General features: G+C 73.6%; 163 protein-coding genes, 7 tRNA genes, 3 pseudogenes and 1 riboswitch (1 of these 174 running past the window's edge). Of the genes and pseudogenes, 65 read left to right on the forward strand and 108 right to left on the reverse strand.

Annotated elements, in window-relative coordinates; genetic code table 11:
- From ACLWS4_RS14560 to ACLWS4_RS14570, 3 genes are all read right to left on the reverse strand, one after another.
- A protein-coding gene (locus ACLWS4_RS14560) for an ABC transporter ATP-binding protein (RefSeq protein WP_416874327.1) crosses the window boundary here: on the reverse strand, window positions 1–586 show its 5' portion. Its footprint begins 242 nt before the window's first position; 586 of the gene's 828 nt are visible here — the first part of the coding sequence; it begins with the start codon at window positions 584–586; the stop codon falls past the left edge of the window.
- A gap of 87 nt (window positions 587–673) precedes the next feature.
- On the reverse strand, window positions 674–913 hold the full coding sequence (locus ACLWS4_RS14565; RefSeq protein ID WP_049652159.1) for a hypothetical protein: 240 nt from the start codon (window positions 911–913) through the stop codon (window positions 674–676).
- Window positions 914–967: 54 nt separating this feature from the next.
- A complete protein-coding gene (locus ACLWS4_RS14570) occupies window positions 968–1,309 on the reverse strand; it encodes an ArsR/SmtB family transcription factor (protein WP_049652158.1) in 342 nt (113 codons plus the stop codon).
- A gap of 161 nt (window positions 1,310–1,470) precedes the next feature.
- Here ACLWS4_RS14570 and ACLWS4_RS14575 point away from each other — a divergent pair, with 161 nt between their 5' ends.
- From ACLWS4_RS14575 to ACLWS4_RS14615, 9 genes are all read left to right on the forward strand, one after another.
- Window positions 1,471–1,731, forward strand: coding sequence for an acyl carrier protein (locus ACLWS4_RS14575; protein WP_049652157.1), 261 nt, complete (start codon window positions 1,471–1,473; stop codon window positions 1,729–1,731).
- A 37-nt stretch (window positions 1,732–1,768) separates the two neighbouring features.
- Complete coding sequence (locus ACLWS4_RS14580; RefSeq protein ID WP_074002440.1) at window positions 1,769–3,010, forward strand: beta-ketoacyl-[acyl-carrier-protein] synthase family protein; 1,242 nt, start codon at window positions 1,769–1,771, stop codon at window positions 3,008–3,010.
- On the forward strand, window positions 3,007–3,810 hold the full coding sequence (locus ACLWS4_RS14585; protein ID WP_181970522.1) for an alpha/beta fold hydrolase: 804 nt from the start codon (window positions 3,007–3,009) through the stop codon (window positions 3,808–3,810). Before ACLWS4_RS14580 ends, ACLWS4_RS14585 begins: the two co-directional genes overlap by 4 nt.
- Window positions 3,807–4,772, forward strand: a complete 966-nt coding sequence (locus ACLWS4_RS14590) for a hypothetical protein (protein WP_380742025.1) — start codon at window positions 3,807–3,809, stop codon at window positions 4,770–4,772. The genes ACLWS4_RS14585 and ACLWS4_RS14590 overlap by 4 nt, the downstream gene beginning before the upstream one ends.
- Window positions 4,769–5,890, forward strand: a complete 1,122-nt coding sequence (locus ACLWS4_RS14595) for a beta-ketoacyl synthase N-terminal-like domain-containing protein (RefSeq protein WP_416874328.1) — start codon at window positions 4,769–4,771, stop codon at window positions 5,888–5,890. Before ACLWS4_RS14590 ends, ACLWS4_RS14595 begins: the two co-directional genes overlap by 4 nt.
- Window positions 5,891–5,993: 103 nt before the next feature.
- Window positions 5,994–6,389: a hypothetical protein gene (locus tag ACLWS4_RS14600; protein WP_074002437.1), complete on the forward strand. Its 396-nt coding sequence runs from the start codon at window positions 5,994–5,996 to the stop codon at window positions 6,387–6,389.
- Complete coding sequence (locus ACLWS4_RS14605; RefSeq protein ID WP_049655093.1) at window positions 6,386–6,883, forward strand: 3-hydroxyacyl-ACP dehydratase FabZ family protein; 498 nt, start codon at window positions 6,386–6,388, stop codon at window positions 6,881–6,883. The genes ACLWS4_RS14600 and ACLWS4_RS14605 overlap by 4 nt, the downstream gene beginning before the upstream one ends.
- Window positions 6,883–7,617, forward strand: coding sequence for a 3-oxoacyl-[acyl-carrier-protein] reductase (gene fabG / locus ACLWS4_RS14610; RefSeq protein WP_049655090.1), 735 nt, complete (start codon window positions 6,883–6,885; stop codon window positions 7,615–7,617). Before ACLWS4_RS14605 ends, fabG begins: the two co-directional genes overlap by 1 nt.
- The gene (locus tag ACLWS4_RS14615) at window positions 7,614–8,327 is read left to right on the forward strand and encodes a 2-hydroxychromene-2-carboxylate isomerase (protein ID WP_416874329.1); all 714 of its coding nucleotides are present in this window, start codon (window positions 7,614–7,616) and stop codon (window positions 8,325–8,327) included. The genes fabG and ACLWS4_RS14615 overlap by 4 nt, the downstream gene beginning before the upstream one ends.
- A 72-nt stretch (window positions 8,328–8,399) precedes the next feature.
- Here the strand turns inward: ACLWS4_RS14615 and ACLWS4_RS14620 are convergent, their stop codons facing one another.
- Entirely contained in the window at window positions 8,400–9,128 is a 729-nt protein-coding gene (locus tag ACLWS4_RS14620) for an aspartate/glutamate racemase family protein (RefSeq protein ID WP_053112228.1), read from the reverse strand.
- Window positions 9,129–9,315: 187 nt separating this feature from the next.
- On the opposite strand from ACLWS4_RS14620, the gene ACLWS4_RS14625 reads away from it, so the two are divergent.
- The 13 genes from ACLWS4_RS14625 (at window position 9,316) to ACLWS4_RS14685 (ending at window position 36,133) form a co-directional block, all read left to right on the forward strand.
- Window positions 9,316–10,044, forward strand: coding sequence for a DUF4097 family beta strand repeat-containing protein (locus ACLWS4_RS14625; protein WP_375875543.1), 729 nt, complete (start codon window positions 9,316–9,318; stop codon window positions 10,042–10,044).
- A 111-nt stretch (window positions 10,045–10,155) separates the two neighbouring features.
- Window positions 10,156–11,085 carry a 3-oxoacyl-[acyl-carrier-protein] synthase III C-terminal domain-containing protein gene (locus tag ACLWS4_RS14630; protein ID WP_049655080.1) on the forward strand — a complete coding sequence of 310 codons (930 nt, stop codon included), beginning with the start codon at window positions 10,156–10,158 and terminating at the stop codon, window positions 11,083–11,085.
- The gene (locus ACLWS4_RS14635) at window positions 11,085–12,494 is read left to right on the forward strand and encodes a hypothetical protein (protein ID WP_416874330.1); all 1,410 of its coding nucleotides are present in this window, start codon (window positions 11,085–11,087) and stop codon (window positions 12,492–12,494) included. Before ACLWS4_RS14630 ends, ACLWS4_RS14635 begins: the two co-directional genes overlap by 1 nt.
- On the forward strand, window positions 12,491–13,777 hold the full coding sequence (locus ACLWS4_RS14640) for a type III PLP-dependent enzyme (protein ID WP_074002434.1): 1,287 nt from the start codon (window positions 12,491–12,493) through the stop codon (window positions 13,775–13,777). Before ACLWS4_RS14635 ends, ACLWS4_RS14640 begins: the two co-directional genes overlap by 4 nt.
- A gap of 44 nt (window positions 13,778–13,821) precedes the next feature.
- Window positions 13,822–14,091: an acyl carrier protein gene (locus ACLWS4_RS14645; protein WP_049655074.1), complete on the forward strand. Its 270-nt coding sequence runs from the start codon at window positions 13,822–13,824 to the stop codon at window positions 14,089–14,091.
- 2 nt (window positions 14,092–14,093) lie between these two features.
- Window positions 14,094–14,990, forward strand: coding sequence for a hypothetical protein (locus ACLWS4_RS14650; protein ID WP_416874331.1), 897 nt, complete (start codon window positions 14,094–14,096; stop codon window positions 14,988–14,990).
- Window positions 14,987–15,682 carry a hypothetical protein gene (locus tag ACLWS4_RS14655; RefSeq protein WP_387823078.1) on the forward strand — a complete coding sequence of 232 codons (696 nt, stop codon included), beginning with the start codon at window positions 14,987–14,989 and terminating at the stop codon, window positions 15,680–15,682. Before ACLWS4_RS14650 ends, ACLWS4_RS14655 begins: the two co-directional genes overlap by 4 nt.
- On the forward strand, window positions 15,679–16,833 hold the full coding sequence (locus tag ACLWS4_RS14660) for an acyl-CoA dehydrogenase family protein (protein ID WP_049658255.1): 1,155 nt from the start codon (window positions 15,679–15,681) through the stop codon (window positions 16,831–16,833). Before ACLWS4_RS14655 ends, ACLWS4_RS14660 begins: the two co-directional genes overlap by 4 nt.
- A 191-nt stretch (window positions 16,834–17,024) precedes the next feature.
- A complete protein-coding gene (sbnA, locus tag ACLWS4_RS14665; RefSeq protein ID WP_049658253.1) occupies window positions 17,025–18,044 on the forward strand; it encodes a 2,3-diaminopropionate biosynthesis protein SbnA in 1,020 nt (339 codons plus the stop codon).
- Window positions 18,044–32,998 carry an amino acid adenylation domain-containing protein gene (locus tag ACLWS4_RS14670; RefSeq protein WP_416874332.1) on the forward strand — a complete coding sequence of 4,985 codons (14,955 nt, stop codon included), beginning with the start codon at window positions 18,044–18,046 and terminating at the stop codon, window positions 32,996–32,998. The genes sbnA and ACLWS4_RS14670 overlap by 1 nt, the downstream gene beginning before the upstream one ends.
- On the forward strand, window positions 32,992–33,810 hold the full coding sequence (locus ACLWS4_RS14675) for an ABC transporter permease (protein ID WP_049649277.1): 819 nt from the start codon (window positions 32,992–32,994) through the stop codon (window positions 33,808–33,810). Before ACLWS4_RS14670 ends, ACLWS4_RS14675 begins: the two co-directional genes overlap by 7 nt.
- A 56-nt stretch (window positions 33,811–33,866) precedes the next feature.
- Entirely contained in the window at window positions 33,867–35,120 is a 1,254-nt protein-coding gene (locus ACLWS4_RS14680) for a cytochrome P450 (protein WP_416874333.1), read from the forward strand.
- Between the two features lie 71 nt (window positions 35,121–35,191).
- Entirely contained in the window at window positions 35,192–36,133 is a 942-nt protein-coding gene (locus ACLWS4_RS14685; protein WP_117487111.1) for an ATP-binding cassette domain-containing protein, read from the forward strand.
- A 117-nt stretch (window positions 36,134–36,250) separates the two neighbouring features.
- Here the strand turns inward: ACLWS4_RS14685 and ACLWS4_RS14690 are convergent, their stop codons facing one another.
- Entirely contained in the window at window positions 36,251–36,445 is a 195-nt protein-coding gene (locus ACLWS4_RS14690) for a hypothetical protein (protein WP_416874334.1), read from the reverse strand.
- Between the two features lie 252 nt (window positions 36,446–36,697).
- Between ACLWS4_RS14690 and ACLWS4_RS14695 the strand changes: the two genes are divergently transcribed.
- Together ACLWS4_RS14695 and ACLWS4_RS14700 are read left to right on the forward strand one after the other, a co-directional pair.
- Entirely contained in the window at window positions 36,698–37,054 is a 357-nt protein-coding gene (locus tag ACLWS4_RS14695) for a hypothetical protein (RefSeq protein WP_380745274.1), read from the forward strand.
- Window positions 37,055–37,196: 142 nt separating this feature from the next.
- The gene (locus ACLWS4_RS14700; protein ID WP_416874335.1) at window positions 37,197–37,625 is read left to right on the forward strand and encodes a hypothetical protein; all 429 of its coding nucleotides are present in this window, start codon (window positions 37,197–37,199) and stop codon (window positions 37,623–37,625) included.
- A gap of 163 nt (window positions 37,626–37,788) precedes the next feature.
- On the opposite strand, the gene ACLWS4_RS14705 is transcribed toward ACLWS4_RS14700, so the two are convergent.
- Window positions 37,789–39,405, reverse strand: a complete 1,617-nt coding sequence (locus tag ACLWS4_RS14705) for a DUF6351 family protein (RefSeq protein WP_416874336.1) — start codon at window positions 39,403–39,405, stop codon at window positions 37,789–37,791.
- A 656-nt stretch (window positions 39,406–40,061) separates the two neighbouring features.
- Here ACLWS4_RS14705 and abc-f point away from each other — a divergent pair.
- The 3 genes from abc-f (at window position 40,062) to ACLWS4_RS14720 (ending at window position 44,048) form a co-directional block, all read left to right on the forward strand.
- Entirely contained in the window at window positions 40,062–41,696 is a 1,635-nt protein-coding gene (gene abc-f / locus ACLWS4_RS14710) for a ribosomal protection-like ABC-F family protein (RefSeq protein ID WP_416874378.1), read from the forward strand.
- 85 nt (window positions 41,697–41,781) lie between these two features.
- Window positions 41,782–43,488 (forward strand): ABC-F family ATP-binding cassette domain-containing protein, encoded by a 1,707-nt coding sequence (locus ACLWS4_RS14715; protein WP_416874379.1) that lies wholly within the window; start codon window positions 41,782–41,784, stop codon window positions 43,486–43,488.
- Window positions 43,485–44,048, forward strand: a complete 564-nt coding sequence (locus ACLWS4_RS14720; RefSeq protein ID WP_416874337.1) for a CGNR zinc finger domain-containing protein — start codon at window positions 43,485–43,487, stop codon at window positions 44,046–44,048. The genes ACLWS4_RS14715 and ACLWS4_RS14720 overlap by 4 nt, the downstream gene beginning before the upstream one ends.
- A 94-nt stretch (window positions 44,049–44,142) precedes the next feature.
- On the opposite strand, the gene ACLWS4_RS14725 is transcribed toward ACLWS4_RS14720, so the two are convergent.
- The 5 genes from ACLWS4_RS14725 to rpe form a co-directional block, all read right to left on the reverse strand.
- Window positions 44,143–45,660: a hypothetical protein gene (locus ACLWS4_RS14725; protein WP_416874338.1), complete on the reverse strand. Its 1,518-nt coding sequence runs from the start codon at window positions 45,658–45,660 to the stop codon at window positions 44,143–44,145.
- Complete coding sequence (locus ACLWS4_RS14730) at window positions 45,657–51,584, reverse strand: hypothetical protein (RefSeq protein ID WP_416874339.1); 5,928 nt, start codon at window positions 51,582–51,584, stop codon at window positions 45,657–45,659. The genes ACLWS4_RS14725 and ACLWS4_RS14730 overlap by 4 nt, the downstream gene beginning before the upstream one ends.
- Before the next feature lie 259 nt (window positions 51,585–51,843).
- Entirely contained in the window at window positions 51,844–52,455 is a 612-nt protein-coding gene (locus ACLWS4_RS14735) for a hypothetical protein (RefSeq protein ID WP_416874340.1), read from the reverse strand.
- A 178-nt stretch (window positions 52,456–52,633) separates the two neighbouring features.
- Complete coding sequence (locus ACLWS4_RS14740; protein ID WP_416874341.1) at window positions 52,634–53,593, reverse strand: pirin family protein; 960 nt, start codon at window positions 53,591–53,593, stop codon at window positions 52,634–52,636.
- A gap of 178 nt (window positions 53,594–53,771) precedes the next feature.
- Window positions 53,772–54,455 (reverse strand): ribulose-phosphate 3-epimerase, encoded by a 684-nt coding sequence (rpe, locus tag ACLWS4_RS14745; RefSeq protein ID WP_049649291.1) that lies wholly within the window; start codon window positions 54,453–54,455, stop codon window positions 53,772–53,774.
- Window positions 54,456–54,771: 316 nt separating this feature from the next.
- On the opposite strand from rpe, the gene ACLWS4_RS14750 reads away from it, so the two are divergent.
- Entirely contained in the window at window positions 54,772–55,623 is an 852-nt protein-coding gene (locus ACLWS4_RS14750) for an SCO6745 family protein (RefSeq protein WP_049649292.1), read from the forward strand.
- A gap of 97 nt (window positions 55,624–55,720) precedes the next feature.
- Here ACLWS4_RS14750 and ACLWS4_RS14755 read toward each other — a convergent pair whose 3' ends face one another.
- The 6 genes from ACLWS4_RS14755 to ACLWS4_RS14780 form a co-directional block, all read right to left on the reverse strand.
- Window positions 55,721–56,395 carry a C39 family peptidase gene (locus tag ACLWS4_RS14755; protein ID WP_380777827.1) on the reverse strand — a complete coding sequence of 225 codons (675 nt, stop codon included), beginning with the start codon at window positions 56,393–56,395 and terminating at the stop codon, window positions 55,721–55,723.
- 61 nt (window positions 56,396–56,456) lie between these two features.
- On the reverse strand, window positions 56,457–57,002 hold the full coding sequence (locus ACLWS4_RS14760) for a DUF4188 domain-containing protein (RefSeq protein ID WP_416874342.1): 546 nt from the start codon (window positions 57,000–57,002) through the stop codon (window positions 56,457–56,459).
- Window positions 57,003–57,089: 87 nt separating this feature from the next.
- The gene (locus ACLWS4_RS14765) at window positions 57,090–57,737 is read right to left on the reverse strand and encodes a TetR/AcrR family transcriptional regulator (RefSeq protein WP_380777825.1); all 648 of its coding nucleotides are present in this window, start codon (window positions 57,735–57,737) and stop codon (window positions 57,090–57,092) included.
- Window positions 57,738–57,857: 120 nt separating this feature from the next.
- Complete coding sequence (locus ACLWS4_RS14770) at window positions 57,858–58,844, reverse strand: aldo/keto reductase (protein ID WP_117487120.1); 987 nt, start codon at window positions 58,842–58,844, stop codon at window positions 57,858–57,860.
- Window positions 58,845–58,914: 70 nt separating this feature from the next.
- Window positions 58,915–59,736 carry an ABC transporter permease gene (locus ACLWS4_RS14775; protein ID WP_416874343.1) on the reverse strand — a complete coding sequence of 274 codons (822 nt, stop codon included), beginning with the start codon at window positions 59,734–59,736 and terminating at the stop codon, window positions 58,915–58,917.
- On the reverse strand, window positions 59,736–60,722 hold the full coding sequence (locus ACLWS4_RS14780; RefSeq protein WP_416874344.1) for an ATP-binding cassette domain-containing protein: 987 nt from the start codon (window positions 60,720–60,722) through the stop codon (window positions 59,736–59,738). Before ACLWS4_RS14780 ends, ACLWS4_RS14775 begins: the two co-directional genes overlap by 1 nt.
- 104 nt (window positions 60,723–60,826) lie before the next feature.
- Between ACLWS4_RS14780 and ACLWS4_RS14785 the strand changes: the two genes are divergently transcribed.
- Window positions 60,827–61,612: a TetR/AcrR family transcriptional regulator gene (locus ACLWS4_RS14785; RefSeq protein ID WP_234348181.1), complete on the forward strand. Its 786-nt coding sequence runs from the start codon at window positions 60,827–60,829 to the stop codon at window positions 61,610–61,612.
- Here ACLWS4_RS14785 and ACLWS4_RS14790 read toward each other — a convergent pair.
- From ACLWS4_RS14790 to ACLWS4_RS14805, 4 genes are all read right to left on the reverse strand, one after another.
- Window positions 61,609–62,985, reverse strand: a complete 1,377-nt coding sequence (locus ACLWS4_RS14790; RefSeq protein ID WP_416874345.1) for a pyridoxal-phosphate dependent enzyme — start codon at window positions 62,983–62,985, stop codon at window positions 61,609–61,611. The genes ACLWS4_RS14785 and ACLWS4_RS14790 overlap by 4 nt on opposite strands.
- A 188-nt stretch (window positions 62,986–63,173) precedes the next feature.
- Window positions 63,174–63,905 (reverse strand): hypothetical protein, encoded by a 732-nt coding sequence (locus tag ACLWS4_RS14795; RefSeq protein WP_053112184.1) that lies wholly within the window; start codon window positions 63,903–63,905, stop codon window positions 63,174–63,176.
- Between the two features lie 457 nt (window positions 63,906–64,362).
- Window positions 64,363–65,439, reverse strand: a complete 1,077-nt coding sequence (gene zapE, locus ACLWS4_RS14800; protein ID WP_416874346.1) for a cell division protein ZapE — start codon at window positions 65,437–65,439, stop codon at window positions 64,363–64,365.
- A gap of 372 nt (window positions 65,440–65,811) precedes the next feature.
- Window positions 65,812–66,177, reverse strand: coding sequence for a hypothetical protein (locus ACLWS4_RS14805; protein WP_049654214.1), 366 nt, complete (start codon window positions 66,175–66,177; stop codon window positions 65,812–65,814).
- A 141-nt stretch (window positions 66,178–66,318) separates the two neighbouring features.
- On the opposite strand from ACLWS4_RS14805, the gene ACLWS4_RS14810 reads away from it, so the two are divergent.
- Genes ACLWS4_RS14810 through ACLWS4_RS14820 form a run of 3 tightly spaced genes read left to right on the forward strand, consistent with a single transcriptional unit; the run spans window position 66,319 to window position 68,083 of the window.
- Window positions 66,319–66,678 (forward strand): hypothetical protein, encoded by a 360-nt coding sequence (locus ACLWS4_RS14810; RefSeq protein ID WP_049654212.1) that lies wholly within the window; start codon window positions 66,319–66,321, stop codon window positions 66,676–66,678.
- Entirely contained in the window at window positions 66,675–67,697 is a 1,023-nt protein-coding gene (locus tag ACLWS4_RS14815; protein WP_181970524.1) for a hypothetical protein, read from the forward strand. Before ACLWS4_RS14810 ends, ACLWS4_RS14815 begins: the two co-directional genes overlap by 4 nt.
- The gene (locus tag ACLWS4_RS14820) at window positions 67,694–68,083 is read left to right on the forward strand and encodes a roadblock/LC7 domain-containing protein (RefSeq protein WP_416874347.1); all 390 of its coding nucleotides are present in this window, start codon (window positions 67,694–67,696) and stop codon (window positions 68,081–68,083) included. Before ACLWS4_RS14815 ends, ACLWS4_RS14820 begins: the two co-directional genes overlap by 4 nt.
- A gap of 192 nt (window positions 68,084–68,275) precedes the next feature.
- Here ACLWS4_RS14820 and ACLWS4_RS14825 read toward each other — a convergent pair.
- Together ACLWS4_RS14825 and ACLWS4_RS14830 are read right to left on the reverse strand one after the other, a co-directional pair.
- Window positions 68,276–68,986 (reverse strand): annotated as a pseudogene (locus ACLWS4_RS14825) (vWA domain-containing protein); the annotation flags it as partial.
- Between the two features lie 119 nt (window positions 68,987–69,105).
- On the reverse strand, window positions 69,106–69,672 hold the full coding sequence (locus ACLWS4_RS14830; RefSeq protein ID WP_416874348.1) for a hypothetical protein: 567 nt from the start codon (window positions 69,670–69,672) through the stop codon (window positions 69,106–69,108).
- A gap of 151 nt (window positions 69,673–69,823) precedes the next feature.
- Between ACLWS4_RS14830 and ACLWS4_RS14835 the strand changes: the two genes are divergently transcribed.
- Both ACLWS4_RS14835 and ACLWS4_RS14840 read left to right on the forward strand, forming a co-directional pair.
- The gene (locus tag ACLWS4_RS14835) at window positions 69,824–70,966 is read left to right on the forward strand and encodes a serine hydrolase domain-containing protein (protein WP_416874349.1); all 1,143 of its coding nucleotides are present in this window, start codon (window positions 69,824–69,826) and stop codon (window positions 70,964–70,966) included.
- A complete protein-coding gene (locus tag ACLWS4_RS14840) occupies window positions 70,954–71,520 on the forward strand; it encodes a hypothetical protein (protein ID WP_074002410.1) in 567 nt (188 codons plus the stop codon). Before ACLWS4_RS14835 ends, ACLWS4_RS14840 begins: the two co-directional genes overlap by 13 nt.
- An 88-nt stretch (window positions 71,521–71,608) precedes the next feature.
- Here ACLWS4_RS14840 and ACLWS4_RS14845 read toward each other — a convergent pair whose 3' ends face one another.
- The 3 genes from ACLWS4_RS14845 to ACLWS4_RS14855 form a co-directional block, all read right to left on the reverse strand.
- Window positions 71,609–73,003: an alpha/beta hydrolase gene (locus tag ACLWS4_RS14845; RefSeq protein WP_416874350.1), complete on the reverse strand. Its 1,395-nt coding sequence runs from the start codon at window positions 73,001–73,003 to the stop codon at window positions 71,609–71,611.
- A 171-nt stretch (window positions 73,004–73,174) separates the two neighbouring features.
- On the reverse strand, window positions 73,175–73,984 hold the full coding sequence (locus tag ACLWS4_RS14850) for an alpha/beta fold hydrolase (RefSeq protein ID WP_049654204.1): 810 nt from the start codon (window positions 73,982–73,984) through the stop codon (window positions 73,175–73,177).
- A gap of 85 nt (window positions 73,985–74,069) precedes the next feature.
- Entirely contained in the window at window positions 74,070–75,581 is a 1,512-nt protein-coding gene (locus ACLWS4_RS14855; protein ID WP_416874351.1) for a PQQ-binding-like beta-propeller repeat protein, read from the reverse strand.
- A 218-nt stretch (window positions 75,582–75,799) separates the two neighbouring features.
- Here ACLWS4_RS14855 and ACLWS4_RS14860 point away from each other — a divergent pair, with 218 nt between their 5' ends.
- Complete coding sequence (locus tag ACLWS4_RS14860; protein WP_387966785.1) at window positions 75,800–76,576, forward strand: class I SAM-dependent methyltransferase; 777 nt, start codon at window positions 75,800–75,802, stop codon at window positions 76,574–76,576.
- A 169-nt stretch (window positions 76,577–76,745) separates the two neighbouring features.
- Here ACLWS4_RS14860 and ACLWS4_RS14865 read toward each other — a convergent pair whose 3' ends face one another.
- A complete protein-coding gene (locus ACLWS4_RS14865; protein WP_416874352.1) occupies window positions 76,746–78,239 on the reverse strand; it encodes a carotenoid oxygenase family protein in 1,494 nt (497 codons plus the stop codon).
- Between the two features lie 41 nt (window positions 78,240–78,280).
- The gene (locus ACLWS4_RS14870; RefSeq protein WP_074002408.1) at window positions 78,281–78,889 is read right to left on the reverse strand and encodes a TetR/AcrR family transcriptional regulator; all 609 of its coding nucleotides are present in this window, start codon (window positions 78,887–78,889) and stop codon (window positions 78,281–78,283) included.
- Between the two features lie 151 nt (window positions 78,890–79,040).
- On the opposite strand from ACLWS4_RS14870, the gene ACLWS4_RS14875 reads away from it, so the two are divergent.
- From ACLWS4_RS14875 to ACLWS4_RS14920, 10 genes are all read left to right on the forward strand, one after another.
- Window positions 79,041–79,838 (forward strand): hypothetical protein, encoded by a 798-nt coding sequence (locus ACLWS4_RS14875; protein WP_416874353.1) that lies wholly within the window; start codon window positions 79,041–79,043, stop codon window positions 79,836–79,838.
- Window positions 79,839–80,160: 322 nt separating this feature from the next.
- Complete coding sequence (locus ACLWS4_RS14880; RefSeq protein ID WP_074002406.1) at window positions 80,161–80,490, forward strand: hypothetical protein; 330 nt, start codon at window positions 80,161–80,163, stop codon at window positions 80,488–80,490.
- 32 nt (window positions 80,491–80,522) lie between these two features.
- A complete protein-coding gene (locus tag ACLWS4_RS14885) occupies window positions 80,523–81,212 on the forward strand; it encodes an alpha/beta hydrolase (protein ID WP_416874354.1) in 690 nt (229 codons plus the stop codon).
- 331 nt (window positions 81,213–81,543) lie between these two features.
- Window positions 81,544–82,779, forward strand: coding sequence for a serine hydrolase domain-containing protein (locus ACLWS4_RS14890; RefSeq protein WP_416874355.1), 1,236 nt, complete (start codon window positions 81,544–81,546; stop codon window positions 82,777–82,779).
- A 78-nt stretch (window positions 82,780–82,857) separates the two neighbouring features.
- Window positions 82,858–83,787 (forward strand): aminoglycoside phosphotransferase family protein, encoded by a 930-nt coding sequence (locus tag ACLWS4_RS14895; RefSeq protein ID WP_416874356.1) that lies wholly within the window; start codon window positions 82,858–82,860, stop codon window positions 83,785–83,787.
- Between the two features lie 142 nt (window positions 83,788–83,929).
- Window positions 83,930–84,286: a DUF6204 family protein gene (locus ACLWS4_RS14900; RefSeq protein ID WP_074002403.1), complete on the forward strand. Its 357-nt coding sequence runs from the start codon at window positions 83,930–83,932 to the stop codon at window positions 84,284–84,286.
- Window positions 84,287–84,364: 78 nt separating this feature from the next.
- Window positions 84,365–84,904: a MarR family winged helix-turn-helix transcriptional regulator gene (locus ACLWS4_RS14905; protein WP_375875508.1), complete on the forward strand. Its 540-nt coding sequence runs from the start codon at window positions 84,365–84,367 to the stop codon at window positions 84,902–84,904.
- A gap of 158 nt (window positions 84,905–85,062) precedes the next feature.
- The gene (locus ACLWS4_RS14910; protein ID WP_416874357.1) at window positions 85,063–85,749 is read left to right on the forward strand and encodes a class I SAM-dependent methyltransferase; all 687 of its coding nucleotides are present in this window, start codon (window positions 85,063–85,065) and stop codon (window positions 85,747–85,749) included.
- Window positions 85,746–86,072 (forward strand): sulfurtransferase TusA family protein, encoded by a 327-nt coding sequence (locus ACLWS4_RS14915; protein ID WP_416874358.1) that lies wholly within the window; start codon window positions 85,746–85,748, stop codon window positions 86,070–86,072. The genes ACLWS4_RS14910 and ACLWS4_RS14915 overlap by 4 nt, the downstream gene beginning before the upstream one ends.
- Before the next feature lie 173 nt (window positions 86,073–86,245).
- A complete protein-coding gene (locus ACLWS4_RS14920; RefSeq protein WP_049654244.1) occupies window positions 86,246–86,695 on the forward strand; it encodes a hypothetical protein in 450 nt (149 codons plus the stop codon).
- Window positions 86,696–86,774: 79 nt separating this feature from the next.
- Here the strand turns inward: ACLWS4_RS14920 and ACLWS4_RS14925 are convergent, their stop codons facing one another.
- From ACLWS4_RS14925 to def, 6 genes and pseudogenes are all read right to left on the reverse strand, one after another.
- The gene (locus tag ACLWS4_RS14925; RefSeq protein ID WP_416874380.1) at window positions 86,775–87,500 is read right to left on the reverse strand and encodes a MerR family transcriptional regulator; all 726 of its coding nucleotides are present in this window, start codon (window positions 87,498–87,500) and stop codon (window positions 86,775–86,777) included.
- A 219-nt stretch (window positions 87,501–87,719) separates the two neighbouring features.
- Window positions 87,720–87,878 (reverse strand): annotated as a pseudogene (locus tag ACLWS4_RS14930) (MerR family DNA-binding transcriptional regulator); the annotation flags it as partial.
- A gap of 66 nt (window positions 87,879–87,944) precedes the next feature.
- Window positions 87,945–88,100, reverse strand: a complete 156-nt coding sequence (locus tag ACLWS4_RS14935) for a hypothetical protein (protein ID WP_158077698.1) — start codon at window positions 88,098–88,100, stop codon at window positions 87,945–87,947.
- A gap of 414 nt (window positions 88,101–88,514) precedes the next feature.
- On the reverse strand, window positions 88,515–89,948 hold the full coding sequence (locus ACLWS4_RS14940) for an RsmB/NOP family class I SAM-dependent RNA methyltransferase (protein ID WP_416874359.1): 1,434 nt from the start codon (window positions 89,946–89,948) through the stop codon (window positions 88,515–88,517).
- A 135-nt stretch (window positions 89,949–90,083) separates the two neighbouring features.
- Complete coding sequence (gene fmt, locus ACLWS4_RS14945) at window positions 90,084–91,022, reverse strand: methionyl-tRNA formyltransferase (protein WP_074002397.1); 939 nt, start codon at window positions 91,020–91,022, stop codon at window positions 90,084–90,086.
- Between the two features lie 91 nt (window positions 91,023–91,113).
- Window positions 91,114–91,659 (reverse strand): peptide deformylase, encoded by a 546-nt coding sequence (gene def / locus ACLWS4_RS14950; RefSeq protein ID WP_074002396.1) that lies wholly within the window; start codon window positions 91,657–91,659, stop codon window positions 91,114–91,116.
- A gap of 310 nt (window positions 91,660–91,969) precedes the next feature.
- Here def and ACLWS4_RS14955 point away from each other — a divergent pair.
- A pseudogene (locus ACLWS4_RS14955) lies at window positions 91,970–92,437 on the forward strand (hypothetical protein); the annotation flags it as partial.
- A gap of 415 nt (window positions 92,438–92,852) precedes the next feature.
- Here the strand turns inward: ACLWS4_RS14955 and ACLWS4_RS14960 are convergent.
- From ACLWS4_RS14960 to pyrR, 14 genes are all read right to left on the reverse strand, one after another.
- Window positions 92,853–94,937 carry a primosomal protein N' gene (locus tag ACLWS4_RS14960; protein ID WP_416874360.1) on the reverse strand — a complete coding sequence of 695 codons (2,085 nt, stop codon included), beginning with the start codon at window positions 94,935–94,937 and terminating at the stop codon, window positions 92,853–92,855.
- 140 nt (window positions 94,938–95,077) lie between these two features.
- The gene (gene metK, locus ACLWS4_RS14965; protein ID WP_049651366.1) at window positions 95,078–96,301 is read right to left on the reverse strand and encodes a methionine adenosyltransferase; all 1,224 of its coding nucleotides are present in this window, start codon (window positions 96,299–96,301) and stop codon (window positions 95,078–95,080) included.
- Between the two features lie 152 nt (window positions 96,302–96,453).
- Window positions 96,454–97,683 (reverse strand): bifunctional phosphopantothenoylcysteine decarboxylase/phosphopantothenate--cysteine ligase CoaBC, encoded by a 1,230-nt coding sequence (gene coaBC / locus ACLWS4_RS14970; RefSeq protein WP_049651365.1) that lies wholly within the window; start codon window positions 97,681–97,683, stop codon window positions 96,454–96,456.
- A 188-nt stretch (window positions 97,684–97,871) separates the two neighbouring features.
- Complete coding sequence (rpoZ, locus tag ACLWS4_RS14975; protein ID WP_030056185.1) at window positions 97,872–98,138, reverse strand: DNA-directed RNA polymerase subunit omega; 267 nt, start codon at window positions 98,136–98,138, stop codon at window positions 97,872–97,874.
- A 37-nt stretch (window positions 98,139–98,175) separates the two neighbouring features.
- Window positions 98,176–98,733 carry a guanylate kinase gene (gene gmk / locus ACLWS4_RS14980; protein ID WP_049651364.1) on the reverse strand — a complete coding sequence of 186 codons (558 nt, stop codon included), beginning with the start codon at window positions 98,731–98,733 and terminating at the stop codon, window positions 98,176–98,178.
- A 49-nt stretch (window positions 98,734–98,782) separates the two neighbouring features.
- Window positions 98,783–99,109, reverse strand: a complete 327-nt coding sequence (gene mihF / locus ACLWS4_RS14985; protein ID WP_030056187.1) for an integration host factor, actinobacterial type — start codon at window positions 99,107–99,109, stop codon at window positions 98,783–98,785.
- Between the two features lie 515 nt (window positions 99,110–99,624).
- Window positions 99,625–100,455, reverse strand: coding sequence for an orotidine-5'-phosphate decarboxylase (gene pyrF, locus ACLWS4_RS14990; RefSeq protein WP_416874361.1), 831 nt, complete (start codon window positions 100,453–100,455; stop codon window positions 99,625–99,627).
- Between the two features lie 44 nt (window positions 100,456–100,499).
- Window positions 100,500–101,603 carry a quinone-dependent dihydroorotate dehydrogenase gene (locus tag ACLWS4_RS14995; RefSeq protein WP_117487142.1) on the reverse strand — a complete coding sequence of 368 codons (1,104 nt, stop codon included), beginning with the start codon at window positions 101,601–101,603 and terminating at the stop codon, window positions 100,500–100,502.
- A gap of 89 nt (window positions 101,604–101,692) precedes the next feature.
- Window positions 101,693–105,001 carry a carbamoyl-phosphate synthase large subunit gene (carB, locus tag ACLWS4_RS15000; protein WP_117487143.1) on the reverse strand — a complete coding sequence of 1,103 codons (3,309 nt, stop codon included), beginning with the start codon at window positions 104,999–105,001 and terminating at the stop codon, window positions 101,693–101,695.
- Window positions 104,994–106,151, reverse strand: a complete 1,158-nt coding sequence (gene carA, locus ACLWS4_RS15005; protein WP_117487144.1) for a glutamine-hydrolyzing carbamoyl-phosphate synthase small subunit — start codon at window positions 106,149–106,151, stop codon at window positions 104,994–104,996. Before carA ends, carB begins: the two co-directional genes overlap by 8 nt.
- A complete protein-coding gene (locus ACLWS4_RS15010; protein WP_416874362.1) occupies window positions 106,148–106,711 on the reverse strand; it encodes a hypothetical protein in 564 nt (187 codons plus the stop codon). The genes carA and ACLWS4_RS15010 overlap by 4 nt, the downstream gene beginning before the upstream one ends.
- A complete protein-coding gene (locus tag ACLWS4_RS15015) occupies window positions 106,711–108,012 on the reverse strand; it encodes a dihydroorotase (RefSeq protein ID WP_049651358.1) in 1,302 nt (433 codons plus the stop codon). The genes ACLWS4_RS15010 and ACLWS4_RS15015 overlap by 1 nt, the downstream gene beginning before the upstream one ends.
- Entirely contained in the window at window positions 108,009–108,998 is a 990-nt protein-coding gene (locus ACLWS4_RS15020) for an aspartate carbamoyltransferase catalytic subunit (protein ID WP_049651357.1), read from the reverse strand. The genes ACLWS4_RS15015 and ACLWS4_RS15020 overlap by 4 nt, the downstream gene beginning before the upstream one ends.
- Before the next feature lie 5 nt (window positions 108,999–109,003).
- Window positions 109,004–109,627 (reverse strand): bifunctional pyr operon transcriptional regulator/uracil phosphoribosyltransferase PyrR, encoded by a 624-nt coding sequence (gene pyrR, locus ACLWS4_RS15025; RefSeq protein WP_049651356.1) that lies wholly within the window; start codon window positions 109,625–109,627, stop codon window positions 109,004–109,006.
- Window positions 109,628–109,956: 329 nt separating this feature from the next.
- Here pyrR and ACLWS4_RS15030 point away from each other — a divergent pair, with 329 nt between their 5' ends.
- On the forward strand, window positions 109,957–110,460 hold the full coding sequence (locus ACLWS4_RS15030; RefSeq protein ID WP_030056198.1) for a transcriptional regulator: 504 nt from the start codon (window positions 109,957–109,959) through the stop codon (window positions 110,458–110,460).
- Window positions 110,461–110,608: 148 nt separating this feature from the next.
- On the opposite strand, the gene ACLWS4_RS15035 is transcribed toward ACLWS4_RS15030, so the two are convergent.
- The 10 genes from ACLWS4_RS15035 to rpmB form a co-directional block, all read right to left on the reverse strand.
- Window positions 110,609–111,523: a hypothetical protein gene (locus tag ACLWS4_RS15035; protein ID WP_143204534.1), complete on the reverse strand. Its 915-nt coding sequence runs from the start codon at window positions 111,521–111,523 to the stop codon at window positions 110,609–110,611.
- A gap of 135 nt (window positions 111,524–111,658) precedes the next feature.
- The gene (locus tag ACLWS4_RS15040; protein ID WP_049651354.1) at window positions 111,659–112,486 is read right to left on the reverse strand and encodes a thioesterase family protein; all 828 of its coding nucleotides are present in this window, start codon (window positions 112,484–112,486) and stop codon (window positions 111,659–111,661) included.
- 142 nt (window positions 112,487–112,628) lie between these two features.
- Entirely contained in the window at window positions 112,629–113,066 is a 438-nt protein-coding gene (gene nusB, locus ACLWS4_RS15045) for a transcription antitermination factor NusB (RefSeq protein WP_049651353.1), read from the reverse strand.
- A 4-nt stretch (window positions 113,067–113,070) separates the two neighbouring features.
- Window positions 113,071–113,634, reverse strand: a complete 564-nt coding sequence (efp, locus tag ACLWS4_RS15050; protein ID WP_049651352.1) for an elongation factor P — start codon at window positions 113,632–113,634, stop codon at window positions 113,071–113,073.
- Window positions 113,635–113,712: 78 nt separating this feature from the next.
- Entirely contained in the window at window positions 113,713–114,819 is a 1,107-nt protein-coding gene (locus ACLWS4_RS15055; protein ID WP_117487146.1) for a M24 family metallopeptidase, read from the reverse strand.
- Between the two features lie 215 nt (window positions 114,820–115,034).
- Window positions 115,035–115,208 carry a 50S ribosomal protein L32 gene (gene rpmF, locus ACLWS4_RS15060; RefSeq protein WP_049661326.1) on the reverse strand — a complete coding sequence of 58 codons (174 nt, stop codon included), beginning with the start codon at window positions 115,206–115,208 and terminating at the stop codon, window positions 115,035–115,037.
- A gap of 48 nt (window positions 115,209–115,256) precedes the next feature.
- Window positions 115,257–115,493, reverse strand: a complete 237-nt coding sequence (gene rpsR / locus ACLWS4_RS15065) for a 30S ribosomal protein S18 (RefSeq protein ID WP_049661328.1) — start codon at window positions 115,491–115,493, stop codon at window positions 115,257–115,259.
- Between the two features lie 14 nt (window positions 115,494–115,507).
- A complete protein-coding gene (locus ACLWS4_RS15070; RefSeq protein WP_117487148.1) occupies window positions 115,508–116,674 on the reverse strand; it encodes a CobW family GTP-binding protein in 1,167 nt (388 codons plus the stop codon).
- 5 nt (window positions 116,675–116,679) lie between these two features.
- Window positions 116,680–116,985 carry a 30S ribosomal protein S14 gene (rpsN, locus tag ACLWS4_RS15075; RefSeq protein ID WP_416874363.1) on the reverse strand — a complete coding sequence of 102 codons (306 nt, stop codon included), beginning with the start codon at window positions 116,983–116,985 and terminating at the stop codon, window positions 116,680–116,682.
- A complete protein-coding gene (gene rpmB, locus ACLWS4_RS15080; protein ID WP_049656558.1) occupies window positions 116,985–117,221 on the reverse strand; it encodes a 50S ribosomal protein L28 in 237 nt (78 codons plus the stop codon). Before rpmB ends, rpsN begins: the two co-directional genes overlap by 1 nt.
- Window positions 117,222–117,365: 144 nt before the next feature.
- On the opposite strand from rpmB, the gene rpmG reads away from it, so the two are divergent.
- Entirely contained in the window at window positions 117,366–117,530 is a 165-nt protein-coding gene (gene rpmG / locus ACLWS4_RS15085; RefSeq protein ID WP_049656556.1) for a 50S ribosomal protein L33, read from the forward strand.
- A 66-nt stretch (window positions 117,531–117,596) separates the two neighbouring features.
- On the opposite strand, the gene ACLWS4_RS15090 is transcribed toward rpmG, so the two are convergent.
- The gene (locus tag ACLWS4_RS15090) at window positions 117,597–118,712 is read right to left on the reverse strand and encodes a HoxN/HupN/NixA family nickel/cobalt transporter (protein ID WP_049656561.1); all 1,116 of its coding nucleotides are present in this window, start codon (window positions 118,710–118,712) and stop codon (window positions 117,597–117,599) included.
- Window positions 118,713–118,742: 30 nt separating this feature from the next.
- A riboswitch (cobalamin riboswitch) is annotated at window positions 118,743–118,956 on the reverse strand.
- 82 nt (window positions 118,957–119,038) lie between these two features.
- Here ACLWS4_RS15090 and ACLWS4_RS15095 point away from each other — a divergent pair.
- Together ACLWS4_RS15095 and ACLWS4_RS15100 are read left to right on the forward strand one after the other, a co-directional pair.
- Window positions 119,039–119,422 carry an ArsR/SmtB family transcription factor gene (locus ACLWS4_RS15095; RefSeq protein ID WP_049656554.1) on the forward strand — a complete coding sequence of 128 codons (384 nt, stop codon included), beginning with the start codon at window positions 119,039–119,041 and terminating at the stop codon, window positions 119,420–119,422.
- Window positions 119,423–119,563: 141 nt separating this feature from the next.
- On the forward strand, window positions 119,564–121,237 hold the full coding sequence (locus ACLWS4_RS15100) for a hypothetical protein (protein WP_416874364.1): 1,674 nt from the start codon (window positions 119,564–119,566) through the stop codon (window positions 121,235–121,237).
- 44 nt (window positions 121,238–121,281) lie between these two features.
- Here ACLWS4_RS15100 and ACLWS4_RS15105 read toward each other — a convergent pair whose 3' ends face one another.
- From ACLWS4_RS15105 to ACLWS4_RS15175, 15 genes are all read right to left on the reverse strand, one after another.
- The gene (locus ACLWS4_RS15105) at window positions 121,282–123,288 is read right to left on the reverse strand and encodes an AAA family ATPase (RefSeq protein ID WP_416874365.1); all 2,007 of its coding nucleotides are present in this window, start codon (window positions 123,286–123,288) and stop codon (window positions 121,282–121,284) included.
- 71 nt (window positions 123,289–123,359) lie between these two features.
- Window positions 123,360–123,686: a putative quinol monooxygenase gene (locus ACLWS4_RS15110; protein ID WP_074002386.1), complete on the reverse strand. Its 327-nt coding sequence runs from the start codon at window positions 123,684–123,686 to the stop codon at window positions 123,360–123,362.
- 135 nt (window positions 123,687–123,821) lie between these two features.
- Entirely contained in the window at window positions 123,822–124,631 is an 810-nt protein-coding gene (locus ACLWS4_RS15115) for an Fpg/Nei family DNA glycosylase (protein ID WP_049656544.1), read from the reverse strand.
- Between the two features lie 79 nt (window positions 124,632–124,710).
- Window positions 124,711–125,613, reverse strand: coding sequence for an AAA family ATPase (locus ACLWS4_RS15120; RefSeq protein ID WP_416874366.1), 903 nt, complete (start codon window positions 125,611–125,613; stop codon window positions 124,711–124,713).
- A gap of 85 nt (window positions 125,614–125,698) precedes the next feature.
- Window positions 125,699–126,127, reverse strand: coding sequence for a type II 3-dehydroquinate dehydratase (gene aroQ / locus ACLWS4_RS15125; protein ID WP_380351208.1), 429 nt, complete (start codon window positions 126,125–126,127; stop codon window positions 125,699–125,701).
- A gap of 8 nt (window positions 126,128–126,135) precedes the next feature.
- A complete protein-coding gene (gene aroB, locus ACLWS4_RS15130) occupies window positions 126,136–127,227 on the reverse strand; it encodes a 3-dehydroquinate synthase (protein ID WP_074002384.1) in 1,092 nt (363 codons plus the stop codon).
- Window positions 127,220–127,741 carry a shikimate kinase gene (locus ACLWS4_RS15135; RefSeq protein WP_049653982.1) on the reverse strand — a complete coding sequence of 174 codons (522 nt, stop codon included), beginning with the start codon at window positions 127,739–127,741 and terminating at the stop codon, window positions 127,220–127,222. Before ACLWS4_RS15135 ends, aroB begins: the two co-directional genes overlap by 8 nt.
- The gene (aroC, locus tag ACLWS4_RS15140; protein WP_107086502.1) at window positions 127,738–128,922 is read right to left on the reverse strand and encodes a chorismate synthase; all 1,185 of its coding nucleotides are present in this window, start codon (window positions 128,920–128,922) and stop codon (window positions 127,738–127,740) included. The genes ACLWS4_RS15135 and aroC overlap by 4 nt, the downstream gene beginning before the upstream one ends.
- Before the next feature lie 226 nt (window positions 128,923–129,148).
- The gene (locus ACLWS4_RS15145) at window positions 129,149–129,979 is read right to left on the reverse strand and encodes a shikimate dehydrogenase (protein ID WP_074002383.1); all 831 of its coding nucleotides are present in this window, start codon (window positions 129,977–129,979) and stop codon (window positions 129,149–129,151) included.
- 79 nt (window positions 129,980–130,058) lie between these two features.
- The gene (mltG, locus tag ACLWS4_RS15150; RefSeq protein WP_416874367.1) at window positions 130,059–132,029 is read right to left on the reverse strand and encodes an endolytic transglycosylase MltG; all 1,971 of its coding nucleotides are present in this window, start codon (window positions 132,027–132,029) and stop codon (window positions 130,059–130,061) included.
- Window positions 132,030–132,217: 188 nt separating this feature from the next.
- Window positions 132,218–133,489, reverse strand: coding sequence for an endolytic transglycosylase MltG (mltG, locus tag ACLWS4_RS15155; RefSeq protein ID WP_416874368.1), 1,272 nt, complete (start codon window positions 133,487–133,489; stop codon window positions 132,218–132,220).
- A 138-nt stretch (window positions 133,490–133,627) separates the two neighbouring features.
- Window positions 133,628–134,107 (reverse strand): Holliday junction resolvase RuvX, encoded by a 480-nt coding sequence (ruvX, locus tag ACLWS4_RS15160; RefSeq protein WP_049653990.1) that lies wholly within the window; start codon window positions 134,105–134,107, stop codon window positions 133,628–133,630.
- Window positions 134,107–136,776 (reverse strand): alanine--tRNA ligase, encoded by a 2,670-nt coding sequence (gene alaS, locus ACLWS4_RS15165; protein WP_049653992.1) that lies wholly within the window; start codon window positions 136,774–136,776, stop codon window positions 134,107–134,109. The genes ruvX and alaS overlap by 1 nt, the downstream gene beginning before the upstream one ends.
- A complete protein-coding gene (locus ACLWS4_RS15170) occupies window positions 136,776–137,201 on the reverse strand; it encodes a DUF6167 family protein (protein WP_053112171.1) in 426 nt (141 codons plus the stop codon). The genes alaS and ACLWS4_RS15170 overlap by 1 nt, the downstream gene beginning before the upstream one ends.
- A gap of 4 nt (window positions 137,202–137,205) precedes the next feature.
- Complete coding sequence (locus ACLWS4_RS15175) at window positions 137,206–137,685, reverse strand: DUF948 domain-containing protein (protein WP_049653994.1); 480 nt, start codon at window positions 137,683–137,685, stop codon at window positions 137,206–137,208.
- Window positions 137,686–137,905: 220 nt separating this feature from the next.
- On the opposite strand from ACLWS4_RS15175, the gene ACLWS4_RS15180 reads away from it, so the two are divergent.
- Both ACLWS4_RS15180 and ACLWS4_RS15185 read left to right on the forward strand, forming a co-directional pair.
- Window positions 137,906–140,134, forward strand: a complete 2,229-nt coding sequence (locus tag ACLWS4_RS15180) for an ATP-binding protein (RefSeq protein WP_416874369.1) — start codon at window positions 137,906–137,908, stop codon at window positions 140,132–140,134.
- A gap of 48 nt (window positions 140,135–140,182) precedes the next feature.
- Window positions 140,183–140,509 carry a tetratricopeptide repeat protein gene (locus ACLWS4_RS15185; protein WP_049651814.1) on the forward strand — a complete coding sequence of 109 codons (327 nt, stop codon included), beginning with the start codon at window positions 140,183–140,185 and terminating at the stop codon, window positions 140,507–140,509.
- A 103-nt stretch (window positions 140,510–140,612) separates the two neighbouring features.
- Here the strand turns inward: ACLWS4_RS15185 and rpsD are convergent, their stop codons facing one another.
- From rpsD to ACLWS4_RS15220, 7 genes are all read right to left on the reverse strand, one after another.
- Window positions 140,613–141,227, reverse strand: coding sequence for a 30S ribosomal protein S4 (gene rpsD, locus ACLWS4_RS15190; RefSeq protein WP_030240707.1), 615 nt, complete (start codon window positions 141,225–141,227; stop codon window positions 140,613–140,615).
- Window positions 141,228–141,536: 309 nt separating this feature from the next.
- Window positions 141,537–142,979, reverse strand: a complete 1,443-nt coding sequence (locus ACLWS4_RS15195) for a replication-associated recombination protein A (protein ID WP_234348384.1) — start codon at window positions 142,977–142,979, stop codon at window positions 141,537–141,539.
- 56 nt (window positions 142,980–143,035) lie between these two features.
- Window positions 143,036–143,854, reverse strand: a complete 819-nt coding sequence (gene ppk2 / locus ACLWS4_RS15200) for a polyphosphate kinase 2 (protein ID WP_049651815.1) — start codon at window positions 143,852–143,854, stop codon at window positions 143,036–143,038.
- 137 nt (window positions 143,855–143,991) lie between these two features.
- Window positions 143,992–144,492 (reverse strand): GNAT family N-acetyltransferase, encoded by a 501-nt coding sequence (locus ACLWS4_RS15205; RefSeq protein WP_259316510.1) that lies wholly within the window; start codon window positions 144,490–144,492, stop codon window positions 143,992–143,994.
- Window positions 144,493–144,593: 101 nt separating this feature from the next.
- A complete protein-coding gene (gene aspS, locus ACLWS4_RS15210; RefSeq protein ID WP_049651817.1) occupies window positions 144,594–146,384 on the reverse strand; it encodes an aspartate--tRNA ligase in 1,791 nt (596 codons plus the stop codon).
- The gene (gene hisS / locus ACLWS4_RS15215; RefSeq protein WP_416874370.1) at window positions 146,381–147,643 is read right to left on the reverse strand and encodes a histidine--tRNA ligase; all 1,263 of its coding nucleotides are present in this window, start codon (window positions 147,641–147,643) and stop codon (window positions 146,381–146,383) included. Before hisS ends, aspS begins: the two co-directional genes overlap by 4 nt.
- Window positions 147,644–147,654: 11 nt before the next feature.
- The gene (locus ACLWS4_RS15220) at window positions 147,655–148,362 is read right to left on the reverse strand and encodes an MBL fold metallo-hydrolase (protein WP_049651819.1); all 708 of its coding nucleotides are present in this window, start codon (window positions 148,360–148,362) and stop codon (window positions 147,655–147,657) included.
- Between the two features lie 249 nt (window positions 148,363–148,611).
- On the opposite strand from ACLWS4_RS15220, the gene ACLWS4_RS15225 reads away from it, so the two are divergent.
- Complete coding sequence (locus ACLWS4_RS15225; protein WP_049651820.1) at window positions 148,612–149,454, forward strand: peptidylprolyl isomerase; 843 nt, start codon at window positions 148,612–148,614, stop codon at window positions 149,452–149,454.
- A 265-nt stretch (window positions 149,455–149,719) separates the two neighbouring features.
- Window positions 149,720–150,949: a DUF349 domain-containing protein gene (locus ACLWS4_RS15230; protein WP_049651821.1), complete on the forward strand. Its 1,230-nt coding sequence runs from the start codon at window positions 149,720–149,722 to the stop codon at window positions 150,947–150,949.
- A gap of 90 nt (window positions 150,950–151,039) precedes the next feature.
- Here the strand turns inward: ACLWS4_RS15230 and ACLWS4_RS15235 are convergent, their stop codons facing one another.
- From ACLWS4_RS15235 to pgsA, 16 genes are all read right to left on the reverse strand, one after another.
- Window positions 151,040–153,469: a RelA/SpoT family protein gene (locus tag ACLWS4_RS15235; RefSeq protein WP_181970527.1), complete on the reverse strand. Its 2,430-nt coding sequence runs from the start codon at window positions 153,467–153,469 to the stop codon at window positions 151,040–151,042.
- A gap of 177 nt (window positions 153,470–153,646) precedes the next feature.
- Window positions 153,647–154,198 carry an adenine phosphoribosyltransferase gene (locus ACLWS4_RS15240; RefSeq protein ID WP_049651822.1) on the reverse strand — a complete coding sequence of 184 codons (552 nt, stop codon included), beginning with the start codon at window positions 154,196–154,198 and terminating at the stop codon, window positions 153,647–153,649.
- Between the two features lie 28 nt (window positions 154,199–154,226).
- Entirely contained in the window at window positions 154,227–155,327 is a 1,101-nt protein-coding gene (secF, locus tag ACLWS4_RS15245; RefSeq protein ID WP_049651823.1) for a protein translocase subunit SecF, read from the reverse strand.
- Window positions 155,328–155,331: 4 nt separating this feature from the next.
- Window positions 155,332–157,119 (reverse strand): protein translocase subunit SecD, encoded by a 1,788-nt coding sequence (gene secD / locus ACLWS4_RS15250; protein WP_380781165.1) that lies wholly within the window; start codon window positions 157,117–157,119, stop codon window positions 155,332–155,334.
- Window positions 157,120–157,266: 147 nt separating this feature from the next.
- Window positions 157,267–157,674 carry a preprotein translocase subunit YajC gene (yajC, locus tag ACLWS4_RS15255; protein WP_053112055.1) on the reverse strand — a complete coding sequence of 136 codons (408 nt, stop codon included), beginning with the start codon at window positions 157,672–157,674 and terminating at the stop codon, window positions 157,267–157,269.
- A gap of 260 nt (window positions 157,675–157,934) precedes the next feature.
- Complete coding sequence (gene ruvB, locus ACLWS4_RS15260; RefSeq protein WP_049651426.1) at window positions 157,935–159,005, reverse strand: Holliday junction branch migration DNA helicase RuvB; 1,071 nt, start codon at window positions 159,003–159,005, stop codon at window positions 157,935–157,937.
- A 53-nt stretch (window positions 159,006–159,058) separates the two neighbouring features.
- Entirely contained in the window at window positions 159,059–159,670 is a 612-nt protein-coding gene (gene ruvA, locus ACLWS4_RS15265) for a Holliday junction branch migration protein RuvA (RefSeq protein WP_416874371.1), read from the reverse strand.
- The gene (ruvC, locus tag ACLWS4_RS15270) at window positions 159,667–160,218 is read right to left on the reverse strand and encodes a crossover junction endodeoxyribonuclease RuvC (protein ID WP_049651444.1); all 552 of its coding nucleotides are present in this window, start codon (window positions 160,216–160,218) and stop codon (window positions 159,667–159,669) included. Before ruvC ends, ruvA begins: the two co-directional genes overlap by 4 nt.
- A 152-nt stretch (window positions 160,219–160,370) precedes the next feature.
- Window positions 160,371–161,129, reverse strand: a complete 759-nt coding sequence (locus ACLWS4_RS15275) for a YebC/PmpR family DNA-binding transcriptional regulator (protein WP_049651428.1) — start codon at window positions 161,127–161,129, stop codon at window positions 160,371–160,373.
- A gap of 89 nt (window positions 161,130–161,218) precedes the next feature.
- The gene (pdxT, locus tag ACLWS4_RS15280; RefSeq protein ID WP_049651445.1) at window positions 161,219–161,836 is read right to left on the reverse strand and encodes a pyridoxal 5'-phosphate synthase glutaminase subunit PdxT; all 618 of its coding nucleotides are present in this window, start codon (window positions 161,834–161,836) and stop codon (window positions 161,219–161,221) included.
- A 96-nt stretch (window positions 161,837–161,932) separates the two neighbouring features.
- Entirely contained in the window at window positions 161,933–162,844 is a 912-nt protein-coding gene (gene pdxS, locus ACLWS4_RS15285; protein ID WP_049651429.1) for a pyridoxal 5'-phosphate synthase lyase subunit PdxS, read from the reverse strand.
- 129 nt (window positions 162,845–162,973) lie between these two features.
- Complete coding sequence (locus tag ACLWS4_RS15290; RefSeq protein WP_049651430.1) at window positions 162,974–163,519, reverse strand: membrane protein; 546 nt, start codon at window positions 163,517–163,519, stop codon at window positions 162,974–162,976.
- Between the two features lie 29 nt (window positions 163,520–163,548).
- Window positions 163,549–163,917 (reverse strand): 5-carboxymethyl-2-hydroxymuconate Delta-isomerase, encoded by a 369-nt coding sequence (locus ACLWS4_RS15295; RefSeq protein WP_049651431.1) that lies wholly within the window; start codon window positions 163,915–163,917, stop codon window positions 163,549–163,551.
- A 61-nt stretch (window positions 163,918–163,978) separates the two neighbouring features.
- Window positions 163,979–165,163 (reverse strand): glycosyltransferase family 4 protein, encoded by a 1,185-nt coding sequence (locus tag ACLWS4_RS15300; RefSeq protein WP_117487160.1) that lies wholly within the window; start codon window positions 165,161–165,163, stop codon window positions 163,979–163,981.
- Window positions 165,164–165,214: 51 nt separating this feature from the next.
- Window positions 165,215–166,177, reverse strand: a complete 963-nt coding sequence (locus tag ACLWS4_RS15305; protein WP_241852867.1) for a phosphatidylinositol mannoside acyltransferase — start codon at window positions 166,175–166,177, stop codon at window positions 165,215–165,217.
- A gap of 16 nt (window positions 166,178–166,193) precedes the next feature.
- Window positions 166,194–166,841, reverse strand: a complete 648-nt coding sequence (pgsA, locus tag ACLWS4_RS15310) for a phosphatidylinositol phosphate synthase (RefSeq protein ID WP_049651434.1) — start codon at window positions 166,839–166,841, stop codon at window positions 166,194–166,196.
- A gap of 254 nt (window positions 166,842–167,095) precedes the next feature.
- Between pgsA and ACLWS4_RS15315 the strand changes: the two genes are divergently transcribed.
- Window positions 167,096–169,144: an elongation factor G-like protein EF-G2 gene (locus ACLWS4_RS15315; protein WP_416874372.1), complete on the forward strand. Its 2,049-nt coding sequence runs from the start codon at window positions 167,096–167,098 to the stop codon at window positions 169,142–169,144.
- 32 nt (window positions 169,145–169,176) lie between these two features.
- Here ACLWS4_RS15315 and ACLWS4_RS15320 read toward each other — a convergent pair whose 3' ends face one another.
- Complete coding sequence (locus tag ACLWS4_RS15320) at window positions 169,177–169,602, reverse strand: thiol-disulfide oxidoreductase DCC family protein (protein ID WP_380737396.1); 426 nt, start codon at window positions 169,600–169,602, stop codon at window positions 169,177–169,179.
- A gap of 195 nt (window positions 169,603–169,797) precedes the next feature.
- Between ACLWS4_RS15320 and ACLWS4_RS15325 the strand changes: the two genes are divergently transcribed.
- Entirely contained in the window at window positions 169,798–171,444 is a 1,647-nt protein-coding gene (locus tag ACLWS4_RS15325; protein WP_079272097.1) for a hypothetical protein, read from the forward strand.
- A 67-nt stretch (window positions 171,445–171,511) separates the two neighbouring features.
- Here ACLWS4_RS15325 and ACLWS4_RS15330 read toward each other — a convergent pair whose 3' ends face one another.
- The 4 genes from ACLWS4_RS15330 to ACLWS4_RS15345 form a co-directional block, all read right to left on the reverse strand.
- Window positions 171,512–172,072 (reverse strand): HIT family protein, encoded by a 561-nt coding sequence (locus ACLWS4_RS15330; RefSeq protein ID WP_049651438.1) that lies wholly within the window; start codon window positions 172,070–172,072, stop codon window positions 171,512–171,514.
- A 146-nt stretch (window positions 172,073–172,218) separates the two neighbouring features.
- A complete protein-coding gene (gene thrS, locus ACLWS4_RS15335) occupies window positions 172,219–174,198 on the reverse strand; it encodes a threonine--tRNA ligase (RefSeq protein ID WP_380737394.1) in 1,980 nt (659 codons plus the stop codon).
- Window positions 174,199–174,286: 88 nt separating this feature from the next.
- Window positions 174,287–175,450: a hypothetical protein gene (locus tag ACLWS4_RS15340; RefSeq protein ID WP_416874373.1), complete on the reverse strand. Its 1,164-nt coding sequence runs from the start codon at window positions 175,448–175,450 to the stop codon at window positions 174,287–174,289.
- Window positions 175,451–175,482: 32 nt separating this feature from the next.
- Window positions 175,483–176,037: a DUF4365 domain-containing protein gene (locus ACLWS4_RS15345; protein WP_049651441.1), complete on the reverse strand. Its 555-nt coding sequence runs from the start codon at window positions 176,035–176,037 to the stop codon at window positions 175,483–175,485.
- Between the two features lie 167 nt (window positions 176,038–176,204).
- Between ACLWS4_RS15345 and ACLWS4_RS15350 the strand changes: the two genes are divergently transcribed.
- Window positions 176,205–176,972 carry an exonuclease domain-containing protein gene (locus tag ACLWS4_RS15350; RefSeq protein ID WP_074002368.1) on the forward strand — a complete coding sequence of 256 codons (768 nt, stop codon included), beginning with the start codon at window positions 176,205–176,207 and terminating at the stop codon, window positions 176,970–176,972.
- A gap of 81 nt (window positions 176,973–177,053) precedes the next feature.
- On the opposite strand, the gene ACLWS4_RS15355 is transcribed toward ACLWS4_RS15350, so the two are convergent.
- Both ACLWS4_RS15355 and ACLWS4_RS15360 read right to left on the reverse strand, forming a co-directional pair.
- Window positions 177,054–177,125: transfer RNA gene (locus tag ACLWS4_RS15355), tRNA-Val, on the reverse strand.
- A gap of 209 nt (window positions 177,126–177,334) precedes the next feature.
- Window positions 177,335–177,406 (reverse strand) — tRNA-Val (locus ACLWS4_RS15360).
- 615 nt (window positions 177,407–178,021) lie between these two features.
- Here ACLWS4_RS15360 and ACLWS4_RS15365 point away from each other — a divergent pair.
- Window positions 178,022–178,435, forward strand: coding sequence for an SsgA family sporulation/cell division regulator (locus tag ACLWS4_RS15365; protein WP_030056266.1), 414 nt, complete (start codon window positions 178,022–178,024; stop codon window positions 178,433–178,435).
- Window positions 178,436–178,851: 416 nt separating this feature from the next.
- Window positions 178,852–179,421, forward strand: coding sequence for a CGNR zinc finger domain-containing protein (locus tag ACLWS4_RS15370; protein WP_375876751.1), 570 nt, complete (start codon window positions 178,852–178,854; stop codon window positions 179,419–179,421).
- Between the two features lie 50 nt (window positions 179,422–179,471).
- Here ACLWS4_RS15370 and ACLWS4_RS15375 read toward each other — a convergent pair whose 3' ends face one another.
- Window positions 179,472–179,936 (reverse strand): hypothetical protein, encoded by a 465-nt coding sequence (locus tag ACLWS4_RS15375; protein ID WP_380782063.1) that lies wholly within the window; start codon window positions 179,934–179,936, stop codon window positions 179,472–179,474.
- 109 nt (window positions 179,937–180,045) lie between these two features.
- Between ACLWS4_RS15375 and ACLWS4_RS15380 the strand changes: the two genes are divergently transcribed.
- Complete coding sequence (locus ACLWS4_RS15380; RefSeq protein ID WP_117487168.1) at window positions 180,046–180,546, forward strand: DsbA family protein; 501 nt, start codon at window positions 180,046–180,048, stop codon at window positions 180,544–180,546.
- A gap of 12 nt (window positions 180,547–180,558) precedes the next feature.
- On the opposite strand, the gene ACLWS4_RS15385 is transcribed toward ACLWS4_RS15380, so the two are convergent.
- The 3 genes from ACLWS4_RS15385 to ACLWS4_RS15395 form a co-directional block, all read right to left on the reverse strand.
- Window positions 180,559–181,407 carry a GNAT family N-acetyltransferase gene (locus ACLWS4_RS15385; protein ID WP_416874374.1) on the reverse strand — a complete coding sequence of 283 codons (849 nt, stop codon included), beginning with the start codon at window positions 181,405–181,407 and terminating at the stop codon, window positions 180,559–180,561.
- Window positions 181,408–181,471: 64 nt separating this feature from the next.
- Window positions 181,472–182,302, reverse strand: coding sequence for an aminotransferase class IV (locus ACLWS4_RS15390; protein ID WP_387966759.1), 831 nt, complete (start codon window positions 182,300–182,302; stop codon window positions 181,472–181,474).
- Between the two features lie 27 nt (window positions 182,303–182,329).
- Entirely contained in the window at window positions 182,330–183,415 is a 1,086-nt protein-coding gene (locus tag ACLWS4_RS15395) for a chorismate-binding protein (protein WP_416874375.1), read from the reverse strand.
- Between the two features lie 320 nt (window positions 183,416–183,735).
- Between ACLWS4_RS15395 and ACLWS4_RS15400 the strand changes: the two genes are divergently transcribed.
- The 5 genes from ACLWS4_RS15400 to ACLWS4_RS15420 all read left to right on the forward strand — a co-directional run bounded on the left by ACLWS4_RS15400 (window position 183,736) and on the right by ACLWS4_RS15420 (window position 184,257).
- A tRNA-Gly gene (locus tag ACLWS4_RS15400) sits at window positions 183,736–183,808 on the forward strand.
- Between the two features lie 40 nt (window positions 183,809–183,848).
- Window positions 183,849–183,922, forward strand: a tRNA-Cys gene (locus ACLWS4_RS15405).
- A 34-nt stretch (window positions 183,923–183,956) separates the two neighbouring features.
- A tRNA-Val gene (locus ACLWS4_RS15410) sits at window positions 183,957–184,028 on the forward strand.
- A gap of 41 nt (window positions 184,029–184,069) precedes the next feature.
- Window positions 184,070–184,141: transfer RNA gene (locus ACLWS4_RS15415), tRNA-Val, on the forward strand.
- A gap of 44 nt (window positions 184,142–184,185) precedes the next feature.
- Window positions 184,186–184,257: transfer RNA gene (locus ACLWS4_RS15420), tRNA-Val, on the forward strand.
- Window positions 184,258–184,262: the final 5 nt, after the last annotated feature.

A 184,262-nucleotide genomic window follows, 5' to 3' on the forward strand; every position in this document is an offset into this window, starting at 1 on the left:
CCTGGCGCAGCAGCCGCAGGATCTCCACCGCGGTGCGGGTGTCCAGCGCGCCGGTCGGCTCGTCGCCGAAGAGCACCGCGGGCCGGGTGATCAGGGCCCGGGCGATGGCGACCCGCTGCTGCTGGCCGCCGGACAGCTCGCCGGGCCGGTGGTTGCTGCGCGAGCCGAGGCCGACCTGCTCCAGCACCCGCTCGACGCTCTCCCGGCCGGGCCGGCGCCCGGCCAGCCGCAGCGGCAGGGCCACGTTGTCGGCCACGCTCAGCGCGGGCAGCAGGTTGAAGGCCTGGAAGATGAAGCCGATCCGGTCCCGGCGGAGCCTGGTGAGCTCCTTCTCGCTGAGCCCGGCGAGTTCCATGCCGTCCAGCGAGACCGAGCCGGAGTCCGGCCGGTCCAGCCCGGCGGCGCACTGCAGCAGCGTGGTCTTGCCGGAGCCGGACGGGCCCATCACCGCGGTGAAGGTGCTGCGGCCGAAGCCCACCGACACGTCGTCGAGGGCGACGACCCGGTTGCGCTCGTTGCCGTAGCCACGGCAGACGTTCCTCAGTCGCACGGCATCGTCGATGCCGTGCACGGTGGCGGTGGTCATGGCGACTCCGTGGGTGACCAGGACGGATGGGACGGGATGGCGCCGGACGGCGCGGATGGAACGGGTGGGACGGGTGGGACGGGTGGTTCAGAGTTCGTCGACGCTTCGCAGCAGGTCCTCGACCGATGCCAACCTGGCGGTCAGCGCCCGTAGTTCACCCCGGAGCGCCTTCTGTCCGGTCAGCGTCTCCTCGGCCAGCTGCCGGTAGGCGGCCATCGCGGCGGCGTCCGCGCGGTGCCGCTGGAGGGTGAAGTACGAGACGATGCTGACGCTGATCCCGCCGATGACGATCAGTGTGATGACGATGGCGATCACGCCGCCGCTCATGAGGGTCCCTTCTGTTCCTTCGGGCGTCGCGCCTTCCTCCGGGCGGCGCCTGGTTCAGGCGTCGCTGCCTTCGGGCGTCGCGTTGCGCCCGTCGACCTGCGCCCGGTCCTCCCGGAGGGCGGCGATGACGGTGTCGACCGTGACGCGGATGTCGAACGGAGTGAGTTCGAAGAACTTCATGGCCTTGCCGTCATCGGAGAGCTCCAGCGCGCCGGCGACCAGGCCGGCGTGTTCGAGCCGCTCCAGGTGCATGTAGAGCAGCGGCCTGGACATGCCCAGCCGCCGGGCCAGTTCACTGACGTGGACCCGGCCCTGCGCCAGTTCGCCGATGATCCGCAGGCGCTGGGTGTGCCCGACGGCGGCGAGCAGGGCCAGTAGTTCCGCGCTTGTCGGCACCCCCACCCTCTTCCTCCTACCTGAAAGTTGAGACTGACAGGTGTTGGCGAGCACTGTCAAGCCGATCAACGACCGTCAGTTGCACGTCAGTTGTCCGTCAGCGCGGGCGAGAAGAATTCAGATCATCATCTGTCGCACCCACCCCCTCACCGGGAGGCGAAATGCCCAGCACCGCGGTCGTCACCACCGAACAGCGCGCCCAGATCAAGGAGATCGTCTGCGACATCCTCGAACTGGAGGCCGACGAGGTCACCGACACCAGCCGGTTCAAGGAGGACCACAACGCCGACTCGCTGGGCGCCATCGAGATCCTCTCCTCGCTGGAGCGGACCTTCTCGATCGAGATCGACCAGGCCGAGCTGATCCGGATGGTCAACCTGGACGGTGTCGTCGCCGTCGTCCAGGAGAGCCTGTCCAAGTAGCCCGCCGCAGCGCCGAGTCGACAGAACGGAGTCAGCAATGGTGGGCAGCGGAGACCGGGAACCGCGCCGGGTCGTCATCACCGGGCTGGGCGCGGTCACCAGCATCGGCACCGGGGCGGCCGAGTTCCTCGGCGGGCTCCGCAGCGGCCGCAGCGGCGTCAAACCGATCACGTCCTTCGACACCACGGGCTACGCCCACGCGAACGGCTGCGAGATCGACGACTTCGACCCGGCCCAGTGGATCGAGCACGGGGATCCCGAAGAGCTGGGCCGGGCCAGCCAGTTCTCCGTCGCGGCGGCGAGGATGGCGGTGGCCGACGCGGGCCTCGCCCTGGAGGAGCTCCGCGCCAGGCGCGTCCTGGTCTCGGTCGGCACCACCGACGGCGAGTCGCGCGACCTCGACGCCCTGACGGAGCACCAACTCCACCACGGCCCCGAAGGGTTGCCCCCCGTGGTGGCCCGCCGGTCGGCGGCCGGCCTGCTGTCCAGCAGCGTGGTGCGCGAACTGGAGCTCACCGACGTGGAGGCCGTCACCATCGCGACCGCCTGCGCCGCGGGCAACTACGCCATCGGCTCCGGCTTCGACGCGATCCGCTCGGGCGAGGCGGACGTCGCCCTGTCCGGCGGCGCCGACGCGGTCTGCCGCAAGACCTTCACCGGCTTCTACCGGCTCGGCACCATCGCGCCGGAGCTGAGCCAGCCCTTCGACGTCGACCGCAAGGGCATCCTCACCGGCGAGGGCGCCGGCATCCTGCTGATGGAGAGCCTGGAGTCGGCACTGGCCCGCGGCGCGGGGATCTACGCCGAGGTGCTCGGGTACGGGCTCAACTGCGACGCCCACCACCCGGTCGCGCCGGACCGCGACAGCCTCGCCGCCTGCATCGAACTGGCCCACCGCAACGCCGGGGTGAAGCCGGAGGACATCGACTTCATCTCCGCGCACGGCACCGGCACCAAGGCCAACGACGTGACGGAGGCGGGCGCGATCCGGCAGGTGTTCGCCACCCCGCCGCCGACCGTCTCCATCAAGTCCATGCTCGGCCACACCATGGGCGCGGCCAGCGCCCTCGCCTCCGCCGCCTGCGCGCTGGCGATCAAGGAGGGCTTCATCCCGCCGACGATCAACCACCGGCAGACCGACCCGGAGTGCGGCCTGGACCCCGTCCCCAACCGGGCCCGCCCCGCCGAGGTGCGCATCGTGCAGAACAACGCGCTGGCCTTCGCCGGAAACAACGCGGTGCTCATCCTCGGCGCGTACCGAGCGCACCCGGACGCATGAGCGCGCCCACCCCCCGGCTGCGCAGGGCCGCCGAGGGCCCCGACCCGGTCCGGGTGCTGCTGCTGCACGGCCTGGGCGGCAAACCCTCGGTGTGGAGCCCGCTGGTCCGGCGGGCCGGGGCCGCCTTCGAGCTGTGGGACGTCGAACTGCCGTGGCGCGCCCAGTCCGAGGGCGACGGCTGGGGCGCCCGGCCCGACCCCGGCCGGTTCCTGGTCGAGCTGCTGGACGAGCGCTTCGACGCCGTCGTGGCCCACTCGTACGCGGCGAACCTGGTCGTCGAGGCGACCGCGGCCGGCCGCACCGCGCCCCGGCCGACCGTGCTGATCAGCCCCTTCTACCGGCCCAGCCCCAAGGACTTCGACTGGTCGGTGATCTCGTACTACCTCAACGACTTCCACCGCGTCTTCGAGGAGGCGCTGGAGGTCGGCGAGACCGCGCGGTTCGCCCGGTCCCACCGCGACTGGATGGCGCGCCAACTGCGCGACCAGGTCGGGCCGTACGGCTGGATGCGGTTCTTCGAGGCCTACCTGCGCTCCCCCACGCTCGACCTCGGCGCCGTCGGCTCGCCGCTGCTCGTGCTGTCCGGGCAGCGGGACACCGCCGCCCGGCCCGAGGACGGCCGGGCCCTCGCGGCCCGGGTGCCCGGGGCGCGGTACGAACTGCTGCCGGGCTGTCGGCACTTCCCGATGGTCGAGCGGCCCGACCTGGTCACCCGGCTGGTGTGCGAGTTCCTGCGCGCCGCCGTGCCCGGGGCGCCGCACGCCGACGCCACCACCCTCTCACCCCAGGAGTTGCCATGACCAGCAGTGCCCCCGCCGCCGACCCGACCACGCGGGTGCGGCTGCGCCCCCGCTACGAGGGCTCGAACATCTGCACCTGGATCGGCTTCAAGCACGTCAACTACCTGGTCGAGGAGGCGGTCTACGACCACGCCCGGCAGCACGGGTTCCCGCCCGGGGAGCTCTTCGAGCGGTACGGCCTGGGCGTCGACCTCACCGATCTCGACACCAAGATCCTCACCGCGCTGCACATCGACGACGTGGTGACGGCCACCGTGCGCCGGCTGCCCGCCCAGGACGGCGGCGGGCTGCGCCTGGGCGTGGAGCTGACCGTGGAGCGCTCCGGCGAGACCGTGAAGGCCGTCGCCGCCAAGGCCACCGTCCACCTCCGCTCCGACCCGCGCGGCCACGCCGTCGCCGAACCGCCCGCCGAGCTCGTCGGACTCACCGTCGACCGGCTGGGCGCGGGCGCGGCGCCCGTCCCGCTGGAGCCCGGCACCGACCCGCTCGAGCAGCTGACGGCGGGCCGCAACGCCTTCGGCTGGGCGTGGCGGATGCCGTACTTCTACTGCCACTTCACCGAGCGGGTCCAGATGTCCGGGTACCTGCGGCAGATGGAGGAGGTCGTCGACCTCTTCCTGGCGGACCGCGGCGTCTCCATCAAGACCCTGCTGGACGAGCAGGACTGGATCCCGGTCGTCCCGCACTCCCGGATCACCCTCCTCGACGAGGCGCTGATGGAGGAGACGCTCTACACCGTCTACACCGTCGAGAGCGTCTTCAAGCGGCTGACCTACACCGCGCGGATGGACGCCTACGTGCTGCGCGACGGCGTCCTGGTGCCGACCGCCACCGGCCGGATCACCCACGGCTGGGCGGTGATCGAGAACCGCCGCGACTGGAGCCTGGTCGACTTCGACGACCGGCTGACCGACGCCCTGACCGGCAAGGCGGGCAAGGCCCTCGGCCGGGGCCGGGCATGACGGCGACCGACAGCCGGGCCCGGGCCCGGCCGGCCGGCCCGGACCGGGCGATGCCCGAGCCGGTGTTCTCCGCCTGGTCGGCGGTCTCGCCCTTCGGGGTCGGCGCGCAGGCCTTCGGCGCGGGGCTGCGCGCGGGCACCGGCGCCGTCGCCGCACTGGACCGCACCGCGTACCCCGGCCCCTACGAACAGGCCGCCCTGGTACCGGACTTCAGCGCCGCCGCGGCCCTCGGCCGCAAGGGCACCAGGACCATGGACCGGGTCACCGCGCTCGCCGTGCACACCTTCGGCACCCTGCTCGACGGCTGCGGGCCCGGCCTGCTGGACCGCCCCGAACGGGTCGGCCTGGTCCTGGGCACCGGCTCGGGCAGCGTGCAGAGCATCATGGACTTCACCAAGGACTCGCTCACCGGCGACCGCCCCTACCTGGTCGACCCGGCCAGGTTCCCGAACACCGTGATGAACCGGGCCGCGGGCCAGTGCGCGATCTGGCACGGCATCAAGGGCCCCAACAGCACCATCGCGGGCGGCTGGTCGGCCGGCCTGCTCGCCCTCGGATACGCCGCCCGGCTGTACCGCGGCGGGCACTGCGACCGGGTGCTCTGCGGCGCCGCCGAGGAGTACTCGGTCCAGCGCGCCTGGCTGGAGTGGCACAGCGCGGGCGAGGACGGCCGGACCCCGCTCGGCGAGGGCGGCGTCGCCTGGCTGCTGGAGTCCGCCGAGCAGGCGCGCGCGGCGCACCGCCCGGTCCTGGCACGGCTGCTCGGCACCCGCTTCCGCGCCTACCACCGGCCCGAGCAGGCCGCCGGGGCACTGACCGACTGCGTGCGCGCGGCGCTCGCCGAGGCCGGCGCGGACGGCCGGGACGTACGCCTGGCGGCCCCGCTCGGCGGACCGGACGAGGAGGCGGCGGTGCGCGCGGCCCTGCCCGCCGGGGCGGAGCCGCAGTGGCTCCGCTGCCGGCCGCTGCTCGGCGACGCCTCGGCGGCCGCGACCGGCCTCCAGCTGGCGGCGGTGCTGGCCGCGGCCGGCGAGGGACGGCTACCCGAGGGCGGGCTGGCACTGGTGACCTGCGTCGACCGGGACGGCACGGTCGGCTGCGCGCTCCTGGGCGGCTGACCGCGGCGGCCCGGACACGGCGGGGCCCGGACACGGCAGGCCCGGCCCCGGCGGGGCCCGGTCGGCAGGCCCGGACAGCCCCGACACAGAGGAGGGACAGACCATGATGCTCACAGCGTTGACCGTGGCGGAGCCGGACGGCCGCCCGGAACCCCCCGGCGCGGCCGGCGAACCGGTGGCGCGGCACGTCCGGGGCACCGTCGTGCTGACCGCGGCCGAACCGTTCCTGCGCGGGCACTACCCCGGCCTGCCGGTGGTCCCCGGCTTCGGCCTGGTGCAGTACGTCCACGAGCTGGCGGCCGCGGCCGCCGTCCCCGGCCCCGGCCGGGCCGAGCTCACCCGGGCGCGCTTCCTGAGCCCGGTGCGGCCCGGCGACGAGATCGCCGTCGACGCCCGGATCCAGCGCGACCACGACGGGGCCCGGGTCTGCGCCCAGGTCCACGCCGACGACCGACTCGCCGCCGAGATCACCCTGTTCTACCCCCGGGAGGCCCTGTGAAGGACATCGCCGCCATCACCTCGGTCGTCCCGCACCGCCACCCCGCGCTGCTGGTCGACCGGATCGCCGAGATCGAACCGGGCCGCCGGCTCGTCGCGTACAAGGCGGTCACCCTCGCCGAGCCCGCCTACCGGGACGTGCCCGAGGACGCCGCCAACGAGGAGTACGACTACCCGCTCGGCCAGCTGCTGGAGTCCTGGGCGCAGTGCGCGGTGCTGCTGTCCTGTTGGGAGCGGCCGAACGCCAACGTGCTGGACGGGCAGGTCGTGCTGCTGGCCAGGACCCGGGACGTCCGGGTGCTCGGCCCGGTCCGCCCCGGCTCGGTCGTGGTGCACGAGGTCACCATGGTCCGTGCCCTCGGCGACTCCTTCATCACCTCCGGCCGCAGCACCGTGGACGGCCACCCGGTGCTGGAGGTCGGCCAGTTGACGCTGGCGCTGCGCCCGGCGGAACTCCTCCGGGCCCCTGGAAGCACGACCGACGGGAGGTCCTGATGTCCGCACGACGGGTCGCCCTGGTGACCGGAGGGTCCCGGGGCATCGGACGCAGCGTGGTGGCCCGGCTCGCCGCCGACGGCTACGACGTGGCGTTCTGCTACCAGTCCCGGGAGGAGGCCGCGGCGGAGACCGCGAAGGAGGCCGAGGCGGCCGGCGCCCGGGTGCTGGCCCGGCGGGTCGACGTGGCCGACCGCGCCCAGGCCGAGGCCTTCGTCAAGGCCGCCGAGCAGGAGCTGGGGCCGCTCCACGCGGTCGTCTCCTCGGCCGGCATCGTCCGGGACAACCCGCTGGTGCTGCTCACCGAGCAGGCCTGGCAGGACGTCATGCGGGTCAACCTGGACGGCACGTACCACGTCTGCCGGGCGGCGGTGTTCGCGATGATGAAGCGCCGCGCCGGCGCCCTGGTGACGATGTCCTCGGTGGCCGGCGTGTACGGCAACGCCACCCAGACCAACTACTCGGCGTCCAAGGCCGGGATCATCGGGTTCTCCAAGGCGCTGGCCAAGGAGGTCGCGCCGCGCGGCATCCGGGTCAACTCCGTGGCGCCCGGCTTCATCGAGACCGACATGACCTCCGCCCTCGCCGAGGGCGCCGACCTCACCGGACGCATCCCGCTGGGCCGCCTCGGCCGCCCCGAGGAGGTCGCCGACCTGGTCTCCTTCCTGCTCTCCGACCGCGCCTCGTACATCACCGGGCAGGTCTTCGGCGTCGACGGCGGGCTGGTGCTGTGAGCGGGTCCGGCAGGGCTCCGCGGTTCTACTTCTCGCTGCGCAGCCCGTACTCCTGGCTCGCCTACCGCGAGCTGCTGGAGCGGCACCCGGACGTCGCCGGGGCGGTGGAGTGGCGGCCCTTCTTCGAGCCGGACGGCACCAGCGAGCGGCTGCTGGCCGAGCTGGGCGGCTCGTTCCCGTACACCGCGATGTCCCGCGCCAAGCACCTGTACGTCCTCCAGGACGTGCGGCGCCTCACCGCCGCGCGGGGGATCGCGTTCCGCTGGCCGGTGGACCGCGACCCGGTCTGGGAGGTCCCCCACCTGGCCTATCTGCGGGCCCTGCGCGGGGGTCTCGGCCCGCAGTTCGTCGCGGCCGCCTACCGGGCCCGCTGGGAGCAGGGCCGGGACATCTGCGACCGGACCGTCATCGCCGGGATCGGGTCCGAACTGGGCCTCGACCCGGCGGAGTTGGCGGGTGCGAGCGACGACCCGGAGCTGCGCCGGCAGGGGGCCCTGCTGCTCAAGGACATCTGCGACGACGGGGTGTTCGGCGTCCCGTTCTTCGTCCAGGGCTTCAACCGCTTCTGGGGGCTGGACCGGCTGCCGGACTTCGTCGCCCACCTGCGGGCCCGGGCCGGCGGCGACGGGGCGCTGCCGCCGCCGGCCGCCCCGGCGGTCGGGCTCGGCGCCCGGGCCGTCGACGACGGCCACGCGGGCGGCTGCGGCTGACCGGCCCGCACGCGTACGGCACGGCCCCGGCGGAGGAACGCCGGGGCCGTGCCGTACGCGTACGCGCGCGCCTCAGGACCGCACCGGGACGCTCCGGTACAGCTCGGCGATGCAGGCCCGGGAGAGCGCGGCCAGGCTGGAGACCATCAGCTCCGGCGGCAGGCCCGCGCTCCGGTAGGCGAGCGGGAGTTCGGTGCAGGCCGCCACCACCGGCAGCCGCCGGCGCCGCCAGAGGCGTCCGACGGCCTCCCGGAAGGCGGCGCCGGCCTCCTCGGCCCGTCCGGCCTTCACCCGTTCGGCGGCCCCGTGGACCGCCTCCTGCGTCCCGCCGTCGGGCACCAGCAGCCGGTAGCCCCGGGCCGCGGCCCGCCGCTGGTAGAGGCCGCTGCGCACGGTCCCGGTGGTCGCCGTGAGCCAGCCGCCGTCCGGGCTCAGCCGGACGGCCTCGTCCAGCGTGGCGTCGACGATGTCGACCACCGGGACGGGCGAGGTGGCGGCGAAGCCGTCCAGGAAGACGTGCGCCGTGTTGCAGGGGACGGCCAGCAGGTCCGCGCCCCAGCCGGCCAGCGTGCGCAGGCACTCCCGCACCCGCCGCCCGGGCTCGTCGTCGCCGCCGAGGATCGCGGCGGTGCGGTCCGGGATGCCCGGCTCGGACAGCAGCAGCAACCGGGGGTGCTGCTGGTCCCGGGAGGCCGGCGCGTCGGCCGCGAGCAGCCGCAGGAACTCCGCGGTCGCCGCCGGGCCCATGCCGCCCAGTACGCCCAGGGTCCGCTCGGGAGCCCGTGCCGTCAGCGCTGTCATGCCTCGACTCTGGACGGCTGCGCTGACCCGGAACTGACATTCGCCTGACATCCACCGTTTGGGGGAACTCCCCATCAGGAGACGGGGGTTAGCCCCATGGTCCCCGGCTTTCCCAGCGGGATAGCTTCGTGGGGTCCGCCCCGCGACGGGGCCTGTCCAGGAACGTCCTTCAGATCTGGGGAATGACATGCGCCAGCAGTCCGGCCGTCTCGCGTCCTTCGTCGTCCTCGCGGCCGCCGTGGGCGGTCTCAGCGCGTGCGGGTTGGCTCCCGACAACAACTTCGACGACGACGCCACGGTGAGCGACAAGATCACCGCCGTACGGCTCGACACCACCTCCGGCGGCGTGACCCTGCGCGGCAAGGACGGCCTCGACAAGGTCTCCGTGCACCGGTCGGTCAGCTACAAGAACGACAAGCCCGGGGTGACGAGCCGGGTCGAGAACGGCGTCCTGGTGCTGGGCGGCTGCGGCCAGTACTGCTCGGTCACCTACACCGTCGAGGTCCCCTCGGGCCTGCCGGTCAGCGGCCAGACCAACTCCGGCTCGGTCAACCTGACCCAGGTGGGCAACGTGCAGGTGTCCACCCACTCCGGGGCGGTCAGCCTGGACGGGGTGAACGGCACCACGGAGGTGAAGACCACCAACGGCGCCATCACCGGGCGCGGGCTGAACGGCAGCCGCATCCAGACCGAGACCCACAACGGGGCGATCGACCTCGTCTCGACCAAGCCGCAGGACGTCTCCGCGTCGACGTCCAACGGCGCCATCACCCTGGTCGTGCCGAGCGCCACGTACAAGGTGTCCGCGAAGACCGGCAACGGCCACAAGGACATCGGGGTCTCCGACGACCCGTCCGGCCGCTACCAGCTCGACCTGAGCACCAGCAACGGGCGCATCCAGGTCAAGCAGGCCTGACAACCCGCGCAACGGGCTGCCGTCCGGCGATCAGCCGGGCGTCAGCAGCCTGTCAGCGTTCCCGGCGAATCTGGTGGGGCTCCGATCCTTGTCGCGAGGAGGCCCCGTCGCATGACGTCGATAGAAGCGGTATCGAGCTACCTGCCACCGACGGTCTCGGTCGAACAGCTGCGGGAGCCGCTGGGGCTGACCGACCAGCAGGTGCGCCGGTTCACCAGGCTGTACGGCCTCGACCGGATCTGCCAGGCGCCCGACCAGTCCGAGGCGGAACTGCTGGCCACCGCGGCGGGCAAGCTCGACGCCCTCGCCGGGCAGGAGGACCGGATCCGGTACGTGGTGCGCGCCAAGGGGCTGCGCACCACCGCACCGTACCCGGTCAGCCCGCTGCGGACGGTCTGCGAGTCGCTGGGGCTGCGCCGGGCGAAGGTCTTCTCGGTGGCCGACCACGGCTGCGCGACCGGACTGCTCGCGGTGGACGCGGCCGGAACCCTGCTGGCGGCGGACGGCGACCCGGACGCGCTCGCGCTGGTGCTGGCCGGGGACAAGACGCTCACCCCGTTCTCCCAGTGGGTCGAGGACGTCTCGATCATGGGCGAGGGCGTCACCGCCGTCCTGGTGGGCGCCGGCGGCGACCGCAACCGGGTGCTCGGCTACCACGCCCGCATCCACGGCCGCGAGGACGGCGTCATCGACCTCGACGCCGAGGGCGCCCGCGAGGCCAAGCGGATCTACCAGGACGCGATGGCCGAGGTCATCGACGGCGCCCTGGCCGCGGCCGGCCTGGCCGTCGGCGACCTCGACCTGGTGCTGCCGCACAACGTCAACCGGGTCTCCTGGACGGTCGCCGCCAACGCGCTCGGCATCGACCGGGACCGCATCTTCCTGGAGAACATCGGCCGGACCGGCCACTGCTTCTGCGCCGACCCCTTCATCAACTACCAGTCGGCGCTCGAACTCGGCCTGCTGCGGCCCGGGGACACCTACCTGATGACCTCCGCGGGGCTCGGCCAGTCCTTCGCCGCGATGGTCGTGAGGCACTGATGGGCGCCCGCGACGGGGGCCGGACCCCCGATGCCGCCGATGCCCCCGATGCCGCCGACCGGCTGGCCCTCGCCCTGACCGGCTCCCCCGACGCCCGGCTGCTGTTCCTGGGCAACTTCGAGGTGGAGCAGCAGTGGGCGCTCGGCGAGCACACCCTGCCCCGGCTCTCCGCCGCCACCTCCAGCGCCGTGGTCAACCGGATGGACGAGTTCGCGCTGCTGCTGGCCGGCGGCCGGGACCACGTGGTGCTCAAGACCCGGCCGGACGGCGACTACCTCGGCTACCTGGCCGGGCTCGGCCTGGACCTGCCGCGCGTCCACGTCCCCGCCGCCCAGGACCCGCAGCGCACCGTCACCGAGGACGCCCTGGCCGACCCGGCCCTGCTCGCCGAACTGGCGGGCCTGGCCGCCGACGGCTGCCGGATCGCCGCCCACGGCGTGTCCGAGCCGGAGGAGCGCCTCGCCGCGGCCACCGGGCTGCGCCTGGCCGGGCCGGACGCGGCCACCTGCAAGGCCGTCAACAGCAAGGTCTACAGCCGCCGGATCGCCGACGAGCTCGGCCTGCGCCAGCCCCGGGGCTGGGCCTGCGAGACGCTCGCCGAACTCGCCGACGCCTTCGCGGCGGTGGACGCCGAGCTCGGCGACGGCCGGGCCGTGGTGAAGGAGGCGTTCGGCGTCTCCGGCAAGGGCATCGCCCGGCTGACCAGCCGGCGCCGCGGCGAGCGGATCCTCGGGCTGATCGCCAAGCAGGTCGAGGCCTCCGGCCGGCCGCGGATCGCCATGGTGGTCGAGGAGTGGGTCGCCAAGAGCACCGACCTCAACTACCAGTTCACGGTGGGCCTGGACGGCTCGGTGGCGTTCGACTTCGTCAAGGAGCAGCTCACCGAGGACGGCGTCCACAAGGGCCACCGGATGCCCGCCCGGCTCGGCGCCGACCAGGTCGACGAGCTGCGCACCGCCGCGGACCTGCTCGGCAAGCGGCTGGCCGCGGACGGCTTCCACGGCGTGGTGGGGGTGGACGCCATGGTGGACCCGGACGGCGGGATCTACCCGGTCGTGGAGATCAACGCCCGCAACAACATGTCCACCTACCAGGTCCGTCTGCAGGAACGGTTCGTCAAGCCGGAACAGGTCGCCGTCGCCCGCCACTACCCGCTGCGGCTGACCGCACCGCTGGCCTTCGACGAGCTGCGCCGGCTGCTCGACGGCCTGCTGCTCGACCCGGCCGGCGGCACCGGCCTGCTGGTGAACAACTTCGCCACCGTCAACGCGGCGTTCACCGGCGGCGACGCCCCGGTCGACGGCCGGCTGTACGGGATCGTCCTCGCGGACTCGGCGGAGGAACTGACCACCATCGACGCGGAGATCGCCGACCGGCTCGACCGGCGGGAGAGAGGGGACCGGCCATGAGCGACGTCTTCGAGATCCAGGGCACACCCGTCACCGAGATCGCCCAGCGGTACGGCACCCCGCTCTTCCTCTACGACGGGGACGCCCTGACCGGGCGGATGCGCGACCTGCGCGAACACCTGGACCCCAGGCTCCAGGTGTTCTTCTCCCTCAAGTCCAACCCCAACCTCGCCATCTGCGCCCTGCTCCACGCCCACGGCGCCCGCGCCGAGGTCTCCTCGCTCACCGAGCTGCGCACCGCCCGGCAGGCCGGGGTGGCCGGCCGGGACATCCTCTTCCTCGGGCCGGGCAAGAGCCGGGAGGAACTGCTCGCCTGCCTGGACGAGGAGATCGCGGCGATCGTCTGCGAGTCCCTCCAGGAACTCGCGCTGATCGACGAACTCGCCCGCGAGCGCGGCACGGTGGCGCCGGTCGCGCTGCGGGTCAACCCGAGCTTCTCGGTCAAGGGCTCCGGCCTCACCATGGGCGGCAAGCCCCGCCAGTTCGGCATGGACGAGGCCCAACTGCTGGCCGACCCGGGGCTGGTGGCGCGCCACCCGGCGGTGCGGGTGATGGGCGTCCAGGTCTACATGGGCACCCGCATCCTGGTCGAGGACACCATCGTCGAGAACACCGAGCGGATCTTCGACCTGGCCGAACGCCTGAGCGCCGCCCTGGACTTCGAGCTGGAGCTGGTGGACGTCGGCGGCGGCCTCGGCGTCGCCTACTTCGACGGCGAACGGGACCTCGACCTGCCGAAGCTCGCCGCCGGGATCAACCCGCTGGTCGCCGCGTTCGCCGAACGCCACCCCGGCACCCGGCTGGTGATGGAGCTCGGCCGCTACCTCACCGCGCTGGCCGGCACCTACGTCACCCGGATCCGGTACGTGAAGGAGTCGCTGGGCGAGCGCTTCGCGGTCGCCGACGGCGGCACCCACCACCACATGGCGGCGGTCGGCATCGGCTCCTTCGTCAAGCGCAACTTCCCGATGCTGCTGCTCAACCGGCTCGACGAGCCCGCCACCGAGGTCTGGAACGTCACCGGCCCGCTCTGCACGCCCAACGACACCCTGGCCAAGAAGGCCGAGCTGCCGCCGGTGCGGCCGGGCGACCTGCTCGGCGTGCTGCGCTCCGGCGCGTACGGGCCGACCGCCTCCCCCGTGCACTTCCTCAGCCACGGCTACCCGGCCGAGGTGCTGGTGCTCGACGGCGAGGCGCACCTGGTCCGCGAGCCCGACCGCCCGGAGGACCTGCTGCGCCACCAGCGCCCGATCGCCCCCGAACTCCTCGGCCGCTCCAGCTAGTTGCCGCACGTCCCCACCCCCAACCCCCGGAAGGAGTGCCGACCATGACCGGAGCCACCGGCACGGACCGCGCGCGGATCGTCACCGAGATCTCCGCCGCCCTCGGCGAAGTGCTCGACTACGACCTGCCCGAACTCACCGAGGAGTCCCGGCTCTTCGACGAGCTCGGCCTCGACTCCACCGGCGTCTTCGAGCTGCTGATGCGGCTGGAGGAGTCGCTGGACGTCGAGTTCGACACCGACTCGCTGGAGATGGCCCACTTCGCGAGCGTCCGCTCGCTGGCCGACTTCGTGGCCACGGAACTGGGCGGCTGAGCATGCCGGTCCGGACCGTACCGACGAAGGGCCCCTGGGAGGCGCCCGCCGTCTTCCCGCTCGGGCTCGCCGCGATCACCCACCGGAGGTTCCCACCGGGCCGGGCACGGATCGACGACGCCTTCTCGCTGCGCCACTTCGCCGACCTGACGGCCGCCTACGGCGTCGACCACCGGCCGGAGCTGGTCCGGGAGGCGGCCGGGAACACCTTCGCCGACATGGCCGGGGAGCTGCTCGCCGCGCTCGACCCGCGGGACCCGCGCGAGCCCGGAGTCGCGCAGGCGCCGCCGATCGACCTGGCCGTGGTCGCCCACGCCACCCCGGACCTGGACTGCCGGCTCGCCGCCGTCACCAGCCTCTCCGAGCGCGTCCCCGGCGGGCCGCTCTCCTTCGCCGTCTCCGAGTGCGGCTCCAACGCCCCCTTCGCCGCGCTGCGGCTGGCCGACGCCTACGCCCGGCGGCACGACCTGCGCAGCGTCGCGGTGTTCGTGCTCGACCAGGCCACCTTCCCGTACGAGACCGGACGGGACCTCGCCGGGGACGCCGGCCTCGCGCTGCTGCTGACCGACACCGGCTCCCTCGGCCGGCTCACCCTGTGGCAGCGCACCGGCACCGGACCGGACGACGTGCCGGCCGCCGTCCGCACCGCCCTGGCCGAACTGGACGCCACCGGCTGCCCGTTGGTCCTCGGCGCCGCCCTCGACCCGGCGCGCGACCTGCCCGGCCACCCCGGCCGGATCGTGCGCACCCCGCCGGGCCACCCGGCCTCCGGCACCCTCACCGCCCTCGCCGCCGACCCCGCCTGGGCGGCCGGGAGGGAGGAGCGGATCGCCGTCGTCGACCACGAGCCCGACACCGGCGACCTGGCCGTCTGCCTGATCGAACGGGGCGGGCGGTGACCACCGTGACGCACCGGGACACGGACCTGTGGCCCCGCTGCCAGGACGCCGCCCGGCAGCGGGGCCTCGCCCCGGCGCTGCGGCTGCTCGCCTCCGCCCTGACACCCGGCCTGCTGCCCTGCGGGCCGGGCGGGCACACCGTGGCCGACGCCCGGACCTTCGCCGAGGCCGGCGGGCTCTGGGTCGCCGGTGCCACCCGACCGCGCCGCCCCGCCGACGAGGCCGTGCTGTCGCGCACCGCGCTGCCCGGCGGCGAGGTGGTCGCCGCCACCGTCACGACCGCGCCGCCGGCCCGGCGCGGCGCGGCCGAGCGAGAGGCCGGCGCCGCCTTCGTCCTGGGCCTGGCCTGGGTGCGGCTCGGCCTGTCGGAGTCGCTGCGCTCGGCCTGCCTGGGCTACCTGGGCCGGCGCCGCAGCGGCGACTCGTACCTGTTGCAGCAGCAGCTTGTGAAGGGCACCGTCGCCGAGGCGGTGGCCGACCACCTGGAGGTCCGGGCGGTGCTGTCCGGCGCCGGGCCGGGCGACCTGCCCGCCGCGGTGCTGGCGGACGTCCACGCCCGGATCACCGCGGCCGACCGGGAGCAGGTCCGGCTGCTGGGCGCCAGCGGCTACCTGCGGGACGGCCCCGGGATGCCCTGCTACCTGTCGGAGCTGCTGGCGGAGGTCCACGTGACCGGGGAGGAACCGCGATGACCGGGCCGGACGGGCACCTGGCCGCGCTGCGCGCCAGGGCCCGCGAGTGGGGCGCCGGGCTGCGCCCGCTCGCGCTGGAGATCGACCGCGACCCGGAGGCGATCCGGCAGCACCTGGACCTCCCGGCCGTGCGCTACCTGGCGACGATGGGCATCCCGGCCGCGTACGGGAACGAGCCGGAGAAGATCGACGGGCAGCGCCACTGCGGCGACTCGGCGCTGGAGCGCGCCGTCGTCATGGAGGAGCTCGCCCGCGCCGACGTCGGCGCGATGGTCGCCTCGCCGGGCCCGTTCCTGGCCGGCGTCGCGGTCGGCCTGTGCGCCGACGAGCGGCAGAAGGAGTGGTTCTACGGCCGGATGCTGCGCGAACCCCTGTGGACCTGCTTCGCGCTGACCGAACCGGACCGCGGCTCGGACGCGGCGGCCCTGACCACCGCGCTGACCCCCGCCCCGGGCGGGGCGCTGCTCAGCGGCGAGAAGCGCTACGTGGGCAACGCCTCGCGGGCCCGGCTCGCGGTGGTCTTCGCCCGCACCCGGCCCGGCCCGCTCGGCATCACCGCCGTCCTGGTCGACACCGACACCCCCGGGTTCCACGCCGAGCCGCTGGACATGCTGGGGCTGCGCGGCGCGCGGATCAGCGCCGTCCGGCTGGAGTCGGTGGCCGTCCCCGAGGAACACGTCCTCGGCCGCCACCTCCCGGCCAGCCGGCGCGGGGTCTGGTCCTTCGTCCAGATCTTCAACCAGCTGCGCCCGGGCGTCGCGGCGATCGCGGTCGGGATCGCCCGCGCCGCCCACGACTACGTGACCGCGCACCGCGGCCCGCTGCGCACCGCCGAGCAGGAGCGGCTGGACGCGATCGGCCGCCGGATCGACGCCGTCCACCGCCTGGTGCTGGACGCCGCCGCGACGGTCGACGCCCGGCCGGCCGACGGCCACCTCGCCTCGGCCGCCAAACTGCGCGCCGCCCGGCTCGCCGAGGACGTGACGCTGGCGGCCTGCGGCTTCTTCGGGCCCGGGGCCCGGCTGGCGCACCCGCTGCTGGACAAGCTCGCGCGCGACGCCCGGGCGATGGAGTTCCTCGAGGGCGCCGCCAACATCCACCGGCTGAACCTCTTCCAGGGACTGCTCACCGGCAAGGTCGGGCGCGCCTAGCAGCGCCTCCCGGGGCCGCCCCGGCAGGCGCCCCCGGCGGCGCCCCGGGGCCCGTCCCGGGCCTCTGACCAGGGCCTTCGCCCCATCAGTTGCGAATCAGTGCGACGTCAGTGTGTTCGGAAACCATGGGGCCATCGCTTCGGACCGATTGGGCACCCGCTACCACGGAACGACCGGGTGGGAGTAGACGCATGCCAGTTATCACGACACCGCAGGAATTCGACGTCGAGGACCTGTACGTCGACCTCCGACGGATGATCGGCCGTCCGCTGTACCTCAAGTGCGAGGGCTTCAACTTCGCCGGCTCGGTCAAACTGCGGGCGGCGGGCGAGATGGTGGACTCCGCCTTCCGGTCCGGGGCGCTGCGGCCGGGGATGACCATCGTGGAGAGCTCCTCCGGGAACCTCGGCGTGGCGCTGAGCCTCGTCGCGGCGAGCCGGGGGCTCACCTTCGTCTGCGTCACCGACTCCCGCTGCACCACCGTCTCCCGGCGGCTGATGCAGCGCCTGGGCGCCGACGTGCGGGTGGTGACCGAGCCCGACCCGCAGCGCGGCCTGCTCGGCGCCCGGCTCGACCTGGTCGCCCGGCTGTGCGCCGAGCACCGGGACTTCCACTGGCTCAACCAGTACGCCAACCCGGGCAACTGGACCGCCCACTACCGCACCACCGGGCCGCAGATCGCCAAGGCCTTCCCGGAGCTGGACGTGCTGTTCGTCGGCGCCGGGACCACCGGCACCCTGATGGGCTGCGCCCGGTACTTCCGGGAGAACAACCCGGGGGTGACGATCGTCGCGGTCGACGCCGTCGGCTCGGTCAACTTCGGCCACGAGCCGGGCGGCCGGCTGATCCCCGGCATCGGCACCAGCGTCCGGCCCGCCATCCTCGACGAGTCCTACGTGGACGACACCGTGCTGGTCGCCGAGACCGACACCGTCCGGGCCTGCCGTGCCCTGCTGCGCGAGGGCTTCCTGCTCGGCGGCTCGACCGGCACGGTGCTCAGCGGCGCGGCCCGCTGGCTGGGCGCCAACCGGCCGGACGAGGAGCTGACCGCCGTGGCCATCGCGCCCGACCTCGGCGAACGCTACCTGGACACCGTCTACGACGACGCGTGGGTGCTGGAGTCCTTCGGCCCCGACGCCCTGGCCGCCGAGGCGGCCGCCCCCGGTACCGGCCTCGCCTCGATCGGCCCGACCTCCGTTGGGAGCCTGTGATGACATCGGTCCTGGGGACCTCGCTGCCGCTCACCGCCGGCCAGACGGAGATCTGGCTCGACGTCAACGGGGCCGGCGGGAGCAACGCGTACAACTCGGCCGGCTACCTGGACGTCCGCGGCCCGCTGGACCGGGCCCGCTTCCGCACCGCGCTGGGCCGGCTGGTCGAGGAGGCGCAGTGCCTGCGCGCCCAGTTCCTCGACGTCGACGGCGAACCCCGCCAGCGCCTCCGCGAGGTCGCCGAACTCCCGCTCGACGAGCTGGACTTCGGCGCCGAGCCCGATCCGTCCGCGGCGGCGCTGGACTGGATGCGGACGGACCTGGCGAAGCCCTACGACCCCGCTGGGTTCCCGCTGTTCCGGCTCGCCGTCCTCACCCTGGGCCCGGACCGGGCGCTCTTCTACCTCTCCGTCCACCACCTGCTGTGCGACGGCTTCAGCCAGGTGGTGCTCTGGCGCCGGCTGGCCGAACTGTACGAGGCCGACGGCGGGGACGCCGGCCCGGCCCTGCCCCCGCTCGCCGACCTGCTCGCCGCCGAGGCCGCCTACCTCGGCTCCTCCCGGGCCCGGCGGGACGCCGAGTTCTGGCAGCGCCGGTTCCCCGAGCCGCCCGAGCCCGCCGACCTCTCCCACCGGGAGCCCGCGACGGCCGCGCCGCAGGGCTTCCTGCGCCGCACCGCCGCCCTGTCCGCCGGCACCAGCGCCCGGCTGCGCGCGGCCGCCAGCCGCGCGGACGTCACCTGGCCGACCGCGGTGATGGCGGCGGTCGCGGTGTACACCCAACGGATGACCGGGGTCGAGGACGTCCTGCTGACCCTGCCGGTGACCGCCCGGCCGACCGCCCACGAGCGGTCGATCCCCGGCATGCTGGCCAACTACCTGCCGCTGCGGGTGCCCGTCCGCCCCGCCCTGACCAGGGCCGGGCTGCTGCGCCGGACCTCCCGGGAGCTGGCCCAGGCGCTCCGCCACCAGCGCCACCGGGTCAGCGCGATCCGCCGCGCCATGGGGCTGCGCAGCGACGACCGGCGGCCCTTCGGACCGTTCGTCAACCTGCTGCCGCAGCAGGCCGAGCTGGCCCTCGGGCCGTGCACGGCGCGGGTGGTCAACCTGTCGACCGGGCTGATCGACGACCTGATGGTCACCGTGGTCGAGACCGCCGGGGCCGGCATCGAGCTGCACCTCAACGGCAACCCGGACCGCTACACCGACGCGGAGATCGACGGCCACCTCGCCCGGCTGGTGGAGTTCCTGGACCGCTTCGCCGAGGCCGGGGACGAGCAGCCGGTCGGCGGCCTGGCCGTGGACACCGGGGACCGCGCCGCCTGGGTGCGGGAGTCGAGCGGGCCCGAGCGCCCGGCGGGCTTCGACTGCGCGGTGGCCCGGATCCGCGAACTCGCCGCCCGGCGGCCCGAGGCCGTGGCGGTCGCCGAGGACGGCGGCACGACCACGTACGCCGAGCTGGTCGGCCGGGCCAGCGCCCTCTCCCGCCGGGTCGGCGACGCCGGCCTGGTGGCCCTGCTGGTCACCCCGGGCTCCGACTTCATCGCCTCGGTGCTCGGCGTGATCGGCGCCGGCGCGGCCTACGTCCCGCTGGACCCGGGCGCGCCCGAGGCCAGGACCGTCGCCCTGCTCGCCGACAACGGGATCACCACCGTGGTCGCGGACGCCGCCCACCGGCCGCTCGCCGAACGGGTGGCGGCCGCCGCCGGCCGTCCGGTCCGGCTGCTGGAGGTCTCCGCGCGGGAGCGGGACGCCGCCGACGACCTCGCGCCGGTCCTCGGCACCCCGCTGGACCTGGCGTACGTGATCTTCACCTCCGGGTCCACCGGGGCGCCCAAGGGCGCCATGGTGCACCGCGCGGGGATGGTCAACCACCTGCTGGCGAAGGTCGACGACCTGGCGCTGGACGCGGCCGACAGCGTGGTGCAGAACGCCCCGGTCACCTTCGACGTGTCGGTGTGGCAGATGCTCGCGCCGCTGGTGGTCGGCGGCCGGGTCCGGGTGGTGCGCCGGGAGACCGCGGCCGACCCCGACCTGCTGTTCGCCCTCGCCGACACCGAGGACGTCACCGTCCTGGAGGTCGTCCCCTCACTGCTGCGCGCCGCCCTGGACGCCTGGGACCTGGGCGCCGGCGCTCCCGTGCTGGCCGCGCTGCGCCACCTGGTGGCGACCGGCGAGGCGCTGCCCGCCGACCTGTGCCGGCGCTGGACGAGCCGCTACCCGCTGGTCGGGCTGGTCAACGCGTACGGGCCCACCGAGTGCTCGGACGACGTCACCCACGCGCACCTCGGCCACGGGCTCCCGGAACACGGCGCCGTCCCGATCGGCCGCCCGGTCCGCAACACCCGGCTCTACGTGCTCGACGACGCCCTGCTCCCGGTCCCCCAGGGCGCGCCCGGCGAGCTGTACGTCGGCGGCGCCGGCGTCGGCCGCGGCTACCTGGCCGACCCGGCCCGCTCCGCCGCCGCGTTCGTGCCCGACCCGTACGGCCCGGCGGGCAGCCGGATGTACCGCACCGGCGACCGCGTGGTGCGCGGCGCGGACGGGCAACTGGTCTTCCTGGACCGCCGGGACAACCAGGTGAAGGTGCGCGGCCACCGGATCGAGCTCGGCGAGATCGAGGCGGCGCTGCGCGCGCTGCCGGACGTCTCCGACGCGGCGGTACGGGCGGTCGGCGGCACCGGCGGGAGCACCCGGCTGGTCGGCTACTGCGTCCCGCGCGCCGGGGCCGCGCTCGACCCGGCCGGGGTCCGCGAGCGCCTGGCCACCGTCCTGCCGGAGTACATGGTGCCGCCGAACGTCCTGGTCCTGGACGCCCTGCCGCTGACCCCGCACGGCAAGGTCGACCGCCGGGCGCTGCCCGACCCGGCACCCGCCGGCGCCGAGGCCCCGGCCCGGCCGGACACGCCGCGCAGCCGGGCCGAGGAGATCGTCTGCGCCGCGTTCGCCGAGGTCCTCGGCGTGCCGGAGGTCCGCCCCGGCGACAACTTCTTCGAGCTGGGCGGGGACAGCATCAGCGCCATCCTGGCGGTCGGCCACGCCCGCCGGGCCGGACTGACCGTCACCCCGCTGCAGATCCGCACCCACCACACCCCCGCCGCCATCGCGGCGCTCGCCGCACCGGGCGGACCGGCCCGCCCGGCCGCCGCGCCGGACGACACCGGCGAGGTCGAACTCCTGCCGATCGCCCACCAGTTGCGCGAGGACCTCGGCGTCCTGGACGAGCGGACCAGGGAGTACAGCCAGTACCAGGTGCTCACCACCCCGGCCGGCCTGGACCTCGACCGGCTGACCGCGGCCACCGCCGTCCTGCTGGACCACCACGCCGCGCTGCGGTCGCGGCTGACCGTGGTGGCGCCGGGCCTGTGGTCCCTGGAGGCCCTGCCCAGGGGCGCCGTCCGGGCCGCCGACGCGGTCCGCCGGGTCGACGTCTCGGCGCTCGCCGACGACCCGGCCGCGCTGGCCGCCGCCGTCGACGAGCAGATCGCCGCGGCCCGCACCGGGCTGGCCCCCGAGGACGGCGCGGTGACCCGGCTCGTCCTGCTCGACGCCGGCCCCGGCCGCCCCGGCCGGCTGGTCTGGCTGACCCACCACCTGTGCGTGGACGGGGTCTCCTGGCGGGTCCTGGTCGCCGACCTCGCCGCCGCCTGCCGGGGCCTCGCCCCGGAACCGGTCGGCACCTCCTACCGCCGCTGGTCGCAGCTGCTCGGCGAGCAGGCCCGCACCGCCGAGCGGGTGCGCGAATTCCCGCTGTGGGCCGAGCAGTCGGCGGCTGCGGAGCCGCTCGGCTCCCGTCCGCTGGACCCCGAGCGGGACGTGTACGGCTCCGCCCACCGGCTCCGGCTGGAGCTGCCCGCGGCCACCACCGCGACGCTGCTCGCCGCCGCCCGCCGGGTCTACGGCGGGGAGATCAACGACCTGCTGCTGACCGGCCTCGCGCTCGCCGTCGCCGACTGGCGCCGGCACCGCGACCGCCCGGCCGGCGCCGTCACCGTCGAACTGGAGGGCCACGGCCGCGAGCCGTTCACCGACGAGGCCGAACTCTCCCGTACGGTCGGCTGGTTCACCAGCGTCTTCCCGGTACGGCTGGATCCGGGCGACGCCGGGCGGGAGCCGCTCGACGCGGCCGTGCGCCGGGTGCGGCAGCAGCTCGGCCGGCTGCCCGACCACGGGCTCGGCCACGGGCTGCTGCGCCACCTCAACCCGCAGACCGTCACCGCCCTGGCCCGGAACGGCGTGCCGGAGCTCGGCTTCAACTACCTCGGCCGGTTCCGGACCGACCGGGACGAGAGCGCCGGGGACTGGCTGCCGGACGCCCGGCACGCCGTCGTCGGCACCGGGGTGCACCCGAGCATGCCGCTGCGGCACGTGCTCGCGGCCACGCCCGTCACCGAGGACCGGCCGGACGGGCCGCACCTGGTCGCCGACTGGCTCTGGGCCCCGGAGGCACTGGCCGACGCCGACGCCGAGCACATCGCCCGCGCCTGGTTCCGCGCCCTCGAAGCCCTGGCCGCCCACGCCTCCCACGCCGAACAGGCCGTCCCCGGCGAGCAGGACGGGGCGGCGGACGGCGAGGCGCTGGAGCTGTCACCGCTCCAGAAGGGCCTGATCTTCCAGACGGAGTTCGACAAGCAGGGCATGAACTCCTACCTCATGCAGGCCGTCCTCGACATCGAGGGGCCCTTCGACCCGGCCGCGCTGCGCACCGCGGCCGCCGCGCTGCTGGCCCGGCACGCCGGCCTGCGGGTGCACTTCCCAGAGCGGTCCGCCGAGGACGCCCGGCAGGTCGTGGCCGCCGCGGTGCCGGTGCCCTGGGAGGAGGTCGACCTGTCCGGGCTCCCCACCGAGGCGGAGCGGACGGCCGAGGCCGAGCGGCTGACCGACGCGGACTGGACCCGCGGCTTCGACCTGGCCCGGCCCCCGCTGCTGCGCTTCACCGTGCTCCGGCTGGCCCCCGACCGGGTCCGGCTGCTCTGGACCCTGCACCACCTGCTGGTGGACGGCTGGTCGATGGGCGTGATCGCCCAGGAGCTGTTCACCCTGTACGCCACCGGCGGCGACCCGGCCGCCCTGCCCCCGGCGCCCTCCTACCGGGCGTACTTCGACTGGCTCGCCGCCCAGGACACCGAGGCCGCCCGCGCGGCCTGGCGGCAGGCACTGGACGGGCTGGGCGAGCCGCTGCGGCTCGGCACGGCCGACCGGCCGGGCGACCCGGGGCTGCCCGAGGCCGTCGACCTCGCCCTGCCCGAGGAGCTCACCGCCCGGCTGGTCGCCTGGGCCCGCGCGGAGAACCTCACCCTCAACACCGTCCTCCAGGGCTGCTGGGCGCTGCTGCTCGGCCGGCTCACCGACGCCCCGGACGTGGTGTTCGGCGCGGTCAACTCGGTGCGGCCGCCGGAGCTCCCGGGCATCGAGTCGCTGGTCGGACTCTTCCTGAACATGCTCCCGGTACGGGTGCGGCTCGACCCGGACCTGCCCGTCGCCGCGCTCCTCCACCGGATCGACGAGCAGCAGACCGCCCTGCTCGACCACCGGCACCTCGGCCTGGCCGAGGTGCAGCGGATCGCCGGGGCCGGCGAGCTGTTCGACACCGTGTTCAGCTACCAGAACCAGCCGCAGGCCGACGTCGGCCGGCTCAACGCGCTGGTGCCCGAGCTGCGGCTGGGCAACGCCCGCACCCGGCTGGCCGGCGAGCGCGGCCTCGCGGTGCTCGCCTACCCGGACACCCGGCTGACGCTGAGCGCCCAGTTCCGCCCCGACCGCTACGACCGCGACGAGGTCGTCCGCATCCTGGACCGCTTCGCCCACGTGGTGGAGAGCGTCCTGGCGGCCCCGGACGTCCCGCTCCGCCGGCTGCCCCTGCTCACCGACGAGGAGCACCACCGGATCCTCGGCGACTGGGCCGGACGGGCCGCCGCCGCCCCGCGCACCGTCGTCCCCGCGCTGTTCGCCGCCCAGGTCGCCCGGGCGCCCGAGGCCGTGGCCGTGGTCTTCGAGGACCGCGAGACGACCTACCGCGAGCTGGACGAGCGCTCCAACCGGCTGGCCCGGCTGCTGATCGCCCACGGCGTCGGACCGGAGCGGATCATCGCGCTGGCCGTACCGGACCCGGTCGAGATGACCTGCGCCGTCCTGGCGGCACTCAAGACCGGCGCCGCGTACCTGCCGATCGACCCCAAGTACCCCGCCGACCGGATCGCCTTCATGCTGGCCGACAGCCGGCCTGCCGTCCTGCTCACCACCGCCGCCCTCGCCCCGCAGCTCGCCGGGGCCGACTGCCGCACGGTGCTGCTCGACGACCCGGCCACCCTGGCGGAGCTGGCCGGCCTCCCGGCACACGCCCCGCAGGACGCCGAGCGGACCGCCCCGCTGCTGCCCCGGCACCCGGCGTACGTCATCTACACCTCCGGATCGACCGGCCGGCCCAAGGGCGTGACGGTCGACCACTCCGGCTTCGCCGCGATGGTGGCGAGCCTGATCGAGCGCTTCGGCGTCGGCCCGGACACCCGGGTGCTGAAGTTCGCCTCGTTCAGCTTCGACGCCTCGGTCTGGGAGCTGAGCCTGTCCCTGCTCGGCGGCGGCACCCTGGTGGTCGCCGACGAGGAGTGCCGGGTCCCCGGCCGGCCGCTGGTCGACCTGATCCACCGCCACCGGGTGAACCTCGCCGGGCTGCCGCCGGTGGTCGCCGCCGCGCTCCCGGACGGCACCCGGCTGCCCGCCGACCTGACCATGGTCGTCGCCGGGGAGGCCTGCCCGCCGCACGTGGTGGACCGCTGGTCCGGGCAGCTGCAGATGATCAACGGCTACGGGCCCACCGAGGCCGTCCTCGCCTCGACGGTGAGCGAACGGCTGGGTGGCGGCGAACGGCTCAGCGAACGGCTCAGTGGTGGCGAACGGCCGGGTGGCTCGGGCCGGCCCCCGATCGGCCGGCCCACCCGGGCCCACCGGGTCTACGTGCTCGACTCCGCGCTGCGGCCCGTCCCGGCCGGGGTGGTCGGCGAACTCTACGTCGGCGGCAACCTGGCCCGTGGCTACCTGGACCGGCCCGGCCTGACCTCCGAACGCTTCGTCGCCGACCCCTTCGGCCCCGCCGGCGAGCGGATGTACCGCACCGGCGACCTGGCGAGCTGGCGCCCCGACGGCCAACTCGACTACGCCGGACGGGCCGACGACCAGGTGCAGCTGCGCGGCTTCCGGATCGAACTCGGCGAGATCGAGTCCGTGCTGACCGGCCGGCCCGAGGTGGCCCAGGCCGCCGTCCTGGTCCGCACCGACGACGGCGAGGACCGGCTGGTGGCCTACGTGGTCGCCCGGCCCCCGGCCGTACCGGACCCGGCCGCGCTGCGGGAGCGGGTCGCCGAGGCCCTGCCCGAGTACATGGTCCCGGCCGCCGTCGTCGTGCTCGACGCGCTGCCGCTCACCCCGCAGGGCAAGCTGGACCGCCGGGCCCTGCCCGCCCCCGACAGCGCCCCCGCCCCGGCGGGCCGGCTGCCGCGCACCCCGGTCGAGGAGATCCTCGGCGGGATCTTCGCGGACGCGCTCGGCCGGACCGCCGTCGGCATCGACGACGACTTCTTCGACCTCGGCGGCCACTCCCTGCTGGCCACCCAGGTGATCAGCCGGGTCCGCTCCGCCCTGGGCACCGAGGTGCCGATCCGTACGCTCTTCGAGCAGCGGACGGTGGCCGGCGTCGCCCGGGAGCTCGCGGCCGGCGGCGCGGTCCGGCCGCCGCTGCGGCCCGCCGTCCAGGGCGACCGTTCCGGGCAACTCTCCTTCGCCCAGCGGCGGTTGTGGTTCCTGAACCGGCTGGAGCCCGGCTCGGCGGCCTACAACGTGACCTTCGCGGTCCGGCTCTCCGGAGCCCTGGACACCGCCGCGCTGGACGCGGCGCTGGCCGACCTGGTCGAGCGGCACGAGGTGCTGCGCACCGTCTTCCCGGAGACCGACGGCGAACCCCGCCAGGAAGTGCTGGGCACGGAGGCCTGGACCGGGCTCACCGTCCGGGAGGCCGCCGAGGCCCCGGCGGAGGCCGCCCGCGGCTTCGACCTGTCGACCGAACTCCCGCTGCGGGCCGCCCTGTTGCGCACCGGCCCGGCGGAGCACCTGCTGCTGCTGATCGTCCACCACATCGCCTGGGACGGCTGGTCCGCCGCACCGCTCACCCGGGACCTCTCGCGGGCGTACGCGGCGCGGGCACGCGGTGCGGCCCCCGCGTGGGAGCCACTGCCGGTGCAGTACGCGGACTACACCCTCTGGCAGCGGGACCTCCTCGGCGACGACCACGACCAGACCTCCCTGGCCGCACAGCAGTTGGCGTACTGGACGGAGAACCTCGCCGACCTCCCCGAGGAACTCGCCCTGCCCTTCGACCGCCCCCGCCCCAAGGTCGCCACCCACCGCGGCGGCACCGTCCCCTTCCGCGTCCACCCCGACACCCACGACCGCCTCGCCCACCTCGCCCGCGACAACGGCGCCTCGCTCTTCATGGTCCTCCAGGCCGCCCTCGCCGCCCTCCTCACCCGCCTCGGCGCCGGCCACGACATCCCCATCGGCTCCCCCATCGCCGGACGCACCGACGACGCCATGGAAGACCTCGTCGGCTGCTTCATGAACACCCTCGTCCTGCGCACCGACACCAGCGGAAACCCCGCCTTCACCCAACTCCTCGACCGCGCCCGGGAAACCGCCCTCAAGGCCTACGAACACCAGGACATCCCCTTCGAACGACTCGTCGAAGTCCTCGACCCCGCACGCTCCATGGGCCGCAACCCGCTCTTCCAGGTCATGCTGGTCCTCCAGAACAACACCCGTCCCGAGCTGGCCCTGCCCGGCGTCCGGGCGGCCTTCGAGCCGCCGGCCGCCGACTCGGTCAAGTTCGACCTGAACTTCTTCCTGGCCGAACAGCAGGACGCCGGTGCCGCCCCGGCCGGCATCGACGGCTTCCTGGAGTACAGCGCGGACGTGTTCGAGCCGGCCACCGCCGAGGCCCTGGTCGCCCGCCTGGTCCGGCTGCTCGACCAGGTCGCCCGCGACCCGGGGCTCCCGCTGGGGCGGCTCGACCTGCTCTCCGAGCGCGAGCACCGGCAGGTCCTCACCGAGTGGAACGACACCGCCGGCGGCCACCCGGGCACCACCGTCGTCGCCCTCTTCGAGGCCCAGACCGCCCGCACCCCCGAGGCCGTCGCCGTCCTCACCGACACCACCGCCCTCACCTACGCCGAACTCGACGCCCGGGCCAACCGGCTCGCCCACCACCTCATCGGCCGGGGCGTCGGACCGGAGAGCACGGTGGCGCTCGCGGCGCCCCGGTCGCCGCACATGGTCGTCGCCCTGCTGGCCGTGCTCAAGGCCGGCGGCGCGCACCTGCCCGTCGACCTGGCGTACCCGGCCGACCGCGTCCGGCTGATGCTCGACGACGCCGCGCCCGTCCTCCTGCTGACCGACAGCGCGACCGCCGGACAGCTGCCGGAGACCGGCCTGCCCCGCCTGCTGCTGGACGACCCGGCACTGGAGCGCGCCACGGCCGCCCTCCCCGGCACCGCCCCCACGGACGCGGACCGCACCTGCCCGCTGCTGCCCGACCACCCGGCGTACGTCATCTACACCTCGGGCTCCACCGGCCGGCCCAAGGGCGTGCTCGGACTGCACCGCGCCCTGGTCAACCGGCTGACCTGGTTCGCCGAGGAGCTCCCCGAGCAGCGGGAGGCCGCGATCCTGGCGAAGTCGCCGGTCAGCGTCATCGACGGGATCACCGAGCTGCTGGCACCGCTGCTGTCCGGCGGCTCGACCGTCCTGGTCGACGCCGACACGGCCCGGAGCGTGCCCGAGCTGGCGGCGGCCACGGCCCGGCACGGCATCGCCCGGCTCACCGTCGTGCCCAGCCTGCTGAACGCCTTCCTGGACAGCGCCGAGCCAACCGCCGTCGCGGGCTGCGCGGTCTGGATCTGCAGCGGCGAGCAGCTGCCCGCCGCCACCGTCCGGGCGTTCCGGCAGGCCCTGCCCTCGGCCCGGCTGCTCAACTTCTACGGCGCCTCGGAGGCCGGTGCCGTCGCGACCCGGGGCGAGGTGTGCGCCGGGCCGGACGGCGCCGACACCCTGATCGGCCGTCCGATCTGGAACATGCGGGCGTACGTGCTGGACGACGGACTGCGGCCGGTGCCCCCGGGCGTGGCCGGCGAGCTCTACCTGGCCGGCGCCGGACTCGCCCGCGGCTACACCGGACGCCCCGGCCTCACCGCCACCCGCTTCCTCGCCTGCCCCTACGAGCCCGGCTCCCGGATGTACCGCACCGGCGACCTCGTCCGCTGGACCCCCGACGGCCAGCTCGGCTACCTCGGCCGCGCCGACACCCAGGTCAAGATCCGCGGCTTCCGCGTCGAACCCGGCGAGATCGAAGCCGTCCTCACCACCCACCCCACCGTCCGCACCGCCGTCGCCATCGCCCGCACCGACGGCCCCACCGGCCCCACCCTCGTCGCCTACGTCACCCCCACCCCCGGCACCGCCCCCGACCCCACCGCCCTGCGCGACCACACCGCCGACCACCTGCCCGACCACATGGTCCCGGCCGCCGTCCTCGTGCTCGACGAACTCCCGCTCACCCCGAGCGGGAAGATCGACCGCAACCGGCTGCCCGCCCCCGACTTCACCCCCGCCGCGGCCCGGCCGCCCCGCACCCCGGCCGAGGAGCGCCTCTGTGCCCTCTATGCCGAGGTCCTGGCCCTGCCCCGGGTCGGCATCGACGACAGCTTCTTCGACCTCGGCGGCCACTCGCTGCTGGCGACCAGGCTGGTCAGCCGGATCCGTACGGCACTGGGCTCGACCGTCTCGATCCGGGACGTGTTCGAGGCGCCGACCGTGGCCAGGCTGGCCGGCCGCCTCCACCGGGACCGCTCCACGCGGCCCGCGCTGCGGCCCGGACCGCGCCCAGCCGCGCTGCCGCTGTCCTCCGCCCAGCGGCGGCTGTGGTTCCTGAACCGGCTGGAGCCCGGCTCGGCGGCCTACAACATGGCCTTCGCGGTCCGGCTCTCCGGGGCACTGGACGTCACGGCGCTGGACGCGGCGCTGGCCGACCTGGTCGAGCGGCACGAGGTGCTGCGCACCGTCTTCCCCGAGACCGACGGCGAACCCCGCCAGGAGGTCCTCGACACCGAGGCCTGGACCGGACTCACCGCCCGGGAGACCTCCCCCGCCGAGGCCCCGGCGGAAGCCGCCCGCGAGGCCGCCCGCGGCTTCGACCTCGCGACCCGGCTCCCCGTCCGCGCGACGCTGCTGCGCACCGGCCCGGCGGAGCACCTGCTCCTGCTGGTGGTCCACCACATCGTGGCCGACGGCTGGTCCGCCACCCCGCTGGCCCGGGACCTCTCACGGGCGTACGCGGCCCGGTCCACCGGCACCGCTCCGAGCTGGGAGCCGCTGCCGGTCCAGTACGCGGACTACACCCTCTGGCAGCAGGACCTCCTCGGCGACGACCACGACCAAACCTCCCTGGCCGCACAGCAGTTGGCGTACTGGACGGAGAACCTCGCCGACCTCCCCGAGGAACTCGCCCTGCCCTTCGACCGCCCCCGCCCCAAGATCGCCACCCACCGCGGCGGCACCGTCCCCTTCCACATCCACCCCGACACCCACGACCGCCTCGCCCACCTCGCCCGCGACAACGGCGCCTCCCTCTTCATGGTCCTCCAGGCCGCCCTCGCCGCCCTCCTCACCCGCCTCGGCGCCGGCCACGACATCCCCATCGGCTCCCCCATCGCCGGACGCACCGACGACGCCACCGAAGACCTCGTCGGCTGCTTCATGAACACCCTCGTCCTGCGCACCGACACCACCGGAGACCCCGCCTTCACCCAACTCCTCGACCGCGCCCGGGAAACCGCCCTCAAGGCCTACGAACACCAGGACATCCCCTTCGAACGACTCGTCGAAGTCCTCGACCCCGCACGCTCCATGGGCCGCAACCCGCTCTTCCAGGTCATGCTGGCCCTCCAGAACAACACCCAACCGTCCCTGGACCTCCCGGGGTTGACGGCGACGGAGCAGCCGGTCGGGGCGGACGGCGCCAAGTTCGACCTGTCCCTGGCCGTCACCGAGCGCCGCCGCCAGGACGACTCCGCGAGCGGTTCCCCGGACGACTCCACGGGCGACTCCACGGGCGACTCCGCGGCCGGTCTCGTCGGCATCCTGGAGTACAACGCCGACGTGTTCGAGCCGGCCACCGCCGAGGCCCTGGCCGCCCGGCTGGTCCGACTGCTCGACCAGGTCGCCCGCGACCCGCGGACACCGCTGTCCCGGCTGGACGTCCTCACTCCGGAGGAGCACCGGCAGGTCCTCACCGAGTGGAACGACACCGCGGCCGACGACGCTTCTCCCGCCGGCACCGCCACCACCGTCGTCGCCCTCTTCGAGGCCCAGGCCGCCCGCACCCCCGAGGCCGTCGCCGTCCTCACCGACACCACCGCCCTCACCTACGCCGAACTCGACGCCCGGGCCAACCGGCTCGCCCGCCACCTGGTCGACCGCGGGGTCGTCCCGGACCGGCCGGTGGCCCTGTCGCTGCCCCGGACGGCGGAGATGGTGGTGGCGCAGCTGGCCGTCCTGAAGAGCGGCGCCGCCTACCTGCCGGTCGACCCGGCGCTCCCGGCCGACCGCGTCCGGCTGATGCTCGACGACGCCGCGCCCGTCCTCCTGCTGACCGAACTCGCCATCGCCGCACGGCTTCCGCGCACCGGCGTGCCCACGGTCGTGCTGGACGACCCCGAGGTCGACGCCGCGCTGGCCGCCCTCGACGGCCGGCCGCTGACCGACGCCGAGCGGGCCGCCCCGCTGCACGGCTCCCGGCTGGCCTACCTGCTCTTCACCTCCGGCTCCACCGGGCGGCCCAAGGGCGTCATGGTCGAGCACCGGTCACTGCTGAACCTGCTGGTGTCCACCCGGGAGCGCTTCCCGCTGGAGGCCCACGACCGGCTGCTGGCCGTCACCACCTGGTCCTTCGACATCTCCGGCCTGGAGGTCTACCTGCCGCTGCTGTCCGGCGCCGGGCTGGTCGTCGGCGCGGAGGGCGTCGCCCTGGACCCGGCCGCGCTGGCCGCCTCCCTCGAACGCGACGGCATCACGATCATGCAGGCGACCCCGGCGCTCTGGCAGGAACTCGTGCTCCACCGCCCCGAGTCGGTGCGCGGCCTGCGCGTCCTGATCGGCGGTGAGGCGGTCCCGCCCGCCCTGGCCGACGCCCTGGCCGCCCGGGCCGACACGGTCACCAACCTGTACGGGCCGACCGAGACCACCATCTGGTCCACGGCGGCCGGGCTGGCGGGCGACGGGGTCGTGACGCTGGGCCGCCCGATCCGCAACACCCGGGCGTACGTGCTGGACGACGGGCTGCGGCCGGTGCCCCCGGGCGTGGCCGGCGAGCTGTACCTGGCCGGCGCCGGACTCGCCCGCGGCTACGCCGGACGCCCCGGCCTCACCGCCACCCGCTTCCTCGCCTGCCCCTACGAGCCCGGCTCCCGGATGTACCGCACCGGAGACCTCGTCCGCTGGACCCCCGACGGCCGACTCCTCTACCTCGGCCGCGCCGACACCCAGGTCAAGATCCGCGGCTTCCGCGTCGAACCCGGCGAGATCGAAGCCGTCCTCACCACCCACCCCACCGTCCGCACCGCCGTCGCCATCGCCCGCACCGACGGCCCCACCGGCCCCACCCTCGTCGCCTACGTCACCCCCACCCCCGGCACCGCCCCCGACCCCACCGCCCTGCGCGACCACACCGCCGACCACCTGCCCGGGTACATGGTCCCCGGCGCGGTCGTCGTGCTCGACGAACTCCCGCTCAACCCCAACGGCAAGATCGACCGCAACCGCCTCCCCGCCCCCGACTTCACCCCCGCCGCCGCGCGCCGCCCCCGCAACCCCGTCGAGGAAGCCCTCGGCGCGCTCTTCGCCGAGGTCCTCGGCCTCCCCGAGGTCGGCATCGACGACAGCTTCTTCGACCTCGGCGGCCACTCGCTCCTGGCGGTCCGGCTGGTCGGCCGGGCCCAGTCGGCCGGCCTCCGGCTCGCGGTGGCGGACGTCGTCCTGCACCGCACCGTCGCGGAACTGGCCAAGCGGGCCCGCCCGACCGCCTCCGCCGAACAGTCCGCGGACGCGTTCGCGCCCGTCCTGCCGATCCGGCCGGACGGCGACGCGCCCCCGCTGTTCCTGGTGCACAGCGGACTCGGCTTCAGCCTGCCCTACCTGGGCCTGGCCCGGTACCTCGATCCGCGCTACCCGCTGTACGGCCTCCAGTCGCCCGCACTGGACGCCGCCGCCCCGCTGCCCGAGTCCATCCGGTCGGTGGCCGCGGACTACGTCCGGACGATCCGGCGGCTGCGGCCGCACGGCCCGTACCGGCTGCTCGGCTGGTCGTACGGCGGCGTGCTCGCCCACGAGATCGCCGTCCGGCTCCAGGAGGCCGGCGAACAGGTCGACTTCCTGGCCGACCTGGACGGCTACCCCGGCCGCACCGGCCGCGACGAGAGCGGCCAGGACGACCGCGAACTCCTGCTGCGCGCCCTGGAGGCGCTCGGCCACCGGCGCGACGAGCTGGCCGGCCCCGGCCGCACCCGCGCCGCCCTGCTCGACCTGCTGCGGCGCGAGGCCGGCCCGCTGGCCGACCTCGACGAGGAGTCGCTGCTGCGGCTGCTGCGGCTGTCGCGCCACCACGGCGCGCTGATGGAGCGCTTCACCCCCGGCCGGTTCACCGGGGACCTCCACCTGTTCGCGGCCGCCGAGGAGTGGACCGCGGACCAACTCGCCGACCAGACCGGCCGATGGGAGCAGCACGTGAACGGACGGGTGGTCGTCCACCGGATCGCCGCCGGCCACGAGTACCTGATGCACGCAGGGCCGCAGGCCGTCATCGGACGGCTCGTCGACGCCGAGCTGCGCCTCCTGGACGGGAGCCCGGAATGCTGACCGCCGTCACCCCCCGCCCCCGCTCGGCGCCGCTCGCCCTGCTCCTCGAATCCGTCACCGTCGCCGGACGGCGCCTGCGGCGGCTGCGCCGGGCACCCGGGCGGCTGATCGGCATCGTGATGAACCCGCTCATCTCGATGATCGTGCTCGGCTACCTGTTCCAGGGCTCGCTGTCCTTCTCCGGCCGCGGCAGCTACCAGGAGTACATCTTCGCGGGCGCGGCCGCCCAGGTCGGCCTGGCCGGGATCGGCCCGACCGCGGTCGCCGTCGCGGCGGACCTGCGCGGCGGCCTGGTCGACCGGTTCCGCAGCATGCCGATCTCCAGACCGGCCGTGCTGGTCGGCCACACCCTCGGCGACCTGGTCGTCGGGCTGATCGGCCTGGCCGTGGTCACGGCGGCCGGCCTGGCGTTCGGCTGGCGCCCGCACAGCGGCGTGCTGCCCTTCCTCGCCGGACTCGCCCTGCTCACCGCCTTCATGTACGCGATGCTCTGGGTCGGCCTGATGCTCGGGATGTTCTCCCGCACCATGGAGACCATCAACGTCGTCGCCGGGCTGGTCACCGTCCTGCTGACCTTCCTCTCCAACGCCTTCCAGTCCGTCGACCGGCTGCCGGGCTGGCTGCGGCTGGTCGCCGAGTGGAACCCGGTCAGCGCCGTGGTGACGGCCCTTCGGCGGCTGTGGGGCAACCCGGACGCGGCCGGCAGCGCCGCCACCCCGAGCCTCTCGCTCACCATCGCCGCCTCGCTCGGGACCGTCTTCGTCGTCACCGTGCTGCTGAGCCTGCGCCGCTACCGGTCCGCGGTCTCCTGACCCCGCCGTCCCGGCGCCGTCCTCCTGACCCGCCCCCGTCACAGAAACGGCCGACCATGCCCCTCCAGCCCCCGACGGTCGACGGAGCCTCCCCGCCCGTCGACCTGGCCACCGTCGACCTCGCCACGATCGACCTCACCGACCCGCACACCTACCTCGACCTCGACGTCCGCGCGATGTGGGCCCGGTTCCGCGCCGAACAGCCCGTCCACCTGCACCCGGCGACCGACCAGGGCCCGCCGTTCTGGGCGGTCTCCCGCCACGCCGACGTGCTCGCCGTCTACCGCGACAACAAGCGGTTCACCTCCGAGCGCGGCAACGTGCTCGCCACCCTGCTGCAGGGCGAGGACTCCGCCTCCCGCCGGATGCTCGCCGTCACCGACGGGCCGCGGCACCGGGAGATCCGCAACCTGATGCTCCGGTCCTTCTCGCCCCGGGTGCTGGCCCCGGTGGTGGCCGGCGTGCACGAGCGGACCGCCGCGCTGCTCCAGGAGGGCCTGGCCCGCGGCTCCTTCGACTTCGTCACCGACCTCGCCGACCACATCCCGATCAACACCATCGGCGACCTGATGGGCGTCCCGGTCGAGGACCGCGAGCGCCTCGTCCACTGGAACACCCAGACCCTCTCCCGCACCAGCGCCGAGCACACCGCGACCGAGGAGTGGCTGGCCCGCAACGAGATCCTGCTCTACTTCTCCGACCTCGCCGCCAAGCGGCGCAAGCACCCCGGCGACGACGTGATCAGCGCCCTGGCGACCGGCACCGTCGACGGCGAGCCGCTCAGCCAGGAGGAGGTCGTCTTCAACTGCTACAGCCTGATCCTCGGCGGCGACGAGTCCAGCCGGATGTCCTCCATCGGCGCGCTCATCGCCCTCTCCCGGCACCCCGAGCAGTGGCGGGCGCTGAAGGACGGCTCGGTCGGGCTGGAGCCGGCCGTGGAGGAGGTCATGCGCTGGACCACCCCGGCCATGCACTTCGGCCGGCGCGCCCTGACCGACGTCGAACTCGGCGACCGGACGATCCGGGCCGGCGACGTCGTGACGCTCTGGAACAGCTCGGCCAACTTCGACGAGGAGGTCTTCGACCAGCCGAACCGCTTCGACCTGGCCCGCACCCCGAACAAGCACGTCGCCTTCGGCTACGGCCCGCACTTCTGCCTGGGCGCCTTCCTCGGCCGGACCCACGTCGAGGCGATGCTCGCCGCCCTGCGCGGCGCCGTCGGCGGGATCGAGCTGCTCGGCGAACCGGTCCGGCTCTACTCCAACTTCGTCCACGGCTACAGCAGCCTCCCCGTCCGCCTCACCGCCTGACCCTCCCCTCCCCTTCCTCCTCCCTTGCCCCTCTTGCCTCGCCCCTCCTCGCCACCGACCGGGAGCCCCACATGGACATGGCCATCCGCGCCGAGGGCCTGCACAAGCGCCACCGGGACGTCGTGGCGATCGCCGACATCCACCTCGGCGTCCGGACCGGCACCGTCCTCGGCCTGCTCGGACCGAACGGCGCCGGCAAGACGACCACCGTGCAGATCCTCACCACCCTCACCACCCCGGACGGCGGCCACGCCGAGGTGGCCGGCTACGACGTCGTCCGCCAACCGCACGAGGTCCGGCGCCGGATCGGACTGGCCGGCCAGTACACCGCCGTGGACGAGGTCCTGACCGGCCGCGAGAACCTCGTCCTGCTCGGCACCCTGCTCCACCTCGGCCGCCGCGAGGCCCGCCGCCGGGCCGACGAACTCCTGGAGCGCTTCCGCCTCGCGGACGCCGCCCACCGCCCCGCCCGCGCCTACTCCGGCGGCATGCGCCGCCGCCTCGACCTCGCCAGCTGCCTGATCACCGCACCCCCGGTGCTCTTCCTCGACGAACCCACCACCGGCCTCGACCCGGTGAGCCGGATGGAACTCTGGGGCCAGGTCCGCGAACTCGTCGACGGCGGCACCACGGTGCTCCTCACCACCCAGTACCTGGAGGAGGCCGACTACCTGGCCGACCAGATCGTGGTCGTCGACTCCGGCCGCGTCATCGCCGACGGCACCCCCGACGAACTGAAGCGCAAGGTCGGCAGCGAATGGTTGGAGCTGACCGTCGCCTCCCCCGCCGACGTCACCCCGGCCCTCGCCGCCCTCCGCCCCGCCCTCACCGCCGAACCCACCGTCGACACCCAGAAGGGCCGGCTCTCCATCCCCCTCGACGACGGCCTCAACGACATCGCCACCGTCGCCGCCGTCCTGCGCCGCGCCGACATCCCCGTCGCCGACTTCACCATGCGCCGCCCCACCCTCGACGACGTCTTCGCCCACCTCACCGGCCACCCCACCCCCTGACCACCCCGCCTCGGGCACTACTCCGCCTCGGGCACCCCCCGGTGGATCTCGCTGATCACCGCCACGGTGGGTGTGGTCGGTTCACACGTCCGCCTGCGGGATGTCGGAGCTGCGGAGCTACGGGGCCAGGTCGACGGCCAGGCAGTTGTAGAAGGTCCAGGAGCGCTCGGGGTCGTGGGCGGCGTTCGCGGCGCCGCCCGGGCCGGTTGCCGCCTCCTCGGTCATGTCCTCGAAGCGGATGCGCTCGGGAAGGGTTCCGTAGCGTGCGTGCCGCGCTTCGGCGGCGGGATCGACTGCGGGCCGCTCGGCCATGGCCACTCTCCCTCATCGGCGATCGCGGGCGGCGCCTTAGCGGCGCCGGAGGCGGCTTTCAGGGTGCATTCCACGCCGTCACCTGTCAAGGCGGTGACGAGAACGCGCCCATCGCTCCCGCCTGCGCGCGCTTGGCCGATTCTGCCCTCGCGGCGCTTTGTTGAAGATGCAATGATCTTCCCTCGACCCGGAACCGCCCGACGAGCCACCGGCCGATCCGGCAGTTCCCTCCCACCCGAGAAGGCGGATCGCATGTTCACACCCGAGACGAAACTCCGCGGCGCAGCCGTCACCGCCGCCCTGGCCACGGCCCTGGTCGGCCTCGGCGCCGGGACGGCCGGCGCCGCGGGCTGGCCGCCCCTGCAGCCGGGCGCGCGCCTCTACTCCTCCACCTACGGGCAGGGGTTCGCCACCACCGTCGACCTCACCGACCTCGGCACCTGCCACACCCTGTGGCCCGGCGCCCGCTCGGTGCAGATCGCCAACGGGGGCGCCACGTTGGCGCTGTACGCCGAGGCCGACTGCAACGGCCCCGGGTGGCTCAGCGGAACGCTGGCCCAGGCCAACCTCCCGCGGACCGCCCTGAGCTACCGGGTCCTCCAGGCGTAGCACCTCCCGGCGCGGCGTTCTCCCCCTCGGGCGCCGCGCCCACGCATGCCCTCATTTCGTCACCTCTTTGACAGGTGACGCAAGCGCGTGGAAATCTGTCGTCACCGGCTGGAGCAGTTACTTACCGATGAGGACACCCACCATGGCAGTCGTACGCTTCCATCTCGTCTCCACGCTCGGCACGGAGGACGTCCTGGCGGTGCTGACCGACTTCGGCCCCTCCCGCGCCGAGGCCTGGCCGACGATCGACGCCGAACACTTCGAGGTCCACGCGCTCGGCGCCACCTGGGCCGAGGTCACCGAGGGAACCGCCGCCGCCTGGGAGCGCGCCCGCTACGAGTGGGAGCCCGGCGGCCGCACCGTCACCGTCACCACCCTCGACTCCAAGCTCTTCGGCCCGGGCGGCGGCTGGGTCTTCCGGATGACCCCCGAGGGCGACGGAACCCGGGTCGACGTCCAGCTGACGCGGCAGCCGAGCACCCTCAAGGGCAGGATGCTCGCCGCGCTGCTCCCCGTCGCCGCTCCGCCGGCCCTGCGCAAGTCCTTCGCGGGGCCGCTGCGGGTCCGGTGATCCACCGCACGGACTGATCCACCCCCGAAGGGGCCGACAGCACCCGCTGTCGGCCCCTTCGCCGTCCCCGCCCGCCCCGCGCGCGACGCACGAAGGCCCGGCCCGCGCCGTCGGGCGCGGGCCGGGCCGGGGCGGCACCGGAGGGGACCGGCACCGGAGGGGATCAGTGCCGGGAAGGGAGGACGCAGCGGAAGCTGGAGGCGGCGGCCGGGTCGCCGTGGCCCCGGTAGCGGGACACCTCGGGGTAGCGGCACAGGTCGCGGTCGACGCTCCGCCCGGTGGCGTCGAGCAGCGTGGCGGGCAGCGTCCGCGGCGCCTTGCCCTGCTCGACCCAGGCCGTCAGGGCGGCGAGGTCGTCGGTCGTGCCGCCGCCCTTGTTGAGGCCGCAGTGGGCCGTGCCCGGGGCGAGGAAGAGGCGGTAGAAGTCGTCGACCCGCTTGCCGCCGCCCATCGTCCGCTCGACCTGCCGGCGGTAGTCGACGGTGCCCTGGGCGGGGATGAACTGGTCGGCCTGGCCGTGCCAGGTCAGGAGTTTGCCGCCGGCGTCGCGGAAGGCGGACAGGTCGGGGTCGTCGGTGCCGATGATCCGGCCGTACTCGGTCCGCGACTGCTCGAACAGCCGGGTGAACTGGTTGTAGGTGATCGTCGAGACGTCGAACGAGGGCTGCTTCTTCAGCCAGTTCGTGACCCAGAGCCGGGGCACCGGGAACGGCGCGCCCCGCACCTGGCCGTCCGCGTCGGGCGCGGTGGTGCCGGCCAGCCCCGCCAGGTCGGCACCGACCGGGACGCCGGACCAGAGCCTGCGGCCCGAGGCGGTGCGCGGACCGTCCCAGATCTTGCGGACGACGGCGGCGTCGGCGGCCGTGATGGTCAGCTCCTTCCCGTCGCAGACCACCGTGGTGCCGATCAGCCGGCGCGGGTCGAAGTCGCACCGCGACGCGTCGTTGACCAGCTTGTCCTCGGCTCCGTCGAGCGGGTCGCAGGCCGCGACGGCGGCGTCCGTGAAGGCCTTGAACGCGCAGGCGGACGGGTAGGTCTTCTCGTTGTTCATGACCACCTGCGGCCACAGGGTGGCGACTTCGAACTCGTCCCAGCTGACGGCGGGCGCGTTGGCGAGGATGCCGTCGAAGTCGTCGGGGTAGCGCTGGGCCTCCATGTAACCCTGGCGCCCGCCGGTGGAGCACCCGTTGAAGTAGGAGTAGGAGGCCGGACTGCCGAAGTGCGCGGCGACCACCTGCTTGCCGACGATCGCCGCCTCGTGCTGGGAGCGGGACGCGAGGTTGTTCAGCAGCGCGGTGTCGACCTCGCCCTTCGCGTTCAGCGCCCAGCCGGCGTCCACGGCATCGGCGAGCCCGCCGTCGGTGGTGGTCGCGGCGTAGCCGTTCTTGACCGCGGTGCCCATCCCGACGCCGTTGTCCCCGGCGGCGAAGGCGCTTCCGCCGAGCGCCTGGAAGCGACCGTTCCAGCCGCTGACGGGCAGCCAGGTCCGCACCCTCGCATGGTCATTGTCGCCCGGGTGGGTCAGGGTGACGGTCACCTCACAGAAGGCGGGGACGCCGGTGACCGTGCCGCCCACCACCCCGGTTCCGTCGATGGTCCCGCCCTCCCGGCGGGCCGCCGTCACGGACTCCACCGCCGTACCGGCGGGGGCCCGCACGGCCGGCGCCGAACAGCCGGACGGCGCGGGCAGGGAGCCGTACGGGGTCTCCGCCACTGCCGCCGGCAGGTGCACCGCGGCCAGCGCCGCGCCGGTCGCGAGCACGATCAGGAATCTCTTCATGGGTATCCGTCCAGGGGAAAGGTGGGCGTGCGCCGAGCCGCGAAGGAGCGTGTGCGGGGCGTACGGGCAGGGCTGGTCGACATACAAGATGTGTCCGGTCGAGATGGTGACGGTCCGATCGCTGACGACCGCGGGCCGATGCCCCTCGGACAGTCGCCGCAAGTGGCGGTGATCAGCCGAGATTTGGCTCAAGCAGTCGGTGCGCAGGGGCGACTCTCCCGTGTATGCCGGGTCGGGCTGTTCTCATGTCCGTCACCGGTTCAGCCGGTGACGATGCTGGCACGGTCGCGCCCGGCCTGTCAACGAGACGGCGAAGGGGCCCCGGCGGCACCGGCCGGTGCGGGAGCCTGAGCGAAAGGAGCCGTGGCAGAGGGCAGTTGCCGGCCGCCGCCCGCCGGGCGCGCACATATCCGCTGCCGGCTGTCGGCGGTGCCTGCTACAGTCGCAGCGACCTGTAGTCGTGTGATCGAGGAGTGGCAGACGTGGCGGGTGACGACGACATCTCCGGGTGAGATCCGGATCTGACGGCCACCGGCCGGTGCTTCAGGAGCGCCGCCGAGGTGGTCCGTTTCGTCGTACCCCTTCTCCGCACGTCTGCCCAGGGCAGAGGTCTACCTTCCTGCCCTCATCCCTTCGAGGTCATCCCCATGTCCAACGTGTCCAACGCCGCCGTCGTCTGCTCGAACCTCTCCTTCGCCTGGCCCGACGACACCCCGGTCTTCCAGGACCTGTCCTTCACCGTGCCCGCGGGCCGGACAGGCCTGGTCGCCCCCAACGGCGCCGGCAAGAGCACCCTGCTCAAGCTGATCGCCGGCGATCTCAAGCCCGCCACCGGCTCGGTGTCGGTCACCGGGCGGCTCGGCTACCTCCGCCAGAGCCTGCCCCTGACCTCCGACCTCACCGTCGCCGAGGTGCTCGACGTCGCCGCGGTCATCCGGGCCATCGACGCCGTGGAGTCCGGGGACGTCGACGAGCGGCACTTCACCACCATCGGCGACGACTGGGACATCGAGGAGCGCACCCGCGCCCAGCTCGACCGCCTCGGCCTGACCGACCTCACCCTGGACCGCGGCCTGAGCACGCTCAGCGGCGGCCAGATCGTCTCCCTCGGCCTCGCCGCCCAGCTGCTCAAGCGCCCCGACGTGCTGCTGCTCGACGAGCCGACCAACAACCTCGACGCGGAGGCCCGGCACAAGCTCTACGACGTGCTGGGGGAATTCAACGGCTGCCTGCTGCTGGTCAGCCACGACCGCGCTCTGCTCGACCGGATGCAGCACATCGCCGAGCTCGGCAACGGCGAACTGCGCTTCTACGGGGGCGACTTCACCGCATACGAGGAGGCCGTCCGGGCCGAGCAGGAGGTCGCCGAGAAGAACGTCCGCAACGCCGAGCAGGAGCTGAAGCGGGAGAAGCGGGAGATGCAGCAGGCCCGCGAACGCGCCGAGCGCCGTCAGAGCAACGCCGCCCGCAACCTCAAGAGCGCCGGCCTGCCCCGCATCTTCGCCGGGAACATGAAGCGCGGCGCCCAGGAGTCCGCGGGCCGGGCCGGCCAGATGCACGCGGCCCGGGTCGGCGAGGCCAAGGCCCGGCTGGACGAGGCCGGGCGCGCCCTGCGCGAGGAGCAGCGGCTCTCGCTGGAGCTGCCCGACACCCAGGTGCCCGCCGGGCGCAACCTCTTCCTCGGCGAGGGCCTGCAGGTCCACCACGCCGGCCGCCCGGTGTTCGCCGACGGCGGCGTCGACCTGAGCGTCCGCGGCCCCGAACGCATCGCGCTGACCGGGCCCAACGGCGCGGGCAAGAGCACCCTGCTGCGCCTGGTCACCGGCGAACTCACCCCGGACAGCGGGGAGATCAAGCGCAACGACGGGCGGATCGCCTACCTCTCGCAGCGCCTGGACCTGCTGGACCTCGACCGCACCGTGGCGGAGAACTTCGCCGCGTTCGCCCCCGATCGGCCCGAGACGGAGCGGATGAACCTGCTCGCCCGCTTCCTGTTCCGCGGCGCCCGCGCCCATCTGCCGGTCGGGGTGCTCTCCGGCGGCGAGCGGCTGCGCGCCACCCTGGCCTGCGTGCTGTGCGCGGAGCCGGCCCCGCAGTTGCTGCTGCTCGACGAGCCGACCAACAACCTCGACCTGGTCAGCGCCGGGCAGTTGGAGAGCGCGCTGAACTCGTACCAGGGCGCCTTCCTGGTGGTCAGTCACGACGAGCGCTTCCTCGCCGAGATCGGGGTGAACCGCTGGCTCCGGCTGGCCGACGGCACGATGCGGGAGACGGGGGCGCCCGCGGTGTGACCCGCCGCCGTGTGACGCGGCCCGCCCGAGGCTCGGTGCCCGGGCGGGCCCACCCCCTCACGTCGGAAGGTTTCCCGTGTTCCCCCTGTCCCAGAACGCCCTGCTCGCCCATGACCTCGTCCGCGTCCTCGGCGGTCGTCGCGTCCTCGACGGCGTCGGCCTGACCGCCGCCCCCGGCCACCGGATCGGCCTGATCGGGGAGAACGGCGCCGGCAAGTCCACCCTGCTGCGGGTGCTCGCCGGCGTGGACGAACCCGACGCGGGAAGCGTCTCCCGCCCCGATGACCTCGGCTTCCTGCACCAGGAGATGCCCTTCGACCCCGCCGCGACCGTCGCCGCCGTCCTGGACGACGCGCTGCGCGAGGCCCGCGAGGACCTGGTGGAACTGGACCGGCTCGGCGCGGAGATCGCCCGGCTCCCGGAGTCCGACCCCGGCCACCCGGAACTCCTGGACGCCTACGGCAGGCGGCTGGAACAGGCCCGGTACCGGGAGTCCTGGGACGCCGACCGCCGTGCCGCCCTGGTCCTCGACGGGCTGGGCCTCGGCTCGCCGACCCTCGGCCCGCTCGGGCACGACCGCACGCTCGGCTCGCTGTCCGGCGGGCAGCGCGGCCGGCTGGCCCTCGCGGCGCTGCTGGTCCGACGGCCGTCCGCGCTGCTGCTGGACGAGCCGACCAACCACCTCGACGACGGCGCCGCCGCCTTCCTGGAGGAGCAGGTCCGCGCACTGCCCGGCACCGTGGTCGTCGCCGCCCACGACCGGGCGTTCCTCGACGCCGTCTGCACCCACCTGATCGACCTCGACCCGGCGGTGGACGGACCGGTCCGCTACGGCGGCAACTACAGCGCCTACCTGGGCGAGCGGCGCGCCGAGCGGGACCGCTGGGAGCGGCGATTCGCCGAGGAGCAGCAGGAGTTGGCGCAGCTGCGCCACGCGGCCGGCGTGACCGCGCACCTGGTCGCACCGGACCGGGGGCCGCGCGACAACGAGAAGATGGGCTACGGCCACCGGGCGGGCCGGGTGCAGAACCAGGTCTCCCGACGGGTGCGCAACGCCGCCCGCCGACTGGAGGAGCTGGAGCGCGCGCAGGTCCCCGAACCGCCGCGCCCGCTGCGGTTCGCCGTCGAATCCCTGGCGGCGGACGCCCACACGCCGTCCGACACCGGCGAGGGCCTCCGGCCCCTGGTGTCGCTCCGGGACCTCCGGGTGCCCGGCCGGCTCGCGCTCGAAAGCCTGGACGTCGCCCCGGACGACCGGCTGCTGGTCACGGGCGGCAACGGGACGGGCAAGTCCACACTGCTCGCCGTACTCGCCGGCCACCTCACGGCCGAGGGCACGGTGCACCGGCACCCCGGACTGACGGTCGGACTGCTCACCCAGAACACCGAGTTCGACCGGCCCTACCGCACCGTCCGCGACACCTACGAGCAGGCGCTGGGCGCGGCGCGCGCCGAGCGGGTGCCGCTGGGATCGCTCGGCCTGCTGCACGCGGCGGACCTGGACAAACCCGTCGACCGGCTGTCCGTCGGGCAGCGCCGCCGGCTCGCACTGGCGCTCCTGGTGGCCGAACCGCCCCCGCTGCTGCTGCTCGACGAACCCACCAACCACCTCTCCCCGCGCCTCTGCGACGAACTGGAGGAGGCCTTCGGCGCCGGTCCCGGCGCGATCGTCCTCGCGAGCCACGACCGCTGGCTGCGCCGACGCTGGCAGGGCCGCGAGCTGCGGCTCGACCCGGCGGGCGCCACCCGTCATTGCCCCCCGACACAGTCACCTGCCAGCATGGTGATGTGAACCTTGACCATGTCTTCGTCTGCGGGCACCCCGCCCTGGACTTCGCCGCTACGCTCCGTGCACGGCGCACGGTCCGGTTCGAGATGTTCGTGACGCCGGAGCGCCTGAACGCCTGGTACCTGGACTGCGGCCTGGTGGACACGATCACGCCCGGTGACGAGCAGGACGTCCACGAGGCGACCACCGTCCGCGAGGCCGTCTACCGGCTGATCACCAACCGCCGACTCGGCGAGGCCTTCGACCGCGAGGCACTCGCCGTACTCAACGGCGCCGCGCGCAAACCGCCCGTGACACCGCAGCTCACCCTGACCGGACGGCACAACGAGGCGACCCCCGAGCAGGCGCTGGCAACCGTCGCGCGCCAGGCGGTCGAACTCCTCAGCGGCCCGGACGTCCCCCTGCTGAAGGAGTGCGGCAACCCGGAGTGCACCCGGGTCTACATCGACCGCTCCCGGGGCATGCGCCGCCAGTGGTGCGGCATGGACTCCTGCGGCAACAAGATCAAGGCCGCCGCCTACCGCGCCCGGAAGAAGACCCCGTCCGCCACGACCGCCCGATAGCCCCCTCCGAACCCCCTCCGGCCACGGCCCCGCAGCGCGGGCCGTGGCCGCTCGGCGTCGCACGCGCCGACTGGGCTGTCCGACAGCGCGGGTGTCAGGGGCCGGAGAGCGCGTCCAGCAGGTCGTGGAGCAGGGCATCGGTGATCGGCGTGCGATGGGCGAGCTTGTTGCGTGCCAGCCGGAGCGTGCGCAGCCGGCCGAACTGGTCGTCGGTCAGGGTGATGTCCCGGTGCACCGCCGCGTCGTAGAGCTCACCGAGTTCCATGGACGCCGGATCCGCCGACGATCCGTTGGCGTCGCGCAGGGACCGCCGGACGTAGGTGTCGACGAGCCGGGTGACACCGCGTACCGCTATGCGCGGAAGCAGCTCGACGAAGCCGACGCGGGCGTCGTCGATGAGGGGCAGCAGGACGCGGTTCTGGGCCTGCCAGACCAGCTTGTCGAGCTCCGTGCCACCGGATCCCCCCGCACCGGAGCGGGGGCTGTGCCGGATCTGCCCCTCCCAGCTGTCGACCGCCCCGGCCGACCACGCCTCGCGCAGGCCGTTCTCGGGGAGCGGCGCGTACGCCGCTCCGGGCGTGCTCCGGCCCTGGGAGCCCGGCCCGACGGTGCCATCCCCGGGGCAGCACTCGCCCAGGGCGGAAGCCAGCTCCCCGGTCCTGCCGCTCCAGACCCTGGCCAGCTCCACCGCCAGTCCCAGATCGGGCCCGGCCGTCTGGACCACGGTCTCGCGGCGCAGGGCGTGCCGGATGAGCTTGGTCGGCGTCATGCGGTCGTGGGCCTGCCCGGAGCCCGCGTGCGGAATCGCCTCGGCGACCACGGTGGCGGTGTCGAGGTGGTTCCACACCCCCCACCACCAGTGCGCCCTGGACACCGTTCCGTCGAGGAGCACCGTGGTGTCCGGCTCCAGGTCCTGGAGCCGGGAGGCCACCAGCAGCCGCGGACGATCGCTCGGCCTGAGGCCGGCCTCCTTCACGGCGGCCTGGAACCGGCGCAGCAGCCGGGAGACCCCGTGCGGGTCCGCCTCGGTCCAGGCCCGGACGACGAGCACGGGCGCCCGGCCGTCCGCGTCGCCGACCAGCTCGGTGACCAGGTCCCCGTCTAGGCCGAGGCTGCGGGCCAGGCGCGCGGCGACGTCGGTGCCCGGGCCGTCCGGACCGTCCGGGAACCGGGAGTCGACGGCCGGGGGCGGCAGGCCCTCGGACGCCCGGAGACCCCCACCGCCGAAGATCCCGAACGGGTCCCAGTCCCCGAAGCCGTCGTCGAAGTCGAACGTGTCCTCGGGGTGCTCCCCGGCATGGTGGGCGGCCGACCCACCCCCGCCGCCGGGCGGCTCCCAGGGCACCCGCGGCTCCGGCGGGGCCGCGGCCGGGGCCGAGCGCGGCCCCGTCTCCTTGCCGGGAACCTCCACGACGTCGTCCAGGCCGTGGACCACCTCCTCCACGGCCCGGTCCGCGCGCTCCGACTCCACCTCGGCGTCCGGGAACAGCCAGACGCAGGTCAGCCCAGCGCGCAGGTCGGCGAGCACCCCGGCGCAGTGGCGCCGTGCGCCCGGCAGGTACCGGACCGCCTCCGGGGACAGCCCGCCGACCGGATCGACGAGCTCGGTCACACCGACCCGCCCTGCCCGCCCGCCACGGCCTTGAGCGCGCGGAAGGTGACGCTGTCGACGGTGAGGACCTCGCCGTCGTCGTCCAGGACCCCGAGCGCCTCCAGATCCGCCAGCAGCGCCTCGGCCTCGTCCAGGTCGTCGTCGAGCACCACCGCCAGGTCCTGCGGGACGGCGTGGGCCCTGCCCTGTCGGTGCTCCTCCGGGCTGAACATGTCGGCCCAGCCGGCCATCTGCTCGACCCGGCGGTCGGAGAGGCCGACCCGCCGCAGATGGCTCCGGGCGAAATCGGGGTCGTCCGTCAGGGCCCGCGTCGCGTCGAAGAGCCGCTCCCGGGGAGCGCCCTGGAGGTACTGGGCGATGGCCCGCTCGACGAAGGCGGGCCAGCCGCCGGTCACCTCGATCAGGTTGCGGCGCTCCTCGACCGAGACGAACGGCTGCTCCGGCCAGGCCCGCAGGCTGGTCGCGTTCCAGCGCTGCGGCTGCGCCCGGGACACCTCCGGGAAGTCGGGGCCGAGCGCGGTCAACGGGTCGACGACGGCCAGCGCGCGGCGGCGCGGAATCTCCTTGCCCTCCTCCTCCGCCGCCGAGGCGTACTTGGCGAGCCGCTCGACGGCGGCCCGCACGTCCGCCGCGGGCACACCCCGCAGGTCGACGAAGATCAGGTGCGGCGAGCGCTCCCGGGCCCACCTGGTGACGGTCTGGGTCAGCTCCGCGGGTGCCGCGGACACGACCTGGCACTCCCTCCCGACGTGCTGCTCCGCCGCCTTGGCCAGGGAGTCGGCACCGAGCGCCGCCGAGGCCGTGATCACCGCGGCGCGCCGGGACAGCGCGTCATGCCACTGCTCGTCGGTCAGCGGGCTCATCCGCATGACCCGTCCGCTGTCGACGCCGATGGACCGGCGGGCGACGCGCGGGTTGTAGTCGTACTTCTGGGTGAACTCGCTGGTGCGCAGCTCCGCTTCGAGCTCGTCGCGGGTGCCGAGCATGTTGACGAGGTTCGGGCTGCGCATGACGAAGCTGTTGCTCCGGCCCGGGAGCGGGAGCACCAGCCCGAGGCCCTCCATCTCCACCAGGTCGGTGCGGACCTCGTCCACGCCGTTCTGCTCCGGGAACCCGTCCGGCCACACCCGGTGCGCCTCCTCCTGCAGCTCCTGGGGCGTGTAGCCGCGGGCGTAGCCGTCCGTGAGGGTGAGGCTGCGCAGGGCCAGGATCAGCGTCAGGACCCGGTACCGGTCCTCCAGGTCGATGGTCAGGCGGAGCCGGTCGCGGATCTTGTCCCGGATGCCTCCCTTCGCGACGACCTTCTGCACGTCGGCGTTGGTGATCCGGGGGCGCCCGCCCTCGGTGGAGAGGGCTCGGCCCTGCATCTCCTCGACCAGTCCCTCGCAGACGATCTGGACGAGGTTGGCCTGGTTGTTGGTCAGCGCCAGGATGCTCCAGACCAGATCGGGGTTCTCGAAGAACAGCCCGGCCGCGGCCAGCGGTTCGACGACCAGGTCGATCGCGGCCTTCGCGCGCAGCGGCCCGACCAGGACCGGCTCGCCGCCGTGACCGGTGATGGAGTTGGTGAGCCGGTTGTAGCGCTGCACCTGGTGCAGGCCCGCGAACACGATCTTGAAACGGCGCTCGGTGTCGGCCATCAGCTTCATCAGGCCGGTGAGGGTCCGGAAGGTCGACTGCGCCCCCGCCGTCTCGACCGGCCGGGCGTCCGCGTTGAGGAACGCGTCCGCCTCGTCGGCGAGGAAGAGGATGCGGCGCTCCTCGCTCTCGTTCAGCCACTGCTGGATCTGGTCGCCGATGGCGGTGGCGCTGGCGTGCTCCGAGACGCTGCGGTCGAGCACCCCGGCGGCCTTCAACTGCTGGGCCAGCACGCTCCAGATCTCCTGCGGGAGCCGGCTGAGCCCGATCTCGGCGAACCGCAGGTCGGTGTAGACCGCGACCTGGTTGCCGCCGTGCCCCGCCCGGAAGCTCTCGGCCACCTGCCGGAGCAGCGAGGACTTGCCCAACTGCCGCCCGCCGTAGAGGAAGAGGCCGCCCTCACGGGCCATGATCGTGCGCTTCTCGTCGTCGCGGCCCTTGAACACCTCGGCGGCGACCTGGCCGGCCTGGAACGGCTCGTACGGTCGGTACGCGGCCCACGGCAGCGTCACCCGCTGCACCGCGCGGAAGGAGCGGGCCTCACCGGCGGCGATCCAGCCGAACACGGCCGGGTCGACGACGATCGCCTGCTGCGGCTTCTGGTGGGAGGCCTGGGCGAGGCGCCGGCGCCCGCTGATGCCGAGCGGCTGCAGGTAGAGGATGATGTTGGCGCCGAGCGCGGACTCGGGCAGGTGGCGCAGCAGGGCGTCGGGGCCGAGCTCCTCGGTGCCGACGATGAGGACCCGGTAACTGCCCTTGGCCCGGGAGCCGATCCGGGACACGTAGCCCGGGACGTTGTCGCTTATCTCCGCGGTGACCGAGAGCGTCATCACCTGCCAGTCCTTGCGGTCCTGGTCGACCAGCCGGACCGGGGCCTTGACGCTCAGGCCGAGCATCCGCAGCACGCTGGGGACGTGCTTCTGGAAGGAGTTGCGGCGCTCGTTCAGCCGCCCGAGCGACTCCCAGGCCTCCAAGGCGCCGGTGACCGCGTCGGTCTCCGCCTGACCGGAGCGCCCGCGCGCGTAGTGGTCGAACCACCACCGCGCGTCGACTCCGGTGCTGCTGGCCCTGGGCGACTCCGGGTGGCGCACGCCCTCCAGGAAGGCCGCCAGCTCGGTGCCGGTCTCCGCGACCTGCTCCGGGATGCGGTCGCCCTTGCGGGCGAAGGAGAGCAGCTCCTCCGCGGTGGCGACGTCGCCGCGGTCGATCAGGGCGCTGATCCGGGCGAGGTCCGCCCCGTCGAGGTTCAGGTCGACCAGTTGCTCGCGCAGCTGGTCCGTCTTCTCCGACACCCGCTCGTCCAGCAGGGCGACGACGTCCCGCACCCGCTCCAGCAGATGACGGAACCGCAGGCTCCGGTCCGAGGTCTTGAGGTCGAGGAGCCGGGCCGCCAGATGGCTCTCCTGCTCGGGGGTGAGCAGGTTCTGCAGCCGGACGTGCGCGAAGAGGTCGTCGGCCTTGCGCAGGGCCGTCTCGGCCCTGAGCCGCCACTGGGCCTCGGCGTCACCGAGCCGGCGCCGCCACGCGTCCGGCTGGTTCACCTCGGGTGCGGGGAGGGCGCCCAGCCGACCCGCTCCCGCGAGGTCGAGGAGCCGCGCGGCGATGTGCAGGTCACCGCGGTCGAGGTGGGCGCCGAACGCCTTTCCGGGGTCGGCCGGCTTCAGGACCTCCAGCAGGGCGTCCAGGACGTCCGGTGCGGCGAGGTCCGGCGTGTCCTGGCCGTCGGCCGCCGCGGTCCAGGCCAGGCGCGGCAGGACCAGCAGCGCGTCGGTACCGGGCAGACCGGGCAGGGCCCGTGAGGCGCCCCGGGAGACTCCGTCGCCGATCCAGTCGAGCAGCAGCCGGACCGCTTCGCCGCCGGGGCCCGGCAGCAGGGCCGACTTCCCCGCCGCCCGGAGCGCGACGAGCAGTTCGCTCCCGAGTCGCCGGTTGTCGCCGCGCGGCGGCATCTCGGCGACCTGCACCGCCTCGCGCAGCAGCGTCGTCACCTCCCCGATCCGTCCCCGCAGTTGGTCCAGGGCGGTGGCGATGATCTTGGTCTTCCGCTGGTTGGGCGAACTGACCCGGCGCGTCGTCTCCTTGATGATCCGATCGATCGCGTCGGCCTCCCCGTAGGTGCCCTCCAGGTCCTGACGAAGCTGCTCCGAGGTGGCGCCGCCCACCGACCACGCCACGATCAGGTTGAGGGTGTGCCCGAGCTCCGCGTCGTCCTTGAGCAGGGTCTGGAGCACCCGGGACGCGAGCTGGTACGCCGTCTTGCTGGTCCCCAGACGGGCCCTGAGGGCCTCCGCCCGATCGCGCAGGTCCGCCGGATCGACGGTGTCGTCCTGCCCGAGCCGGACCTCGTCGCCCGGCTGGACGGAGACCCCCCGGCGGATCTCCAGCGCCAGCGTCCGGAAGAGCTCGTTCCAGACCTCGGGCAGGCCGGGGAGCTGTGCGAAGTCGTTGACGATCGGCAGTGCCCAGCCGGCCTGCAGTCCGCTGCGCACCGCGGCGGCCAGGGCGATGAGGTAGCCGTCCCGGTCCTCGGCGGTCGGCAGCGCCTTGTCCTCGACGCCGACCTGCAGGGCTATCGCCGCCTGCTGCCCCGGGGCCAGCCCGAACGCCGACGTGGCGAAGGCCAGGGACTGGCACCGCTCCTGGCGCTCCCGGGCGGCCCGGGTCAGCCAGTACGCCTCGGCCAACCTGCCCTCGGCCACCATCTGCTCGACCGGGGAGGGACAGTCGCCGGTCCGGGTCCAGACGTCGGTGGCCGGTTCGACGGCCACCGGTGCCTCGACCACCTTGGCGGTCTTCGGCTCGGCCTCGGCCGACGCCTGCTTCGGGATGCCGATCGGGCGGACGACGCGCGGTTCCGCCAACGGCCTTGACGGACTCGGCAGTTGGTTGGTTCCAACGGCGGTGGCAGTGGCGGCGGGCCTGGGGCGGCCGCCCGGCTCGTCCGCCGTCCGCGGAGCCGCGGCCGGGCCCACCGGCGTGAGGGTCGCACCGACCGGCGCCGGCTCGGGCCCGGTCGCGCTGCCGCCCGCCGCGGGCTCCGCCCGTACGGCTTCCGGGCCTTCCCGCTCCTCCTCGGGGACCGGCGTGTCGAGGGTGTCGGCGAACTGCCCGGGCCCGTCGAAGACGGCGTCCGGCGCCTGTGCGTCGACCTCGACCGCGGCGGGGACGGCACCCGCATCTGCCGACGCGGGCGGTTCCCCGCCGGCGGCACCGCCTGTCACGGCCCGCTCGACGGACTCCTCCGGGCGGGTGGCGTCGGCCTGAGGGGTGGCGTCGGCCGGACGGGTCCCGAGCTGCGGTGCACCGAGCGCCCGAAGCTCCTGGAGCCGGGCGTCGATGGCGTCGACCTCCACCTGCAGCGCGGTCCGCACACCCGGATAGGTCACCGCGCCCAGCATGGCGACGAGCCTCTCGCGCTCCACCAGGGCCGTCGCGATCTCCTCCCCGACCTTGGCCGAGCGGACGTCCGCCAGGATCCGGTCGAGGTCATCGTGGGTCTGCGCGACCGCCCACTGGACGTCGCCACCGAGTCCCAGCGCCAACTCGGCGGTGGCGGCCCGCAGACCGAACCAGGCGTCCACGGCCGCGGACAGGTCGGCGTCCCGCCGCCCCACTCCTCTGCGGACGTCCACCGCCAGGCCCTCCAGCCGCTCGGCCAGCGCCTCGCCTTCCCCGCGCAGGCGCTGCGCAGCGGACTCAAGCTGCTCCGCCAGGTCGCCGGACACCACGTTCCCCCTGTCTGCGGCTTCGGGCCGCGTGCTGTGCGGGTCGCCGTACCGGGCCTCCTCCGAGGCCGCGCCGGGCGCGGTCGGCTCCGCCTTGCTCGCACGGCGGCCGCGTTTCGGCTCGGGCCAGTCCGCCGATGTCACAGCGGCCTCCCACAGGGTGTCCCAATGCTCCAGGACACGGCCGCGTTCGGGCGTGTCCTCATCGGACAGCGGATACCAGTGGAGGGCGAGGCAGGCGAGCGACGGCGGCAGGCTCGTCAACGCCGACCTCAGACGCTCGGCGTCCGCGTCCCGTAAGCCCTGCTTCGCAAAGCCGTGTTGACGAGCCATCTTGTCGGCGACCCCGCGCCCGACGTCGGCTATGTGCAGGAGCAGATCCGCGGGGGCCTTGGCGACCCAGGAGCGCATACCCGCGGCACTCGCACGGACCTGTCCGGTCGGTTCACCCTTGTAACCGAAGGGTTGGCCGTGCACGACGGCGAGGAAGGCGAGCAGATGCTGAACGGCGTCCGGCGGCTGGCTGGAGAGCCAACGGCGGAGCTCGGGAGCTGGCGGCACGCCGCACATCCTCACACGGCCCCTGCCCCGCCCGCAGGGGAATCGGGCAGTACAGCGGTATCTCCCGGCTTTCAAACATCAGGATTGCCAGGCGGTCGCGCAGACGAAGGAGCTCATGCCCGGCCTGGACCCCGCCACCCGCCGACGCACCACCCGCGTGGTCGGGCGGCCTCGTCCCCCGCCCGCATCCCCGGGCCGACAGGAGCCCTGCCAGGGACGCTGTGGAGCGTCACCGCAACTCCGGTGGAACCCCGTGATGTTACGGCGTCCTACCGTCGGGAGGTCCGTAGTTGGCGGTCAGGGCCGCCGCGAAGGCGTCCGGGATGCCATGGAGCCAAAAGGCCATCGAGACATACGACTCCAGTGCGCCCGACACCTCGAGGAAGGGTCCGAACCGCTCGCGCCATTCGTTCCGCGTGGCCGCATCCGGAAATCCCCGGAAAACCGCGACCTCGGGATCCCTCTCGCCCCAGCACCCCCACCGTCCGGAAGGGCCGGTCACCGCGATGACATTGGCGGAAACCGCGATCGACTCCGCGAAATCATCGTCCGACGTGAAGCCGATCCTCTCCCAGTAGTCGTCCATGCCCGCGTCGACGGACAGCGACACCGCCGGGTACGTCCCACACTCCGGAAGGTAGAACTCGTCGGCACCGGGCTTGAGAACCAGCAGGTCGACGCGGTCGTCGCCGTGCCACCGGGCCATCGCGCAGAGCGCCGGCCAGAACTCCCGGGTGAGGACCGCGTCGAACTCGCAGAACAGCGAATCCCCCGCGTTCTTCCGGAAAACCTGGCCGGGCAGTCTGGCGTCGAGGTCGAAGACGGACGCGCTGCGGGAGCGGACATCGAGGTAGGCGTCGCGATCGACCATGACCGAGTCTTCCGTTGCCGCCATTCGTCCCCCACCCTGATCCTGATATCCGCGTTCTTGGATTCCGCATTGTAGTAGTCGGCCGACGGAAATCAGGCTGCCCGCACCCCCCAGCCGACGCCGTCCCCGTCGGTTCCGGCCGCGAACGGCGCCCTCGCCGACCGCGTGAACCGCCGGGTCAGCGCTCGCGGCCGCGGGCCTTGAGGGGGACGGTGGGGAGTTCCGGGGCGGGGAGGCGGGCGCCGGCGTAGCCGTGGACCTCGCCGAAGCGGGTGCCGGTCATCCAGTCGGCGCGGGCCTGGGCGATGTCGTCGGTGGTGCGGCCGATGAAGTTCCACCACATGACGATCTTCTCGTCGAAGGGCTCGCCGCCGAGGAGGAGGACGGCGGCGTCGGCGGCGGCGCGGAGGGGGAGGTCGGGGCGGCCGCAGCCGAGGTAGAGCATGGAGCCGGGCTCGACCGGGACGCCGTCGACGTCTACGCGGCCGGACATGGCGAGGACGGCGTACTCGAAGTCGGGGACGAGCGGGAGGCGGAGGTCCGCGCCGCCGGTGAGGGCGAGGTCGGCGCCGACCAGCGGGGTGTGGGTGGTGCCGGGCGAGGTGGCGGTGTCGAGGGTGCCGAGGATGACGGTGGCGCGCAGGCCCGGGGCGGTGACCACGGGCAGGTCGGGGTGGTGCTCGAAGGCGGGGGCGAGGCGGAGGCCGGCCTCCGGGAGGGCGACCCAGAGCTGGGCGCCGTGCAGGTGGCGGGCGTGCGGGCGGGGGGACTCCTCGGAGTGGGAGATCGCCCGGCCGGAGGTCATCAGGCCCAGCTCGTACGGCCGGACGGTCTGGAGGCTGCCCAGGCTGTCGCGGTGCAGCACCTCGCCCTGGTGGAGCCAGCTGACCGTCTGGAGGCCCATGTGCGGGTGCGGCGGGACCTGCATGCCGGGCTCGTCGGCGATGTCGTCGGGGCCGTAGTGGTCCACGAAGCACCAGGCTCCGACCATCCGGCGGCCGAGGTTGGGCAGCAGGCGGCGGACCACCGTGCCTGTGCCGAGCGGGAACTGACGGGCCGTCAGCAGGTCCTTCGCCGGGCCGGTGCCGGCCTCGCGGCCGCAGCTGGTCGGGGCCGGCTTGAGGTCGAGGTTGCTCATCGCGGTTCCACCACCGTACGGAGAGGGGCCGGGCGGGGTCCTCGGCTCCTCGGAGGACACCGTCACCGATCACGGAGGACACCGTCACCGATCATCCGCCACGGTGCGGGGTTCCTCCACCCGTGCCCGGCCATCCGGCGGCGCCGTCACCGGCGACGGGCCGCCGCCCCCGGAGCCCTCAGTGCCCGCAGGCCCACCAGGCGTCGGCCGCCGCCTTCTCGGCGAGCCCCCGCAGGTTGCGGACCGCCTCGGCCGGGTCCTCGGCCCCGTATACCGCCGAACCGGCCACGAACACGTCCGCGCCCGCCTCCGAGCAGCGCTCGATCGTGCTCGCCGCGACGCCGCCGTCCACCTGGAGCCACAGCTCCAGGTCGTGCTTGGCGATCAGCTCCCGGGTGCGGCGGATCTTCGGCAGCATGATGTCCAGGAAGGCCTGGCCGCCGAAGCCGGGCTCGACGGTCATGATCAGCACCATGTCGAGCTCGGGCAGCAGGTCCTCGTACGGCTCGATCGGGGTGCCGGGCTTGAGCGCCATCGAGGCGCGGGCGCCCTTGGCGCGGATCTCGCGGGCGAGGCGGACGGGCGCGGCGGCGGCCTCGACGTGGAAGGTGACCGAGCCGGCGCCGGCCTCGACGTACTGCGGGGCCCAGCGGTCCGGGTCCTCGATCATCAGGTGGAGGTCGAGCGGGATGTCGGTGGCGCGGGCGAGCGACTCGACCACCGGGACACCGAGGGTGAGGTTGGGCACGAAGTGGTTGTCCATGACGTCCACGTGCAGCCAGTCGGAACCCCGGACGGCCTCGGCCTCGTCGGCGAGCCGGGCGAAGTCCGCGGACAGGATGCTGGGGTTGATCTGGGCCATGACCGACTACCTTCGTACGAGGGCTTGCGAGGGCTCGGCGCCCCCGGAGCGGGCACCTCATCCCATCATCCCGTGCCGTACCGCCGCCGACCGCACGGCGCCGCCCCCGCGTGACCGTCATCACACCCCCTCGGGGGTTACCGGGGCCTTCCCCGTGGTCATCAGCCCTTGTACGGTCCACGCACCTGCCAGGTGAACGGTCCACGCTCCTGCCGCGTGACCGGTCCACGCATCCGCCGCGGCTCCCGCCGGGCCGTCGTCCCGACCAGCCGAGCGCCCCGGCCCGCCCGGGGCTCCGTCCGAGGAAGGTCCCTCGATGACCGATCTCGTCCACCCCGCCCGCGCGTTGTGGTGGCTCTTCGAGCCGGTGCACGCCGTCACCTACTTCCTGCCCGAGGGCCGATCCGCCTTCGAGGAGGCCGGTCTGCACGGCCGCCTGCACGGCTACTTCGCCACCCGCGCGGCCCCGCTCGGAGCGGTGGACGCCCCGCCGGTCACCGCCGCGTTCTTCAACTTCGCTCCGGCGATGGTCGAGCGGGCCCTGCCGGAGGTGTGGAACCACGCGAGCCCGGAGGAGGCGCTGGCCGTTCGACTGAAGGCCTCGGCGACGATCCTGGGCCGGCTGCTGGAGCACGTGGACAAGAACCAGGTGGAGCTGGTCGCCGAGACCCTGGAGCAGGCCGCCACCCGGCTGGACTGCGCCGGCCGGGTGCTGGCCGCCGCCAACGCCGCGCTCCCCCGCCCGAGCGGCCTCTACGAGCGGCTCTGGCAGGCCGCCACCGTGATGCGCGAGCACCGCGGCGACGGCCACGTGGCCGCCCTGGTGGCGGCCGGGCTGGACGGCTGCGAGGCGCTGGTGGTCCGCTGCGCGATGGACATGCGGCGCGAGATGATCCAGCCGCTGCGCGGGTGGACGGACGCCGAGTGGGAGGCGGCCGCCGAGCGCCTGGTCGAGCGCGGCTGGCTGACCGCCGAGGGGACGGTCACCGAGCTCGGCCGGATCCGCCACCAGACCCTGGAGGCCGCCACCGACCTGGCCGCCGCCCGGGTCTGGGACGACTACCCGCGCGCCGAACTCGACCGGCTGGCGGCGGCGTTGAAGCCGATCTCGGCGCTCTGTCGCAGCGAGCTGCCGATCAACCCGATGGGGCTGCCGGACAACCAGTGACGGCCGGCCCGCCCGGTCCGCGCCGTCGGGGCGAGGGCGCAGCCACGGCCAGTCCGCGACCCCAGGGCGAGGACAACGCCAGGGCCAGTCCGCGCCTTCAGGACGAGAGCGCCCCGGGCGGGCCGAGCACGATCGCCCGCCCGGCGTAGAACCGCCCGAACGACCGCCACGGCACGCGCGCGAAGGCCTGCGACTCCCCCGGGAACCCGGAGGGGTTGTGGACCAGCAGCGCCGTGTCCGTGGCGCCCACCGCCAGCACCAGGTGCCCGCCGCGCCGCACCGGCTCCGGCCCGTACGGCTCCCGGATCGACGGGTGCACCGAGAGCATCACCAGCCGGCCGCCGACCACCTCGGCCGACACCTCCTCGGGCGTCAACTCCCGGGCCCGCGCGGCCAGTCCCCAGCGCCGCTCGACGTACCCGGCGAACGGCGCGTGGATCAGCCCGCGCAGGCCGTCGCCGTCCCGCAGGTACGCGCCGGCCGCCAGGCACTCCTCCGCGAGCGCCATCGCCGCCGGGTTCACGCCCCACCAGTGCGCCAGTGCCATCCGCAGGCAGGCCACCCCGCACAGCCGCCAGGACCACCACGCGTACTCCTCCGCGCTGGCCGCTCCGGACTGCCCCCAGCGCGGGTCGGCGGACGCGTCCAGCCGCCCGTCGACGATCTCCCGCACCAGCTCCGCCGACTCCCACTGCGCGCGGTACGGCACCTCGTGCACCACCCGTACCGGCCGCGCCGGCGCCTCCGGCCGCGCGTCGCCCCGATCCACCATCCCCCGACGCTCTCACGGCGCGGCGGCCGGGCGGCTCACGACACTCCCTGCGCGGCCGTACTCAGGCGCCGGTCCCCGGCTCGGCCGGCTCCACCCCACCGGACTCCGGCTCCCGGTAGGCCAGCCGCTGCGACGCCCGCCGGCCGCGCGCCTCCAGCGGCAGCGAGCCGGTGGCACCGGCCAGGCCGAACGGCGGCATGTCGAAGTAGATCGCCTCGTACCCGCCCTGCGGCACGATGTACGTCTCGTGCCAGAGCCCGACGTGGCCGCGCGCCTTGCCCTGCCGCAGCTTGCGGTTGACGATGCCCCACACCGTGTGGTGGAAGCCGTCCGGCGCGCTCGCGTAGCCGTACAGCTTCTCCTTCGACTCCCAGTACTGGACGACGTAGTAGGTGCGCGGCGAGGCGGTCAGCAGGACGCGGCCGCGCAGGCCGCGCTCGGGGGCGCGGCCCAGCTCGTACAGCATCCGGAGCATCGAGAACATCACCGGGCCCCAGTGGTGCACGGCCCAGAAGCGGTTGATCCGCATGCCGATCAGCAGCACCACGGTGTCGCCGGTGGCGGCGGCCGTGGTGTAGCCCGGCTGCGGCTTGGCGAACAAGGACATCTCTGCCTCCCGTGCCCGTGCCGATGTAATCGGTGATTACATCAGCGCGGAATGGCCCGGTCAAGGCTCGTCCAGCGCACAATTCGGTTACGGCGAAGGGTGGTTGGCGATCCCCTGGCCGAAGGTGTCCATCACCTGGCAGGCCAGCTCCTCCGCCGCCGCGGCCGGCAGGTAGCCGTCCAGGATCATCTGCGCCAGCCCGTACACCAGCGCCTGCCCGGCCAGCCCGACCAGCGCCGGATCCCCGGGGCGCAGCAGGCCCGCCTCCTGGTCCGCGACGATCAGGTCCGTGAACACCCGGTCGATGCCGTCCAGCCGCTCGCTCAGCTCCGGGTCCCGCGAGGCGGCGAACACCCGCGAACGCACCAGCTCGAACCGCCGCGGATGGCGCAGCACGTACCGGACGACCCCCAGCCCGATCGCCCGCATCACCGACCTGCCGTCCGGCCCGGCGGCCGCCACCTGGGCCTCCTGCCAGCGCACGAAGTCCGCCAGCACCCGGTCCGCCAGCGCGGTCAACAGCGCCTGCCGGTCGGCGAAGTGACGGAACGGCGCCCCCGCCGACACCCCGGCCCGGCGCGCCACCTCCCGCACGCTGACCTTCTCCTGCCCCTGCTCGTCCAGCACCTCGAACGCCGCCGCCACCAACGCCTCCGGCAACGCCCCGTGGTGGTACGCCCCCCGGCCCCCGCCCCGCTTCCGCGCCCGCTCCCGCTCCTGCTCCCGCTCCCTCATGCCTGCCTTGCTACCACAGCCGCGCCCCCGGCCAGGCCGTCTTCCACGGCCGCCGGGGGCGCGACGGAGGCACCGGCCGGGGCCGGGCCGAAGCCGGGCCGAAGCCGGGGCGCGGGCGGACTACCAGGCGTAGTCCTCCGGGGCGGGGCGGTGGCCCGGGAAGAGCTCGTCGAGGTGGTCGAGGGTCTTCTGGTCGAGCTTGAGGTCGAGCGCGCCGACGGCGGCGTCGAGGTGGGCCCTGGTGCGGGGGCCGATGATGGGGGCGGTGACGACGGGGCGGGAGAGGAGCCAGGCGAGGGCGAGGTCGGCGGGGTCGGCGCCGAGTTCGGCGGCGAGGTCCTCATAGGCCTGGATGCGGTCGCGGTGCTTGGCGAGGAGTTCGTTCGCGAGGGCCATGCCGCTGCGGTCCCGGGTGCCCTCGCGCTCCTTGCGCAGGACGCCGCCGAGCAGGCCGCTGCGCAGCGGGGACCACGGGATCAGCCCGAGGCCGTAGTGCTGGAGGGCGGGGACGACTTCGAGTTCGACCGCCCGGTCGAGCAGGTTGTAGAGGGACTGCTCGCTGACCAGGCCGAGGAAGTGGCGGGCGCGGGCGGTCTCCTGGGCCTGGGCGATGTGCCAGCCGGCGAAGTTGCTGGAGCCCACGTAGACGATCTTGCCCTGGGCGACCAGGACCTCCATCGCCTGCCAGATCTCCTCCCAGGGCGTGGCCCGGTCGATGTGGTGCATCTGGTAGAGGTCGATGTGGTCGGTCTGGAGGCGGCGCAGGCTGGCCTCGACGGCCTTGCGGACGGCGACCGCGGAGAGCCTGCTCTCGTTGGGCCAGTCCCCCATGTCGCCGTAGACCTTGGTGGCGAGGACGGTGCGCTCGCGGCGGCCGCCGCCCTTGGCGAACCAGCGGCCGATGATCTCCTCGGTACGCCCGCGCAGCCGGCCCTCGCGGTCGCGGCCGTACGTGTTGGCGGTGTCGAAGAAGTTGATGCCGTGCTCGTGGGCGGCGTCCATGAGGCGGTGGGCCTCGGCCTCCTCGGTGTGGGGGCCGAAGTTCATGGTGCCGAGGCAGAGGCGGGAGACGGTCAGGCCGGTGCGGCCGAGGTGGGTGTACTCCATGGCGCCCCACCCAAGACCACACCGGCCCCGCTGTCCAGCACATTAGGGGGGCGTGCCGCAAGCTGGCGGATCACCGCCCGTGGGTGGCGAACTTCCGTACGGCGAGCGGCATGCAGCCCGCGAGCAGCACGGCGCTCCAGAGCAGCGCGGCGAGCACGGCGTGCTGCGTCGGCCAGGCGGACCCGGCCGCCGAGGGGTTGCCGAACAGCTCCCGGCAGGCCTGGACGACGGAGCTGACCGGGTTCCAGTCGGCGAGGAACCGCAGCCAGCCGGGCATGCCGCCGGTCGGCACGTAGGTGTTGGTGACCATCGCCAACGGGATCACCGCGGCGGACAGCTGGCCGGCCGCCTCCTCCTTGCCGATGGTCAGGCCGAGCACGGTGCCGACCCAGGTCATCACGAAGCGGAAGAGCAGCAGCAGTGCGAACGCCCCTGCCGCGTCGGCGAGTCCGTGCCGGACGCGCCAGCCCGTGGCGAGCCCGACCAGCGCCAGCAGCGCCAGGACGACGACGCTGACCAGCAGGTCGGCGAGGGCCTGTCCGAGCAGCAGTCCGGTGCGGGAGACGGGCATGGAGCGCAGCCGGTCGGTGACCCCGCGCCCGACGTCGCGGGCGGCGCCGACCATGGTGGGCATGACGCCGTTGGTGGCCACCATGGCGAACAGGCCGGGCATCAGGAACTCCCGGTAGCCGCCGCCCCCGGGGACCTGCATGGCGCTGCCGAAGACGTACCCGAAGACCACCACCATCACCACCGGCACGCCCAGCGAGGCGGCCAACAGGCCCGGCGAGTGGCGGTAGTTGAGCAGGACGCGGAGCATCGAGGTCCAGGTGCCGGAGGCGAGCCGCCGGGTGGTGGACGGGCGCGGGGGCGCGAGTGCGGCGGCGGTCATCAGGCGGCCCTCCCGGCGTCCGCGGACTCCTCGGTGAGCGCGAGGAACACGTCGTCCAGCGAGGGCGCCCGCACCGCGACGTCCTCGGCGACGACCCCCGCGCCGTCCAACTCCCGTACCAGTGAGGGCAGCAGGACGGACACGCCGGGCGTCGTCAGCACCGTGACGGTCCGCTCGGCGACGTCCACCCGCGCGTCGCCGCCGGTCATCGAGGACAGCACCACGGCGGTGGCGGCGAGCTGCCCGGGGTCGGCCAGGGTGACGGAGACCTGGCTGCCGATCGCGGCCTTGAGCCGGTCCGGCGGGCCGGTGGCGATGGCGGCGCCGTGGTCGATCACCACGATGTCGTCGGCGAGCCGGTCGGCCTCCTCCAGGTACTGGGTGGTGAGCAGCACGGTGGTGCCGGCGTCCGCCAACTCCTTGACGGTGTCCCAGATCGCCTGCCGGCTGCGCGGGTCGAGCCCGGTGGTGGGCTCGTCCAGGAAGAGCACCGGCGGGCTGGTGACCAGGCTGGCGATGAGGTCGAGGCGCCGGCGCATGCCGCCGGAGTAGGTGCGCACGAGCCGGTCGGCGGCCTCGGTGAGGCCGAAGCGGGTGAGCAGTTCGTCGGCGCGCTCCCGGGCCCGGCGGGCGCCGAGGTGGTGCAGCCGGCCGAACAGCCGGAGGTTGTCGCGGCCGGTGACGCCCTCGTCGACGGCGGCGTGCTGCCCGGCGAGGCCGATGGCGCGCCGGACGTCCTCGGCGGCGCGGACGACGTCGTGTCCGGCGACCCGGGCGGTGCCGCGGTCGGGGGCGACCAGGGTGGCGAGGACGCGGACGGCGGTGGTCTTGCCGGCGCCGTTGGGGCCGAGCAGGCCGCAGACGGTGCCGGCCGGGACGGTGAGGTCGAGGCCGCGCAGGGCCTCGGTGGCGCCGAAGCGTTTCCGCACGCCCGTCATCTCGATGGCGGGCGCCGCGCCGGCGGCGGGTCGGGCGGTGTCGGACATGGCTCTGCCCTTCTCTAGGTACAGCGTACGTAGAAGCGCGCTTGGGCGCCATCGTACTACGTACGCCGTACGTATCTAAGATGGGAGGGCGAGGTGATCTTCCAGTGCCGTCCAGCAAGTCCCCCACCGGCCCCGACCAGCCGGAACAGTCGGAACAGCCCGACAGGCCCACGCCCCCCGAGGCCCCCGAAGTGATCTGGCTGCGCCCCGAGCGCACCGGCCGCGGCCCGCGCCCGGCCCACAGCCGGGACTCGATCGCCGCCGCGGCCATCGCGATCGCCGACGCCGAGGGCCTGGACGCGGTCTCCATGCGCCGGGTCGCGGCGGCGCTCGGCGCGGGCACCATGTCGCTCTACAACTACGTGCCGAAGAAGGAGCACCTGCTCGACCTGATGCTCGACGCGGTCGCCGGCGAGTACCGCTTCCCGCCCGCGCCGAGCGGCGACGTCCGGGCCGACCTCGCCGACCTGGCCCACCAGCAGCTCGGCCTCTCCCGCCGCCACCCCTGGCTGCCCGCACTGGTGCTGGTCCGCCCCAGCATCGGCCCCAACGCCCTGCGCTACACCGACCACTTCCTCGCCGTCACCGCCCCCACCGGCCTCGGCGGGGGCGCCCGGATGGAGGCGATGGCGCTGTTCAACGGCTTCGTCGGCCAGTTCGCCCAGTACGAGCAGACGGCCGCGGCGGGCGCCAAGTGGCAGGCGGAGCTGGTCGGTTACCTCGGCCAGGCGGCGGCGAGCGGCGAATTCCCGCACCTGGCCCAGGCGTTCGCCACCACCGGTCCGCCCGCCGACCCGGACCGGGCCTTCGACCGCACCCTGGACCGGGTGATCTCGGCGATCCTGGCACCCGCCGAAGGGGGCGCCCAGGAGACAGTCGAAGGGGGTTAGGCCACCGCCTCCCTCGGCAGCACCCCGGCCACCCGCCCGTCCACCAGGACCATGACCGCCCGGTGCGTCCTCCCGAGCGCCGTCCGCGCGTCGGCCGCCGACTGCCCGACGCCGACCGTCGGCAGCGCCGGCCCGATCAGCCCGCCCAGCGGGTCGCCCGGCTTGGCGGCGCCGTCCGCGAGCGCCGCCGCGAGCGCGGCCCGGGAGACCGAGCCGACCACCTCCGTCGCGGCCACCCCGTACGGGCGCGCCGCCCGCGCCAGCACCGCCGGGGCCACGCCGCCCGGCGCATCGCCCAGCGCCTCCAGCGCCTCGCCCACGGTCGCGCCGGCGGCCACCGTCACCAGCGGCGCGGCGGCGTCGAGCAGCGGCCGCAGGCCGTCCGCCGCCTCCTCCAGGAAGCCCCACTCCCGCATCCACGCGTCGCTGTGCACCTTGGACAGGTAGGAGCGCCCCGAGTCCGGCAGCACCACCACGACCAGGTCGTCCGGCCCGAGCCGGCGCGCCACCCGCAGCGCCGCCGCCACCGCCGCGCCGGAGGACGGGCCGGCCAGCAGGCCCTCCTCGCGGGAGAGGCGACGGGCGGCCAGCAGCGCCTCGCGGTCCGGGATCCGCTCGTAGGAGTCGATCAGCTCCGTACGCAGGGCCTGCGGCATGCGGTCCTCGACGGTGTCGGGGTGGAGGTAGTGCCCGATGCTCTCGACGTACCACGGGCTGCCGTCGCCGCCCCCGTACGTGGAGGACTCCGGGTCCGCGCCGACCACGGTCACGGCGCCGCCGGAGGTCTCCTTGAGGTAGCCGCCGGTGCCGGTGATGGTACCGCCGGTGCCGACGCCGGCGACGAAGTGGGTCACCCGGCCGCCGGTCTGCTCCCAGATCTCGGGGCCGGTGGTCCGGATGTGGGCGTCCGGATTGGCCAGGTTGTCGTACTGGTTGGCGAGCCAGGCGCCGGGGATCTCCTCGGCCAGCCGCTGCACGACGTTGAACAGGTGCCTCGGGTCCTCGGCCGGCACGGCGGTCGGCGCGAGGACGACCTCCGCCCCGTACGCCCGCAGGATGTCCGACTTCTCGGCCGACGACTTGTCGGCCACCCCGGCGATCACCCGGTACCCGCGCTGCCGCCCGACGATCGCCAGGCCGATGCCGGTGTTCCCGGAGGTCGCCTCGATGATCGTCCCGCCCGGCTTCAGCAGGCCGTCCCGCTCGGCGGCCAGCACCATCGAGAGCGCGGCGCGGTCCTTGACGCTGCCGCCGATGTTGAGGAACTCGGCCTTGGCGTAGATCGGCGCGGCGATCCCGGCGCCGAGCCGGGCCAGGCGGATCAGCGGCGTCCCGCCGATCGCGTCGAGGACGGATTCGTGAACTGCGGCCATCGTCGGCCCCTTTCGCTAGCACTGTCAGCCCGAGCCTGCCCAGGCCACGGGCTCGGTAGACGGTAGCGACACCGTTCCTCATCCGGCCGAAACATTGTCCGACGGCCGGGATCGGGTACGGGCCGGTGCGAGCAGGGACGGGCGAGCGCACGCGGGGACGGGCGGGCGCAAACGGGGACGGTCGTCGATCAAGCGGGCAGCCGGCGGGGTCCCCCCGGGGTCCTCCCCCGGTTCCGGCGCCGCACCGCCTCCGCCGCGAGCAGCGCCGCCGGGACGGCCGCGGCCGGCACCGTCCACCACGGCAGGCCGGTCACGGACGCGAGCACCGCGGGCACTCCGCAGGCGAGCAGCGTCCACAGGACGAGCGACCGGGCGAGGTCGAGGGTGACGTCGCCGGGGCGGCCGGTGAACCGCAGCGCGCCCAGGACGGCGGCGAGCACCGCCAGCAGCGCGGCGAACGTGCCCACCCCGGCGGTGAACTGCCCCTCGTCGCGGGGCTCGTCGTACGAGGCCTGCGCGACACCGGCCCGTTCCAGGCGCATCACCCGGCCGCGCCACACCGTGCCGTCCACCCGGTCTCCGGGCTTCAGTCCGTCCAGCAGCGGCCCGCCGTCGGCGAACCCCACCTCGCCGCTCCAGAACGGCGCGCCGTCCAGCGTCGCCCGGAACTCGGAGCTCTTGCCCGCGTTGCGGACGACCGTGCCGCTGACGGTGAACGGCACGGTGCGCACGCACTCCTCGACCCCCGCGCCCGGGCTCCCGGCCGGGCAGGTCACGGCGGCCGTGTACGAGCGGTACCGCTCGGCGTCGTCCGGCAGCACGACGGTGAACACGTACCAGGCGGCCGCCGCCGGGGCCAGCGCCGCGACGGCGAGCAGCGCGCCGCCGGTGCGGGTCCATGGTGAGGGACGGTGGGTCATGACGGTTCTCCCCCCGGTCCGGTGCGCGGCCGGAACCCCCGGGTCGCCGTCGCCGGGGCGTGCCGCCCCGCCCCTTCCGGGGTCGGACGGTACCGGGCGGCCGGAACGCCGGACGGTGTCGCGGTTCTCGGAGTCGGTCCGGAGCTCGCCGAAGCCCCGTGAGCGGTGCGTACGGCCTGAGCGGGTCCGCACGGGGGGCGGCGGCGCGCCGGCGGACCTCGCGTCGAGCGCCACGCACACCACCCCCGGACCGGCTCGCGGACACAGCTGTCCCTCGATCGCCGACCAGGCTTCCCGGCACTCCTTCGCGCACGCTACCGGACTCCGACCCGGCCTGGCACGCCGGTTCGCCAAGGCGCCGGGCGAGCAACCCCCCTCCAGGGCCGGCGTGATCGACCGGGCAAGTCCTGGCACTCCGGCAGGACTTCTCCGTTCCCGCCGGTCGCCCGGCGGGCGCTCAGCCGGCGGCCTCCCGAACCGGCGGGCGGAGGAGGGCGAGGCGACTGGCGGTACGGTCGAGGTCGCGCATGAGGGTGGAGCCGGTGGCGAGGCCGGCGAGCGGATCGGCGCCGATCAGGACCAGGCGGACGTCGCGGTCGCAGCAGACGTCGACCAGGTTGGCGAAGCGCCGACGGCCGTCGGGGGACGCCTCTGTGAGCGGTGGGACGCCGTCGAGGACGACGGTGGGGAAGCGGTCGGCGAGTGCGAGGTAGTCGGCGACGGAGGTGAGGCCCTCGCACAGCTCCTGGAAGCCGAACCACACGTGGTCCTCGCGGACCGCCCGGGCCGACAGCTCACGGCGGTGGGCGGCCACCGGACCCACTTCCTCGGGCCGGGGCGGGGAGAGACCGGCCGAGGGCTCGTCGCCGGGGCGGAGACGGGCGCCGAGGTCGAACCCGTGAGCGCGCTCCGACCGGGGCTGCCGCCGGAAGTCGACCGGCCCGGAGACGTCGAGCACGTCCATCCGCTCCTCGATCAGCCTGATCGTCGGCTCGAAGAGGTGGTGGTACAGCGGGTCGGGCATCAGCCCGGCGGGCGGGTAGTTGGACGTGGTGACAAGGGTGATCCGCCGGTCCAGCAGGGTGCGGAGGAGACGGGCGACCAGCATCGCGTCACCCGCGTCGTGGGCGTGGAACTCGTCGAAGACGAGGATCCGGCAGTTGCCGAGCAGCTCGTCCACGGCCCGGTCCACCGCCGCGCCGTCCGCGCTCCGGCTCTCGGAGTGGTGGGCGACACCCTCGTGCAGTCGGCGGAAGAAGTCGTGGAAGTGCAGCCGCCGCTTGCGCGGGGTCGGCAGCCCGTCGAGGAAGGTGTCCACCAGCCAGCTCTTGCCGCGGCCGACCGGGCCCCAGAGGTAGAGGTGCCGCGGACTGCGGCGCAGCCGCCAGGCCGGGTGGGCCAGCTCGCCGGCCAGCCGACTGAGTCGTTCGACCGGGAGCTCCTGGGCGGGGTCGAGCGTGAATCCGTGCTGCCCCGCGGCCCGGTGGAAGTGCCCGCGCATCGCCTCGTACTGGTTCCGCACCCCGTCCGTCACGGGTCCGGACCATAGCAGGGCATCAGAACCGTCGGGATCACCGGGAGTTGCCCGGCCCGCGGCACCGCCGAAACACCGGCGCTCCGGCGGTTCGACCACGGTATTCCGGCGCTCCACCGCCGGCCGGAACGGCCGAGGCGAATATGACGCCCAGTCATCGGAAAGTCACGCATTTCCGTGCCGGGCGTACACCCGCGATATTCGCGGCCCGATTCCCGCGGACGGATCTCCGTAGCCGCTTCGTCACGCCGCGCATTCGCTCCGTCCGGAATTCCGCGCGCGAAACGCGGCCCGCGCGGGCCTTCGGGCAGGGCGTCCGGGCAGGGCCTCCGGACGGGGCGCGGACACCCGGGCGGCCGGCCCCGACCCCGGCTAGATGTCGAGAGCGGCCTCGATGCGCTTGAGACCGTGCCGGGCGAGCGCGAGGTTGGCCCGCGAGCGGTCCAGCGCCAGGTAGAGGAAGAGCGAGCCGTGACCGCGGGTCAGCGGGCGGATCAGGTGGTACTGGGTGCCGAGGGTGATCAGGACGTCCTCGATGACATCATCGATCGACAGCGCGGCCAGGGCGCGTATCTTCGCACGAACAACCTCAGTGTTGGCGGCGGCCGCAATCTCCAGGTCGAGCTGCTGCCCCCCGCCGAGGAACCCGAGTGACATACCGCTCTCGTGGTCGGCCACGGCCACTCCGATGGCCCCCTCGATGGCCATCGCGTCCTTGAGTGCCTCGTCAATGTTCATGCGCTGTTCGTCCTTTGCGTGACTTCCGGGCAGAACTCCCGTGTGCGGGAACAAAATAGCAAGAAGCCGCCGGTTGTGGTCGCCTCGTGAAAATGATGGAATAAAGTACGCTGCCGGGGTTCAGAACGTGAAGGGGTACTGGTGCGCGCACTCGACGCTTCCCTCTCCGATGTGCTCGGCTCCCCCGGAGTGGTCGGTGCCGCGCTCGTCGACGCCGTCACGGGTCTCAGCTACCAGTCCGCCGGGGACCACCGGCTGCTCGGGACCGGGGCCGAACTCGCCGAGCTGACCAACCTGATCGGCGAGCGGCTGTACGAGGCAGGGGCGGAGAGCGAGTTGGAGAGCCTGGTGGTCACCAGCACCCGCCATCACCAGGTCGTCCAGGTGCTGTCCCGGAAGGGCGACCCCCTGCTGCTGGCCACCGTGCTGGACCGGGAACGGACCAACCTGGCACTGGCCCTCCGCCAGACCGCCGACCGCGCGCAGGACTTGCTGGCATGACCGACCCGTCCCACGGCACGGCGCCGCCCGCCGTGCCCGCGACTCCCACGACGCCGGCTCCACCCACCGCGCGCAACGTGCCCGCGCTGCTGCTCGCGCTGCGCCGGACGGAGTTCACCGGCTCGGTCACCGTCTCCAGCGCACCGGGCGGCACGATCCACCTGGAGCAGGGTCTGGTCGCGGCGATCGAGACCCCCGGGGCCCCGACCGCCGCGACCCTGCTGCTGAAGTCCCGGCGCGTCGGCGAGGAGGAGTGGGCGTCCGCCGAGACGGCCGCGTCCATCGGCCGACCGACCGACGCTCCCCCGACCTGGGGCGGCGACCTCGGCGCGGCCCTGGTGGCTCAGGGGTCGATCGGCGCCGCCGAGCTCGAAGCCGTCTGCGCCGCCGCCGCCTTCGACGGGGCCTTCGCCCTGGTGCTGAGCCCGCCCGGCAGTTGGGAGACGGCCGAGGCGGCGCCGCCTGCCAGGATCGCGCTGCGCCCGGGCATCGAGCCGGAGCGGCTCTTCGAGGAGACCGCCCGGCGGACGGCCCTGCTGACCCGCCTCTGGGGACCGCCCGGCGAACTGGCCCGCATCCGGATCCGTCCTGCCGCCCGGGCCGAGTCCGGCGCGCTGCGGATCCCGGTCCGCTACCGGGAGATCCTGGCCGCCGCCACCGGCCGCCGCACCGCGCGCGACCTCGGCTTCGCCCTGGGACGCGGTGTGTTCGCCGTGCTCCTCGACGTCGTACGGATGGACGCCCGGCACCTGCTCCACCGGGAACCGGCTCACCCGGGGCCCCTGGCACCGAGCGTGGCCCCGCGCACGCCGACGAGCGAACCGCCGCCGGCCGACACCGGGCCGCTACCGCGCCGCGTCCGCAGCGGACGCGGCGCGGGTGGTCCGGGCGGCCCCGGCGGCCTGCCCGCCCGATCCGAGGGAGCGGCGGCCGCTTCCGACGGTCCACCGAACGCACACCGCGCCGAGCACACCGCGCGTACCGAGACGACCGAGCAGAGCGAGAAGAGCGCACCATGAGCAGCCAGACACCGACCGCCGTGCTGGTCGACGAGTTGAAGTCCCTCCGCGACCGGGTCATGGGCATCTCGGAGAGTGTCGTCTCCACCACCGACGGCCTGTTGGTGGCCGCCGACACGGCCGTCGTCCACCCCGAGTCGGCCGCCGCCCTGTCCGCCGCCATGCTCGGCCTCGGCCGGCGCACCGCGGCCGAGGTCGGCGTGGGCGGCCTGCGCGACGTGGTCACCCGCTGCACCAGCGGCTACGTCGTGGTGCTGGCGATCGGGGAGCAGGCGCTGCTGATGATTCTGGGAGACGAGGGCCTCGACATCGCCGGCCTGCACCGCGAGTCGCCCGCCACGGTCCGCCGCCTGAGCGAGCTGCTCGGAATGGTCCCCGCGGTCTAGGCCCTCTCTTTCGGATCATGCCGGGCGCGCGGCGTGATCCGGAAGAGAGCGCCTGGTCCCGACGCCGTCGGGTTACCGACCGCGGCGGCCCCGCTTCCCCAGTCCCTCGGTCAGCGTGGCCCAGAAGCCCCGGCTCTGCGGCTGCTTCTCGGCCGCGGCATCGAGCGGCGGCCGCAGCACCGGGCCGTCCGGGACGATGCCCTGGGCCCGGGCGGCCACCAGCCAGCTCGGCAGCTCGGTGAGCAGCAGGTCGTACAGCTCGTCGTCGGAGACCGTCCGGGGGTCGCGCCCCAGGTGGACGAAGCCCGCGTTGTCGATCGGCCGCTTCTCCGGGACGGGCAGTTCGTCCAGCTTCCGCAGGAAGTCGAACTGCCGGCTGTCCGGGTCACCGAAGCCGATGAACTGCCAGAAGATCGGCAGCGTCGCCGCCTCGCAGAGCTTCTTCTCCGCCGCGGGCTTGCTGATCGGGCCGCCGTCCGTCTGGAACAGCACGAAGGCCGGGTCCGTGGCCCCGCTCTCCCGGTAGTGCCGGATGACCGCGTCCATCGCCAGGTGGTAGCTGGTCCTGCCCATGTGGCCGAGGCCCGCGACGATCCGGTCGATCCAGCCCGCGTGGTCCTCCAGGGCGATCTCGGCCTGGGCGTCGACCTCGGTGGAGAAGAAGACGACCGGCACGGTCCCGTCGTCGTCCAGGTGGGCCGACAGCCCCAGGACCCGGTCCGCGAGCGCCTGGACGCTGCCGTCCTTGTAGTAGGGCCGCATCGAGCCGGAGTAGTCGACCACCAGGTACACCGCCACCCGCTGGCCGTTCAGCCCGCGCCGCTCCACCGAGGCGCCGGCCGTCTTGTAGAGGCTCACCAGCGCGGGCGCGCTCTGCTCGACCTTGCTCAGACTGACGGCCATGTGTCGCTCCCTCGCTCGCTGCGGCAGCCGGGCTGCCGGGGCGCGTGATCGTCAACGCGCTCCGGACACTGTGCGCGGCGGACGACGGTGAGGGCAAGCCGTCCGCCCGGCCCGGCCGCTCACAGGCCGTTCGGGTGCCCCGACAGCCACCCGGCGTGCCGCTCCTTCAGCCGGTCCCGCTCCTCCGTCGACGCCAGGTAGACGTCCGCCCCGCCGTCGTACGGGTGGTACAGCCGCCGCAGGCCCGGGCCGGCAATGATCACCCCGCCCTCCCGGTCGTCGGCGACGCGCCGCAGCAGCCCGTCCAGGCCGCCGCGCCGCCACCGCCGCCGCTCCACGAAGACGTGGCAGTAGGTGCGGAACTCCGGCTCGGGGTCGTCGGTCTGGAGCCAGGTCCGCCAGTGCTTCGCGTCCCGGCGCATCCGGGGGGCGCTCTCCCGGCTCGACCACCGCGGGGTGAGGACGTACACCTCGGCGCCCGCGAACAGCTCGTCCAGCACGGTGTTGTGGCGCTCCAGCACGATCACGTACTCGCGCTCGTCGTCGGGGTAGCGCTTGGACTCCGGCAGGCTGTGGAAGCGCACCCAGACGTCCCGCGCCCGGCCGAGCTCGTACCCGACGGGCTCCGTGCCGGGCCACCGCCGCTCCCAGAGCGCCGTGAGCGCCGTCCGCGCCTCGCGATCCACCCGCTGTCCTCCTCCTCGTCGACCGGCGAGTCTGCCACATCCGTCCCACCCGTCCCGGCCTGGTGAAATCCCCTCGTCAGGGGCGCCGGGCTCCCGTAGCGTGGTTCGGTCGATCTTGAGGGCGGAACTGGGCAGAACGGGGCACCACATCATGCAGCAGCACCAGGGCTGGGCCGACGAGCGCTTCGGCGCCGTCGCGGACGTCTTCGCCGCCAACTTCGCCGGGTTCCCCGAGCTGGGCGCCGCCGTCACGGTGTTCGCCGGGGGCCGGAAGGTGGTCGAGCTGTGGGGCGGCACGGCCGACGAGCGCACCGGGCGGGCCTGGACGCAGGACACCCTCGTGCCCGTCTTCTCCTGTGCCAAGGGCCCGGTGAGCATCAGCGCCCACCTGCTCGCCGAGCGGGGCCGGCTCGACCTGGACGCGCCGGTCGCCCGCTACTGGCCGGAGTTCGCCCGCAACGGCAAGCAGGACGTCACCACCCGGATGATCCTCGGCCACCGGGCCGGCATCCCCGCCCTGGACGCGGTGCTCTCCTTCGAGGAGGTCGCCGCCTGGGATCCGGTGGTCCGGGCGATCGAGGCGCAGCAGCCGCTCTGGGAGCCGGGCACCGCGTACGAGTACCACGGCCATGTGCTCGGCTTCGCGGTCGGCGAGGTGATCCGCCGGATCACCGGGCTGACCGCGGGCGCGTTCCTGCGCAAGGAGATCGCCGAGCCGCTCGGCCTGCCGGTCTGGATCGGCCTGCCGGAGAGCGAACTCCCCCGCCTGGCCCGGCTGGTGGAGGCCGAGGGCCGCCGTCCGATGCCCGGCCCGGAGCACCTGCTGACCCGGATCGTCACCATGAACGGCGCCCTGGTCTTCCCCGGCCTGGACGTGCCGCACGGCTGGAACGACCCGGCGCTGCACGCGATCGAGCTGCCCGGCGCGGGCGCCGTCGCCTCCGCCACCGGCCTGGCGGGCCTCTACGCGGCGGCGGCCACCGGACTGGACGGCGCGCCCCGCCTGCTCTCGCCCGACACCGTGACCGGCGCGGTGCGCGAAGTCTCCTCCGGGGCGGGCTTCCTGGGCTTCGACATGGGCGCCCGCTGGGGCTCCGGGCTGCTGCTCGACTCCCCGGCCTTCCGCCCGCTGCTCGGCGCGCGCAGCTTCGGCAACGACGGCGCCGGCGGCCAGTTCGCCTTCGGGGACGACGAGTTCGGCGTCGGCTTCGCCTATGTCGCCAACCGGATGATCGGCCACGGCGATGCCCGGGCGAACCGCCTGATCGAGGCGGTGCGCGAGTGCCTGGGCTGACCGGCTTCCTCCCGCTCGTCACCGTCCTGGCCACCACCGGCGGCCTCGGCGAGCTGCGCTACGGCGCCTCGCTGCCCGAACTCGCCGTCCACTACGGCGATCCGTGGGACGGCGGCGGCATCCACCGGGGCGACCGGTGGCCGCACGCCTTCTGCTGGGGCGACGTGCGGACGGTGTTCTGCCGCTGCCGCCGGCTCCACTCGCTCTCCCTGCCGGTCTGGCAGGGAGAGCTCGACCTCCCGCAGCCGGGCGGCGGTTCGGCGACGCTCGACACCCACGTCTCCGAGGCCGACCTGATGGCGGCGCTGACCGCCACCGGCCACAGCTGGCAGACGGTGACGTACGAGAACCTCCCGGACCAGCGGAACCTGCTGTTCTCGCCGGCCGAGGAGGTCCGGGTGGAGCTGGTCCTGACGAACCGGGCGTCCCAGGACGGGCCGCCGCTGGAGGCGTGGGCGCTGCACAAGGCGTTGCTGTGGGGCTACGAACACCTCGACTGCCCCGAGCCCGACCGCTCCCTGCCCGACGACGGCTGGGGCGCGGCCGGGCCGTAGCGCGGCGGCGAGCCGTTCCGTCCCCTGCTCGGAACGGCCCACCGCCGGCGGCGGTCCACCGTCGGCCGCAACCCGCCGACGGCCACCGCTACTTGAGCAGGAAGTCGTACACCGCCTGCCGCCCGGCCGGGTCGGCCGCCCGGGTCTGCACCGAGTGCGCCGCACCCGGGACGATCACGACCTGCGGGTCGTGCGCCAGCTCCGCCTGCTGGTACAGCCACTCGTTCGGCGTGGACAGGTCCCGGTCGCCGCCGAGCAGCAGCACCGGCACGTTCGGCAGCCTGCGGTGCGCCGGCGGGATCGGCGGCACCTGCTCGCGCGGCCAGTCCAGGCAGACCAGCTGGCTGCCGAGCCCGGTCGCGGTCGCCGGGTCGTACGGCCAGGTCTGCTCGGCGGTCAGCCGCTGCCGGGTGCGCTCCAGCGCGGCCGCCCGGCCCGCGACCGGGGTGTCGGTGCTGCCCCACGGGAAGCGCGAGTCCGCGCAGACGGTGGCGGCGTGCAGGCCCTGGCTGAGCGCCTCGGCCGGGGCCGCGTCGTCCCGGTGGACGGTCTCGATGAAGGCCTGGAGCTTCTCCGGCTGCCCGCCGGCGGCCTCGTGCAGCGCCTCCGGAACCCCGCCGTAGTTCGGGTCGGTGAACTCGTAGCTGGTGAGGGCATCCAGGACCTGCGCCCCGTTGCCGTACCGCCGGACGGTGGCGGCGAGGTCGGCGGCCGGGTCGGTGGTGCAGCCGGTGGCCTGGCAGGCGGCCCGCAGCACCCGGGCGCTGGCGGGCAGGGCGGCCAGGTCGAGCGGGTCGTAGCCCTGCTGCGGCACCACCGAGTCGAGCACCAGCCGGGCCACGTGCGCCGGGTGGGCGAGCGCGTACCGCTCGGCGACGAGGGTGCCGTACGAGACGCCGTCGAGGGTCAGCCGCCGGTCGCCGAGGGCACCGCGCAGCCGGTCGATGTCGGCGACGGTGTCCGCGGTGCTGTAGAAACGGGCGTTGGGGCCCAGGGCGGCGGCGCAGTCGGCGATCGACTGCCTGCGCGGCACAGCGAGGTCGGAGGAGCCCATGTCCTCCTGGAGGCCCGGGCACTGGAGCGCACGGGCGCCGGTGCCGCGCTGGTCGTACATCACCAGGCGGTAGTCCTTGAGGACGGGCGCCATCTTGCCGGCGATCCGCTTCATCAGCGGGACGCCGGGCTGGCCGGGGCCGCCGGTGAGGAACAGCAGGTCGCCCTTGGGGGCCGCGGTGTTCCCGGCGACGGCAACCGCGAGGTCGAGGGTCCCGGGGACGGCGCCGCTGTGGTCGAGCGGGACGGTGAGGGTCCCGCAGGTGAACTCGGGCGCGTCCGGGCAGGGCGCCTGCCCGGTGATCCCGCCGCCTGGCCTGGCCGTGGCGGGTGTGTCGGCCGTGGCGGCCGCGGGAGTGGCCAGCGTGGTGCCGGCGACCACCGCGACGGCGCCCAGCAGGGCGGCGATGCGGCCGCGCGTGCTCGTCATGTGAGTCCTTCCGCTCGCACCGCGTCCGTACTGACGCGGGCACGGAAGTAGCCTGCGCCCGGGACGACGGCGAAGGCGAGCGGTTATCCGGGGATTCGACCAGGGGCGAATCCCCGACGGAGCCAGCGAAGGTGACGCACCGTCATATCAATCGCGGAAGCCGCGGCAGTCTCAGAGCAGCGCCCGCGGCAGCACCACCCGCACCCACTCCTCCGGCTGCGACAGGTGCGGGGCGTGCCCGGCGCCGCCGTACAGGTGGCGTTCCGCCTTGGGCAGGGTGAGGTCGATGAGGTCCAGCACCTCGCCGAACATCGGCGCGCTCTCGTCGCTCTGGGTGAGCAGCGCGGGCTCGCCGAAGCGGGCGAGCCCGATGAGGTCGAGGTCGAGCGCGTCCGGGTCGCGCAGCTCGTCCAGGTAGGTGGGCGCATTGCGGATGTAGCTGTGCCGGACCGGCGCGGGCAGCTGCTCCCAGGCGCCGGGGCCGAAGGCGAGGCTGTCCACGTACAGTTCGGCGGCGGCCGCCGACTCGGCCTGTTCCAGCAGCTCCCGGACGGCGGCGATCCGGTCGGCGAAGCCGGTGCCGAGCGGTCGCAGGTCCGGGTCGGCGAGCAGGATGCCGGTGCCCGGCGGCTCGTGCACGGCGATCCCGCGCAGCAGGTCGGGCCGGGCGGCGGCGAGCCGGAGCACGACCAAGGCGCCGTAGGAGTCGCCGTAGGCGAAGGCGGGCGCGAGGCCCAGCTCGTGGATCAGCCCGGCCAAGTCGGCCGCGTCCTCGTGCACCGAACCCTGGGTGAGCGGGTCCTCGCTGCGGCTGTGCCCCCGGCGGTCGTAGGCGACCGCGGTGGTGGACTCCGCCAGGCCGGGCAGCACCCGCGCCCAGGAGTCCGCGTCGCTCCAGGAACCGTGCACCAGGACGACGCCGGGGCCCTCGCCACGGGCCTCGTAGTGCAGCGCCACCCCGTTCACCCTGATCTCGGCCATCACGAGTCTCCCGGTCTCGGCGGTGCTCCCCCACCAGACTGACACAACCACCCGAAAGGGTCAGGTCCGTCGGCGGCGGACCCCGTCAGCTCATCGCCCGCACCGGCGGCTCGTCCCGCGTCCCGTCCTCCGCGACCACCGTGAACCGCTCCGCGTCCGACACCGACAGGTCCACCGGATAGAGCGACGCGGTGTCGTTGACGTCCAGCACGGCGCTCTGCCGCCCGGTCGCCGCCTCCACCCTGGTCACCCGGCCCCGGGTCATCGCCCACACCGAGCCGCCGTCCACCACCAGGCCGGTCACCTGGTCGTCCAGCCCCGCCGTCCACCGCTTGCCGCCGTCCGTCAGCGAGTACGCCAGCAGCCGGCCGGTGGCGGTGCGGCTCGGGTGCTTGCCGCCGCTGATGCCGATGTCGCCGGGCTTCTCCCCCGGTACGACGAACAGGTCCCCGACCACCACCCCGCCGAACAGCGGCCGGGCGCTGAACTCGTCGAAGGCGTGCAGCCCGCCCAGCATCACGTCCAGGTCGTACTCGTCCCCGGCGACCGGTATCACCGCCCGCTGCCGGCCGGTCCGGTCGTAGCTGAGCACCGCGTGGGTGCCGCGCTCGGCCTGGGCGTCCACCCACACCGCGAGCGGGTCGACCGAGACCACCGCGAGGTTCTTCAGCCCGCCCGCCGCGGGCAGCGCGATCCGCTGCTGCTCCCGGCCGTCCGCCGGGGCCAGCGAGCGCAGCACGGGCGGCGCGGCGCCGCACTGCGCGACCGTGACGGCGTCCCCGGGCCCGCCCGCGACCTGCAGCGGGGTGCAGCCCGGGTCGGCCGCGCCGCGCCAGACGTCCCGGCCGTCGGCCAGCCGTACGGCGCGCCAGCCGGCCTTCTCCTGGAGGAGGGCCTGCTGCCCGGCCACCGCGACCACGTCCGGAGTCGCGTCGTCCCCGTCCCGGGCGGGCGCGTCCACGGCGGCGGTCCAGCCCTCCCTGCCGTCGGAGAGGTCGAGCGCGGTGACGGCGGAGCACGGCTTGTCGTGCGGCGCGTGGCCGATCAGGCCGAGGGCGCCGCCACGGCCCGTGCCGTCAGGCCCGGTCGTCCGGCTCATCGCGCACACCGTGTCCTCCCCGGGCGGGGCCCAGTGCCAGGCGACGGCCCCGGTCGTCCGGCGGTACGCCACCACCAGGTCCGGCCGGGCCCGGACCACCAGGTCCCCGCTGGTCCAGCTGCCCACCGCGCGGATCGTCGACGGCCGGTCCAGCGGCGCCTTCCAGGAGTCGTTGAGGCCGTCCCCGGCGAAGCCGACGAAGATCCCGAGCCCCAGTACCGCCCCGACGGCTGCCGACGGGAACCCGGCCCTCGGGTGGATCAGCGCCCAGACGAAGCCCGCACCGCAGGGCATCAGCCCCAGGATGCTGATGATCCCCATGTACGCGAGGCTGTCGCCGCCGAACCCGTTCGCCGGGCCGAACAGCACCGCCAGCCCCATGCTCGCGAACAGCGCCCCCAGCACCCCGCCGGAGACCACCATCCAGGTCTCCCGGTCCCAGGCGGACCACACTCCCCACTTCGCCCGGACGACACTGTCCTCGGGCCGAACGGCCATGCCGGTCTCTCCCCTGCGACGCGCCGCCCACCGCGTCGGGGCGACGATCATCGGATCGTCGCAGAGCGCGCCATGATCCGGAACAAAGAGCAGGGAAAACCCCGGCCATGACCCGCACATACCGGGCCCGGGGCGCCGGTGGCACCTGCTCTCCACGGCGCGCGCCGGGCGCGGAAATCGATTGCCCGCCCCTGGGCCGCTGACTAGCGTTGCCCGGCATGACCACGCCATCCACCACCCCCGACTGGCGCACCGCCAACCGCGCGAACTGGGACGAGCGCGTCCCCGTCCACGCCGCCGGCCCCTTCTACGACCTGCCCGGCTTCGTCGCGGGCCGTGACACCCTCCAGGACTACGAGCCCGCCGAGGTCGGCGACGTCACCGGCCGCACCCTGCTCCACCTCCAGTGCCACCTCGGGCTCGACACCCTCTCCTGGGCCCGCCGCGGCGCCGTCGTCACCGGGCTCGACTTCTCCGCCCCGGCCGTCGCGGCCGCCACCGACCTCGCCGCCCGGATCGGCGCCGCCGACGCCCGCTTCGTCACCTCCGACGTCTACGCCGCCGCCGAGGCGCTCGACGGCCGGACGTACGACATCGTCTACACCGGCTTCGGCGCGCTCTGCTGGCTCCCCGACCTCACCCGCTGGGCCCGGACGGTCGCCTCGCTCATCACCCCCGGCGGCTTCCTCTACCTCGCCGAGTACCACCCGGTGGCCGACGTCCTCGCCGACGACGGGCGCGGCTTCGCGGAGGACTACTTCGAGCGCACCCCGATCGTCGTCGACTACCCCGGCACCTACGCCGACCCGGACGCCCGGCTCGACTCCACCGTCACCGTCCAGTGGCAGCACGGCCTCGGCGAGGTCGTCACCGCCCTGGCCGACGCGGGCCTGCGCCTGGACTTCCTCCACGAGCACGCCCACGCCCACTTCCGCGTCCCCGCCGGCGCCCCCGCCCCGCAGACCTACTCCCTCCGCGCCACCCGGCCCCGATGACCCCGCCGGGGCGGCTCCGCCCCGGCTCCCAAGGCCTCCCCCTCGCCGCCCTCCCCACCCGCACCGCCCTCGCCGCCGTCGAGACCCCCGTCCCCTACGCCGACGCCCTCCCCCGCGGTGCCGCCGGGCGCGATCCCGCCCGTGCTCGCGGCGGGCACATTTTGGCCCCTCAGCTCCAGCCCGTGTCCCCGCCCCTGCCCGCGGTCCGGTCCCCGCCAGGCACCCTGTCCCCGCCCGGCACCCAGTTGCCGTGCAGGCCCAGGGGCACCCGCACCGGCAGGTGGATGCGGGCCAGGGGCTCGCCGGTGAAGTCCTGGGCAGCGAGGACCACCAGGTCCGCCGCTCCCCGGTCCGGGTCGTGGACGTACGCCATCAGGTACCCGTCGTCCTCCGCCGTCGGCGACTCGGCGGCGACGAACACCGCCTCGCCCACCGCCCCGTCGCGCCCGAACTCGTGGGCCTCGACGGTCCCCCGACTCAGGTCGTGCTTGAGCAGGGCGTTGCTGAAGCCCTCGTCCGGGCGGTCGTCCCCGGGGCCGGTCAGCGGCGCGTAGAGCTCGACGGCGGCCGCGTAGCCGTAGCGGTAGGGGCGGCCGGTGTGCCGCGGGTTGAGGCGCGGGAACTCCTGCACCCGGTCGTCCAGCCGCTCTTCCCGGACCGTCCCCGCCGCCAGGTCGACCGTCCAGCGGTCGAGCGTGGGGCGGCTCGCGCCGATGTTCCGCAGGTCCATGCCCGGCGGGTGCCGCACGACGTCGACCACCAGCTCGTCCGCCGTCCGCTCGTACGCGTTGAGGGTGTGCCCGACCAGGTGCGGCGCGAGCTCGAACCACCGCACCGCGCCGCCCTCGCGCGGCATCACCCCGACCCGGGCGGCGCGCCGCTCGTCCCAGATGAAGGGCACCCCGGTGGCCAGGTGCGCCGGGCTGAACACCACCTGGGTGTCGTACAGCAGCACGAACCGCTCAGTGAGCGCGAAGTCGTGCATGTACGGGTTCCCGGGCACCTCGATCAGCGTGCTGCGCCGGACGGTGCCGGCCGCGTCCATCACGATGTGTTGCACCTTCTCGGAGCCGTACAGGAAGGCCAGCGAGTGCAGTTCCCCGGTGTGCGGGTCGACGACCGAGTGGGCGTTGGCGCTGTACCCCTCCGGCGTGGCGCCCAGCCCGCACGGCCCCACCGTGTCCAGCTCGTAGGTGAGTTCGTACGGGCGGATGCCGCCTTCGAGCAGCGCGTAGGTGCGCCCGGCGAGGCCCGCGACCTGCACGTTGGGGGAGATGTCCATCCGCTCGTCGACGGGCGTGCCGCGCCGGGGCTCACCGAGGCGGTCGGCGACCGCGCCGGAGCGGACCCAGCGGTTGCGGTACCACTCGGCGCGCCCGTCCCGGATCCGCACGCCGTGCACCATGCCCGCGCCGAGGGTCCACAGGTGTGCGCCCGGGTCGTCGATGCCCAGCGGGTTGGGGCCGTTGCGCAGGTAGCGGCCGTCGAGGTGGGCGGGGATCCGGCCGGTGACGGGCAGGTCGTAGGCCGTGACCTCCTCGGCCACCGGGGCGAAGTTCCCGGAGACGTAGCGGCTGCGCCTCGTACCGTTGTTGCTGTTGATGTTGATGTTGCCGTTGCTCTTGCCGATCGTGCCGTTGCGGATCGGGTCGCCTGGGCTCATCGTCTCGGCCTCTCGTCAGGTGTTGCGGTGTCCGGACTCGTTCACGAACCGGCGCCGAACGCCCGCCCCAGTGCGGCCATCAGCGCCTCGTAGCGTGCCCCGGCCTCGGCCGACGCGAAGTGGCCGGCGAGCTCCAGGCTCACCGCGCCGTGGGTGGCCGCCCAGAAGAGGTTGGAGACCTCCAGGGCGTCGCCGGGCCGGAAGACCCCGGCCGCCATGCAGGCCTCGACGGCGGCCACCGAGGCGCCGAACGCGCCGTCGGCCAGGGCCAACGCCTCGGCGCTGGGCCGGAATCCGGGCACCGGCTGCTCGAACATCACGCGGTAGTAGGCGGGTTCGGCGACCGCCCGCTCCCGGTAGGCGCGGCCGAGCTCGGTCAGGTACTCCAACGGGTCGCTCCCGCGCGGGACTTGCTCCTGCGCCCGGCGCAGTCGTGCGAAGCCCTCCCGGTACAGCGCGTCGAGCAGCCCCTCCTTCCCGCCGAACATCGTGTACAGCACCTTGGTCGAGGAGCCGATCTCGGCGGCGATCCGGCGCACGGTCAGCGCGGCGGGGCCTTCGGCGACGAGGAGGGAGATGGCGCGGTCGAGGATCACGGCGCGTACGGCATCCTGGCCGACCCGCTGCGCGTCCTGGTAGGGCGTGCTCATGGGTAACAACGTAACCGATTGGAAACAGTGTTACCAGCCTTTGCGGGCAAGGGATTTCACCACCCACCCGGCCCGACCGCCCGGCCGCCCCGACCGGCTGTCCGACCACCCTGACTAGACTGGCGCGCTCCACAGCCGAGGGGAGTCAGCGATGAGTGGTGCCACCCGCTGCGACGAGGTCGCGGCCGAGGCGGGCCTGGGCGAACGGCGGCGGCTGTACCGGACGAGCCGCCGGATCGGCGACGGCGTGGGCAAGTGGGGCCTGGGACTGCCCGGCATCCTCGTCCTCGCCGCCTCCGGCTGGACCTGGTGGGGCGCTGCCCTCGCGGTCGCCGCCGTGGCAGCGGCCGCCGTGGCCTACCAGAAGGTCCCGCCGCGCTCCGGGCTGGTCGCCGTGGCGCGCTACCAGGGCGGCCTCGTCCTCCACCACGCCGGCGGCGACTTCCGCGCCCTGCCCTGGGACGCCATCGAGAGCTACGAGTACATACCCTCCCGGATGGAGTTCCGCGGCAACCTGAGCGTCGAGCACTTCGGCCGCGTCCTCATCCTGGCGCGCGGCCGCGAAACCCCCTTCGTGGTCTCGAAACTGGCGGGCCGCTACGAACCGGGGCTGGCCGAGGCCATCCGCGCGGGCCTGCTGCCGCGCTACACCGCGCCGCTGCACGAGCGGTTCGAGGAGGAGGGGCACGTCCTGTTCGGGACGGTGCTCGCCGTGCTGCCCGCGGGGCTCCTCCTCGACCCCGACGACGACCACCCCACGGCCCCGCTGCCGTGGAGCGACCTCCAGGACATCAGCGCCGAGGACACGCGCGAGCTGCGGATCACGGAGCGCACCGGACCGGGCCGGGGCGGACGGGTCGTCACCCGCGTGCTCGCCGACGCGGACGTCGTCGCGGCGTTCGTCCGGGAGACCCGGGCGAAGCTCTTGGCGGAGCAGCGCCCGGAGTGACCACCCCTGCGACCGCCCCGTGTGACCGGGCCGTGTTACCGGCCCTGACCGCACCCCGAGCCGCCGCCGGCCGACTCGACGGCCGTCCGCCAGGGCGCGCCAACCCCGCGCTACGGCCGGACAGTTGACATGCGTCGGGCATCCGCCGGCGCACCGGCGGCACCGGGTCCGCACGTCGTGCTGCGCCGACCGGGTCAACCTCGGCGCCGGACTGTACGCGCACGCCCGGTCGGCTCGTTCTGCTGTACATGCCTCCCCTGATCCCGACGCCACCACCGCTGCCCGTACGCGGCACCGCGCGGACCACCGCACGGAGGTCCCCGTGGCCGTGATCGGCCGTGCGGCGGCCACCGTGGTCGCACTGGGCATCCTGCTGATCCCGACGGCCGTCACGGCGGGCACCGACCTGCCGCCCGAGCCCGGTGCGGGCTGGTGGGAGGTGTCGGCCAACGCCGCCAACGTCCGGGTCGACCACTTCGGCGAGGAGACCGTCATCGGACTCGCCCGTTCGGGTGACCGGGTCGAGGTCGTGGACACCTGGACCTCACCGCTCGGCGCCCGCTGGGCGAAGGTCATGGTGGAGCGCACCCGGGTCTCCGGCTGGGTCCTGTGGTCCCTGCTCGCGCACCGCGACCCCTCCTCGGAACCGTAGAATCCGCCTGTACACATCAGGAGGGAATTCGCGTGTTCCGAGCGCAGCATCCGCGCACCGCAGAGCTGACCCCACGACGGGGCGAGGAGCCGGTCACCGGCGTCGCCCTGCTGCTGCCGGGCGGGTTCCTCCGCAGTCGGCGCGCACCGATGCGGGTCGCCGAGCTGGGCCTGCGGGACCTGGCCACCGAGCTCACCGACCGCGGCCGGCCGCACGGCCTCGCGGTGCACCTGCTGCGCTACCGCCACGGCGGCTGGAACGACGCGGACGCCGACACCGCCGTCGACACCCGCTGGGCGCTCGACGAGCTGGCCCGGCTCTACCCGGGCGCACCCGTCGTGCTGATCGGCAACTCGCTGGGCGGGCGCGCCGCCTTCTGGTGCGCCGGGCACCCGTCGGTGGTCGGCGTGGCCGGGATCGCGCCGTGGCTGCCCAGCGGCGACCCGGTCGACCAGCTGGCCGGGCGGCGGGTGCTGATCGTCCACGGCACCGGGGACCACAGCTCGGCCAGCGCCACCCAGTCCCTGGAGTACGCGCTGCGCGCCCGGCGGGTCGTCCCGGACCTCGCGCGGTACGAGGCCCCGGGCGCCAACCACCTGCTGCTCCGCGAGTCCCGCGACATCAGCGCGCTGACCACCGCCTTCACCCTCGGCGTCCTGGGTGCCGAGCCCGCTCCGCTGGTGGCGGGGGCGGTCTGCACCCGGCTGCCGGCGCGGGTGTAGCCGGCGCTCCCCCAACCGCTGTCGCGTCCCGCCTCCCGTGTGGTCCGCGTCCGCACCCCGGGCCTCCCCTGCCGATCGGCAGGGGAGGCCCGGTCGCTTTCCCGCCGGATTCCTGCCGAACGGCACATGCGCGAAGGGGCTTCCGGCGATCACTCTTGGGGGCATCGCGACGGTGGCCACCCGGGCCGCCGTGGAAGGGAGTCCCCACCGTGTTCCGTGCCCGCGCTCTCCGCCTTCGCACCGGTCGCGTGCAACTGAATGACCGTCAGCCGCGTGTTCTCCAGGGCGGATCGCTCCGCCCCACAGCCGTCCCACCCGCTTCGGAGGGCACATGGCCGTCAGCAAACCCGCCACCCTCGCGCGGGGCCTCGCCGCCCTGCTCCTCGCGGCGGCGTCCGCATCCACCGCACCCGCCTTCGCCGCCACGCCTGCTCCGGCCGCCCTCGGTCCGGCTGTCCTCGATCCGGCCGCCCTCGACGCCGCGATCGCCGCCCGGCCGGGCGACCCGGTGGCGGGCGCGGTCGCCCGGGTGACGGCCGACGGCCTGGTCTGGCGCGGCAGCGCCGACGATCCGGTGAGCGGGCGGCCGGTGGCGCCGGACGCGGCGTTCCGGATCGGCAGCATCAACAAGACCTTCGTCGCCGCGGTGCTGCTCCAACTCGCCGCCGAGCAGCGGATCTCCCTGGACGGCACCGTCCAGCAGTACCTGCCCGGCACGCTGCCCGCGAGCTTCACGCTGCCGATCACCGTCCGTCAACTCCTCGACCACACCAGCGGACTTCCGCAGGCCGTCGAGGGCCCGGAACTCGAGGGCACCGAGCTGGAGAAGCGCGACGGCCTGATCGCCAACCGCTTCGCGATCGAGACGCTCGACCTGGTCGTCCAGCGGACGCTCCGGCCCCACCCGGAGCGCGGCCTGCCCGAGGCCGGCCCGGCCTTCGATCCGGGCAGCGAGCAGGAGTACAACAACTTCAACTACCGGGTGGCGGGCCGGATCATCGAGCAGGTGACGGGGCACACGATCTGGGAGGAGGTGACGGCCCGCATCCTGAAGCCGCTCGGCCTGCGGCACACCGAGGTGACGGAGGGCAGGCCCGCGATGCCCGAGCCCCACCTGGCCGGCTACGTCCCCGACAGCGCCGACACCCCGACGGACGTCTCCGAGCAGGGCGGCAACCCGGAGTCGATGGTGTCCACCCCGGCCGACCTGGACAGGTTCCTGCGCGCCCTGCTCGACGGCGAACTCCTGCCTCCGCAGCAGCTGCACGACCTGCTCACCCTGCCGCGCGACGCCTCCGGCCGGCTGGTGCCCGTACGCGGAGCGGGCGAGTGCCTGTTCGGTCCGGACAAGGGTCGGGCCTGCTACAGCGCCGGGCTGATGGCCGTCCCGCTGCGGGACGGCACGGTGCTCTGGGGCAAGACCGGGCACGACCTCGGGTACTCCGACGGCTTCTTCACCACCCCGGACCTGCGCAGGCGGCTGGTCTACTCCGTCGGCGCCGGGAGCGGCACCCCGGCACCGGTGCTCCGCCTCGCCGCCACGACCTTCGGCCCCTTCGCCCCCTGAGCCCGACCGGACCGGACCGAACCGGACCGAACCGGCAAGCCACACCAGCGCCCTCCCCCCACCGTCGAAAGGAAGCAGATGATCAGCATCCCCGGCGGGCTCGCCCGCACCACCATCGACCGTGAGGGAGCCCCCGGCGCGGCCTGGATCGCCGAACTCCCCGGCCTCGCCGCCGAGCTGCTGGAACGCTGGGGCTGCGTGCCGGACGGCGCCGCCACCCACGGCGGGGTCGGCCTGATCCTCCCGGTCCGGCAGGCGGCCGAGCGCGTGGCCGTACTGAAGGTCTCGTTCCCCCACCCGGGCAACGTCCACGAGCCGGACGCCTTCGCGGTGTGGGCGGGCCGGGGCGCCGTCCGGCTCTACGAACGGGACGACGAGCGCTTCGCGATGCTGCTCGAACGGGCGAGCCCGACCACGCTCGCGGAGGTCCGGGACGGCGACGAGGTGCCGACGGTCGCCGGGCGACTCAGCCGGCGGCTCGCCGTCCCGGCGCCCCCGGGCCTGCCCCGGCTGAGCGAGCAGGCCGCGGAATGGGAGGCCGACCTGCGCACCGACGCGGCCTCCCTCTCCCACCCCCTGCCGGCCCGCACGGTCGGCGCCGCCCTCGCCACCGTCCGCGAACTCGCCCGCACCCAGCCGGACGTGCTCGTCCACGGGGACCTCCACCCCCGCAACATCCTGCGGGCGGAGCGCGAACCCTGGCTGGCCGTGGACCCCAAGGGGTACGTGGGAGACCGCGCCTACGACGGCGGCACCCTGCTCAAGGTCCACGCCCTGACGCTGCTCGACGCGCCGGACCGGCAGCGCGCTCTCCTCCGCGCGCTCGACGTCTTCGCCGAGGCCGCCGAGCTGGACCGCGAACGCCTCCGCCGCTGGACCCAACTCCACGCCGTCCAGGCCGCCTTCCACGGTCGGCGGCACGGCTTCCGGCTCGCCCGAGGAGGCCCCGGGCTCGACCGGCTCACCCGGTACGCGGACGAGCTCGCCGAAGTACTCACCCCCGCCTGACCGGCGCCCACCACCACCGGCAACCACCCGACGACCGCCTACGGGCGCCCAAGGAGGCCCGCGACCACCGACCGTCACCGAGAAGCGCCCGGCCCAGGAATCACGTTGGCGGTCGGCGGCCCGCACTGCCTATGGTCGGGGGATGACCACTCGAACCTTCCGCATCATGGTGCGCGGCGTCTTCGACGGCCTCACCGCCGACCAGCGTGCCGAACTGCTCGCCGCCGCCCCCGAGCACGACGTGCTGCGCGCCGCCTTCACCCGCGAGGGCCACCTCAGCTACGACCTCTCCGCCCGGGCCGCCTTCACCTTCCGCTTCCTCGACGAGGGCGAGGCCGAGGAGGACATCCTGGAGGCCACCGAGCGGGCCGAGCAGTCGGCGCGGGACTGGCTCACCGAACGCGGCTACGGCTACAAGAACCTCCGCTCCCAGGCCGAGGACCTCTCCCAGGCCCCGCTCGGCAAACGTCAGCGCCGCGCCGCCAACACCGCGCACTGACCCACCCCTCCCCTCCCCCTCCGCCACCTCCTTGACGGCTCGCCCTAGCGCTATACTTGAGCAGTCAAGGAGGTGGCAATGACAGAGCGTCCAGACCATCAGCGTTCAGACCAGCAGCAGCCGGACCAGGTGGACCGGGCCGCGACCGCACCGGCCGCAACGAGCCCGAGCCCCGATCCCCTGGACACCGCCCTGCGGCTGGTCCGCGCCCAGACCGCCGTGGTCAAGCGCTTCGACGCGGGCCTCAGCCGCCTGCACGGCGTCAGCCTGGCCGACTTCACCATGCTGCTCCACCTCTCCCAGGCCCCCGGCGGCCGGATGCGCCGGGTCGACCTCGCCGAGGCCCTCGGGCTCACCGCCTCCGGCGTGACCCGCGGCCTCGCACCGCTGGAGCGGATCGGCCTGGTCGCCCGCGAGGCCGCCGCCCGCGACGCCCGGGTCACCTACGCCGCCCTCACCCCGACCGGCCGCGAGCGGCTCGCCGAGATGCTGTACACCGCCCGCAAGGTCGCCGCCGAGCACTTCGCGGCGGAGCAGTGGAGCGCCGAGGACCTCGGCCGGCTGTCCACCCTGCTCACCCGCCTCGGCGGCACCGCCCCCGGCCGGCACCTCGGCTGATCCGCCCGCCTCACCGCCCCCGCGCACGCCCTTCCGCACCCCGCCACACCCTCCACCCGAGCCCACGTCCTAGGCTGGCCCCACACCACGGGCACCTCCGTGCCATCTGGCACCACTGGCACCACCCGCACCACCCCACCCCCGCGAAGGGCCGCACCATGACCGACACCCCCGACACCGGGCCCGGCCCGGAGCGCGCCCTCGCGGACGCCCAACGCGCGCACTGGCAGCAGACCTACACCGCCAACCCGGGGATGTACGGCGAGCGGCCTTCCGCCCCCGCCGAGTACGCCGCCGGAGTGTTCGCCGCCGCCGGGGCCCGGGAGGTGCTGGAACTCGGCGCCGGTCACGGACGCGACGCGCTGCACTTCGCCCGGGCGGGTTTCCGCGTGCTGGCCGCCGACTTCAGCCCGACCGGCCTGGAGCAGCTGCGCGCCACCGCGGCGGACCAGGGCCTGGCCGACCGGCTCTCGGTCCTCACCCACAACGTCCGCGACCCGCTGCCCCTCCCCGACGCCTCCGTCGACGCGGTCTTCGCCCACATGCTGCTCTGCATGGCGCTCTCCACCGGGGAGATCGAGGCGCTCGTCGCCGAGGTCCGCCGGGTCCTGCGCCCGGGCGGCACCCTCGTCCACACCGTCCGCCACACCGGCGACGCCCACTACGGCGCCGGCACCGGCCACGGGGACGACATCTGGGAGCACGGCGGCTTCGCCGTCCACTTCTTCCCCCGCGAGCTGGTGGACAGGCTCGCCGAAGGCTGGCACCTGACCGACGTCCACCCCTTCGAGGAGGGCGAACTGCCCCGCCGCCTCTGGCGCATCACCCAGGAGAAGCCCCGATGACCGCCCCCGAAACCGCCACCCCCGACGCCCCGAACGCCCCCGACCTCACCATCGACGGCACCGGCCTGCTCTGCGTCCAGCTCCTGCTCCGGCTGCGCGCCCGGATCGCGCACCTCCCCGCCGGCGCGGCGGTCCACATCCACACCACCGACCCCGCCGCCCCGCTCGACCTCCCCGCCTGGTGCCACCTGACCGGCCACGAGTACCTCGGCCAGGTCCCGTACGAGGCCACCGACCGCGAGGTGTACGCGCTGCGCCTCACCTCCGCCCCGGTCCAGACCCGCCCCGACCGCCCCTGGCACCCGGCCCCCGTCACCGACTGACCGGCTGACCGACCCGCCCCGCAGGGCGCACCCGGAGCGGGCCACGGCTGCCGCACGCTCCAGGAAGCCTGGCAACGGGCCCGAGGACGGCTCGCGGCCGAGGCCCCCGCAGCGACCGGTGTGCCACCATGATGAGGTACGAACGATCCAGCGCCACAGGGAGGTTGACCGCCGTGGACCCGATCATCAGCTGCCGCTGGCAGGACCCGAGCGGCGAGTGGGCCCTGACCGTCGGCCACAACGGCGACGCCTGGGAACTGCTCGCCTCGGCCCCCTCCTCGTCGGAGTCGATCCCCTTCGCGAACCCGGACGAGGTCCGCCGGCTCGCCCAGGCCCTGCTGGACCTGCCCGCCGAACCCGAGCCGTACGAGTTCGAGTGGCAGCTCTCCCGCAGCGGGCCGGCCCCCGCCCCGGGCGGGCCGCAGCCCCACTTCGCGACCTTCGCCGTCGGCCTCGACCCCACCGACGACCACCGCCCGTACCTCGCCTACCAGTCCTACTACGACCTGGGCCGGGCGACCGGACTCGGCCTGGAGGTGATCTGCGAGGACCCGCCGGTCGACCACCTCCGCGCCCAGGCCCACGCCTTCCTCACCACCTTCTCCGGCCCCACCCGCCGGTAGCCGTACAGACCCACCACCCCACGGCCCCACGGCCCCACCACCTCGCCACCTCGCCACCTCGCCACCGAGCAGCCCCGACTCACGCCACCGCGCGCACCGCCCAGTCCACCTCGGCCGCCCAACTCTCCGGCGCGGCCCAACCGTTGACCACCGCCAGCAGCTCCAGGTACCGCTCCCGCCGCGGATCGGCCATCGCCCCCAGCCGCTCCGCCAACCGGTCGCGCACCGCCCCGGCTTCCCCCGGCACCGCCCCCGCGCAGCACCGCCCGTACCGCTCCACCAGCACCGCGACGACCGCCGCCGCCTCCGCCGACCCGGGCTCCACCCCGGCCGCGACCGCCGGCCCGGCCAACTCCCGCACCGCCACCGCCAGTCCGGGCCTCGGCAGCCCCGTGCCGGCCGCCTCCGCGGCCTCCGCCTCGGCGAGCCCGCGCAGCAGCGCCCGGAACCCGGCGTCCCCCGCCAGCTGCGCCAACTCCACCCAGGCCTCGACCTGTTCGACCGACGGTTCCTCCGGCAGCTCCGGCGTCAACGAGCGCGCCACCGCGGCGAACCGCCCGCCGCCCCCGATCCCGCCGTCTTCGATCCCGCCGAACACCCCCGTCAGGAACTCCCCGATCAGGCGTCCCCGTTCATCCTCCGTGAGCCGGGCCAACCGGTGCACGAGCGTCAACTCCTCAGGTGTGGAACCGAGCCTGGCCACCGCCCCGAGCACCGCCCGCCGCAGCCGCAGCACCCGGATCTGGAGGTCGATCGCCTCCGCCTGCGCGGCGGCGACGTCGGCCGGCGTCAGTTCACGCTCCACCACCCGCCGGATCGCGGGCAGTCCGAGCCCGAGTTCCCGCAGGGTGTGGATTAGGTCCTCTCTTTCGGACCACGTCGGATCAGCGCGCGGCGTCGGAGTGCGTGCATCGCAAGGCGGAGGAGGGAGTCCATGCGGAGCATCGGCGACCGACGACAACGCGGCGAGGTGCGTGCTCCGGCGTCGTGCACCCGGCGTGGTCCGAAAGAGAGGGCCTGCTTCGAGGCGCGCGACGGCCTCGGGGCCGTACCGCCGGTGGCCGGCCGGGTTGCGGTCGGCCGGCGACACGATCCCCTGGTCCGAGTAGAAGCGGACGGTCTTGACCGTCAGCCCCGTGCGCCGGGCCAGCTCGCCGATCGTCCAGAGCGCGTCGCCGTTCATGGCCACCACCCTGCTACCTCCCCCTACGGGAGATGCAAGCCGCCCACGGCCGCGGCCGCCCCCGTCTCACCCACGGGGCCCGCGCCGACGCCCCTCCTCCCGCCCGGAGCGCCGCGGTGTCCGCCAGGCGGCGAACAGGATGCCCGCCGCGCCGATGACCGCCTGGAGCGCCCCCGTACCGGCCAGCAGGCAGATCAGGGTGCACACCGCCAGGATCGACATCAGGGCGATCAGATCGAGCGCGCGGCCGTCCGTCCCGGCACCACCGTCACCCCGCGAACCGGCAGGCTCCCCCGTCGAACGTCGAATCTCCGATGACACTGCCGCCTCCCACGGCCGGGGAGGGCAGCGCCGAGGATCCGACTCCACACAACGAAACAGCCGCATCGCGCCGCATGTCTTGTGGGGTTGCTTCCCCGGCTTCCGCCGCTCGACGCGACGAAGCCTGCCCCCCAAAGATCATGCAGCCGAGCGGCTACACAGCAGCCATGGAAGCCGACATCCGACGCCGCGTCAACCCCGCCCGGACAGGCGGCGGTTCACCTGCCGGAGCCGACCGGCCGGCCTCCCCGCCGAGGCGACGGCCCCGGCCGGGGAAGCGACCCCGACCGGGGAGGCGGCATCGGCACCCCGCCGTCAGGCGGTACGCCGCAGCAGCGCCAGGTACATCGCGTCCGTCCCGTGCAGGTGCGGCCACAGCTGCACGTCCGGGCCGTCGCCGAGCGCCGGGACGCCGGGCAGCAGCTGGCGCGCGTCGATCCACTCGACCCGGCCGCCCTCGGCCCGCAGCACGTCGTCCACGACCGCCCGGGTCTCCGCGAGGTGCGGCGAGCAGGTCGCGTAGCCGACCACGCCACCGACCCGGGTGGCCTCGATGGCCGAACGCAGCAGGTCCCGCTGGAGCGGGCCGAAGGCCGCGATGTCCGCCGGCCGGCGCCGCCAGCGCGCCTCCGGGCGGCGGCGCAGCGCGCCGAGGCCGGAGCACGGCACGTCGACCAGCACCCGGTCGAAGCCTTCGGACCGCCAGGCCGGGCGCGTCCCGTCGGCCGCGATCACGGTGTACGGGCCGGGGTTGCCCGCCAGCGCCCGTGCCACCAGCCGGGCCCGGTGCGGCTGCTTCTCGCTCGCGACCAGCGCCGCGCCCCGCTCGGCGGCCAGCGCGCCGAGCAGCGCGGCCTTGCCGCCGGGGCCCGCGCAGCCGTCCAGCCAGAGCCGGTCCGGCCCGTCCAGCGGCGCCGCGGCCAGTGCCAGCGCGACCAGCTGGCTGCCCTCGTCCTGCACGCCCGCCCGGTTCTCCTGGACCGCCGCGACCGCGCCCGGGTCGCCGCCCTCGGCGAGCCGCAGGGCGAACGGGGACCAGCGGCCCGGTTCGGCCTCGGGCAGCGCGTCGGCCAGCTCACCGACGGTGGCCCGGCCGGGGCGGGCGACCAGGGTGACCTCGGGCCGCTCGTTGTCGGCCCGCAGCAGGTCCTCCATCGCGGCGCGCCCGGAGGCGTCCGGCTGCCAGCGGCCGAGCGAGTCCCAGAGCGCGGAGACCACCCAGCGCGGGTGCGAGTGCACGACCGCCAGGTGGTCCTCGGCGTCCTTGTCGTACGGCGGAGCGACCTTCTCGATCCAGGCGTCCAGGTCGTGGGCGCTGATCCGGCGCAGCACGGCGTTGACGAACTTGGCCTTGCCGTCGCCGAGCACCACCCGGGCCAGCTCGACGGTCGCCGAGACGGCCGCGTGGCTGGGGATGCGGGTGGTGAGCAGCTGGTGGGCGCCGAGCGAGAGCACGTCCAGCACCGGCGGGTCGACCTTGCCGAGCGGTCGGTCGATGCAGGCGGCGATGACCGCGTCGTAGGTGCCCTGCAGGCGCAGGGTGCCGTAGACCAGTTCGGTGGCGAGGGCGGCGTCGCGCCGGTCCATGCCCTTCTGCTCGGCCTCGCGGAGCAGCGAGGGCAGGATCAGGTTGGCGTACGCGTCGCGCTCGTCGACGGCACGCAGCGCGCGGAACGCGACGATCCGGGCCGGGTCCTTCTTCGGGCGGCGGTGCGGGCGGGGGGCGCGCTTGGCGCTGGGGGTGGTCACAGGTGCCTCAAGGTGCTGCGGTGGTTATCAACGAACGGTGGTTAGCAACGAACTCGGACGACAACGCAATCGGACGACAACGAAGTCGAACGAACACGGACGATCTCAAACGAACAGTAGCGCCAAACCGGAGCGTCAGCCCCCGAAGCGCTCCCCCGCCTCCAGGCGCGCGCCCCGGGCCCAGTCGGCGGCCCGCATCTCCTTCTTCCCCTGCGGACGCACCTCCCCGAGCTCGATGTCGTGGCTGCCGGTCCCGACCCGGACACTGTTCTTGCCCGCCATCGCGACCTCTCCCGGCGCCAGCTCGGTGGAGTCCGGCAGCAGCCTGACCGGCCCGGTGACCTTCAGCCGCTCACCCCGGAACTCCGTCCAGGCCCCCGGCGCCGGCGCGCAGCCGCGCACCACCCGGTCGATTCGCAGCGCGGGGTGGCTCCAGTCGATCCGCGCGTCCTCGACGCTGATCTTCGGCGCGAGCGTGACGCCCTCGGCCGGCTGCGGCACGGCGTGCAGGGAGCCGTCCTCGATGCCGTCCATGGTGGCCGCGAGCAGCCGCGCACCGGAGAGGGAGAGCCGGGTGAGCAGCTCGCCGCTGGTGTCGGTCGGGCGGATCTCCTCGGTGATCACGCCGTAGACCGGGCCGGAGTCCAGGCCCTGCTCGATCAGGAAGGTGGACGCGCCGGTGACCTCGTCGCCGGCCAGCACCGCGTGCTGGACCGGGGCCGCGCCGCGCCAGGCGGGCAGCAGCGAGAAGTGCAGGTTGACCCAGCCGTGCTTGGGGATCTCCAGGGTGCCGGGGCGCAGCAGCGCGCCGTAGGCGACCACCGGGCAGCAGTCGGGGGCGAGTTCGGTGAGCCGGGCGACGAAGTCCGGGTCGCTGGGCTTCGCCGGCTTGAGGACCTCGATCCCGGCCTCCTCGGCGCGCTGGGCGACGGGGCTGGCGACCAGCTTGCGCCCGCGCCCGGCCGGGGCGTCGGGGCGGGTGACCACGGCGACGACCTCGTGCCGGTCCGAGGCGAGCAGGGCGTCCAGGGCGGGAACGGCGACCTCGGGGGTGCCGGCGAAGACGAGACGCATCAAGTGCCTTTCTGCAAACGGAAGTTCAAGAAACCAACGAAGACCGACAACGACCGGGGAAGACCACCGGGGCCGCCGGAACCGACCGGACTCAGCGGGCGGAGCCGAAGGTGCTGTGCGGCGAGACCTTGACCACCGGGGCCGGCCCGGCGCCCCAGTCCGCCTCCCGGATCGCCTTCAGCGCGGCCTTGCGCTGCTCGCGGTCCAGTCGGTCGATGAAGATGATGCCGTCCAGGTGGTCGGTCTCGTGCTGGATGCACCGGGCGAGCAACTGCGTGCCCTCCACCGTCACCGGATCGCCGTACATGTTGAAGCCCTTGGCCACCACGCCGTACGCGCGCGTGGTGTCGTAGCGCAGGCCCGGCAGCGACAGGCAGCCCTCGGGGCCGTCCTGCTCCTCCTCGCTCAGCGACAGGTCCGGGTTGATCAGGTGCCCGGTGACGCCGTCCACGTGGTACGTGAACACCCGCAGCGAGACGCCGAGTTGCGGCGCGGCGAGGCCGGCGCCGGGGGCGTCCAGCATGGTGTCGGTGAGGTCGCCGACCAGCTTGCGCAGTTCCTTGTCGAAGGTGGTCACCGGCTGGGCGGTGGACCGCAGGACGGGGTCTCCGAAGAGACGGATCGGCTGGATCGCCACGGGGTACGGGCTCCTGTCCGTAGGGGCGCGGGCTGCGGTCGGCGGCTGGTTCACCCGCCAGTCTATGCAACCCGCGCGGCCGCCCGCCGAGGGCTTCCCGGAGTCCGGACCGACACCGGACCGGCACCGCCTCAGGGCCCGGACCGGCGCCGGATCAGCACCGGATCGCCGCCCGGCACGCCCCGACTGTGCCGAGCCGCGTTACCCCGGCCCCCGCTTCGGCGTTGGTCAAGAGAGATTGACCGGGGCCGGGCGCACGGGACACCGCGTCCCGGCCGAGCTGAACCGTACGGAAGGTGGCACGTAGGCCATGGCCGAGCAGATCAACCACGACGCCCGGGCGCGGGCGAGCCTGCACCTGCTGGTGCGGGACATCGAGCGGGTGAGGCGGCAGGTCGACGCGCTGCGGACGCTCACCGCTCAACTGGGCAACGTCTACCGTCCGCGCCGACCGAGCACCTCGGCCGGCTTCGTGGTGTACGGGCGGGCGCCGGCGCCGACCGTGCGCCTGGCACAGGAGCTGCGGGAGAGCGTGGAGACCCTGGTGGCGGCGGCGGTCGAGTTCGACCGGGCGCTGGGGTTCTCCTGGGACTCGGTGGGCTCCGCCCTCGGGGTCACCAAGCAGGCGGTGCACCGGCGCTACGGGATGCGCCGGCCGACCAGCGAACTCCTCGCCGCGAGCGGCGCCGTCCCGGGCCAGGCCCGTCCGGACCGCTCCGAGGAGCTGCCCACGGGCACCGAGCGCACCGGACTGGCCACGACCGTCCCGGCGGCCCGCCAGGGCGGCCTGGACGGTCGCGCCCTGGAGCGCGCCACGATCGACCGCACCGGCATCGACCGCGCGCCGATGGACCGCACCACGATCGACCGCACGCCCATCGACCGAACCGGCATCGACCGGGGCGCGCTGGACCGGGGCCCGCTGGACCGCCCCGGCATCGACCGCAGCACGATCGACCGCACCCCCGTCGACCGCACCACGACCGACCGCAGCACCCCCGTCGACCGCCCCCAGGCGGACCGACCCGGCATCCCGCTGCGCGGCTGACCGAGCCACGCACCCGGGCCGTCCGGGGCGGGGTGGCCCACTCACCCCGCCCCGCCGGGCCGCCGGTCCCGAAGCCCCCGAACGCGACGCACCCACCCGCGAGCCCCCGAAGCCCCCGAACCCCGCCCCTCAGCCGATGTCCGTCTCAGCCGATGTCCGTCGGATCCACCCGCACCCGCACCGGCTCCGCCGTCCGCAGCGCGATCCGCGCGATCTGCGCCGCCTTGAGCGCCGCCGCCAGCGCGGCCCCCTGCCCGGGCGGCACCCGCAGCAGCGCCCGCTCCTGCTCCTCCCCCCGCAGCGCCGACGACGGCACCGGCCCGAGCACGTCCGCCTCCTCCGGCAGCCGGATCAGGTTCAGCAGGTCCGCGACCGCCGAGGGGCTGCCGCTCACCGAGGCCATCCGGGACACCGGCGGGAAGTGCAGCTGCGCCCGTTCGTCCCGTTCCAGCCCGGCGTGCCCCAGCGGGTCCCACCGGACCAGTGCCTGCACCGGACGGGCCGAGGGCTCGGCGACCACGACCACCGTCCCGCCCTCCGTCGAGGACCGCGCCAGCGCGGCCGCCGTGAGCCAGAGCCGCAGCGTCTCCTCCCCCGCCCGCAGGTCGGGCCGGCCGAGCAGCGCCCAGCCGTCCAGCAGCAGCACGGCCCCGTACCCGCCGCCGCCCTCGACCACCGGTTCCGCGCCGGGCGTGGAGATCACCAGGGAGGGTTCGTCCGGCACGGTGGCCAGCACCGCGTCCCGGCCCGAGGTCCGCACCGGGATGCGCGGGAACGCCTTGCCCAGCTCCTCCGCCGTCCGCCGGGCCCCGACCACCTGGGCCCGCAGCCGGAAGGACCCGCACTCGGGGCAGTGCCAGTCGTTCTCCGGCTCCCCGCACCAGGCGCAGCACAGCGTGGCGTCCGCCGAGGGCGCCTCCAGCGGCCCCTCGCAGCGCCGGCAGCGGGCGGGGGTCCGGCAGCGCCCGCAGGCCAGCCGGGGCACGTAGCCGCGCCGGGGCACCTGGATGAGCACCGGGTGTCCGGCGGCCAGCGACTCCCGGGCGGCCGCCCAGGCCACCGAGGGCAGCCGGGCGGCCTGGGCGGCGGCGTCCCGGTGCTGGTCCTGGTCGGTGACGGTCCGCACCCGGGGCGCGGCCTGCCGCACCGTCTCGCGGTCCGCGACCAGCGGGCGCGCCCAGCCGGTGCTGACCAGCTGCGCGCCCTCCACCGTCACCGCGTGCCCGCCGAGCAGCACCGCGGCGCCCTCGTCGGCGGCCCGCAGCAGCGCCACCTCGCGCACGTGCGGGTGCGGGGCGCGCGGGTCGCTGTGGCTGCCGTCGCCGTCCGACCAGACGACGACCAGCCCGAGGTCCCGGACCGGCGCGAACATGGTGGCCCTGGTCCCGATCACGGCGCGCACCGAGCCCCGGCTCACCGCGAGCCAGCGCTTGTACCGCTCGCGCGGGCCGAGGTCGGCCTCCAGCGCCACGTGCGCCCCGGGGCCGAGAAGTTCGGTCAGCGCCTGGTCGACCCGGGCCACCGAGCGCCCCTCCGGGAGCACGACCAGCGCCCCGCGCCCGCCGGCCAGCGTCGCGGCCACGGCGCGCGCGATCTCGTACGGCCAGCCGGGCCCGGGCAGCGCCGCCCAGACCGCGCGCGGCGAGCCGCCGGCGGTGAGCGAGGCGAGGAAGTCGGGCCCGGCGGGGTAGCGCTGCCAGCCGCCGGGGGCCGGGGCGGCCGGGCGCGGCAGCGGCGGGGGCGAGGGTTCGGCCTCGGCCTTGGCGTGCCGGGGCGGGACGGCCAGCTGGAGCACGTCGGCCAGCGTCCCGGCGTACCGGTCGGCGACGGTCCGGCACAGCCGCAGCAGCTGCGGGGTGAGCACCGGCTCGGGCGAGAGCACCTGGGCCAGCGGGGCGAGCGGGCCGGCGAAGTCGCTCTTCTCCAGCCGGGCGACGATGAACCCGTCGTGCAGTTCCCCGCCCTCGCGCTGGCCCTTCACCACCCGCGCCCCGAACCGCACCCGCACCCGCACCCCGGGCTGGGCCTCCTCGGCCATGGCGGCCGGCACGGCGTAGTCGAAGAACTTGTCGATGGTGAGCACGCCCTTGTCCACCACGACCCGGGCCACCGGCAGGTGCTCGGCCCGCTTGGCCCCGTGCCAGGTGCGCGGCTTGGCCCGCTTGACCGTCTCCCGGATGAACGCCAGCTGCTCCGGCTCGGCGGCCCCGTTCTCCCCTGTGCTGCTCATCGCCACCAAGTACTACCAGGTCACACCGACAATGCACGAAGCGGCGCCCACCCCCGAACGGGGACGGGCGCCGCTTCCGGGCGCTACGGGCCGAGCGTCAGAACGCTACGGGCCGGCGCTCGGGCGCCGGGCTCAGGACGTCAGTCCTGGACGGCGGCCTTCAGCTGCTCCACGCGGTCGGTGCGCTCCCAGGTGAAGTCCGGCAGCTCACGGCCGAAGTGGCCGTACGCGGCGGTCTGGGAGTAGATCGGGCGCAGCAGGTCCAGGTCGCGGATGATCGCGGCCGGGCGGAGGTCGAAGACCTCGGAGACGGCCTTCTGGATCGCGAGGACCGGCACCGACTCGGTGCCGAAGGTCTCCACGAACAGGCCGACCGGCTCGGCCTTGCCGATCGCGTACGCGACCTGCACCTCGGCGCGGCGGGCGAGGCCGGCGGCGACGATGTTCTTCGCCACCCAGCGCATCGCGTACGCGGCCGAGCGGTCCACCTTGGACGGGTCCTTGCCGGAGAAGGCGCCGCCACCGTGGCGGGCCATGCCGCCGTAGGTGTCGATGATGATCTTGCGGCCGGTGAGGCCGGCGTCGCCCATCGGGCCGCCGATCTCGAAGCGGCCGGTCGGGTTGACCAGCAGGCGGTAGCCCTCGGTGGTCAGCTTGATGCCCTGCTCGGCCAGCGCCTTCAGCTCCGGCTCGACGACGAACTCGCGGATGTCCGGGGTGAGCAGCGACTCCAGGTCGATGTCACTGGCGTGCTGGGTGGAGACGACCACGGTGTCGAGGCGGACGGCCTTGTCGCCGTCGTACTCGATGGTGACCTGGGTCTTGCCGTCGGGGCGCAGGTAGGGGATGGTCCCGTTCTTGCGCACCTCGGTCAGGCGGCGGGAGAGGCGGTGCGCCAGGGTGATCGGCAGCGGCATGAGCTCGGGCGTCTCGTCCGACGCGTAGCCGAACATCAGGCCCTGGTCACCGGCGCCCTGCTTGTCCAGGTCGTCAGCGCCGTCCCCCTGGGTGGAACCCTCGACCCGTGCCTCGTACGCGGTGTCGACGCCCTGCGCGATGTCGGGCGACTGGGCACCGATGGACACCGACACGCCGCAGGAGGCGCCGTCGAAGCCCTTCTTGGAGCTGTCGTAGCCGATCTCCAGGATCTTGTCCCGGACGAGCTGGGCGATCGGCGCGTACGCCTTGGTGGTCACCTCGCCGGCCACGTGCACCTGGCCGGTGGTGATGAGCGTCTCCACGGCGACCCGGGACGTCGGGTCCTCCCGCAGGAGAGCGTCAAGGATGGTGTCGCTGATCTGGTCAGCGATCTTGTCGGGGTGTCCCTCGGTCACGGACTCCGAGGTGAACAGGCGGCGAGACACAGCGCTCCCTGGGGTTGCAGCGGCTGCTGACTGAAGTTCCCCGGCTCGTACCGGGGAACTCCGGAAAGACTTGATTCCTGGAGTCTAACGGTCTGGTTCCGCCGAACGTCACCCGCTTCAGGATTTCTCGACCGCCGCGCGAGCGAATCCGATCAGTTGCCGCCTGTTTCCAGCCGCTTTGCGACCAGGTCCCAGACCACGTCCGCGAGCGCCTCCTTCGGGCCGACCGGAACGGCCGTCTCGCTGCCGTCCGAGCCCAGCACCACGGCCTCGTTGACGTCCGTGCCGAAGGCCTTGCCGTTGCCGACCTCGTTCACGACCAGCAGGTCACAGCCCTTGCGCGCGAGCTTGGCGCGGCCGTTGGCGAGCACGTCGTCCGTCTCCGCCGCGAAACCCACCACGAGTTGGCCCGAACGGGCCCGGTGGGCCGAGAGCTCGGCCAGGATGTCCGGATTGCGGACCAGCGCGACCGCGGCCGGTTCGACCCCCTCGACCTTCTTGATCTTGCCGGTGGCGTACTCGGCGGGCCGGAAGTCCGCCACCGCCGCGGCCATCACCACGGCGTCCGCGTCCTTGACCGCCTCCAGCGCCGCCTCGCGCAGCTCCAGCGCGGTCGAGACGTGCACCACGTCCACCCCGGCCGGGTCCGGCAGCTCGGCGTTGGCCGAGAGCAGCGTCACCCGGGCCCCGCGCGCCGCGGCCGTCACGGCGAGCGCGTAGCCCTGCTTGCCGGAGGAGCGGTTGCCGAGGTAGCGCACCGGGTCCAGCGGCTCCCGGGTGCCGCCGGCCGAGACCACCACGTGCCGGCCGGCCAGGTCGGTCGGCACCGGCCCGCCGCGGCGCAGCACGGCCTTGCACGCCTCGAAGATCGCGGAGGGCTCGGGCAGCCGGCCCTTGCCGGTGTCCTTGCCGGTCAGCCGCCCGACGGCCGGCTCCAGCACGATCACGCCCCGGCGGCGCAGCGTGGCGACGTTGTCCCGGGTGGCCGGGTGCTCCCACATCTCGGTGTGCATGGCGGGCGCCAGCACCACCGGGCAGCGGGCGGTGAGCAGGGTGTTGGTCAGCAGGTCGTCGGCGAGGCCGTGGGCGGCCTTGGCGATCAGGTCGGCGGTGGCCGGGGCGACCACGACCAGGTCGGCCTGCTGCCCGATCCGCACGTGCGGCACCTCGTGCACGCGCTCCCAGGTCTCGGTGGCGGCCGGGCGGCCGGACAGCGCGGCCCAGGTCGCCTCGCCGACGAAGTGCAGCGCGGCCGCGGTCGGCACCACGGTGACCTGGTGGCCGGACTCGGTGAAGCGGCGCAGCAGCTCGCACGCCTTGTACGCGGCGATCCCGCCGCTCACGCCGAGGACCACGCGGGGGGCGTCCGCACTCAGAGTCATCTACCGGCCTTTCTCCGCATCGGGCTCCGCATCGGGAACGCGCCCACCCTACGGCCCCCCGGCCCCGCCCCGCACAGCGCCCCGGCCCGACCCCGTACGGCGCTCCGCACCGCGCTCCGGCGCCGGGAACGCCGGAGGGCCCGGCGGAAACGATTCCGCCGGGCCCTCCCGGAAATTCAGCGACCGCCTCAGGCAGCCTCGACCGCCTCGGCGGTCAGCATGCCCGCGTTGATCTCGCGCAGCGCGATCGACAGCGGCTTCTCGTGCACGTGGGTGTCGACCAGCGGGCCGACGTACTCCAGCAGGCCCTCGCCGAGCTGGGAGTAGTAAGCGTTGATCTGGCGCGCGCGCTTGGCGGCGTAGATCACGAGGCTGTACTTGGAGTCGGTGGCCTCGAGCAGCTCGTCGATCGGCGGGTTGATGATGCCCTCGGGCGCGGTCATGGAAGAGGACACGCTAAAACCTTCCGAAAGGGTGGAAAAGACAGACAGGTCAGGCTACACCGAGCAAGGCTAGCAGTTCGGCCGCTACCTGCTCGACCGAGGTGTTGACAAGGGTCGTGTCGAACTCGGGCTCGGCCGCGAGCTCGATCTTGGCCGCCGCCAGCCGCTTCTCGATCACGTCCTGCGACTCGGTGCCCCGGCCGGTCAGCCGGCGGACCAGCTCGTCCCAGCTCGGCGGGGCCAGGAAGACCAGCTGCGCCTCGGGCATCGACTCGCGCACCTGCCGGGCGCCCTGGAGGTCGATCTCCAGCAGCACCGGCTCGCCGCGCTCCAGCTTCTCCTGCACGGCCGCACGCGGGGTCCCGTAACGGTTCCCGGCGAACTCGGCCCACTCCAGCAGCTCGCCGTTGGCGACCAGCTTGTCGAACTCGTCGTTGTCGACGAAGTGGTACTGGACCCCGTTCTTCTCGCCGGGCCTCGGGTGCCGGGTCGTCGCCGACACCGAGAGCCAGACCTCGGGGTGCATCTTCCTCATATGAGCGACGACCGTGCTCTTGCCGACCCCCGAAGGGCCGGAGAGCACGGTCAGCCGCGGACGCTCACTCATGCACCGATTATCCCGGATCGCGGGGGATCCTGGGACCACGGGGGCACGGTCAGGCGGCGCCACCGCCGAACTCCCGCTCCAGGGAAGCGATCTGGTTCGTACCGAGGCCGCGGACACGCCGGCTCTCACTGATGCCGAGGCGCTCCATGATCTGCTTGGCGCGGACCTTGCCGACGCCGGGAAGGGACTCGAGCAGAGCCGAGACCTTCATCTTGCCGATCACGTCGTTGTCGGCCTTGCCGGCCTTGATCACCTCGTGCAGGGAGGCGCCGGAGTGCTTGAGCCGGTTCTTGACCTCGGCGCGCTCCCGGCGAGCCTCGGCGGCCTTGGCGAGCGCGGCGGTGCGCTGTTCAGGGGTAAGGGGCGGAAGGGCCACGCCGTTCACCTCAGGGTGTGGATGGATGGATTGAGCTAGGACTGGTTCGGTACCGAGGACACCGTCCGCAAGGGGAACCACAAGGCCCTGACCTGCGGGAGCCACGGAAATCGCGGCTCGCCGATGACCTATCGCCGGACACTACCCGGATTGCGGCGCCACGTCAGGAAAAGAACACGAAAAGTCCTGGTCAGCCAAGGCCGACCAGGACTTTCCAGGGCAAAATGACCGCGATTGCGAGACTTTGGCGGGGCCGATGTGACGGCGCTCACGTCAACTCGGCGGCCACCGCGCGGTCCTGCGGACACTCCGCAGGGTCACCACCCCGCTACCTGAAGGACGGGTTCCGCTACCAGGACCCGTCTTGCCGATCACTCCCGGGTCCGCGACGCCGGGGCACGCACCTCGCCGCGTTGTCGTCGGTCGCCGATGCTCCGCATGGACTCCCTCCTCCGCCTTGCGATGCACGCACCCCAACGCCGCGCCCTGATCCGGGCTGACCGGCAGGACGGGCCCTACACGGCCCCCGCGAACTCCCCGACGAAGCGCTCCGCCGCCGCGCGCAGCGCCGGCACCGAGGGACCGTGCTTGAGCACGTCGCGGCTGACGCTCGGCACCACGTTCATCACCGAGGCGCCGAAGACCCGCGGCAGGTCCGCCATGGTCGCGCCCTGGGCGCCGATCCCGGGGGCCAGCAGCGGGCCGTTGATGGCCAGGTCCACGCCCGCGTCGGCCAGCGTCGCGCCGACGACCGCGCCGAAGGAGCCGAGCGGCGCGGCGCCCGCGTTCTCGGCCGCCAGCTGCCGCAGCACCGAGGCCGCGACCGGCTCGCCGTCCGCGCCCACCGCGCGCTGCACCTCGGCGCCCTCGGGGTTGGAGGTGAGCGCCAGCGCGAACACGCCGCAGCCCTGCTCCCGGGCCAGGTCCAGGGCCGGGCGCAGCGAGCCGAAGCCCAGGTACGGGCTGACCGTCACCGCGTCCGAGAACAGCGGGCTGCCCGGCGACAGGAAGGCCTCGGCGTACGCGGCCATGGTGGAGCCGATGTCGCCGCGCTTGGCGTCCATCAGGACCAGCGCGCCGGCCGCCCGGGCCTCCTCGACGGTGCGCTCCAGCACCGCGACGCCCTTGCTGCCGAAGCGCTCGAAGAACGCGGCCTGCGGCTTCAGCACGGCCACCCGGTCGGCCAGCGCCTCGACCACGGTGCGGCTGAAGGACTCCAGCCCGGCGAGGTCGTCGCCGAGCCCCCAGGCGGCGAGCAGGGAGGCGTGCGGGTCGATGCCGACGCAGAGCTGGCCGCGGGTGTCGAGGGCCTGGCGCAGCCGGGCGCCGAACGGGGCGAGGGTCATGTCGTCCTTTCCAGGACCGGTGGGTCCAGAACCGATGGGGGTGTTCACGAGCCGCGGACGGCGCTGCCGACGGCGTCGGCCAGGCTGCGGAAGCCGCCCGCGCGGACCTTGGCGGACAGGCCCTTGTGGATCCGCCGGCACCAGAACGGGCCCTCGTAGATGAAGGCGCTGTAGCCCTGGACCAGGTCGGCGCCGTGGACGATCCGCTGCCAGGCGTCCTCGGCGGTCTCGATGCCGCCGACCGAGACGAGGGTCAGCCGGCCCCCGGTGCGGGCGCGCAGCCGCTGGAGGACCTCCAGGGCGCGGGCCTTGAGCGGGGCGCCGGACAGGCCGCCCATGCCGATCTCCTCGACCCGCGCGGCGTCGGCGCGCAGGCCCTCGCGGCCGATCGTGGTGTTGGTGGCGATGATGCCGTCCAGGCCCAGCTCCAGGGCGAGGTCGGCGACCGCGTCGACGTCCTCGTCGGCCAGGTCGGGGGCGATCTTGACCAGCAGCGGCACGTGGTGCGCGGTGGTGCGGTCGGCGGCCTCGCGGACGGCGGAGAGCAGCGGCCGCAGGTGGTCCACGGCCTGGAGGTTGCGCAGCCCGGGGGTGTTCGGCGAACTGACGTTGACCACCAGGTAGTCGGCGTACTGGGCGAGCCGCTCGGTGGACTTCACGTAGTCGGCGACGGCGTCGGCCTCCTCGACCACCTTGGTCTTGCCGATGTTGACGCCGAGCACCGGGGTGGAGCTGGTGTGCGGGCGGGCGGCCAGCCGGGCGGCGACCCGGGCCGAGCCCTGGTTGTTGAAGCCCATCCGGTTGATCAGCGCGCGGTCCTCGACCAGGCGGAACAGCCGGGGCGCCGGGTTGCCGGGCTGGGCCTCGCCGGTGACGGTGCCGATCTCGACGTAGTCGAAGCCGAGCATCGACAGGCCGTCGATGCCGACGCCGTTCTTGTCGAAGCCGGCCGCCAGGCCGAACGGGCCGGGCAGGTCGAGGCCGAGGGCGCGGGTGCGCAGGGCCCGGTCGCGCGGGGCGAGCACCAGCCGCACCAGGGTGCGCAGGCCGGGCACCGAGGAGGCGAGGCGGATCCAGAAGAAGGCGAGGTGGTGGGCCTTCTCGGGGTCCATCCTCTTGAAGAGCAGGTCGAACAGAAGCTTGTACAAGGGTGGTTCAACTCCCGGAGCGGATAACGGGCTTGCTCATGGAAGTGGGGGGCACCCGGCTGGCTCCGGTGCCCCCCACTGCGGTGGTGCTACTTGCGGCCGGCGTTGATCAGCTCGGCGTGCTCCTGGAGCGACATCACCCCGACCTCGTCGCGCAGCAGCGCGTCCATGCCCTGCACGGCCGCGCCCATCGCCTGGACGGTGGTCAGGCAGGGCACCGCGCGGGCCACGGCCGCGGTGCGGATCTCGTAGCCGTCGAGGCGGCCGCCGGTGCCGTACGGCGTGTTGATGATGAGGTCGACCTCACCGTCGTGGATCAGCTGGACGATGGTCCGCTCGCCGTTCGGGCCCTCGCCCTCGCTGTGCTTGCGCACCAGCGTGGACGGGATGCCGCCGCGGTGGAGCACCTCGGCGGTGCCGGCGGTGGCGAGCACCTCGAAGCCGAGGTTGACCAGCGCCCGGGCCGGGAAGACCAGGTTGCGCTTGTCCCGGTTGGCCACCGAGACGAAGACCTTGCCCTTGGTCGGCAGCGCGCCGTACGCGCCGGACTGCGCCTTCGCGTAGGCGGTGCCGAACACCTTGTCGATGCCCATGACCTCACCGGTCGAGCGCATCTCCGGGCCGAGCACGGTGTCCACGCCGCGGCCGTGGATGTCGCGGAAGCGGCTCCACGGCATCACGGCCTCCTTGACCGCGATCGGCGCGTCGGCGGGCAGCGTGCCGCCGTCGCCCTCGGCCGGGAGCAGGCCCTCGGCGCGCAGCTCGGCGATGGTGGCGCCGAGCGAGATCCGGGCGGCGGCCTTGGCCAGCGGCACGGCGGTCGCCTTGGAGGTGAACGGGACGGTCCGGGAGGCGCGCGGGTTGGCCTCCAGCACGTAGAGGATGTCCCCGGCCATGGCGAACTGGATGTTGATCAGGCCGCGGACGCCGACACCGCGCGCGATGGCCTCGGTGGAGGTGCGCAGGCGCTTGATGTCGTAGCCGCCGAGGGTGATCGGGGGCAGCGCGCAGGCGGAGTCGCCGGAGTGGATGCCGGCCTCCTCGATGTGCTCCATGACGCCGCCGAGGTAGAGCTCGGTGCCGTCGTAGAGGGCGTCGACGTCGATCTCCACCGCGTCGTCGAGGAAGCGGTCGATGAGCACCGGGTGCTCGGAGATCAGGCCCGCGTGGCGCTCCAGGTAGGAGGCGAGCGAGGCCTCGTCGTAGACGATCTCCATGCCGCGGCCGCCGAGCACGTAGGACGGGCGGGCGAGCACGGGGTAGCCGATCTCGTCGGCGATCGCCTTGGCCTCCTCGAAGGAGAAGGCGGTGCCGTGCTTGGGGGCCGGCAGGCCGGCGTCGCGCAGGACGCGGCCGAAGGCGCCGCGCTCCTCGGCGAGGTCGATCGCCTCGGGCTGGGTGCCGGCGATCGGCACGCCGTTGTCCTTCAGCGCCTGGGCCAGGCCGAGCGGGGTCTGGCCGCCGAGCTGGACGATCACGCCGGCGAGCGGGCCGGCCTGCTGCTCGGCGTGGACGATCTCCAGCACGTCCTCCAGGGTGAGCGGCTCGAAGTAGAGCCGGTCGGAGGTGTCGTAGTCGGTGGAGACGGTCTCCGGGTTGCAGTTGACCATGACGGTCTCGTACCCGGCGTCGGCGAGCGCGAAGGAGGCGTGCACGCAGGAGTAGTCGAACTCGATGCCCTGGCCGATGCGGTTCGGGCCGGAGCCCAGGATGATCACGGCGGGCTTGGTGCGCGGGGCGACCTCGTTCTCCTCGTCGTAGGACGAGTAGAAGTACGGGGTCTTGGCGGCGAACTCGGCGGCGCAGGTGTCGACGGTCTTGAACACCGGGCGGATGCCGAGGGCGTGCCGCACCTCGCGGACGACGTCCGGCTTCAGGCCGCGGATCTCGCCGATCTGCTGGTCGGAGAAGCCGTGCCGCTTGGCGTGGCGCAGCAGCTCGGGGGTGAGCTCCTCGGCCTCGGCCAGCTCGCCGGCGATCTCGTCCAGCAGGAAGAGCTGGTCGACGAACCACGGGTCGATCTTCGTGTACTCGAAGACCTCCTCCGGGGTGGCGCCGGCCCGGATGGCGTCCATCACGGTGTTGATCCGGCCGTCGGTCGGCACGGTGGCCTTGACCAGCAGCTCGGTCTTCTCCCCGAGCGGACCGGTCCAGTTGAACTGGGAGCCCTTCTTCTCCAGCGAGCGCAGCGCCTTCTGCAGGGCCTCGGGGAAGTTGCGGCCCATGGCCATCGCCTCGCCGACCGACTTCATGGTGGTGGTCAGCGTGGCGTCGGCGCTCGGGAACTTCTCGAACGCGAACCGCGGCACCTTGACGACGACGTAGTCGAGGGTCGGCTCGAAGGAGGCCGGGGTCTGCTCGGTGATGTCGTTGGGGATCTCGTCCAGGGTGTAGCCGACGGCCAGCTTGGCGGCGATCTTGGCGATCGGGAAGCCGGTGGCCTTGGAGGCGAGCGCCGAGGAGCGGGAGACGCGCGGGTTCATCTCGATGACGATGACCCGGCCGTCCTCGGGGTTGACGGCGAACTGGATGTTGCAGCCGCCGGTGTCCACGCCGACCTCACGGATGACGGCGATGCCGATGTCGCGCAGGATCTGGTACTCGCGGTCGGTGAGCGTCATCGCCGGGGCGACGGTGATCGAGTCACCGGTGTGGACGCCCATCGGGTCGAAGTTCTCGATGGAGCAGACGACCACGACGTTGTCGTTCTTGTCGCGCATCAGCTCCAGCTCGTACTCCTTCCAGCCGAGGATGGACTCCTCCAGGAGCACCTCGGTGGTCGGCGAGAGGGTCAGGCCCTGGCCGGCGATGCGGCGCAGGTCCTCCTCGTTGTGGGCGAAGCCGGAGCCGGCGCCGCCCATGGTGAAGGAGGGGCGGACGACGACCGGGTAGCCGCCGAGCGTGTCGACGCCGGCCAGCACCTCGTCCATGGTGTGGCAGATGACCGAGCGGGCGGACTCGCCGTGGCCGATCTTGGCGTTGACGGCCTCGACGACGCCCTTGAAGAGCTCGCGGTCCTCGCCCTTGTTGATCGCCTCGACGTCGGCGCCGATCAGCTCGACGCCGTACTTCTCCAGCGTGCCCGCCGCGTGCAGCGAGATCGCGGTGTTGAGCGCGGTCTGGCCGCCCAGGGTCGGCAGCAGCGCGTCGGGGCGCTCCTTGGCGATGATCTTCTCGACGAACTCCGGGGTGATCGGCTCGACGTAGGTGGCGTCGGCGATCTCCGGGTCGGTCATGATCGTGGCCGGGTTGGAGTTGACCAGCACGACCCGCAGGCCCTCGGCCTTGAGGACCCGGCAGGCCTGCGTACCCGAGTAGTCGAACTCGGCGGCCTGGCCGATCACGATCGGACCGGAGCCGATCACCAGGACGGACTTGATGTCAGAGCGCTTAGGCACGCTGGCCCTCCATGAGCTTCACGAAGCGGTCGAACAGGTAGGCGGCGTCGTGCGGACCGGCGGCCGCTTCGGGGTGGTACTGCACGCTGAAGGCGGGGACGTCGAGTGCCTGGAGGCCCTCGACCACGTCGTCGTTGAGGCAGACGTGGGAGACCTCGACCCGCCCGTAGGGGGTGTCGCTCACCTTGTCCAGCGGGGCGTTCACGGCGAAGCCGTGGTTGTGGGCGGTCACCTCGACCGTGCCGGTGGTGCGGTCCTGCACCGGCTGGTTGATGCCGCGGTGGCCGTACTTGAGCTTGTAGGTGCCGAAGCCCAGGGCGCGGCCGAGGATCTGGTTGCCGAAGCAGATCCCGAAGAACGGGGTCTTGCGCTCCAGCACGCCCTGCGCCACGGCGACCTGGTGGTCGGCGGTGGCCGGGTCGCCCGGGCCGTTGGAGAAGAACACGCCGTCCGGGTTGACGGCGTAGAGGTCCTCCAGGGTGGAGTTCGCCGGCAGCACGTGCACCTCGATGCCGCGCTCGGCCATCCGCTGCGGGGTCATCGCCTTGATGCCGAGGTCCAGCGCGGCGACGGTGAACTTCTTCTCACCGATCGCGGGCACCACGTACGCCTCGGTGGTGGCGACCTCGGCGCACAGGTCGGCGCCCTTCATCTCGGGCGACTGCTGCACCCGGGCCAGCAGGGCGGCCTGGTCGGCCAGCGCCTCGCCGGAGAAGATGCCGCAGCGCATCGCGCCGCGCTCGCGCAGGTGGCGGGTCAGCGCGCGGGTGTCGATGCCGCTGATGCCGACGACACCCTGGTTGACCAGTTCCTCGTCGAGCGAGCGGCGGGAGCGCCAGTTGGAGGCGACCCGGGCGGGGTCGCGCACCACGTAGCCGGCGACCCAGATCTGCTTGGACTCGTCGTCCTCGTCGTTCCAGCCGGTGTTGCCGATCTGCGGGGCGGTCATCACGACCACCTGGCGGTGGTACGACGGGTCGGTGAGGGTCTCCTGGTAGCCGGACATGCCGGTGTTGAAGACCGCCTCGCCGAAGGTCTCGCCGATGGCGCCGTAGGCCTGTCCGCGGAACGTCCGGCCGTCCTCCAGGACGAGCACGGCAGGCACTCGTTCCCGCCGTTGGCGCTGCGTGGTGGGGGCAGGTGCGGTCATTGCGCGGCCTCTTCCGTCTTCGTCTTCGTACGTGTTGCGAGTTGGGCGACCGCCTCGACCCAGGCGGCGTGCTCATCGGGGTGGTCGGCCCGGAAACCGGAGTCCAGCTCGGCGCCCTCGTGCGTCCAGGTGACGACGAGCAGCCCGGAGGGGACGACCTTGCCGGCGATCCCGGAGTCCGTACGGGCACCGGTCAGGTGCTCGGCCGGGATCCAGAAGTCGACGTCGCCCGGGCGCTGCACCAGCAGGCCGTCCTCGCCGAGGGTGAGGTCGGCGCGGCTGCGGGTGCCCAGGCCGTGGGCGACGACCCGGTCCAGCCAGTTCCCGGCGGTGGTCGTGCCGTGGTACCGGCCGCTGGTCTCCAGGATGGTGCGCCCGGCGCGGGCCGGCACGGCCGGCAGCGGAGGCATCCCGGACTGCAGGGTGCGCCGCCAGTTCCAGCCCTGGCGCATCAGCCAGTAGACGAGGCCGATCACGATCAGCAGGCCGATGGACCAGCCGATGTACCCGGGCCAGTCGGTGACCTTCGCCTGCTCCTGGGCGAGCGTGGCGCGGTCCATCACGCCTCGCCCCGCTCGGCGAGCTCGCCGGCCAGCACGGTGGCGCGCCCGCGCAGGAAGGTGGCGTGCACCCGTCCGGGCAGGTCCAGGCCCTTGTAGGGGGTGTTGCGGCTGCGGGTGGCGAAGCTGTCCGGGTTCACGGCACCACGGTACGCGGGATCGAACAGCACCAGGTTGGCGGGCTCACCCACCGAGATCGGCCGGCCGTGGCCGGTGAGACGGCCGATCCGGGCCGGGCGGTGCGACATCCGGTCCGCGACGCCCTCCCAGTTCAGCAGGCCGGTGTCGACCATGGTCTGCTGCACGACCGACAGCGCGGTCTCCAGGCCGACCATGCCCATCGCGGCCACGGCCCACTCGCAGTCCTTGTCCTCGGCCGGGTGCGGCGCGTGGTCGGTGGCGACGGCGTCGATGGTGCCGTCGGCCAGCGCCTCGCGCAGTGCCCGGACGTCCTCGGCGGTGCGCAGCGGCGGGTTCACCTTGTAGACCGGGTCGTAGGTGCGGACCAGCTCGTCGGTGAGCAGCAGGTGGTGCGGGGTCACCTCGGCGGTGACGTCCCAGCCCTTGGACTTGGCCCAGCGGACGATCTCGACCGAGCCGGCCGTGGAGAGGTGGCAGACGTGCAGCCGGGAGCCGACGTGCGCGGCGAGCAGCACGTCGCGGGCGATGATCGACTCCTCGGCGACGGCCGGCCAGCCGCCGAGCCCGAGCTCGCCGGAGACCTGGCCCTCGTTCATCTGGGCGCCCTCGGTGAGCCGCGGCTCCTGGGCGTGCTGGGCGACGACGCCGTCGAAGGCCTTGACGTACTCCAGGGCGCGGCGCATCAGCACCGCGTCGTCCACGCACTTGCCGTCGTCGGAGAAGACCCGGACGTCGGCGGCGGACTCGTGCATCGCGCCGAGCTCGGCGAGCTGCTTGCCCTCCAGGCCGACGGTGACGGCGCCGACCGGCTGCACGTCGCAGTAGCCGGCCTCCTGGCCGAGCCGCCAGACCTGCTCGACGACGCCGGCGGTGTCGGCCACCGGGGTGGTGTTGGCCATCGCGTGCACGGCGGTGAAGCCGCCCATCGCGGCGGCCCGGGTGCCGGTGAGCACGGTCTCGGCGTCCTCGCGGCCGGGCTCGCGCAGGTGGGTGTGCAGGTCGACCAGGCCGGGCAGGGCGATCAGCCCGGTGGCGTCGATCTCGATGTCCGCTTCGACCGTCAGGCCGGTGCCGATCGCCTGGACGACGCCGTCGGCGAGGTGGAGGTCCTGCGGGGCGCCGCCCAGGATCTTGGCGTTGCGGATCAGGTAGCTGGTCACTGGGCGGTCTCCACGGAGTCGGTACGGGGGGTGTCGGTGGGCGCGTCGGCGAAGACGGCGCCGCCGAGCAGCAGGTAGAGGACGGCCATCCGGACGGAGACGCCGTTGGCGACCTGCTCGATCGCGGTGCAGCGCGGCGAGTCGGCGACCTCGGCGGTGATCTCCATGCCGCGGACCATCGGACCGGGGTGCATCACGATCGCGTGGTCCGGCAGCTGGGCCATCCGGCGGCCGTTCATGCCGTAGCGGCGGCTGTACTCGCGCTCGGTCGGGAAGAACGCGGCGTTCATCCGCTCGCGCTGCACCCGCAGCATCATCAGCGAGTCCGTCTTGGGCAGCACGCTGTCCAGGTCGTAGCTGACCTCGCAGGGCCAGTTCTCGATCCCGATCGGCAGCAGGGTCGGCGGGGCGACGAAGGTCACCTGCGCGCCGAGGGTGTTCAGCAGGTGGACGTTGGAGCGGGCGACCCGGCTGTGCAGGACGTCGCCGACGATGGTCACCCGGCGGCCCGCGAGGTCCTGGCCGGCGCCCGGGTTGAGGTGGCGGCGCATGGTGAAGGCGTCGAGCAGCGCCTGGGTGGGGTGCTCGTGGGTGCCGTCACCGGCGTTGATCACACTGCCGTGCAGCCAGTCGGACTGGGCCAGCCGGGCCGGGGCGCCGGAGGCGTGGTGGCGGATGACCACCGCGTCGGCGCCCATCGCCTGGAGGGTCAGCGCGGTGTCCTTGAGGCTCTCGCCCTTGGAGACCGAGGAGCCCTTGGCGGAGAAGTTGATGACGTCGGCCGAGAGCCGCTTCTCGGCGACCTCGAAGGAGGTCTTCGTCCGGGTGGAGTCCTCGAAGAAGAGGTTGACGACGGTGCGGCCGCGCAGCGTGGGCAGCTTCTTGACGGCCCGGCCGGAGAGCTGGGCGAGCTCCTCGGCGGTGTCCAGGATCAGCAGCGCGTCGTCGCGGCTGAGATCGGCGGCGGAGACGAGGTGGCGCTTCACGCGGGCTACTCCGGGAGGTGCGGTTCGGAAGACTGGGGGGCCAGGGCCTGCGAGGAGCGCTGGGCGAAGTCGCGGTCGCCGACCAGGACGGCGTCCACGCCGTCGCGGTCGGCGAGGCGCACCTGCACGGCCTCGCGCAGCGAGGTGGGGAGGTTCTTGCCCACGTAGTCGGCGCGGATCGGCAGCTCGCGGTGGCCGCGGTCGACCAGGACGGCGAGCTGGACGGCGCGCGGGCGGCCGATGTCGCTCAGCGCGTCGAGCGCGGCGCGGATGGTGCGGCCGGAGAAGAGCACGTCGTCGACCAGGATGACGAGCTTGCCGTCGATGCCGCCGGGCGGGATCTCGGTGTGCTCCAGGGCCCGGGCGGGCTTCAGCCGCAGGTCGTCCCGGTACATGGTGATGTCCAGGGAGCCCAGCGGGATCTCGCGCCCGGTGATCTGGGCCAGCCGGTCGTGCAGGCGGCGGGCGAGGTGGACGCCCCTGGTGTGGATGCCGAGCAGCACGACGTCCTCCGCGCCCTTGGCGCGCTCGACGATCTCGTGCGCTATCCGGGTGACGACCCGGGCGATGTCCGTGCCGTCGAGCACCTGGTGCGGCGGCCGCGGCGTGGGTTCGTGGTGTGTGGTCATGCCGAAGCGGACCTCCTTCCCCGCCTCACTGGACGGGCCTTAAAGGATGTCTGGGATGGCCCCCGCCGACCGGGCGCGGGCTTCGGTCATCCTACCAGCGCGCCGGACGGCAAACAGACGTCCACCATTCCGCTTCCCCGGGTTAACACTCCGGACGCGCCGCCGATGCGGGCCATTCGCACGACTGCCCCATTCGGCTTGACGCAACTACCTTACTCTACGTAACCTCACAGTGAGTTACGAGACGGACGTCGGACCCACCGGTAACGGCGTCGGCAATCGCCCGTGACCCACCACTGAACGCGAAGCAATCTCGTCCGGGGAGATCAATGTCCAGCGACTACGCGAAGCAACTCGGAGGCAAGCTCCGAGCGATCCGCACTCAGCAGGGTCTCTCCCTGCACGGTGTCGAGGAGAAGTCCCAGGGGCGCTGGAAGGCAGTCGTCGTCGGTTCGTACGAGCGTGGTGACCGTGCGGTCACCGTGCAGCGACTGGCCGAACTGGCGGAGTTCTACGGCGTCCCGGTCCAGGAGCTGCTGCCCGGCGGTACGCCCGGCGGCGCGGCCGAGCCGCCGCCGCGCCTGGTCCTCGACCTGGAGAGACTGACCCAGGTCCCCTCCGAGAAGGCCGGCCCGCTGCAGCGCTACGCGGCGACCATCCAGAGCCAGCGCGGCGACTACAACGGCAAGGTGCTGTCGATCCGCCAGGACGACCTGCGCACCCTGGCCGTGATCTACGACCAGTCCCCGTCGATCCTCACCGAGCAGCTGATCTCCTGGGGCGTGCTGAACCCCGACGCGCGCCGTGCGGTGCGCGAGGAGGATGCGAGCTGAGGCTCACCGCACCGGCTCCCGCCAGCGGATCCAGGCACAACCCAGCACTCGCGCCACTAGTGCTGGCAAGCAGAAACGTCACGGCGCGGCTCCCCAGACCGGGGGCCGCGCCGCGGTGTAGCCACACCACCCCGGGGCGGCGGAGGCGTCAGCAGACCGTCCCCAGGCTGTAGCCGGGCTGCGCCGCCACGCCGTCCAGCCGGACCGGCCGGTCGGCCGGGGCCCACTCCTGCCCGCCGCTCGACCAGGCCCAGGAGGCCGGAAGGTACTCCCCGCAGGAGGCCGCCGAGCCCTGCGAGCCGTGCAGCACCGCGACGCCCGGCAGCTCCAGGGCCAGCCCGGTGCAGAGCACCGCGCAGACCAGCTCCAGGTCCTCGTCGTTGATCCGGACCACACCGTCCTCCCACTGGAGCACCCGGGCCGCGGCGGTCAGCCCGCCGCCGGGCGCGTCCACCCGCAGGCGCAGCTCGTACACCCCGGCGCCCGCGCCGACCAGCATCCGCCGGAACACCTCGCCCCCGCGCTCGTAGGCGGCGCGCACCCAGGCGGCGTGCTCCTCGTCGGACGCGCCCGCGCCCCCGTACAGGCCCCCGTCGAGCAGCAGGTCGGCGTGGCAGAGCGTCAGCCCGTTCTCCCGGGCGCGCACCAGGCGCGGCACGAAGTCCCCGGCCAGCTCCTCGCCCTGATAGGCCAGCAGCTGGGTCTGCAGGGCCGGGTTGACCAGGTAGCGGTCGCGGGCCGCGGGCTCGGCCGGGTCCAGCCCGTTCAGCAGGCAGAACTCCTCGAAGTCCTGCGGGTGGAACGTCCGGGCCCGGACGGTGTCGAACCGCTCCAGCGCCTCGGCCAGCAGGTCGGCGGTGTCGGCCAGGTAGCGCTCGTGGTCGGGGGCGTCGGAGATCCCCCAGGCGCGGGCCCGGGCGAAGTCCGCGGCGTTGGTGAGCACTCCGATGACGAACGCCTGCTCGGCGCCCTCGACCCGCCGCGGCCGGTGCGACCGCACCACGGGCCGCGAGCCGCCGGCGGTGCAGTCGGAGTTACGGCGGGCGCGCCCCAAATGACTCATCGGTGGCTCCTGGCTTCAGGGGAGGACGGTCGGCGGCAGGCGTGCCGCTGACCGTCTTCCTCCCCATCCGCGCGCGTCGCACACGTACGGCGTGTCACAGGAATGTAACCACCGGTAATGCGGGTCGCGCGGGCGTCAGGCGGAGCGGGGCGCGCGGGCCAGCTGGCGGGACTGCGCGACCAGGCGGCCGGACTCGTCCCAGACCTCCGCGTCCTCCTCGAAGTAGCCGCCGGCCAGGTTGCGGGTCGCGTGGGTGACCCGCAGCCAGCCGGGCACCGGCCTGGCGCGCAGGTGGACGGTCAGCTCGACGGTGGGGGCCCAGCCCGGCAGGCCGAGGTCGAAGGTGACCGGCGGCAGCGCGTCGGCGACCAGCAGGAGGAGCAGCGGGTCGGGCTCGCGGCCGTCGGCGAGCCGGAACCAGCCCTGGATCCGCCCGTTGCCGGAGGGCTGTCCGAGCGCCCAGCCGATGGTGGCCGGGTCCAGCCGCAGGTCGAACCGCTCCAGTAGGGCGGCCTGGGCGATCAGCTCCTTGGGCGCGTGCTCGACGCCGATGCACTGGTCCGGCGGCGGCAGCTGCGGCGGCAGCGCGCTGGTGCGCACCTCGCCGTCGGCGGTGGCGAGGTCGCCGTGGCTGGCCACCACGCGCAGCCGCTCGACGCCGTCCTGGCTGAGCGAGGCGGTGCCGGTGGACAGGCCGCGGCCGGTGCGCAGCACCTCGGTGCGGACGGTGGCCGGGCCGGGCGTGGAGGCGGACAGGTAGTAACCGCTGATCGACACCGGGTCCGGGTGGGTGCCGTGCTCCAGCGACAGCGCGTGTCCGGCCACCGCGAGCAGCAGTCCGCCGTTCACCCCGCCGCCGATCTGCCAGCCGGCGCCGAGCTCGGCCTCGTACCGGCCGGCCTCCTCGGGGTGCCTGGTCAGGGCGATGCCCTGGTCGAACTCGCTGCGGATCGCCGTGGTCATGTGGGGGGACCTGCCCTTCACGCGTGCTTCCGGACGTCAAGTTACTGACAAGTAGGCCCTCACCCTACGCCGCCCGGATGAAACGCGGAACGGCCGCCGGACACCTGTTCGGGTCCGACGGCCGTTCACGGGATTCGACCACTCAGCGGCGGATGCTCGGCTTCAGCTCGAGGAAGCGGGCGAGCAGGCCGTTGACGAAGGCCGGGGAGTCGTCCGTGGAGAACTCCTTGGCGATCTCGACGGCCTCGTCCAGGACGACGGCGTCCGGGACGCCGTCCTCCCAGATCAGCTCGTACGCACCGAGCCGCAGGACGTTGCGGTCCACGATCGGCATCCGGTCGAGCGTCCAGCCCACGGCGTACTGCTCGATCAGGTCGTCGATGCGACGAGCGTGCTGGACGTACCCCTCGATGAGCTCCATGGTGTACTCACCGACCTGCGGGGTGCCCTCGTCGGGCTTGGGCTCGCGGGCGCGGGCCACCCAGTCGGCGAGGACCTGCTGCGGGTCTACCCCACGGTGGTCGGCCTCGAAGAGGATCTGGAAGGCCCGCGTGCGGGCCTTGCTGCGTGCGGCCGACACGGACTTACTTCACCCGGCCGAGGTAGCTGCCGTCGCGGGTGTCGACCTTGACCTTCTCACCGGTGGTGACGAAGAGCGGCACCTGGATCTCGGCGCCCGTCTCCAGGGTGGCCGGCTTGGTGCCACCGGTCGAGCGGTCGCCCTGGACGCCCGGCTCGGTCTCGGCGATGGTCAGCTCGACCGCGGCCGGGAGCTCGATGTAGAGGACCGAGCCCTCGTTCTGCGCGACGAGGGCCTCGAAGCCCTCCAGCAGGTACTTGGCGGCGTCGCCGACGACCGACGGCTCGATGGTCAGCTGGTCGTAGGTGTCCATGTCCATGAACACGAAGTTCTCGCCGTCCTTGTACGAGAACTGCATGCCGCGCTTGTCGACGTTGGCGGTCTCGACCTTGGTGCCCGCGTTGAAGGTCTTGTCGACGACCTTGCCGGTCAGGACCTCCTTGAGCTTGGTACGCACGAAGGCCGGGCCCTTGCCGGGCTTGACGTGCTGGAACTCGACGACGGACCAGAGCTTGCCGCCCTCCAGCTTGAGGACCATGCCGTTCTTGAGATCGTTCGTGGAAGCCACGGGCGCACTTACTCCTGTATAGCTGTCAAGGAACCAAGGGATTGCGTCCTGCCGCCCACGGCCCCCGGGGGGCCGCGGTCACAGGGCGAGGAGCTCCTTGGTGGTGATGGTGAGCAGCTCGGGCCCGCCCTCCTCAAGGGGGCGCACGACGAGCGTGTCCTCGATCCGGACGCCGCCCCTGCCCGGGAGGTGAACCCCCGGACCGACGGTGACCGGCACGCGGCTGTCCAGTTTACCCATGTCCGCCGGACCGAGGCGCGGCGCCTCCCGGATCTCCAGCCCGATGCCGTGGCCCACCGGGTGCGGGGAGGGCTCGGTGTGGCCGGCCGCCTCCAGGACCTGCCGGGCGGCCCGGTCGGGTACGCACTGCTCCACGCCTGGTCCGAGCGCCTCCCGCCCGGCCCGCTGGGCCCGGAAGACCAGCCGGTGCAGCTCCACCTGCCAGGGCGCGGGGGCGGCGCCGATCACGAAGGTGCGGGCGGTGGAGACGCCGTAGCCGCGGTACTGGGCGCCCATCACCACGGTCAGGAAGTCGCCCTCCTCCACCCGGCGGTCGGTCGGCTGGTGGGCGGCCTGGCCGGAGTGGCTGCCGGTGCCGACCGAGACCGGGAAGGCCGCCCGGTCGGCGCCGTGGTCGATCATCCGGCGCTCCAGCTCCATCGCCAGGTGCCGCTCGGTGCGGCCGACCAGGATCGACTCCAGCAGCTCGCCCAGCGCCTGGTCGGCGATCTCGGCGGCGATCCGCAGGTCCGCGATCTCGTGCTCGTCCTTGACCACCCGCAGCCGCTCGACCGTCCGACCGAGGTCCACCAGCCGGGTCCCCGCTATCAGGTCGCCCACCGCCCGGTGCCGGCTGACGGTCAGGTCGTGCTCCTCCACCGCCAGGCCCGACACCCCGGAGCGGGTGGCCGCGGCCGCGGCGGCCAGCGCGGTGTCCGAGCCGGCCGCCACCGGCAGCCGGGTGACGTCCGGGGCGATCAGGTGCTCCCCGGTGTCGTCCGGCGGCAGGTCGTCCGGCAGCGCCAGCAGCGCCCGCTCCCTGGTCAGCAACAGGCTCGCCCCGCAGGGCGCGCAGCCCGTCAGGTACCGCACGTTCGCCGCGCGGGTGATCAGCGCCGCATCGGCCCCGGCCGCGCTGCAGTGCTCCCTCACCCGCTCCCGCCGCCCCGCGTACGCATCCGCCATGCGTCGAGCCTACGAACCCCCGGCCCGAAGCGCCCGCCGAGCACCCCCGCCAGAACCCCCGGTGCCCCTTGCGCGCCCCCCGCGCGACCGCGCCGTCGCCCTCCGGCCCGCGCCGGGGCCCCCGCCCCCACCCGTCGCTCCCCCACCCGCCGCTCGGACGCGCGCCGCCGCCGAGGGGCCCACCTCCCCTCGGCGGCGGCTTCCTCCCGTCGCGCCTACTGCCCGTCCGGGTCGAGCAGACCCCGCCGGTACGCCGGGACTAGGTTCTGCGGGACGAGCATCTCCCGGCCGTTCAGGGTGATCGCGACCAGCTTCGGGGGCGTCGCCCGCCACTGGGCCCGGCGGTGCCGGGTGTTGCTGCGGGAGGTCTTGCGCTTGGGTACGGCCATCGCGGGCTCCTTCTCGGGTGGTGTGGTCGAACGCGTCGTCGGGCGGCGCTAGCGGGTGGCGCCCGAGGCGTACGGCAGGAGGGCCGTCTCCCGGGCGTTCTTGATCGCCCGGGCCACCGCCCGCTGCTGCTCGGCGGTGAGCCGGGTGACCCGGCGGCCGCGGATCTTGCCGCGGTCGGAGACGAAGCGGCGCAGCAGGTCGGTGTCCTTGTAGTCGATGTACTCGATGCCCGCCGCGAGCAGCGGGTTGGGCCGGGGCTTCGGCGGGGCGGATCGTTTGCGCACGGGAGGGCGCTCCTTCAGTGGACGGGGTCGAGCAGGTCCTGGAAGGCGTCCGGCAGGGCCTTCCAGCCGGGTTCGCCGGCGGCGAGTTCGGCGTCGGTGAGCAGGCAGGAGTCGAGCAGGTCGGTGATGCCGTCGACGTCCAGCCCCTCGGCGGTGAAGCTGAGCTGCTGCACCCGGTCGCCGTGCCGGGGGTGCCAGTCGAGGGCGGCGGCGGCCCGGCGCGCGGGCGGGTAGAGCTCCCAGGCCGCGTCGGGCAGGGAGGTGAGCCAGGGCCCGCACTCCTCGACCGCGAGGTTCGCCCCGGCGGCGTCCCAGGCGAGTATCAGGTCGGGCCGGTTGGCCAGCCAGAACCGGCCGCGGCTGCGCTGCGCCGCCGGGACGAGCAGTTCCAGCGCCCGGTGCAGCCGCTCGGGGTGGAGCGGTCGGCGGCGCTCCCACAGCAGGGTGGCGACGCCCGCCTCGTCCCGCTCCTGCGGCAGCAGCGCGAGCGCCGGGTTGACCCGGTCGCGGGCGGCGGCCACGTCGAAGCCGCCGAGCGCGGCCCGGGTGAGCGCGCCGGTGCCGAGCCGGACGGTCCGGGCGGTGGCGTGCAGCTGGCGCAGGAGGGCGAGCCCCGGCGCGTGCGCCGCGGCGCGCGGCACGGCGAGCGTGCCGGCGTACTCGATCTGGTGGGCGAGCGCCTCGGCGCGGGTCCGGTCGTCGCGCGAGGCGGTCTGCTCGCCGTGCTCCACCAGGTCGTCGGGGACGGAGAGCTCGCCGACCAGCCGGTCCGGGTCGACGGCGGTGACCACGCCCGCCAGTTCGACGGCGTCGTCGAGCGGCCGCCCGTCCACCTCTCCCCCGGCGATCACCTCGACCGCGGGGTGCGGGTCGCTGCCGCCCCACAGTTCGACGATCGCCAGTCCGTACCGGCCGCCGTCGGCGATCTCCAGCAGCCGGGGCAGCAGGTCCTCGCGCAGGGCGCAGCACGGGCAGTCGTTCGCCAGTGGTACGTCGGCCACGTCGAAGGCCCCGGCGGCGTCGCGCAGCTCGCGGCGGACGGTGCCGAGCGCGGCGTCCCGCAGGTCGTGGTGCAGGACCACGGCGTCCACCGCGGCCGCCGCCAGTTCCTCGACGGCGGCCCGGCGCTGCTCCGCGTGCAGGCCGGCGACGACCACCACCGGCAGCCTGGTCCCGTCCACGGCGCTCACCAGCTCGCCTTGCGGACGCCGGGCAGGTGCCCGGCGTGGGCGTGGGCGCGCAGGTTGACCCGGGAGAGGCCGAAGGCCCGCAGGTAGCCGCAGGGCCGGCCGTCCACGGCGTCCCGGTTGCGGACCCGGGTGGCGCTGGCGTCGCGCGGCTGGCGGGCGAGTTCGGCCTGGGCGGCGGCGCGCTCGGCGGGGCCGGTGCCGGGGTGGGCGATGGTCCGCTTGAGCTCGGCCCGGCGCTCGGCGTAGCGGGCGACGACGGCGCGCCGCCGCTCGTTCTTGGCGATCTTGCTCTGCTTGGCCATCAGACCTTCTCCCCCCGGGCGCGGATGCGGGCGACGGCGGCCTCGACGCCGATCGCGTCGACGGTGCGGATGCCCTTGGCGCTCAGCGCCAGCCGGACGTACCGGCCCTCGCCGGGCAGCCAGTAGCGCTTGCGCTGGATGTTGGGGTCGAAGCGGCGGCCGGTGCGGCGGTGCGAGTGCGAGATCGCGTTGCCGAAGCCGGGCCGGCGGCCGGTGAGTTGGCAGCGGGCGGACATGGGTGCTCCCTGGCGTCCGGGAATGGGCAGGACCGGGCTCACGTTACACCAGATGAAAATGACTTCCATTTCGATGTACGGTTCGAGCCAACCCCTCGGACCGGACCCCGAGACCCCGACCCCCAGACCCCAGGAGGACGTCCCATGGCCCGCAGCGAACTGCGCCCGGTGATCAGGCTCCGCTCCACCGCCGGCACCGGCTTCACGTACGTGACCCGCAAGAACCGCCGCAACGACCCGGACCGGATGGTCCTGCGCAAGTACGACCCGGCCGCGGGCCGGCACGTCGACTTCCGCGAGGAGCGCTGACCCCGGACACGCGAACGGCGCCTCCCCGGACTCGGGGAGGCGCCGCGGGCGGCCGGGCCGCTCGGCTCAGGAGCCCTCGGGCGTCCAGCGCTGCTCGACCCGGGCGAGCTTCCAGTACCCGATCGCGATCGCCCAGACGACCACGAACAGCCCGGCGATCGCGTAGCCCACGTTGTCCAGCGAGATGTCCGCGACGAACCCGGTGACCGGGTCGGTCAGGTCGAGCTTCTCGTGCAGCACCCCGACCAGCTCGATGGTGCCGATGATGAAGGCCACCGCGATCGACAGACCCGTGATGGTCAGGTTGTAGTACACCTTCCGGACCGGGTTGGCGAAGGCCCACTGGTACGCGAAGTTCATGAACGTCCCGTCCAGGGTGTCGAACAGGCTCATCCCCGCCGCGAACAGCAGCGGCAGGCAGACGATCGCGTACCAGGGCAGCCCGGAGGCCGCGCCCGAGCCGGCCATCACCATCAGGGTGACCTCGGTCGCGGTGTCGAAGCCCAGGCCCAGCACCATGCCCACCGGGAACATCTGCCCCGGCCGGGTGATCGAACGGGTCGCCCGGTTCAGCACCCGGGCCATGAAGCCGCGCGAGTCGAGGTGCGCCTCCAGCTCCTTCTCGTCGAACTTCCCGGCCCGCATCGAGCGGAACACCCTGAGGATGCCGAGCAGCGCCGCCAGGTTGAGCGCGCCGATCAGGTAGAGGAACACGCCGGAGGTGGTCGTCCCGATCACGCCCAGCCACTTGTGGGTGGCCGACTCGTCGTCCATCAGCGTGTTCGCCAGCTGCGCGCCGCCCGCCACCAGGGCGGCCATCAGCACCACCATCGAGGAGTGCCCGAGGGCGAACCAGAAGCCCACCGAGACCGGCCGCTTGCCGTCCGCCATCAGCTTGCGGGTGGTGTTGTCGATCACCGCGATGTGGTCGGCGTCGAAGGCGTGCCGCATCCCGAGGGTGTACGCGGTGATGCCGAGGCCCACCCCGAAGACCTGGGTACCGACCGCGTACCGCTCGGGCGCGACCAGGAAGATCAGCGTGCCGAAGGCCACCACGTGCATGGCCACGATCACCGCCATCAGCCCGGCCGTACGGACGGTGTCCTCGCGGCGCCATCTGAAGCTGGGCAGCACGGAAGGGGCCGGCTTCGCGCCGGCGGCAACGGTTTCGGGCAGGGTCATCTGCGGATCACGCTCCAGCACCTCGTGGAAAACCTCGTGAGATGCCGTGGCCGGTCTCCTGGCTGACGGGATACCCGTGCCCGCCTTCCCAGGTGCGCGAGGCACCCAGTGGCTCCGTGGGCACGGACGACGTTCCTCCGCGGGCGGAGGAACGACCCGATCACAGTGGCGAGGGCCGCTCCGGGCTGGGACCCCTGAGGGTCCGTCACCGGTCTTCCCGAGCACCACGGCGGGGAACACCGTAGGGGCCGCGCCCCGACCCGTGCAAGGCTGCGCACCTGCGCAGGTGTCCAGGATCACAGGCGGCCGCCTGCAAGAATGTCCGCATGCATCTCGTACCGGCCGACCGCGCGGGCCACCGCACCATCGACGGGCACCGGGTCTGCGAGGCCATCGCCGCGATCGGCGACCCCGCGCACGTCCGGTCCTGGGCCGAGCGGTTCTCCCTGCTCGCCGACCCCGGACGGCTCGCCCTGCTGCTCGCCCTCCACCGGGCCGGCCCGCTCGCCGTCAGCGACCTCGCGGTGGCCACCGGCATGCGCGACCCCGCCGTCTCCCAGGCCCTGCGGCTGCTCCGCACGGCCGGCGTGGTCACCGGCGACCGGGACGGACGAGTGGTGCGCTACCGGCTCGTGGACGAGGCCATGCGCCCCCTCCTCGACGAGTGCGCCGCCGCCGAGCACCACGAGCCCAGCGCGGCAGTGGGCTGACCCCTCCCGCCGACGCCTGCCCGATCTTCCGACTCCCGCTCGGTCCGCCGACTCCCGCCCGGTCCGCCGACTCCCGCTCGGGCCGCTGACTCCCGCTCGGGAAGGCGCGCCGTGAACGGCCCCGGCCAGTACGATCATGATGTGCCGTCCCACCCCCATGCCTGGCCCGCCGACCGCTGGAACACCGACCCGGTCAAGGCCCGCGTGCTGGCGGTCGCCCGCACCCTCACCTCGGCCACCCGGGTGCTGGACGTCCTCTCCCTGCTGAGCCCGCACGGCATCGAGTGGTACTTCACCGTCAACCCCGGTTCCGTCTTCGCCGACCGCGCCCTGGACGACTACCTGCACGGCCTGTCCGGCTTCACCGTGCTGGACTGGGACGACGCCGTCCGCCACCGCTTCGACTTGGCCGTCGCCTGCGCCGTCCACTCCTCCATGCACCGCCTGGACGCCCGCCTCGTCGTCCTGCCGCACGGCGCCGGCTACAACCGCCTGGTCACCGAGTCCACCGGCGACACGGTCAGTGCCGCCGGCCTGTCCCGCAACGAACTCACCCACCGCGGGCGGGTGTTCGTGGACGTCCTCGGGCTCTCCCACCCCGAACAGCTGGACCGGCTGCGGACCTCCTGCCCCGAGGCCCTGGACGTCGCCCGGGTGGTCGGCGACCCGTGCTTCGACCGGATGCTCGCCAGCCGGCGCTCCCGGGACGGCTACCGCGCCGCGCTCGGCGCCGTCGGCGGCCGACGGCTCGTCGTCGTCAGCTCCACCTGGAGCGAGCACTCGTTATTCGGCCGCCACCCCGACCTGCCCCGGCGGCTCGTCCGCCAACTGCCCGCCGACGAGTACACGGTGGCCGTCGTGCTGCACCCCAACGTGTGGAGCCGCCACGCCCCCGGGGCGCTGCTCGACGACGCCCGCCGGATGGGCCTGCGCCTGATCCCGCCCCACCAGGGCTGGCAGGCCGCGCTCGTCGCCGCCGACTGCGTGATCGGCGACCACGGCTCGGTCACCGTCTACGGCGCCGCCCTGGAACACCGCACCATGCTCGTCGCCACCGGCGCCGCCGAACTCGACCCGCGCTCCCCCAGCTACGCCTTCGGCCAGGCCGCCCCCGTCCTCGACCCGGACGGGGACCTCGCCGCCCAGCTCGAACAGGCCCTCGCCGAGGCCCCGGCCGGCCTGCGCGAGATCACCGACCGCTCGCTCGCCCACCGCGGCGAATCCGCCCGGCTGCTGCGCCCGCTGCTCTACTCCTTCCTGGACGGCCTGGACGAACCCGGGGACGAACCGGCCCTGCCGCCCTACCCCAGGCCCGTCCCCTGCCCCGGGGCCGCCGAGTGGCCCACCGCGTACGACGTCGAGGGCAGCACCGAGGGGACCGAGGTGAGCCTGCGGCGCTACCCCTTCCACCCGGACGACCACACCCCGCGCGGCTTCCACGCCCTCACCGACGAGCACCCGGGCGACGCCCTGCGCTACACGGCCGAGGTGATCGCCCGCACCGAGGCGCACGCCGAACGCCCCGCCACCCGCTGGCTCGCCGACACCGCCGCCGAACTGCCCGGCCTCGCCGTCGCGGTGGCCGCCCTCGGCCCGGCCCGCCACCTGCTCCGGCTGCACGGCGGCCGGCTGCTGGAGGCCCGCGCCGAACCGGACTGGGGCCGCCCCGATCCCGCCGTCGACCCGCTGCTGCTCGGCTCCGCCGTGGCCTGCTGGCTCGCCGACGGCGGCGACCCGGCCGGCCTCCCGGAGCACGGACTCACCGTCCGCACCGGCGGGGACCGCACCCGGGTGTCCTTCCGTACCGGGCCCTGACCCCGCCCGCCCGCTACGGACCGCCCCTCGGCCCGGACCGCCCCTCAGCCCGCCAGCTGCCGCAGCCGCTCGCGGCTGCGCTCCGCCAGCTCCGCGTCGTCCAGCTCCTCGGCGAGGGTGACGAGCAGGGTGTGGGCCTGCGCCTCCTTCGCGTACTGGTTCCGCTCCTTGGCCTGCCGGGCGCAGTCGTCCGCGTGGACGACGGCGAGGTCCAGCTGCCCGAGCGCCCGGTGGGCCCGGGCCCGGACCAGCGGCAGCTTCATCAGCATGTCGTTGTCCCGCGTCCGCCCGGCCCGGGCGGTGGCCTCGGCCAGCAGGGTCAGCGCCTCCTCCGGACGGCCGTCGGCGATCAGCGCCTGCGCCAGGTTGTAGCTCTGGACGATCTCGCCGTGGTCGTCGCCCCGGTTCTCCGCCAAGGCCAGGGTGAAGCGCTCCACCGCGTCGCCCGGGCGGCCGTCGGCCAGGCAGAGCAGGCCGTCGGTCTCGTAGAGCACCCCGACCACCCGGCGGTTCGTCACCAGCGGGACCAGCTCCGTGGCGAGCGCCAGCTGCTCGGCGGCGAGCCGGTACTCCTTGCGCTCCTGGTGGGCGCGGGCGAGCTGGTTGCGCATCTTGACCACGGCGGCCGGCTGGTTGTCCCACTGGGCCGACTCGACGCCGAGCCGGTGGGTGGCGATCCAGTCGTCGTAGAGCTTGCGGCCGTGGTACAGCGGCCAGAGCGACTCGCAGAGCCGCCACACCTCGCCGTGCCACCCCTGCGCGGCCGCCTCCTCCACCACCGCGCGGAAGTCGGCGCGTTCGGCGTACAGCCACTCCAGGGCCGCGGCGTCGGAGGCGAAGCCGGGCAGGTCGTCGCCGCTCGGGTCCTGCAGCCGGAGCCGGTCCCTGCCCATCGTCCGGTCGGCGAGCGAGGCACGGCCCCGGAAGTACGCCACGACGCCGGTGAGGAGCCCGGCGCGGTCGGGCAGCTCCCGCGTCCGGCCGTAGGCGTGCAGCCGCACCACGTCGTGGGCCCGGAAGCGGTCCTCGCCGTCGTCGTCCACCACCTCGTCGAGCACGTGGACGCCACGCAGCTCCCTGACCGCCTGCTCGGCGCGCTCGACGCCGACCGCCCGCGCCAGTTCGGCGGACACGAAGGGGCCGGGGTGCACGCCGATCAGCTGGTAGAGCGCCCGGCCCGGCGCCGACAGCCGCTCGTGGACCAGGTCGTACGTCGTGCCGAGATCGCTCTCCTCGTCCTCCAGCATCGCCAACCTGCCCTCCCGGTCGTGCAGTTCGGCCACCACCCGGCCGACCGGCAGGCTGTCCCGGTCCAGCAGCTGGCTCCCGACCGCGTTCAGCGCGAGCGGCAACCCGCCGCACAGCTCGACCAGTTCGGCCAGTTCCCCGTCGGTTCCCCGCCCGGCGCCCACCCAGCCCCGTACCAGTTCGGCGCCCGCCGCCGCGCTCAGCGGCCCGAGTCGGCGCACCTCGGCGCCGTCCATCCGCAGCGCGGGCAGCCGCCGTCGGCTCGCGACCACCACCAGCCCGCAGGCGGGGAGCAGCGCCCGGACCTCCGCGGCGTGCTCGACGTTGTCCAGGAAGAACAGGCACCGGCGCCCGGCGGTGGCGGTGCGGAAGGCCGTGAACCGCTCGGCCTCCACGGCCGGGGGCTCGGCGCCCAGGGCGCGCAGGAAGCCGGCCAGCAGCCCGGGGAGGTCCACCCCGCCCTGGTGCCGGTAGGCCTTCAGGTCGGCGTAGAGGTCCCCGCCGGGGAAGCGCTCCCGGTGGCGCTCGGTGAACTTGGCGATCAGCTCGGTCTTCCCGACCCCGCCGAGGCCGGTGAACACCACGACCCCGAGTCCGCCCTCCTCGACCCGGTCCAGCGCGCCGGCCAGTGCGGCGAACTCCGGTTCACGGTTGACGAACGGGCCGTGCGGCGCGCGTACCTGACGGGGCGTCGGCACCGTCGGCGGCTGGTGGAGGTGCACCGACCCGATGCTCCCGGCCTGCACCACATGGCCGCCCACCGTGGCGCCTGACACGGTGTTGGCCACCTCGTGCCGCTCCATCCGCCTGCTCCCTCCGGCCGCCCGGGCCCCAGCCTACGGGCTGGGCACCCGGCCGGAGGGGCGCTCCGGTGTCACCGGGGGGTGATCTCGCCCATCTCGCCCCAGCCGTCCATGCCGGGGATCTCGATCGAGACGATCTGCGGCTTGGCGGCCACGGCGTACGACATCTCGTCCATGGCCTTGGTGAAGTGCGCGGACTCCACGTGCTCCTTGCCGGCGTCGCCGTCGCGGAACGCCTCGACCAGGACGAACTCGTTGGCGTTGTCGACGCTGCGGGACCACTCGAAGAAGAGGTTGCCGGGCTCGCTGCGGGTGGCCTGGGTGAAACCGTCGACCAGGTCGAGCCACTCGTCGGCGCGCTCGGGGCGGACCGCGAACTTGACCGTAATGAAGATCATGGGACTTCCTTCCCTTCCACGTTCACACGTGGCCGTGCGGACGGGTGCCCGCCGCTCGGCGGGCACCCGTCCATCGTCGCAGGTCAGAAGGGCTCTCCACGACACGGGGGCGTTGCGCGTCCCGGCCGGGGCCGGTCACGCCGCCTGGCAGGCGGGGCACCAGAAGAGGTTGCGGGCGGCGTGCTCCTCCGTCCGCACGTCGGTGCCGCAGACCAGGCAGGGCATGGCGGCCCGCCGGTAGACGTACACCTCGCCGCCGTGGTCGTCCACCCGGGGCGGACGGCCCATCGCCTCGGGGGTGTGCTCGGGGCGGACGGTGTCGATCCGGCCCGCGGTGACGCCCTCGCGCATCAGGGCGACCAGGTCGGCCCAGATCGCGTCCCACTCCCGGCGGGTGAGGTCGCGCCCGGCCCGGTGCGGGTCGATGCCGTGGCGGAACAGCACCTCGGCCCGGTAGACGTTGCCCACCCCGGCCAGCACCTTCTGGTCCATCAGCAGCGCCGCGACGGTCGTCCGGCTGCCCGATATCCGGCGCCAGGCGGCCTCCGGGTCGGCGTCGGCGCGCAGCGGGTCGGGGCCGAGCCGGGCGGCGACGGCGGCCTTCTGGTCGTCCGTGACGAGCGCGCAGGTGTTGGGCCCGCGCAGGTCGGCGTAGCCGTCCTCGTTCTCCAGCCGCAGCCGGACCAGCCCGACCGGCGCGGGCGCCGGGCCGGTGCCGAAGGTGAAGCCGCCGTAGAGGCCGAGGTGGACGTGCACCCAGGCGCCCTCCTCGAAGCCGAGGAAGAGGTGCTTGCCGGTGGCCTCCGCGCCGGTGAGCAGCTGCCCGTCGATCACCTTGGCCTCGTCGGCGAACCGGCCCTGCGGGCTGGAGACCCGCACCGGGCGGCCGCCGAAGGCCTCGCGGTTCTCGGTGGCGAGGCGGTGGATGATGTGGCCTTCGGGCACGGGCGTCGGCTCCTCCGGGCTCGGCGACTGGACCCGTCCATCATCGCAGCCGGCACCGACAGCCCCGTGCCGCCGCGGGTCAGCGGACCGGGACGCCCATCAGCCGGGCCAGGATGACGCGGTCCAGCTCGGCGGCCGTCCCGGCGACGTCCAGGGCGGAGTTGTCGATGATCGGCAGCCCGGAGTTGTACCAGCCGGCCATCCGCCCGTGGATGCGGGCCACCTCCTCGTCCCCGAGCCGGCGGTTGCCGCTGCGCCGGGCGTTGCGGTGCAGCACCGAGTCCAGGCTGGGCAGCAGCACGACCGGGATCATGCCGGGGCCGATGTGCCGCTTCCAGCCGCCGAGGCCGATCGCCGGGCGGTCCGGGAAGACGGCGTCGTCGATGATGCAGGAGATGCCGTTGGCCAGGTAGTTGCGGCAGGCGAAGCCGCAGGTGCGGCGGGCCAGCCGGTACTGCGCCTCGGAGGCGTTGTTCCAGCCGGACTGCGGGTTGGCGAAGCCCGCCTGCACCCACTCGCGGACGTCGTCCAGGCTGATGTGCGCGGTCGGGGTGGGCCGCCGCTCGGCCCAGTGGCGGGCGACGGTGGTCTTGCCGGCCCCGGCCGGTCCGATCAGCAGGACGGCTATCGGCCCGGTGGCCGCGTGCTGCCGCGGCGGGTGGGCCGGCAGTTGGACGGGTGCGCCGGACGGCAGCACGAAGTGCCCGGTGCCCCCGGCGGGTACGGGCGGCGCGCTCGGCACGGGTACGGCCGCGGGGGCCGGGGCCGGGTGGGCGGGAACGGGGTGGGCGGCGGGCCCGGGGCCGGTCGGCCCGGGAGTGACGGGCGCCGCCGGCACCGGCCGGCCCGGCGGCGGGGACGGCGGAGGCTGCGGGGAGGGCGGCTGCGCCCCCGACGACGTCCCCCGCGTTCCGCCCCCCGGCGCCACCGGCGGGGCGACGGGACGCGGCGGGACCTGCCCGCCTCCGGTGTACTGCGTCACGGCACCTCCCGACACTTCTCAGCGGGGACACTACACGGCGGCCCGGCAGCGGGCACAGTCCGCCGCCGGGCCACCGCCCGTACCCTCAGCGGGTGGTGAGCCGCTCGGCCAGCGCGCGCAGCGCCAGCTCGTAGGAGCCGAGCCCGAAGCCGGCGATGGTGCCGGAGGCCACCGCGGCGATCACCGAGGTGTGCCGGAAGGCCTCCCGGGCGTACGGGTTGGAGATGTGCACCTCGATCAGCGGCGCGGTGCGCTGGGCCGCGGCGTCCCGCATCGCGTACGAGTAGTGGGTGAACGCACCGGGGTTGATCACCACCGGCACCTGCCCGTCGGCCGCCTCGTGCAGCCACTCCACCATCTGCTGCTCGGAGTTGGTCTCGTGCACCTCGACCTCGAAGCCGAACTCCTTGCCCAGCGCGGTGCAGCGCTCGACCAGCCCGGCGTACGAGGTGGCACCGTAGACGTCCGGCTCGCGGCTGCCCAGCCGGCCCAGGTTGGGGCCGTTGAGCACCATCACCCTGGTCACGCCGAGACCTCCGCGTACGCGGCGACCAGCAGCGACGGGTCGGGGCCCTCCAGTACGGAGGTCTTGCCGAGGCCGTCCAGCACGATGAAGCGGATCAGGTCGCCGCGCGACTTCTTGTCGATCTTCATCGCGTCCAGCAGCTTCGGCCAGGCGTCCGCCCGGTAGCTCAGCGGCAGGCCGACCGAGGCCAGCACGGTGCGGTGCCGGTCGGCCGTCTCGTCGTCCAACCGCCCGGCCAGGCGGCCGAGTTCGGCGGCGAAGACCATGCCGATGGAGATCGCGGCGCCGTGCCGCCACTTGTACCGCTCGTTGCGCTCGATGGCGTGGCCGAGGGTGTGGCCGTAGTTGAGGATCTCGCGGCGGCCGGACTCCTTGAGGTCCCCGGAGACCACGTCGGCCTTGACCTGGATGGCGCGGCGGATCAGCTCGACGGTGTGCGGGCCGGACGGGGTCTTGGCGCCCTCGGGGTCGGCCTCGATCAGGTCGAGGATGGCCGGGTCGGCGATGAAGCCGCACTTGATGACCTCGGCGAGGCCGGAGACGTAGTCGTGCCTGGGCACCGTCTCCAGGGTGTCGAGGTCGGCCAGCACGCCCACCGGCGGGTGGAAGGCGCCGACCATGTTCTTGCCCTCGGCGATGTTGATGCCGGTCTTGCCGCCGACGGCCGCGTCGACCATGCCGAGCAGCGTGGTGGGCATGGAGATCCAGCGCACCCCGCGCAGCCAGGTCGCGGCGACGAAGCCGGCCAGGTCGGTGGTGGCGCCGCCGCCGAGGCCGACGATGACGTCGCTGCGGGTGAAGCCGGTCTGCCCGAGCACCGACCAGCAGTACGCGGCGACCTCGACGCTCTTGGCGTCCTCGGCGTTGGGCACCTGGAGCACGATGGCCTCGTAGCCCTCGCCGAGCAGGTCCTCGCGGATCGCGTCGGCGGTGGCGGCGAGCGCCTCCGGGTGGATGAGCGCCACCCGCTTGGCGCGGGTCCCGATCAGCGGAGACAGCTCACCGAGCAGCTGGTGCCCGATCAGCACGTCGTACGGGTCGTGGCCGGCGCTGCCGCCGACGTGGATCCTGACGGTGGTGTCAGTCATGGGGGGTCTTCAGCTCCAGTGCTTCCAGTACGGCGTCCGCGACCTGTTCCGGGGTGCGCCCGGCGGTGTCGACCACGGCGGTGGCCACCTCCAGGTAGAGGGGGCGGCGGGCCTCCATCAGCTCGCGCCAGCGGGCCCGCGGGTTGACGGCCAGCAGCGGGCGCGGGGCGTCCAGGCCGACCCGCTTGACCGCGTCGGCGAGCGGGACCTCCAGGAAGACCACCGGCAGCTCGTGCAGCAGCGCACGGGTGGCCTCGGCCATCACCGCGCCGCCGCCGAGCGCCAGGACCCCGTCGTGCCCCTCGGCGGCCGCGCGCACGGCGGCCGCCTCCAGCGCGCGGAAGTGCGGCTCGCCCTCGTCGATGAAGATCTCCGGGATGGGCTTGCCGGCCGTCGCCTCGACGTCGGCGTCGGTGTCCCGGAAGCCGACGCCCAGGCGCTCGGCCAGCATCCGCCCGACGGTGGACTTGCCACTGCCGGGCGGGCCGACCAGCACGACAACGGGGTTCGTCATCGGATGATCAGGTTGTCGAGGTAGCCCTGCACGTTGCGGCGGGTCTCGGAGACGTTGTCGCCGCCGAACTTCTCGTTCACCGCGTCCGCCAGCACCAGCGCGACCATCGCCTCGGCGACGATGCCCGCGGCCGGCACCGCGCAGACGTCCGAGCGCTGGTGGTGCGCCTTGGCCGGCTCGCCGGTGCGCACGTCCAGGGTCTGGAGCGCCCGCGGCACGGTGGCGATCGGCTTCATCGCGGCGCGCACCCGCAGCACCTCGCCGGTGGACAGGCCGCCCTCGGTGCCGCCGGAGCGGCCGGAGGTGCGCTTGACGCCCTCGGCGGTCGGGACGATCTCGTCGTGGGCCTGGGAGCCCGGCACCCGGGCCAGGTCGAAGCCGTCGCCGACCTCGACGCCCTTGATCGCCTGGATGCCCATCAGCGCGGCGGCCAGCCGCGCGTCCAGCCGGCGGTCCCAGTGCACGTGCGAGCCGAGGCCCACCGGCACGCCGTACGCCAGCACCTCGACCACGCCGCCGAGGGTGTCGCCGTCCTTGTGGGCCTGGTCGATCTCGGCGACCATCGCCTTCGAGGCGTCGGCGTCCAGGCAGCGCACCGGGTCGGCGTCCAGCTTGGCCTCGTCCGAGGGCAGCGGCACCACGCCGGCCGGCGCCTTGGCGGCGGCCAGCTCGACCACGTGGCTGACGATCTCGATCCCGGCCACCTCGCGGAGGTAGGCGCGGGCGACGGCGCCCAGCGCGACCCGGGCGGCCGTCTCGCGGGCGCTGGCGCGCTCCAGGATCGGCCGGGCCTCGTCGATCGAGTACTTCTGCATGCCGGCCAGGTCGGCGTGGCCGGGCCGGGGGCGGGTGAGCGCCTCGTTGCGGGCCAGGCCCGCCAGGACCTCGGGGTCGACCGGGTCGGCCGACATGACCTGCTCCCACTTCGGCCACTCGGTGTTGCCGACCATGATCGCGACCGGGCTGCCCATGGTCAGACCGTGCCGGACGCCGCCGAGGAAGGTCACCTCGTCCTGCTCGAACTTCATCCGCGCCCCGCGGCCGTAACCGAGCCGGCGGCGCGCCAGCGCGTCGGCCACCACGTCGGTGGTGACCGGTACACCGGCGGGCAGGCCTTCCAGCGTCGCGACGAGTGCGGGGCCGTGCGACTCCCCCGCCGTCAGCCAGCGCAACGTACCCAACGGAGCTCCTTCATCAGCGGACCGGACCACGGCACCGCCGGGGCCCGCCCCGGGCGTGCCTTTTGTACCTGAATCCTTTCATGCCCCAGCGGCACCCGGGGGCACAGTCCGCGTGACGGACAGCAACCGGCCACGATCCGGCCGGGAACCGCCCGGGAAACCGGACGGAGGGCGGGCGGGCACCCGGCCGTGGGGCCGGGCCCGCCCGAGTCCGCCGGGGCCGGGCTCAGTGCCCGGCGAGCGCCTTCTCCCCCGCCTCGCGCATCGCCGCCAGCGGCCCGGGCGTCCGCCCGGTGAAGGCCTCGTTCTGCAGCACCGCCTGGTGCACCAGCAGGTCCAGCCCGCCCAGGACGGTCGCCCCGCGCCCGGCGCAGGCGGCGGCCAGCGCCGTCGGCCACGGGTGGTACAGCACGTCGAACAGCGCGCCCGGCTCGGCGGGCAGCGCCTCGGCGAAGACGTCGGTCGCGCCGACCGGCGTGGTGGAGATCGTCAGCGGCCGGGCCAGCGCCTGCGCCCCGAGCTCCCAGTCGGCGGTGCGGACGGCCACGCCCAGCCGCTCGCCCAGCTCGGCCATCTCCCGGGCCCGCTCGGCGCTGCGCACGTAGACCGTCACCTCGCCGGTGCAGATCTGGGCGAGCGCGGCCAGTGCCGAGGAGGCGGTGGCCCCGGCGCCCAGGACGGCCGCCTCGGGCACCTCGGTGATCCCGCGCTCGCGCAGCGCGTTGACCAGCCCGGGGACGTCGGTGTTGTCCCCGGTGCGCCGGCCGTCGGCGGTGAACACCACGGTGTTCACCGCGTCCACCGAGCGGGCCGTCGCGCTGACCTCGTCGAGCAGCGGGATGACCGCCCGCTTCAGCGGCATGGTGAGCGACAGCCCGGCCCACTCGGCCTCGTCCAGCGCGGCGACGAACCCGGGCAGCCCGGCCTCGTCGACCTCGAAGCCGTCGTAGCGCCAGCCGTCCAGCCCGAGCGCCGCGAAGGCGGCCCGGTGCAGGTCCGGCGAGAGCGAGTGGGCGATCGGCGAGCCGAGAACGGCCGCCCGGTGCTTGCTGGTCAACGCTTCTCTCCGCGAACTGGCGAACTGTCGTCCGGCCGCGGCTGCTTCCTGGTGCCGCGGCTGCTTCCTGGTGGTGCGGCTACTTCTTGGTGGTGCAGTGGCCGCGCGCCTCGTCGAAGCCCTGCCCGGCCGACTGGCAGTACTCCTTGACGTTGGCGTAGTGCTCCTTGCTCGTCTCGGCGAACCGGGTCTGGGTCGGGGACATCGCGATGAAGTACAGCCACTTTCCGTCCGCCGGGTGCAGCGTCGCGTTGAGCGCCTCGTCGCCGGGGTTGGAGATCGGACCGGGCGGCAGGCCCTGGTTCACGTAGGTGTTGTACTTGTTGTTCGCGTCGTCCATGTCCTTCTTGTCGAGGTCCTTGCGGCCCAGCGAGTACTGGAGCGTGGTGTCCATGCCGAGCCGGTGGTTGATCTCGCCGCCGGCGGCCAGCCGGTTCTGGATGGTCTTGGCCATCTTGGCGAAGTCTTCCGGGTTGTTGCCCTCGCGCTGGAGGATGCTCGCCTCGATGAGCACCTCGTAGCCGGTCTTCAGCCCCACCGAAGCGGCCTGGGCGTCCAGGCCGGCGTACTTCTCGGTGGCGTTCTTCACCATCTGCTTGAGCAGGTCCTCGGGCTTCATGCCCTCGGCGATGTTGTAGCGGGTCGGCCAGAGGAAGCCCTCGATGTTGCCGTTCGCGTACGCCGGCAGGCCGAGGTCGTTGACCTGCGCCTTGGCGACGCCCGCCGTGGTGCCCGGCGGCAGCTTCAGCTTGGTGTCGATGAGAGTGTAGATCTCGGTGGAGTTCTTGCCCTCCGGTACGACGATCGCCGCGCCGCCCGCCTGGGCGAGCAGCTCCTTGAGCGCGGCCGCGGCCGGCATCTCCTTCTTCATCCCGTAGAAGCCGTACTGGATGGTGCCGCACTTGGGCTCGGCCTTGCAGGCCGTGTTGAACGCGTCGACGCTCTTGACCACGCCGGCGTTCTTCAGCGCCAGGCCGATCTGCCCGCCGACCGCGCCCTTCTTGACCTCGACCTGGACGGAGCCGGTGCCCTCACCGGTGAAGTCCGGCGCCGGGCCGAAGTGGTCCTGGTAGAAGCCGTAGCCCCACCAGCCGGCCCCGCCGACGGCGCCGAGCAGCACCGCGGCGACCAGCAGGCAGGCGCCGCCGTTGCGGCGGCCCGACTTCTTGCCCTTCTCCTTGCGCTTCTTCTGGGCCTCGCGGGAGTCGTCCTGCTCGCCGAGGAAGCCGGCCTCCCCGGCCTCGGCGTGCTCGTCGGGGTACCCGTCGTCCTCGTGGCGGCCGCCGTCCGCGTGGCCGTCCCACTCGTCCGTCTCGCCCTCGCGCGCGGCGCCGACCGGGTCGGCACCGGCCTCCAGTGCGGCGGCCTCGGCCTCCCAGTCGATCCCGTCCGGGCCGGGGCCGGAGGCCGGCACCGGCTCCGGGGCCGGCTGCGGCTTGGCCCGGCGTCTCGGCACCTGCCGCTGCGGAGCCTGCTGCTCGGGGGCCGGCTGCTGCGGGGGCTGCTGCTGGAGGGGCTGCTGTGCCTGGACCTGCTGCGCCTGGACCTGCTGCGCCTGGACCTGCTGCGCCTGGACCTGCTGCGGAGCCTGCTGCTGGTAACCCTGCTGCTGCACCGGCGCCTGCTGCTGGGGCAGCTGCTGCTGCGCGTACCCCTGCTGCATCGGCTGCTGCGGTTGCGGCTGCTGCGGCACGTACCCCTGCTGGGGGTAGCCCTGCTGCTGCACCGGCGCCTGCTGCTGCGCCATCTGCTGCTGGTAGCCCTGCTGACCGCCCGGGTAGCCCTGCTGCGGCATCTGCTGCTGGGGGGCCTGCTGCTGGTAGCCCTGCTGCGCCATCATCTGCTGCTGCATCTGCGGCGCCATCTGCTGCTGCGCGTACCCCTGCTGCACGTCCCCGTACTGCTGCTGGACCTGCTGGCCCTGCTGCGGGTACTGCTGCTGCCACTGGCCGTCCTGCTGGCCGGGGACCGGCTGCCGGCCGTCGTACCCGGGATCACCGGGGTGCCACGGCTCGCCCTGGGGGTTGTAGCCCCCGCCCAGATCGGTCATTGATCCCCTTAACCGACGGTGACGACCGGAGGATCAAACCGGCCGTCCGGGACGACGCGGTCCCGGCTGATTCTCGAACCGGCGTGCTAGCGCAGCGCCTGGAGGGAGACGTTACCGTACCGCAGCCTTACCCCCGGCCGGGCGGACGCACCGTCAGTGAGCGATCTCACCGACGGCACACAACTCCGTTACGGCGTCCCCGCACCGGGAGCGGAAGGCGCACCGGCCCCGCCCGGGGCCCCCGGGGCCGTCGCCGCCGGGTCGGAGGGCGCGCCCGACGCCGGGGCGCTCGGCTTGGCCGCCGCCCGGTTGGCGTTGAACTCCGCCACGTTGCGTTGCTGGACGTCGAAGCTGTCGGTGAAGCGGGTGTCCCCCGGCTTCACGGTGACGAAGTACAGCCAGTCCCCCGGCGTCGGGTCCAGCGCGGCCATGATCGCCTGCCGCCCGGGGTTGGAGATCGGGCTCGGCGGCAGCCCGGCGTGCAGGTAGGTGTTGTACGGGGAGTCCAGCCTGGTGTCGGTCACCGAGGTGTTCAGGGTCGAGCGGCCGAGCGCGTAGTTGATGGTGGAGTCCAGCTGCAGGGGCATGCCCTTGGCCAGCCGGTTGTAGATCACCCGGGCCACCTTGCCCATGTCCTCGGTGTTGTCGGCCTCGCCCTGGACCATGCTGGCCACGGTGATCAGCCCGTACACGCTCTGCCCGAGGTTCTGCGCGACCACGGTGGCGTCGTCCCGGCCGAACTCCCGGCCGGCCCGGTCCACCATCTGCTTCAGCAGGTCGAAGGCGGTGGTGCCCTCGGTGACGCTGTACGTCGCCGGGAACAGGTAGCCCTCCGGGCTGCCGTTGGCGAAGTCCGGCAGGCCGAGTTCGGCGCCCTGGTCCTGGGCGGTCTTCTGGGCGGTGCCCGCGGGCAGGTTCAGCTTCTTGTCGATGGCCGCGTAGATCTGGTAGCCGCGCCAGCCCTCGGGGATGGTCAGGCCGTTGGCGTTGGCCGGGTCGATCAGGACCGCCAGCGCCGCCGCGGCCGACATCCGCTGCTTCAGCGTGTACGTCCCGGGCTGGATCCGCCCGGCCGCCGCCGCGCTGCCCTTCGCGGCCCGGGTGAAGGCGAGCGAGCTGGCCACCACGCCGTTGCGGACCAGCGCGGAGGCGATCTGGGAGAGGCCGGCGCCCTCCGGCACCGAGACCTGCACGCTGCCGGTGCCCTGCCCGGCGAAGTCGGCGGCGGCCGGGGGTTTGCGCTGCGCCTGGATCCAGGTGTACCCGGTCAGCCCGACCCCGCCGAACACCGCGATCAGCGCGAGCGCGGTGAGCCCGCAGGCCAGCCCGTTGCGCCGTCGGTGCGGATCGGGCGCATCGAAGCGCGGACGGGGCGCACCTGGCGGACGGCCCTCCGGTTCCAGCACCGGTGCGCCCAGATGCCCGGGCGTGAGACCCGGGTGGAAGTCCTGGTCGGTCATGGCTCGCGCCCCCTTCGGCGGTCCCAGATCGATCCGGATCGACATGAATCGATCCAAAACAGACAAGGAAGCGAACGAAAAGGGGTCCGTGCGGACGCGTCCGCACGGACCCCTCAACGGGACGTTAGATCAGACCGGTCAGCCGACCGCCTCGACGCTCTCACCGGGCGGGCGTCCGCTCACCCGTTCGGACTCAAGGGCGGTCTGCAGGATCACCACCGCGGCGGCCTGGTCGACCACCGAGCGGCCCTTCTTCGCCTTGACCCCCGAGGCGCGCAGCCCGTGGGTCGCGGTGACGGTCGACATCCGCTCGTCCACCAGCCGCACCGGCACCGGGTAGAGCCGGTTCGCCAGCCGGGTCGCGTACGCCCGGACCTTCTCCGCCGCCGGGCCCTCCTTGCCGCTGAGCGAACGCGGCAGCCCGACGATCACCTCCATCGCGTCGTACTCCTCGACGATGGCGGCGATCCTGGCCTGCGACTTCACCCCGGCCGGGACGGTCTCCACGGGCGTGGCGAGCACCCCGTCGGGGTCGCAGGACGCGACCCCGATCCGGGCGTCCCCGACGTCGACGGCGATCCGCCGACCCCGTCGGAAGGGCCTCTCCTCGAGCTCCATCAGCTGGCGCGCTCCGCGACCAGGCCGAGCACCGCGGCGATGGCCTCGCCGACCGCGGCCGGGTTGGAGCCGCCGCCCTGGGCGACGTCGTCCTTGCCGCCACCGCCGCCGCCGAGGGTCTTGGCGGCGGTCCGGACCAGCTCGCCGGCCTTGATGCCGCGGCCGCGGGCGTCCTCGTTGGTGGCGATCACGGTCAGCGGGCGGTCGTTCGCCACGGTGAAGGCGGCGACCACGGCCGGGCGCGAGCCGAGGCGGCCGCGCACGTCCAGGACCAGCTTGCGCAGCTCGTCCGCGCCCACGCCGTCGGCGACCTGCGCGGCGACCACGGCGATGCCGTGCACGTCCTCGGCCGAGTCGGCCAGGCCCGCCGCGGCGGCCAGCACCTTCTCGGCGCGGAAGCGCTCGATCTCCTTCTCGGCGTCCTTGAGCTTGGCGAGCATGCCCGAGATCTTCTCCGGCAGCTCCTCCGGGCGGCCCTTGACCAGCTCGGTGAGCTGGGCGACCACGGTGTGCTCACGGGCCAGGAACCGGTAGGCGTCGCTGCCGACCAGCGCCTCGACGCGGCGCACGCCGGAGCCGATCGAGGACTCGCCGAGCAGCTTCACCAAGCCCAGCTGGGCGGTGTTGCCGACGTGGGTGCCGCCGCACAGCTCCTTGGAGAAGTCGCCGATGGTGACGACCCGGACCTCGTCTCCGTACTTCTCGCCGAACATCGCGATGGCGCCGGCCTTGCGGGCCTGGTCCATCGTCATGACCTCGGCGGTGACCTCCAGCTCGCGGGTCAGCACGTCGTTGATCTTCTGCTCGACGTCGACCAGCACGCTGCCGGGAACGGCGGCGGGCGAGCCGAAGTCGAAGCGGAAGCGGCCGGGGGCGTTCTCGGAGCCGGCCTGGGCGGCCGTCGGGCCGAGCGCGTCGCGCAGCGCCTGGTGGGTCAGGTGGGTGGCCGAGTGGGCGCGGGCGATCGCCCGGCGGCGCTCGGTGTCGATCGTGGCGTACGCCGAGGCGCCCAGCACGACCTCGCCGAACAGCACCCCGCCGGAGTGCACGATGACGCCCGGGACGGGCTGCTGCACGTCGCGGATCTCCACCACCGCGCCGGACTCCAGCCGGATCCGGCCCTGGTCGGCGAGCTGGCCGCCGCCCTCGGCGTAGAACGGGGTGCGGTCGAGGATGATCTCGACCTCGTCGCCCTCGGAGGCGGCCGGCGCCGGGACGCCGTCCACCAGCAGGCCGACCACGGTGGCCTCGCCCTCGGTGAGGGAGTAGCCGGTGAAGACGCTGGCGCCGGACGTGTCGGCGACCTCGCGGTACGCGGCGACGTCGGCGTGGCCCATCTTCTTGGCCTTGGCGTCGGCCTTGGCGCGGTCCCGCTGCTCCTGCATCAGGCGGCGGAAGCCGGCCTCGTCCACCTGGAGGCCCTGCTCCTCGGCCATCTCCAGGGTGAGGTCGATCGGGAAGCCGTAGGTGTCGTGCAGCTTGAACGCCTGGTCGCCGGAGAGCACCGCGCCGCCGGACTGCTTGGTCTCGGTGACCGCGGCGTCCAGCAGGTTGGTGCCGGCCTTCAGGGTCTGGAGGAAGGCCGCCTCCTCGCCGACGACGACCGTCTCGATGCGCTTGCGGTCGCTCTCCAGCTCCGGGTACTGCGGGGCCATCGCCTTGATGGCGATGTCGGTGAGGTCCTTGGCCACCACGCCGGTGGCGCCCAGCAGGCGCATGTTGCGGATGGCGCGGCGCAGGATGCGGCGCAGCACGTAGCCGCGGCCCTCGTTGCCGGGGGTGACGCCGTCGCCGATCAGCATCAGCGCGGTGCGGATGTGGTCGGTGACCACGCGCAGCGAGACGTCCGCCTTGTGGTCGGCGCCGTAGGTGTGGCCGGTGAGCTCGGCGGCGCGGTCGAGGATCATCCGGCTGGTGTCGATCTCGAAGAGGTTGTCGACGCCCTGCAGGATGGCGGCGAGGCGCTCCAGGCCGAGGCCGGTGTCGATGTTCCGGCTCGGCAGGTCGCCGAGGATCTCGAAACCGTCCTTGCCGTCGCCGTGGCCGCGCTCGTACTGCATGAAGACCAGGTTCCAGATCTCCAGGTAGCGCTCGCCGTTGACGGCCGGGCCGCCCTCCTCGCCGTACGCGGGGCCGCGGTCGTAGTTGATCTCCGAGCACGGGCCGCACGGGCCGGGGACGCCCATCGACCAGAAGTTGTCCTTCATGCCCAGGCGCTGGATGCGCTCCGAGGGCACGCCGATGACGTCACGCCAGATCTGCTCGGCCTCGTCGTCGTCCTTGTAGACGGTGATCCAGAGCTTCTCCTTCTCCAGGCCGTAGCCACCGTCCGCGACGGGAGTGGTGAGCAGCTCCCAGGCGAACTTGATGGCTCCTTCCTTGAAGTAGTCGCCGAAGGAGAAGTTGCCGCACATCTGGAAGAAGGAGCCGTGCCGGGTGGTCTTCCCGACCTCCTCGATGTCCAGGGTGCGCACGCACTTCTGGACGCTGGTGGCGCGCGAGAACTGCGGCTTGACCTCGCCCAGGAAGTAGGGCTTGAACGGCACCATGCCGGCGTTGACGAGCAGCAGGGTGGGGTCGTCGGCGACCAGGGACGCCGACGGAACGACGGTGTGGCCGCGCTCCTCGAAGAAGCGCAGCCAGCGGCGGCGGATCTCAGCCGACTCCATTAGTGGTCCTTCCGGTTCGGGGTGCCGCCCCGCGGCGGCAGGGCGCGGCGGGGCGTTTCTTCAGTGGTCTGGGGGGTGGTACGGGCGCTGCGGGACGGAGGCAGGGCGGCGGCCGGGCTACCGGGCGCCGCCGAGATAGCTCGGTACTGCGGCTCGCCGCGCAGGACCCGGCGGTCGCCGCGGGGCTCCACCACGGCGGTGCCGTGCAGCCCGAGGTCGTCCTTCAGCTGCTCCTCGCGCTCGGCCATGCCGGCCTTCACGTCCTGGGCGAACTGCTTGGCCAGGTCGCCCAGGTGCAGCGCACCGCGGGCGGCGGTGCCGGAGAGGCTGTCCGGGGTCAGCCGGTGCACGGCCTCGTTGGCCTTGTTCATGGCCCAGACGGTGGCGCCGGCGCCGACCGCCATCCAGAAGATGCGTCGCACCATGCCGTCAGCCCCTCACCGCGCGCCGGACCCGGGAGAACAGTCCGCTCCTGGGCGCCGTCGCGGCGCGGACCTCGGCCCGGATCAGCCGGGCCAGCTCCTCGCGCTCGCCGGCCTGCGAGGGCACCGGCGGCACGCCGCCCTGCTGCCGGGCGACGGCCTTGCGCACGCCGTAGCTGAACGCCGCGACCTTCACCAGCGGTCCGCCCAGGGTGGCGGCCACGGTGGAGGAGAGCGCGTTGGCGTTGGCGGCGGCGTCCTGCACGTTGGCGGTGATCTCGTCCACCCGCTCCAGCTGCTCGTTGGCGCTGCGCACCGCGGCGCCCGCGTCGGTCAGCAGCGGGACGGCCTGCTCGGTGACGGCGGAGACCAGGACGGCGGCCTCCTTGAGGACCCGGGAGAGGCGGACCAGCACCACGGCGAGCAGGGTGACCAGGACCGCCCAGAAGACGGCGACGAGCAATCCGGCCAGCTCTCCCACGGACACCTTTGCGCGCTCCCTCGCCTTGCAGCTCTTCAGAGGGAACCCTATCGCGCCGACGCCCGGTTTCCGGACCGGGTTCTTTCCCCGGCGATCCGGTCGGGTGTGCGATCGGCGCGCGTAACCTACCGGCCGGTCACCTCGTTCTGCCTGGCAGGCCGTCGCCCGTACGGCCCGACGCACGTCCGGACCGCGACGGTCCGGCCTGGAGCACGGGGAGCAGCCCTTGGCCGGGGACTGGAGAGCGGAGCCCGGGGAGCCCGAGGCGGGGCCGCCCGAGCCGGAGCCCGGCCGGCTGCCGGCCGAGCTGACCGGCTTCGTCGGGCGGCGGGGCGAGCTGGCCGAGCTGGCCGGCCTGCTGGCCACGGCCCGGCTGGTGACGGTCACCGGGCCCGGCGGCGTGGGCAAGAGCCGGCTGGCGCTGCGCGCGGCGGCCCGGGCGGCCGACGCGTTCCCGGACGGCACCTGGCTGGTGGACGTGGCCCCCGTGCAGGACCGGCTGCTGCTCGGCCACGCCGTCCTGGATGCGCTGCGGCTCACCGACGGCGGCGCCCGTCCGCCGCTGGACGTCCTGACCGACCGGCTGGACGGCCGGCGCCTGCTGCTGGTGCTGGACGGCTGCGAGCACCTGGTGGAGGCCTGCGCCGAGCTGGCCGACGCGCTGCTGCGGGCGCTGCCCGAGCTGCGGCTGCTGACCACCAGCCGCACCGCGCTGCGGGCCTCGGGCGAGCACCTGCTGACCCTCGCGCCGCTGCCGGTCGGCCCGGCGCCCGCCGGCCCGGTGCGGTCGGGCGCGCTGCCGGACGCGGTGCGGCTGTTCGCCGACCGGGCCCGGGCGGTGCTGCCGTCCTTCGAGGTGACGGAGGACAACGCGGAGGCGGTCGCGCTGCTCTGCCGCCGGCTGGACGGCATCCCGCTGGCCGTGGAGCTGGCCGCCGGCCGGCTCCGCGCGCTGTCCGTGGAGCAGGTCACCGCCCGGCTGGACGACCGCTTCCGGCTGCTCACCGGCGGCTCCCGGACGGCCCTGCCCCGGCACCGGGCGCTGCGCACGACGATCGGTTGGAGCCATGAGCTCTGCACCGTGCAGGAACGTTTACTCTGGGCCCGCCTGTCGGTCTTCGCCGGCGGTTTCGACCTGGAGGCCGCCGAGTACGTCTGCGCCGGCGAGGGCATCGAGGCCGAAGAGGTGCTCGACCTGCTCGACGAGCTGGTCGCCAAGTCCGTGGTGCTGCGCGAGGACAGCGCCTTCGGCGTGCGCTTCCGGCTGCTGGACACCCTGCGCGAGTACGGCGGCCAGTGGCTGCGGGCCGCCGGCGAGGAGCCGCGGCTGCTGCGCCGCCACCGGGACTGGTACCTGGGCGTCGCCACCTGGGGCGAGGTCGAGTGGTTCGGCCCCCGGCAGGCGGAGACCGCCGAGCGCACCCAGCTGGCCCACGGCAACCTCCGCGCGGCGCTGGAGTTCTGCCTCGCCGAGCCCGGCGAGGAGCAGATCGCCCTGCTGCTGGCCGGCACCCTCTGGTTCTACTGGATCGGCTGCGGCCACCTCGGCGAGGGCCGGCACTGGCTGGACCGGGCGCTCGCCCTGGACCGCGAGCCCACCGAGGCCCGGGCCAAGGCGCTCTGGGTGACCGGCTACACGGCCACCCTCCAGGGCGACCTCGGCTTCGCCCGCCCGGCGCTGGAGGAGTGCCGCCGCCAGGCCCTGAACACCGGCGACGACCGGGCCCTGGCCCACGCCGTCCACCGCCAAGGCTGCGTCGCCCTGGTCGGCGACGACCCCGACCGGGCCGCCGAGCTGTTCGAGGAGGCGCTCTGGCACTACCGGACCATCGGCGAGCTCAACAGCAACGTGGTGATGGCCATGCTGGAGCTGGGACTGGCCTACCTGTTCCAGGGCGACCTGGACAGCGGCGAGCTCTGGTTCGGCCAGGCCCGCGAGCTGTGCGAGGAGCACGGCGAGCAGTGGGCCTACGGGTACGTGCTCTACGCGATGGCGTACTCGCACTGGCTGGACGGCGCGGTCCAGCCCGCCCGGATGCTGGCCCGGGAGTGCGTGCGGCTGAACCACCTCTTCCGCGACCTGCTCGGCATCGTGCTGGGCATCGACCTGCTGGCGCTGCTGGAGACCGAGCCGAGCCGCCCGGGCGAGCCGGGCGACCTGCGCGAGGCGCGGGTGCTCCAGGGGGCCGCGCACCGGATCTGGCGCGCGGTCGGCAACCCGTTCCTGGGCTCGCGGAACTTCTTCGGCCCGCACCAGGAGTGCGCGGAGCGGGCCCTGGCCGGGCTGAGCGCCCAGGAGTACGAGGAGTGCTACGAGGCCGGCACCCTGCTGGACCTGGACGCGGCGGTCGCCCGGGCGCTCGGCGGCGGGGGCGCGGCGGAGGGCGCGGAGCCGGTGCCGGATCCCCGCGCGGTGCCGCCCGCGCCGGCGCCCTCGGCGGTGCGGAATAGTTGAAACTTGCCGATTGCTTGAGGAGGCAAGGAACTGCTCGGAAGGAGCACCATGGCCGTCCACAACGCCGCCAACGAGTACCGCATGGCGAAGTTCTACTTCGATTCCAAGGCGTACACCGACGCGGCCCGCATGCTCGAAGGCGTCCTGGCCGAGGAGCCGACCAACCTCTCGGTCCGGATGCTGCTGGCCCGCAGCTACTTCCACTCGGCCCAGCTGCGGCGCGCCGAGGCCGAGCTGCTGCGGATCCTGGAGGCCGACCCGGCCGAGGACTACGCCCGGCTGATGCTCGGCCGCACCCTGGAGCGCCAGGGCCGCGCCGAGGAGGCCCGCCCGCACCTGCGGCTGGCCGCCGCGATGGCCGGCGAGAGCATCTGACGGCAGCGGGAGGAACCGCGGGAACAGCGGAAAAGGGGCGAGCCCCCGTCGCCTCGAAAGGCGGCGGGGGCTCGCTCATGGTGTCGCGAAGAGCGGAACCGGGTCAGCGCGAGTAGTACTCGACGACCAGCTGCTCGTCACAGATCACCGGGACCTCCTTGCGCTGCGGCGCACGGTCCAGGCGGAAGGCCAGGGCCTTCAGGTTGACCTCGAGGTACTTCGGGGTCTGGCCCTCACCCGCGTAGCCACCCTCACGGGCGACCTGGAAGGGGACCTTCTCCTTGGAGCGCTCGCGGACGGTGACCACGAAGCCCGGCTTCATCTGGAACGACGGCTTGTTGACCTTGCCGCCGTTGACCTCGATGTGGCCGTGGACGACCATCTGGCGGGCCTGGTAGATGGTGCGGGCGATGCCCGAACGCAGGACCAGGGAGTCCAGACGGGTCTCCAGGTCGGCGACGAGCGCCTCACCGGTCTTGCCCTCGGCCTTCTTCGCGCGGTCGAACGCGCGCGCCATCTGCTTCTCGCTCAGGTCGTACTGGGCGCGCAGACGCTGCTTCTCGAGCAGACGGACCTTGTAGTCCGAGTTCTGCTTGCGGCCACGGCCGTGCTGGCCGGGCGGGTACGGGCGGGCCTCGAAGTACTTGACGGACTTCGGGGTCAGCGGCACGCCGAGCGCACGCGCGATCTTGACCTTGGGACGCTTCTGGTTCGCCATGAACCAAACCTTCCTTGCTTACGAATACGGCTTCACCAGGTGTTGACGGAGGTCGCATCTCGCGACCCGGAGACAACCCATCGCCGAGGCGATGCGGTCAGCCGCTCTCCGGAGCCGGGCACGGAAGTGCTGGTCACACGGACCGGCCCGGAATCCGGGCCCGTCCGCGACACCGAAACGGTGCGCGACGCTCCTGGTGCGGGCCCCTCGAGGGGGCCTACGGCCGGTGTCCCGCTGGTGCGGCCGGTCGGTGGGGTCTCCCCCGCCGCCGTCCCGGGACATGGCACTCCGATCGAGTATACCGGTGGATCACTCGCCCTTTTCCCCGGGCTGCTCCTCGGCCCCCGCCGCCGCCTTCCGCGGCTTCTGCTCGGGCTTCTGCTCGGCCTTCTTCTCCACCCTGCGCTCCCCGCGCAGCCGCCCGCGCGTCCACTCCACGACCTCCGCGTACCGGGCCTCGCCGCCGCGCCTGGTCGGCTGGTAGTACTCCCGGCCGTGCACCGCGTCCGGCGCGTACTGCTGGGCGGCGATGCCCTCCGGCAGGTCGTGCGGGTAGCGGTAGCCCTTGCCGTGGCCGAGCTTGCCCGCGCCGCCGTAGTGCGCGTCCCGCAGGTGGGACGGGACGGCGCCCGCCAGGCCCTGCCGGACGTCCGCCAGCGCCGCGTCGATCGCCAGGTAGGCGGCGTTGGACTTGGGCGCCAGGGCCAGCGCGATGGCCGCCTGGGAGAGGATGATCCGGGCCTCCGGGAAGCCGATCAGGGCCACCGCCTGGGCCGCCGCCACCGCCGTCTGCAGGGCCGTCGGGTCGGCCAGGCCGACGTCCTCGCTGGCCGAGATCATCAGCCGGCGGGCGATGAACCGCGGGTCCTCCCCCGCCTCGATCATCCGGGCCAGGTAGTGCAGGGTGGCGTCCACGTCGCTGCCGCGGATCGACTTGATCAGCGCGCTCGCCACGTCGTAGTGCTGGTCGCCGTCCTTGTCGTAGCGCACCGCCGCCTGGTTGACCGCCGTCTCGGTGGTGGCCAGCGTGATGCTCGGCTCGCCCTTCTCCAGCGCCGCCCCGGCCGCCGCCTCCAGCGTGGTGAGCGCCCGCCGGGCGTCCCCGCCGGCCAGGCGCACCAGGTGGTCCTCGGCCTCCGCGGTCAGCTCCAGTGCCCCCTCCAGCCCGCGCTCGTCGGCCACCGCGCGGCGCAGCAGCGCCCGGATGTCCTCGTCGGTCAACGACTCCAGGGTGAGCAGCAGCGAGCGGGACAGCAGCGGGGAGATCACCGAGAAGTACGGGTTCTCGGTCGTCGCCGCGATCAGGGTGACCCAGCGGTTCTCCACGGCGGGCAGCAGCGAGTCCTGCTGGGCCTTGGAGAAGCGGTGGATCTCGTCCAGGAAGAGCACCGTCTCCCGGCCGGACATCCCGACCGCCCGCCGGGCGCCGTCGATCACCGCCCGGACCTCCTTGACCCCGGCGGTGATCGCGGACAGCTCCACGAAACGGCCCTCAACCGCCTGGCTGATCACGTGCGCCAGGGTGGTCTTGCCGGTGCCGGGAGGGCCCCAGAGGATCACCGAGCTGGTCGCCGCCGGGCCGCGCGAACTCCCGACCAGGCGGCGCAGCGGCGAGCCGGGCTTCAGCAGCTGCCGCTGCCCGGCCACCTCGTCCAGGGTGCGCGGACGCATCCGTACGGCCAGGGGCGCCCGGCCGGGCTCCCTGGTCTGGCGTTCCTCGGCGGCGGCGGTGAAGAGGTCCGGTTCGTCCACACCGGAAGCCTATGCGAGGGCTCGGACAGCCCGCCAAGAGCTGCGCGGGGCCCGTCCTACTCCAGCCCGGCGGCGTGGTCCGGGACGTACTTCTGGAGGTCCCGCGGGGGCCGCTCGTAGCCGCGCGAGGCGGGGCGGGGCGGCAGCTGCACCCGCGGCTCCCTGATCTCGTGGTACGGCACGGTGGACAGCAGGTGGGCGATCATGTTGATCCGGGCCCGGCGCTTGTCGTCGCTCTCCACCACGTGCCAGGGCGAGTCCGGGGTGTCGGTGTGGATGAACATCTCGTCCTTGGCCCGCGAGTAGTCCTCCCAGCGGGTGATCGACTCGACGTCCATCGGGGAGAGCTTCCAGCGCTTCATCGGGTCCTCCAGCCGGTCCCGGAAGCGCCGCTGCTGCTCGGTGTCGCTCACCGAGAACCAGTACTTGCGCAGCAGGACGCCCGACTCGGTGAGCATCCGCTCGAAGGTCGGGCACTGGTGCAGGAACTGCCAGTACTCCTCGTCGGTGCAGAAGCCCATCACCCGCTCGACGCCCGCGCGGTTGTACCAGCTGCGGTCGAACAGGACGATCTCCCCGGCGGCCGGCAGGTGCTCGACGTACCGCTGGAAGTACCACTGGGTCTTCTGCCGCTCGGTCGGTGTGGGCAGCGCCGCGACCCGGGCGATGCGGGGGTTGAGGTACTCCGTCACCCGCTTGATCGCCCCGCCCTTGCCCGCGGCGTCGCGCCCCTCGAAGACCACCACCAGCCGGGCGCCCTCGACGCGCACCCACTCCTGGAGCTTCACCAGCTCCTCCTGGAGGCGCAGCAGCTCCCGCTCGTACGGCTTCCTGGCCAGTCGCTCCGGCTTCCCGGTCCGCTGCTGCTCGGCCACCCTCGGTTCCTCCGTCCGGCTGAATGCTGATCAGCACTCACCGTAGGCGCCCACGGCCGGTTCCGCAGGTCGGCGGGGGGCTGTGGCGACCGGGGCCGGTCTCGTGGACCGGCCCTGGGGAGAGGTGCCGGGAGAGGTCAGACGGCGACGAAGGGCTCGGGGTAGCGGCAGAGCCCGCGCGGGGTGCCGTCGTACGACGGCAGCGGCAGCACCTGGAAGTACGCCTCCGGCACCTCGAACGGGCCGGTGACCTCGTGCCGCCCGGCCGGCGCGAAGCCGAACCGCGCGTAGTACTCCGGGTCGCCGAGGACGACCACGAGCTTCTCGCCCGCGTCCTCGGCCGCCGCCAGCGCGGCCCGGACGACCAGCTCGCCGACGCCCCGGCGCTGCCACTCGGGCGCCACCGCGACCGGCCCGAGCGCCAGCGCCTTGCCGTCGCCGACGAGCAGCCGGGTGAGCAGCGCGTGGCCGATCACCAGCCCGGCCCCGTCGACCGCCACCACGGACAGCCCGGGCAGCCAGGCGGGGTCGCGGCGCAGCGCGTCCACCAGGTCCGCCTCGTCCGGGCCGGGGAACGCGGCCATGTGGACGCGTCTGGTCGCCGGGGCGTCCTCCGGACATTCGATTCTTGTGGTCACCTGCAAGAGTCAACCCTCCCTGTGTCACACACCGTTGTGGACCGGCCCCGGACGGCGGGTGAGCCGTCCGGGGCCGTTGCAGGTTAGCGGATGACGCGGTGTCAGGACTGGGGCTGGGCCTCGCCCTTGGCGTCCTCGCGGACCTTCGGCTTGGCGTCCACGCCGGCCTCGCGGCGCTGCGCCGGGGTGATCGGGGTCGGGGCGCCGGTCAGCGGGTCGCCGCCGGTGGACGTCTTCGGGAAGGCGATGACGTCCCGGATGGTGTCGTACCCGCCCAGCAGGGTGACGATGCGGTCCAGGCCGAAGGCGACACCGCCGTGCGGCGGCGGGCCGTAGTTGAACGCGTCCAGCAGGAAGCCGAACTGCGAGGCCGCCTCCTCCTCGGAGAGGCCGATCGCGTCGAACGCCCGCTTCTGCACGTCGCGCTGGTGGATACGGATCGAACCGCCGCCCAGCTCCGAGCCGTTGAGGACCAGGTCGTAGGCGTTGGAGAGCGCCGAGCCCGGGTCGGTGTCGAAGGTGGCCAGCGACTCCGCGGTCGGGGCGGTGAACGGGTGGTGCACCGCGTGCCAGCCCTGGAACTGGCCCTTGTCGTCCTCGATCGGCTCGAACATCGGGAAGTCGACGACCCAGAGGAAGGCCCACTGGGACTCGTCGATCAGCTCGCAGCGGCGGCCGATCTCCAGACGGGCGGCGCCGAGCAGCTCCTGGGAGGCGCGCTCCTTGCCGGCCGCGAAGAAGACCGCGTCGCCGTTCTTGGCGCCCGCGGCGGCGGCGAGGCCGGCCAGGTGCTCCGCGGAGAGGTTCTTGGCGACCGGGCCGCGCAGCTCGCCGGTCTCGGCGTCGATGAGCACGTAGGCCAGGCCCTTGGCGCCGCGCGCCTTGGCCCAGTCCTGCCAGGCGTCCAGCTGCTTGCGCGGCTGCGAGGCGCCGCCGGGCATGACCACGGCGCCGACGTACGGGGCCTGGAAGACGCGGAACTCGGTGCCCTTGAAGTACTCGGTCAGGTCGGTGAGTTCCTGGCCGAAGCGGACGTCCGGCTTGTCCGAGCCGTAGCGGCCCATGGCGTCCGCGTAGGTCATCCGGGGCAGCGGGTTCGGGATCTCGTACCCGTGCACCTCGCGCCAGATGGAGCCGACGATCTTCTCGCCGAGGGCCAGGACGTCCTCCTGGTCGACGAACGAGGCCTCGATGTCCAGCTGGGTGAACTCCGGCTGCCGGTCGGCGCGGAAGTCCTCGTCGCGGAAGCAGCGGGCGATCTGGTAGTAGCGCTCCATGCCGGCCACCATCAGCAGCTGCTTGAACAGCTGGGGCGACTGCGGCAGGGCGTACCAGTGGCCGGGCTGGAGGCGGACCGGGACGAGGAAGTCGCGGGCGCCCTCGGGGGTGGAGCGGGTGAGGTACGGCGTCTCGATGTCGAGGTAGTCGTTCTCCTCCATCACCCGGCGGATGATGTTGTTGACCTTGGAGCGCAGGCGCAGGCCCTTGGCCGGGCCCTCGCGGCGCAGGTCCAGGTAGCGGTAGCGCAGCCGGACCTCCTCGTTGACCGTGCCCGGCTCGTACTCGGCGACCGGGAAGGGCAGCGGGGCGGCCTCGGAGAGCACCTCGATCGCGCTGACGACGACCTCGACGGCGCCGGTCGGGATGTCGGGGTTCTCGTTGCCCTCGGGGCGGACCCGGACGTCGCCGACGACCTTGACGCAGTACTCGGCGCGCAGGCCGTGTACCGAGTCGAGGTCGCGGACCACGATCTGCACGGTGCCGGAGGCGTCGCGCAGGTCGATGAAGGCGACGCCGCCGTGGTCGCGGCGGCGGGCGACCCAGCCGGCCAGGGTGACGGTGGTGCCTGCGTGCTCCGGGCGGAGCGTGCCCGCGTCGTGCGTGCGGATCACAGCTGCTTCTCCTTCAGGGTGGTGACGAGTGCGTCGAGGGCGACGGGGGTCTGCTCGCCGGTGCTCATGTCCTTGAGCTGGACGACGCCCTCGGCGAGGTCCCGGTCCCCGGCGATCAGGGCGAAGCGGGCGCCGGACCGGTCGGCGGACTTCATGGCGTTCTTGATGCTCTTGACGCCGAAGGCGAGGTCGGTGGCCACGCCGGCCCGGCGCAGCTCGACCACCTTGGCGAACAGGGTGTTCTTGGCCTCCTCGCCGAGCGCGACGGCGTAGACGGAGGTGGCCGCCGGCAGGTCGAGGGCGACGCCCTCGGCCTCCAGTGCGAGGTAGGTGCGGTCCACGCCGAGCGCCCAGCCGACGGACGGCAGCGCCGGGCCGCCGATCATCTCGGACAGGCCGTCGTAGCGGCCGCCGCCGCCGATCGCGGACTGGGCGCCGAGGCCGTTGTGCACGAACTCGAAGGTGGTGCGGGTGTAGTAGTCCAGGCCGCGCACCAGCTTGGGGTCGTCCACGAAGGCCACGCCCGCCGCGGTGAGCAGCTCGCGGACCTTCTCGTCGTACGCCTTGCAGGCCTCGCACAGGTAGTCGCGCAGCATCGGGGCGCCGACCAGCTGGGCCTGCACCGACTCGCGCTTGTCGTCGAGGACGCGCAGCGGGTTGATCTCGGCGCGGCGGCGGGTCTCCTCGTCCAGCTCCAGGCCGGCGAGGAAGTCGATCAGCGCGGCACGGTAGACCGGGCGGCACTGCTTGTCGCCGAGGCTGTTGAGCAGCAGCGAGTAGTTGCTCAGCCCCAGCGAGCGGAAGGCGTCGTCGGCCAGGATGATCAGCTCGGCGTCCAGCGCCGGGTCCTCGGCCCCGATCGCCTCGGCGCCGACCTGGGAGAACTGGCGGTAGCGGCCCTTCTGGGCGCGCTCGTAGCGGTAGTACGAGCCCGAGTACCAGAGCTTGACCGGCAGGTTGCCCTGCTTGTGGAGGTTGGCCTGGAGCGCGGCGCGCAGCACCGAGGCGGTGCCCTCGGGGCGCAGCGCGAGCTCGTCGCCGCCCTTGGTGGTGAGGGTGTACATCTCCTTGGAGACGATGTCGGTGGACTCGCCGACACCGCGGGAGAACAGCTTCACGTCCTCGAAGACCGGGGTCTCGACGTAGCCGTAACCGGCCCGGCGGGCGGGCGCGGCGATGCGCTCGCGGATCGCCAGGAAGGTCGCGGAGCTGGGGGGCAGCAGGTCGTAGGTGCCCTTGGGGGCGGTGAAGGTGCTCAACTTCTCTTCCGTCACATTCCTCGTCGCGGGAAAGCCGGGGCGCCTGCCGCCCCTGCTGCCTGTCGGAGGTAGGGGTTGGTGGCGCGCTCGCGGCCGATGGTGGTCTGACCGCCGTGGCCGGAGAGGACCACGGTGGAGTCGTCGAGGGGCAGGCACACCCGGGCCAGCGAGTTCATGATCGCCTCGCTGTCCCCGCCCGGGAGGTCGGTACGCCCGATGGAGCCGGCGAACAGCAGGTCGCCCGAGAACAGCACCGGGGGGAGGTCCTCGGCACCGGGCGTCCGGAAGGTCACCGACCCCCCGGTATGGCCCGGGGCGTGGTCCACGGTGAGCTTCAGGCCGGCCAGCTCCAGCACGCCGCCGTCGGTAAGCTCGCGCACGTCGTCGGGCTCGCCGACGGTGAGCTCGCCCATCAGCTGGGTGCCCAGGGAGCGGCCGAGCGCCTTCTCCGGGTCGGACATCATGTACCGGTCCTCGGGGTGGATCCAGGCCGGGACGCCGCGGGCGCCGCAGACCGGGACCACCGAGGCCACGTGGTCGATGTGGCCGTGGGTGAGCAGCACGGCGACGGGCTTCAGCCGGTGCTCGCGGACCATCTCCTCGACGCCGCGGGCCGCCTGGTGGCCGGGATCGACGATGACGCACTCCTCGCCGGCCGCCGGAGCGACCAGGTAGCAGTTGGTGCCCCAGGCTCCAGCGGGGAATCCGGCGATGAACACGCGCGTCCTTCGGGTGTGTGGCGGTCGGCTGCGGCGACTGCCAGTGGTGATGCCACCAGTGGTGATTCAGGTGCAGCCTACCGGCGCCGCGGGTCCGGTTGCGAACCAGATACGGGCGGCGGGGCGCCGCGGCCCGGCAGGTTCACCGGGTTCTTACAGGCCCGGTCCCTACACTTGGCCGCCGAGGGATGCGATGATCCGCTCCGGAATCCATCCACTTTTCCCGCACATCCGTAGGAGACACGGCCGGTGGTCAGCAGCGAACAGCGGCGGCGGCAGCTCGCCCGAGAGAAGTACGAGCGCCAGTTGGAGCGCCGGGTCGAGGCCCAGGCCGCGCGCAGGCGGCGCAACACGATCCTGGGCGCCTCGCTCGCCGTCGTGGTCCTGGCCGGCGGTGGCACCCTGATCGCCACCGGCGCGTTCAGCTCGGACGACAAGGGCGACAAGAAGGCCTCGAACAGCGCCCAGGCCGCGCCGACCGGTACCGAGGAGCCGTCCGCCCCGACCCGCAAGCCGGTCGAGGGCTGCGCCGCCCCGGCGCCGGGCGCGCCCAACGGCAAGCAGTGGCAGGCCGAGCCGGCCATGACGATCGACGCGGGCGGCTCGTACGCCATGACGCTGGACAGCAACTGCGGCAAGGTGACGATCGCGCTGGACGCGGCGAAGGCCCCGCACACCGTGAACTCCTTCGCCTTCCTGGCCGGTGAGCAGTACTTCGACCACACCAAGTGCCACCGCCTCACCACCGACGGCATCTTCGTGCTGCAGTGCGGCGACCCGACCGCCAGCGCGACCGTCCCGGGCGGCTCCGGCGGCCCCGGCTACAAGTTCGCGGACGAGAACCTGACCGGCGCGACCTACCCGGCCGGCACCGTGGCGATGGCCAACTCCGGTCCGGGCACCAACGGCAGCCAGTTCTTCCTGGTCTACAAGGACACCAAGCTGCCCCCGAACTACACCCCCTTCGGCAAGGTCACCGGCGGCCTGGACGTGGTGCAGAAGATCGCCGCCGCGGGCACCCTGGAGGGCTCGTCGGACGGCCACCCGATGGCCGACGTCACCTTCAACTCCGTTACGGTGGCGAAGGGTTGACCGACTCCGGGGGCGTCGGCGGGTGGCCTGCGCGCCGCCCCCGCACGGCCCCGGACCGAAATCGCCCGGCCCGGATGCGGACAGCACCGGGCCTGGTCGCCTATGTTGGCGTTGTATAGGGTGCCCGGACCCGCCTAGCCGTCACCCTCGGCAGCAAGGCACGGCGGACGGGGACGGCGGACTCTTTCGGTCCGTCGCACATCAACTGTGGACGACGGACGCGCGCCGCCCCGGCGCGGGCGCGACGTCATGTGGAGGACGCGCTATGAGCAGCGACCCGTGGGGCCGTGTGGACGAGCAGGGCACGGTCTACGTCAGGACGGCCGACGGCGAACGAGTCGTCGGTTCCTGGCAGGCCGGCTCGCCCGAGGAGGCCCTCGCCTACTTCGAGCGCAAGTACCAGGGCATCGAGGTGGAGATCGGCCTGCTGGAGAAGCGGGTGCGGACCACCGACCTGGCCGCCAAGGACGCCCTGGCCGCGCTGGAGCACCTGCGCGCCCAGGTGGTCGAGGGGCACGCGGTCGGCGACCTGGAGGGTCTGGCCAAGCGGCTGGACACGCTCACCGGCGAGATCGAGAGCCGGCGCGAGGAGCGCAAGGCCGCCCGCGCCAAGGCCCAGGACGAGGCCCGTGCGGCCAAGGAGGCCCTGGTCACCGAGGCCGAGCAGCTCGCCGAGTCCACCCAGTGGCGGGAGGCCGGGGACCGGCTGCGCGCCCTGGTGGACACCTGGAAGGGCCTGCCGCGGCTGGACCGCAAGAGCGACGACGAGCTGTGGCACCGCTTCTCGCACGCCCGCTCGGTCTTCTCCAAGCACCGCAAGGCGCACTTCGCCACCCTGGACGCCGAGCGCGAGAAGGCCCGGCAGACCAAGGAGGCGCTGGTGTCCGAGGCCGAGGCGCTGTCCTCGTCCACGGACTGGGGCAGCACCGCGGCCGCCTACCGCGACCTGATGGCGCGCTGGAAGGCCGCCGGCCGGGCCCAGCGGGACATCGAGGACGAGCTGTGGGCGCGGTTCCGCGGCGCCCAGGACGTCTTCTTCCAGGCCCGCTCCGCGGTGTTCAGCGAGCGGGACGCCGAGCAGGTGGAGAACCAGAAGCTCAAGGAGGCGCTGGCCGCCGAGGCCGAGACGATCCTGCCGATCACCGACCTCAAGGCCGCCAAGGCCGCGCTGCGCGAGGTCAACGAGCGCTGGGAGGCGATCGGGCACGTGCCGCGCGAGGTCCGTCCGAAGCTGGACGGCCGGCTGAACGCGGTCGAGCGGGCGATCCGCGAGGCCGAGGAGGCCGAGTGGTCGCGCTCCAACCCGGAGGCCAAGGCCCGCGCGGCCGGCATGGTGGGCCTGTTCCAGGCGAAGGCCGACAAGATCCAGGCCGACCTGGACAAGGCCCGCGCGGCCGGCAACGCCTCCAGGATCGCCAAGCTGGAGTCCGAGCTGGACGGCGTGCGGACCCTGCTGGACCAGGCGCACAAGAGCCAGGAGGAGTTCAGCGGCTGATCGCCCCGGCACGCTGGACGGCGAAGGCCCCCGGGACCGTTCCCGGGGGCCTTCCGCGTTCCCCCGCCGTGCTGCCGGCGGGGGCCGCCGCTACTTGCGGGCGGAGGTGACGCGGTAGACGTCGTACACGCCCTCGACGCCGCGCACCGCCTTGAGCACGTGGCCCAGGTGCTTCGGGTCGCCCATCTCGAAGGTGAAGCGGCTCATCGCCACCCGGTCCCGGGAGGTCTGCACCGCCGCCGACAGGATGTTGACGTGCTGGTCGGAGAGCACCCGGGTGACGTCCGAGAGCAGCCGGGAGCGGTCCAGCGCCTCGACCTGGATGGCCACCAGGAAGACCGAGGACTGGGTGGCCGCCCACTCGACGTCGATCATGCGCTCCGGCTGCTGGTTCAGCGCCTCCACGTTGACGCAGTCGGCGCGGTGCACCGAGACGCCGTTGCCGCGGGTCACGAAGCCGACGATCGGGTCCCCCGGCACCGGGGTGCAGCAGCGGGAGAGCTTGACCCAGACGTCCTCGACGCCCTTGACGATCACGCCCGGGTCGCCCTTGGCCCGGCGGCGCACCGCGCGCCGGTTGTCGTGGGTCGGGGTGGCGGTCTCCGCCAGGTCCTCGGTCGCGCCCTCCTCGCCGCCGAGCGCCTGGACCAGCTTCTGCACGATGTTCGGCGCGGCGACGTGGCCCTCGCCGATCGCGGCGTAGAGCGAGGAGATGTCGGGGTAGCGCATCTCGTGGGCCAGGGTGACCAGCGAGTCGCCGGTCAGGATCCGCTGGATCGGCAGGCCCTGCTTGCGCATCGCCCGGACGATCGCCTCCTTGCCGTGCTCGATCGCCTCCTCGCGGCGCTCCTTGGAGAACCAGGCGCGGATCTTGTTGCGGGCGCGCGGCGACTTGACGAAGCCCAGCCAGTCCCGGGACGGGCCGGCGTTCTCCGCCTTGGAGGTGAACACCTCGACGGTGTCGCCGTTCTCCAGGGTCGACTCCAGCGGCACCAGCCGCCCGTTGACCCGGGCGCCTATCGTCCGGTAGCCGACCTCGGTGTGCACCGCGAAGGCGAAGTCGACCGGGGTCGCCCCGGCCGGCAGGGCTATCACGTCGCCCTTGGGGGTGAAGACGAAGACCTCGTTGCTGGCCAGGTCGAAGCGGAGCGACTCCAGGAACTCGCCCGGGTCGGCGGTCTCCTTCTGCCAGTCCAGCAGCTGCCGCAGCCAGGCCATCTCGTTGACGGCGCCGGCCTTGTCGTCCTTGCGGACCTGGGTCGGGGTGTCGGTGCGGACCTTGGAGGCCCCGGCCACCGCGCGCTGCTTGTACTTCCAGTGCGCGGCGATGCCGTACTCGGCCCGCCGGTGCATGTCGAAGGTGCGGATCTGCAGCTCGACCGGCTTGCCCCCGGGGCCGATCACCGTGGTGTGCAGCGACTGGTACATGTTGAACTTGGGCATCGCGATGTAGTCCTTGAACCGCCCCGGCACCGGGTTCCACCGCGCGTGGATGGTGCCCAGCGCCGCGTAGCAGTCGCGGACGGTGTCGACCAGGACCCGGATGCCCACCAGGTCGTAGATCTCGGCGAAGTCCCGGCCCCGGACGATCATCTTCTGGTAGACCGAGTAGTAGTGCTTCGGCCGGCCGGTGACGGAGGCGGTGATCCGGGCGCCCCGCAGGTCCCCCTGGACCTGGTCGATGACGGTCGCCAGGTACTCGTCCCGCTTGGGGGCGCGCTCGGCGACCAGCCGGACGATCTCGTCGTACATCTTGGGGTAGAGGATCGCGAAGGCGAGGTCCTCCAGCTCCCACTTGATGGTGTTCATGCCCAGCCGGTGCGCCAGCGGGGCGTAGATCTCCAGCGTCTCGCGGGCCTTCTTCTCCTGCTTCTCCCGCTTGAGGTAGCGCATCGTGCGCATGTTGTGCAGGCGGTCGGCCAGCTTGATCACCAGGACCCGCGGGTCCTTGGCCATCGCCACGACCATCTTGCGGACGGTCTCGGCCTGCGCGGCCTCGCCGAACTTGACCCGGTCCAGCTTGGTGACGCCGTCCACCAGCAGGGCCACCGAGTCGCCGAAGTCCTTGCGCAGGGTCTCCAGGCCGTAGTCGGTGTCCTCGACGGTGTCGTGCAGCAGCCCGGCCATCAGCGTCGGGGCGTCCATGCCGAGCTCGGCCAGGATCGTCGCGACGGCCAGCGGGTGGGTGATGTACGGGTCGCCGCTCTTGCGCTTCTGCCCGCGGTGCCACTTCTCGGCCACCGCGTACGCCTTCTCGATGTCGCGCAGCAGAGCCGGGTCGGCCTTGGGGTCGTTCGCCCGGATCGAGCGGAACAGCGGTTCCAGGACGGGGTTGAGCACGCTGGAGCGCTGGCCGCCCAGGCGGGCCAGCCGGGCCCGCATGCCGCCGGTGGAACCGCGGCCGGAGGGGCCGAGCGAACGCGAGGAGGTCGGCGCCGGGCGTGCCGGGGTGGCCCCCGAGGGCGTGGGACGGTTTTCGGGGGTGGCCGCTTCGGCCGTGGGCACAACCTCGTCGGGCAAGGACTACTCCTCGGGGCACCGGGGCCGACCCCTGCCGAGGCCCGAACGGTCCGGGACAACCGGGAGGGGATGAATCTTCATGGTACCGAGCCGGGCGCCGGGGTGTTCATCCGGCCGGGCCAGGAAACGGAAGGACGGCGGTCGGATGTCCCGACCGCCGTCCTCCCGACGAGTCCCTCAGACCGTGACCAGCGTCTCCAGCGGAGCGCCGCCCAGGTGCCCGGCCAGCCGCTCGCGGCCGTCCAGGAAGCCCAGCTCCATCAGCACCACGACGCCCGCCAGCTCGGCCCCGGCCTCCTTCACCAGGTCCAGCGAGGCGCCGATGGTGCCACCGGTGGCCAGCACGTCGTCCACCACCAGCACCCGCTCACCGGGCGTGAAGGCGTCGCACTGCACCTCCAGCGTCGCCGAGCCGTACTCCAGCTCGTACGAGCGCCGGAACACCTCGCCGGGCAGCTTGCCCTGCTTGCGGATCGGCACGAAGCCGAGCCCGGCCGCGAAGGCCGCCGGGGCCGCCAGCACGAAGCCGCGCGCCTCCAGGCCCACGACCTTGGTCGCACCGAGCTCCGCGGCCCGGTCCGCCAGCGCCCGGGTGAGGGCGCCGAAGGCCTCGGCGTCGGCGAGCAGCGGCGCGATGTCCTTGAACAGCACACCCGGCTTCGGGTAGTCCGGGACGTCCCGGATCCGGCTGTTCAGCAGCTCGGCCAGTGCGGTGTCGGCGGTGGTCACGGTGGGTTCCTCGGGTTCGTGGTCGGGTTCAGCGCTTGGTGGACGGACGGCCCTTGGCACGGGTGCCGGCCGAGCGGCCACGCTGTCCGACCATACCCGCAGGCTGCTCCTCGTCGTCCGGCTCCCCGTCCGCCGTGACGGCGTCCCCGGCCTCCGCCTTGGCGGCGGCCGAGGCCCGGTGCTGGAGAACCCGCTTGCGCAGCGCCTTCATCTCCGGCTGCTCCTCCTTGAGCTGCGCCAGCAGCGGGGTGGCGACGCAGATCGAGGAGTAGGCACCGGCCGCGAGACCGATGAACAGCGCGAGCGAGATGTCGTTCAGGGTGCCGGCGCCCAGGAAGCCGCCGCCGATGAACAGCAGCGCGGCGACCGGCAGCAGCGCCACCACGGTGGTGTTGAGCGAGCGCACCAGGGTCTGGTTGAGGCCCGCGTTGGCGGCCTCGCTGTAGGTGAGCTTGTTCTGCTTGGTGATCCCCTTGGTGTTCTCCTTCACGGTGTCGAAGACGACGACCGTGTCGTAGAGGGAGTAACCGAGGATCGTCAGGAAGCCGATCACCGTACCCGGGGTGACCTCGAAGCCCACCAGGGCGTACACGCCGATGGTGATCAGGAGGTCGTGGATGAGGGCGACCAGCGCGGCCAGCGCCATCCGCCACTCGAAGGCGATCGCCAGGTAGACCGTCACCAGGACCATGAAGACGACCAGGCCGGTGAGCGCCTTCTGGGAGATCTGCTTGCCCCAGCTGGGGCCGATGACCTGGGCCTCGACGGTGTCCAGCGGCACGCCGAGCTTCTGGGAGAGCTCGGAGCGGATCTCGTCGGAGCTCTTCGGCTCCTCGGTGCTGACCTGGATGCGGATCTTGCCGTTGTCGGTCGACTGCACCAGCGGGTGCGAGGAGACGACCCCGTCGGCGGTTTCCTGCGCCTGGGAGACCGTCAGGCCGGGCTTGGCCACGGTGTAGACCGAGCCGCCCTTGAACTCGATGCCCAGGTGCAGGCCCATGGCCAGGCCGATCGCCGCGACCAGCACGATCACGCCGGAGATGGAGTACCAGAGCTTGCGGCGACCGACGAAGTCGAAGCTGACCTCGCCCTGGTAGAGCCGGTGGCCCAGGTTGGAGAAGCGTGACACGGTGTCAGGCCTCCTTCACGGCGGCAGAGGAGGGGTTACGGCGACGGCTGCTGCGAAGCGGCGGGCGGGCGCCCAGTCGCTTCGGGTCCAGGCCGGACCACGGGTGGCCGTTCAGGAAGAACTTGCGGCGGGCCAGCAGCGTGATCAGCGGCTTGGTGAAGAGGAAGATCACCACGACGTCGAGCGCGGTGGTCAGACCCAGGGTGAAGGCGAAGCCCTGGACCTTGCCGACCGAGACCACGTAGAGGACGGCGGCACAGAGGAAGGACACGAAGTCCGAGACCAGGATGGTGCGCCGGGCGCGCGGCCAGGCCCGCTGGACCGCCGGGCGCAGCGGGGCGCCCTCGCGGACCTCGTCGCGGATGCGCTCGAAGTACACGATGAAGGAGTCTGCGGTGATGCCGATCGCGACGATCGCACCGCAGACCGCCGGCAGGTTCAGCGCGAAGCCGATCGCGTTGCCGAGCAGGCTCATGATCGAGTAGGTCAGGGCCGCCGAGACGAGCAGACCGGCGATCGAGACCAGGCCGAGGCCGCGGTAGTAGACCAGCGAGTAGGCGACCACCAGCAGCATGCCGATCGCGCCGGCCACCAGGCCGGCCTTGAGCTGGTCGCTGCCGAGCGCCGGGGAGACGGTGGTGATGTCGCTCTTGACGAACTCCAGCGGCAGGGCGCCGTAGCCGAGCACGTTGGACAGGTCCTGCGCCTCGGCCTGGGTGAAGCGGCCGGTGATCACGGCGCTGCCGCCGGGGATCGCGTTCTTGACCTCGGGGTGCGAGACGACCTGGTTGTCCAGGACGATCGCGAACTGGTTGTTCGGCGGGGCCTGGGTGGCGAGCTGGCCGGTGACCTTGGTGAAGTCGTCGGTGCCGTTGCCGTTGAACTGCAGCTGGACCTGCCAGCCGGCACCCGTCTGGGTGTCCAGGGTCGGCTGCGCCTTGGAGACGTCCGAGCCCTTCACGGCGACGGGGCCGAGGGCGAGCTTCTCGTAGTAGCCGTTCTCGGGCTTCTGCGAGCAGGCGACGACGGCCTTGTCGTCGGGGCCGGTCTGGGCGGTGCGGACCTCGGGCTTGGAGCAGTCGAGGGCGGCGAACGCGGCGCTCAGCTCCGGCGGCACGGTGCCCTGGGTCATCGCGGCGCTGAGGTCGGCGGCGCTCGGCGGGGTGGCCGCGGCGCTCGGGGCGCCGGTGGCGGGGGCGGTGGGCGCGGTGCTCGCGCCGGTGGCCGCGGCGGTCGGGCTGGCGCCCTCGGCGGCCAGCGCCTCGCTCTCGGGGCGGCCCTGCTTGGTGGCGCTCGCGCCCGGGGACGGGGTGCCGGCCGTGGCGGCGGGCGGGGTCGCGCCCGGGGTGCCGGTGGCGGCGGCGGACGGGGTGCCCGTGGGAGCCGGAGCGGTGACGCCGCTGGGCGCCACGGCCAGGACCGGACGGAAGAACAGCTTGGCGGTGGTACCCACCTGGTCCGCCGCGTTCTGCTGGTTCCCGCCCTTGGGGATGTTCACGATGATCGTGTTGTCGCCCTGGGTCTGGACCTCCGCCTCGGAGACACCCATACCGTTGACGCGGCGCTCGATGATCCCGGTGGCGATGTCCATGTTGGACTTGGTGATCGCCTTGGGGTCGGTCGACTTCGCGGTCAGCGTGATGCTGGTGCCACCGGCGAGATCGATCCCGAGCCGGGGCTTGGTGGTGCCCGTCCCGAACATGAGGGCGACCAGTCCGACGGTGACGACCAGGATGAGGGCCAGCGCCCGCCCTGGGTAGCCGTCGCGCGGGCGCGACTTGGGTGTTGCCACCTTGCTCGTTTCTCCCTGTCCATGCCACTTCCCCGACCGGACCCCCGTCCGGCTCGTGGCGGGACAGGGGTCCGGCGGTTCTGCGGCCCTGAGGTCCTGTGGGCTCGCGGCACTGTGCCGCGCGGCCGGGCGGGTTGCCCGTCCGTACTACTTGCTCGCGGGAGCCCCGCCCTCGACGTCGCCCTTCTCGGCGCTGTCCTTGGAGAGCGACAGCGGCTTGTCCTCGACCGGCTCGGCGTCGGCCTCCTCGGCCTCCGGCTCGGGCAGCTCGTCATCGGCGGGGCGGCCGTTGATGATCGCGTCGTACTCCTGGGGGTCCAGGACGGCCGCGATGGCGCTCTTGGTGAAGTGGGTGACCACGCCGGGCGCGATCTCCAGCTCGACGGTCTCGTCGTTGACCGCCTTCACCTGGGCGTACAGACCGCCGATGGTGCGCACACCGGCCCCCGGCTCCAGCGCCGTCTGCATCTGCTGCATCTGCGACTGGCGCTTCTTCTGCGACCGGAACATGAGCACGATCGCGATGATCGGGAGGAGAAGGATGATGAGGTTCACTGCAGCCAGGGTCCTTTACGGGCCGCCGGCCGGCGGCCTGTGTGGTATTGGTCGGCCCGTCAGGTGAGAGGGGCGGTCCGGCGGAGTCTAGGCGACCCCGAATCGATCGGACAACGCCAAGCATCGCATCATGCCGCCGAAAGTGGCGACCCTCCGCCTGCACAGTTTCCCCGGACGCCACTCCCGGCTCCCCCGTGCGCCACCACGGGAGCACCGGCCGGGAACCGACCGGCCCGACTCACCCGTTCAGCCGATGGCGGTCAACTTTCGTCGGCGGGGAACAGCTCCGACTGCGCCGGAACACGCCCGCGGGTGGTCTGGACCGGCGGGGTCAGGCCGAGGTGCTGCCAGGCGGCCGCGGTGGCGATCCGGCCGCGCGGGGTGCGGGCGAGCAGGCCCTCGCGGACCAGGAAGGGCTCGGCGACCTCCTCGACCGTCTCCGACTCCTCACCCACGGCGACCGCCAGTGTCGACAAACCGACCGGACCGCCGCCGAACAGCCGCAGCAGCGCGTCCAGCACCGCGCGGTCCAGCCGGTCCAGCCCGCGGGCGTCCACCTCGTAGACGTCCAGCGCCTGGGCGGCGATCCCGGCGTCGACCACGCCGTCGTGCCGGACCTGGGCGTAGTCGCGGACCCGGCGCAGCAGCCGGTTGGCGATGCGCGGGGTGCCGCGCGAGCGCCCGGCGATCTCGGCCGCGCCGGCCGGGTCTATCTCCACGTCCAGCAGCGCGGCCGAGCGGTGCACCACCCGCTGGAGCTCGGCCGGGGCGTAGAACTCCATGTGCCCGGTGAAGCCGAAGCGGTCGCGCAGCGGGGGCGGCAGCAGGCCGGCCCGGGTGGTGGCGCCGACCAGGGTGAAGGGCGGCAGCTCCAGCGGGATGGCGGTGGCGCCCGGGCCCTTGCCGACGATCACGTCGACCCGGAAGTCCTCCATCGCCATGTAGAGCATCTCCTCGGCCGGCCGGGACATCCGGTGGATCTCGTCGAGGAAGAGCACCTCGCCCTCGGTGAGCGAGGAGAGGATCGCCGCGAGGTCCCCCGCGTGCTGGATGGCCGGGCCGGAGGTGATCCGGATCGGGGCGCCCAGCTCGGCGGCGATGATCATGGACAGGGTGGTCTTGCCGAGCCCGGGCGGGCCGCTCAGCAGCACGTGGTCGGGCGCGCTGCCGCGCTGGCGGGCGGCCTGGAGCACCAGCGACAGCTGCTCGCGCACCCGCTCCTGGCCGATGAACTCGTCCAGCAGCTTGGGGCGCAGCGCCGCCTCCACCGCCTGGTCCTCACCGTCGGCGGCGGCCGTGACCAGCCGGTCGGTGGGTTCCGGGTCGTACATCGTCGCGGGCTCCAGAGTCTCCGGTGTCGACAAAAGGACAGATCGTCAGTTGGTCAGCGGGCGCGGTTGAGGCCGCGCAGGGCGAGCCTGAGCAGGGCGCCGACGTCCGTCACCGCCTGCGCCTCGGCCTCCGGCGTGACGGCCGCGACCGCCTCGTCCGCCTCGCGCGGGGCGTAGCCGAGGCCGGTCAGCGCGGAGTGCAGCTGCTCGCTCCACGGCGCCGGGCCGCTCGCGACCGGCTTCTGCGCGGGCACCGCCCCGTGCGGGGCGCCGAGCTTGTCCTTGTACTCCAGCAGCAGCTTGGCCGCCTTGGCCTTGCCGATGCCCGGCACCGCGACCAGCGCCTTCTCGTCGCCGCCCGCGATCGCGGCGCGCAGCGCGTCGGGGCTGTGCACGCCCAGGATCGCCTGCGCCAGCTTGGGGCCGACGCCGGGCGCGGCCTGGAGGATCTCGAACACGGCGCGCTCGTCGTCGTCCGCGAAGCCGAACAGGGTCAGCGAGTCCTCCCGGACCACCAGCGAGGTGGCCAGCCGGGCCGGCTCGCCCAGCCGCAGCCCGGCCAGGGTGTTCGGGGTGCACTGCACGGCCATGCCGACCCCGCCGACCTCGACCACCGCCATCCCGGAGGAGACGGCCGCCACGGGCCCTTGCACGAAGGCGATCATCGGACGGTGCCTTTCGGAGGAGTGGAGCGGGAGGTGGCGCGGGCGGCCCGGACGGCGGCCTCCAGCCGGTTGGTCGCCCCGCCGCGCCAGATGTGGCAGATGGCCAGCGCCAGCGCGTCGGCGGCGTCGGCGGGCTTGGGCGGCGCGTCCAGCCGCAGCAGGCGCTGCACCATGGCGGTGACCTGCGCCTTGTCGGCCCGGCCGGAGCCGGTGACGGCGGCCTTGACCTCGCTGGGGGTGTGCAGGGTGACGGGGATGCCGCGCCGGGTGGCGCAGAGCATCGCGACGGCGCTGGCCTGGGCGGTGCCCATCACGGTGCGGACGTTGTGCTGGGCGAAGACCCGCTCGACGGCGACCAGGTCGGGCCGGTGCTCGTCCAGCCAGGCCTCGATGCCCTGCTCGACCTGGAGCAGCCGCTCCCCGATCTCGGCCTCGGCGGGGGTGCGCACCACGCCGACCCCGGCCATCCGCAGCGGCCGGCCCGGCGCGCCCTCGACCACGCCGACCCCGCACCTGGTCAGCCCCGGGTCCACGCCCAGTACCCGCACCACTCGCCCGTCTCCCTGCCACTCGCCACGAAGGACCTCCGCAGGCTACCGCCCGGGTCCGACAACCCCGCCGACGACACCGGCCCGGTGGTCCAGGGACCACCGGGCCGGGCAGTGGGACCGGTCACCCACCGACGATCACTGGGCGGTGATCACTCGGCGTCGAGCTGCGCGCCGACCTCGTCGGAGATGTCGAAGTTGGCGAAGACGTTCTGCACGTCGTCGCTGTCCTCGAGCGCGTCGATCAGCTTCAGGATCTTGCGGGCGCCGTCGACGTCCAGCTCGACCTGCATGCTGGGGAGGAAGTTGGCCTCGGCCGAGTCGTAGTCGACGCCGGCGTCGACCAGCGCGGTGCGCACGGCGACCATCTTCGAGGCCTCGGAGACGATCTCGAACGAGTCGCCGAGGTCGTTGATCTCCTCCGGCTCCTGGTCCAGGACGACCTCGAACAGCTTGTCCTCGTCCACGCCGTCGGCCTTGGGGACGATGACGACACCCTTGCGGGTGAACAGGTACGAGACCGAGCCCGGGTCGGCCATCGAGCCGCCGTTGCGGGTCATCGCGACGCGCACGTCGGAGGCCGCGCGGTTGCGGTTGTCGGTGAGGCACTCGATCAGGACCGCGACACCGTTCGGGCCGTAGCCCTCGTACATGATGGTCTGGTAGTCGGCGCCGCCGGCCTCCAGACCGCCACCGCGCTTGACGGCGCGGTTGATGTTGTCGATCGGGACCGAGCTCTTCTTCGCCTTCTGGATGGCGTCGTAGAGGGTCGGGTTGCCCGCCGGGTCGGGTCCGCCGGTGCGCGCCGCCACCTCGATGTTCTTGATCATCTTGGCGAAGAGCTTGCCGCGCTTGGCGTCGATCACGGCCTTCTTGTGCTTGGTGGTAGCCCACTTAGAGTGGCCGGACATCGCCAGCTCCTTTACGTCGCCAAAGGGAAATGAACAGATGAGATCTTACCGGTGTCGCCGGCGGTGGGGCGCACACGGTGGGCGGCGGTCTACCGACCGGCGAGGTGCTCCTCGACCATCCGCACGAAGTACGCGTGGACCCGGTGGTCGCCGGTCAGCTCGGGGTGGAAGGAGGTGGCCAGCAGGTTGCCCTGGCGCACGGCGACGATCCGGCTCTCCGGGCCGTCCGCGGCGGGCAGCTCGGCCAGCACCTTGACGCCCGCGCCGACCCCCTCGACCCAGGGGGCGCGGATGAAGACGCCGTGCACCGGCGCGTCGTCCAGGCCCGCGAACTCGATCCCGGACTCGAAGGACTCGTTCTGGCGGCCGAAGGCGTTGCGGCGCACCGTCATGTCGATGCCGCCGACGGTCTGCTGGTCGTCGCGGCCGTCCAGGATCTTGTCCGCCAGCATGATCATGCCCGCGCAGGTGCCGTAGACCGGCATCCCGTCGGCGACCCGCTCGCGCAGCGGCTCCATCACGCCGAACAGCAGCGCCAGCTTGGACATGGTGGTGGACTCCCCGCCGGGGATCACCAGCGCGTCGACCTCGGCCAGCTCCTCGGCGCGGCGCACCGGACGGGCGAGCGCGTCGGCCTCGGCCAGCGCCACCAGGTGCTCGCGGACGTCGCCCTGGAGGGCGAGGACGCCGATGACAGGAGTGCTCACGGTCTTCAACCTCTATCGATCGTTACGACGGACTACGTGGCGCGGCCCGCCGCGCGCCGAGGCGCTGCGGCGGGCCGGCTCGGAAACTGCGGGTGGTTACCAGCCGCGGTTGGCGTAGCGCTCGGTCTCCGGCAGGGTGTCGCAGTTGATGCCGACCATGGCCTCGCCCAGGTTGCGGGAGGCGTCCGCGATGACCTTCGGGTCGTCGAAGAAGGTGGTGGCCTTCACGATCGCGGCGGCACGCTTGGCCGGGTCGCCCGACTTGAAGATGCCGGAGCCGACGAAGACGCCCTCGGCACCCAGCTGGCGCATCAGCGCGGCGTCGGCCGGGGTGGCCACGCCACCGGCGGAGAACAGCACGACCGGCAGCTTGCCGAGCTCGGCGACCTCCTTGACCAGCTCGTACGGGGCGCGCAGCTCCTTGGCGGCGGCGAACAGCTCGTTGTTGTCCAGCGCGCGCAGCTTGCCGATCTCGTTCTTGATCTGGCGCAGGTGGCGGACGGCCTCGACGACGTTGCCGGTGCCGGCCTCGCCCTTCGAGCGGATCATGGCCGCGCCCTCGGCGATGCGGCGCAGGGCCTCGCCCAGGTTGGTGGCGCCGCAGACGAAGGGGGTGGTGAAGGCCCACTTGTCCGAGTGGTTGACCTCGTCGGCCGGGGTCAGCACCTCGGACTCGTCGATGTAGTCGACGCCCAGCGACTGGAGCACCTGGGCCTCGACGAAGTGGCCGATGCGGGACTTGGCCATCACCGGGATGGAGACCGCCTCGATGATCTCCTCGATCATGTTGGGGTCGGACATGCGGGCCACGCCGCCGTCCTTGCGGATGTCGGCCGGGACCCGCTCCAGGGCCATGACGGCCACGGCGCCGGCGTCCTCGGCGATCTTGGCCTGCTCGGCGTTGACCACGTCCATGATCACACCGCCCTTGAGCTGCTCGGCCATGCCGCGCTTGACCCGGGCGGTGCCGATCTGCGGCTGGTCTGCGGTGGTGGGGGTCGTGGACACGTGAGACCTCACTCGAAGATGAATCAGTGCTATCGCCCTATGGTAGGCAGACCGGATGGCCCACTCATGCGCCACCAAGTCCAGCCAGGACGACGGGACACGACAAACGGGCCGTATCCGGGGGACACCTTAAGCAGGCGCCCCTTCGGGCGTGAGAGCGGGCGGCGGTGCATCGTCCATCTCGAACGCCAACGGGAACGGCGCCTTCCCCGCCAACCGGAAGTACCGCACCAGCCGGTGCTCGCGCACCGCCCGCGCCGCCCGCACCGCGTCGTTGTGGAACCGGCGGGCCATCGGCACCCGCCGCACCGCGGCCGTCAGCTCACGAACCGCGTCCTCGCCACCCGGCTCCGCCACCAGCGCCGCCATCTGCTCCGGCTCCTCGAACACCGCCCGCAGCGCCAGGCTCAACTGGCTCTCCGCCACCTCGCGCTGCTCGTCATCGGCCTGCCGGGCCGCGTGCGCCGCGTCCAGCAGCAGCAGCGAGGCCGCCGGATCCAGCAGCGAGGACGTCGCCAGCTCCATCGCCACCGAGGCCCGGCGCACCAGCTGCGCGTCCAGCGCCGCCCGCGCCGCGTCGATCCGGGCGTGCAGCCGGTCCAACCGACCGGCCGTCCAACTCAGGTACATGCCGAACAGCACCACGGCCACGCCGGCCCAGATCCAGGTAGTCACGGGCCGCTACGTTACCCGGTGTCACCGGTTCAGCCCCGGGCGGTCGCGTTCCGGTAGCTCTCCCGGTCGATGTCCGCGATGTTCACCGCCGTGAACAGCCGGGTGCCCGGCCGCGGCCGGACGAACCGCGCCAGCAGCGCCAGCACGCCCTCGCTCAGCGCCGCCTTCGCCTCCGGCGAACGGCCCGGGAAGATCTGGAACTCCACGAACACCTGGGTGTCGCCGGCCGCCCCGCTGGTCCCGACCACCAGCAGCTCGCTCTGCCGGAACACCGTCTTGCAGGACTCCGGCTTCGCGTCGATCGTCGCCTCGGCCAGCCGGTTGATCGCCAGGCCGAGGCCCCGGCGGTCGAAGGTTCCGGCCAGGTCGGCCGAGTAGTCGACGGAGATCTGCGGCATCGTCGCCCCCGTGGATCGCAGTGGTACGGACGCCCGACCCTAACCCCACCGGCCCCGGGGATCAGTCCCGGGCCAGCCCGAACCGGCCGCGCCGACCGCTGCGCACGTCCTCCTCGACCACCGCCGCCTGGCCCGCCGTCACCGTCTCGTACACCGCCAGGATGTCCGCGCCGACCGTCGACCAGTCGAACCGCCGCACGTGCCGTGAAGCCGCCTCCCGCAGCTCCTCCAGCCGCGCCGGATCACCCAGCAGCCGCAGCGCCGTACGGGCCAGCGCGTCCGCGTCCTCCACCGGGAACAGCTCGCCCGCGTCCCCGCCGTCCAGCACCTGCTTGAACGCGTCCAGGTCGCTCGCCAGCACCGGCGCACCCGCGGACATCGCCTCGACCAGGATGATCCCGAAGCTCTCGCCCCCGGTGTTCGGCGCCACGTACAGGTCCACGCTGCGCAGCAGCCGGGCCTTGTCCCGGTCGCTCACCATGCCGAGGAACTCCACCTGCCCGCGCACCTCCGGCGCCAGGCCCGCGACCGCCTCCTCCTCGTCGCCCTTGCCCGCCACCAGCAGCCGCACCCCCGGCCGCTCCGCCAGGATCCTCGGCAGCGCCGCCAGCAGCGTCGGCAGGCCCTTGCGCGGCTCGTTGATCCGGCCGATGAAGCCGATCGTGCCCGGCTCCCCCTTCGCCGCACCGCCCGTCCAGCGCTCGTCCGGCTCGGCCTCCGCGAAGAAGCCCACGTCCACGCCGTTGGGGATCACCACCGCGTCCCCGCCCAGGTGCTCCACCAGGGTGCGCCGGGCGTACTCCGACACCGCGATCCGGGCCCGGATCTTCTCCAGCCCCGGCTGGAGGATCGGCGAGGCCGCGATCATCATCCGGGACCGCGGGTTGGAGGTGTGGAACGTCCCCACCATCGGCCCGGTCGCCGACCAGGCGGCCAGCATCGACAGGCTCGGCGCGGCCGGCTCGTGCACGTGCAGGATGTCGAAGCGGCCGTCGTGCAGCCACCGCCGCACCCGCGCCGCCGACAGGATGCCGAAGCTCAGCCGCGCCACCGACCCGTTGTACGGCACCGCCACCGCCCGCCCGGCCGGGACCACGTACGGCGGCAGCGCCTCGTCGTCCTCGGCCGGCGCCAGCACCGACACCTCGTGCCCCAGGCCGATCAGGTGCTCGGCCAGGTCCCGGATGTGGAACTGCACCCCACCGGGGACGTCCCAGTCGTACGGGCAGACGATGCCGATCTTCACGGGTTCCTCAAGCTCCTTCGGACGGTCGTGCGGGCGGGACGGCGGAACGGATCAGGACCCGGAGGCCTCGGCCACCGGCTCCGGGGCCCCCTCCGCGCGCTCCGCGGGCGCCGCCTTCACCGTCTCACGGACCGGAAGGTCGGCGAGCCAGAACCTCTGCAGCATGTGCCAGTCCTGCGGGTGCTCGCGGATGCCCCGCTCCCACACCCCCGCCATCGCCTGGGTCATCGCCCGGGTGCGCTCCTTGCGGTCGCCCTCCTCGGGCACCGGCACCTCCGGGTGGATCCGGCCCCGCAGCACCGGACCGTCGTACCAGAGCGTCACCGGCATCAGCGCCGCCCCGGTCCGCTGGCACAGCGCCGCCGGACCGGCCGGCATCCGGGTCTCCTCACCGAAGAACGTCACCCCGATACCCGCCTCCGACAGGTCCCGGTCCCCCACCAGGCAGACCAGCCGGCCCTCGCGCAGCCGCCGCGCCAACGTCCCGATCACGTTCACCGAACCGCCGGTCAGCGCCAGGACCTCCATGCCCTGGCCCTCCCGGAACTCCACGAACCGGTCGAACAGCCGCTCCGGCTTCAACCGCTCCGCGACCGTGGTGAACGGGTAGCCCTGCTGCGCCACCCAGGTCCCCGCGAGGTCCCAGTTGCCCATGTGCGGCAGCGCTATCACCGCGCCCCGACCGGCCTCCAGCGTCTCCCGCAGGTGCTCGAAGCCGTCCACCTGGACATCCCGGGCCACCCGCTCCCGGCTCCACACCGGCAGCCGGAACGACTCCATCCAGTACCGCAGGTACGAGCGCATCCCGGCCCGCGACAGCTCCCGCATCGCGGCCTCGTCCAAGCCCGGACGGACCCGGCGCAGGTTCGCCTCCAACTGGAGCACCCGCTTGCCGCGCTTGCGCCACGCGTAGTCCGCCAGCCGGTCGAACAGCCCCGCGGCCACCCGCTCCGGCAGGTGCTTCAGCAGCCCCCACCCCAGCGCGTACGCCCAGTACACCAGTCGGTCCGTCACCGCAGGACGCCCCCCATCAGCTCCCGGCCGCCGCTCGGTCGGCCTCGAACGCCTCCCGGCGCACGGTCAGCATGCGCTGGAACACCGTCACCAGGCTGCCCGCGGCCACCAGCCACAGCGCCACCGGCAGCAGCCACTCCACGTACGGCACACCGAACGTGTGCAGACCCGCGACCCCGGCCGCCACCAGGCTGGCCACCAGCCGCTCGGCCCGCTCCACCAGCCCCGACACGTCGCACGGCAGACCCTGGCTCTCCGCCCGCGCCTTCGTGTACGACACCACCAGACCGCTCGCCAGGCAGAAGATCGCCACCGCGCAGAGCAGGTTGTCGTCACCCTTGCCCGCGTACCACATCGCCAGACCACCGAAGATCGCCGCGTCCGCGACCCGGTCCAGGGTGGAGTCGAGGAACGCCCCCCACTTCGAGGTCCGGCCCAACTGGCGGGCCATGTTCCCGTCGACCAGGTCCGAGAAGATGAACAGCGTGATCGTGATGGTGCCCCAGAAGAACTCCCCGCGCGGGAAGAACACCAGCGCACCGGCCACCGAACCGGCGGTACCGATCAGCGTCACGGCGTCCGGACTCACACCGAGGCGGATCAGGAACGCGGCGAACGGGGTCAGGACACGTGTGAAGAAGGCACGCGCGTATTTGTTGAGCATGGCCTTCCCAGCCGCTCCGATCTCCCAGATACCGCCTGGCGCGGAACGCGCGGCAGACGGCCGGGCGGATCAGCCCGTCCGGCCCACCCATCGTAGCCACGCCGGAGACACGCTCCGGCGCACGCACCGCCGGGTCGGCGCCCCCGCCACCACCCACACACGGACCGTCACCGACCGGCCCCTACGACACGCGCCCCGCAGAACCCGACCCTAGACTGCCAAAGACAGCCTCGGCGCCACGGGAGGAGACCCCGATGCCCGACCGCAGCACGGCACGAGCCGGCCAGGCACCCCCCGTCAACGGCCCGAAGGACCTGCGCAACGTCGTCCTCATCGGCCCCAGCGGTGTGGGCAAGACCACCCTCGCCGAATCCCTCGCCCTCGCCTCCGGCGCCACCGGCCGGGCCGGCCGCGTCACCGACGGCACCACCGTCTCCGACCACGAGGACATCGAGCACCAGCAGCAGCGCTCCGTCCAGCTCGCGCTCCTCCCCCTCGAATGGAAGGGCGTCAAGATCAACCTGATCGACCCGCCCGGCCACCCCGACTTCACCGCCGACCTGCGCGCCGCCCTGCACGCCGCCGACGCCGCCGTCTTCGTCGTCTCCGCCACCGACCCGGTCACCGCCCCCACCCGCGCCCTGTGGCACGAATGCGCCGCCGAAGGCATCCCCCGCGCCATCGCCGTCGCCAAACTCGACCTCGCCCACACCGGCTTCGACGACATCCTCACCGCCTGCCACGACGCCTTCGACCTCGGCCCGGACACCCTCCGCCCGCTCTTCCTGCCCGTCCTCCACGACGGACACCCCGACGGCAGCGTCGACCTCCTCACCGGCGACACCTACGGCGACACCGACCCCCTCCCCGACACCGCCCCCGCCCACGACAGCCTCGTCGAGGCCATCTCCGGCCAGGACGACACCCTCATGGAGCGCTACCTCTCCGGCGACCCCCTCGACACCGACTCCCTCGAAGCCGGCCTGCGCCGCGAAGTCCTCTCCTGCACCCTCCACCCCGCCGTCCCCACCAGCGAGAACGGCCTCGGCGCCGCCGAACTCCTCGACCTCATCGCCCACACCTTCCCCGACCCCACCGAACGCACCCGCCCCGCCCCCGCCTGCGACCCCGACGCCCCGCTCGCCGCCCAGGTCGTCCGCGTCACCGGCGACGCCTACGTCGGCCGGATCAGCCTGCTGCGCCTCTACGCCGGCACCCTGCGCCCCGACACCCGGATCCACCTCACCGGCACCGCCCACACCGCCGACCAGAACGGCGACGAACGCGTCACCGCCCTCACCAGCCCCTTCGGCAAACTCCAGCGCCCCGTCCCGCACGCCGTCGCCGGCGACCTCGTCTGCGCCGCCAAACTCACCACCGCCCGCGCCGGCGACACCGTCCACGACCCCGGCCACCCCGTCGAACTCGACGGCTGGACCCTCCCCGAACCGCTGCTCCCGATCGCCGTCGAAGCCCACAGCAAGGCCGACGACGACAAGCTCTCCCAGGCCCTCGCCCGCCTCACCGCCGAGGACCCGGCCCTACGCCTCGAACAGAACCCCGACACCCACCAGCTCGTCCTCTGGTGCACCGGCGAGGCCCACGCCGAGGTCGTCCTCGACCGCCTCCGCACCCGCCACGGCGTCCACGTCGACACCGTCGAACCCAAGGTCGCCCTGCGCGAGACCTTCGGCACCGCCGCCGCCGGCCACGGCCGCCTGGTCAAGCAGTCCGGCGGCCACGGCCAGTACGCCATCTGCGACCTGGAGGTCGAACCGCTCCCGGCCGGCTCCGGCTTCGAGTTCCAGGAGCACGTCGTCGGCGGCGCCGTCCCCAAGCACTTCATCCCCTCCGTCGAGAAGGGCGTCCGCGCCCAGCTCGCCAAGGGCGTCGCCACCGGCCACCCGCTCGTCGACGTCCGGGTCACCCTCACCGACGGCAAGGCGCACTCCGTCGACTCCTCCGACGCGTCCTTCCAGAACGCCGCCGCCCTCGCCCTGCGCGACGCCGCCGAGCACGCCGTCATCCGCCTGCTCGAACCCGTCGCCGCCGTCAGCGTCCTGCTCCCCGACGACTACCTCGGCGCCGTCCTCGGCGACCTCTCCGCCCGCCGCGGCCGCGTCCTCGGCAGCGAGACCGGCGGCACCGGCCTCACCCTGCTGCGCGCCGAGGTCCCCGAACTCGAACTCGTCCGCTACCCGGTCGACCTGCGCTCGCTCACCCACGGCACCGCCGAGTTCTCCCGCGCCTACCTGCGCCACGAGCCGATGCCCGCCGCCCTGGCCGAGCGCTACACCGACTGAGCGGCCCCGCGCCCAACCACGGCCGGACGGGTCTACGGCCGGACGGGCTTCCGGGCCGGCAGCGCGCACGCCGCCGTACCCCCCGGCATCCGGTGCCGGTTGCGCGCCACCCAGCGGTAGACCACCCCCGCCAGCGGCCGCACCGGCGCCGCCGTCAACACCGCGCCCAGATATGCCCACGCCCCGCCGGAGCGCATCAGCAGCCGCGCAACCCCCTGCGCGCCCCCGTACACCCGGCCGGTCGGCGTCACCCAGAGCACCTCGCGCTCCGCCCGCTCCGCCGACACCTCGCCCCGCCCGCCCGCACGCCCATCCAGCCCCGCCAGGTCCGCGAACTGGAACGGCACCGCCTCCCAGCCCCCCGACGCCAGTGTCTGCCGCAGGTACCGCTCCGCCCAGCGCACGCAGGACGAGCAGAACGAACAGTCCCCGTCGAAGACCAGCACCGGATCCTTCACGGCCGCGCCCCTTTCGTCACTCCCACCACCCATCCTGCCCCACCGCCCCCATCCCTCCCACGGCGGGCATCGACCCGCCCGAAGCTGGGCATCATGCCCCTCAGGCCTCCGGTGACGGTACTTCAGACGATCATCCGCGCGGGGGTGCCACGGCACGGTAACCTGCCGCTGACAAGGGGAGGAGGGGACGCCACCGTGACCACACTCGACATGACCCCGGGTGCGCAGATACCCCGGACCGACACCGGGCCGCAGACCGCCATCACCCAGGGACTCTCCTCGACCGCCTACCGCGACGGCGAGATCCAGGGCTTCGTCGGCGCCGTCACCGACGCCACCGCGAAGAAGGGCCGCTTCGCGCTCTTCCGCCCCAACCTCGGCGAGGCCTTCAGCAAGGCGCTGGTCTCCCGCGCCCTGGGCGGCGCCCGCAAACCCCTCGTCCCGGCCTTCGGGGTCGACACCCGCCAGGTCGTCGAGCACTGCCTGGCCGCCGAGGAACTGCGCAACACCCGCGACCGGCAGCTCAGCACCGTCTCCATCGCCACCGGCGTGCTCTTCCTCCCCGGCACCCTGGTCTGGCTCGGCGCCTTCCAGCTCCGCGCCTGGCTCAAGCGGGACAACCCGAAGAACGCGGCCGTCTACGGCGGCATCGTGCTCGCCGCGGCCGCCGCCCTCGCCGTCCTGCTCGCCCTGCGCCCGCCGGCCACCGGCTTCATCGGCGTCTACCTTCGCGTCACCATGCTCGCGCCCGTCATCGGCTGGTACCTCGCCCGCCGGATCGTCGAGCGCTCCGCCAAGGACCTGCGCAGCCGCTGGCAGGCCCTGGTCGAGGGCAGCGCCGTCGCCGCCACCGTCGCCAAGGCCGTCCCCCGGGACGACCTCGACAAGAAGGCCGCCGACCTGCGCGACAAGCTCGGCCGCCTGGACGCCGAGCAGGAGACCAACATCCACCACTACGCCGGCCCCAAGGGCATCCTCGGCGCCGGCCGCCGCTGGGGCGAATGGCGCCTCGCCGACACCCTCCACCCCGCCGAGGGCCACGTCGACTTCCGCGCCTTCCACCCCTGGGACCTGATCCGCCGGATCTCCTCCCACCTGAAGGGCCTCGGCGTCAGCCACGTCGCCAACAGCGGCATGCCCAACGTCGCCATCAAGCAGTGGGTCGTCTTCGACATCGGCGAGGGCGCCGACGAGATCAGCCGCCCCGGCAACGCCGACATGGACGGCGACCGGATGCGCGACTTCGCCGTACAGAGCGTCGCCGACAAGCAGACCTTCTCCGGCGGCCCCCGGCACTACCTCGCCACCCAGTTCATCACCCACGACGGCAAGCTGGTCCTCACCTTCACCGTCACCGTCACCCTGCTCGCCAACGTCCTCAACATCACCGTGTCCGGCTACGCGCTCGGCCCGGTCAAGGGCGTCTTCTTCGACAAGCCCAAGGACAAGGAGAAGTCGGTCGCCAAGACCGTGAAGTTCTGGGAGGAGCGCACCGTCAAGCTCCCCCTGATCGACAACGACGAGGTCGTCCGCCAGGCCGTCCGCGCCCCGTTCTACCGGATGCCCGGGCTGCTCACCTGGCTCGGCGGCGGACTCGGCCTGCCCGAGCCGTTCGGGCTGCGGCACATCTGGGCCGGCCGGGCCTGGGAGAACCGCTCCATGGTCGACAACGCCCAGAACGCCTCCGTCCCGGTGCTCGCCGCCGTCCACGCGGCCACCCTGGAGTTCCTGGAGGAGCACGACCTGGACGCCGACCGCTTCTTCAAGAACCGCACCTCGATCATCAAGTCCGAGGCGCAAAGCCCCCGCCCGTACGACGTCGACACCTTCAACGCCGGCTGACCCGCGGAACGCGGAAGGGCCCCACCGGGATCTCTTCGGTGGGGCCCTCTTGCGTTCGTGCTGTGGATCAGCCCTGCGGCCAGACCTCGGCCAGCATCTTCCGGGTGTCCGCCAGCAGCTGCGGCAGCACCTTGGTGTGGCCGACCACCGGCATGAAGTTGGTGTCCCCGCCCCAGCGCGGCACCACGTGCTGGTGCAGGTGCGCCGCGATCCCGGCCCCGGCCGCCGCGCCCTGGTTCATCCCGATGTTGAACCCGTGCGCCCCGGAGGCCGCCCGCAGCGCCGTCATCGCCTTCTTGGTGAAGTCCGCCAGCTCGGCCGTCTCGGCCTCGTCCAGGTCGGTGTAGTCGGCGACGTGCCGGTACGGGACCACCATCAGGTGCCCACCGTTGTACGGGTACAGGTTCAGCACCGCGAACACGGCACTCCCCCGGGCGATGACCAGCCCCTCCTCGTCGCTCAGCGACGGGATCGAGCAGAACGGACAACCGTCGTCCGGAGCCGGGCCGGTGGGCTTGTTCTCACCCTGGATGTACGCCATCCGATGAGGCGTCCACAAGCGGCGGAAGCCGTCCGGCTCGCCGACGCCCCGCTGAAGTTCCGGCTCAGTCGTCATGCTGATCAGCATATTCGCCCGACGGGGCTTGCAAAGCCGCGCGGGGCAGACTCATCGAGAGCCTGCCCCGCGCAACCCCGCGAACGCGGGGCCTACGGCACCTTCCTCCGGTGCGCGTTTCGAATCTTCGGATCACCCCCGCTCAGGCGGGGCCCACCTCACACCTGGATACGACGCGCCACAGCATCAACGATCTCGGCGATGGCCTCGTCACGGGGCACGCCGTTCTTCTGCTCGCCGTTGCGGTAGCGGAAGGACACCGCACCCGCCTCGACATCGTCGTTGCCCGCGATCAGCATGAACGGCGTCTTGGTCTTCTGTGCGTTGCGGATTTTCTTCTGCATGCGGTCGTCCGAGGTGTCGACCTCGACCCGGATCCCGTGCTTCTTGAGCTCGGCCGCGACCTCCAGCAGGTACGGCACGTGCTCGTCGGTGATCGGGATGCCGGTGACGGTGACCGGGGCGAGCCACGGCGGCATGGCGCCGGCGTAGTGCTCCAGCAGCACCGCGAAGAACCGCTCGATGCTGCCGAACAGCGCCCGGTGGATCATGACCGGCCGCTGACGCGAGCCGTCCGCCGCCGTGTACTCCAGGTCGAAGCGCTCGGGGAGGTTGAAATCCAACTGAATTGTCGACATCTGCCACGTCCGGCCGATGGCGTCCCGTGCCTGCACCGAGATCTTCGGGCCGTAGAAGGCCGCGCCGCCCGGGTCCGGCACCAGCGGCAGGCCCTGCTTCTCGGCCACGCTCGCCAGGACGGCGGTGGCCTCCTCCCAGGTCTCGTCGCTGCCGACGTACTTGACCGGGTCCTTGGTCGACAGCTCCAGGTAGAAGTCGGTCAGACCGTAGTCGCGGAGCAGGTTGAGCACGAAGGTCAGCGTGGAGTCGAGCTCCTCCGCCATCTGCTCGCGGGTGCAGTAGATGTGCGCGTCGTCCTGCGTGAAGCCGCGGGCACGGGTCAGGCCGTGCACGACGCCGGACTTCTCGTAGCGGTACACCGTCCCGAACTCGAAGAGGCGCAGCGGCAGTTCACGGTACGAGCGGCCGCGCGCGTCGAAGATCAGGTTGTGCATCGGGCAGTTCATCGGCTTGAGGTAGTAGTCCACGCCCTCGTCGAGCTGCATGGGCGGGTACATACCGTCCGCGTACCAGTCGAGGTGGCCGCTCTTCTCGAAGAGCTTCCCCTTGGTGGCGTGCGGGGTGTAGACGAACTCGTAGCCCTCCTCCTCGTGCCGCTTGCGCGAGTAGTCCTCCATGGCCCGGCGGATGATGCCGCCCTTGGGGTGGAAGACGGCGAGGCCGGAGCCGATCTCCTCGGGGATGGAGAAGAGGTCGAGCTCGTTGCCGAGCTTGCGGTGGTCGCGCTTCTCGGCCTCGACGAGGAAGTCGAGGTGGGCCTTGAGCTCGTCCTTGGTCGGCCAGGCGGTCCCGTAGATGCGCTGGAGCATCGGGTTCTTCTCGCTGCCGCGCCAGTAGGCGGCCGCGTTGCGCATCAGCTTGAACGCCGGGATGTGGCGGGTGCTGGGCAGGTGCGGGCCGCGGCAGAGGTCGCCCCAGCACTGCTCGCCGGTCTTGGCGTCCAGGTTGTCGTAGATGGTGAGCTCGCCGGCGCCCACCTCGACGTCGGCGCCCTCGCCGGCGGTGGCGGCGGAGCCCTTGAGGCCGATCAGCTCCAGCTTGTACGGCTCGGCGGCCAGCTCCTCGGCGGCGGCCTCGTCGGTGACCACGCGGCGGGAGAACTTCTGCCCGCGCTTGATGATCTCCTGCATGCGCTTCTCGATGGCCTTGAGGTCATCGGGGTGGAAGGGCTTCTCGACGTCGAAGTCGTAGTAGAAGCCGTCCTTGACCGGCGGGCCGATGCCGAGCTTGGCCTCGGGGTAGAGCTGCTGCACGGCCTGGGCCATGACGTGCGCGGTGGAGTGGCGCAGGATGTCGAGGCCGTCCTTGCTGCCAATCTCGACCGGCTCGACCTCGTCGCCGTCCTGGACGGCGTAGGCGAGGTCCTTGAGCTGGCCGCCGACGCGGGCGGCGATGATCGAGCGGTCGTCGGCGAAGAGCTCGGCGGCCGTGGTGCCCGTCGTCACCACGCGCTCTTCCCGATCGGGTTCGCGGCTGATGATTACCCGGACGTCCGTCACCGGTCTCTCCTGACGTGCTGGATTTCAGAGGACGCAACACTGCGCTGCGCGTGACGATGGTACCGAGAGCGCCGCCCCTGCCGTCCACCTACGCCCCTTCTCCCCCTTCCTCCGCCTTCTCTCCGAGCGACTTCAGCAGCCGCTCGCGGTCCCCGTCCTCCCAGCCGCGGAGCTCCAGCCCGTGCGGGCGGACGAGCCGGCGGAAACCGTCGTGCCGGTCCAGCCGGCCGGAGACCCGGACGGGCAGGCCCGCGAGGTGGGCCTCGGCGGCGAGCCGGTAGTCGGGGTCGGGCAGGCGGAGCTTGAGCTCCCGGACGTCGGCGCCGGCCAGCACCCGGAGCCGTACCGAGCCCGGTCCGGCCGGGTCGGCGCGCTTGAGCCGGGTGACCACGCCGAGCACGGTGACGGCGATGGCGGGTTCGGTCCGTTCCAGCAGGTCGGCGGCCTCCGCCAGGGCGGGCAGGTCGCCGGGCGAGAAGTCGAGGTCGATCCGGCGGTCGCCGAAGCCGCCCGGCGTCCCGGCGGCGGGTGACCAGGCGACGCTGAACCGGGCGGCCGTGGCGTCGCGCACCAGGTCCTCGACGGACCGGACGAGCTCGCTGCTGACCCCGGCCCGGACGGCGTTCCCGAAGGCCTCGGGCCCGCCGCTGACCCGGCGGTAGTCGACCGCGTCGCGCAGCGCCTCCAGGGCCCGGACCAGGGTGGTGACGGCGGCGCGGCCCTCGGGAGCGGGGGTGTGCGCGGTGAGGGCGGCGCCCTGTTCGACCAGCAGGACGCGGTCCAGGTAGTCCCCGGCGAGGCCGTCCAGCCGGGCTCCGAAGTAGCCGACCCTGGTGCGGGCGGCCTTGGCGCCGGCGGCGAGCATCCCTCGGGCCGCCCCTCTGAGCCGCTCGGCCTCGTCCCAGGAGACGGTCCCGGCGGGGCCGGGCGGCTCGCGGTGCCAGCGCAGTTCGTCGCCGGGGACGGCGAGGGCGAGCAGGATCGAGCGAGCGGAGGGGGTACGGGCGCGGGAGAGCGCGGCGACGGCGTCGGTGAGGAGTTCGACGGCGTCGTCGAAGCCGTCCCCGGCCGGGACGAGCAGGCTGGTGCCGGGCTCCTCGTCGGGCGGGGTCCAGCGTCCGTACCGGGCGGCCGGGCCGCCGCGGCGGACCCAGCCGTGCCGGGCGAGCAGGGTGGCCAGCACGGCGGGGTCGACGGCGGCCGGGTCGGGCAGGGGCCGGGCCGGCTCGCCCGGTGGGTACGGCGGTGTCATGGGTCCGGTTCCTCCCTGCCGCGGCCGGGCCGTCACGGGCTGCCGCCCGCGCCGATCCGGGCCATGATGTCGCAGAGCGCGCGGTCGTCGAAGACCTTGTCGGTGGGCACCCGGACGTTGGTGCGCCGCTGCCCGGTGACGGGGTGGCCGGCCAGGTTGACCCAGTAGCAGCAGTGCCGCAGTTCCAGGGCGTCCGGGCGGGCCCGCAGCCAGTGGTCGACCCGGCGCGGGAGCAGCATCACGACCAGGATCCGCGGCACGGCGACCCGGGGCCGGGCGAGCTTGCGCAGGTGGTCGTTGTCCAGGGTGAAGCTGAAGAACGGTCCGGCCGGGTCGGGCGCGACCTGCTGGGTGGCCTTGAGCTGGATCTTGACGGTGACCTCGTCGTCCACCTCGTGCGCCCGGGAGCCGTGGCTGACGTGCCAGTCGATGCCGTTGTCCGGGAACGGCTGGGAGAGCGAGCAGCCGGCCGCGGCGGCGACCGCGTGCAGGTAGCCGACCTGCAACGTCTCCATGCAGGCGGTGACCGCGAGGTTCCCCCGCGGTGCGGCCGCCGCCTCCTCGGGCTGCGGCTGGGTCAGTGCCATCGCCCCGTGGCCTCCCCCGGCTCGGGCCCGTCCCGGTGTCCGGACGGGTCGGTCGATTCGATCGGGACAGTCATGGGCAGGATCCCCGGTCGGGCTTGGGCCAAACGGGTTGAAGGGGCGTCAGAACCGGGTATCAACCGGGCGCAACGCTCGTCTGAGGGGCAGTCATGCAGCAGCACTGGTACACCGGCCCGCTCGCCTCCTTCGACACCGAGACGACCGGCGTGGACGTGGAGAACGACCGGATCGTCTCCGCCGCCCTGGTCGTCCAGCTCGCGCCGGGCGCACCGGCGCGGACCACCACCTGGCTCGCCGATCCGGGGGTTCCGATCCCGGACGGCGCCCGCGCGGTGCACGGCATCACCGACGAGCGGGTGCGCGCCCACGGGCGTCCGGCCCGCGCGGTGGTGGCGGAGGTCGCCCACGCGCTGGCGGCCGAGGCGCTGGCCGGGCATCCGGTGGTGGTGATGAACGCGCCCTACGACCTGACGCTGCTGGACCGGGAGCTGCGCCGTCATCACGGGCTGACGCTGGCCGGGGGGCCGGCGGCGGCCGGGCTGGTGGTGCTGGATCCGCGGGTGCTGGACAAGCACGTGGACCGCTACCGCAAGGGCCGCCGGACGCTGACCGACCTGTGCGCCCACTACGGCGTGGAGCTGGCCGGGGCGCACGACGCGGCGGCGGACGCGGCGGCGGCGCTGGCGCTGACCCGGCGGATCGGCGCCCGCTACCCGGCGGCGCTGGGCGGGCTGTCGGCGGCGGAGCTGCACCTGCGGCAGGCGGTCTGGCACGCGGCGCAGGCGCGGGGGCTGCAGAACTGGTTCGACCGCTCGGGGAAGGCGGAGCGGGTGGACCTGTCCTGGCCGCTGCGGCCGGCCCGGTGCGGCTGCGGGCGCCGGCTGGAGCCGGAGCACGGCTGCGAGGCGGCGGCGTAGACGGGCGGCCCCGGTATCCCGGGCCTGAACGCGCCGCAGGCCCTGACCTGTTTCCTGGTCAGGGCCTGCGTGCTGTCCGGGTGGGCGATACTGGGATCGAACCAGTGACCCCTTCGGTGTGAACGAAGTGCTCTCCCGCTGAGCTAATCGCCCGGGCAACGAGAAGAACTGTAGCACCATTCGGGGCCGGTCGTACAACTCGCCCGTTCCGGGTACTGCCGACACCTCCGCAGAACTCGCGCCCCACGCGGAAGATGACTGTGCCTCAGGCGATTACCGACGGCTCTTCGGGCGGATTCCGGAAATACACGTGAGGCCCAGCCGATAATCGGCTGGGCCTCACGTATCACTGTGCATTCCGGTGGGCGATACTGGGATCGAACCAGTGACCCCTTCGGTGTGAACGAAGTGCTCTCCCGCTGAGCTAATCGCCCGGGTGCAGAGAAAACATTACCGCATCCCGGAGGGTGCTCCGACCACCCTCCCCGCCCGCGACCCCGCTCCCGGTCGCCCCCTGGGCTCCCGTCCGGCCGCCCCGGTTCGCGGTGGCGCACCCGCGGGTCACGGCCCGCCGGGCGGCCTCCGTGACCTCGCGGCGGATCCGGTGCGGGGCCGGGCCCGGTCGGTCGGGCCCCCGCACCCAGGAAGATCACCAGCCGGGCGGCGGCGCGACCGGTCCGAACGCACCCCCGCGGGGCCGGCCAGGGAGATCACCACCCGCCGGACCGGGTGCGGCGGACGCCGGCCGGGGCCCGTCAACCGGTCGCCCGTCCGCCGTCGACGACTGCGTCAACCGCCACAGCCGCTTCACCCGTTCCCGTGTTCCCGCGCCTCTTGTCGTTTCGCACAGTCATGCCAGGAAACTAACCAAGTAGCGCCCGGGTAATGCCCGGCCCGGCCGCTGCGGGGCGATTCCGCAATGCGCCGTAAGGGGTACGACTCGCGCCCGAATCGGGACAGAGGGGTTTACATCGGTCTTGGGGGTGGGATGGTCCGTTCGCCGACGTGCGATTCCCCGAGCGCACACTGAGCGAAAGGCCATGGCGCTTATGAACACCACGGTCAGCTGCGAGCTGCACCTGCGCCTCATCGTGTCCAGCGAGTCCTCACTGCCCGTCCCCGCGGGCCTGCGCTATGACACCGCCGACCCCTACGCCGTGCACGCCACGTTCCACACGGGCGCCGACGAGACCGTGGAGTGGGTGTTCGCCCGAGATCTCCTCGCGGAGGGGCTGCACCGACCCACCGGTACCGGCGACGTCCGGGTGTGGCCGTCCCGTAGTCACGGGCAAGGGGTGGTCTGCATCGCACTGAGCTCTCCGGAAGGAGAAGCCCTGCTGGAGGCCCCGGCCCGAGCGCTTGAGTCGTTCCTCAAGCGGACGGACGCCGCGGTGCCCCCCGGCACCGAACACCGTCACTTCGACCTCGACCGGGAGCTGTCCCACATCCTCGCCGAAAGCTGACCCCGTCCGGAGGGCGGTCACGCCCCGCTGTCAGCGGGGCCATACCGCCTGCCGCCATCGCAGCCGTCCTACTCGGGGGCACGGCAGCGGACTCAGCCGCGCACGACGCGGTCTCGGGGCCGGTGAGGCGGCCCCGCTCCCACCGGAGCGGGCCCCAGCACCGCAGGCGCCCGGCACCGAGGCCGGCCATCCTCACGGGTGGCCGGCCTCGGTGCCGGGCGCCGACGTCTTCCGGCGGCCCTACGGACGGTGCCCCGGGGGCCGTCCGGCCGGGCGGTGTCCGGTTTCGGACGCCTTGCCGGACTGCGCACACATCTTCGAAAGAAGGCACCGCCCTACCGGTACGAGGCCCGGTATGGTCTGGGGTAACCGCGGACGCGGGGTATCGGAGTCCCCCTGCGCGAGGAGCCCCCAACGTGCTGATCACCCATGACACCGAGTGCGCGCTGAGCCTCCTCGTGGAGCTGCTCAACACCGCGCCCGAGGTGTGCGGCGCCGAGCGGCTGCCGGACATCGCCGCACTGGACGCCTTCGTGGTCCGCCAGGAGATCAGCGAGATCGACTCGCTGACCGAGGACGACCTGCGGCGGGTGCACGAGCTGCGCACCCGGCTGCGCGAGGTGTTCGCGACGGAGTCCACCGCGGAGGCCGCCGAGCTGGTCAACTCGATGGTCGCGGCCGCCGGGACGACGCCCCGGCTGACCAACCACGACGGCCACGACTGGCACATCCACTACTTCGCGCCGCACGCCGCGCTCGGCGACCACCTGGCGGCCGAGCTGGGCATGGCGCTGGCCTTCATCCTCATGGCGGGCGAGCGGGAGCGGCTGCGCCGCTGCGAGGCGCCGGACTGCGCGCGGGTCTTCGTGGACCTCTCCCGGAACCGCTCGCGGCGCTACTGCGACAGCCGTACCTGCGGCAACCGGCTGCACGTCGCCGCCTACCGGGCGCGGCAGCGGTCGGCGGAGGCCGTTCCCTCCGCCTGACCGCCCGGGCCCGCTCGGTCCGCCTGGCCCGCCGGATCCACCCGTCCCGCTCAGATCCCGCGCTTGCGGAGGATCTCCTCGATGTCGGCGAAGTCGCCGAGGCCGTCCTCCCGCTTGCCCGCGGCCGGCTTCTTCGCGGCCTTGGGGGCCGGCGCCGCCACCGCCGGGCGCTCGGGCGCCGGGCCGGCCGCGGCCGGGCGCTCCGGGGTGCTCTCCACCGCCGTACCGCCCCGGCGGCCCACCCAGCGGGTGGTGACCAGCAGGACCGCGGAGACGCCGAGCAGGGCGATGCCGGTCCAGACCCGCGGGTCGAAGACCAGCCTGGTCGCCCAGTCGGCGAACTCCCGGGCGATCGTGCTCGCCAGCGGGAACAGGCCGGTGAGGTAGAGCCCGGCGGGCAGCAGGGCCACCGCGAACCAGCGGGTCGCCGACAGGAAGCGCCGCCGGTAGGCCCGCAGCCCCGCGAAGGCCACTCCGCCCGCCGTGAGGATGAAGCTGATCGCCGCGCTCAGCACGGGGCCGCTCCTTCGTGTCCGGTCGTCCTGGTCATCGGTGCCTTCCTCTCGGTCCGCCTCGGGCGCACCTCCGGCCGGAGCGGGCGCCCACTAGTGGAACACTGAGGGAATGATCGATGGTTCCCTCCCCCGCCTCGAGTTCTGGTGCGACCTCCAGTGCCCGGACTGCCACACCGCGCTGGACGACGTACGGGCGCTGCGCGCGCAGTACGGCGACGCGCTGCCGCTGGAGGTGCGGCACTTCCCGCTGGAGAAGCACAAGCACGCCTACGCCGCCGCGGAGGCGGCCGAGGAGGCGTTCGCGCAGGGGCTGGGCTGGCCCTTCGTGGAGGCCCTGCTGGCCCGCACCGCGGAGCTGGACGCGCGCGGGCAGCAGGTGCTGCTGGAGGTGGCCCGGGAGGTCGGGGCCGACGTCGAGGAGGTCGACACCGCGCTGGTCGACGGCCGGCACATGCTGACCGTCGACGCCGACCAGGCCGAGGGCAAGGCGATCGGGGTCACGGGCACGCCGACGTACGTGATCGGCGGGAAGCGCCTCGACGGCGGGCAGAGCCAGGACGGGCTGCGCGAGCGGATCGTGGCCGTCCTCGAGGCGGCGAAGTCCTCCTGACCGCACGCCCGGTCACAGCTTCTTGCCGTAGACGCGCTCGGTGACCCGGTAGCCGAGCGAGGTGTAGAGCCGGATGGCGACCTCGTTGCCGGCGAAGACGTTGAGGCCGAGGTGCCGCACTCCGGCGGCCAGGCACTCGCGTTCGGCGAGCAGCATCAGTGTGCGTCCGTGTCCCTGGCCCTGATGGGCCGGGGACACCTCGACCTTCATCACCCAGGCGAGCGGTTCGCCGTCCGGCTGGTCGCGCAGGCGCGGCTGCAGCCAGAGCAGGCCGTACGGGCCCTCCCCGCCGTCGGCGCCGTACAGGCGGCGCACGACCATGCCGGGGGCCTCCGGGTCCGGCGGGGGCGGGCTCTGCGGCCCGGCGGCCATGCGGGCGCGGGCCTGTTCCTCGGTGAGGCCGGAACCGACCATCATGCGGACGTAGTCGTCCGCGGACTCCTCGTACCAGGCCCGGAGTTCGGCCGGGTCGTCGAAGGGGCGCGCGCTCAGCCCGGCGGGCAGTTCGGGGGCGTCGACCAGCGGCTTGGACATGGCCAGGGCCCGCTCGGTGTAGCCGAGGGTCGCGGCGAGCCCCCGGGCCGCCGTGGCCGACTCCGGGACGGCGACGTCGACCCGGGTGCAGCCCCAGGTGCGCAGCACCTCCTCGGCGGCCAGCCCGCCGAAGGTGCCGCGGCCCCGGCCGCGGCCCTCGGTGACTTCCAACTCGGATATTCTCCCGAAGAGTTGACCGCCCTGCGGGTCGGCGGTGGTGCGCACCGCGCCGACCGGGCGGCCGTTCGAGAGGATCAGCCAGCGTCTGGTGCGGCCGCCGGCCGCGGTGGGTGTCTCCGGGCCCTCGGGGCGCAGCGTGGTGGTCATGTGGTGGTCCCTTCCCGTTGCGGGGGAGGTTATCCACGCGGTCGGCCTGCTCCCCGGCCGGGGATCACGGGTCGAGGTCGTCGCCGCTGCGCTCGGCGAAGACGGCCATGGCCTTGGCGGTGACGGGGCCGATGCCGGGCAGTTCGCGGTCGTCGACCCGGGTGACGGCCTGGACGTCGCGGGTGGTGGAGGTCAGGAAGACCTCCTCGGCGTCCTGGAGGGCGGTGAGCGGGAGGTCGGCCTCCTCGGCGCCGCACCAGTCGATGACGAGCCGCCGGGTGATGCCGGCCAGGCAGCCGGAGGCGAGGGCGGGGGTGAGCAGGCGGCCGCCGAGGACCACGAAGACGTTGGAGCCGGTGCCCTCGCAGAGCAGGCCGGCGGTGTTGGCGAACAGGGCCTCGGAGGCGCCGGCGCGGTGGGCGGCGGCCAGGGCGACGACGTTCTCGGCGTACGAGGTGGTCTTGAGGCCGGCGACGGCGCTGTGCTCGTTGCGGCGCCAGGGGACGACGGCGACGGCGGTCTCGTCGGGGCGGTGGCCGATCGCGCTGAGGGCGACGACCAGGGTGGGGCCGGTGGTGCCGCGCTCGGAGCTGAGCGGGCCGTTGCCGCCGGTGTAGGTGATGCGCAGCCGGCCGAGCGGTGCGGGGTTGGCGGCGAGGACCTGGGCGCAGGCCTCGCGGACCAGGTCGTGGTCGGGGTCGGCCAGGCCGAGGCCGCGGGCGGAGCGGGTGAGCCGGTCGAGGTGGCGGGTGACCGCGAAGGCCCGGCCGTCGACCGTCTTCAGGGTCTCGAAGACGCCGTCGCCGGTGGTGAGGCCGTGGTCGAGGACCGAGACGGTCGCGTCGGCGGAGTCGACGAGGGCCCCGTTGACCCAGCTCGTGGTGCGGTTGTGCATCGGGTGCTGCTCCTAGGCGGTGGGGGCTCAGGCCCCGGTCGGGTCGGATCCGCTGCCGGACTCGCCACCGGGTTCGCCGCCCGACGCTATCGCGACCAGGCGGGCGGCCTTCAGTTCGGTTTCGGCCCATTCGCGTTCGGGGTCGGAGCCCCAGGTGATGCCGGCGCCGGTGCCGAAGCGCAGGACGGGTGCGGCGGGGTCGGTCCGGTCGATCCAGAAGGTGCGGATGCCGACGGCGAGTTCGGCCCCGCCGCGGTCGGCGTCGACCCAGCCGACGGCGCCGCAGTACGGGCCGCGGGGGGCGGTCTCCAGGGCGTCGATGATCCGCAGGGCGCTGGACTTGGGGGCGCCGGTGACGGAGCCGGGCGGGAAAGTGGCGGCGAGGAGTTCGGGCCAGCCGGCGCCCTCGCGCAGGGTGCCCTCGACGGTGGAGACGAGGTGGACCAGGCCGGGGTGCTTCTCGACGGCGCAGAGGTCGGGGACGGTGACGGTGCCGGTCCCGCAGACCCGGCCGAGGTCGTTGCGGACCAGGTCGACGATCATCACGTTCTCGGCGTGGTCCTTGTCGAGGAGGTCGTCCTCGGTGCGGCCGGTGCCCTTGATCGGGCCGGAGGAAACGGTGCGGCCGGTGCGGCGCAGGTAGAGCTCGGGCGAGGCGGTGGCGATCTCGACGCCGTGGTCGGGCAGGCGGATGGTGCCGGCGTAGGGGGCGGGGTTGCCGTGGGCGAGGAGGCCGGTGAGGGCGTCGACGTCGCTGCGGTCCGGGTCGGGCAGTGGCGCGGAGAGCACCCGGCAGAGGTTGGCCTGGTAGACCTCGCCGGCGGCTATGTGCTCGCGGATGCGGCGGACGCCCGCGGTGTAGGCGGCGCGGTCGAGGGAGCTGTGCCAGCCGCCGGCTTCCGGTCCGCGCCAGCCGGCGCCGGAGGGCGGGGCGGGGGCGGGGCGGACCTCGTCGAAGCGGGCGCAGGTGAGGCGGCCCTCGAAGTCGTAGGCGACGGCCCAGTAGCCGGCGGAGTCCAGGGCGGCCGGGTCCGAGGTGACGTCGCGCAGTCCGGTGGCGAGGCGGCCGCCGAAGCGGGCGAGCGGGGTGCGGGGGGCGGGGTGGCCGGACACGGTTCTCCTGCGCGGTGGTGCTGGGGGGCGGTGCCTGAAGTGTAGGTCGGGGGGCGTGGGCCCGGCCCGGCTCGCGCCCCCGCGTACGAGCAGTCGCGTGCGTCGTGCGGGTGTGCGCCGGGTGGCCTGCGGATGATCGTCCGGGAGCGGCGCAGGTGGTGGCCGGTGGTCGGCCGGGAGGGCTGACGGGACGGCACTCGCCGGCCATCCCCTCGGCATGCTGCGGGAACGGATTTTTAGCTGGCCCGGGAATCCGCTAGAGTTCAACACGTCGCCAGGGAGCGCAGCCGAAGAAAAGCGGTGAAGCCCCCGGGAGACAGGCGGACGTGGCTCAGTTGGTAGAGCATCACCTTGCCAAGGTGAGGGTCGCGAGTTCGAATCTCGTCGTCCGCTCGATGGAGAACAGTGTAAGATCGTTCTTCATGTGTTGCCTGGTGGAGTGGCCGAGAGGCGAGGCAACGGCCTGCAAAGCCGTGTACACGGGTTCAAATCCCGTCTCCACCTCCAAGAGGTCCTCCCGGTTCTTCCGGGAGGCCTCCCCGCGCGATTAGCTCAGCGGGAGAGCACTACCTTGACACGGTAGGGGTCACTGGTTCAATCCCAGTATCGCGCACGTCAGGCCCCTCGGGGCTTGCTGCAGGACCGCCACATCAGGCGCGATTAGCTCAGCGGGAGAGCACTACCTTGACACGGTAGGGGTCACTGGTTCAATCCCAGTATCGCGCACAGTAACGGGCCTTCCGGGGTCTGCTGCAACACCGCCGCACCAGGCGCGATTAGCTCAGCGGGAGAGCACTACCTTGACACGGTAGGGGTCACTGGTTCAATCCCAGTATCGCGCACGTCA

This window comes from Kitasatospora sp. SC0581, from assembly GCF_048159585.1.
Taxonomy (GTDB): Bacteria; Actinomycetota; Actinomycetes; order Streptomycetales; family Streptomycetaceae; genus Kitasatospora.

Coding starts and splice junctions, on each gene's coding strand:
- ACLWS4_RS14565 (WP_049652159.1), bottom strand. CDS start 913: ATGAGCGGCGGCGTGATCGCCATCGTCATCACACTGATCGTCATCGGC.
- ACLWS4_RS14575 (WP_049652157.1), top strand. CDS start 1,471: ATGCCCAGCACCGCGGTCGTCACCACCGAACAGCGCGCCCAGATCAAG.
- ACLWS4_RS14580 (WP_074002440.1), top strand. CDS start 1,769: ATGGTGGGCAGCGGAGACCGGGAACCGCGCCGGGTCGTCATCACCGGG.
- ACLWS4_RS14585 (WP_181970522.1), top strand. CDS start 3,007: ATGAGCGCGCCCACCCCCCGGCTGCGCAGGGCCGCCGAGGGCCCCGAC.
- ACLWS4_RS14590 (WP_380742025.1), top strand. CDS start 3,807: ATGACCAGCAGTGCCCCCGCCGCCGACCCGACCACGCGGGTGCGGCTG.
- ACLWS4_RS14595 (WP_416874328.1), top strand. CDS start 4,769: ATGACGGCGACCGACAGCCGGGCCCGGGCCCGGCCGGCCGGCCCGGAC.
- ACLWS4_RS14600 (WP_074002437.1), top strand. CDS start 5,994: ATGATGCTCACAGCGTTGACCGTGGCGGAGCCGGACGGCCGCCCGGAA.
- fabG (WP_049655090.1), top strand. CDS start 6,883: ATGTCCGCACGACGGGTCGCCCTGGTGACCGGAGGGTCCCGGGGCATC.
- ACLWS4_RS14620 (WP_053112228.1), bottom strand. CDS start 9,128: ATGACAGCGCTGACGGCACGGGCTCCCGAGCGGACCCTGGGCGTACTG.
- ACLWS4_RS14625 (WP_375875543.1), top strand. CDS start 9,316: ATGCGCCAGCAGTCCGGCCGTCTCGCGTCCTTCGTCGTCCTCGCGGCC.
- ACLWS4_RS14630 (WP_049655080.1), top strand. CDS start 10,156: ATGACGTCGATAGAAGCGGTATCGAGCTACCTGCCACCGACGGTCTCG.
- ACLWS4_RS14635 (WP_416874330.1), top strand. CDS start 11,085: ATGGGCGCCCGCGACGGGGGCCGGACCCCCGATGCCGCCGATGCCCCC.
- ACLWS4_RS14640 (WP_074002434.1), top strand. CDS start 12,491: ATGAGCGACGTCTTCGAGATCCAGGGCACACCCGTCACCGAGATCGCC.
- ACLWS4_RS14645 (WP_049655074.1), top strand. CDS start 13,822: ATGACCGGAGCCACCGGCACGGACCGCGCGCGGATCGTCACCGAGATC.
- ACLWS4_RS14650 (WP_416874331.1), top strand. CDS start 14,094: ATGCCGGTCCGGACCGTACCGACGAAGGGCCCCTGGGAGGCGCCCGCC.
- ACLWS4_RS14660 (WP_049658255.1), top strand. CDS start 15,679: ATGACCGGGCCGGACGGGCACCTGGCCGCGCTGCGCGCCAGGGCCCGC.
- sbnA (WP_049658253.1), top strand. CDS start 17,025: ATGCCAGTTATCACGACACCGCAGGAATTCGACGTCGAGGACCTGTAC.
- ACLWS4_RS14670 (WP_416874332.1), top strand. CDS start 18,044: ATGACATCGGTCCTGGGGACCTCGCTGCCGCTCACCGCCGGCCAGACG.
- ACLWS4_RS14675 (WP_049649277.1), top strand. CDS start 32,992: ATGCTGACCGCCGTCACCCCCCGCCCCCGCTCGGCGCCGCTCGCCCTG.
- ACLWS4_RS14680 (WP_416874333.1), top strand. CDS start 33,867: ATGCCCCTCCAGCCCCCGACGGTCGACGGAGCCTCCCCGCCCGTCGAC.
- ACLWS4_RS14685 (WP_117487111.1), top strand. CDS start 35,192: ATGGACATGGCCATCCGCGCCGAGGGCCTGCACAAGCGCCACCGGGAC.
- ACLWS4_RS14690 (WP_416874334.1), bottom strand. CDS start 36,445: ATGGCCGAGCGGCCCGCAGTCGATCCCGCCGCCGAAGCGCGGCACGCA.
- ACLWS4_RS14695 (WP_380745274.1), top strand. CDS start 36,698: ATGTTCACACCCGAGACGAAACTCCGCGGCGCAGCCGTCACCGCCGCC.
- ACLWS4_RS14700 (WP_416874335.1), top strand. CDS start 37,197: ATGGCAGTCGTACGCTTCCATCTCGTCTCCACGCTCGGCACGGAGGAC.
- ACLWS4_RS14705 (WP_416874336.1), bottom strand. CDS start 39,405: ATGAAGAGATTCCTGATCGTGCTCGCGACCGGCGCGGCGCTGGCCGCG.
- ACLWS4_RS14735 (WP_416874340.1), bottom strand. CDS start 52,455: ATGGTCGATCGCGACGCCTACCTCGATGTCCGCTCCCGCAGCGCGTCC.
- ACLWS4_RS14740 (WP_416874341.1), bottom strand. CDS start 53,593: ATGAGCAACCTCGACCTCAAGCCGGCCCCGACCAGCTGCGGCCGCGAG.
- rpe (WP_049649291.1), bottom strand. CDS start 54,455: ATGGCCCAGATCAACCCCAGCATCCTGTCCGCGGACTTCGCCCGGCTC.
- ACLWS4_RS14750 (WP_049649292.1), top strand. CDS start 54,772: ATGACCGATCTCGTCCACCCCGCCCGCGCGTTGTGGTGGCTCTTCGAG.
- ACLWS4_RS14755 (WP_380777827.1), bottom strand. CDS start 56,395: ATGGTGGATCGGGGCGACGCGCGGCCGGAGGCGCCGGCGCGGCCGGTA.
- ACLWS4_RS14760 (WP_416874342.1), bottom strand. CDS start 57,002: ATGTCCTTGTTCGCCAAGCCGCAGCCGGGCTACACCACGGCCGCCGCC.
- ACLWS4_RS14765 (WP_380777825.1), bottom strand. CDS start 57,737: ATGAGGGAGCGGGAGCAGGAGCGGGAGCGGGCGCGGAAGCGGGGCGGG.
- ACLWS4_RS14770 (WP_117487120.1), bottom strand. CDS start 58,844: ATGGAGTACACCCACCTCGGCCGCACCGGCCTGACCGTCTCCCGCCTC.
- ACLWS4_RS14775 (WP_416874343.1), bottom strand. CDS start 59,736: ATGACCGCCGCCGCACTCGCGCCCCCGCGCCCGTCCACCACCCGGCGG.
- ACLWS4_RS14780 (WP_416874344.1), bottom strand. CDS start 60,722: ATGTCCGACACCGCCCGACCCGCCGCCGGCGCGGCGCCCGCCATCGAG.
- ACLWS4_RS14790 (WP_416874345.1), bottom strand. CDS start 62,985: ATGGCCGCAGTTCACGAATCCGTCCTCGACGCGATCGGCGGGACGCCG.
- ACLWS4_RS14795 (WP_053112184.1), bottom strand. CDS start 63,905: ATGACCCACCGTCCCTCACCATGGACCCGCACCGGCGGCGCGCTGCTC.
- ACLWS4_RS14805 (WP_049654214.1), bottom strand. CDS start 66,177: ATGAACATTGACGAGGCACTCAAGGACGCGATGGCCATCGAGGGGGCC.
- ACLWS4_RS14815 (WP_181970524.1), top strand. CDS start 66,675: ATGACCGACCCGTCCCACGGCACGGCGCCGCCCGCCGTGCCCGCGACT.
- ACLWS4_RS14820 (WP_416874347.1), top strand. CDS start 67,694: ATGAGCAGCCAGACACCGACCGCCGTGCTGGTCGACGAGTTGAAGTCC.
- ACLWS4_RS14835 (WP_416874349.1), top strand. CDS start 69,824: ATGCAGCAGCACCAGGGCTGGGCCGACGAGCGCTTCGGCGCCGTCGCG.
- ACLWS4_RS14845 (WP_416874350.1), bottom strand. CDS start 73,003: ATGACGAGCACGCGCGGCCGCATCGCCGCCCTGCTGGGCGCCGTCGCG.
- ACLWS4_RS14850 (WP_049654204.1), bottom strand. CDS start 73,984: ATGGCCGAGATCAGGGTGAACGGGGTGGCGCTGCACTACGAGGCCCGT.
- ACLWS4_RS14855 (WP_416874351.1), bottom strand. CDS start 75,581: ATGGCCGTTCGGCCCGAGGACAGTGTCGTCCGGGCGAAGTGGGGAGTG.
- ACLWS4_RS14860 (WP_387966785.1), top strand. CDS start 75,800: ATGACCACGCCATCCACCACCCCCGACTGGCGCACCGCCAACCGCGCG.
- ACLWS4_RS14865 (WP_416874352.1), bottom strand. CDS start 78,239: ATGAGCCCAGGCGACCCGATCCGCAACGGCACGATCGGCAAGAGCAAC.
- ACLWS4_RS14870 (WP_074002408.1), bottom strand. CDS start 78,889: ATGAGCACGCCCTACCAGGACGCGCAGCGGGTCGGCCAGGATGCCGTA.
- ACLWS4_RS14875 (WP_416874353.1), top strand. CDS start 79,041: ATGAGTGGTGCCACCCGCTGCGACGAGGTCGCGGCCGAGGCGGGCCTG.
- ACLWS4_RS14890 (WP_416874355.1), top strand. CDS start 81,544: ATGGCCGTCAGCAAACCCGCCACCCTCGCGCGGGGCCTCGCCGCCCTG.
- ACLWS4_RS14895 (WP_416874356.1), top strand. CDS start 82,858: ATGATCAGCATCCCCGGCGGGCTCGCCCGCACCACCATCGACCGTGAG.
- ACLWS4_RS14900 (WP_074002403.1), top strand. CDS start 83,930: ATGACCACTCGAACCTTCCGCATCATGGTGCGCGGCGTCTTCGACGGC.
- ACLWS4_RS14905 (WP_375875508.1), top strand. CDS start 84,365: ATGACAGAGCGTCCAGACCATCAGCGTTCAGACCAGCAGCAGCCGGAC.
- ACLWS4_RS14910 (WP_416874357.1), top strand. CDS start 85,063: ATGACCGACACCCCCGACACCGGGCCCGGCCCGGAGCGCGCCCTCGCG.
- ACLWS4_RS14915 (WP_416874358.1), top strand. CDS start 85,746: ATGACCGCCCCCGAAACCGCCACCCCCGACGCCCCGAACGCCCCCGAC.
- ACLWS4_RS14935 (WP_158077698.1), bottom strand. CDS start 88,100: ATGTCGATCCTGGCGGTGTGCACCCTGATCTGCCTGCTGGCCGGTACG.
- fmt (WP_074002397.1), bottom strand. CDS start 91,022: ATGCGTCTCGTCTTCGCCGGCACCCCCGAGGTCGCCGTTCCCGCCCTG.
- ACLWS4_RS14960 (WP_416874360.1), bottom strand. CDS start 94,937: ATGAGCAGCACAGGGGAGAACGGGGCCGCCGAGCCGGAGCAGCTGGCG.
- coaBC (WP_049651365.1), bottom strand. CDS start 97,683: ATGACTCTGAGTGCGGACGCCCCCCGCGTGGTCCTCGGCGTGAGCGGC.
- gmk (WP_049651364.1), bottom strand. CDS start 98,733: ATGAGTGAGCGTCCGCGGCTGACCGTGCTCTCCGGCCCTTCGGGGGTC.
- pyrF (WP_416874361.1), bottom strand. CDS start 100,455: ATGACCCTCGCCCCGTTCGGCGCCCGGCTGCGCCAGGCCCTCGACACC.
- carA (WP_117487144.1), bottom strand. CDS start 106,151: ATGACCGCACCTGCCCCCACCACGCAGCGCCAACGGCGGGAACGAGTG.
- ACLWS4_RS15010 (WP_416874362.1), bottom strand. CDS start 106,711: ATGGACCGCGCCACGCTCGCCCAGGAGCAGGCGAAGGTCACCGACTGG.
- pyrR (WP_049651356.1), bottom strand. CDS start 109,627: ATGACCACACACCACGAACCCACGCCGCGGCCGCCGCACCAGGTGCTC.
- ACLWS4_RS15030 (WP_030056198.1), top strand. CDS start 109,957: ATGTCCAGCGACTACGCGAAGCAACTCGGAGGCAAGCTCCGAGCGATC.
- ACLWS4_RS15035 (WP_143204534.1), bottom strand. CDS start 111,523: ATGAGTCATTTGGGGCGCGCCCGCCGTAACTCCGACTGCACCGCCGGC.
- ACLWS4_RS15040 (WP_049651354.1), bottom strand. CDS start 112,486: ATGACCACGGCGATCCGCAGCGAGTTCGACCAGGGCATCGCCCTGACC.
- ACLWS4_RS15055 (WP_117487146.1), bottom strand. CDS start 114,819: ATGGCGGATGCGTACGCGGGGCGGCGGGAGCGGGTGAGGGAGCACTGC.
- rpmF (WP_049661326.1), bottom strand. CDS start 115,208: ATGGCCGTACCCAAGCGCAAGACCTCCCGCAGCAACACCCGGCACCGC.
- rpsN (WP_416874363.1), bottom strand. CDS start 116,985: ATGGCCAAGCAGAGCAAGATCGCCAAGAACGAGCGGCGGCGCGCCGTC.
- rpmB (WP_049656558.1), bottom strand. CDS start 117,221: ATGTCCGCCCGCTGCCAACTCACCGGCCGCCGGCCCGGCTTCGGCAAC.
- rpmG (WP_049656556.1), top strand. CDS start 117,366: ATGGCCCGCAGCGAACTGCGCCCGGTGATCAGGCTCCGCTCCACCGCC.
- ACLWS4_RS15090 (WP_049656561.1), bottom strand. CDS start 118,712: ATGACCCTGCCCGAAACCGTTGCCGCCGGCGCGAAGCCGGCCCCTTCC.
- ACLWS4_RS15095 (WP_049656554.1), top strand. CDS start 119,039: ATGCATCTCGTACCGGCCGACCGCGCGGGCCACCGCACCATCGACGGG.
- ACLWS4_RS15105 (WP_416874365.1), bottom strand. CDS start 123,288: ATGGAGCGGCACGAGGTGGCCAACACCGTGTCAGGCGCCACGGTGGGC.
- ACLWS4_RS15110 (WP_074002386.1), bottom strand. CDS start 123,686: ATGATCTTCATTACGGTCAAGTTCGCGGTCCGCCCCGAGCGCGCCGAC.
- aroQ (WP_380351208.1), bottom strand. CDS start 126,127: ATGGTGCTCAACGGCCCCAACCTGGGCCGGCTGGGCAGCCGCGAGCCG.
- aroB (WP_074002384.1), bottom strand. CDS start 127,227: ATGACTGACACCACCGTCAGGATCCACGTCGGCGGCAGCGCCGGCCAC.
- ACLWS4_RS15135 (WP_049653982.1), bottom strand. CDS start 127,741: ATGACGAACCCCGTTGTCGTGCTGGTCGGCCCGCCCGGCAGTGGCAAG.
- mltG (WP_416874367.1), bottom strand. CDS start 132,029: ATGACCGATCTGGGCGGGGGCTACAACCCCCAGGGCGAGCCGTGGCAC.
- mltG (WP_416874368.1), bottom strand. CDS start 133,489: ATGACCGACCAGGACTTCCACCCGGGTCTCACGCCCGGGCATCTGGGC.
- ruvX (WP_049653990.1), bottom strand. CDS start 134,107: ATGGAGCTCGAGGAGAGGCCCTTCCGACGGGGTCGGCGGATCGCCGTC.
- alaS (WP_049653992.1), bottom strand. CDS start 136,776: ATGGAGTCGGCTGAGATCCGCCGCCGCTGGCTGCGCTTCTTCGAGGAG.
- ACLWS4_RS15170 (WP_053112171.1), bottom strand. CDS start 137,201: ATGGTGCGACGCATCTTCTGGATGGCGGTCGGCGCCGGCGCCACCGTC.
- ACLWS4_RS15185 (WP_049651814.1), top strand. CDS start 140,183: ATGGCCGTCCACAACGCCGCCAACGAGTACCGCATGGCGAAGTTCTAC.
- rpsD (WP_030240707.1), bottom strand. CDS start 141,227: ATGGCGAACCAGAAGCGTCCCAAGGTCAAGATCGCGCGTGCGCTCGGC.
- ACLWS4_RS15230 (WP_049651821.1), top strand. CDS start 149,720: ATGAGCAGCGACCCGTGGGGCCGTGTGGACGAGCAGGGCACGGTCTAC.
- ruvB (WP_049651426.1), bottom strand. CDS start 159,005: ATGTACGACCCGGAACCCACCGACCGGCTGGTCACGGCCGCCGCCGAC.
- ruvA (WP_416874371.1), bottom strand. CDS start 159,670: ATGATCGCCTTCGTGCAAGGGCCCGTGGCGGCCGTCTCCTCCGGGATG.
- ACLWS4_RS15275 (WP_049651428.1), bottom strand. CDS start 161,129: ATGTCCGGCCACTCTAAGTGGGCTACCACCAAGCACAAGAAGGCCGTG.
- ACLWS4_RS15295 (WP_049651431.1), bottom strand. CDS start 163,917: ATGCCGCAGATCTCCGTCGACTACTCGGCCGACCTGGCCGGAACCTTC.
- pgsA (WP_049651434.1), bottom strand. CDS start 166,841: ATGCTCAACAAATACGCGCGTGCCTTCTTCACACGTGTCCTGACCCCG.
- ACLWS4_RS15315 (WP_416874372.1), top strand. CDS start 167,096: ATGCCCGACCGCAGCACGGCACGAGCCGGCCAGGCACCCCCCGTCAAC.
- ACLWS4_RS15330 (WP_049651438.1), bottom strand. CDS start 172,072: ATGCTGATCAGCATGACGACTGAGCCGGAACTTCAGCGGGGCGTCGGC.
- ACLWS4_RS15340 (WP_416874373.1), bottom strand. CDS start 175,450: ATGACACCGCCGTACCCACCGGGCGAGCCGGCCCGGCCCCTGCCCGAC.
- ACLWS4_RS15345 (WP_049651441.1), bottom strand. CDS start 176,037: ATGGCACTGACCCAGCCGCAGCCCGAGGAGGCGGCGGCCGCACCGCGG.
- ACLWS4_RS15350 (WP_074002368.1), top strand. CDS start 176,205: ATGCAGCAGCACTGGTACACCGGCCCGCTCGCCTCCTTCGACACCGAG.
- ACLWS4_RS15365 (WP_030056266.1), top strand. CDS start 178,022: ATGAACACCACGGTCAGCTGCGAGCTGCACCTGCGCCTCATCGTGTCC.
- ACLWS4_RS15380 (WP_117487168.1), top strand. CDS start 180,046: ATGATCGATGGTTCCCTCCCCCGCCTCGAGTTCTGGTGCGACCTCCAG.
- ACLWS4_RS15385 (WP_416874374.1), bottom strand. CDS start 181,407: ATGACCACCACGCTGCGCCCCGAGGGCCCGGAGACACCCACCGCGGCC.
- ACLWS4_RS15390 (WP_387966759.1), bottom strand. CDS start 182,302: ATGCACAACCGCACCACGAGCTGGGTCAACGGGGCCCTCGTCGACTCC.